The organism is Rhizobium sp. 862_C5_N1_2, assembly GCF_051811205.1.
GTDB lineage: Bacteria > Pseudomonadota > Alphaproteobacteria > Rhizobiales > Rhizobiaceae > Rhizobium > Rhizobium leguminosarum.
The window spans coordinates 4,779,441-4,954,050 of record NZ_JBPWPT010000001.1 but is presented as its reverse complement, the minus strand read 5'-3'; the positions used below and the strand labels follow the sequence as shown (position 1 = coordinate 4,954,050).

The 174,610-nt window shown below is 61.5% G+C and carries 174 protein-coding genes, 1 tRNA gene and 4 pseudogenes (1 of these 179 running past the window's edge); 104 read left to right on the top strand and 75 right to left on the bottom strand.

Annotated features, from left to right (window positions below; all coding sequences use genetic code 11):
• Positions 1-957: 957 nt before the first annotated feature.
• From rpsT to mutM, 3 genes are all read right to left on the bottom strand, one after another.
• Positions 958-1,236: a 30S ribosomal protein S20 gene (rpsT, locus tag ACD590_RS24335; RefSeq protein ID WP_003556028.1), complete on the bottom strand. Its 279-nt coding sequence runs from the start codon at positions 1,234-1,236 to the stop codon at positions 958-960.
• Positions 1,237-1,428: 192 nt separating this feature from the next.
• Complete coding sequence (locus ACD590_RS24330; protein ID WP_017966711.1) at positions 1,429-2,202, bottom strand: enoyl-CoA hydratase; 774 nt, start codon at positions 2,200-2,202, stop codon at positions 1,429-1,431.
• A gap of 23 nt (positions 2,203-2,225) precedes the next feature.
• Positions 2,226-3,131 carry a bifunctional DNA-formamidopyrimidine glycosylase/DNA-(apurinic or apyrimidinic site) lyase gene (gene mutM / locus ACD590_RS24325; RefSeq protein ID WP_028731688.1) on the bottom strand — a complete coding sequence of 302 codons (906 nt, stop codon included), beginning with the start codon at positions 3,129-3,131 and terminating at the stop codon, positions 2,226-2,228.
• 149 nt (positions 3,132-3,280) lie between these two features.
• Here mutM and ubiE point away from each other — a divergent pair, with 149 nt between their 5' ends.
• The 8 genes from ubiE to ACD590_RS24285 all read left to right on the top strand — a co-directional run bounded on the left by ubiE (position 3,281) and on the right by ACD590_RS24285 (position 13,369).
• Positions 3,281-4,057, top strand: coding sequence for a bifunctional demethylmenaquinone methyltransferase/2-methoxy-6-polyprenyl-1,4-benzoquinol methylase UbiE (gene ubiE, locus ACD590_RS24320; protein ID WP_018244480.1), 777 nt, complete (start codon positions 3,281-3,283; stop codon positions 4,055-4,057).
• A 62-nt stretch (positions 4,058-4,119) separates the two neighbouring features.
• Positions 4,120-5,694: a 2-polyprenylphenol 6-hydroxylase gene (gene ubiB / locus ACD590_RS24315; protein ID WP_427147699.1), complete on the top strand. Its 1,575-nt coding sequence runs from the start codon at positions 4,120-4,122 to the stop codon at positions 5,692-5,694.
• Positions 5,695-5,896: 202 nt separating this feature from the next.
• Positions 5,897-7,483: an aromatic amino acid lyase gene (locus ACD590_RS24310; RefSeq protein WP_018244478.1), complete on the top strand. Its 1,587-nt coding sequence runs from the start codon at positions 5,897-5,899 to the stop codon at positions 7,481-7,483.
• A gap of 123 nt (positions 7,484-7,606) precedes the next feature.
• Entirely contained in the window at positions 7,607-8,986 is a 1,380-nt protein-coding gene (locus tag ACD590_RS24305) for a dihydroorotase (protein ID WP_439003500.1), read from the top strand.
• On the top strand, positions 8,983-10,263 hold the full coding sequence (locus tag ACD590_RS24300; RefSeq protein WP_439003499.1) for a Zn-dependent hydrolase: 1,281 nt from the start codon (positions 8,983-8,985) through the stop codon (positions 10,261-10,263). Before ACD590_RS24305 ends, ACD590_RS24300 begins: the two co-directional genes overlap by 4 nt.
• Positions 10,244-11,341 (top strand): DUF917 domain-containing protein, encoded by a 1,098-nt coding sequence (locus ACD590_RS24295; RefSeq protein ID WP_439003498.1) that lies wholly within the window; start codon positions 10,244-10,246, stop codon positions 11,339-11,341. Before ACD590_RS24300 ends, ACD590_RS24295 begins: the two co-directional genes overlap by 20 nt.
• Positions 11,342-11,344: 3 nt before the next feature.
• The gene (locus ACD590_RS24290) at positions 11,345-11,674 is read left to right on the top strand and encodes a TfoX/Sxy family protein (RefSeq protein WP_097624631.1); all 330 of its coding nucleotides are present in this window, start codon (positions 11,345-11,347) and stop codon (positions 11,672-11,674) included.
• 33 nt (positions 11,675-11,707) lie between these two features.
• Positions 11,708-13,369, top strand: a complete 1,662-nt coding sequence (locus ACD590_RS24285) for a urocanate hydratase (RefSeq protein WP_439003497.1) — start codon at positions 11,708-11,710, stop codon at positions 13,367-13,369.
• A gap of 17 nt (positions 13,370-13,386) precedes the next feature.
• On the opposite strand, the gene ACD590_RS24280 is transcribed toward ACD590_RS24285, so the two are convergent.
• Both ACD590_RS24280 and ACD590_RS24275 read right to left on the bottom strand, forming a co-directional pair.
• On the bottom strand, positions 13,387-13,773 hold the full coding sequence (locus tag ACD590_RS24280; protein ID WP_439003496.1) for a VOC family protein: 387 nt from the start codon (positions 13,771-13,773) through the stop codon (positions 13,387-13,389).
• Positions 13,770-15,020, bottom strand: coding sequence for an MFS transporter (locus tag ACD590_RS24275; RefSeq protein WP_439003495.1), 1,251 nt, complete (start codon positions 15,018-15,020; stop codon positions 13,770-13,772). Before ACD590_RS24275 ends, ACD590_RS24280 begins: the two co-directional genes overlap by 4 nt.
• Positions 15,021-15,111: 91 nt before the next feature.
• Between ACD590_RS24275 and ACD590_RS24270 the strand changes: the two genes are divergently transcribed.
• A complete protein-coding gene (locus ACD590_RS24270) occupies positions 15,112-15,987 on the top strand; it encodes a LysR family transcriptional regulator (RefSeq protein WP_439003494.1) in 876 nt (291 codons plus the stop codon).
• 100 nt (positions 15,988-16,087) lie between these two features.
• Here the strand turns inward: ACD590_RS24270 and ACD590_RS24265 are convergent, their stop codons facing one another.
• Positions 16,088-16,993: a LysR family transcriptional regulator gene (locus ACD590_RS24265; protein ID WP_018244469.1), complete on the bottom strand. Its 906-nt coding sequence runs from the start codon at positions 16,991-16,993 to the stop codon at positions 16,088-16,090.
• Between the two features lie 125 nt (positions 16,994-17,118).
• On the opposite strand from ACD590_RS24265, the gene ACD590_RS24260 reads away from it, so the two are divergent.
• The 3 genes from ACD590_RS24260 to coaBC all read left to right on the top strand — a co-directional run bounded on the left by ACD590_RS24260 (position 17,119) and on the right by coaBC (position 20,151).
• Positions 17,119-17,883, top strand: coding sequence for an SDR family oxidoreductase (locus ACD590_RS24260; protein ID WP_439003493.1), 765 nt, complete (start codon positions 17,119-17,121; stop codon positions 17,881-17,883).
• 135 nt (positions 17,884-18,018) lie between these two features.
• On the top strand, positions 18,019-18,768 hold the full coding sequence (locus tag ACD590_RS24255) for an SDR family oxidoreductase (RefSeq protein ID WP_018244467.1): 750 nt from the start codon (positions 18,019-18,021) through the stop codon (positions 18,766-18,768).
• A gap of 177 nt (positions 18,769-18,945) precedes the next feature.
• Positions 18,946-20,151, top strand: a complete 1,206-nt coding sequence (gene coaBC, locus ACD590_RS24250) for a bifunctional phosphopantothenoylcysteine decarboxylase/phosphopantothenate--cysteine ligase CoaBC (RefSeq protein ID WP_131631053.1) — start codon at positions 18,946-18,948, stop codon at positions 20,149-20,151.
• A gap of 30 nt (positions 20,152-20,181) precedes the next feature.
• Here coaBC and ACD590_RS24245 read toward each other — a convergent pair whose 3' ends face one another.
• A complete protein-coding gene (locus ACD590_RS24245) occupies positions 20,182-20,994 on the bottom strand; it encodes a class II glutamine amidotransferase (RefSeq protein ID WP_130718710.1) in 813 nt (270 codons plus the stop codon).
• Positions 20,995-21,521: 527 nt separating this feature from the next.
• Here ACD590_RS24245 and ACD590_RS24240 point away from each other — a divergent pair.
• The 4 genes from ACD590_RS24240 (at position 21,522) to ACD590_RS24225 (ending at position 25,631) form a co-directional block, all read left to right on the top strand.
• Entirely contained in the window at positions 21,522-22,199 is a 678-nt protein-coding gene (locus ACD590_RS24240; RefSeq protein WP_130718708.1) for a FadR/GntR family transcriptional regulator, read from the top strand.
• Positions 22,196-23,488, top strand: coding sequence for a CynX/NimT family MFS transporter (locus ACD590_RS24235; protein WP_439003492.1), 1,293 nt, complete (start codon positions 22,196-22,198; stop codon positions 23,486-23,488). The genes ACD590_RS24240 and ACD590_RS24235 overlap by 4 nt, the downstream gene beginning before the upstream one ends.
• Positions 23,489-23,587: 99 nt before the next feature.
• Positions 23,588-25,117 (top strand): S10 family peptidase, encoded by a 1,530-nt coding sequence (locus tag ACD590_RS24230; RefSeq protein ID WP_439003491.1) that lies wholly within the window; start codon positions 23,588-23,590, stop codon positions 25,115-25,117.
• Between the two features lie 112 nt (positions 25,118-25,229).
• The gene (locus tag ACD590_RS24225; protein ID WP_047617326.1) at positions 25,230-25,631 is read left to right on the top strand and encodes a GFA family protein; all 402 of its coding nucleotides are present in this window, start codon (positions 25,230-25,232) and stop codon (positions 25,629-25,631) included.
• A 40-nt stretch (positions 25,632-25,671) separates the two neighbouring features.
• Here ACD590_RS24225 and ACD590_RS24220 read toward each other — a convergent pair whose 3' ends face one another.
• Positions 25,672-26,253 carry an Lrp/AsnC family transcriptional regulator gene (locus ACD590_RS24220; RefSeq protein ID WP_439003490.1) on the bottom strand — a complete coding sequence of 194 codons (582 nt, stop codon included), beginning with the start codon at positions 26,251-26,253 and terminating at the stop codon, positions 25,672-25,674.
• A gap of 24 nt (positions 26,254-26,277) precedes the next feature.
• Between ACD590_RS24220 and ACD590_RS24215 the strand changes: the two genes are divergently transcribed.
• Positions 26,278-26,664: a RidA family protein gene (locus tag ACD590_RS24215; protein WP_439003488.1), complete on the top strand. Its 387-nt coding sequence runs from the start codon at positions 26,278-26,280 to the stop codon at positions 26,662-26,664.
• A 44-nt stretch (positions 26,665-26,708) separates the two neighbouring features.
• Here ACD590_RS24215 and ACD590_RS24210 read toward each other — a convergent pair whose 3' ends face one another.
• Positions 26,709-27,416: a glutathione S-transferase family protein gene (locus ACD590_RS24210; protein WP_439003487.1), complete on the bottom strand. Its 708-nt coding sequence runs from the start codon at positions 27,414-27,416 to the stop codon at positions 26,709-26,711.
• 114 nt (positions 27,417-27,530) lie between these two features.
• Between ACD590_RS24210 and ACD590_RS24205 the strand changes: the two genes are divergently transcribed.
• Entirely contained in the window at positions 27,531-28,424 is an 894-nt protein-coding gene (locus ACD590_RS24205) for a LysR substrate-binding domain-containing protein (RefSeq protein ID WP_439003486.1), read from the top strand.
• A 3-nt stretch (positions 28,425-28,427) separates the two neighbouring features.
• Here the strand turns inward: ACD590_RS24205 and ACD590_RS24200 are convergent, their stop codons facing one another.
• Positions 28,428-30,011, bottom strand: a complete 1,584-nt coding sequence (locus tag ACD590_RS24200) for a peptide chain release factor 3 (protein ID WP_131707783.1) — start codon at positions 30,009-30,011, stop codon at positions 28,428-28,430.
• A gap of 91 nt (positions 30,012-30,102) precedes the next feature.
• On the opposite strand from ACD590_RS24200, the gene dut reads away from it, so the two are divergent.
• Together dut and ACD590_RS24190 are read left to right on the top strand one after the other, a co-directional pair.
• Positions 30,103-30,573, top strand: a complete 471-nt coding sequence (dut, locus tag ACD590_RS24195) for a dUTP diphosphatase (RefSeq protein WP_439003485.1) — start codon at positions 30,103-30,105, stop codon at positions 30,571-30,573.
• On the top strand, positions 30,573-31,472 hold the full coding sequence (locus tag ACD590_RS24190) for a GNAT family N-acetyltransferase (protein WP_439003484.1): 900 nt from the start codon (positions 30,573-30,575) through the stop codon (positions 31,470-31,472). Before dut ends, ACD590_RS24190 begins: the two co-directional genes overlap by 1 nt.
• A 213-nt stretch (positions 31,473-31,685) precedes the next feature.
• On the opposite strand, the gene ACD590_RS24185 is transcribed toward ACD590_RS24190, so the two are convergent.
• Positions 31,686-32,213, bottom strand: a complete 528-nt coding sequence (locus tag ACD590_RS24185) for a hypothetical protein (RefSeq protein WP_439003483.1) — start codon at positions 32,211-32,213, stop codon at positions 31,686-31,688.
• Between the two features lie 327 nt (positions 32,214-32,540).
• Entirely contained in the window at positions 32,541-33,005 is a 465-nt protein-coding gene (locus ACD590_RS24180) for an Lrp/AsnC family transcriptional regulator (protein WP_018244453.1), read from the bottom strand.
• A gap of 99 nt (positions 33,006-33,104) precedes the next feature.
• On the opposite strand from ACD590_RS24180, the gene ACD590_RS24175 reads away from it, so the two are divergent.
• A complete protein-coding gene (locus ACD590_RS24175; RefSeq protein ID WP_018244452.1) occupies positions 33,105-34,019 on the top strand; it encodes a DMT family transporter in 915 nt (304 codons plus the stop codon).
• A 44-nt stretch (positions 34,020-34,063) separates the two neighbouring features.
• Here ACD590_RS24175 and ACD590_RS24170 read toward each other — a convergent pair whose 3' ends face one another.
• Positions 34,064-34,582: a Dps family protein gene (locus ACD590_RS24170; protein WP_018447826.1), complete on the bottom strand. Its 519-nt coding sequence runs from the start codon at positions 34,580-34,582 to the stop codon at positions 34,064-34,066.
• A 234-nt stretch (positions 34,583-34,816) separates the two neighbouring features.
• Here ACD590_RS24170 and ACD590_RS24165 point away from each other — a divergent pair, with 234 nt between their 5' ends.
• Positions 34,817-35,434, top strand: a complete 618-nt coding sequence (locus ACD590_RS24165; protein ID WP_439003482.1) for a LysE family translocator — start codon at positions 34,817-34,819, stop codon at positions 35,432-35,434.
• Between the two features lie 143 nt (positions 35,435-35,577).
• Positions 35,578-36,540, top strand: coding sequence for a cysteine synthase A (gene cysK, locus ACD590_RS24160; protein WP_018244449.1), 963 nt, complete (start codon positions 35,578-35,580; stop codon positions 36,538-36,540).
• A 196-nt stretch (positions 36,541-36,736) separates the two neighbouring features.
• On the opposite strand, the gene ACD590_RS24155 is transcribed toward cysK, so the two are convergent.
• A complete protein-coding gene (locus ACD590_RS24155; RefSeq protein WP_439003481.1) occupies positions 36,737-37,807 on the bottom strand; it encodes a DUF4037 domain-containing protein in 1,071 nt (356 codons plus the stop codon).
• A 52-nt stretch (positions 37,808-37,859) separates the two neighbouring features.
• Positions 37,860-38,762 (bottom strand): annotated as a pseudogene (locus ACD590_RS24150) (YifB family Mg chelatase-like AAA ATPase); the annotation flags it as partial.
• 33 nt (positions 38,763-38,795) lie between these two features.
• Here ACD590_RS24150 and ACD590_RS24145 point away from each other — a divergent pair.
• Both ACD590_RS24145 and ACD590_RS24140 read left to right on the top strand, forming a co-directional pair.
• Positions 38,796-40,337: a recombinase family protein gene (locus tag ACD590_RS24145; RefSeq protein WP_439003480.1), complete on the top strand. Its 1,542-nt coding sequence runs from the start codon at positions 38,796-38,798 to the stop codon at positions 40,335-40,337.
• A gap of 54 nt (positions 40,338-40,391) precedes the next feature.
• Positions 40,392-41,033, top strand: a complete 642-nt coding sequence (locus ACD590_RS24140; protein WP_439003479.1) for a hypothetical protein — start codon at positions 40,392-40,394, stop codon at positions 41,031-41,033.
• 105 nt (positions 41,034-41,138) lie between these two features.
• On the opposite strand, the gene ACD590_RS24135 is transcribed toward ACD590_RS24140, so the two are convergent.
• Positions 41,139-41,642 (bottom strand): hypothetical protein, encoded by a 504-nt coding sequence (locus ACD590_RS24135; RefSeq protein ID WP_439003478.1) that lies wholly within the window; start codon positions 41,640-41,642, stop codon positions 41,139-41,141.
• Between the two features lie 20 nt (positions 41,643-41,662).
• Entirely contained in the window at positions 41,663-42,862 is a 1,200-nt protein-coding gene (locus ACD590_RS24130; RefSeq protein WP_439003477.1) for a hypothetical protein, read from the bottom strand.
• A gap of 90 nt (positions 42,863-42,952) precedes the next feature.
• Between ACD590_RS24130 and ACD590_RS24125 the strand changes: the two genes are divergently transcribed.
• On the top strand, positions 42,953-43,627 hold the full coding sequence (locus tag ACD590_RS24125; protein ID WP_439003476.1) for a recombinase family protein: 675 nt from the start codon (positions 42,953-42,955) through the stop codon (positions 43,625-43,627).
• 66 nt (positions 43,628-43,693) lie between these two features.
• Here ACD590_RS24125 and ACD590_RS24120 read toward each other — a convergent pair whose 3' ends face one another.
• Positions 43,694-44,926 carry a hypothetical protein gene (locus ACD590_RS24120; protein WP_439003475.1) on the bottom strand — a complete coding sequence of 411 codons (1,233 nt, stop codon included), beginning with the start codon at positions 44,924-44,926 and terminating at the stop codon, positions 43,694-43,696.
• Positions 44,927-45,904: 978 nt separating this feature from the next.
• Here ACD590_RS24120 and ACD590_RS24115 point away from each other — a divergent pair.
• The 3 genes from ACD590_RS24115 (at position 45,905) to ACD590_RS24105 (ending at position 47,527) form a co-directional block, all read left to right on the top strand.
• Positions 45,905-46,066, top strand: coding sequence for a hypothetical protein (locus tag ACD590_RS24115; protein WP_439003474.1), 162 nt, complete (start codon positions 45,905-45,907; stop codon positions 46,064-46,066).
• Positions 46,063-46,818: a hypothetical protein gene (locus ACD590_RS24110; RefSeq protein ID WP_439003473.1), complete on the top strand. Its 756-nt coding sequence runs from the start codon at positions 46,063-46,065 to the stop codon at positions 46,816-46,818. The genes ACD590_RS24115 and ACD590_RS24110 overlap by 4 nt, the downstream gene beginning before the upstream one ends.
• Positions 46,819-47,329: 511 nt before the next feature.
• Entirely contained in the window at positions 47,330-47,527 is a 198-nt protein-coding gene (locus tag ACD590_RS24105) for a hypothetical protein (protein ID WP_439003472.1), read from the top strand.
• A gap of 526 nt (positions 47,528-48,053) precedes the next feature.
• Here ACD590_RS24105 and ACD590_RS24100 read toward each other — a convergent pair.
• The 5 genes and pseudogenes from ACD590_RS24100 to ACD590_RS24080 all read right to left on the bottom strand — a co-directional run.
• Positions 48,054-48,701: pseudogene (locus tag ACD590_RS24100) on the bottom strand (magnesium chelatase domain-containing protein); the annotation flags it as partial.
• A 214-nt stretch (positions 48,702-48,915) separates the two neighbouring features.
• Entirely contained in the window at positions 48,916-49,863 is a 948-nt protein-coding gene (gene gshB / locus ACD590_RS24095; RefSeq protein ID WP_047617347.1) for a glutathione synthase, read from the bottom strand.
• A 145-nt stretch (positions 49,864-50,008) separates the two neighbouring features.
• On the bottom strand, positions 50,009-51,031 hold the full coding sequence (locus ACD590_RS24090) for an ABC transporter permease (RefSeq protein WP_018447874.1): 1,023 nt from the start codon (positions 51,029-51,031) through the stop codon (positions 50,009-50,011).
• Positions 51,015-52,535 (bottom strand): sugar ABC transporter ATP-binding protein, encoded by a 1,521-nt coding sequence (locus ACD590_RS24085; RefSeq protein WP_439003471.1) that lies wholly within the window; start codon positions 52,533-52,535, stop codon positions 51,015-51,017. The genes ACD590_RS24090 and ACD590_RS24085 overlap by 17 nt, the downstream gene beginning before the upstream one ends.
• A gap of 180 nt (positions 52,536-52,715) precedes the next feature.
• On the bottom strand, positions 52,716-53,702 hold the full coding sequence (locus tag ACD590_RS24080) for a sugar ABC transporter substrate-binding protein (RefSeq protein WP_439003470.1): 987 nt from the start codon (positions 53,700-53,702) through the stop codon (positions 52,716-52,718).
• 334 nt (positions 53,703-54,036) lie between these two features.
• Here ACD590_RS24080 and ACD590_RS24075 point away from each other — a divergent pair, with 334 nt between their 5' ends.
• Complete coding sequence (locus ACD590_RS24075) at positions 54,037-55,056, top strand: LacI family DNA-binding transcriptional regulator (protein WP_439003469.1); 1,020 nt, start codon at positions 54,037-54,039, stop codon at positions 55,054-55,056.
• Positions 55,057-55,085: 29 nt separating this feature from the next.
• Here ACD590_RS24075 and ACD590_RS24070 read toward each other — a convergent pair whose 3' ends face one another.
• From ACD590_RS24070 to rsmI, 3 genes are all read right to left on the bottom strand, one after another.
• Positions 55,086-55,589, bottom strand: a complete 504-nt coding sequence (locus ACD590_RS24070) for a cupin domain-containing protein (protein WP_018244441.1) — start codon at positions 55,587-55,589, stop codon at positions 55,086-55,088.
• Between the two features lie 118 nt (positions 55,590-55,707).
• A complete protein-coding gene (locus ACD590_RS24065; protein WP_028731724.1) occupies positions 55,708-56,076 on the bottom strand; it encodes a YraN family protein in 369 nt (122 codons plus the stop codon).
• A complete protein-coding gene (rsmI, locus tag ACD590_RS24060; protein ID WP_280817780.1) occupies positions 56,066-56,983 on the bottom strand; it encodes a 16S rRNA (cytidine(1402)-2'-O)-methyltransferase in 918 nt (305 codons plus the stop codon). The genes ACD590_RS24065 and rsmI overlap by 11 nt, the downstream gene beginning before the upstream one ends.
• A 260-nt stretch (positions 56,984-57,243) precedes the next feature.
• Here rsmI and dnaN point away from each other — a divergent pair, with 260 nt between their 5' ends.
• The 7 genes from dnaN to ACD590_RS24025 all read left to right on the top strand — a co-directional run bounded on the left by dnaN (position 57,244) and on the right by ACD590_RS24025 (position 62,729).
• On the top strand, positions 57,244-58,362 hold the full coding sequence (dnaN, locus tag ACD590_RS24055) for a DNA polymerase III subunit beta (protein ID WP_018244437.1): 1,119 nt from the start codon (positions 57,244-57,246) through the stop codon (positions 58,360-58,362).
• 54 nt (positions 58,363-58,416) lie between these two features.
• Positions 58,417-59,328 carry a DUF72 domain-containing protein gene (locus ACD590_RS24050; protein WP_439003468.1) on the top strand — a complete coding sequence of 304 codons (912 nt, stop codon included), beginning with the start codon at positions 58,417-58,419 and terminating at the stop codon, positions 59,326-59,328.
• A gap of 95 nt (positions 59,329-59,423) precedes the next feature.
• A complete protein-coding gene (pmtA, locus tag ACD590_RS24045) occupies positions 59,424-60,023 on the top strand; it encodes a phospholipid N-methyltransferase PmtA (RefSeq protein ID WP_018244435.1) in 600 nt (199 codons plus the stop codon).
• 1 nt (position 60,024) lies between these two features.
• Complete coding sequence (locus ACD590_RS24040) at positions 60,025-60,606, top strand: histidine phosphatase family protein (protein WP_439003467.1); 582 nt, start codon at positions 60,025-60,027, stop codon at positions 60,604-60,606.
• Positions 60,607-60,612: 6 nt separating this feature from the next.
• A complete protein-coding gene (gene pyrF, locus ACD590_RS24035) occupies positions 60,613-61,320 on the top strand; it encodes an orotidine-5'-phosphate decarboxylase (RefSeq protein WP_112905768.1) in 708 nt (235 codons plus the stop codon).
• 28 nt (positions 61,321-61,348) lie between these two features.
• Positions 61,349-61,636 (top strand): DUF1330 domain-containing protein, encoded by a 288-nt coding sequence (locus ACD590_RS24030; protein ID WP_003544731.1) that lies wholly within the window; start codon positions 61,349-61,351, stop codon positions 61,634-61,636.
• 112 nt (positions 61,637-61,748) lie between these two features.
• A complete protein-coding gene (locus tag ACD590_RS24025; protein WP_131702132.1) occupies positions 61,749-62,729 on the top strand; it encodes a complex I NDUFA9 subunit family protein in 981 nt (326 codons plus the stop codon).
• 680 nt (positions 62,730-63,409) lie between these two features.
• Here ACD590_RS24025 and ACD590_RS24020 read toward each other — a convergent pair.
• On the bottom strand, positions 63,410-64,207 hold the full coding sequence (locus ACD590_RS24020) for an undecaprenyl-diphosphate phosphatase (protein WP_247264683.1): 798 nt from the start codon (positions 64,205-64,207) through the stop codon (positions 63,410-63,412).
• 232 nt (positions 64,208-64,439) lie between these two features.
• Here ACD590_RS24020 and ACD590_RS24015 point away from each other — a divergent pair, with 232 nt between their 5' ends.
• The 9 genes from ACD590_RS24015 (at position 64,440) to ACD590_RS23975 (ending at position 74,618) form a co-directional block, all read left to right on the top strand.
• Entirely contained in the window at positions 64,440-65,132 is a 693-nt protein-coding gene (locus tag ACD590_RS24015) for a glutathione S-transferase family protein (protein WP_003544722.1), read from the top strand.
• A 12-nt stretch (positions 65,133-65,144) separates the two neighbouring features.
• On the top strand, positions 65,145-66,302 hold the full coding sequence (gene queG / locus ACD590_RS24010) for a tRNA epoxyqueuosine(34) reductase QueG (RefSeq protein ID WP_439003466.1): 1,158 nt from the start codon (positions 65,145-65,147) through the stop codon (positions 66,300-66,302).
• A complete protein-coding gene (locus tag ACD590_RS24005) occupies positions 66,302-67,171 on the top strand; it encodes an SDR family oxidoreductase (protein ID WP_439003465.1) in 870 nt (289 codons plus the stop codon). The genes queG and ACD590_RS24005 overlap by 1 nt, the downstream gene beginning before the upstream one ends.
• A gap of 407 nt (positions 67,172-67,578) precedes the next feature.
• Positions 67,579-67,941, top strand: a complete 363-nt coding sequence (locus ACD590_RS24000) for a septal ring lytic transglycosylase RlpA family protein (protein WP_018244428.1) — start codon at positions 67,579-67,581, stop codon at positions 67,939-67,941.
• Between the two features lie 131 nt (positions 67,942-68,072).
• Positions 68,073-69,362, top strand: a complete 1,290-nt coding sequence (locus ACD590_RS23995; RefSeq protein WP_128408404.1) for an RsmB/NOP family class I SAM-dependent RNA methyltransferase — start codon at positions 68,073-68,075, stop codon at positions 69,360-69,362.
• A 208-nt stretch (positions 69,363-69,570) separates the two neighbouring features.
• Positions 69,571-70,848 (top strand): imelysin family protein, encoded by a 1,278-nt coding sequence (locus tag ACD590_RS23990; RefSeq protein ID WP_130718670.1) that lies wholly within the window; start codon positions 69,571-69,573, stop codon positions 70,846-70,848.
• A gap of 47 nt (positions 70,849-70,895) precedes the next feature.
• Positions 70,896-72,434, top strand: coding sequence for a di-heme oxidoreductase family protein (locus ACD590_RS23985; protein ID WP_439003464.1), 1,539 nt, complete (start codon positions 70,896-70,898; stop codon positions 72,432-72,434).
• Positions 72,434-73,534, top strand: a complete 1,101-nt coding sequence (locus tag ACD590_RS23980; RefSeq protein ID WP_334541402.1) for an imelysin family protein — start codon at positions 72,434-72,436, stop codon at positions 73,532-73,534. The genes ACD590_RS23985 and ACD590_RS23980 overlap by 1 nt, the downstream gene beginning before the upstream one ends.
• Before the next feature lie 4 nt (positions 73,535-73,538).
• A complete protein-coding gene (locus tag ACD590_RS23975; RefSeq protein WP_439003463.1) occupies positions 73,539-74,618 on the top strand; it encodes a DUF1513 domain-containing protein in 1,080 nt (359 codons plus the stop codon).
• Positions 74,619-74,674: 56 nt separating this feature from the next.
• Here ACD590_RS23975 and ACD590_RS23970 read toward each other — a convergent pair whose 3' ends face one another.
• A complete protein-coding gene (locus ACD590_RS23970) occupies positions 74,675-75,751 on the bottom strand; it encodes a DUF2252 family protein (RefSeq protein ID WP_128408408.1) in 1,077 nt (358 codons plus the stop codon).
• A 251-nt stretch (positions 75,752-76,002) separates the two neighbouring features.
• On the opposite strand from ACD590_RS23970, the gene ACD590_RS23965 reads away from it, so the two are divergent.
• The 3 genes from ACD590_RS23965 to guaA all read left to right on the top strand — a co-directional run bounded on the left by ACD590_RS23965 (position 76,003) and on the right by guaA (position 78,742).
• Complete coding sequence (locus ACD590_RS23965) at positions 76,003-76,452, top strand: PaaI family thioesterase (RefSeq protein WP_003544704.1); 450 nt, start codon at positions 76,003-76,005, stop codon at positions 76,450-76,452.
• On the top strand, positions 76,449-77,087 hold the full coding sequence (locus tag ACD590_RS23960; protein WP_018244421.1) for a 5'-methylthioadenosine/S-adenosylhomocysteine nucleosidase: 639 nt from the start codon (positions 76,449-76,451) through the stop codon (positions 77,085-77,087). The genes ACD590_RS23965 and ACD590_RS23960 overlap by 4 nt, the downstream gene beginning before the upstream one ends.
• A gap of 92 nt (positions 77,088-77,179) precedes the next feature.
• Positions 77,180-78,742, top strand: a complete 1,563-nt coding sequence (gene guaA, locus ACD590_RS23955) for a glutamine-hydrolyzing GMP synthase (protein WP_018244420.1) — start codon at positions 77,180-77,182, stop codon at positions 78,740-78,742.
• A gap of 97 nt (positions 78,743-78,839) precedes the next feature.
• Here guaA and ACD590_RS23950 read toward each other — a convergent pair whose 3' ends face one another.
• Positions 78,840-79,439 carry an NADPH-dependent F420 reductase gene (locus ACD590_RS23950; protein WP_439003462.1) on the bottom strand — a complete coding sequence of 200 codons (600 nt, stop codon included), beginning with the start codon at positions 79,437-79,439 and terminating at the stop codon, positions 78,840-78,842.
• Positions 79,440-79,594: 155 nt separating this feature from the next.
• Positions 79,595-80,329 carry an SDR family NAD(P)-dependent oxidoreductase gene (locus ACD590_RS23945; protein WP_439003461.1) on the bottom strand — a complete coding sequence of 245 codons (735 nt, stop codon included), beginning with the start codon at positions 80,327-80,329 and terminating at the stop codon, positions 79,595-79,597.
• A gap of 274 nt (positions 80,330-80,603) precedes the next feature.
• Between ACD590_RS23945 and ACD590_RS23940 the strand changes: the two genes are divergently transcribed.
• Positions 80,604-81,500 carry a LysR family transcriptional regulator gene (locus ACD590_RS23940; RefSeq protein ID WP_439003460.1) on the top strand — a complete coding sequence of 299 codons (897 nt, stop codon included), beginning with the start codon at positions 80,604-80,606 and terminating at the stop codon, positions 81,498-81,500.
• Positions 81,501-81,817: 317 nt separating this feature from the next.
• On the opposite strand, the gene ACD590_RS23935 is transcribed toward ACD590_RS23940, so the two are convergent.
• On the bottom strand, positions 81,818-82,720 hold the full coding sequence (locus ACD590_RS23935) for a LysR family transcriptional regulator (RefSeq protein ID WP_439003459.1): 903 nt from the start codon (positions 82,718-82,720) through the stop codon (positions 81,818-81,820).
• 234 nt (positions 82,721-82,954) lie between these two features.
• Here ACD590_RS23935 and ACD590_RS23930 point away from each other — a divergent pair, with 234 nt between their 5' ends.
• The gene (locus ACD590_RS23930; protein ID WP_131631031.1) at positions 82,955-83,836 is read left to right on the top strand and encodes an NmrA family NAD(P)-binding protein; all 882 of its coding nucleotides are present in this window, start codon (positions 82,955-82,957) and stop codon (positions 83,834-83,836) included.
• 134 nt (positions 83,837-83,970) lie between these two features.
• Here the strand turns inward: ACD590_RS23930 and ACD590_RS23925 are convergent, their stop codons facing one another.
• On the bottom strand, positions 83,971-84,501 hold the full coding sequence (locus tag ACD590_RS23925; protein WP_439003458.1) for a dihydrofolate reductase family protein: 531 nt from the start codon (positions 84,499-84,501) through the stop codon (positions 83,971-83,973).
• Between the two features lie 262 nt (positions 84,502-84,763).
• The gene (locus ACD590_RS23920) at positions 84,764-85,645 is read right to left on the bottom strand and encodes an AraC family transcriptional regulator (protein WP_439003457.1); all 882 of its coding nucleotides are present in this window, start codon (positions 85,643-85,645) and stop codon (positions 84,764-84,766) included.
• A 67-nt stretch (positions 85,646-85,712) separates the two neighbouring features.
• Between ACD590_RS23920 and ACD590_RS23915 the strand changes: the two genes are divergently transcribed.
• Together ACD590_RS23915 and ACD590_RS23910 are read left to right on the top strand one after the other, a co-directional pair.
• Complete coding sequence (locus ACD590_RS23915) at positions 85,713-86,195, top strand: hypothetical protein (RefSeq protein ID WP_439003456.1); 483 nt, start codon at positions 85,713-85,715, stop codon at positions 86,193-86,195.
• Complete coding sequence (locus tag ACD590_RS23910; RefSeq protein WP_439003455.1) at positions 86,171-86,662, top strand: GNAT family N-acetyltransferase; 492 nt, start codon at positions 86,171-86,173, stop codon at positions 86,660-86,662. The genes ACD590_RS23915 and ACD590_RS23910 overlap by 25 nt, the downstream gene beginning before the upstream one ends.
• 104 nt (positions 86,663-86,766) lie before the next feature.
• Here the strand turns inward: ACD590_RS23910 and ACD590_RS23905 are convergent, their stop codons facing one another.
• The 3 genes from ACD590_RS23905 to ACD590_RS23895 form a co-directional block, all read right to left on the bottom strand.
• Complete coding sequence (locus tag ACD590_RS23905; protein WP_112905752.1) at positions 86,767-87,312, bottom strand: YbhB/YbcL family Raf kinase inhibitor-like protein; 546 nt, start codon at positions 87,310-87,312, stop codon at positions 86,767-86,769.
• 38 nt (positions 87,313-87,350) lie between these two features.
• On the bottom strand, positions 87,351-88,205 hold the full coding sequence (locus ACD590_RS23900; protein WP_439003454.1) for a helix-turn-helix transcriptional regulator: 855 nt from the start codon (positions 88,203-88,205) through the stop codon (positions 87,351-87,353).
• A gap of 185 nt (positions 88,206-88,390) precedes the next feature.
• On the bottom strand, positions 88,391-89,362 hold the full coding sequence (locus ACD590_RS23895; protein WP_439003453.1) for a LysR family transcriptional regulator: 972 nt from the start codon (positions 89,360-89,362) through the stop codon (positions 88,391-88,393).
• A gap of 78 nt (positions 89,363-89,440) precedes the next feature.
• Here ACD590_RS23895 and ACD590_RS23890 point away from each other — a divergent pair, with 78 nt between their 5' ends.
• A complete protein-coding gene (locus tag ACD590_RS23890; protein WP_283185873.1) occupies positions 89,441-89,965 on the top strand; it encodes a hypothetical protein in 525 nt (174 codons plus the stop codon).
• Between the two features lie 46 nt (positions 89,966-90,011).
• On the opposite strand, the gene ACD590_RS23885 is transcribed toward ACD590_RS23890, so the two are convergent.
• Entirely contained in the window at positions 90,012-90,908 is an 897-nt protein-coding gene (locus ACD590_RS23885) for a LysR family transcriptional regulator (RefSeq protein ID WP_182563592.1), read from the bottom strand.
• A 128-nt stretch (positions 90,909-91,036) separates the two neighbouring features.
• Between ACD590_RS23885 and ACD590_RS23880 the strand changes: the two genes are divergently transcribed.
• From ACD590_RS23880 to ACD590_RS23870, 3 genes are read left to right on the top strand one after another with little or no spacing between them, the layout of a single operon-like run.
• Positions 91,037-91,408, top strand: coding sequence for an Atu4866 domain-containing protein (locus ACD590_RS23880; RefSeq protein ID WP_439003452.1), 372 nt, complete (start codon positions 91,037-91,039; stop codon positions 91,406-91,408).
• Between the two features lie 58 nt (positions 91,409-91,466).
• On the top strand, positions 91,467-92,318 hold the full coding sequence (locus ACD590_RS23875; RefSeq protein WP_439003451.1) for an oxidoreductase: 852 nt from the start codon (positions 91,467-91,469) through the stop codon (positions 92,316-92,318).
• 58 nt (positions 92,319-92,376) lie between these two features.
• The gene (locus ACD590_RS23870; RefSeq protein ID WP_283185869.1) at positions 92,377-93,111 is read left to right on the top strand and encodes an SDR family oxidoreductase; all 735 of its coding nucleotides are present in this window, start codon (positions 92,377-92,379) and stop codon (positions 93,109-93,111) included.
• 60 nt (positions 93,112-93,171) lie between these two features.
• On the opposite strand, the gene ACD590_RS23865 is transcribed toward ACD590_RS23870, so the two are convergent.
• A complete protein-coding gene (locus ACD590_RS23865) occupies positions 93,172-93,735 on the bottom strand; it encodes a methylated-DNA--[protein]-cysteine S-methyltransferase (RefSeq protein WP_026188582.1) in 564 nt (187 codons plus the stop codon).
• A gap of 244 nt (positions 93,736-93,979) precedes the next feature.
• Here ACD590_RS23865 and ACD590_RS23860 point away from each other — a divergent pair, with 244 nt between their 5' ends.
• The 3 genes from ACD590_RS23860 (at position 93,980) to ybaK (ending at position 96,013) form a co-directional block, all read left to right on the top strand.
• Entirely contained in the window at positions 93,980-95,041 is a 1,062-nt protein-coding gene (locus ACD590_RS23860; RefSeq protein WP_028731752.1) for a succinylglutamate desuccinylase/aspartoacylase family protein, read from the top strand.
• A 115-nt stretch (positions 95,042-95,156) separates the two neighbouring features.
• Positions 95,157-95,507, top strand: coding sequence for an ArsC family reductase (locus tag ACD590_RS23855; protein ID WP_028731753.1), 351 nt, complete (start codon positions 95,157-95,159; stop codon positions 95,505-95,507).
• 32 nt (positions 95,508-95,539) lie between these two features.
• Positions 95,540-96,013, top strand: a complete 474-nt coding sequence (gene ybaK / locus ACD590_RS23850; RefSeq protein ID WP_028731754.1) for a Cys-tRNA(Pro) deacylase — start codon at positions 95,540-95,542, stop codon at positions 96,011-96,013.
• A gap of 69 nt (positions 96,014-96,082) precedes the next feature.
• Here ybaK and ACD590_RS23845 read toward each other — a convergent pair whose 3' ends face one another.
• Complete coding sequence (locus tag ACD590_RS23845; protein ID WP_028731755.1) at positions 96,083-96,526, bottom strand: MarR family winged helix-turn-helix transcriptional regulator; 444 nt, start codon at positions 96,524-96,526, stop codon at positions 96,083-96,085.
• 82 nt (positions 96,527-96,608) lie between these two features.
• Between ACD590_RS23845 and ACD590_RS23840 the strand changes: the two genes are divergently transcribed.
• Both ACD590_RS23840 and ACD590_RS23835 read left to right on the top strand, forming a co-directional pair.
• On the top strand, positions 96,609-97,292 hold the full coding sequence (locus tag ACD590_RS23840; protein WP_028731756.1) for a glutathione S-transferase family protein: 684 nt from the start codon (positions 96,609-96,611) through the stop codon (positions 97,290-97,292).
• A 126-nt stretch (positions 97,293-97,418) separates the two neighbouring features.
• A complete protein-coding gene (locus tag ACD590_RS23835; RefSeq protein ID WP_439003450.1) occupies positions 97,419-98,672 on the top strand; it encodes an aminopeptidase in 1,254 nt (417 codons plus the stop codon).
• 219 nt (positions 98,673-98,891) lie between these two features.
• On the opposite strand, the gene ACD590_RS23830 is transcribed toward ACD590_RS23835, so the two are convergent.
• Positions 98,892-99,485: an NAD(P)H-dependent oxidoreductase gene (locus ACD590_RS23830; RefSeq protein ID WP_439003449.1), complete on the bottom strand. Its 594-nt coding sequence runs from the start codon at positions 99,483-99,485 to the stop codon at positions 98,892-98,894.
• Positions 99,486-99,487: 2 nt separating this feature from the next.
• The gene (xseA, locus tag ACD590_RS23825; RefSeq protein WP_439003448.1) at positions 99,488-101,068 is read right to left on the bottom strand and encodes an exodeoxyribonuclease VII large subunit; all 1,581 of its coding nucleotides are present in this window, start codon (positions 101,066-101,068) and stop codon (positions 99,488-99,490) included.
• 441 nt (positions 101,069-101,509) lie between these two features.
• On the opposite strand from xseA, the gene ACD590_RS23820 reads away from it, so the two are divergent.
• The gene (locus tag ACD590_RS23820; RefSeq protein ID WP_018244396.1) at positions 101,510-101,755 is read left to right on the top strand and encodes a hypothetical protein; all 246 of its coding nucleotides are present in this window, start codon (positions 101,510-101,512) and stop codon (positions 101,753-101,755) included.
• A gap of 129 nt (positions 101,756-101,884) precedes the next feature.
• Here the strand turns inward: ACD590_RS23820 and ACD590_RS23815 are convergent, their stop codons facing one another.
• A complete protein-coding gene (locus ACD590_RS23815) occupies positions 101,885-103,732 on the bottom strand; it encodes a hypothetical protein (protein WP_018447921.1) in 1,848 nt (615 codons plus the stop codon).
• A gap of 160 nt (positions 103,733-103,892) precedes the next feature.
• On the opposite strand from ACD590_RS23815, the gene ACD590_RS23810 reads away from it, so the two are divergent.
• The gene (locus tag ACD590_RS23810; protein WP_166480713.1) at positions 103,893-104,903 is read left to right on the top strand and encodes a glycosyltransferase; all 1,011 of its coding nucleotides are present in this window, start codon (positions 103,893-103,895) and stop codon (positions 104,901-104,903) included.
• Positions 104,900-105,277 (top strand): GtrA family protein, encoded by a 378-nt coding sequence (locus tag ACD590_RS23805; protein WP_131702116.1) that lies wholly within the window; start codon positions 104,900-104,902, stop codon positions 105,275-105,277. Before ACD590_RS23810 ends, ACD590_RS23805 begins: the two co-directional genes overlap by 4 nt.
• Positions 105,278-105,381: 104 nt before the next feature.
• On the opposite strand, the gene ACD590_RS23800 is transcribed toward ACD590_RS23805, so the two are convergent.
• On the bottom strand, positions 105,382-106,368 hold the full coding sequence (locus ACD590_RS23800) for a Gfo/Idh/MocA family protein (protein ID WP_018244392.1): 987 nt from the start codon (positions 106,366-106,368) through the stop codon (positions 105,382-105,384).
• 179 nt (positions 106,369-106,547) lie between these two features.
• Here ACD590_RS23800 and ACD590_RS23795 point away from each other — a divergent pair, with 179 nt between their 5' ends.
• The gene (locus ACD590_RS23795; protein WP_028731764.1) at positions 106,548-107,495 is read left to right on the top strand and encodes an aldo/keto reductase; all 948 of its coding nucleotides are present in this window, start codon (positions 106,548-106,550) and stop codon (positions 107,493-107,495) included.
• Between the two features lie 14 nt (positions 107,496-107,509).
• Entirely contained in the window at positions 107,510-107,959 is a 450-nt protein-coding gene (locus tag ACD590_RS23790; protein WP_427146286.1) for an N-acetyltransferase family protein, read from the top strand.
• 43 nt (positions 107,960-108,002) lie between these two features.
• Here ACD590_RS23790 and ACD590_RS23785 read toward each other — a convergent pair whose 3' ends face one another.
• Positions 108,003-108,695, bottom strand: a complete 693-nt coding sequence (locus tag ACD590_RS23785; protein WP_028731766.1) for a hypothetical protein — start codon at positions 108,693-108,695, stop codon at positions 108,003-108,005.
• A gap of 113 nt (positions 108,696-108,808) precedes the next feature.
• Between ACD590_RS23785 and ACD590_RS23780 the strand changes: the two genes are divergently transcribed.
• Positions 108,809-109,306, top strand: coding sequence for a YciE/YciF ferroxidase family protein (locus ACD590_RS23780; protein WP_028731767.1), 498 nt, complete (start codon positions 108,809-108,811; stop codon positions 109,304-109,306).
• 45 nt (positions 109,307-109,351) lie between these two features.
• Here ACD590_RS23780 and ACD590_RS23775 read toward each other — a convergent pair whose 3' ends face one another.
• On the bottom strand, positions 109,352-110,260 hold the full coding sequence (locus tag ACD590_RS23775; protein ID WP_018244388.1) for a LysR family transcriptional regulator: 909 nt from the start codon (positions 110,258-110,260) through the stop codon (positions 109,352-109,354).
• 124 nt (positions 110,261-110,384) lie between these two features.
• Here ACD590_RS23775 and ACD590_RS23770 point away from each other — a divergent pair, with 124 nt between their 5' ends.
• Together ACD590_RS23770 and ACD590_RS23765 are read left to right on the top strand one after the other, a co-directional pair.
• On the top strand, positions 110,385-111,380 hold the full coding sequence (locus ACD590_RS23770) for an aldo/keto reductase (RefSeq protein WP_439003447.1): 996 nt from the start codon (positions 110,385-110,387) through the stop codon (positions 111,378-111,380).
• Between the two features lie 91 nt (positions 111,381-111,471).
• Positions 111,472-111,831, top strand: a complete 360-nt coding sequence (locus ACD590_RS23765; protein ID WP_105007961.1) for a nuclear transport factor 2 family protein — start codon at positions 111,472-111,474, stop codon at positions 111,829-111,831.
• Positions 111,832-111,885: 54 nt separating this feature from the next.
• On the opposite strand, the gene pheT is transcribed toward ACD590_RS23765, so the two are convergent.
• The 5 genes from pheT to infC form a co-directional block, all read right to left on the bottom strand.
• Positions 111,886-114,309 carry a phenylalanine--tRNA ligase subunit beta gene (gene pheT / locus ACD590_RS23760; RefSeq protein ID WP_439003446.1) on the bottom strand — a complete coding sequence of 808 codons (2,424 nt, stop codon included), beginning with the start codon at positions 114,307-114,309 and terminating at the stop codon, positions 111,886-111,888.
• A gap of 16 nt (positions 114,310-114,325) precedes the next feature.
• Complete coding sequence (gene pheS, locus ACD590_RS23755; RefSeq protein ID WP_018447930.1) at positions 114,326-115,408, bottom strand: phenylalanine--tRNA ligase subunit alpha; 1,083 nt, start codon at positions 115,406-115,408, stop codon at positions 114,326-114,328.
• 150 nt (positions 115,409-115,558) lie between these two features.
• Positions 115,559-115,963, bottom strand: a complete 405-nt coding sequence (rplT, locus tag ACD590_RS23750; RefSeq protein WP_003544622.1) for a 50S ribosomal protein L20 — start codon at positions 115,961-115,963, stop codon at positions 115,559-115,561.
• Between the two features lie 38 nt (positions 115,964-116,001).
• Entirely contained in the window at positions 116,002-116,205 is a 204-nt protein-coding gene (rpmI, locus tag ACD590_RS23745) for a 50S ribosomal protein L35 (RefSeq protein ID WP_003570998.1), read from the bottom strand.
• 325 nt (positions 116,206-116,530) lie between these two features.
• Positions 116,531-117,067: a translation initiation factor IF-3 gene (gene infC / locus ACD590_RS23740; RefSeq protein ID WP_075225634.1), complete on the bottom strand. Its 537-nt coding sequence runs from the start codon at positions 117,065-117,067 to the stop codon at positions 116,531-116,533.
• Positions 117,068-117,245: 178 nt separating this feature from the next.
• Between infC and ACD590_RS23735 the strand changes: the two genes are divergently transcribed.
• Both ACD590_RS23735 and ACD590_RS23730 read left to right on the top strand, forming a co-directional pair.
• Complete coding sequence (locus tag ACD590_RS23735) at positions 117,246-118,085, top strand: alpha/beta hydrolase (RefSeq protein ID WP_439003445.1); 840 nt, start codon at positions 117,246-117,248, stop codon at positions 118,083-118,085.
• A gap of 165 nt (positions 118,086-118,250) precedes the next feature.
• On the top strand, positions 118,251-118,850 hold the full coding sequence (locus tag ACD590_RS23730) for a transglutaminase-like cysteine peptidase (protein WP_439003444.1): 600 nt from the start codon (positions 118,251-118,253) through the stop codon (positions 118,848-118,850).
• A gap of 251 nt (positions 118,851-119,101) precedes the next feature.
• Here ACD590_RS23730 and mbfA read toward each other — a convergent pair whose 3' ends face one another.
• Positions 119,102-120,085, bottom strand: coding sequence for an iron exporter MbfA (gene mbfA / locus ACD590_RS23725; RefSeq protein WP_018447933.1), 984 nt, complete (start codon positions 120,083-120,085; stop codon positions 119,102-119,104).
• A 184-nt stretch (positions 120,086-120,269) separates the two neighbouring features.
• Here mbfA and ACD590_RS23720 point away from each other — a divergent pair, with 184 nt between their 5' ends.
• Complete coding sequence (locus tag ACD590_RS23720) at positions 120,270-120,737, top strand: group III truncated hemoglobin (RefSeq protein WP_439003443.1); 468 nt, start codon at positions 120,270-120,272, stop codon at positions 120,735-120,737.
• 33 nt (positions 120,738-120,770) lie between these two features.
• Here ACD590_RS23720 and ACD590_RS23715 read toward each other — a convergent pair whose 3' ends face one another.
• The 3 genes from ACD590_RS23715 to ACD590_RS23705 all read right to left on the bottom strand — a co-directional run bounded on the left by ACD590_RS23715 (position 120,771) and on the right by ACD590_RS23705 (position 123,365).
• Positions 120,771-121,682 (bottom strand): EamA family transporter, encoded by a 912-nt coding sequence (locus tag ACD590_RS23715; RefSeq protein WP_439003442.1) that lies wholly within the window; start codon positions 121,680-121,682, stop codon positions 120,771-120,773.
• Positions 121,683-121,754: 72 nt separating this feature from the next.
• Positions 121,755-122,330, bottom strand: a complete 576-nt coding sequence (recX, locus tag ACD590_RS23710; RefSeq protein ID WP_131631003.1) for a recombination regulator RecX — start codon at positions 122,328-122,330, stop codon at positions 121,755-121,757.
• Positions 122,331-122,339: 9 nt separating this feature from the next.
• A complete protein-coding gene (locus ACD590_RS23705; protein WP_131647417.1) occupies positions 122,340-123,365 on the bottom strand; it encodes a histone deacetylase family protein in 1,026 nt (341 codons plus the stop codon).
• Between the two features lie 133 nt (positions 123,366-123,498).
• Between ACD590_RS23705 and ACD590_RS23700 the strand changes: the two genes are divergently transcribed.
• Entirely contained in the window at positions 123,499-124,110 is a 612-nt protein-coding gene (locus ACD590_RS23700; RefSeq protein WP_439003441.1) for an HAD family hydrolase, read from the top strand.
• 15 nt (positions 124,111-124,125) lie between these two features.
• Here ACD590_RS23700 and ACD590_RS23695 read toward each other — a convergent pair whose 3' ends face one another.
• On the bottom strand, positions 124,126-124,644 hold the full coding sequence (locus ACD590_RS23695) for a GNAT family N-acetyltransferase (protein ID WP_028731776.1): 519 nt from the start codon (positions 124,642-124,644) through the stop codon (positions 124,126-124,128).
• 24 nt (positions 124,645-124,668) lie between these two features.
• Positions 124,669-125,235 carry a helix-turn-helix domain-containing protein gene (locus ACD590_RS23690; RefSeq protein WP_018447940.1) on the bottom strand — a complete coding sequence of 189 codons (567 nt, stop codon included), beginning with the start codon at positions 125,233-125,235 and terminating at the stop codon, positions 124,669-124,671.
• Between the two features lie 139 nt (positions 125,236-125,374).
• Here ACD590_RS23690 and tenA point away from each other — a divergent pair, with 139 nt between their 5' ends.
• The 4 genes from tenA to ACD590_RS23670 all read left to right on the top strand — a co-directional run bounded on the left by tenA (position 125,375) and on the right by ACD590_RS23670 (position 128,569).
• Positions 125,375-126,073 carry a thiaminase II gene (gene tenA / locus ACD590_RS23685; protein ID WP_018447941.1) on the top strand — a complete coding sequence of 233 codons (699 nt, stop codon included), beginning with the start codon at positions 125,375-125,377 and terminating at the stop codon, positions 126,071-126,073.
• A 75-nt stretch (positions 126,074-126,148) separates the two neighbouring features.
• The gene (gene lepA / locus ACD590_RS23680) at positions 126,149-127,981 is read left to right on the top strand and encodes a translation elongation factor 4 (protein WP_017962846.1); all 1,833 of its coding nucleotides are present in this window, start codon (positions 126,149-126,151) and stop codon (positions 127,979-127,981) included.
• Between the two features lie 58 nt (positions 127,982-128,039).
• Positions 128,040-128,270 carry a type II toxin-antitoxin system CcdA family antitoxin gene (locus tag ACD590_RS23675; protein WP_028731777.1) on the top strand — a complete coding sequence of 77 codons (231 nt, stop codon included), beginning with the start codon at positions 128,040-128,042 and terminating at the stop codon, positions 128,268-128,270.
• Positions 128,270-128,569, top strand: coding sequence for a CcdB family protein (locus tag ACD590_RS23670; RefSeq protein WP_028731778.1), 300 nt, complete (start codon positions 128,270-128,272; stop codon positions 128,567-128,569). Before ACD590_RS23675 ends, ACD590_RS23670 begins: the two co-directional genes overlap by 1 nt.
• A 3-nt stretch (positions 128,570-128,572) precedes the next feature.
• Here ACD590_RS23670 and ACD590_RS23665 read toward each other — a convergent pair whose 3' ends face one another.
• From ACD590_RS23665 to ACD590_RS23655, 3 genes are all read right to left on the bottom strand, one after another.
• Complete coding sequence (locus ACD590_RS23665) at positions 128,573-129,025, bottom strand: GFA family protein (protein ID WP_028731779.1); 453 nt, start codon at positions 129,023-129,025, stop codon at positions 128,573-128,575.
• Positions 129,026-129,111: 86 nt separating this feature from the next.
• On the bottom strand, positions 129,112-129,660 hold the full coding sequence (locus ACD590_RS23660) for a sugar O-acetyltransferase (protein WP_028731780.1): 549 nt from the start codon (positions 129,658-129,660) through the stop codon (positions 129,112-129,114).
• Positions 129,661-129,671: 11 nt separating this feature from the next.
• Positions 129,672-130,448 (bottom strand): type 1 glutamine amidotransferase, encoded by a 777-nt coding sequence (locus ACD590_RS23655; RefSeq protein ID WP_439003440.1) that lies wholly within the window; start codon positions 130,446-130,448, stop codon positions 129,672-129,674.
• Positions 130,449-130,652: 204 nt separating this feature from the next.
• On the opposite strand from ACD590_RS23655, the gene ACD590_RS23650 reads away from it, so the two are divergent.
• The gene (locus ACD590_RS23650) at positions 130,653-130,946 is read left to right on the top strand and encodes a SelT/SelW/SelH family protein (protein WP_003544579.1); all 294 of its coding nucleotides are present in this window, start codon (positions 130,653-130,655) and stop codon (positions 130,944-130,946) included.
• A 9-nt stretch (positions 130,947-130,955) separates the two neighbouring features.
• Here ACD590_RS23650 and ACD590_RS23645 read toward each other — a convergent pair whose 3' ends face one another.
• Positions 130,956-131,375 (bottom strand): BA14K family protein, encoded by a 420-nt coding sequence (locus ACD590_RS23645; protein ID WP_028731782.1) that lies wholly within the window; start codon positions 131,373-131,375, stop codon positions 130,956-130,958.
• 168 nt (positions 131,376-131,543) lie between these two features.
• Here ACD590_RS23645 and ACD590_RS23640 point away from each other — a divergent pair.
• From ACD590_RS23640 to ACD590_RS23615, 6 genes are all read left to right on the top strand, one after another.
• Positions 131,544-131,630: transfer RNA gene (locus ACD590_RS23640), tRNA-Leu, on the top strand.
• Positions 131,631-131,824: 194 nt separating this feature from the next.
• Entirely contained in the window at positions 131,825-133,018 is a 1,194-nt protein-coding gene (locus ACD590_RS23635; RefSeq protein WP_439003439.1) for a tyrosine-type recombinase/integrase, read from the top strand.
• 82 nt (positions 133,019-133,100) lie between these two features.
• Positions 133,101-134,162 carry a hypothetical protein gene (locus ACD590_RS23630; RefSeq protein WP_439003438.1) on the top strand — a complete coding sequence of 354 codons (1,062 nt, stop codon included), beginning with the start codon at positions 133,101-133,103 and terminating at the stop codon, positions 134,160-134,162.
• Positions 134,163-134,264: 102 nt separating this feature from the next.
• On the top strand, positions 134,265-134,471 hold the full coding sequence (locus tag ACD590_RS23625; protein WP_439003437.1) for a helix-turn-helix transcriptional regulator: 207 nt from the start codon (positions 134,265-134,267) through the stop codon (positions 134,469-134,471).
• Positions 134,472-134,954 (top strand): helix-turn-helix domain-containing protein, encoded by a 483-nt coding sequence (locus tag ACD590_RS23620; RefSeq protein ID WP_439003436.1) that lies wholly within the window; start codon positions 134,472-134,474, stop codon positions 134,952-134,954.
• Positions 134,951-136,051 carry a tyrosine-type recombinase/integrase gene (locus ACD590_RS23615; RefSeq protein WP_439003435.1) on the top strand — a complete coding sequence of 367 codons (1,101 nt, stop codon included), beginning with the start codon at positions 134,951-134,953 and terminating at the stop codon, positions 136,049-136,051. The genes ACD590_RS23620 and ACD590_RS23615 overlap by 4 nt, the downstream gene beginning before the upstream one ends.
• A gap of 12 nt (positions 136,052-136,063) precedes the next feature.
• Here the strand turns inward: ACD590_RS23615 and ACD590_RS23610 are convergent.
• Positions 136,064-136,246, bottom strand: a pseudogene (locus ACD590_RS23610) (IS481 family transposase); the annotation flags it as partial.
• Between the two features lie 1,085 nt (positions 136,247-137,331).
• Between ACD590_RS23610 and ACD590_RS23605 the strand changes: the two are divergent.
• A complete protein-coding gene (locus ACD590_RS23605; RefSeq protein ID WP_439003434.1) occupies positions 137,332-137,961 on the top strand; it encodes a DUF6130 family protein in 630 nt (209 codons plus the stop codon).
• A 589-nt stretch (positions 137,962-138,550) separates the two neighbouring features.
• Positions 138,551-138,788: pseudogene (locus tag ACD590_RS23600) on the top strand (2Fe-2S iron-sulfur cluster-binding protein); the annotation flags it as partial.
• Between the two features lie 15 nt (positions 138,789-138,803).
• On the opposite strand, the gene ACD590_RS23595 reads toward ACD590_RS23600, so the two are convergent.
• The 3 genes from ACD590_RS23595 to ACD590_RS23585 form a co-directional block, all read right to left on the bottom strand.
• Entirely contained in the window at positions 138,804-139,550 is a 747-nt protein-coding gene (locus ACD590_RS23595) for a ferredoxin reductase (RefSeq protein ID WP_439003433.1), read from the bottom strand.
• Positions 139,547-140,158 (bottom strand): sulfite oxidase-like oxidoreductase, encoded by a 612-nt coding sequence (locus ACD590_RS23590; RefSeq protein WP_439003567.1) that lies wholly within the window; start codon positions 140,156-140,158, stop codon positions 139,547-139,549. Before ACD590_RS23590 ends, ACD590_RS23595 begins: the two co-directional genes overlap by 4 nt.
• Positions 140,159-141,570: 1,412 nt before the next feature.
• Complete coding sequence (locus ACD590_RS23585) at positions 141,571-142,470, bottom strand: response regulator transcription factor (RefSeq protein WP_439003432.1); 900 nt, start codon at positions 142,468-142,470, stop codon at positions 141,571-141,573.
• A gap of 468 nt (positions 142,471-142,938) precedes the next feature.
• Here ACD590_RS23585 and ACD590_RS23580 point away from each other — a divergent pair, with 468 nt between their 5' ends.
• From ACD590_RS23580 to ACD590_RS23570, 3 genes are all read left to right on the top strand, one after another.
• The gene (locus ACD590_RS23580; protein ID WP_439003431.1) at positions 142,939-143,571 is read left to right on the top strand and encodes a response regulator transcription factor; all 633 of its coding nucleotides are present in this window, start codon (positions 142,939-142,941) and stop codon (positions 143,569-143,571) included.
• A gap of 100 nt (positions 143,572-143,671) precedes the next feature.
• Positions 143,672-144,040: a response regulator transcription factor gene (locus ACD590_RS23575; protein WP_439003430.1), complete on the top strand. Its 369-nt coding sequence runs from the start codon at positions 143,672-143,674 to the stop codon at positions 144,038-144,040.
• Positions 144,041-144,410: 370 nt separating this feature from the next.
• A complete protein-coding gene (locus ACD590_RS23570; protein WP_439003429.1) occupies positions 144,411-146,078 on the top strand; it encodes an MASE4 domain-containing protein in 1,668 nt (555 codons plus the stop codon).
• 143 nt (positions 146,079-146,221) lie between these two features.
• Here the strand turns inward: ACD590_RS23570 and ACD590_RS23565 are convergent, their stop codons facing one another.
• Positions 146,222-146,443 carry a hypothetical protein gene (locus ACD590_RS23565; protein ID WP_439003428.1) on the bottom strand — a complete coding sequence of 74 codons (222 nt, stop codon included), beginning with the start codon at positions 146,441-146,443 and terminating at the stop codon, positions 146,222-146,224.
• A gap of 646 nt (positions 146,444-147,089) precedes the next feature.
• Between ACD590_RS23565 and ACD590_RS23560 the strand changes: the two genes are divergently transcribed.
• On the top strand, positions 147,090-147,374 hold the full coding sequence (locus tag ACD590_RS23560; RefSeq protein WP_028731783.1) for a hypothetical protein: 285 nt from the start codon (positions 147,090-147,092) through the stop codon (positions 147,372-147,374).
• Positions 147,375-147,634: 260 nt separating this feature from the next.
• Here ACD590_RS23560 and ACD590_RS23555 read toward each other — a convergent pair whose 3' ends face one another.
• Both ACD590_RS23555 and ACD590_RS23550 read right to left on the bottom strand, forming a co-directional pair.
• The gene (locus tag ACD590_RS23555) at positions 147,635-147,967 is read right to left on the bottom strand and encodes a hypothetical protein (protein WP_439003427.1); all 333 of its coding nucleotides are present in this window, start codon (positions 147,965-147,967) and stop codon (positions 147,635-147,637) included.
• A gap of 59 nt (positions 147,968-148,026) precedes the next feature.
• Entirely contained in the window at positions 148,027-149,640 is a 1,614-nt protein-coding gene (locus ACD590_RS23550) for a GumC family protein (RefSeq protein WP_439003426.1), read from the bottom strand.
• A gap of 134 nt (positions 149,641-149,774) precedes the next feature.
• Here ACD590_RS23550 and ACD590_RS23545 point away from each other — a divergent pair, with 134 nt between their 5' ends.
• From ACD590_RS23545 to ACD590_RS23490, 12 genes are all read left to right on the top strand, one after another.
• Positions 149,775-150,824, top strand: a complete 1,050-nt coding sequence (locus ACD590_RS23545; RefSeq protein ID WP_028731786.1) for a glycoside hydrolase family 5 protein — start codon at positions 149,775-149,777, stop codon at positions 150,822-150,824.
• A gap of 2 nt (positions 150,825-150,826) precedes the next feature.
• Positions 150,827-152,107 (top strand): hypothetical protein, encoded by a 1,281-nt coding sequence (locus ACD590_RS23540; RefSeq protein WP_439003425.1) that lies wholly within the window; start codon positions 150,827-150,829, stop codon positions 152,105-152,107.
• 46 nt (positions 152,108-152,153) lie between these two features.
• The gene (locus ACD590_RS23535) at positions 152,154-153,170 is read left to right on the top strand and encodes an acyltransferase family protein (protein ID WP_028731788.1); all 1,017 of its coding nucleotides are present in this window, start codon (positions 152,154-152,156) and stop codon (positions 153,168-153,170) included.
• 210 nt (positions 153,171-153,380) lie between these two features.
• Positions 153,381-154,265, top strand: coding sequence for a formyltetrahydrofolate deformylase (purU, locus tag ACD590_RS23530; protein WP_018244360.1), 885 nt, complete (start codon positions 153,381-153,383; stop codon positions 154,263-154,265).
• Positions 154,266-154,386: 121 nt separating this feature from the next.
• Complete coding sequence (locus ACD590_RS23525; protein WP_439003424.1) at positions 154,387-157,314, top strand: aminotransferase; 2,928 nt, start codon at positions 154,387-154,389, stop codon at positions 157,312-157,314.
• A gap of 522 nt (positions 157,315-157,836) precedes the next feature.
• A complete protein-coding gene (locus ACD590_RS23520) occupies positions 157,837-158,031 on the top strand; it encodes a hypothetical protein (protein ID WP_003544544.1) in 195 nt (64 codons plus the stop codon).
• A gap of 129 nt (positions 158,032-158,160) precedes the next feature.
• Complete coding sequence (locus ACD590_RS23515; RefSeq protein ID WP_028731790.1) at positions 158,161-159,156, top strand: P1 family peptidase; 996 nt, start codon at positions 158,161-158,163, stop codon at positions 159,154-159,156.
• A 55-nt stretch (positions 159,157-159,211) separates the two neighbouring features.
• Complete coding sequence (locus ACD590_RS23510) at positions 159,212-160,132, top strand: LysR family transcriptional regulator (protein WP_028731791.1); 921 nt, start codon at positions 159,212-159,214, stop codon at positions 160,130-160,132.
• A 150-nt stretch (positions 160,133-160,282) separates the two neighbouring features.
• Positions 160,283-161,812, top strand: coding sequence for an ABC transporter substrate-binding protein (locus ACD590_RS23505; protein WP_026230911.1), 1,530 nt, complete (start codon positions 160,283-160,285; stop codon positions 161,810-161,812).
• Between the two features lie 107 nt (positions 161,813-161,919).
• On the top strand, positions 161,920-162,867 hold the full coding sequence (locus tag ACD590_RS23500; protein ID WP_028731792.1) for an ABC transporter permease: 948 nt from the start codon (positions 161,920-161,922) through the stop codon (positions 162,865-162,867).
• A 3-nt stretch (positions 162,868-162,870) separates the two neighbouring features.
• The gene (locus ACD590_RS23495; RefSeq protein ID WP_247266367.1) at positions 162,871-163,734 is read left to right on the top strand and encodes an ABC transporter permease; all 864 of its coding nucleotides are present in this window, start codon (positions 162,871-162,873) and stop codon (positions 163,732-163,734) included.
• Between the two features lie 36 nt (positions 163,735-163,770).
• Entirely contained in the window at positions 163,771-165,162 is a 1,392-nt protein-coding gene (locus ACD590_RS23490) for an amidase (RefSeq protein ID WP_028731794.1), read from the top strand.
• Here the strand turns inward: ACD590_RS23490 and ACD590_RS23485 are convergent.
• From ACD590_RS23485 to ACD590_RS23475, 3 genes are all read right to left on the bottom strand, one after another.
• Positions 165,155-166,012 carry a C40 family peptidase gene (locus tag ACD590_RS23485; RefSeq protein WP_028731795.1) on the bottom strand — a complete coding sequence of 286 codons (858 nt, stop codon included), beginning with the start codon at positions 166,010-166,012 and terminating at the stop codon, positions 165,155-165,157. The two genes, ACD590_RS23490 and ACD590_RS23485, sit on opposite strands and share 8 nt — an antisense overlap.
• A gap of 11 nt (positions 166,013-166,023) precedes the next feature.
• On the bottom strand, positions 166,024-166,374 hold the full coding sequence (locus ACD590_RS23480; RefSeq protein ID WP_003544522.1) for a MarR family transcriptional regulator: 351 nt from the start codon (positions 166,372-166,374) through the stop codon (positions 166,024-166,026).
• Between the two features lie 280 nt (positions 166,375-166,654).
• The gene (locus ACD590_RS23475) at positions 166,655-168,046 is read right to left on the bottom strand and encodes a leucyl aminopeptidase family protein (RefSeq protein WP_247266368.1); all 1,392 of its coding nucleotides are present in this window, start codon (positions 168,044-168,046) and stop codon (positions 166,655-166,657) included.
• Positions 168,047-168,188: 142 nt separating this feature from the next.
• Between ACD590_RS23475 and ACD590_RS23470 the strand changes: the two genes are divergently transcribed.
• Positions 168,189-169,022: a tetratricopeptide repeat protein gene (locus ACD590_RS23470; protein ID WP_028731797.1), complete on the top strand. Its 834-nt coding sequence runs from the start codon at positions 168,189-168,191 to the stop codon at positions 169,020-169,022.
• Positions 169,023-169,077: 55 nt separating this feature from the next.
• Here ACD590_RS23470 and ACD590_RS23465 read toward each other — a convergent pair whose 3' ends face one another.
• The 5 genes from ACD590_RS23465 to ACD590_RS23445 all read right to left on the bottom strand — a co-directional run.
• Positions 169,078-169,704 carry a LysE family translocator gene (locus ACD590_RS23465; RefSeq protein WP_028731798.1) on the bottom strand — a complete coding sequence of 209 codons (627 nt, stop codon included), beginning with the start codon at positions 169,702-169,704 and terminating at the stop codon, positions 169,078-169,080.
• A gap of 197 nt (positions 169,705-169,901) precedes the next feature.
• Complete coding sequence (locus tag ACD590_RS23460; protein ID WP_028731799.1) at positions 169,902-170,888, bottom strand: type II secretion system F family protein; 987 nt, start codon at positions 170,886-170,888, stop codon at positions 169,902-169,904.
• 15 nt (positions 170,889-170,903) lie between these two features.
• Positions 170,904-171,911, bottom strand: coding sequence for a type II secretion system F family protein (locus ACD590_RS23455; protein ID WP_028731800.1), 1,008 nt, complete (start codon positions 171,909-171,911; stop codon positions 170,904-170,906).
• 5 nt (positions 171,912-171,916) lie between these two features.
• Entirely contained in the window at positions 171,917-173,392 is a 1,476-nt protein-coding gene (locus ACD590_RS23450; RefSeq protein ID WP_028731801.1) for a CpaF family protein, read from the bottom strand.
• Between the two features lie 24 nt (positions 173,393-173,416).
• Positions 173,417-174,610, bottom strand: partial view of an AAA family ATPase gene (locus ACD590_RS23445; RefSeq protein ID WP_028731802.1) — the 3' portion only. It continues 84 nt past the right edge of the window; the window shows 1,194 of its 1,278 coding nt (coding positions 85-1,278); its start codon lies beyond the right edge, outside the window; its stop codon occupies positions 173,417-173,419.

Below are 174,610 nucleotides of genomic sequence, written 5' to 3'. Positions count from 1 at the left end.
ATCCGCCTTTACTTCCGCCGCTTCCAGGCGAATTGAGCCGAACGCCTGCGGTGCCGCATCCCCATTGTCGAGCCCGCTCGTCGTCATCGTATTCATCTGCATAATGCCGCCTTTCAATTCCACCGGGCGGCATCCGCTAAAACGGCCGCCCGATCATTCCCCGCTTTGGCGGGCTGACGGATCCTCATGAGCCGCTCGCCTGCCGGTTCACTCAAACACTGCCCCCGAAGGAACCGGCGCAGAACTCCGTTGCAGGTGCCACGTTCATGCGGCAACCTTCATCGGCTTTCCGTGCCAGGCTGACGGTCGAACCTCGTTTTCGGCCGACCAGCCCGAACGCAATATTACTTTACCTTCTCCGATGGCCTCGCCTTAAACGTGTGGCCACTGAAGGCACAAAACATCCCCGCTCCGTAACAGCCACGTTACGGCTCAAATCCGTCGAGTGCTTGAAAAAACGGAAGCGCAATGCTCCGTAACAAACGGCACAAACTTATCGCCCTGCCGACGTGGCAGTTAAGACCGAGCCTCTGCAGGTGATGTCCGCGCCCTTTGTTGAAAGCCATTTAGGCAGGATCAAAAGGCAATATCAACGATGAATTTTACGCAAAATTAAGAAGCGGGCATTGACTCCGCCTGCCCTTTTCGGGCGTCACACCAGCGTCAAAAAAGAATCGCAGTTGAATCAAAGAGATTCCCCGTTCGGGCTATTTTGACACGCATTGAAAGAAAAAAAAATAAAATCCTCTTGACTCGCCTGTGGTCCCGAAAGCGTGGGGCAGAGTCGCGCGGCGTCAAAGCATCCTTGCGCAAGCCATTGTTTTTAAACAATTTTTCCTGTCATGGCGCTGACACGAAACAGTCGTCAGATTAACCATGCAGGGGCTGATCGGTGGAATCGAAAAAGCCCGGTAAAATTACCGGGCTAATCATAAAGAAGAAGACCTTAATGGAAGATTACGCGGTCGTGGTGACCGAAAGAGCCTTCACACGAGCGGCCAGACGCGAGACCTTGCGCGATGCCGTGTTGGCATGCAGCACGCCCTTGCTGGCGGCGCGGGCAAGCTCGGGCTGAGCAGCCAGGAAAGCTTCCTTCGCCTTGGCGGCGTCACCGGATGCGATGGCCTCTTCGACCTGGCGAACGAAAGTACGAACGCGCGAGCGACGAGCCTTATTGACGTCGGTACGGCGGGCGATCTTGCGGGTCGCTTTTTTCGCCGAAGTTGTATTGGCCATGGATGCCTCTCTCAAGAATTCGAACAAACTCCGCCATTACCGCGGGCCTTGCGGCCACAAAATCCAGCAATGCGGGAGCAATCGCGGAAAACCAAACCGGCTTTCCGAACCGTGGGCGGGCATATAACTCTAAAGCCGGCCCACGTCAACGCGGATTTTCAAGCTTTACCACTGGCAAGCGCCTAAAAGCATTCAACGGTGCGTAAAAGCCGGTTTACGCTTCTCGACGAAGGCCGCCATGCCTTCTTTCTGGTCGTCCGTGGCAAAGAGACTGTGAAACAGGCGGCGCTCGAAACGCAAGCCCTCCTCCAGCGTCGTCTCGAATGCGCGGTTGACCGCCTCCTTGGCCATCATCACCGAGGGACGCGAAAGCGAAGCAATCTTTTCGGCCGCGGCAAAAGCCTCGTCGAGCAGACGTTCGGGTGCCACCACACGCGAAACGAGTCCCGAGCGTTCCGCCTCGGCCGCATCCATCATGCGGCCGGTCAGGATGAGATCCATCGCCTTCGCCTTGCCGACGGCGCGCGTCAGCCGCTGCGAGCCGCCCATGCCGGGAATGACGCCCAGTGTGATTTCAGGCTGGCCGAACTTCGCTGTCTCCGAGGCGATGATGAAATCGCACATCATGGCGAGCTCGCAGCCGCCGCCGAGCGCAAAACCGCTGACGGCAGCGATCACCGGCTTGCGTGCCTTGGCGACCTCATCCCAGCCGCTGATGAAATCACTCTTATAGATATCGGCGAACTCAAGCGGCTGCATCTCCTTGATATCGGCGCCGGCGGCAAAGGCACGCTCGGAACCGGTCAACACGATCGCTCCAACCGTCTCGTCGGCGTGGAAGGCGGCATAGGCCTCTTTCAGTTCCTTCAGGACGGTGGAGTTCAGCGCGTTCAGCGCCTGCGGGCGGTTCAGCGTGACGAGGCCGACATTGCCTCGGGTTTCGACGATCAGGGTCTCATAGGCCATGCTGTTCTCCCGGTTTCTCACTCTTACTTCTGGCAGGTGGCGCAATAGAAGGTGGAGCGACCCGCCTGGACGATGCGGGCGACCGTACCGCCGCAGCCGGGCGTGCGGCAAGCCTGACTTTCGCGATCATAGACGGAGAAGGAATGCTGGAAATAGCCGAGCGATCCGTCGGTCTGGATATGGTCACGCAGCGACGATCCGCCGGCGGCGATCGCGTCGGCGATGACGTCGCGGATCGAGGCGACGAGCAGGTCGAGCTGCGCCTTCGGCCGGCCCCCTGCCGTCACCAGCGTGCCGGCGGCGCGGATCGGAGAAAGATGCGCGCGCCACAGCGCCTCGCAGACATATATATTGCCGAGACCGGCAATGTTCTTCTGGTCAAGCAGCGCGCTTTTCAGCGGCTGCGCCTTGTCGCGGAAGCGTTCGGCCAGATAGGCGGCGCCAAGCTCGTTTCCTGTCGGCTCCGGGCCGAGATCGCGGAAGAAGGGATGGGCGGCGAGATCGGCACGCCCCACCATATCCATGAAGCCGAAACGGCGCGGATCGTTGTAGACGACCCGGCGCGGGCCGCTTGCGCCCTCCAGATGGAAGACGACGTGATCGTGTTTCTCGTCCTTCGAGCGGGCATGGTGGAATTCGCCCGGCGCGGCGGAGGCAGCAGCCTCCTCGATGCGGCCCTCCTCGATCCGGAAGGAACCGGACATGCCGAGGTGGGAGATCAGCGTGTTGCCGTCGTCGAGATCGACCAGCAGATATTTAGCGCGGCGGCCAAGGCTGACGATGGTGCGGCCCGAAACCCTGTCCGCGAAAGCGTCGGGAAAGGGGAAGCGCAAATCGCCGCGCCGCAGCTCCAGCTTGGTGATGCGGGTGCCCTCCATCGCCGGCGTCAGGCCGCGTTTCACCGTTTCGACTTCTGGCAATTCCGGCATCTTAACCCATCTATATCTAACGTGTTTCAACCGACGACGATGTGCGCTATAGCGCCAGTGTGCCGTGGAGAACGCGGCCCATAGATAACGTCGCGCGCGGTCTTTCGCTATGGCCGCCGCGCCCGAATCTTCAGGAACGGAGCAGTCTGATGTCAGAAAGCCGCACTTCCGCCGATGGCGGCATGGAGACCTCCTACGGCTTCCGCGAGGTGCCTAATGGCGAGAAGCAAAGCATGGTCAACCAGGTGTTCCACAAGGTTGCCAAGCGCTACGACATCATGAATGACGTCATGTCGATGGGCATGCACCGCGCCTGGAAGGATGCGATGATCTCGGCGCTGAACCCGCGCAAGGAGCCGGGCTACAAGGTGCTCGACGTCGCCGGCGGCACGGGTGATATCGCCTTCCGCATCGTCGAGGCCTCGGGCAGACAGGCGCATGCCACGGTGCTCGATATCAACGGCTCGATGCTTGGTGTCGGGGCCGAGCGGGCGGAAAAGAAGAAGCTTTCCGGCAATCTCACCTTCGTCGAGGCGAATGCCGAGGAACTGCCGTTCGAGGCGGGCAGCTTCGATGCCTATACGATCGCCTTCGGCATCCGCAACGTGCCGAGGATCGACGTAGCGCTGTCGGAGGCCTATCGCGTGTTGAAGCGCGGCGGACGGCTGCTGGTGCTGGAATTTTCCGAAGTCGATATGCCGCTTCTCGACAAGATCTACGACGCCTGGTCGTTCAATGCCATTCCGCAATTCGGCAAGGCGATTACCGGCGATGCCGAACCCTACCAATATCTGGTGGAATCGATCCGAAAATTCCCGAACCAGGAGAATTTCGCGGCAATGATCCGCCAGGCCGGCTTTTCGCGCGTCACCTACACCAATTATACCGGCGGCATCGCCGCACTCCATTCCGGCTGGAAGCTCTGACGCATGACGCCGAAAAGTGTAGAGCGGTTTTCGAATAGCGTCGCGCGAGAATCAAACAGAAGATGAGTACTTTCGGCGCATATTTCCGTCTTTGGCGCGTCGGCTGGGTGCTCGTGCGTGAGGGTGTCGTCTCAGCTCTTCCTTCCGAAGGGCTGCCGCCTCCGGTCGCACTCGCCAAATCCTTCGTCACGATTTTCGAGCGAAGCAAGGCGCGGCATCAGAAGCGCAGCGACCGGTTGGCGCAGGCTGTCGAGCGGCTCGGTCCCTCCTATGTGAAGATCGGGCAGTTCCTGGCGACGCGGCCGGATGTCGTCGGCGTCGAATTCGCCAACGACCTGTCGCAGCTTCAGGACCGGATGGCATTCTTTCCCTCGGCAGCGGCCAAGGCCAATATCGAAGGCTCGCTCGGACGGCCGATCGGAGAGCTCTATGCGAGCTTCGGCGATCCGATCGCCGCCGCCTCGATCGCGCAGGTGCATCCGGCCGAGGTCGATAGCGCCGAGGGCCGGAAGAAGGTCGCCGTCAAGATCGTGCGGCCCGGTGTGCGCCAGCGCTTTGCCCATGACATCGAGGCGATGTATCTCGTTGCCCATATGCAGGAGCGTTTCCTGGCGTCCAGCCGGCGGCTGCGGCCGGTCGAGGTGACGAAGACGCTGGAGCAGACGACGAAAGTGGAGATGGATCTTCGCCTGGAGGCGGCAGCCCTCTCCGAGATCGCCGAGAATACCGAAAAGGATCCCGGCTTCCGCGTGCCGAAGGTCGACTGGGAGCGCACCGGGCGCGACGTCATCACCATGGAGTGGATCGACGGCACGAGGATGTCCGACGTCGAGGGTCTGCGTGCGGCGGGCCACGATCTCAACCTGCTTGCCGATACGCTGATCCAGTCGTTCCTGCGCCACACGCTGCGCGACGGCTTCTTCCATGCCGACATGCATCCGGGCAATCTCTTCGTCGACGCTGACGGCATGATCGTCGCCGTCGACATGGGCATCGTCGGGCGGCTGGGCAAGAAGGAACGGCGGTTCCTCGCCGAAATCCTCTATGGCTTCATCACCCGCGACTATATCCGCGTCGCCGAGGTGCATTTCGAGGCCGGCTATGTGCCCGGACATCACAATGTCGAAAGCTTCGCCCAGGCGATCCGGGCGATCGGCGAGCCGATCCATGGACAGCCGGCCGAGACGATCTCGATGGGCAAGCTGCTGACTCTGCTGTTCGAAGTGACCGAACTCTTCGACATGGCGACGCGGCCGGAGCTGGTGATGCTGCAGAAGACCATGGTCGTGGTCGAGGGCGTATCGCGCATGCTCAATCCGCGCTTCAACATGTGGAAGGCCTCCGAGCCTGTCGTCGGCGACTGGATCCGCACCAATCTCGGGCCGAAGCGGATCGCCACCGATCTCAAGGACGGGCTGAAGGCGGCGGTAAAGCTCGCCGAAGCCGTGCCCGAAATCGCAGCGAAGACCGAAAAATTCCACCACCAGCTTCTGCATATGAGCGAGCACGGGTTGCGCTTCGATGCTGAGACGGCGGATGCGATCGGCAAGGCCGAAGCGCGGCACAACCGCTCGGCCAGGATCGCGCTTTGGATCATCGCATTGACGCTTGTCTATATTGCCTGGATGCTGAGCTGACCGCCTGCCAAAAACATGCTGTGTTCGGCATTTGGGATATCCCATGTAACAGAGGGCTCGCTTAGTCTCACGTTCCGAGCATGATGCCGAAAAGTGTGAGCGGTTTTCGGGCGACATCATGCTCTGACTCTTTAGTTTAGAACAGGATTCAGATTTTCGGCCGATCCGGCCTAAAATCATCCTGTTCTGGGGAGATAGGCACATGAAGCACGAACGCCTTGGCATCGAACTTTCCGGACAACCGCTCGGTTTTGCCGAGATGGTGACGATTGGTGCGGGCAAGGCTAAGATTTCGGCTTCGGCGACAGGCATGGCCCGCATCGCGATCGCCCGCGAGGTCGTCGAGGATGCGATTGCCTCCGGCATGCCCGTCTACGGCTCGACGACAGGCGTCGGCGCCATGAAAGATGTGGAGTGGTCCGCCGACGAACTCGACACCTTCAATCTCGGCCTGGTGCGCGCCCATCATTTCGGCACCGGCACACCCTTTTCCTGCAATATCGTCCGCAATGCCATGGCGATCCGTATCAACACGGCGCTGACCGGCCAGGTCGGCTGCACGCCGGAATTGATCCAAGCCTATATCAGGATGCTCGAGGCCGATCTCATCCCGGTCGTGCGCCGCACCGGCTCGATCGGCTGTGCGGATATCGGCCTGATGGGACAGATCGGAGCGGTGCTGACCGGCGTCGGCGAAGCGATCTATCGCGGCAACCGGATGCAGGCGGCTGAGGCTTTCCAGGCGGCCGGGTTGGAACCGATGCGGATGGCGCCGCGCGACAGCCTCGCCTCGCTCAGCATCAATGCGGTAAGCTTTGCCTCGGCGGCGGAAACGACGCGCAACGCCGCGGCCTCGATCCGCGTCCTGCTGGCAACGGCGATGATGGCGGCCGGTGCGCTCGGTGCTTCCCGCGATCCCTGGAAGGCGGTCCGGCATGTCGGAACGGCGCGTGAAGCGCTGATCGGCGCCTGGCTCTGCAATGCCTCCGACGAATGGAACTGGCCCGTCGCAACGCATGTTCAGGATCCGCTGAGCCTGCGCATGATCGCCCAGGTGTTCGGCGCGGTGATCGAAAACCTTTTATCGACCGGCCATAAGATCCTTGCCGCCACCGGGCGCTCGGACGACAATCCCGTCGTGGTCGAAGGCCGGGTGATGACGTCGGGCGGCTCTCTTCCGCTCGATGTGACGATCCTGCTCGAATCGGCAGCGCTTTGCATGGCGCATGCAGCGCGCAACGCCTTCAACCGCTGCGTCATTCTCGGCAACGGCCAGCGGCGCGACCTGCCGGTCAATCTCGTGCCGCCGGGGCGGATTGCCACCGGTTTCGGGCCGATCATCAAACTTGCCGGCGAGATTTTCTCGCGCGTGCTGTCAATGTCCAATCCTGTTTCTGCGCAGTCGCTGGTCGTCGCAGCCGGGTTGGAGGACGAGGCGGCCTTCCTGCCGCTCGTCATCGAACGCTTCGACCGGCAGATGCGGGCGCTGAAGCGCCTCGCAGCCCTCGAGGCGCTGCTCTCGGCCCAGGCGATCGACATACTCGGCGATGAACCGAAGGGCGTCGCCGCCATGCTCTACGAGGTCGTGCGCAAACATGCGGATTTCTATACGGTCGACCGGCCGCTTTCGGCTGAAGTGGAGGCTATCGAGGAGGAACTTGGTTCGGACGACTTCGTTACGAAGCTGACTGAGCAGGTTCCGATCGCCTCCTTCGACGATTTCTTCGCCCTCGGCTCACTGGAGCACATCGAGGAACGGCTAACCCATGACGAGCCGGCAGCAGTCTGATTTCCAGCTTGCTACATAATCCCTTAAATCGAGATCGACTTAAGGAATTATGCAGCAATTCAAAGTGTTACAGCGTCCTTTGCGCGGCTAGAAAGACGCGCAGCGCTGCAGGGAGGAAGCAAAATGGACTTCGATCTCGTTCTGCAGGGCACGGTGGTGCTGCCGGACCGCATTGTCGAAGAGGGCTATGTCGCCGTGCGCGACGGCAGAATAGCCGAGGTCGGCCTCGGCGTGCCGCCTGCGGCGCGCGAACGGCATCTGCTCGGAAAATCGCTGATCCTTCCCGGCGCGATCGATGCGCAGGTACATTCGCTCTCCCAGAAGGACCAGGAGGATTTCATCTGGTCGACGCGCTCGGCGGCGGCCGGCGGCGTGACTACAATCGTCGACATGCCCTATGACGAAGGCAATCTCGTCTGTTCGGCGGCGGCGGTGAAGCGGAAAGTCGACCATGCCGGGCCGCAGGCGCGCGTCGATTTCGCGCTTTACGGCACCGTCGATCCGGAAGAAGGCCCGGCGCGGATCCGCGAGATGGTGGAGGCAGGCGTTGCAGCCTTCAAATTCTCGACCTTCGGCACCGACCCCAAGCGCTTTCCGCGCATTCCGCCGGCACTGCTCGACGCCTGCTTCGCGGCGATCGCTCCGACGGGGCTGACAGCCGGCGTGCACAATGAGGACGACGAGGCGGTGCGCACCTATATGGAGCAGGTGAAGGCGAGCGGCATCACCGACTGGCGGGCGCACGGCCTGTCGCGACCGCCGATCACCGAGCTGCTGGCGATGCACACGATCTTCGAGACGGGTGCCGACACGGGCTGCCCGGCGCATGTGGTGCACTGCTCGCTCGGGCGCGGCTATGATATCGCGCGCGCCTATCGCCGCGACGGCTTTGCGGCGACGGTCGAATGCTGCATCCATTATCTGACGCTCGACGAGGAAAACGACGTGAAGCGCCTCGGTGGCAAGGCGAAGATCAATCCGCCGGTGCGGCCGCGCGCCGAGGTGGAGAGCCTCTGGCGGAAGGTGGCGGAGGGCGATGTCTGGCTGGTCTCGACCGATCACGTCAGCTGGTCGGAAAACCGCAAGACCAATCCCGACATGCTCGCCAACGCCTCCGGCGTTCCAGGCCTCGAGGTGATGGTGCCGCTTTTCGTCAAAGGTGCCATCGAACGCGGCATTCCGCTGACATGGGCAGCCAGGCTGATGGCGGAGAACCCGGCGAAGCATTTCCGGCTCGACCATATCAAGGGCGCGCTGACGCCGGGCAAGGATGCCGATATCGTCGTGCTGGAGCCGCGCGACAGCGTCTATGATGCCGCCGCGAGCGGCAACAACGTCGTCGGCTGGAGCCCCTATAACGGCATCCGCCTGCCCTGGACCATTTCCGCCACCTATCTGCGCGGCGAAAAGATTGCCGAGGGCGCCAAGGTGCTTGCTGCGCCCGGCACCGGGCGCTTCGTGCGGCCGCTGCCGCGCCAGGTCATTGCGGGAGCTGAAGCATGAGCCGCAATCTTCCCGTCAATGCCGACCGGATCGCTGGAGATATCGAGGCGCTGGCCGGGATTACCGAGCCGGGGCATCCCTGGACGCGGCGGGCGTTCTCGCCGCTCTTCCTCGAAGGCCGGGCCTATATCGACGCGCGGATGAAGGCGGCGGGACTGGAAACGCGGGTCGATGCCGCCGGCAATCTGATCGGTCGACGGACTGGTCGAAAACCATGGCTCGGCACGATCATGGTCGGTTCGCATTCCGACACGGTGCCGGACGGCGGCCGCTTTGACGGTATTGCCGGGGTAATTGCGGCGCTGGAGGTGGCGCGCGCGCTGCGCGACGAGAATATAGAGCTCGATCACGATCTCGAAATCGTCGATTTCCTTGCCGAGGAGGTCAGCATCTTCGGCGTGTCCTGCATCGGCAGCCGTGGCATGACCGGCCAACTGCCGGCGGCCTGGCTTTCGCGCGTCAGCGACGGGCGCGACCTGGCTGAGGGCATCGCCGAGGTCGGCGGCAGACCTGATGTGCTGATGCAGGAGAACAGACCCGGTATAGCAGGCTTTCTCGAGCTCCATATCGAACAGGGCCCGGTGCTCGAAGCCGAAAAGGAGGATATCGGCATCGTCACCGCGATATCAGGGATCACTCGCATCGAGATCACCGTCGAAGGGCGGGCCGACCATGCCGGCACGACGCCGATGGACCGACGGGCGGATGCGCTGGTGGCGGCATCGCAGCTGGTGCTCGACATCCGCAACGCCGCCGCCGAGCTTGCCAAAACGCCGGGCCATTTTGCAGCGACGGTCGGCGAATTCCGGATCGAGCCGAATGCTGCCAATGTCGTGCCGTCGAAGGTGGCGCTGCTGATCGATGGCCGCGCAGAAGTCCGCGCCGACATGGAGGCTTTCTGCCGCTGGCTCGACGGCCATGTCGAAAAGCTGGCGGGGGCTTACAGCGTGACGATCCAGACCCCGAACCGGGTATCCGACAATCTACCGACGCCTGCAGATGCCGGGCTGCTGTCGACCTTGGAGGCCGCTTGCGAACGTGTCGGTGCAAAACATCGGCGCATGGCCTCCGGCGCGGGGCACGACACGGCCTGGATCGCCAAGGTGGCGCCGGCGGCGATGATCTTCGTGCCCTGCCGCGAAGGCCGCAGCCATTCGGCCGACGAGTGGGCTGAAAATGACGATATCGCGCTCGGCGCCGCCGTGCTTTTCGAGGCGGTGCGCGAGATGGACAAGGATTTGAATCAGGAGAGGACCGATGGGACGCATACTCGTTGAGAAGGACGTGGAAGCTGCCGTCAAGGGTGGCTCCGTCTATGCCGCCGGCGGCGGCGGCTGGGCCGATCACGGGCGGATGCTCGGTTATGCCGCCGTCAATGTCGGCAAGCCCGAGCTGGTCTCGATCGACGAATTGCGGGACGAGGAGTGGATCGCCACTGCGGCTGCGATCGGCGCGCCTGCCTCCACCACCCCCTGGGAAATGCAGGGCATCGACTATGTGAAGGCGGTGCAATTGCTGCAGGAGGCACTCGGCGAAAAGCTTTCCGGGCTGATCATCGGCCAGAACGGCAAATCCTCGACGCTGAACGGCTGGCTGCCGTCGGCAATCCTCGGCACCAAGGTGGTCGACGCGGTCGGCGATATCCGCGCGCATCCCACGGGCGACATGGGCTCGATCGGCATGGCCGGTTCGCCCGAGCAGATGATCCAGACCGCTGTCGGCGGCAATCGCTCCGAAAACCGTTATATCGAACTGGTGGTGAAGGGCGCGACGGCGAAGATCTCGCCGGTGCTGCGCGCTGCCGCCGATCAATCCGGCGGCTTCATCGCCAGTTGCCGCAATCCGCTCAGAGCCTCCTATGTCCGCATCCATGCGGCGCTCGGCGGCATTTCGATGGCACTTTCGCTCGGTGAGGCGATCATCGCGGCGGAGAAGAAGGGCGGATCTGATGTCATCGACGCGATCTGCAAGACGACGGGCGGACATATCCTTGCCGAAGGAATCATTACCCGCAAGGAGGTCGTCTACACCAAGGAAGCCTTCGACATCGGCACGATCACCGTCGGCGCGGGCGAAAAGTCGGTGACGCTGCATGTGATGAACGAATATATGGCGGTGGACGATGCGGATGGCGGGCGGCTTGCCACCTTTCCCGCGGTCATCACCACGCTTTCACCAGAGGGCGAGCCGCTCAGCGTCGGCCAGCTCAAGGAGGGCATGCGGGTGTTCATCCTGCATGTGCCGATGGATATCATTCCGCTGTCGGCAAGCGTGCTCGATCCGACCGTCTATCCCGTCGTCGAAAAGGCGATGGGGATCGAGATCGCACGCTATGCACTGGCGACAAAGGCCTGAGCCATGGCGCGCGATCGGGGTCTCGAAGAACTGATGCGTGAGGAACTCGGCGATCGGCCGGGTCTTGCCGAAAAATCGATGTTCGGCGGCTGGGCCTTCATGCTGAACGGCAATCTTCTCTGCTGCGCACGCCATGACGGCATGCTGATCCGTCTCGGCAAGGGCAATGACGACTGGGCGCTGGCACTGCCAGGCGTGATCCAGATGCTGTCGGGCGAGCGGGTGATGCATGGCTGGGTGCGAGGCGGTGCCGAAGTTTACGGCGACGATACCCTGAGACGGCGTTTGCTCGATGCGGCACTCGCCTATGTGGAATCGCTGCCCAGGAAATAACGAACGAAGGCAGAGCAAAACGAGGAACCCACGATGCCGAAGGCCAATCCACGTCATCCGAAATTTCCGATTCCCGGCGGGCCGGAACTGCGGGCCAAAGGCTGGCGGCAGGAGGCGCTGCTGCGGCTGCTCGAAAACGTGCTCTCCGTCGGCGAGGATCCCGACAATCTGATCGTCTATGCCGCGCTCGGCAAGGCGGCCCGCAACTGGGCGGCGCATAGAGGCATCGTCAAGGCGCTGACCGAGATGGACGAGGACCAGACGCTGCTCATCCAGTCCGGCAAGCCGATCGGCCTCGTTCGAACGCATGCCAAGGCGCCGCTGGTCATCATGGCGAACTGCAATATCGTCGGGCAATGGGCAAAGGCCGAAGTGTTCTACGAGCTGCAGCGCAAGGGGTTGATCTGCTGGGGCGGGCTGACGGCCGGCGCCTGGCAATATATCGGCAGCCAGGGCGTCATCCAGGGCACCTACGAGATCTTCATGCGCATTGCCGAGCGGCGCTTCGGAGGCGATCTCCTCGGCCGGTTCGTGCTGACGGCCGGCCTCGGCGGCATGGGCGGGGCGCAACCTCTCGCCGGCCGCATGGCAGGGGCTGCAATCCTCTGCATCGACATCGATCCGGAGCGGGCCCGCAAGCGCCAGCAGATCGGTTATCTCCAGGAAATCGCCCCCGATCTCGATAGCGCCCTTCAGATGATCGATGCGGCGGTGAAGGACAAGCGGGCGCTGTCAGTCGGCCTCGTCGGCAATGCGGCGGAGGTCTATCCCGAAATCGCCCGCCGCGGCATCGTGCCTGACATCGTCACCGACCAAACCTCGGCGCATGACCTCGTCTACGGTTACGTGCCGAAGGGCATGAGCCTCGATCAGGTCAAGGGTCTGCGCGACGACGGCCAGGGACAATTGATGGCGGCAAGCCGGGCCTCGATCGTAGACCATGTGACGGCGATGCTGGAATTCCAGAAGCGTGGCTCGGAAGTCTTCGACAACGGCAATCTCATCCGTACGCAGGCCCGCGAGGGCGGTGTCGCCAATGCCTTCGACATTCCGATTTTCACCGAAGCCTATCTCAGGCCGCTGTTTGCCCGGGCGATCGGCCCGTTCCGCTGGATGGCTCTGTCAGGCGAGGAGAGCGATATCGCTCGCATTGACGACCTGCTGCTCGAAATGTTTTCCGATAACAAGATCATCACCAACTGGATCCGGCTGGCGCGCGAGCATGTGCCCTTCGAGGGGCTGCCGGCCCGCATCGCCTGGCTCGGCCACGGCGAACGCACCGCACTCGCAAGGCGCGTCAACGCGCTGGTTGCGAGCGGCGAACTCAAAGGCCCGGTCGCCTTCTCCCGCGACCATCTCGACGCCGGCGCCATGGCGCATCCGAATATCATGACCGAGGGGATGAAGGATGGCTCCGACGCGATCGCCGACTGGCCGCTGATCGATGCGATGATGCTCTGCTCGTCGATGGCCGATCTAGTCGTCGTCCATTCCGGCGGCGGCGGCTATGCCGGCTACATGACGAGCTGTGGCGTCACCGTCGTCGCCGACGGCACGGATGCCGCCGACGAACGGCTCGACCATGCGTTGACCAACGATACGGCGCTTGGCGTCATGCGTTACGCCGATGCCGGTTACGAGGAGGCGCTCGACGAGGTCGCGAAGAAGGACGTGCCCTATATCCGGCTTGGTTGATGTGCTGGAGGCCGACGTCAGGCAATCTGATTGGAGACTTCGATGAGGTTGCCGTCGGGGTCTCTGAAATAGACCGAGCGCAAACGCCCGGTCGCGCCGGTGCGCTCGACCGGGCCCTCTTCGATGGCAACGCCCGCGGCCTCCAGATCAGCGATGACATCGGCAAGCGGTGTCTCGGCGATGAAGCAGAGGTCGCCGGAGCCGGGTGTGGGTTGCCTTGCCTTGGGATCGAATTCGTGGCCGGCATGATGCAGATTGATCTTCTGCCCGCCGAATTTCAGTGCTTTTCGGCCTTCAGCAAAGGTTTCGACCGACATGCCGAGGATGCGGGAATAGAAGTCGCAGCTGATCGCGATATCGGCGACGGTCAGCACGAGATGGTCAAGACGGTCTATGCGGATCATGCTTTTCTCCTCGCGAGGTGCTGGGCAAGACAGGCGGAGACAAAGGCCAGCGCCAGCATGGCGAGTGTGAAGATAACGACGGCGGCCCAGCCTTCAACCGCGAAGAACCAGCCTCCCGCCGAACCCATGAGGCTGGAACCGACATAATAGGCGAGCATATAGAGCGACGAGGCGTGCCCCTTGGTGCCATGCGCCAGCTTGCCGACAAGGCCGCTGGCGATCGAATGGCTGATAAAGAAGCCAGTCGTGAGCACGATGATACCGAGGATAATCGCCGGGAGCGAGGCAAAGAGCGTCAGCGCGCTGCCGGCGGCGGTGAGTGCCAGACCGAAGAGAAGCACGGAAAAGTGCCCGATCCGGTCTCCCAACAGGCCGCCGATCGAGGAGGCGCCGATGCCGAAGAGGTAGACGGTGAAGATCAGGCCGAGTTCGGTCTGGTTGAGGCCGTAGGGCGGCGCCACCAGGCGGAAGCCGGCATAATTGTAGATCGTCACAAAGGAGCCCATCGCCAGGAAGGCGATGGCGAAGATGAAAGGCAGCGCCGGATTGCGGAGATGGCCGAGCCAGGCTTTTGCATGAAAGCGCGGATCGAAGCCTGGCCGGCGGACGAAATTGCGTGACGGTGGCAAGAGGGCGATGAAGCCGATCGCGGCGGCAAGGCCGATGGCGCCGATGATGAAGAGCGCCGGACGCCAGGTGAGATATTCGGCGAAGATGCCGGTGAGCACGCGGCCGGACATGCCGCCGAAGGCCGTGCCGCCGACATAGAGGCCCATGGTGGCGCCAAGGCCGCGCGGATCGATTTCCTCGGCTAGATAGGCCATGGCAACGGCCGGCACACCACCGAGAACAAGGCCCTGAAGCGCGCGGATGACGAGCAGCAGATGCCAGTTCGGGGCAAAGGCGGTGGCAATGGTCAGCAATGCCGCCCCGACCAGCGATATCGACATCAGGCTGCGGCGGCCGAGACCTTCCGAGACGGCGGCGGCGCAGACGATGGCGACCGCCAGGAAACCGGTGGAGAGCGAGAGGGACAGCGAGCTTTCGGCCGGGCTGACGGCGAATTCCTGCGAGAAGATCGGCAGCAGCGGCTGGACGCAATAGAGCAGCGAGAAGGTGGAGAAGCCGGAAAGGAAGAGTGCCAGGCTGGCGCGGCGATAGGCGCCGGCGCCACGGGTCAGGTAGTGCTTCTGCCCTGGGGTCGCAGCTGTCTCGGAGGTCTTCACTGCATGCACTGACGGCGGCATATCTTCATCCTTCCGGTCTCCGATCTAGTCAAAGCGCCTCCATTTGTCCAATATATGAGACCGTCGATTCCGATAGGTTTTGGAGATAGTGATGGAGCTGCGGCATCTCAGGTATTTTCTGGCGGTGGCGGAAGAAGGCAATTTCACCCGTGCCGCCGGCAAGCTCGGCATCGGGCAGCCGCCGCTCAGCCAGCAGATCCGCGACCTGGAGAGGGAAGTGGGTGCGGCGCTGTTTCACCGTGTGCCGCACGGCGCCGAATTGACGGCAGCGGGCGCGGCCTTCCTCGGCGAGGCAAAGGCGTCGCTGGTGGCAGCTGAGAAGGCGAAGCTTGCGGCGCAAAGCGCCAATCGCGGCGAGACCGGCCGGCTGTCGCTCGGCTTCACCGCATCCTCCGCCTTCAACCCCGTGGTCAGCACGACGATTCGACTGTTTCGCGCGCGCTGGCCGGAGGTGCAGCTGTCGCTGACGGAAATGAATACGCTGGCGTTGATGCAGAAGCTGGAACGCGGCGAGCTCGACGCCACCTTCATGCGCCCCAGCCTGGACGATCCCGCCGGCATCCGGCTACGGCGGCTGCCGGACGAGCCGATGGTGATTGCCCTGCCCGCCAGCCATCCTCTGGCAAGACATCGCAGCCTGCCGCTTGCAATGCTGGCGGACGAACCCTTCATCCTCTTTCCCCGGCTCGTGGGCTTGAGCCTCTACGACGATGTCGTGCTCGCCTGCCGCAAGGCGGGATTCGAGCTGACCGTGGCGCAGGAGGCGCCGCAGATTTCCTCGGTCGTCAATCTGGTGGCGGCCGATCTCGGCGTCTCGATCGTGCCGGCCTCGATTTCGCAGATTAAGCTCGAAGGTGTGGCCTACCGGCCGATCGAGGGGCCTCCGGCCGTGGCGCGCCTGGCGCTGGCAATCCTGAAAACACATCGCTCGCCGGTCACCGAGAACCTGATGAGCCTGCTGAGCTAAAGCGCGTCGCGATCTTTCAGATTCGCTCTTCGCGCTTTAGGTCTTTGTTTTTGCGCATGTCGTTGTCGCAAAACCGCTGCACACTTTTGCGCGACATGCTCTAGCCCGCCGGATCCCAATAGGGCGGATCGCCGAAGCTCTTCTTCAGGTGATCGGCGATGGCGCGGAGCTTGGCGGAGGGATTTCGGCCCTCGGGATGGGCCATATAGATGAATTCGACCTCCGGCCTATGGCCGACATCGATTTCGGCAAGCCGGCCCTCGCGGATGGCCGGGCCGGCGATGAAGGCGGGCAGCAGCGCAATGCCGAGGCCGGCAATCGCGGCGTCGCGAAGCATGTCACCATTGTTGATGCCGAGCGCCAGTTTCGCACGGACGACGATCGCACCCTCCGGCGTCTGGAAGCGCCAGTCGGCAACGCCGCGATTGGTGTAGAAGATGCCGCGATGGCCGTTGAGATCGGCCAGCGAGGACGGAATTCCCTGGCGGGCGAGATAATCCGGCGAGGCACAGAGAAGACGGCGGCTTCGCGTGAGCTTCCAGGCGACCAGCCGGCTATCGGCGATCGGACCATTGCGGATGATGGCGTCATAGCCGTCCGAAGCGGCATCGACCCGCCGGTCATCAATATCGAGGGTCAATTCGATCTCGGGATGCTCGGCGAGAAAGGGATAGAGCGCCGGGCCGAGATGCATGCGGCCAAAGGTGACGGGGGCGGCGATGCGGATCGGGCCTGACAGCGTTCCGCGCCGCTCCGCCATATCGGCCGCGGCCTCCTCGATCTCGCGCACGATGCGCGCGGCCCGCTCCAGGAAGACCGTGCCATCCTCGGTCAAAGTGAGCTTGCGGGTCGTTCGGTGCAGCAGGATGCCGCCGAGCGATTTCTCCAGCTCGGCCAACCTTTCGCTAACGACGGATTTGGACAGCCGAAGACGCCGGGCCGCCTCGCTGACCGAGCCTGCCTCGACCACGGCGACAAAAGCCGCAATGCCTTCTATCCTGATCATCGTTCGGTCTTTCCGAATTCGAATTCCCCGATCTGGAGACTAATCCGAACGAAAGGAAAATGCCATCTTCCATTCAACGGAACGGACGGCAAGGGCCGCCTCACCTCAACACAGGAGATGGAACCATGAACCGCTTGAACAACAAGGTCGCGATCGTCACCGGCGCAAGCTCCGGCATCGGCCGGGCCACGGCAAAGCACTTCGCCGCCGAAGGCGCCAAGGTCGTCGTCGGCGCCCGCCGTCAAGGTGAACTCGACAGCCTCGTTGCGGAGATCAAGGCAGAGGGCGGCGATGCCATCGCCATTGCCGGCGACGTGCGCTCGGAAGATTATCACAAGGCGCTGGTCGTCGCCGCCGTGAGAAATTACGGCAAGCTCGACATCGCCTTCAACAATGCCGGCACGCTCGGCGAAGCCGGTGCGAGCACCGCCGTTTCCGAAGCGGGCTTCAGCGAGGCGCTGGCGATCAATCTGACGGCCTCCTTCCTCGCCGCCAAGCACCAGATCGGGGCGATGGTGGAAAATGGCGGCGGCTCGGTGATCTTCACCTCGACCTTCGTCGGCTACAGCTTCGCCTTCCCGGGGGTTGCCGCCTATGCCGCCAGCAAATCCGGCCTGATCGGCCTGACACAGGCGCTTGCCGCCGAATTCGGTCAGCAGGGCGTGCGCGTCAATGCCATCCTGCCGGGTGCGGTCGATACCGACATGTATCGGGACATGAACGATACGCCTGAGAAGCAGGCCTTCGTCACCAATCTGCATGCGCTGAAGCGTGTCGCAAACCCCGAAGAGCTCGCTCGCTCGGTCCTCTACCTCGCCTCCGACGATGCAAGCTTCGTCACCGGCACGGCGTCGCTGGTCGACGGCGGCGCTTCGATCACCCGCACCTGAGACGGCACGGCGCGGTTATCCGCTGCGGGTTGATGATCCTTCAACGCGCCGGCTTATCGCGCCGCCTTTTTCAGAGCATTCTCGCATTGAACAAGAACGGGCCGCGCGCCAACATTCGATCAAAGGAACTTCATCATGTCACGCCTGCAGAACAAGACAGCCCTCATCACCGGCGGCACCAGCGGCATCGGCCTCGAGACCGCCCGCCAGTTCATCGCTGAGGGCGCCCGCGTCGTCGTTACCGGCAGCAGCGCGGCAAGCGTTGAGGCGGCCCGCGCCGAATTCGGCGGCAAAGCCACCGTCATCCAGGCCGATGCCGGCAATGCGGTCGGCCAGAAGGCCGTCGCCGATAGCGTGAGAGAGGCTTTCGGCACGCTCGACATCCTCTTCGTCAACGCCGGGGTCGCCGAATTCGGGCCGCTGGAACAGTGGAGCGAAGCCGCCTTCGACAAGTCGGTTGATATCAACGTCAAAGGCCCGTTCTTCCTGATTCAGGCGCTGCTGCCGATTTTTTCGAAGCAGGCCGCGATCGTGCTCAACACTTCGATCAACGCCCATATCGGCATGCCGAATTCCAGCGTCTATTCGCTGACGAAGGGCGCGCTGCTGACGCTTGCCAAGACATTGTCGGGCGAACTCATCGGCCGCGGCATCCGCGTCAACGCCGTCAGCCCCGGTCCGATCTCCACGCCGCTCTACAGTAAGCTCGGCGCTTCACAAGCCCAATCCGAGGCGATGACTGCGCAGATCCAGGCCCAGATTCCCGTCGGCCGTTTCGGAACCCCCGGCGAAGTCGCCAAGACGATCGTTTTTCTCGCCTCCGATGAGGCGGCCTATATCGTCGGCAGCGAACTCATCATCGACGGCGGGATGAGCAACCTCTGACCGACGAGTGCGGCGGAGACTGGCTGCCGCCGCGGCTTGCCCGCCTCGGCATGGCGATCGCGATCGTCATGCGGCGGCTTCCGGACCAGCTCCGATGCCTGTCGCCCTCGCGATTGCATGTTCTCCGCCAAAGGCTTAGGGTCGATGGCGGTCAGAAAAGGCAACGGGTAGAAGGCCATGGCTCTCAGCGGCAAACGCATCCTCCTCATCATCTCCGGCGGCATCGCGGCCTATAAGAGCCTGGATCTGATCCGCCGGCTGCGCGAGCGCGGCGCGAGCGTGCGCCCTGTGATGACCAAAGGCGCCCAGGAATTCGTCACGCCGCTTGCCGTCGGTGCACTGGCGGCGGACCATGTCTACCTCGATCTGTTTTCGCGACAGGACGAACAGGATATCGGTCATATCCGGCTGGCGCGCGACTGCGACCTCGTGCTGATCGCCCCTGCCACCGCCGATCTGATGGCGAAGATGGCGAACGGGCTTGCCGACGATCTCGCCTCGACGGTGCTTCTGGCGACCAATAGGCCGGTGCTTGCCGCACCGGCGATGAACCCCGCCATGTGGGCGCATCCGGCGACGCGGCGGAATGCCGCAATGCTCAGAGCCGACGGCATCCGCTTCGTCGGGCCGATGGCCGGCGAGATGGCGGAAAGCCGGGAGGCAGGGCTCGGCCGGATGGCGGAACCGCTGGAGATCGTCGCTGCTGCCGAAACCATGCTCGACGACGGAGAAAAGCCGCTCAAGGGACGCAAGGCAATCGTCACGTCAGGACCGACGCATGAGCCGATCGATCCGGTGCGCTATATCGCCAACCGCTCCTCCGGCCGGCAGGGGCATGCGATCGCCGCAGCCCTTGCAAAGCTCGGGGCGGAGGTGACGCTCGTATCGGGGCCGGTGACAATCGCCGACCCCGTCGGCGTGACAGTCGTGCATGTCGAGCGGGCTGAAGAAATGCGTGATGCCGTGCTTGCGGCGCTGCCGGCCGACATCGCCGTGATGGTCGCAGCGGTGGCGGACTGGCGCGTCGCCTCGGCGGCCGACCAGAAGCTGAAGAAACATCCCGGCGAATCCATCCCGACGCTGGCGCTGACCGAGAATCCGGACATCCTGAAAACCGTCGGCCATCATACGATGCGGCCGAAGCTGGTGATCGGCTTTGCCGCCGAGACGCAGGACGTCGAAAGCAATGCGAAGGCGAAACTCGAGAGGAAAGGCGCCGATATGATCGTCGCCAATGACGTTTCTCCTGCGACCGGCATCATGGGCGGCAGCCGCAACCGCGTCAAACTCGTTCGCCGCGACGGCGTCGAGCAATGGCCTGACCTGACGAAGGAAGAGGTTGCCGAAAGGCTCGCGGCGCTGATCGCCAAGCAGCTCAGCTAATCGCGAGCGGCTCAGCTATCGTCGAGCGGCTCAGGCAGGAATAGCCACGCGCGGCGGCTTGGAGGCACTCCGCTTCTCCGGCCGGAAGTCGGCGACGTCGATGCCGTCTTTACCGACGGTGACGGCGCTGCCATCCGGAATTTCCGCCCAGGCATCGCCATCGTCGTTCAGCGGCTCGGACACGAGGCAATAGCCCGCACCCACAGGCGAGGCATAGAGCGTCGGCGCCTTGCGGTCGGTCGCATAGCGAACAGCATAGAGCATGTTGCCATCGGAGAAGGCAGCGGTAAAGCGCAGCAGGATCGAGCCGATGACGCTGTCGGCCAGGTCCTCGACGACACCGATCATGTGAGCCATCGCAGCGATCGGCGCCTCGCGCAGGCCGAATTGCAGCGCCAGCAGGAACATCAGTTCGGAATCGGTCGTGCCGCCGCGGGCATTGAACAGCTCGTCGTCGAGCATCGCCTCCATCGGCCGGCGCAGGCGCTCGAAACCGGAGATCTGGCCATTGTGCATGAAGGACCAGGTGCCATGGGTGAAGGGGTGGCAGTTGTCGCGGCGCGTGCCGCCGCCTGTGGCAGCGCGGACATGGGCAAGGAAGAGCGGCGAACGGATCTGCCGTGCCAGGCTCTTCAGATTGCAATCCGACCAGGCCGGCAGGATATCGCGGTAGCGGCCGGGTTCGGGCCTGTCGCCATACCAGGCGATACCGAAGCCATCACCATTCGTCGCCGTCTTGGCGCGGGTGGCGCAATGGGACTGCTCGATCAGCGAGTGCGCAGGCGAGGATACCAGTTCCTCAAGATAGAGAGGGTCTCCGCGATAGGCTGCCCAGCGACACATGGCTTTCTTGCTCCGGAACCCGCCGCCGCATCGGCGGGAATGCTCTAAATTGTCTGATGTCACGGCTAATAACAGCTTAACGCGTTGCCGGTTTGCAAGCGCAACATGACGGTTTCCTGGCGCCTGGCACCTTCACATTCGGCGAAAAGCCGTGTTCTTTTGTGAACACCCGCGCTTCTCTCAAAGCAGCGCATGCGTGCATTTCTGCTTGCATCTCAGAAGAATCAGCCTAACTTTAAGCCATCAGCAACAGAACGAAAGGAAGGTGATCCAATGTCTAATGAGATTTCGGACCTCGTAACGGGCATGGAAGAGGTGACGAAGGCGAGGCAGCCCTCGCTCTAATCCCCGCCTTCCTAGGGCTGCATAGACAGTCCAGGCCAGTTTGAGGCCAAACTCATGGAAAGGGTCGCCGAGGCGGCCCTTTTTTATTGTCTTGATGTCTTTATCGTCTTGATGTCAGGCGTTGACGAAAGATCGAAATCTCACTACTCATAAAGTCATCTGATGACTTTATGAGTAGTGAGATGCGAGCGCTCAGCAAAACCAATCTCGCGGATGAGGCGATCGAGGCGATCCGCGGCGACATTCTCGGCAAACGCTGGGCGGTCGGCGAGAAATTGCCGAATGAAGCCTCGCTGTCGGCCATGCTTTCCGTCAGCCGCGGCACCGTACGCGAGGCGGTGCGCGTTCTCGTCTCCCAGGGTTATCTCGAAACAAGGCAGGGTTCGGGAACCTATGTCCGCTCGACGACCGATGCCGGCCGGCCGTTGACGATGGCCCGGCGCGCCAGCCTGCGCGACCAGTTCGAGGCGCGCTTGGCGCTCGACGTCGAGGCAGCCCGGCTGACGGCGATCCGCAAGACGGCGAAGACGGTTGCCGGGCTTCGCAGGCTGCTTGCCGAACGTGGCAATTACGACGGCGGCGATCAGGCCGCCTTCATCGAACGCGACCTCGCCTTCCACAAGGCTGTCATCGCCGCTTCCGGCAACCGGGCGATGATCGAGATCTACGATTTCTTTTCGGCCTCGATTGCCGATACCATCGCGGCGACGCTCGGCAAGGACATTCCCGAACCGGACATGCAGGCGCATGCCGATATCGTCGACGCCATCGAAACCGGCGATCCCGACAAGGCGGATGCGGCGGTGCGCCGTTTCATGGCGCCCGTTCTTGCCGCCCTCGACCGGATGATCCTGTCATGAACGCGCCGTCCAGCCATGCCGCCAGCGCGCTCGACCCCGCCGACGAATTGCTGATCGACGCTGAGGCCGGCAGCCTTCCGCCGCCGCAGGCAATGCCGGTGCGGGGAGCTGCCGGGCGTTTCCTGCTTGGCGCGAGCCTGGTGCTGATCGCCTTCAACCTGCGCCCGGTCTTCTCGAGCGCCTCGGCGCTTCTGCCGGAGATCCGCTCGGAGCTCGGTCTCAGCGCGCTGGGCGCCAGCCTACTGACGACGCTACCGGTCGTCTGCCTTGGTGCCTTCTCGCCGCTTGCGCCTCGTCTTGCCCAGCGCCTCGGGACGGAGCGCACGCTGCTCGGCGTTCTGCTGCTTCTCGCACTCGGCACGGGTTTGCGCGGGCTTTCCTCCGTGCCACTGCTCTTCATCGGCACCGCCCTTGCGGGCGCCTGTATTGCTGTCGGCAACGTGCTGCTGCCGGGGCTGGTGAAGCGCGATTTCGCCGGGCGCGCCGCGCTGATGACCGGCTTCTACACGATGGCGCTTTGCGCCGGTGCGGCAAGTGCCGCCGGGCTGACACTGCCGATCGAGCATGGATTGGGCGGCTCTCTTGCGGGCGCGCTCGCCATCTGGGCGCTGCCCGCCCTGATCGTCAGCCTGCTCTGGCTGCCCGAGGTTCTTCGCAGCGGCCGGCAGGCAAGGCGAAATGGCTTCCACGTCAAAGGCCTCTGGCGCGACCGGCTCGCCTGGCAAGTGACGCTGTTCATGGGGCTGCAATCGGCACTTGCCTATTGCGTCTTCGGCTGGCTGGTTCCGATCTTACGCGAACGCGGGCTCGACGGCGTCACATCAGGGGCGATCGTTTCCCTGTCGGTGATGGTGCAGGCGGCATCCTGCCTGATCGTTCCGCATATCGCCGTGCGCGGCCGCGACCAGCGGCTGATCAATGCGAGCCTCTGCGGCGTCGCCGTCATCGCCCTGCTCGGCCTGCTCTTCGCGCCGCTTTCGACGGTCTGGCTATGGGCGGTGCTGCAGGGCATCGGCCAGGGTGGGCTGATCGCGGCAGCCATGACGACGATCGTGCTGCGCTCACGCGATCCCGATGTCGCCGCCCATCTTTCCGGCATGGCGCAATGCGTCGGTTACCTGCTTGCCGCCATCGGCCCGCTCATCGTCGGCCTCATCCGCGGCTGGACCGGAAGCTTTTCCTGGTGCGCGGCCCTCTTCGTTGCGCTCGGGCTCGGCGCGGCGATCAACGGCTGGAAGGCCGGCCGTGCGATCGAGATCAATGTTCACGCGGTCGAGAAGGTCGGCTGAAGCTCGCTCACTGGCCCATCACCATCTCTTGATGCCCGTCGTCGGCCGCGGATGTTACGCTATCTCAGCCTCTCATTCCCCGCCGCCGGAGGAGACATCTTGCGCATACGAACCCTGTTTCTGCTCGCCGCGCTTGCAGCAATGCTGGCCCCCGCCCTTTCCCATGCGCAGGAAAGCGATCCACCGAGGGCGAATGTCCAGAGCGGCGCACGCGATGGCGTGCTGAAGCTGCTGCCGGCCGATTCCGTCACCGAGCACGCGCTGACGATCGGCGGCCGGAAGATTGCCTATACTGCCACCGCCGGCACGCTGGATCTCTTCGGCCAGGACGGCGTACAGACCGGCGCGGTCTTCTACACCGCCTATGTCGCAAGGGATGGCGGGCCGAACCGGCCTCTGACCTTTGCCTTCAACGGCGGGCCGGGTGCTGCTTCCGCCTTCCTGCATCTCGGGCTGGTCGGGCCGAAGGTGCTCGATTTCGGGCCGGATGGACGTGACGGCGCCAATGCGAAACTCGTCGACAATCCGCAAAGCTGGCTCGATTTCACCGATCTCGTGCTGATCGACCCGATCGGCACCGGCTGGAGCCGGACGGCAAAGGCCGACGACGCCTCCAATTATTATAACGTCAGTGCCGATGCCCAGAGCATCGCCAAGGCGATTGCGCTCTATGTCGCGCACAACAACCGTTCCAACTCGCCGAAATATCTTCTCGGCGAGAGTTATGGCGGCTTCCGTGCGGCCAAGGTCGCCTCGGTGCTGCAGGAAAGCCAGGGCATCATCGTCGCCGGCGCGGTGATGCTTTCCCCCCTGCTCGAGGGCCAGCTGATGTTCAATGCCGATCAGTTTGCGCTCGGCGCGGCGCTGGAGCTGCCGTCACTGGCGGCGGCCGAACTCGACCGGAACAAGGCCTTTGACGAAGAGAAGCAGAAGGAGGCCGAGACCTTCGCGCTCGGCGACTATCTGACGACGCTGGCCGGACCACCGCCGATGGGTGCCGATGCCGCCGCCTTCTATGGCAGGATCGCGCGCCTGACGGGCATTCCAGAGGATATCGTCACCCGCAACCGCGGCTTCCTCGGCAGTTCCTTCGTCAAACATTCAGATGGGGGCGGCGAGGTGATGAGCGCCTACGACGCCTCCTTTGCAGCACCCGATCCCTATCCGGAATCGGATTACGACCGGGGCGACGACGCCATCCTTGACGGCTTCACCCGCGCCTATGGCGGCGCCTTTGCCGATTACGCCCGCAACGAGCTCGGCTTCAAGACGGAGATGACCTATTCGCTGCTCGACGGCGATATCAGCCGGCGCTGGGAATGGGGCGGCGGGCGCGGCGGCGGATCGCGCTTCCAGGCCAGCGCCACCGACGACATCCGGCAGCTGCTCGCCTCGAACTCGGCATTCCACCTGCTGATCGCGCATGGCTACAGCGATCTGGTGACGCCTTACAGCGTCAGCCGCTACGTCGTCGACCATCTGCCGCCCTCGCTCGCCGACGGCCGCGTCGGGCTAAAGCTTTATCGCGGCGGGCATATGTTCTATACGAAAGCCGATCAGCGGGCCGCCTTCACGGCGGATGCGAAGGCCTTCTACGCCTCACACCCGGCCGCTCAGCCGGCAGAGTAAAGCGTGGCGCGATCTTTCAGATTCGTCTGCCACGCTTTGGTTCTTTGTTTTCCGCGTGTCATGATCGCAAAACCGCTCTACACTTTTGCCGACATGCTTTGGGGGCTTGCCGATGCATATCACCGGAGGATGCCATTGCGGCGCGATCCGCTATCAGGCGGAGATCGATGCGGAGCGGATCTCGATCTGCCATTGCACCGATTGCCAGCGGCTGACGGGTTCAGCCTATCGCATCACCGCACCGGCGCGGCCGGCAAGTTTCACACTCTTATCAGGCGAGCCGAGAGGCTACGCAAAATATGGCGACAGCGGCGGTCTCAGCCGGCAATTCTTCTGCCCGAATTGCGGATCGCCGCTCTACCGCACGGACGGCGAAGGCGGCGCGATCGGTATCCGCGTCGGCAGCATCGACCAGCGGCGGGAACTGACGCCCAGGAAACAGATATGGTGCCGGTCGGCTTTGCCCGGGGTGGAGAATATCGAGCCGCTGCCACGTTTCGAGGGTGAGGACTAGCGAGACAGCGACGCTTAGACCGGAAACCGGGAGCGCTCGTCTATTCCGGCAGATGCATATCAGGCCAACTGTCGGTGACGCCGGCCTGTACCGGACGCTCCAGATAGGTGGAAAGCGCGATATAGCTGCGGGTGCCGGTGACGCCGGGAACGGCATGGATCTGCGAGAGAAAAGCCTCCAAGGCCTGCGGGCTGGCGGTGCGGACCTTGAAGAGAACGCTGGCGTCGCCGGCGACCGAATGCATCTCCTCGACCTCGGGAAAACGCAGGACCTGCATCAACCGCTCGCTCTTGCCCCAGCCGGCCGCTTCCACATGCACGAAAGCAAGCAGCGGCTTGCCCAGCGCTGCGCCATCCAGCGCGGCATGCACGCCCTTGATGGTGCCGGATTGTCTCAGGCGGCGCACACGCTCATGCACGGCCGGCGCCGACAGGCCGACCGTTTCGCCAAGCCTGGCATAGCTCTGGCTGCTGTCGGCGGCGAGCGCGGCTAATATTTTTCGGTCGAAGGCATCGATGACCGGCTGCTGTGGGCGTCTTTGCCGAAGATCCTCTGTATTTTTCGCCATTCCGCAAAACCCTCTTTCTGCCGAAGAATAATCGTCGATACTGCCATTATTCAATAGAATATTCGGAGGAGAGATTTCATGGAGATGATCATGCGCAATCCGGCAAGCGGGGTCTATCCGGCCAGCCCTGATTACATCCATGCGCTGGAGATCAGGCATCCATCCCGGTTGCTCTTCGTCAGCGGCACGATGGGTCTCGATCAAGAGGGAATGGCGGCGGCCGATCTGGAAGCACAGTTGGAGCTCATCTGGTCCAATCTGCGCGCCATCCTCGCCTCCGCTGATATGACCGTGGACAATATCGTGCGGCTGACGAGCTATCTCAGCGACGGCGCCTTTATGGAGGCGAACCAGAATGCCCGCCTTCGGGCCCTTGGCGGCCGCGCCGTGCCGACCACGGCGATCATCGTCGAAACGCTGCGTGACGACTGGCTGGTCGAGATCGAGATCATCGCTGCCGGCTAAGCCACATTGGCCGTCGCACCGCAGGGGTGCGACGGCGGCGGCGATCAGGCCGCCTGTTTCAACAGGCCGAGCGTTTCGGCGAGATCGACTTCGCCGCGGAAACCGCCACTGCTTTTCGCCTCCTGCCGATGCTCGATCGCGTGGGCAAAACGCACGGCCGGCTCCTGCTGCATGCGCTCATAGAGGCGATGCAGGCCGGGAAACTGCCGGCGGTCGACGACCTTATGGAAATCGTTCCAGCGGGCGATCCCGACGAAATAAGCGTCAGCCAGGCTCGGCCCGTTGCCGAGAAGCCATTCGCGGCCATCGAGCAGATGCTCAAGCGTCTGATGCGCCTTTTCGACCGCCGCGCTGCCATAGGCCGTGAGGGCCTGCTTCTGCTGCGGCTCCAGCGGGTGTTCGAACGCATACCAGAGCGGGCCGAAGGCCTTGAAGAAACTGGTGTTGAGAAAGGCGAGCATCTGGTTCAGACGATCGAAATCCTCCGACCCCTGCGCAAAACCCAGACCGCCGCCGATCGCCCGAGCGCCGATATGATGGAGGATCGCCATGCTTTCGCTGATCGTCCTGCCATCCTCGAGCAGCAGCGACGGCGTTTCGCCGACTTTGTTGATCCTGGCATAGTCATCGGTGGAGACCATTTCCGGCATCTCGACGCGGCAGAGCCGATAAGGCAGGCCGGACCATTCCAGCGCGACGATCGAGCCAAAGGAGCAGCCCTCCGGCACGCCGTAAAACAATATGGGTGACATCAATCGTTCCTTTCAGAATTGACCCCGTTTGGACACGATGAATGTGAAGATGTGGACGATCCTGCGGTAGAGGCTATAAATGCGTCGCAATGTCCACATATCTGGAAGATGACAATGGCGCTCTTCAACCTCAACGACCTCCATCTTTTCGTGCAGGCCGTCGACAGCGGCAGTTTTACCGCCGCCGCCAGGCATCTCGGTATTCCGAAATCGACTGTGAGCAAACGCGTTGCGGAGTTGGAGGCACGGCTTGGCGTTCGGCTGATCCAGCGCACGTCGCGAAGCTTCGCGCTGACCGAGCTCGGCCGGGAATTCTTTCAGCACGCCCAGGCCTCGATCATCGAGGCGGAGATGGCCGAGGGCATCGTGCGGCGGCATCTGGCTGAACCGGCCGGCAGCGTTCGCCTGACCACCTCGGTGCCGACGGCGCAGTTTACCTTGACGGAACATCTACCGGCGCTGGCGGCACGTTATCCGAAGCTCAGGCTCTCCGTGCACGTGACGGACCGCTTCGTCGACATCGTGCAGGAAGGCTTCGACATCGCGCTGCGCAGCCATCGCGGGCCGCTGCCGGATTCCGCACTGGTACAGCGGAAGCTCGCCAGCCACCCTTTCTTCATCCTCGCCTCGCCGGATTATATCAGCACCCATGGGCAACCGCGCCGGCCGGAGGAACTGGCGCAGCATGCGACGATCATGACGAGCCTGACGGAGGATCAGTGGCGGCTCTACTCCGATGGCCGCGACGAGGCTCTCGTCACGCTGCATTCCGTCATGGCGGCGGATGAACCCTATGTCTTGATGGAAATGGCCGTGTCGGGGCTTGGCATTACCTGCCTGCCGACATCCGTCTGCCGCAAGGCGCTGGCAGACGGGCGGCTGGTGCGGGTGCTGCCGGAATGGACGGCGGGCAGCATCGAAACGACGATCCTGATGCCGCATCGGCGTGGCCAGTTGCCGGCAGTGCGCGCCGTCGTCGATTTCCTGGCCGAACGGCTGGCGGGATAATGATCACGCCGCCTTGGCGGCGTGATATTCCTTGATGGCGACCATCTTGATCGCCGGATGGCGCTCGGATTCATAACGCAGCGAGAAACCGTCCTGAGCGAGGAAGACCGGGTCGCCGTCGAGATCGCGGGCGATATCGCCGCGTTTGACGGTGAGGAATTTCTCGAGATCGGCCGGCTGCTCGGCCGAGATCCAGCGGCAGACGGAGAAACGCGACATTTCGAAGGAGACCGGCAAGCCGTATTCGGCCATCAGCCGCTCCTTCAAGACGTCGAGCTGCAGGGCGCCGACGACGCCGACGATTGCCGGCGAGCCGTCTTCCGGCGAAAACAGCTGGACGACCCCTTCCTCGGCCATCTGCTGCAGGGCTTCCTTGAGCTTCTTCGCCTTCATCGCGTCTTCCAGGCGCACGCGGCGAAGGATTTCCGGCGAGAAGTTCGGCACGCCCTGGAAGACCAGGGATTCACCTTCGGTCAGCGTATCGCCGATCCGGAGCGTGCCGTGGTTGGGAATGCCGACGACGTCGCCGGCATAGGCGGTGTCGGCGAGCTGGCGCTGCGAGGCGAAGAAGAATTGCGGTGCCGTCAGGCCGAGCTGCTTGCCGGTGCGGGCGAGCCTTGCCTTCATACCGCGCTCGAGCTTGCCGGAGCAGATGCGGGCAAAGGCGATGCGGTCGCGGTGATTGGGATCCATGTTGGCCTGGATCTTGAAGACGAAGGCCGTCATCTTGTCGTCGGTCGCATGCACGGTCCTGGTATCGGCGACCTGGTCACGCGGCGGCGGCGCGAAATCGCCGAGCGCGTTGATGAGGTCGCGAACGCCGTAATTGCGCAGCGCCGAGCCGAAAAAGACAGGCGTCATATGGCCTTCCAGGAAGGCCTGGCGGTCGAACGGACGGCAGGCCTCGATCGCCAGCTCGGTCTCCTCGATGAAGACCTGGCGCTCGTTTTCCGGCAGCCTGCCGGCGACGCTCTGCGGGCCGTTGACCGGCGTTCCCTCGATTTCGGTATCCGAGCCGCGCACCGTGTTGGCGGCGATATTGTACGAGCCGCAAAAGGTCTTCGAGCGGCCGATCGGCCAGGTGATCGGCGCCGTATCCAGCGCCAGCTTCTCTTCCACCTCGTCGAGGATCTCGAAGGGATCGCGGCTTTCGCGGTCCATCTTGTTGATAAAGGTGATGATCGGGATATCGCGCATGCGGCAGACTTCGAAGAGCTTCAGCGTGCGCGGCTCGATACCCTTGGCGGCATCGATGACCATGACCGCGGCATCGACGGCCGTCAGCGTGCGATAGGTGTCGTCGGCGAAATCCTCGTGACCCGGCGTGTCGAGGATGTTGAAGACATTATCGTTATATTCGAAGGTCATCACCGAGGTGACGACGGAGATGCCGCGTTCGCGCTCGATCTTCATCCAGTCGGAGCGCGTCTGCATGCGATCCTTCTTCGCCTTGACTTCACCGGCAAGCTGAATGGCGCCGCCGAACAGCAGCAGCTTTTCGGTGAGCGTCGTCTTACCCGCGTCCGGGTGGGCGATAATAGCGAATGTGCGGCGGCGGGAGACCGCCTCGGCGAGACTTTCGGCCATACTTGTGAATCCTGTGGAATTGCCGCGTATCTAGCGACTAAAGGCCGACTTTGCAATTGACCTCGGCGTCGCGCGCGCAAAGTAATGGCCCATGAACATTCATCACGACGTCAGCCCCAGGCTGAACCTCATCCGCCTGCCGGATGGCGAAGGCCTCGATCTGCCCGCCTATGAAAGCAAGGGGGCGGCCGGCATGGACCTGCGCGCTGCCGTTGACGAGGCAGCACCACTGACGCTTCTGCCCGGCAAACGGGCGCTGGTGCCGACCGGCTTCATCTTCGAGATCCCCGAGCATTTCGAGGGACAGGTGCGGCCGCGTTCCGGCCTTGCCTTCAAAAACGGCATCACCTGCCTGAATTCGCCTGGTACCGTCGACAGCGACTATCGCGGCGAAGTGAAGGTGCTGCTCATCAATCTCGGCGAGGAAGCCTTCGTCATTTCGCGCGGCATGCGCATCGCCCAGATGGTGATCGCGCCGGTGACCCAGGCACGGGTGGCCGAGATCACCGAGGCAAGCGAAACGGTGCGCGGCGCAGGCGGTTTCGGCTCCACAGGCGTCTGATGGCACAGCGCCTCGACAGCGCTGGCCTGACCTTCCGGCAGGACTATTTCAGCGACCCCGCCGGCTGGGCGGCGCTGGTCTGCCTGCTCAGGGATATTTTCGGCATCGATATCGGACCGCTGCTACAGCTCGGCGGCCCTGATCCCACCAGCATGCCCTTCGGCTGGTTCGACGCCGAAGGGGAACTTGCGGCGAATATCTCGGCCTTTGCGCTGCCCTTCGTCCTTAACGGCAGGATCGTCCATGCCGCCGGCCTGCAATCCGGCGCCGTGCGGCCGCCATGGCGCGGCCGCGGGCTCTATCGCGACGTCACGGTGAAAGCGCTCGACTGGTGCGAGAAGCAGGGCTTTGAAGCCGTCATCCTCTATACCGACAAACCGTCGCTCTACGAAGCCTACGGTTTCCGCGCGATACCGCTGCACCGATACGAGGGACCGGCGCCCGACCTTTCGTCTTCCGTCGCCCGCGCCCGGCCGCTTTTGCCGACAACCGCGGATGATCTTGCCCTGCTGCAATCGCTGCTGAAAAGACGAAGCCCGGTTTCGACCTCGCTGGCGGTCACAGTCAATGCGGCGATGTTTCTGATCAACACCCAGCTCGATCCCGATATCCGCATCAGCTTCCTGGAAGACCGGCAGGCGGCGATCGCATGGAAGATGGATGAGGCAGGCCGCTTCAGCCTCCTCGACGTCGTGGCGGCGGAGATGCCGTCGCTTGCAGCGATCCTTGGCGGACTGGAGATCGCCCCCGCCTCTGTCGAAGTGCTTTTCCGTCCCGACAAGCTCGGCTGGGACGGTGTTCCGCAACCGTTGGAAAGCGGCACGAGGTTGATGCTGCGCGGGCTCGGCCATGCCACCCCGGATTTTCCGGCGATGTTGTCGCCGATGGCGGAATTCTAGAGCAGTTCCAGGAAAACTGCGCAGCGGTTTTGCGACCGGAATGCGCAAAACAAAAAGGCGTTTCGCCGCCCAGCCCCTAACTTAAATGTGGAATACTTTGTTTCGCAAATATCTATCGCGAAACTCCTGCTTTTGCGAGCGAGTCTTGCGACAGATGCTCCCTTGGAAAATCGGTGATCCCGGTGTTGTCATCGTTTGACGGATTGGGGTCATTCAGCACGCGGAACGTGCAGCGTAGTCTGCAATCCACATTTGCTCGCACCACGCGTTCTCACCAAACTGCGTGATTTCTAATCTAGCCGTCGCGGGCGTCAAAGTCTTAGCCCACGGAAGAAAGCGATTCTCGATACGAGCCGCTATTCGATCGAGCTTTTGAGAGGCTGATCGTTCATCAGCGCTCTCCCAATGAAAGCGCTCGTAATCATAATTCAGATTCTGAGGCCGATAGATTAATTCCTTATCGTCATCTTCGAGCGGCTTGAATTTATATGGATAATCGAAAACCTCTGTGGGGAACTTGCTTGGAATCTGTTCGGTCCTATCCCGCAGAAACGAGTGCCGAAAACAGAGAATATGCGAGACTGACCCTGGACTGCTCATCCGGCCTCCCAGCCGGAGGAGCGCAATTGTAAAGTGCTTCTCGGGTAAGTACAGCGTCTTGCTCTTCGACACAAAGCCAATCCGAGCTAAGCGGCCAGCCACGCGCTCGTTAAAGAGCATATCGAAACCATCTTTATCCATAACAGCTCGGTAACATAAGCGCGAGCGAGTTTCCATCGCACCCAAATCGCGCCGGTGCATTTACAAATAACAAAATGGTGGGCCACGAATCGATTGTTGGAGGTTCGCAACGGGGTGAAAGCTAAAAACAGCTTTGTTGCAAAAGTCCCAATTAGGCGACAGCTTTTGTGATTGAACTTTTCGGCGTCGTAGAACTAACGTTTCGCAATGCTGCACGAAGATATCAACAGCAAGATAAACTGCCCAAGCACCTACCCCATAAAGAGCTTTAGCGCCAATATCTACTTGAATTCCACATTTCCGTTAGGGGCTGGGTTTCGCCGCCCCCTATTTCCGCCGGGAAAGCGGTGGCAGCCGGCGCTTGACGGGTGAGGCCTTGATCATAGCGGTGTTGGTCTCCGCCCTTTCGGCGACCCGGTCGAGGATGCCGTCGAGATCGGCCATCGAGCGGATGACCAGGCGGGCGATAAAACAATCATCACCCGTCACCTTGTCGCATTCGATGATCTCGGGAATTTCCTCGATGATGCGCTCGACGATGTGCAACTGTCCCGGCAGCGGACGCACGCGCACGATCGCCTGCAGGGGATAACCGACGGCGGCGGGATCGAGATCAATGGTGAAGGCCTTGATGACGCCGCGCTCCTCCAGCCGGCGCAGGCGCTCGGCGGCACTCGGCGAAGAGAGGCCGACCTGCTGGGCCAGTTCCTTCAGCGAGATCCGCGCATTCCCGGCCAGCGCCTCCAGAATGGCCTGATCGATTTCGTCGAGCGATTGCACATCATTAGCCACGGCGAGATATTCTCCTCTTATGATTAGGCGATATCGATCATCTTCCTTCTTATCCTTATATAAAATCGCCTATCGCCGCAATATTCTTATGCCACCGAAATGGAGGCAATCATGGGCAGTGACATCAAAAGAGGCACGGTGGAAATGACGGCAGCGATGCTGATCTCGGGGACGATCGGTTGGTTCGTCGTCATGTCGGGCCAGCCTGTCAGCGGCGTGGTCTTCTGGCGCTGCCTGTTCGGCGCGCTCACTTTGCTTGTCATCTGCGGTGCTCTCGGGCTGCTGCGGCCAGGCATCATCACGCTGCGCGCCTTCGGCATCGCCATATCAGGCGGTATCGCCATCGTCTTGAACTGGCTGCTGCTGTTTGCCTCCTACTCGCATGCGACGATCTCGATCGCGACGACGGTTTACAACACCCAGCCTTTCATGCTGCTCGTGCTCGGCGCGCTTTTTCTCGGCGAGAAGATCACGGCCACCAAGCTGTTCTGGCTGACACTCGCCTTCGCCGGCATGATTGCCATCGTCGAGGCAAAACCGGGGACAGGCGGGGCGGCATCTGACGGTTACGGCCTCGGCATCCTGATGGCGCTCGGTGCCGCCTTCTTCTACGCGCTCGCCGCCCTTGCCGCGAAATGGCTGAAAGGCACGCCGCCGCATCTGATCGCGCTCATCCAGGTCGCAACCGGCATGCTGATGCTGGCGCCGATGACCGATTTTTCTCATCCGCCCGGCGATGTCGGATCCTGGGCGATCCTGGTGACCGTCGGCGTCGTCCATACCGGGCTGATGTATGTGCTGCTCTACGGTGCGATCCAGAGGCTGCCGACGCATCTCACGGGCGCTCTGTCCTTCATCTATCCGATCGCGGCGATCCTCGTCGACCGGCTGGCCTTCGGCCACGCGCTGCAGCCGATGCAGATCGCAGGCGCCGCGATCATTCTCCTTGCCGCCGCCGGCATGAATCTCGGCTGGACGCCGCGCTGGCTGCGGCCGCGGGCGGTGGAGAGCTGAACCGGGCGTTCGATCGGGATGGCCGAGACGCCCGGTTGCCGACATTACCTCTGCGGGCGCGTCGTTTCGAACAGGAACCAGGTGCGGCGCTCGCCCTCGTCGATCCAGTTCTCGATCAGGCTGGCGGTTGCGACATCATTGTGCTCGTCGCAAAGGCCATGCACTTCGCGCAGCAGCGAAACGAGTTGAGCGTTATCCTCGCGCAGTTCCGACAACATGTCTTCGGGCGTGACGAAATCCGCGTCATTGTCCAAAAGGCGCTGCTGACGTGCGATCTGGCCGATGGAGCGCAGTGTCGTGCCGCCGATCTTGCGGGCACGCTCGGCAATGTCGTCGGTCATCGCGAAGATCTGTTCCGCCTGTTCGTCGAGCAGCAGATGATAGTCGCGAAAATGCGGGCCGGACATGTGCCAATGGAAATTCTTGGTCTTCACATAAAGCGTAAAGACATCGGCGAGCAGTGCGGTCAGCGCCGCCGAAATATCGGTAATGGCGTTGGTCGGCAGGCTGGACGGCGTCTTGAGTGGCGAAAGCCTGCGGGTTTCGGCTGGCGTATGGGACATTTAATCTCTCCTTGGTGATGAAAATCTCTAGCGCCACCGGCCGGGACAACCGCGGCGGGCCGCGCTGATCGCGCATTTGCAGAGAGAGAAATAGCAAGGCCGGGTCGCTTTCCAAGTAGATCATGGTCTAACAGACCTATTCCTTATGGTTATGGACCGATCAGCGCCAAAGCATTGATGAGGAAACGGCGCTTGCCTTATAGATGGGCTGTGGAAGCCCTGAGGGTTAAGAAGATGAGCCTCACCGTCCTGATCACCTATGCCGGAGCGCTGTTCATCGCCGCGGCCATTCCGGGACCCGGGATTACCGCGATCGTCGCGCGTGCGCTCGGCTCGAATTTCCGCGAAACCTTCTTCATGGGTCTCGGCCTGGTGATCGGCGACATGACCTATCTGACCGCGGTCATTCTCGGCCTTGCCTTCGTGGCGCAGACCTTCACCGAGGTGTTCATAACAATCAAGATCGCCGGCGTCCTCTATCTCGGCTACATCGCCTGGAAACTCTGGACGGCGGGGCTGCTGCCGCAGGATATCGCGGCGCGGAAATCCACCAATATCGGCCTATCCTTCCTCTCCGGCCTGCTGGTGACGCTCGGCAATCCGAAGACCATGCTTTTCTATGTCGCCCTGGTGCCGACGCTGATCGATATCGGCAATATCGGGCTACGCGACTATGCACTCCTGCTCACCACCACCTTCGTGGTGCTGATCGTCGTGCTCGTGCCCTATATGCTGCTTGCCTCGCGGGCCCGCACGATGCTGAAGCAGCCGCGGGCCTTGCAGGCGCTGAACCGGGTTGCCGCCGGCATCCTCGCCGGCACGGCAGCCTTCATCGCCACGCGGGCGGCCTGAAATAAACATTCGGCAAGAAACGGTTTTCAAAGGTTTTTTTCTCTCCTGATCGCCACTCCAGGTCGAACGCGGTCTGGCCTAGACGGGTCTTTGACCCTATTCTCCCCCTCGATTTCAGAGCAGGATTTCAAAGGGAGAGCACCATGTCGCACAAGCCCGGCCGCGGCCGCATCTATTCCTCGATCACCGAGACCATCGGCGACACGCCGCTCGTGCGCTTCGACAAGCTGGCGCGGGAAAAAGGCGTCGTGGCGAACCTGATCGGCAAGCTCGAATTCTTCAACCCGATCGCATCCGTGAAGGACCGTATCGGCGTCGCGATGATCGAGGGCCTCGAAGCGCAAGGCAAGATCACCCCCGGCAAGACGGTGCTGATCGAGCCGACCTCCGGCAATACCGGCATCGCGCTCGCCTTTGCCGCCGCCGCCAAGGGGTATCGGCTGATCCTCACCATGCCGGAGACGATGTCGGTCGAGCGCCGCAAGATGCTGGCGCTGCTCGGCGCCGAGCTGGTGCTGACCGAGGGGCCAAAGGGCATGAAGGGCGCCATCGCCAAGGCCGAGGAACTGGCGTCCTCCCTTCCCGATGCCGTCATTCCGCAGCAGTTCGAAAACCCGGATAATCCCGAAATCCACCGCAAGACGACGGCCGAGGAAATCTGGAACGATACCGACGGCACGGTCGATATCGTCGTCTCCGGCATCGGCACCGGCGGCACGATCACCGGCGTCGGACAGGTGCTGAAGAGCCGCAAGCCCGAGATCAAGATCATCGCCGTCGAACCGGCCGATTCGCCGATCCTGTCCGGCGGCAACCCCGGCCCGCACAAGATCCAGGGCATCGGCGCCGGCTTCGCGCCAAAGATCCTCGATACCGGCATCTATGACGAAGTCGTCACCGTTTCCAACGACGAGGCCTTCGAACAGGCACGCCTCGTCGCCCGGCTCGAAGGCGTGCCGGTCGGCATCTCCTCGGGTGCAGCACTGACCGCCGCCATCAAGGTCGGCATCCGTCCCGAGAACGCCGGCAAGAACATCGTCATCATCATCCCGTCCTTCGCGGAACGTTATCTGTCGACGGCGCTGTTTGAGGGATTGGGGAGCTGAGATTGGGTTTTGCCCGGGTTTCTACGCCGTTTATCTTCGCCGGTATCGGGGCGCTTCGGCGCCCCATTCTTTATGTGGCAATCGTCAGCAGTGTGCCGCGATCACGGTTGGATTGAAAGTTTCTGCCTTCTGGTCGATCTTGCCGGACGGGCATGGCAATGAGGGATCATCCTCCCAAAGCGGAGTTGAGACCGCGTCAGCCTAGCAGTGCGGCGATCATCCGTTGTGACCCGGACGGATCCTCGAGCGCGGGGGTTAGATCACTCACCTGGTCCAGTGCGCCGACGACTGGAAGTTCTTTGACCAATGGGTCCCGTATCCCCTTAAGTGTTGCCTCGACCAGGTCGCCGGCATTGATCGTCGTGAAGGGGCGTTCGAAGTACGGACCAATGACCGGCTCGAACTTGCCGCCGATGCCGTCCGCCAGTTGGCGACGCGCCAGCGCAAGATAGGCCGAAGCGAGCGCCTCTCCGCGCTCCTGCCATCCTTCGGCCAGCAAGACCCGCTGCAACAGCGGTGACAGGGTTTCGGCAAGCGGCAATCTTCCGAACGCACTGCCAAACCACTTCGCGTACGGCGCATAGCGGCGGTCGAGCAGGAAACCCATACGCATGATGTCACGCGCGAGCCGGCCCGCAACCACGCGGGACCCCAGATCGTCGCCAACCTGTCCTGCTCGGCCAACAAAGGCCTGCTCCTCGGCAATACGCCGCCACTGACAAGCGATTTTGTAAAGCCAAACGTCGTCAGGGAAATAGGCTAGTGCCGTTCGGGCGCGTGTCAGCCTTCTGTCGTCATCGTGGAAAACGGCACCTCCCGTGAAGGCGAGCAGTCGCTGTTCGGCGAAGCCCAGCCACCGCAAGGGAGCAAGGTTATCGGCGGACCGAACGGCCAGAAGCCGTTCCAGCGTGGCCTCAAGGGTGTGGAATTCGAGTCCATGCTCAATGGCGCCCGCCGCCTCCGGGCCATTTGTAGGAGGATGCGGGCGACTCCGCCACCCAATAGGTTCACCAAAGTAGCTGGTGGGTGCCACCTGCGTGAATTCAACGACCAACCGTCGGGCATGGTCGTTGAATCTATCTGTGCTCAAGAAGATGTGGACCCGAGGCCCCCAGTTGTGATCCCTGGAAACCTCGTCGTCTAAACCAAGCAGCTCCGATCCAAATCCAATTAACGCCGCTGAATGTGGGAGTTCCGGCGCAACACTGGTCAACCAGGGCCTGACAACGTCCGCGTAGAAGCGACGCGATAACTCAATCCCCTGCATGACCTCTCCTTCAGATCACTGTTTCGTTCAAGGCGCTTCGGCGACCCCTTTCTTAAGCCGCCGCCGTCAGCCTTTCGCCGGCGATGCGGTAGGAGATCGCTTCGGCGAGATGGATGCGGCCGACTGTCGGCTTACCGTCGAGATCGGCCAGCGTGCGGGCGACCTTGAGCACGCGGTGGTAACCGCGGGCGGAGAATTTCATCTTTTCAGCGGCGTCGCGCAGCAGCTGCAGGCCGCCTGCGTCGGGTTCGGCCATTTTCTCGATCATCGCTGTGGAGCAGCGGGCATTGGTGCCGATGCCCTTGGCGCCAGCGCTTTCGAAGCGCTCCTGCTGGATTGCGCGGGCGCGGGCGACGCGACGGGCGACATCGGCGCTGGTTTCGGCCGCCATCGGCCGGATGAGGTCGGCGGCGGAGACGGCCGGCACATCGATGCGGATATCGATGCGATCCATCAGCGGGCCGGAGATGCGGCCCTGGTAATCACTCATGCAGCGCGGGCCGCGGGCACAGGTATGGCCCGGCTCACCGGCCATGCCGCAGCGGCAGGGGTTCATCGCCGCGATCAGCTGGAATTTCGCCGGATAGGAGACGCGGTGATTGGCACGCGCAATGACGCATTCGCCGCCTTCGAGCGGCTGGCGCAGCGCATCCAGCGCCTGCGGCGTGAATTCGGGAAACTCGTCGAGAAAGAGCACGCCGTGATGGGCAAGCGAGGCTTCGCCTGGACGGGCGCGCAGGCCACCGCCGACGAGGGCTGCCACGGTGGCGGAATGATGCGGGGTACGGAAGGGCCGGCGATCGGAAAGCTTGCCGCCGGAGAGCTGGCCGGCGATCGAATGCACCATCGAGACTTCAAGCAGCTCGGCGGCCGAGAGCGGCGGCAGGATCGACGGCAGCCTGGCTGCCAGCATCGACTTGCCGGAGCCCGGAGGACCGACCATCAGCAGGTTGTTGACAACGGACCCACCTTCGACCATTGATGAGGCATGACCCCTGCACCTACACAAAGAGCTTACTCCTACATCCGTTTCTCTACGCCCGACCAAATCAAAGGCGACAGCGCTCGACGACAAATAAGCATGGCTGAGAGCTACGCGGCCAGGCACGGACTCGTTCTGGATAGCAGTCTTTCTCTGAAGGACCTTGGCGTGTCAGCATTTCGAGGCCAGAACGCCAAGACCGGGGCACTGAACTTTTTTCTAGAGCATGTCCGATCTGGAGACGTTCCGAAGGGCTCGGTACTTCTTATTGAGGCTCTCGACCGTTTGTCTCGTCAGACACCGCTGGATGCTCTGGACACCCTAAGAGACATCATGCGCGAGGGCGTCGCGGTTATCACCCTAGACAACGAAACCGTCTATACAACCGAAACCATCAGCGCAAATTTCACACAGCTTATCGTGACACTCATGCTCTTCTCACGCGCCAACGAGGAGAGCGCAACGAAAGCACGCCGACTTAAGCAGGCATGGGAAGGCAAGCGGCTGAAGGCTGCGACAGTTCCACTGACTTCCATTTGCCCCGCGTGGCTCACACTGAACGACAAACGCACCGCTTACGAGGTGATCCAAGAGAGGGCCGACACCGTTCGGCGCATCTTCAAGATGTGCCTAGATGGGCTAGGTCAGCACACGATTGCTGCAAGGCTCATTTCGGAAGGAACCCCAACCTTCGGGCGCTCGGAGATATGGCACCGCTCTTACGTCAAGAAGCTGCTTGAGAACCCAGCCGTAATAGGGCGCTTCACGCCACATACCCTGACCGTGGTCGATGGGCGCAAGGTGCGGACACCGCTTGAACCCTTTGAGGGATACTTCCCGCCTGTCGTTGACACTCAGGTATTCGAAAGGGTCGCCGCAATGAGCAGCAGGCGGGGCCTGAACATCGCGACTGGAACCACTGCCACCGCAGCGACAGCCAATGTCCTCGCCGGTCTCGCGAAGTGTCCTACGTGCGGCTCAACGATGACCAGGGTGAACAAGGGTGGGCGCAAGGGCGGCAAGCCGTATCTGGTCTGCACGAAGGCGAAGGTAGGGGCTGGATGTCGCTACAAACAGGTAAAGCTGGACGCCATCGAAGAGGCTGTGGTCTCGCTAGGCACCTATCTGCACGACCTGACGCCTTCACCGAATGCTGACAGCGAAGCGAACTATCGCGACATGCGGAACCTGGCTGAGGTCGTCGAAGAGCAAATCCAGAACCTCGTCGAGGCGGTTGCTCAGGGCGACACGTCTAAGGCCATTATGAGGGCCATTGCGAAGAACGAAGCGGAACTGGACCGCATTCGGCAGGAACTCGAAGAGCTTGGCCAGCGCGTGGCCGACACGATCACGAACCGAATAGAGAACACGGTGGCGGAGTTCTGCACCGTGACCGAGAGCGGCGATATGGCCAAGATCAACGCCGCCATGCGCCAACTCTTTGACAGGGTGGTCGTGGACTATGACACGGGTTACCTACGGCTGTATTGGCGGCACACCGCACAGAACCCTGCAGAGGTGCTGTATACCTTCATCGACGAAAGCTAACGACATAGATAACCAACCTCAAGGAGAACGATGACTGACACGATACGAGGCGGCATGACCGAAGTGCAACTCCGCGAACAGAGGCGGGCAATCAATCGGAAGGCATACCGCAAGAAGCAGGAAGCAGCCGGCAAGGCACCCCGCAAACTATACGCCACGGCTGAGGAGCGTAGGGCGGCGGCGAACGCGGCACAGACGAGATACTATGACCGCAGGAAGCAGGATCAGGAATGGCTTGCAAAGTTTCGTGCCGATCAGCTTGCCCGTTACCACGCACAGAAGGGGCCACCGAAACCACGGTTGACCGCAGAAGAGCGTAAGGCGCGGCAGAGAGCTTACAGCACGAACTACGTCCGCCCCGCGCCTACAGCAGCGCAGAAGGCCAAGTGGTCAGCGAGCGCAAAGGCGCGGTGGGCCGAGTACTACGCCAACGAGACCCCAGAGCAGCGAGAAGCCCGTCTGGCCGCTAAGGCGTTCTATAGGGAGACCGAGGTGCAGCCCAAGGTCAGAGAGATCGTCGAGCACATTAAGGACGACTTCGCCAAGGCCACCTCGGAGGCCATGAGGCAAGACGTCGCCGACGAATGGGCAGACACCGGCCTGAGCTGCTGGCTTACTGCGAAGGCCCTCTGGTATCGCGAGGTGGCTGGGGTAATGGAAGAGTACGGCTATGAGGGCTGGGATATTTCGGGATAGAAAATACTGAAAATTTGTCAGCCGGCATTATCTCAAATGGCTGAGGGCCCTTTACCCCCTCACGGTACCCCTCGTTTGACATGGGACCGTTCCGTCGGACCTTTCTCACCACACCCCGCGGTCCTGTTTATTTTCGCGCCATGAAGATGTATTCGCCACGCCGAAGAAGTAGTCTTGGCCGCATGGCATACATTTGTAAAACTGCTGATGAGAGGCTGTCTCGCCTTGGAACTGCAGGATCGACATCTTGCCTTGCGCAAAGCAGGCAGGGCAAAGCCTGTGTATCGGCTCCCCGTTCGCTGCATCTGGCCTCAGCTCATAGGCAAACGTGCCACCACCATAGTCCTTAAGGGCATACCGTGCTGTCGTGCGGTTCCACTCATCGACTGCGTTCGCCTTGCGCTTTAGCTCTGCGTTCTCTTGAAGAACCTCATAGAGTTGGGCCTGTGCCGCCATCGCAGAGGACTGGGCGCTGAGGATCAGGTCCTGCATCTCAATGACCTTGCCCTTAACGGCAGACATGTCGTTTATCTCTTTGACAGTCTTTCCAATTTCAAAGGCCGTCTTCAGGCTCCCGGCGATGCCAGAGACCAGCGTCATATCAACCATGCATTTCCCTCGTCATCCATCTACTTTCTTGGAGTGGCGGCCTTCAAAACGCGAGCGTCAAGGTAGCTATCGCCCACTTGACGAGCAGCAATGGTGACGCGGATGGCACGCTTGTTGAACGTTGCCCGTTCGATAACCTTCTTATATCGCTCCGCGAGAAGTGCGTCGGCAAGATTGGCAGTGATTACCAAGTCGCCGCCGACCTTCTCAAAGCGAACCATGAATCCTCCGGCAACTTTAGTGTCTACGTTAGAAACTGTGAATAGACCTTTCAGTGTGATCTTTTTCGCCTGTCGGCGGGTTATCTGGGTCAGAGCTGTTATGGTTTCCGAGCCTACAGATACGCCCTGCACAGATAGACTATCCACGCTGCCGGCACTTCGGACAATTTCCTCGTACGCCTCATTCGCCTTTCCCCTGATCTCCTCCACTTGCGGAGCCATCTGGGTAGCTTTCTCCAAGACCTTCGCTTTTTCTTCCGCTCCGGGGGTGAGCTGCCGAATAATATCCGTAAGCTGTTTGTCCCTGTCGGTCTGAGACTCAATCTTTTTAAGTTCTAGGTTGTTTTCGAGATACGTCGAGAAACCGTAGTGTCCGAAGAACAAGAGCGCGACAACAATGACACAGATCATTTTATGGGTCGAAGTCATGTTGTCAAACACCTTCCCGCCGATACCGTCGATAATCTCTTGGGCTTTAGCAAAGAGATCCGTACTGCCCTCGCTCACTTTGAACACAAGCTCGAAGGAGTCTTTTTCGTCGTCCGTCAACCGAGAGACTTTGGGGTCACCTTTGGTCAGCAGCGCAATGACCTGATAAAGGTGGCGCTGGTACTCTACAATACCAGCCATGACCGAAGGAGTAAGCGTCTGATTGAAGCCGCTTCCCTTGTAATTCAAATGGAAATTTACCCAACTGGCCTGCGAAAAATTTATGCTGGTTTCGTCAACGTTTATCTTACCATCCATCAAGCGCTGTAGAACTTCCCAAGCGTCCTCTTGCGATTCAATGGCGATGCTTTCTGCGGTCTCAATCAAGATTGTCACCCCTACCCGAGTTGTCTTCCCATAAGTTGAAGTTGCATTTTCTGCAAGCATTACGAATAACCGAAAGCAATGTTGTTCCGTGGATAAAGTCTTGGCTTGTTGGGCAGGATTAGCAAACACAGCGGTGGCGGCGCTTGAATGTTCATAAGGGCATACGGCAGCGTACATCTTCAATTAGGCCGCTTGAGGTGTCCACTGGGGTTGACATCTCCTTACGGACAGTTCATGTCTGCGTACACAACCCTTGCAGACAGGATGCAGTGAATGACCCAGACCGTTCTTTATGCCCGCGTTTCGACAGCCGATCAGACCGTAGACCACCAGAGGACAACCGCAGAAGCTCGTGGCTACGTCTTTGATGAGGTGATCACCGACGATGGTGTTTCGGGCAGTGTGTCGCTGAAGGACAGACCTCAGGGCAAACGCCTGCTTGATCTACTGCGCCGAGGTGACACCTTGGTTGTCCGATGGGTTGATCGTCTTGGCCGTGACTACAACGATGTGACGGACACCATCCGAAACTTCATGCGTAAAGGCGTGATCATCAAGACCATCATCAATGACATGGAGTTCGACGGCTCGCGTACCGATCCCATGGGAATGGCCCTCAGGGACGCGATGATGACCTTCATGGCCGGCATGGCGCAGGCGCAGCTTGAGGCCACCAAGGATGCCCAGAGGTCCGGGATTGCCCATGCGAAAGCCGGGGAACCTGAGAAGTTCCTTGGTCGAAAGCCGACATTCGATGGCGAACAACTCGCTGAAGTTCTGCGCCTGCTAGGTTTCGGCACCAGCAATAGCGAAATCGCCCGACAGACCGGACTGGTGCGGCAGACGATCATCCGTATCAAAGCAGACCCGGCCAAAGCCGCCCAGCAAGTGGCATCTTGGGAACAGGCGGAGGAGTTGCGGAAGGTACCACGGAAGCATCGAGGGTAAGATGGGTGCCCCCCACCAATGGTGTTGCCCCACCTCAACGCTGGTCCCGCAGAAAGGCCGAAATCGTCACTCGGCTGCCGCCTTGGTCTCGGACTTAACCCGCTTCGGCAAATTGCTGAGAACTGAGAGGATGTGTTCGCCAACAGCGGACTGAGCAAACTCGTGCAGCGGACTGCCGTGTGTGCTCATCTCGACCAGCCGGAGAGGTGCTTCATCTAGTCTACTCAACGCAGAGGCAAACAGAGCCTTTTCAAAGCTCGGATCGATTCTGACGGCTTCGCGGCGGTACCCTTCATACGCTTTGGAAACAGCCGCCTTGAAAGCGTAATCTTCAGCAAGCCTAAATCGCTGGCTAATTTGCTTCGTGGACAGCCAAGCAAACCAAAGCGGTGCACCCACACTGAGCAGAGAAAGCACGACTTGCACCCATACGCGTGAGCTATCAAATGGAGTGATCGCAAGCGTTTCCTTTACAGCAGTCAGCCGATAGTAACCCACGAGCATCAGCCCGCCGAGGGCTACCGCCAGACCGCCGACCCAAACATAGACTGTTGTATTCAGAGTTCGCGCCCGAGCTTCAAATGCTGCCGCTAACCCAACTGTCGTCGTAACCCGATATGCCTCGGCCGCCTGCGCCGCAAGGTTGCTGGCTTCAGCCGCACTGCGCCCCATCTCCTCAACAACCGACGATGATCTCTCTTGGTCGGTCGATATTTTTCCCAAATATTCAGACGCTGATGACGAAATCTGCCTAATGCTCGACTGCGTCTCTTTCAACTCCTGCATGGTTGTAGGCAGCGCCTGCGCGGCATAGTGGGCCTCGCGGATCGTCTTGATCCGAACCTCCATTTCCTCTTTGTCTGGCATCAGGTTAGTCAGGTCCCGCTCAACACGTGACAGCTTACGGACGAGTGCCGCCGGCAGCGAAGAGGGTGTGGGCGTCATCCAACCGGCTAACGGTGCAAGAGCGTTTGCAACATAGTTCATGGTCATAACGTAAGCAGGTATTCCAGCAGCCGGTGATCCATAAATATTGGGGACCATGTGCAATATCGTCCCTTCGAGTACGCTCGACACATCCCCGATGATGTCGAGCTGCTTCTCCGTCAGCTCATCTAGGTTGTCGGCCTCTAGGCTATCCCTTATCTCGATCGGCATTAATGCCAACTGTGCAGGTGATAATGCAGGAAGGTGCCATGCCCAAACCTCGGTCGCACGCCCAGGACTGTTGTTCAACGACACCATTTTATCGGAGAGCGCCGTAAGCTGCTCACATAGTTTCACTATCGCCGTATGCATCACACCCTCCCCAGAAACGTCGTCAAGCGACCCATGGGATCAGGTATGGGAGTCCGCAGTGATTCGCGCAACTCTGGGTCACGGTCCTCATTTGCCTGCAATGGCAGAATTGATGAATAAGCTGACCCCTAGCTGTGGTCCCAACGCTTAGGTCCACCATGGTTACCGTGGCTGGTGTCATCCGGTCGTGATGCGGTTGGGGCCAACCCTCTCGGGGGGAAGCCCACCATGGTAGCGTCGAGCAGAACCCTACGGAGCCCGTGGCCCGACGAGTGGTCCGAAGATGAAACAGAAGGTGACGAACGCGATAAAGGCGTAACCGAGCCGCCCCTTCACCTCTTCAACTTTCTCTCGCACTGGCCGTGCCCTTCTCTCTGCGCGGCGATGCTTAGCTTCGAGCTTCGCAAACCTATTCTCCTCCATCCCTGCCCCCTTTGATTGCGCGTATGCCGCGCGATCAACCACACATGTTGACCAAACTTTCTTCAGGTTCAATGGGTGAATTGCATCCTACTGTTCGAATATGGTGACGCCTAGCAGGCAACAGCCGAATGGCCCACCCCCTCGGTGCGCCCACGGTCGAATAGGTTGTAGCCTAGCACGACCATGGTTGAATAGGTTGCCGACTAGCAGGCAACAGCCGAATAACCCACCCCCGAGCACGGCCGTGGACAATAGGTGCCCCCCTAGCACGGGAAGGGTGAATACGTCGTCCACCAGCATGGTCATGGGCGAATAGGTCCACCCCTAGCACGGACCGCATCAAGAACTGTAGAAGCAGCATCTCGCTGGTCTGATCTGATCCTCACGGATCGGACTGGCTGGAGGTGCGCCTTGTGCAGTTCCTTGCACAGCAACAGCGAGACCAGAGGTCGCTGCGCTCAAGTATTCCAGACCGTGTGTCTCGGAATCGGTATCACCCACCCTGAGCAAAGGTCACAGACCACCTCTGAAACCATCGACAACCAATGAGGACATATGAACACCTACAGCCCACGTAACAGGAAACAGGCGCTCAAAGCACGGCGCAAGCTTCAGCGAAACATCATGACAGCGGCACTTGCTGCCGTTGACAAGGACGACCGCAGGGACAGCGCAGACGATGGGCTGGCCGTTGCAGCAGCGAGACAACCTCTTTGACCGAGGCAGTGATCACAGTCTCTCTGGATGCGTTGGTGCTGCTGCCGGCCAACCAAATACGCGAGAAGATGTGCTCCCGCACTGTCCGTGAATATGCCGAACTGATGCGAGGCGGAGAGAAGTTCGTCCCCGTCAAAGTCGCTAGGGTCGATCCTACCGACGAAACCCGAGGATTCATTCTGGTGGATGGTTGGCATCGGGTCACTGCCACACGACGCATTGGCCTCAGCGAGATTGACGCTGTCGTCGTGATACCAGCGGGACCCGAGGAGATACCTTGGCTGGCTGCGCAGGCCAATCGCAAACATGGCTTGCAGCTAACGCGGCTGGATCGGCGCAACGTCTTTCGGGCGTACGTCACAGCAAAGAAGCACCGGAAGGGTCGAGGCAATGCAGTGAAGTCCGCGAGAGAAATGGAGAAGGACCTGAACGGCATCGTTTCGCGGCATCAGTTGCCGAGGTGGATGCAGTCGGACTTCCCGGCTATCTTCGCAGCGATGAACGGTAACGGCCTCGAAGACGACAGTGATGGCGGGCAAGCCTTCAAAGCGACCGATATGGACGAGGGATACGCTAAGTCAGCCCGTGCGGCCCTCGGCGAATACATGGCGTGCATGCGAGCAATGCGGGATAACCGTAAGGCCCGTGCGGTCTTAATCGAGGCAGCTACGCTGGTTACCGAGGTGTCCATGGCCGTCACGGGCAAACAAGAGTGGCCCAAGGCTGCTGCGGTGATCCGCTTAGACTTCTGAGCGCCCTCCCTTATATTTCAACGACTTAGACAGAAAGTGGCTAATTAGCCGCTACCAGACGACACGAAGGGTCTGAAACCCTTGTGCCGCAGGGGCTGTAGCGTATTCGCCTCTGTAATCCACACCACCCGCAACGATTTCAACAAGGGCTCGGGGCAATCCGGGCCTTCTTCCAGTTGGAGAAAGACCATCAAGACATGAGAGCAGACATTCGCACCGGAGAAGACGCAAGGGACCGGAGGACGCAACCCAACTGGATGCTGGAATGCATCAAGGCCGGCATACCTATGAGCCAGCTACCACCATCCCCAAGCGCAAACGCGAGCTTCAAGGAGAAGTCGCGCCACACGTGGTCTTTGCGCAAGGCGTGGGAGCAGAAGACCGGGCGCAAGATCGAGCGGCTCACACCCCCGGGATATTCCGACAAGATCATCGAGCGCCGCAGACTAGCTAAGCGGGCCCCCGATCATTTCCCGAACCAAAATGAAACCCCAACCGGAAGGATGCCCGCATGAGGCTTACACAAGAACAGGTCGTTGCCGGTCTCATCAAGCGGGATGTTCCCGAGCATACTCCCAGGAGCGTTGCAATGAACCTCGCCGACGAGAGCCGCTTCGATACAGGCCTTCAGGAACGCGTTGCCGACGCTGGGCCTTATAACCTCATGATCTCCGGTCATCCCGAGCGAATGCCCCGCAGCGCCCGGTAATCAACCTTAAGACAATGGGCGGCGTATTCGTATGCCGTCCTTCCCCACCCGCAGCAGAGACCGGCCCGGTCAAACCATAGTCCACCTCAGCGCCACACAGCGACTTACTGGCTGCGTTAGCGAGGCGGCTTGAAGCTTTCCCCATGCGGCAGCCGAACGCGCTGAGGAAGATTCTGGCGGTCTCCGGTGACTTCTATGACCACTGCGGATCATCAGAAGATCGTTTGCACTGTCAGTATAGTTGGAGATGTGCAACTAAGTAATTGTTTTCTTTGATGAATATTCACTAGACAGATTCCCGCGAAGCACATACGCAGGCTTGGCACCCGCTGGGAGCGGCGTGTCGTATTAAACTAAGGGCAATACAATGCATTTCAATTCCAAGCGCCTAGAACTCGAACTCCATCGCGACAGCCTGTGGCTGCGGCTGTCCTTCTTTGGGCGGACTTTTCAGACCTTCAGAGATTTCGCGGGTCGGGGCCTGACCACAACGAATTGGACTAAATAATGCAGGGTCCGTTGTTTACATCATGAGCAGATTATGGCCACCGGCGGCCGCCACCTCGAGCGCCCGCTTGGCGCTTTCCTGGCCCTTGATCTCGGCGAGATCCGGCAGGTTTGCGGCATTGGCGCGGATCGACGCCTCCGGCCTGGATAGGACCTGCGTGCCACGGAAATGATTGGCAAGCGCAATCAGGCTGCGGGGTGCAAGGATATCGACGTCGGCGCCTGCCCAGGCGGCTTCGGCGCCGCTTTCGGCGGGGCAGATCAGCCCCTTGCCGAGCGCATTGGCGCCGATCGCGGCCGGCAGCGCGCCTGATATGGCGGCGATCGTGCCGTCGAGATTGAGTTCGCCGACGACGACAAAATCGGACAGCGCATCGGCGGGAATGGCGCCGAGGGCAGCCATCAGGGCAAGCGCGATCGGCAGATCGAAATGCGAGCCCTCTTTCGGCAGGTCAGCAGGCGCCAGATTGACCGTCACGCGCTTCGCCGGCAGCGCCAGGCCGGAGGCGTGGAGGGCGGCCTGCACGCGCTCGCGGCTTTCGGCAACCGCCTTGTCAGGCAGGCCGACGATCTGCATCCCGACCTTTCCGGGAGCGACCATGACCTGGACCTCGACCGGCACACCTTCGATACCCTGAAATGCAACCGTACTGACACGCGCGACCATCAACCCATCCCCTTGCCGCAAACTTTTATATACCGCCCTGCAGCCTTTATTCGATGCATGTCCTGGCCCCTTGGGCGACATGCATTAAGGCTAGCGGTTGCAATCTGGCATGGAAACTGGAATAAAACAAGAACAATAAAAGAACAGAATCAGGCATCCGCTGTGACCTTGGTTGCGCTCGGTCGCGGGACCAGAACGGTCATGGGCGGCTGCCTCAGCCGCGCTTGCGCTCGATCGCATCCCAAAGCAGGGCGGCTATATCGGCACCGCCGAACTTCTTCACCTCGCGAATGCCTGTGGGCGACGTGACGTTGATCTCGGTCATGTAATCGCCGATCACATCGATGCCGACGAGCAGGAAGCCGCGCTCCCTCAGCGCCGGGCCGATGCGGGCGCAGATTTCCTGTTCGCGCGGCGTCAGCTCGGTCGCCTCGGCGCGGCCGCCGACATGCATGTTGGAGCGGCTGTCGTGTTCGGCCGGCACGCGGTTGATGGCGCCGGCGAATTCGCCGTCGACCAGGATGATGCGTTTGTCGCCCTTGCGCACGTCGGGCAGATATTGCTGGGCGATGAAGGGTTCGCGGAAAAGCTGGCCGAACATTTCGAGCAGCGAAGAGAGGTTGCGGTCGTCGCGGGTCGAATGGAAGACGCCGGCGCCGCCATTGCCGTAAAGCGGCTTCAGGATAATATCGCCCATCTCGTCGCGGAAGCGGCGGATCTCGGCGGCATCCTTGGTGATCAGCGTCTTCGGCATCAGATCGGAGAATTCGGTGACGAAGATCTTCTCCGGCGAATTGCGCACCCAGGCCGGATCGTTGACGACGAGCGTCTTCGGGTGGATGCGCTCGAGCAGATGCGTCGCGGTGATATAGGCCATATCGAAGGGCGGATCCTGGCGCAGCAGCACGACATCCATGGTCGCGAGGTCGACGCGCTCCGGCGCGCCAAGCTCGTAGTGATCGCCCTTGAGGTCGCGCAGCACCATCGGCTCGACGCTGGCATAGAGCCGGTTGTCGCGGAAGCTCAGGCGGTCGGGCGTGTAATGGAAGAGCCTGTAGCCGCGCGCCTGCGCTTCCAGGCTCATGGCGAAGGTGGAATCACCCGCGATATTGATGCTTGCGACATGATCCATCTGGACCGCTACATTGGTGATCTTGGCCATTTCCATCCCTCGCTGAATGCCGGACAGATGTAGGTCGGCCAGATATCAAACGCAACGGCCAATCAAGGGCTTCGGCATTGGAGCATTTTTGTTTTTGCGCAATTCCGGACGCAAAACCGCTGCGCAGTTTTGCTGGAATTGCTTTTCACCGCGTTTCGAGTTTCCGCATCAAACGGCCGCGATAGCTATCGAGAATGACGGCGAGCACGATGACGGCACCGATGACGATCGGCTTGATATTGTCGTCGGCGCCCAAGAGCTGCAATCCCGTCGACAGCACCTGCAGAATGCAGGCGCCGACCAGAGTGCCGACAATCGAGCCTTTGCCGCCCGAAAGGCTGGTGCCGCCGATGATGACGGCGGCGATCGCATTCAACTCGTAGCCGATGCCCGCAACCGGGCTGCCGACATTGAGACGGAGCAGATAGACCATGGCCGCAATGCCGGCCGTCAGCCCTGAGATCGTGAAGACCGCAATCTTGTACCGTTTGGGCTCATGCCCCGACAGCCGGACAGCCTCTTCATTGGTGCCGATCGCGAAGACGAAGCGCCCGAAGACGGTGTAGCGCAGCACGAACCAGCCGATCAGGACGACAACGATCGCAATCAGAAAGATCGACGGAAATATGCCCCAGAAGATCAGGTTGCCGAAATCGACGAAAGGCTGAGGCAGACCGGTGATCGTCGAATTGTCGCTGACCACGCGCGCCAGGCCGCTCGCGACGTTCAGCATGCCAAGGGTGACGATAAAGGAAGGAAGCTTCCACTTCTCACAAATCCACCCGTTGACAGCGCCAAGGGCAGCACCCGTGCCCATCGACGCAAGACATGCGAGAACAATCGCCTGCCATGGCGAAAACGCCGGATTGATCATGATCGTCGCACCGATCACCGTGCAAAGGGCAAGCAGCGACCCGACCGAGAGATCGATGCCGCCAACGAGGATGACGAAGGTCATGCCCGCAGCAAGCACGGTGTTGATGGCAATCTGCACGAAGATCTTCAGGAAGTTCTCCGGCGTTGCGAAATAGGGCGCCGTCGCCGAGAAAAACGCCAGGATCAGAATGAGGGCAATGGCGACGCCCGCCTCCTTCAGCGAGATCCGGATAAGCTTGTCCCAGACGCTCACCTCTTTCGCCTCGGTCTGTTTTTCAATGTTGGCGGACACGACTGTACTCCTTGTAGGCGAGCGAAAGGATCCTGCTCTCGTCAAATTGTTCCCGAACTATTTCGCCCGATATCTTGCCGTCGGAGAATACGATGATGCGATGGCAAATGCCCATGAGCTCCGGCAGATCCGAAGAGACGACCAGAACGCCTTTTCCCTCGGCCGCAAACTTCCACAGAAGCTCATAAATCTCGGCCTTTGCACCGACGTCGATTCCACGGGTCGGCTCATCGAAAATCAGCACTTTGGGACCGCGGAACAGCCATTTTGCAATGACGACCTTTTGCTGGTTGCCGCCGGAAAACGTCCTGACGGCCTGATGGATGGACGGGGTCTTGATGCGCAGTTCGCGAACGAGGCGCTGCGAATGATCATCCTGCGCCCTTCGCATGATCAAGCCGTTGCGGGAGATCTTGGCGAGATCGGTTATGGTGGCATTTTCGGCGCAGCTCATATCGAGCATCAAGCCCTGCATCTTGCGGTCTTCGGTTGCCAGGCAGAGCCCGGCAGCAACGGCGTCCTTCGGCGAATGGATCTCAACCGGCTCGCCATTCACGCGAATTTCGCCGGCCGCTTTGGCGTCGGCGCCGAATATGGCGCGAACCGCCTCCGTCCGGCCGCTGCCGACAAGGCCGGCAATGCCGACGATTTCCCCCTTAGCCACGGAAAATGACAATTCCGGACTGTTTCGCGTCACCTTCAGGGCGGAAATGCCGAGCGCCTCGCCGGACACGGTGCTGTCGCTGCGAAAAATGCCATGATCCGAAAGCTTCCGCCCGACCATGAGTTCGACGATGTCAGGAATAGCAAGTCCTGCCAGCGGACGCGTGATCACATGCTGGCCGTCGCGCAGCACCGTCACATCGTCGCCGACGTCAAAGATCTCCTCCAGCCTGTGAGAGATGTAGAGCGTGGTCACGCCACGCCGCTTCAGGCGCTTGAGAATTTCAAAAAGGCGATCGACCTCCTTGGAGGTCAAGGTTGCCGTCGGTTCGTCGAGAACGAGAAGCTTGCTTTCGTAGCAAAGCGCCTTGGCGATCTCGACCAATTGAAGCTGGGCAACGCTGAGGCGGCTCGCCAGTGTCGTCGGAGCCACGTCGAGGCCGACCTCTTCCAGGAGTTCCGCCGCTCTGCTGTTCATCGCCTTATAGTTCACCAGGCCATATCGGCGCGGCAGATGCTCAAACAGCAGGTTTTCTGCCACCGTGAGATTAGAAAGCGGATGCAGTTCCTGGTGAATGACCCGGATGCCCGCCTTGAACGCCTCCAGCGGCGAGGCCGGATGGTATGGCTTGCCGTCAAACAGGATGTGACCGTCATCCGGCCTGAAAACGCCGCCGAGCAGGTTGATCAGGGTCGACTTTCCGGCACCGTTCTCGCCCAGAAGAACGTGCCCCTTACCGCGGCCGATCCGCATGGAGACATCCTTGAGCGCCACGACGCCCGGGAAGCGCTTGCCGATCCCTTCCAGCCTCAAAATCTCGTCATCTGCTGCGTCTGACACGTCGACCTCATGCACGCTCTGTTCGAACTCCACGCAGCACGCATCCCAGGGGCTCGGAAGCGAGCCTCGCCTGAAGCGATCAACGCGTCAATCGGTTGCTAGCGGTGAGCGCCGGCCGCAGCCGGCGCTTCCGGTACACTGCCGCGCGTCTTTTCAGACACGCGATGCGGGCGATCTCGACTATTTGAGATCCGCTGCGGTGACCAGCTTGATGTCGGTCTTGACCCAGCCGGTGAATTTCTCGCCGGCAAGTTCACGCATGCCATACTGGATGCCGAGGACCGCCATCTGCGCACCATACTGTTCGACGGTGGCAAGCATCTTGCCATCCTTGATCAGCGGCTGGACCGGCGGAATGTTATCGAAGCCGACAACCTTGATCTTGCCGCTTTGGCCGGTCGCATCGAGCGCCTTGACGACGCCGAGGGCCATCGAGTCGTTGGCTGCCATAACGCCCTGAATATCCTTATATTTCGTCAGGAAATTCGTCATGACGGTATTGGCTTCTTCCGTCTCCCAATGAGCCGTCTTGCTGTCGAGAAGCTCGAGCTTGCCCGTCTTGACGGAGTCCATGAAGCCTTCCTTGCGCTCCTTGGCATTGTCGGCCTCGGGGTTACCCTCGAGGATGACGACCTTGGCGCCGGGTCCCAGATCCTTGGCAAGCGCATCGCCGGCAAGCGTCGCCCCGCCCTTATTGTCAGGCCCGAAGAAAGCGAGATCGATACCGGCTTTCTTCTTCGCATCGGCATCGAGCGGCACGTCGATGTTGATGACCTTGACGCCAGCCTTGACCGCCTTTGCCAGCGGGGTTGCCATGGCCTTTGAATCGGCCGGCGCGACAACGATGATATCGTATTTCTGCGTGACGAAGTTTTCGACGGCATCGACCTGGGAAGCGAAATCACGCTCGTCCTTCATGCCGACGGCCTTGAAGTCGAACTTGTCCTTGTTCTCGGCCGCATAATTGTCGGCGCCGGCCTTCATCTGCTTGAAGAACTCATTGGACAAGGATTTCATGATCAGGCCGACCTTCGGCTTGCCGGCCGCAAAGGCGGGCGACACGCCGCAGGACAGCGCAAGCACCAAGGTGCCGGCAAGTCCGAGCTTCAATGCCGCACGGCGCGGCGCATTGATCAAGACGGATTCACGCTTCATAGAATTGGACATTTTTTCCTCCGAACGGCCCTGGGCTCAGCTCCACCTGAGTTGCCTGCGGCAATGAACCGTTTCCAACGACATCTGGGTAGCACGCCCTTAAAAATTGTCAAGCAGTGGAAATGAAGCTAAACACCCGCCTTTGCTCCTATGTTTGGCCCATATCGGTGGTTATGTGATGAACCGTTTCCATTGAGCGTTGGCCCACACTCATGCTATGGAGACTGGCGGTCAATATTGAGATGCAGCCCTTTGACGAGGGCGGTAAAGACCATTAGCTGGAAGCTTCGGTCAGGCGCCCTTCGGTGTCTTCCGAAGGCGCAGAGAAAGGGCCACTGTTTCCGTTATGTCAAAGGTCGGGATTCGAGAGGTTGCCAAGCTTGCGGGAGTTTCCACCGGGACCGTTTCGCGAATTTTGAATGATCATCCCTCGGTGACGAATGAATTGCGGGCGCGCGTCACAGCGATCATCAAAGACCTCGGCTATACGCCCGACCCGTCGGCGAGAAGCATGCGCGGCAAGGTCAGCCGCCTCATCGGCATCGTCATTCCGGATCTGACCAATCCCTTCTTCGCGGAACTTGTCCAATCGGCGGAACAAGCGGCGGCAAATCACGGCTATAATATCATCGTCATGACGTCGTTTGATCATGCGGCCAAGGAGGCTGACCGCATCAAACAGCTGACAAGCCGTAAGGTCGACGGCATCATGCTGGTTCCCAGCAATGATTTCCACACACTCAAGCTGCCGAAGGGCTTGCCGATCGTCGTCGTCGACCGGCTTATGCCAGGGTATTCCGGCATTGCCGCCGATCACCGCAATGGCGTTCGCCTTGGCGTCGAGCATCTTTTGCAGCTCGGCCATCGTCGCATCGGCTTCATTTCGGGGCCCAGCCACTCCGTCCCCGCCAACGATCGCCTCAGGGGCTATCTCGATGCAATCGAGCAGGCGGGGGAGCAGGCAGACGGCACACGAATGGCAGGACCACCGCTGATTGCCGAGGCGGCCTTCGACTACGAGAGCGGCCGTTCCGCGGGAAATTATCTTCTGGCCCGCGCGCGAAACGAGCGGCCGACAGCGATCTTTGCAAGTTCGGACCAGCAGGCAATCGGCTGCATGCGGGCAGCGCATGATCTGGGAATCCCGATACCTGCAGCCCTTTCGATCCTCGGCTTCGACGGCATCCCGCTCGCAAGCATGACAACGCCACGCCTGACGACAGTGAAACAGCCTATTCAAGACATAGCCGCAGCGGCGGTGGCTGTTCTGTTGAACAAGCAAACCGCGCCCGAGCTCGACAATCCGATCCTATTCGCTTGCGAGATCTTGAAGGGCGAAACAACCGCCCCGCCTCAGCCCGATTAGCGCATGGGTCCGAACATCGAAATCGATCGTCAGGCGGCGATGCCCTGGTTGCCGCTGTTGCGCAGCATGTTGCGGAGGCGGTAGGCGATCGCCAAGGGCTTCGGGAAGGGCTTGCGCAGGAAGGCGACCTTGCGGACGTAATTGTCGACCCGCCAGCTCGCCCAGGTTCCGCCGGCGAAAAAGGCGACGTCGCCGGCGCGCAAGGTGCGTTCGGTGCCGTCCTCGGCAGTGATATGGACCTCGCCTTCGAGGATCATCACGGTCTCGTCCCAGCCGAAGCGCCAGCGGAATTCACCCGCCGTGCAATCCCAGATCGCCGTCAGCGACGCTTCGTCATGGCCGCGCGAATGTTCGGCCGTGCGGGCCTGCGGATTGCCGCTGACGATCCAGTCCGGATTGATCGGCGTCGGCTTCAATGGCAGGAGGTCGCTCGCATGCGCGACGAAGGATTTCCCGGCCGGCTTCGCCACGGCATAAGGCGCGGAACGCGCGGCCATGGCGACCGCACTTGCAAGCATCAGCTTCCAGGCCATGAAACAATCCCCAATTGTTATCCCTACCGAGATTTGGGGTAGCAGAGAGTCGTAAGAACCTCGTTCACGCGGGAACTAAAAGTTTAACGATTCGAAAACGGATTGGACCATAAAGGCGCTAAAACGCATCCAGAAAGTGCCGCGGCAGGCGGCCGGGCATGATCGCCACGATATCATAGCGCTGGGAAAGGCGAGCCTGGTCCGCCTGGCGGGCGAGCCAGAGATCGCTTGCCGCCCGTATCCGCTTCTGCGCGGCGATAGAGACGGCATCGACCGCCGCGGCCTCGCCATTGCGGGCCTTGACCTCGACGAAGACGGCGAGATCGCCCTTGCGGGCAATAATATCGATCTCGCCGAGCCGGGTGCGGTGGCGCAGTGCCAGGATGCGGTAGCCTTTCAGCATCAGGAAGGCGGCCGCGACATATTCCGACATGCGGCCCCGGCGCAGCGCCTTCCTCCTGATGGCGGTGAGATCATTATCGCCCATCGGCGTTCTTGATCTCCAGCAGGCGCTGGTAGAGCACCTTGCGCGGCAAGCCGGTGAGGCGGGCGGCCTCGGTGGCGGCGCCTGCCGTCGGCATTGACTTCGACAGGTCGGCCAGCATGGCTTCGACATCGGCCTCATCAGTCTCGACCGGCGCCGGCGGACCGATCACGAGGACGATCTCGCCCTTGACGTTTTCCACTTGCTGATAATGGGCGGCGAGGTCGGCAAGCGTGCCGCGACGGAACTCCTCATAGGTCTTGGTCAGCTCGCGGCAGACGGAGGCGGGCCGCGTGGCCCCGAGCACATCGGCGGCGGCCAGAAGCGTTGCACCGATGCGGTGCGGCGATTCAAAGAAGATCAGCGTCGCGGGTGCCGCGGCTAATTCACCGAGACGGTCGCGGCGGGCCTTGTCCTTGGCCGGCAGGAAACCTGCGAAAAGGAAGGCATCGTTCGGCAGGCCGGAGCCGACAAGGGCTGCGAGCGGCGCAGAGGCGCCGGGAATGGGAATGACGCGGTAACCTGCCGCGATCGCCTGTTGGGCCAGCCGGTAACCGGGATCGGAAACCAGCGGCGTGCCGGCGTCGGAGACCAGCGCCACCGAACGCCCGGCTTCGAGCGCCTGCAGCAACCTTGGACCGGCCTCGTCGGCATTGTGCTCATGATAGGCGAAGGGACGGTTCTGGATGCCGTAGCGGTCGAGCAGCACGCGGGTGACGCGCGTATCTTCGCAGGCGAGCACATCGGCGCCGGCCAGCGTTTCCAGCGCCCGCAGCGTAATGTCGCCGAGATTGCCGATGGGGGTGGCGACCAGATAGAGCGCCGGCTCCAGCGGCCGCGCCGGCACCGTTGCATTGTGCAGGCGGAAGCTTCGCCGGCTGGCGGCGTCCGCTGTCGTTTCCTCATTCATGCCATTTGCTTTCGTCCCGCCGGCTCGTCGCCGGCATCGAAGCCTTTATGGGCGAGCGGCACCGCTTCGGCAAGGGTTCGGATTTCTGTGAGCATTGCTCTGGAAAACCGCAAATGCAGGGGTGCCGGCGTCCATGCCTCTTGCAAAGCAATGCTGAAGTCTGCCATTTTGCCCGTCCACTCCCCCGGCCTCAAGCCGGGACAGCATTCTTCGGGTGCTCGACGCGCCCGGACAGTCACGGTCGAAAGCGGTAGCATCCCATGCGTATTACTATTGAGCGGTCAAACCTGTTGAAATCGCTGAACCACGTCCACCGCGTGGTCGAACGTCGCAACACGATCCCGATCCTGTCCAACGTACTGCTCAAGGCCGACGGCCAGAAGCTCGACATGAAGGCGACCGACCTCGACCTCGAAATCACCGAGGCGACACCTGCTAGCGTCGAGCAGCCCGGCGCCACTACCGTTCCCGCCCATCTTCTCTACGATATCGTGCGCAAGCTTCCCGACGGCTCGGAAGTGCTGCTTGCCACCAGCACCGATGGCGGCGCGATGACCGTGCAGTCCGGCCGCTCGAAATTCTCGCTGCAGTGCCTGCCGGAGTCGGACTTCCCTGATCTCACAGCCGGCACATTCACACATTCCTTCAAGCTGAAGGCGACCGATCTGAAGATGCTGATCGACCGCACGCAGTTCGCGATTTCGACGGAAGAGACGCGTTATTATCTCAACGGCATCTTCTTCCACACGATCGAGAGCAATGGCGAGCTGAAACTCAGGGCGGTTGCGACCGACGGTCACCGGCTGGCGCGTGCCGATGTCGATGCGCCCTCCGGCTCCGAGGGCATGCCCGGCATCATCATTCCGCGCAAGACGGTCGGCGAACTGCAGAAGCTGGTCGACAATCCCGAAACGACGGTGACCGTCGAGGTCTCCGACGCCAAGATCCGGTTGACGATCGGCTCGATCGTCATGACCTCGAAACTGATCGACGGCACCTTCCCGGATTATCAGCGCGTCATCCCCACAGGCAACGACAAGGAAATGCGCGTCGACTGCACGACCTTCGCACAGGCGGTCGACCGCGTCTCGACCATCTCCTCCGAGCGCGGACGCGCCGTGAAGCTGGCGCTTTCCGAGGGGCAGCTGATGCTGACCGTCAACAATCCCGATTCCGGCAGTGCGACTGAGGAAGTCGCCGTCGGCTACGACACGGATGCGATGGAAATCGGCTTCAACGCCAAATACCTGCTCGACATCACCGCCCAGCTTTCCGGCGAGGAAGCGATCTTCCTGCTTGCCGATGCCGGCTCGCCGACGCTGATCCGCGACACGGCGGGCGACGATGCGCTCTACGTGCTGATGCCGATGCGCGTCTGACGGGAACGAAGGCGACCGCTTGCCGTTTTTCCTCCTGTCAAAACGGAGGATCCCATGACCAATAAGACGGGAACGGTGCGCATCGGCATATCCGGCTGGACCTATGGGCCCTGGCGCGGCCAATTCTACCCGGAGGACCTGCCGCAGAAGCAGGAGCTTTCCTACGCCGCCCGGCACTTCCGGTCGATCGAGATCAACGGCACCTTCTACGGATTGCAGCGGCCCGAAAGTTTCGGCCGCTGGCGCGACGAGACGCCGGATGATTTCATCTTCGCGGTCAAGGGACCGCGCTTCATCACCCATATGCTGCGGCTGCAGAATATCGAGACGGCGCTCGCCAATTTCCTCGCCTCCGGCCTGCTGCGGCTTGGTCCCAAGCTCGGGCCGATCCTCTGGCAATTGCCGCCGAACATGGCCTTCGATCCATCCCTTTTCGAAAGTTTTTTGTCGCTGCTGCCGCACGACCGCGACGCGGCGATAGCGCTTGCGAAGCGCCACGACTGGCATATCAAGGGACCGGCCTGGCTTAAAAGCGACGGGCACCAGCCGATCCGCCATGCGCTCGAAATCCGCCACGAGAGCTTCCGCTCACCCGCCTTCATCGACATGCTCAGGCGTCACAAGGTCGCTCTCGTCTGCGCCGATACGGTGAAATGGCCGCTGCTGATGGATATCACCGCCGATTTCGTCTATTGCCGCCTGCATGGCTCCGAAAAGCTCTATGTCAGCGGCTACGAGGACGAAGCACTCGACATCTGGGCGCAACGCATCCGCGCCTGGGCCACGGGCGGAGAACCTGAGAATGCGACGCGGGTGCTGGCGCCCGTAGCGGCGCGCACCAAGGGCCGCGACGTTTATCTCTATTTCGACAATACCGACGTGAAGCTGCGCGCGCCTGTCGACGCCGATCACCTGGCCGAAAGGCTGGCCGATCTCATGCCCGGTTCCGCGCCGAAAGCCGCATGAACTGTTGATGCCGATGTCCTTGTTGCGAAAATCCTTGTCCCTTAAGCGACAAGCGGCATATTAAGGCATTCGATCAACATGCGGATGGGTGGAGAATGAGCTTACGGGTCAAGGTGAAGGAACGGTTCGGGAAGAGGTTCGACGACGAGATCCGCTTCTTCCGAGGCATGATGCAGGGGCCGAAGACGGTAGGCTCGATTGTGCCGACCTCCTCGATCACGGCGAAGCGCATGGCAAGCGTCGTCGATATCCATTCCGGGCTGCCGGTGCTTGAACTCGGGCCGGGCACGGGCGCCATCACCAAGGCCATCCTCGGCCGCGGCGTTCGTCCGGAAAATCTCGTTGCGATCGAATATTCGACGGATTTCCACAAACATCTGCTGCGGACCTATCCCGGCGTGCACTTCATCAACGGCGACGCTTTCGATCTTCAGACCACTCTTGGCAATTTCGGCGGTCTCACCTTCGATTCCGTCGTCTCGGGCATTCCGCTTCTGAATTTCCCGATGGCGAAGCGCATCTCGCTGCTCGAAAGCCTGCTCGATCGACTGCCGGCCGGCCGGCCGATGGTGCAGATTTCCTATGGGGCGATCTCGCCGATCGCCGCCAATCCCGACCGCTACCATATCCAGCATTTCGACTTCGTCATGCGCAACATTCCGCCGGCGCAGCTCTGGATCTACAAGCGCGGCTGAGATGTTCGGGATCTACATCACTCATCCGCAGGTCAAGATCGACGCCAACGTGCCGGTGCCGAAATGGGGGCTTTCCGATGTCGGCGCGGCACGTGCCCGCAAAGCGGCAGAGAGCGGCTGGGCCAGGCAGTTGCAGCGCATCGTCTCCAGCGACGAGACGAAGGCGATCGAGACGGCCGAAATTCTGGCGGAGGCTTCCGGCGTGACCGTCGAGATCGTCCCCGCCATGCACGAGAACGACCGCTCGGCCACCGGCTTCCTGCCGCCGCCGCAATTCGAAGAAGCCGCCGACTGGTTCTTTGCCCATCCGGAACAAAGCTTCAAGGGCTGGGAGCGCGCCGTCGACGCGCAAGCCCGCATCGTCGAGTCTGTTAACGCCGTTCTTGCCACGCATGATGCGACGGCGCCGATCGCCTTTGTCGGCCATGGCGGCGTCGGCACGCTGCTCAAATGCCATCTGGCGGGGAGCTCGATCGCGCGCGACCGTGACCAGCCGGGCGGTGGCGGCAATCTCTATGCTTTCGGTCTTGCGGACCGCCGCTTATCATGCGACTGGACGCTCATCGAAGACTGGCAGGGGTGACTTCAGATGGACGCACGCGAGCGGTTGATCGTCGGCCTGGATGTTCCAACGATCGGCGAGGCGGAAAGACTGGTATCCGCGCTCGGCGACGACATTCTCTTCTACAAGATCGGCTATCAGCTGGTCTTTGCCGGCGGCCTGGAATTCGCCCGTGAGCTTGCCGCCAGCGGCAAAAAGATCTTTCTCGACATGAAGCTGCTCGACATCGACAACACGGTTGCCTCCGGCGTCGAGAACATCGCCAAGATGGGCATGTCGATGCTGACGCTGCACGCCTATCCGAAAGCGATGAAGGCGGCGGTCGAGGCCGCGGCCGGTTCCGGCCTCTGCCTGCTCGGCGTGACCGTGCTGACCTCGATGGATGCCGATGACCTTGCCGATGCCGGCTACAGCCAGGATCCGCACAGCCTGGTGCTGCGCCGCGCCGAACAGGCGCGCGCGGCCGGCATGGGCGGCGTGGTCTGCTCGGCGGCGGAAGCGGCTGAGGTACGCGAAATCGTCGGACCCGAGATGGCGATCGTCACCCCCGGCATTCGCCCTGATGGTAGCGACAAGGGCGACCAGAAGCGGGTGATGACGCCTTTCGACGCGCTGAAGGCGGGAGCGACGCATCTCGTCGTCGGCCGGCCTGTCGTCAAGGCGCCGGATCCCCGAGATGCCGCCCGTGCGATCCTCAGCGAGATGGTGTCGGCGCTCTGGCCGGCAAACCGCTGATAGTTTCAACGACAAAAGGGAGAAGACCATGGCCAAGGGATATTGGATCGCCCGCGTCGATGTTCGCGATGCCGAGCGCTACAAGGATTATGTGGCGGCCGCCAAGCCGGCCTTCGAAAAGTATGGCGCGAATTTCCTGGCGCGCGGCGGCGCCTTCACCGAACTCGAGGGCAAGGCGCGCGTCCGCAACGTGGTGATCGAATTCCCGTCGATGCAGCATGCGGTCGACTGCTATAATTCGCCGGAATACCAGATCGCCGCGAAAATCCGCCAGGAAGTCGCGGATGCGGAAATGGTCGTCGTCGAAGGGGTCTAGAGCGGTCTCGCATCCCGCAAAACTGACGGTACGATAGGCCTTCCCGTCGCGCCGGGATTCGGCTAAGACGAAGCCAATCAAGCATTCCGCAAAGCCTTTCGAGGAGCCTGCCATGACCCTTGCCAACCTGCCGCCGCTCGTCACCGTGTTCGGAGGGTCCGGCTTCGTGGGCAGGCACGTGGTTCGGGCGCTGGCCAAGCGCGGCTATAACATCCGCGTCGCCGTGCGCCGTCCCGATCTCGCCGGCTTTCTGCAGCCGCTCGGCAATGTCGGTCAGATCTCCTTCGTCCAGGCGAACCTGCGCTACCGCAGCTCGATCGATCGCGCCGTCGACGGTGCGAGCCACGTCGTCAACTGCGTCGGCATTCTGCACGAGGTCGGCCGCAACACTTTCGACGCCGTGCAGGAATTCGGCGGTCGTGCGATTGCTGAGGCGGCGCGCGGGGCAGGCGCGACGCTGACGCATATTTCGGCGATCGGCGCCGACGCGAAATCCGATTCGGACTATGGCCGCACCAAGGGTCGCGCCGAAACGGCCATCCTCTCGGTCAAGCCCGATGCGGTGATCTTCCGTCCGTCGATCGTCTTCGGACCGGAGGACAGCTTCTTCAACAAATTCGCCGAGATGGCGCGCATGTCGCCGATCCTGCCGCTCGTCGGCGGCGGCAAGACGAAATTCCAGCCTGTCTATGTCGAGGATGTCGCCGAGGCCGTTGCCCGCGCCGTCGACGGCAAGGTCGCCGGCGGCAAGGTCTATGAGCTTGGCGGGCCTGAGGTGCTGAGCTTCCGCGAATGTCTCGAGACGATGCTGAAGGTAACGTGCCGCAAGAACCCGCTGGTATCCCTGCCCTTCGGCATCGCTTCGATGATCGGCAGCATCGCTTCGCTGGTCCCCTTCATAACGCCGCCGATCACGCCGGACCAGGTGCGCCTGCTGAAGCGCGACAATGTCGTCTCCCCGGAAGCCGAGGCGGAAGGCCGCACGCTGAAGGGCCTCGGCATTGCGCCCACCATGGTGGCATCGGTGCTTGGCTCCTACCTGGTGCACTATCGTCCGCACGGCCAGTACACGGGTACCGGCAAGGCCGCCTGACCATCTTTTCCGAGGAACGATAACGCCGTCCGCCGATACCGCGGGCGGCGTTTTGGCGTTGGCGTGTCCCGCAAAGCCCGGCGCAAGTTTGAAGTGTTCTGGTGCTCGGCATACTCAGCGGCGTTGCATAAAAGACGCATCGGAATTTTTGTGGAATTAACGCCAAATTTAGCAGGAACGTTTATTGCTATTTGCCATTCCACTGACTACCAAACCCGCGCGTCTTCCAACGGACTCAACGCCTGCGGTCGCGTGCGGCAATCACTGTGAAAGGCATTTCTCGATGGGCAAGTCAATCGCGCTCCTGTTTGCGTGTGCGGCGCTGGTTATCCTTGCAGGCTCTTTCGTTGCGCCCGGTTCGGTCGCGGCGGTAAAGGGCGATTGCTCGCCGGCCTACGGCGTCGATCCTTGCTCGACGGCTTCGATTATCCATTGACGAAAGGCCGGCCCTGCGCCGGCATGCTGCTCCAAGCCAGCAGTCGACCGGAGCGCCTGAAACAGCGCGCTCCGCAATGAACGTTCAGTCTCGCCTGTATCAAAAACGGCGGCGGGCGCTTATCCCCTCAACATCGCCTATCTGAAATCGGCGCCCTGCCGGTAATCGAGTGTCTATTCGAGAAGTCCGGCGGGCATTTGCATTCGCGCCGGGAGTTGCGCGAATGCAATGCGGGACGGATGTCTCAGGCAATGAAACCGGTCGCGGCCATGCCGAGCAGCAAGGCACCGAGAATGATGCGGTAAATGGCAAACAGGGTAAACCGGTTGCTCCTGATATAGGCAAGCAGCCATTTAACGGCGATGAAGGCGACGACCGTGGAGACGACGAAGGCGATGCCGAGCGCCGTCCAGTCTTCGCCTGCCGCTCCACCATCCTTAAACGTCTTCAGCAATTCATAGCCGCTGGCGGCATACATTGTGGGTATGCCGACGAGAAAGGCGAATTCCGTCGCCGCTGCGCGGTTGCCGGTGCCCGCCAGCATGGCGACGAAGATCGTGGCGCCGGAGCGCGACGTTCCTGGGAACACCCCGGCGACGATCTGGGCGATGCCGACCAGGATGGCGACAAGCCAGGTGATCTCTTTATGGGGCGGCCTGCGGGCGGCGGCCCATTCGGCAAAAATCATCCAGATACCGCCGATGATGAGCGCCCAGGCAATCGGCGTCGCGGTCTCCGGCAGTTCAAAGCCGAGCTTCTTGACGACCAGTCCAAGAACGGCGGTGATGAGAAAGGCGACGATCAGCTTGGCGGCATAATCGCGGTTGGCAGGATCGCGCCAGCCAAGCACCAGATCCAGCAGCCGACGCCAGTAAATGATGGTGACGGCGAGGATAGCGCCCGCCTGAATAACGATGTTGAACATATCCGACCGATGTCCGAGCCATTGCTCCGCAATGATCAGATGGCCGGTGCTCGAGATCGGCAGGAACTCGGTGATCCCCTCTATGACGCCGAGAATTGCAGCATTTATATAATCCATACATTGTCTCCGGTTTAAAGTTCGGTCGGGCCTGAGCGCTTGGGCCGATCAGGCTGCCGCTTCCATTCGTTCGTTAGACCGTGTTTCGCCATTATCAGGTGGCCTGAAAAATCCGATTCGCTTGTATTGGCGGGGCCAAGCTCCTATAGCTTCAACCAATGAGTCATGACTAGGGCGCTATAATTGAGCTGCCACACAGTCCTGTAACAGCAATCACAACGCCCGAGTATCGATGCCCACGCTTTATCATCATCCCATGTCATCCGCATCTCGCTTCGTCCGCCTGATCCTGGCGGAATACGGCTATCAGGCGGATCTGATCGAAGAGCAGACATGGGAGAAGCGCCGGGATTTCCTGGCGCTCAATCCGGCCGGCACGCTGCCGGTCTATGTCGACGACAGCATGCGCGCGCTCTGCGGCGCGAGCGTCATTTCCGAGTATCTGGACGAGACGCATGGCGTCTTGAAGCGCGACCGGCGGCTGCTCGCCGAAGATCCTTTCCAGCGGGCGGAAATCCGCCGGCTGACCGAATGGTTCATGCAGAAAATGGAAAACGACGTGACCAAGCCGCTCGCCCGCGAGCGTGTCTACAAGTTGCAGATGACAGCGGATCAGGGCGGTGGAGCGCCAGATTCCAAGGTTTTACGCACGGCGCGCGCGAATATCCGCCAGCATATGCGCTATCTCACCTGGCTCGCCGGTTCGCGTCAGTGGCTGGCGGGCGAGCGGATGAGTTATGCCGACCTGGCCGCCGCGGCCTCGATCTCCATCCTCGATTATCTCGGCGAGATCGAGTGGGCGGATTCGCCCGTCGTCAAGGACTGGTACCAGCGGCTGAAGTCACGTCCCTCCTTCCGGCCGATGCTGACCGAGCGCGTGCGCGGACTGACACCGGTTTCACACTATGCCGATCTGGATTTCTGACGAGGGCTCTTCATGCCCGAACCTGACAATGACGACAAAGGGCGCCGCCGCCGCGACAATTTGACCGAGTTCGTTCGGGCGGAATCTGCTGCCAAGGGCTTCGATCTCTGCCGCATCACGCGCCCGGACGCGATCCCGCAAGCCAAGGAGCGTCTCGGCCAGTTCATCGATGCCGGGCGCCACGGGACGATGGACTGGATGGCGGAGACTCGCGACCGGCGCGGCGATCCGCGCACACTGTGGAGCGAGGTGCGCTCCGTCGTCGTCTTCGGCTTGAATTACGCACCGGAGGAAGATCCCCGCGGTATCCTCGACAAGCCTGATAAAGCGGCAATTTCCGTTTACGCCCGCAACCGCGATTACCACGACGTCATCAAGGGCCGGCTGAAGGAAATCGCCACGCGCTTTGCGGCACGGGCCGGCGCCGATGTGAAGGTCTTCGTCGATACGGCGCCTGTCATGGAAAAGCCCTTAGCGGCGGCGGCCGGGCTCGGTTGGCAGGGCAAACATACCAATCTCGTCAGCCGCACGCACGGTTCCTGGCTGTTTCTCGGCACGATGTTCACCACCGCCGATCTTGCCATCGACGCGCCGGAGAGCGATCATTGCGGCTCCTGCCGCGCCTGTCTCGACATCTGTCCGACGGCTGCCTTCCCGGCGCCTTACCAGATCGACGCGCGGCGCTGCATCTCCTACCTCACCATTGAGCACAAGGGACCGATCGACGCCGATTTGCGTGTGCTGATCGGCAATCGCATCTATGGCTGCGACGACTGTCTTGCCGCCTGTCCCTGGAACAAGTTCGCAAGCTCCGCCTCCGAGATGAAGCTACAGGCGCGGGAAGAACTGAAGGAGCCGTCGATCGCCTTTCTGCTGACGCTTGACGATGCCGCCTTCCGTGCCTTCTTCAGCGGCTCGCCGGTCAAGCGGATCGGCCGCGACCGCTTCGTCCGCAACGTTCTGATCGCCGCCGGCAATTCCGGCGACAAGGTGCTCATCGGGCCATGTTGCGCGCTTTCGGACGATCCCTCGCCCGTAGTGCGCGGCATGGCGGTCTGGGCGCTTTCACGGCTGATGGAGGCTGGCGAATTCTCGGTCTTTGCCGCACAAAGGACGGATGAGAAAGATGACGACGTCCTGAACGAATGGCGATTGGCGGGAGTGGGCTGATGCATGTGATGATCTTTGGCTGCGGTTATTCCGGCACAGCGATCGCCAAGGCCTTTGCCGGCAACGGCGTGCGTGTTTCCGGCACCACGCGTTCGCCAGACAAGATGGACGTGCTCCGCCATAATGGCATCGAAGCATTCCTTTTCGACGGCGAGAGCATGGACGAGGGGCTGCGCCGGGCGTTGACTGGTGTAACGCATCTCGCGCAGTCGATCGCGCCTGGAAAGGCCGACCCGCTGCTGCGGCTGCTTGACAAGGACGGCGCACGCCTGCTGCCGAAGCTTGAATGGATCGGTTATCTCTCCACCGTCGGCGTCTATGGCGATCACAAGGGCGCCTGGGTGAGTGAGGAAATGCCGTGCCTGCCCATTTCCGGGCGGTCGAAGGAGCGGCTCGAGGCAGAAGAGGGCTGGCTGGCGATGGGCCAGGAGCGCGGTGTGCCGGCGGCGGTGCTCCGCCTTTCCGGGATCTATGGGCCGGGCCGCAACGCCTTCTGCAATCTGGCGAAGGGCACGGCGCGACGGCTGATCAAGAAGGACCAGGTGTTCAACCGCATTCGCGTCGAAGATATCGGTGCCGCGACCCACTTCCTGTCGGAGCGCGGCCTCGGCGGCATCTATAATGTCACTGACGACCGGCCCGGCCCGCCGCAGGATGTGATCGTCGAGGCAGCCCGCCTGATGGGCGTCGAACCGCCGCCCGAGCAAGCGTTTGAGACCGCCGAACTGACGCCGATGGCACGCTCCTTCTACGGCGAGAACAAACGCATCTCGAATGCGAAACTGAAGGCCACCGGCTTCGAATTCTCCTTCCCGAACTATCCGATGTCGCTTGCGCAATTGTGGCAGGACGGGCGCTGGCGTGGTTAGAATGCAGTCCTGTTTGCGACGGGATGTACTCACCCAAAATGAGTAGGAAATTCCTACTTTGCCGCTTTGGCCGGACAATTTTCGCCGCATCTTATGGTTAACGGCCTTTAAATTTGCCCAAATGTGGCAACAAATATGGCGAAATCGGAAAAATATTTTCGCGATTTTCGTGAACGCCAGGCCGTTAACTATCCCTTCGGAAAATTCGTTCGGATTTTAGCTGATTTTATTAGGTTTTTTCCACATTTGGGGGCGGCATGGATTCCTGAGATTCCATCACCGCACTCACGAATGTTACAGATTGTAATACTCCGTGAACCCATCCGGCACTTTTTCGCCACTTTTTCGCAGATTTAAGCCCCGCCGCCTGCAAGGGCGTGAGTTCAATAGTTGAGGGATACTCTGTTTTGAAGAAAATACGTCGTTCTATTATCGTCGCCGCAACTATTGCCGCCTGTTCTTCCATGCTTCCGGCGGAAGGTTTTGCTGCAAATGGCTGTGGCGGTGCTTCATGGTACGCACTTCGCTCCAAAACTGCTTCCGGGGAACGTATGAACCCTGCCATCTTGACTGCCGCACATCGTTCGCTTGCTTTCGGCACCAAGGTGAAGGTCACCAACCGCAATAATGGCCGCACTGTCGTCGTTCGTATCAACGATCGTGGTCCGTTCATCCGTGGTCGTGTGATCGACCTGTCGCGCGCCGCCGCGCAGAATATCGGCATGGTGAGCTCCGGCACCGCGAAGGTTTGCTACCAGGTCATCAGCTGAGGCGCCGGAAGCGGCGCTTGCTCTTGCCGTCAATCGCGGTTACCACCCGGTTGAGACTTGTGAACAATCCACTGCGTGACTATCGCGTTTGCGCTGGTCGTTCACACGCCACGGCAACAGGAGACATGTGAATGCGTCTGGGCGGCCGCCTCGAAGGGGCGATTTCTGTGCTCGCGGACATCGATGCCCGCAAGCGGCCCGTCGCCGACGCGCTGAAGGACTGGGGCCTCGCGCACCGCTTCGCCGGTTCCGGCGATCGTGCTGCGATCGGCAACATCGTCTATGACGCACTGCGCATGCGGCTTTCCCATGCCTGGCTGATGGATGACGATAGTGCCGCGGCGATTGCCCATGCCGTCATGTTCCGCCAATGGGGTTTCACCCCGGACAGTCTTGCCACTGAGCTGGCGGATGACAAGTTTGCGCCGACGCCGCTTTCAGCCGACGCCGCCTCGGCCTTTCAAAGCCGCTCCCTCGACGATGCGCCGCCGCATATCCGCGGCGATATTCCCGAATGGGTCCAACCCTCCTTCGAACAGGCCTTCGGTGCCGGCTGGCTCGCCGAGGCACAGGCACTCGCCGCCCGCCCGACGCTCGATTTGCGCGCCAACCTGCTCAAGGCCTCCCGCGACAAGGTCGTCAAGGCGCTCGAAAGAGCCAACGCGCATGCAGCGAAGATCGCCCGCCACGGCATCCGGATTGCCGCCGGCGAAGGCGCCTCGCGACTTCCCAACGTGACAGCCGAGCTTTCGTTCCAAAAGGGCTGGTTCGAAGTTCAGGACGAGGGATCGCAGATCGTCGCCGACCTGGTGCTCGCCCATGATGGCGAACAGGTTCTCGACTATTGCGCCGGCGGGGGCGGCAAGACGCTCGCCATGGCGGCGGCCATGCAGAACAAGGGACAGGTTCACGCCTATGACGCCGACCGCAAACGGCTGGCGCCGATCATCGAGCGGCTGAAGCGGGCAGGCACGCGCAATGTCCAGGTGCATGACGACGCCAGGGCGCTCTCCGCCCTTGCCGAACGCTGCGACAAGGTGCTGGTCGACGCGCCCTGCACCGGCACCGGCACATGGCGCCGCCGCCCCGATACGAAGTGGCGGCTGACGGCCAAGAACCTCGACGAACGCACGGCCCAGCAGCAGGACGCGCTGGCGCAGGCGAGCAGCTTCGTCAAATCAGGCGGCGAACTGATCTACGTCACCTGCTCGGTCCTGCCTCAGGAGAACGAGGAACAGGCGCGCCGCTTCACGGCCGCCAATCCTGATTTTCAGATCGTCAGCGCCCTGCCTGCCTGGGATCAGCTCTTTGGAAAGGACGCCCCGCGTCCGCATTCTTCCGACGGCCTGACGGTGACGCTGACGCCCGCCTCCACCGACACGGACGGCTTCTTCTTTTGCCGTATGCAGCGGAAGGGCTGACGCAGTTTAGCGGAAAACGGATGGCGATGCCGCGGCGAAATGGCACGGTTGCTGCCGATTTTTCAAGCAGATGCCGTTCAAAAATGACCGGTTGGCCGCGCCTGTCCATTCTTAAAATCATTCCAAACTAGAGTGTTTGACACCAGTTTGCTTTTGCGCGAAGAGACGGAGCCCGATTAGACGGAAAATCCCGTCACAGGAGAGGATCATGAAGCTCAACCGCAAATTCCGCGCAGCCGTGCTGGCGATCGCCCCCGCCGCCCTGCTCGCCCTTCCCGCGCATGCCGAGACCGATGCTGCCGCCGTAGTGAAACACTATGCCGATCTGGCGCATGCGAAATACGAAGACTCGCTGACGACAGCCAAGGCGCTCGACGCCGCCATCGACGCCTTCCTGAAGGCGCCGACCGACGCGACGCTCAAGGCCGCCAGGGACGCCTGGATCAAGGCACGTGTTCCCTACCAGCAGACGGAAGTCTATCGCTTCGGCAATCCGATCGTTGACGACTGGGAAGGTAAGGTCAACGCATGGCCTCTCGATGAAGGCCTGATCGACTATGTCGATGCCTCCTACGGCACCGAGAGCGACGAAAACTCTCTCTATGTGGCAAATGTCATCGCCAACAAGACGATCAAGATCGACGGCAAGGATGTCGACGCCTCCAAGCTGACGCCGGAATTCCTCTCCGGCACGCTGGCCGAGGCCGGCGGCATCGAAGCCAATGTCGCGACCGGCTATCATGCCATCGAATTCCTGCTCTGGGGTCAGGATCTGAACGGCACGGGGCCTGGCGCCGGCGACCGTCCGGCAACGGATTACGATCTCAAGAATTGCACGCACGGCAATTGCGACCGTCGCGCCGAATATCTGAAATCCGCCTCCACCCTGCTCGTTTCCGACCTGCAGGAAATGACCGACAACTGGACGCCGGACGGTGCTGCGACGAAGAACGTCGAAGCCGATCCGAAGGCCGGTCTCGTCGCGATCCTGACGGGCATGGGTTCGCTTTCCTACGGCGAGCTTGCCGGCGAGCGCATGAAGCTCGGCCTGCTGCTGCACGATCCCGAGGAAGAGCATGATTGCTTCTCGGACAATACCTACAACTCGCATCTCAACGACGCGATCGGCATCGCCGCCGCCTATACCGGCAACTATACCCGCGTCGACGGCACCAAGCTCAGCGGCCCGTCGCTGCACGATCTGGTGGCCGCCAAGGACAAGGCGCTCGATGCCGAAGTGGGAGGCAAGCTCAACAAGACGCTCGATGCCATGAACGCCATGGCTAAGCGCGGCGAGACGGTCGAGAAGTACGACCAGATGATCGCCGAGGGCAACAAGGAAGGCAATGCCGTCGTCCAGGCCGCCATCGACGGGCTGATCGACCAGACGAAATCGGTGCAGCGCGTTATTGCCGCACTCGATCTCGGCACGGTTCAGCTTGAAGGTTCCGACAGCTTGGATAATCCTAACGCCGTCTTCAAATAAGCAAAAAGGCGGGCCGCTTCGAAAGCCGGAGCGGCCCGGACCCTGAAATGTCGCATGCCCCGGCCCGCCGATTGATCGCCAGCGCAGTGCTCTGCGCCACGCTTGCCGGTTTTTCCGTCAGCATCGCCGCCGGTTTCGATCTGCCGACGAAACGCACCGACCTTTCCGAGGCCGATTTGAAACGTGTCGCCGACGTCACCCGGCCGACAGCGGATTTTTCAAAGGCAGAACAATACGAAGCAATGCAGGCAGGGGCGACGACCTCGATCGACCCTGTCACCGAGGACAGCTTCTCGCATATTTCGGCCAACATCCCCTTCGACGAAGAGCAGAATTTTAAGCTCGGCAACGCGCTCTTCCGCAAGCTCTGGGTTTCCGCTCCCTCCTCGACGCAGGCTTCCGATGGTCTCGGGCCGCTCTTCAACGCCCGCTCCTGCATGAGCTGCCATGTCAATGACGGCCGCGGCAAACCGCCGGAGGGGGGCCCGAGCGCCGCCTCGATGTTGCTGCGGCTTTCCCGCGCGGCCCGGACGCCGGCGGAAGAAAAGGCGATCGCTCAGGCTGATGTCGTCAATTTTCCCGATCCGGTCTACGGCCATCAGCTGCAGGACCTCGCCGTTCCCGGCCTTGCTGCCGAAGGAAAGATGGCGATCAGCTACCAGGAAGAGAGGGTGACGCTCGGCGACGGCGAGATCGTGTCGCTGCGCCGGCCGAGCTATGCGGTTGTCAATCCCGCTTATGGACCGCTCGATCCCGCGACGACGATTTCGCCGCGTGTCGCCTCGGCGATGATCGGCCTCGGACTGATCGAGGCCATTCCCGAAGCCGATATCCTCGCCCATGCCGATCCGGACGATACCGATGGCGACGGTATTTCGGGGAAGGCGGCGATTGTGCGCGACCATCGCAGCGGCAAGATCGCGCTCGGACGATTCGGCTGGAAGGCACAGAACGCCACGGTGCGCGACCAGAGTGCGGATGCCTTCGCCAATGATATCGGCATCTCGACGCCCGATCAGCCGAAGGCGCAGGGCGACTGCACCCGGGCAGAAGAAAAATGCCTTGATATGCCGACCGGGGTGCAGAAACGCCTGGGCGCGCAAGAAGCGCCGGGTCCCATTCTCGACCTCGTGACCTTCTATTCTGAAAATCTCGCGGTTCCCTCGCGCCGCAAGGCAAGCTTCCTCGAGACCCTGCGAGGCAAGCGGATCTTCTACGAAACCGGCTGCATTTCCTGCCATGTGCCGAAATTCGTCACCCGCCGGGATACGCCGGACAAGGCACAATCCTTCCAGCTGATCTGGCCCTATTCCGACTTTCTCCTGCACGATATGGGCGACGGTCTTGCCGACGGGCAACAGGTTGGCCTTGCAAGCGGACGTGAATGGCGCACGCCGCCGCTATGGGGTATAGGACTGACCCGGACTGTCAGCGGACACAGCTTTTTCCTGCATGACGGCCGTGCGCGGAGCCTCACCGAGGCGATTCTCTGGCATGGCGGCGAAGCTGAAAAGGCCCGCAACGCTTTCTCCTCCCTGTCGACCGACGACAGGGCGGCCCTGATTACATTCCTGGAGTCACTTTGATGCGCCTTTGGCACCCACTGCTCTGCCTTCCTCTGATCGGCCTCGCGACATCAGCGGCCGCCCAGACGGCCACTCCCCCGGCAGGGCTGAACGAGGATGCCGTTCCCGCCGTCATGCAGCGCGCCGTCGACGAGGTGATCCGTCCCGGCTATCGCAACATGCAGCAATCGGCCGCCCGGCTGACGACGGCGATGAAGGATCTTTGCGCCGACGGCACGCAGCAGACGCTCGACAAAGCGAAGTCCACCTTCGACGACACGATCCGCTATTGGTCGATCATCGAGATCGTCCAGACCGGGCCTGTTATCCAGGACAATCTCTTCGAGCACATCCTGTTTTATCCCGACCGCAAGGGCGTCGGCCTCAAGCAGGTGCAGGCGCTGATCGCCAAGGCCGATCCGAAGGATGCGACCGTTGATGCGATCGCCGGCAAGAGTGTTGCGTTGCAAGGCCTGACGGCGCTGGAATACGTGCTTTACGGCAATGGCTCCGACGATCTCGTCGGGCAGAAGGGCAGTTTCCGCTGCCTTTACGGCCAGGCGGTCGCCGGCAATATCCAGCGTGAGGCCGGCGAAGTCGTCGCCGCCTGGGAAAAGCCCGATGGCGTTCAGGCGAGCTGGAAACATCCAGGCCCGCAGAGCAACGATTTCATGGACAACAAGGAAGCGGTGACGGCGCTGCTCGGCATTCTCGTCCATGGTGCTGAGAATGTCCGCGACCAGCGCCTGGAACAGTTCTACAAGGGCAAGGACACCGCGCCACGGCCGCGCATGGCGATCTACTGGCGCTCCAAAAATACCTGGAAATCGATGGCCGCCAATCTGGAGGGCCTGCGCACGCTCTGGCAGAAGGCCGGCATGGCCGAGCTGTTGCCGCCGGACAAGCAGCCGATTGCCGCCTCGATCGACCAGGACTTCAAATCGCTGCTCGACAGCGTGCCGAAGCTCAATCCCGACATCGATGTCGCCACAAGCGATGCGGAGAAGGCCAAGCTCGATACGCTGCTTGCCGATAGCCGCGACCTGATCACCCGGATCAGCGACGAATATGGCGCGGCCATCGGCCTTTCAGCCGGCTTTTCCTTTTCGGACGGAGACTGAGACGATGATGCCAAGTGCCGCGATCGACCGACGCAACTTCGTCAAGGCGGCCGGCCTTGGCTTCCTTGCGGCCTTGGCGCCGAGGTCGCTGATGGCGCTGGAGCGGGCCGATGCGGTCTATGCATCGGGCATTCGTGCAGCCGACGGCTCCTTTGCCATTGCGACCGTGACCGAGCGTGGCGAGATCGTCGATCAAGTGGCGCTTCCCGCCCGCGCTCACGGCATGGCCTTCAGCGCCAGCACCGGCAAGACTGTCGCCTTCGCGCGCCGGCCCGGCACCTATGCGATGATCTTCGATCCCTGGAACAAAAGCGAGCCTGTTGTCATCAACTCCAGGGAGGACCGGCATTTTTACGGCCACGGCGCCTTCTCTCCCGATGGTCGTTTGCTCTACGCCAGCGAGAACGACTTCGACGGTAATCGCGGCATGATCGGCCTCTACGACGCCACCGACCGCTTCGCCCGCATCGGCGAATTCGAGACCTACGGCATCGGTCCGCACGACATAACCGTTTCCAAGGACGGACGCCTTCTCATCGTCGCCAATGGCGGCATCGAGACGCATCCGGATTTCGGCCGCACCAAGCTCAATCTCGGCGAGATGCAGCCATCGCTGGCGCTGATCGATGCGGCAACCGGGGCGCTGGTCGAAAAACATGTGCTGCCGGCGGAATGGGCAGAACTCTCCACCCGCCACGTCGATCTCGACGGCGAGGGCCGCATCTGGTTCGCCTGCCAGTATGAAGGCCACCGCAAGGATTTGCCGCCGCTCGTCGGCCATTTCGCCAAGGGTGAAGATCTCTCCTTCATCGACCTGCCGGAGGAGACGACGCGCAGGCTTGCCAATTACGTCGGGGCGATCGCCGTCAATCGCAGCGAAGGTCTTGTCGGCATCACCTCACCGAAGGGCGGCGCCTCGGTGACCCTTGACGCAAAGTCGGGCAAGGTGCTGGCCGAGACCGTCGTTCCCGATGCGGCGGGCATCGCGCCGGCAAGAGGCGGCTTTGCCGTTTCCTCCTATGATGGCGATTTCCTGTCGACCCGCAGCGACGTCGCCTGGGATCAGCACATCGTGCGGATCTAAATCAGAGAGGCGCAATTCCGGACGCAAAACCGCTGCACACTTTTGCTGGAATTGCTTTAGCCGGCGCGGGAATAGGCTTTCTGCTCGGCGCTGACGCTCGATGCCGCGGCCCTTGCCGCCTCGTGCAGCCATTCGTTTCCCCGCACCGCCAAGTCCTTCAGGATCGCTGCAACCGCCGCCGCATCGTCGGAATGGCAATTGGCGATCTCAAAGCCCATCAGTTCCAGCATCGTCGGCGAAAGCAGGATCTCGGGATGCCGGTCGATTTCGATCTTGCAGCTGTTCGGCGAGAGCCGGCGCACGAGGATACGGCCGGAGACCCGGTAGTGAGGATCGGCTGAGCGCGCCCGTCCATTGGCGATCTCGTCCGCATGGATCGCCACGTCCTGTGGCCTGTGGCGAAGCGACCAGACGGACGGCAGCAGCGCCTTCGCCTCGCGCAGCACCGGCCCACCCTGCCATTCGGCATAGGCGACGAAACGCGGCCGGCCGAGGCTGCCGGTGCCGCCGCTGCGCGGCTTCGGCACGAAGGGTCCTGCCCCGGACGGCAGCGCGGCGGCGAGCGCCTTGATATAGGCTGATGGCGGCGGCTTGCTGCCGGGAAGCAACATTTCGTATTTCTCCCAGAATTCCCGGCGTTCGGAATTCGGCAGCATCAGCGCCTTGCGTAGCCATTTGTGGTCGCGCTCGAGGATGACGGGCAACGGATTTTCAAGGCCCCTGCGATAGCCGCTCAAGATCAATTCGTCGATCATGCGAACCGAGGGACCGTCGTCGCCGCGCGCCAGGATGGCGCTTGCCGCAAGGCGAACGAGATCCAGCGCATAGGGCATCACCGCCGCGTCGTCGAAATCATTGACGCCCCAGACGAGCCGGCCCTCGATGTCGCGCCAGGTGCCGAAATTCTCCAGATGCGTATCGCCGATCGCCAGCACCTCAGGCGCGCCTGTAAGTTCCGGGCAGATATCGAGGATGATCTCGCACCAGCGCCAATAGGTGGCGCGCAGGAAGACGAAATCGTCGCTTCGCATCTTCTCGTGCTTCTCCCGGAGATCGTCCTTGACGAGATCGTCGCCAAGTTCGCCGGCCAGCCAGGTCTCGAAATTCCGGACCGATTGCGATATCGTCGTCATGCCGGCGCTCCATCATTCGCGACCCGGTGCGGAGAATACGCGCACCGCGCGAAGCTGCAATCGTCTTCGCATCGGATCGCCACAATCCAACGGTACTGGCCAGCTACCGGCTTGCGCGGCGGCGCAAAGGTGAAAGGTTGCCCCGGCGACACGGTCCCGGGTTTCCATCGCCGCCCGGACCGATTTCAGCAATGTCCAGCTTGTCGAATGCGGCGCGCCATGCCACTTTCGCGGCTGCAAGAGGGGCAGACATGAGCGAGACTGACAGGGGCGATTTCCGCGCGCGAATCCGCCGCAATTTTGCGCGCCAGGCGGCGATGGAAACGATCGGCGCGGAGCTGACGCGCGTCGAGCACGGCGTCGTCGAGATCGAGCTTCCCTTCGACGTCAAGCTGACACAGCAGCACGGCATCCTGCATGCGGGCATCATTTCCGCAGCGCTCGATTCGGCCTGCGGCTTTGCCGCCTACAGCGTCATTGACCCGGAAGCCTCGATCCTGACGATCGAGTTCAAGGTCAATCTCATGTCGCCGGGGCGTGGCGATCGTTTCCTGTTTCGCGGGGAAATCACCAAACCCGGCTCCACCATCATCGTCGCCGACGGACGAGGCTACGCGATCAGCGACGGGCCGGCCAAACTCATCGCCTCCATGACCGGAACGATGATGGTGATCCGCGGTAGAGAGGGCATTACGGGATGAAGTTCGAACTGAAATCGGTCGCGGGGAAATCCATCCTTTTCGTCATGGCAGCGGAGGCCGAATACGGTCCCTTCCTGCGTTCGCGCATCGAACCTTTGATGACTGGCGTCGGCCCGGTCGAGGCAGCCATCGCGCTGAGCAAGACATTGGCGCGGCTGGATGCAGTCGACGAACTGCCCGATCTCGTCGTGTCCCTCGGTTCGGCCGGCTCCGCGAAACTGGAGCAGACCGAAGTCTATCAGGTGACCTCGGTTTCCTACCGCGACATGGACGCCTCGCCGCTCGGCTTCGAAAAGGGCAAGACACCCTTTCTCGACCTGCCCGCAACGCTCGAACTGCCGCTGCGCATTCCCGGCATTGCCGAAGCAAGTCTTTCCACCGGCGGCAACATCATTTCGGGCGCCGCCTACACAGGCATCGACGCCGACATGGTCGACATGGAGACCTATGCGGTGCTGCGCGCCTGCCAGGGCTACAAGCTGCCGCTGATCGGTCTTCGCGGCATTTCCGACGGTGCCGTCGAGCTGCAGCATATTTCGGGTTGGACCGAATATCTGCACATCGTCGACCGCAAGCTCTCCTATGGCGTCGACAGCCTGTTCACCGCACTGGAGGACGGGGTTTTCTGGTTCTGAGCCCTTGAATGCGGGACAATTGGAACAATAAAAACCCGATACCGCCGATTTCCCGCATTGCCAGGCGAAGCGCTTTTCATTAAAGCCTCGCCATGACCCAGACAGCACATCCCGACTCCGTTCTCATCGTCGATTTCGGCAGCCAGGTGACCCAGCTCATCGCACGGCGCGTGCGCGAGGCTGGCGTCTATTGCGAGATCGTTCCCTTCCAATCGGCCGAAGAGGCCTTTCGGCGCCTGCAGCCGAAGGCCGTGATCCTGTCCGGCAGCCCGGCTTCCACGGTGGACGAGGGATCGCCGCGAGCGCCTCAGATCATCTTCGACAGCGGCCTGCCGGTCTTCGGCATCTGCTACGGCCAGCAGACGATGTGCATGCAGCTCGGCGGCAAGGTCGAGAGCGGCCATCACCGCGAATTCGGCCGCGCCTTCCTCGAGGTCGACAGGGACTGCCAGCTGTTCGAGGGCCTCTGGTCTTCCGGCTCGCGCCACCAGGTCTGGATGAGCCATGGCGACCGCGTCACCGCGCTGCCAGATGGTTTCGAGGTGGTCGCCACCTCCTCCAACGCCCCCTACGCCTTCATTGCCGACGAGAAGCGCAAATATTACGGCGTGCAGTTCCACCCGGAAGTCGTGCATACGCCGGATGGCGCCAAGCTGATCGGCAACTTCATTCACAACATCGCCGGCATTAAGGGTGACTGGTCGATGTCGGCTTATCGCCAGAAGGCGGTCGAGCAGATCCGCGCGCAGGTGGGCGACAAGCGCGTCATCTGCGCGCTTTCAGGCGGCGTCGACAGTTCCGTCGCAGCGCTCTTGATCCACGAGGCCGTCGGCGACCAGCTGACCTGCATCCTCGTCGACCACGGGCTGATGCGCAAGGACGAGGCGGCGGGCGTCGTCGCTATGTTCCGCGAGCATTACAATCTGCATCTGCTGCACGTCGATGCCTCGGACCGCTTCATCGGCGAACTCGAAGGCGTCAGCGACCCGGAAACCAAGCGCAAGATCATCGGCCGGCTGTTCATCGAGACCTTCGAGGAAGAGGCGAAGAAGCTCGGCGGCGCCGACTTCCTCGGCCAAGGTACGCTCTATCCCGACGTCATCGAAAGCGTTTCCTTCACCGGCGGCCCGTCGGTGACGATCAAATCGCACCACAATGTCGGCGGCCTGCCGGAGCGCATGAAGATGCAGCTCGTCGAGCCGCTGCGCGAGCTCTTCAAGGACGAGGTGCGCGCGCTCGGCCGCGAGCTTGGCCTGCCCGACAGCTTCATCGGCCGCCACCCCTTCCCCGGCCCCGGCCTGGCCATCCGCTGCCCCGGCGGCATCACCCGCGAAAAGCTGGAGATCCTGCGCGAGGCCGATGCGATCTATCTCGACGAAATCCGCAAGGCCGGCCTCTACGACGCCATCTGGCAGGCCTTCGCCGTGCTGCTTCCCGTCCAGACCGTTGGCGTCATGGGCGACGGGCGCACCTATGAATTCGTCTGCGCGCTGCGCGCTGTCACCTCCGTCGACGGCATGACGGCGGACTTCTACCACTACGACATGGAATTCCTCGGTCGCGCCGCGACCCGCATCATCAACGAGGTGCGCGGCATCAACCGCGTGGTCTACGATGTTACGTCGAAGCCGCCTGGCACAATCGAGTGGGAGTGACGCGGAGTACCGTGGGGTAGTATCGGATGGCAGAGGACACTCGAGCGAATCTTAGGCCATCGTACTTCTCGGGCCAAATCACACGGCCTTAGATCGATTATTGCTCCTTCTTGAACAAATCCTGGAAGATGAGCCGGCCCCAAGTGTGGCCGCGTGCGTGCACCAGCGCGCCACCCTCGTTGAGCTTTCCCAGCTTGACGGGTGCGAACCCGAGCTGTTTGGCCAAATCCGCCGCGGGAGCGATCGCGTCCTCGTCGTCGCTCGACAGAAAGACGACCCGGTGGCCGCCCTCGACGACCGGGTCGGCAGCCAGGGTGGCGGCAATCAGGTGATTGAACCCTTTCACGAACTTGGCGCCGGTGAACGACTTCGCTGCGAAGGCGGAGGACGGGAGACCGTCCAGCTCCTCAAGGGGAACCAACGCGTTCATCGCGTCGATGACTGTCTTGCCTTTCCAGCTCGGCAGGGCCTTCGCAACCTCACGATGCTCCCCGAACGGGACCGCCAGGATGATTGTGTCGGCCTCGAGTGCATCCCGCAGCGACTTGGCGACGACCGTGGGGCCAATCGCCCGAGCCTGCGGCGCCAACGCCTCGGGCGGCCGGCGGCTCGCGACGGCCACCTTGATGTTCTTACGGGCGAAGGCGTGGGCGAGGGCCTGGCCTATCTTACCGAACCCTACAATCGCATAGCTCATAATGCTTCTCCAATCCGTGTTGCTATTAATTCCCCGGCCGTCAACGGCGCTGGGTTATCCGTTCCACTGTGTGGCGACCTTCGCGGAGACGTCCTGCCGTGAACGAATTCCGCACGGCCGGACGGGTCAGCCAGTTCCGGCGATCCGGCGCGAATTCAGATGGCCGAGAAGCCGCCGTCGACAGACAGCTCCACCCCATTCACGAAGCTCGAATCGTCTGAAGCAAGAAACAGCGCGACCGCCGCGATTTCCTCAGGACGACCCATCTTTCCCCGCGGGATCAGAGATTCGAACATCCGCTTCGCATCCTCGGTGAGAACTTGGTCCTGCATCGGTGTGGCGATCGGCCCCGGGCTCAGCACGTTCACCCGGATATTCCTGCCCTTCAGTTCGTTGAGCCAAGTGCGTGCGAATGAGCGCAACGCCGCCTTGCTCGCCGCATACACGCCGTAACCAGAAAAACCTTTCACCGAAGCAACTGACCCGGTCATGAAGATCGATCCGCCATCGTTGAACAGCGGCAGCGCCTTCTGAACCGTAAACAACGTGCCGCGCGTATTCAGGTTGAAGGCCGCATCGAAATGCTGCTCGGTAATCTCGCCCAGTGGGACGGCTTCGCCCGTGCCGGCGCTCGCGTATAGGACGTCGATGCTGCCCTTTTCCCGCTTGACCGTGTCGAACAGACGGTCGAGGTCGTTGAGATTGGCCGCGTCGCCGCGCACGCCGGTCACGTTCCGGCCAATCAGCTTGACGGCCTCGTCGAGCGCCTCCTGCCTCCGGCCCGTGATGAAAACATAGGCGCCTTCTTCAACGAACCGCTTGGCGCTCGCCAGCGCCATGCCGCTCGATCCACCCGTGATGACTGCAACCTTACCCTCAAGCTTTCCCATGACTTCTCCTTCCAGGCTCCGCCTTTGATCGTTCGGGGACGCCCCCGAGACCCTCAAATAGGTCCGCCGGAGTCAGGCGTTGAGTGCGGAAGCGCGCACATCGGTGGTGCAAAATCGATCCGCCTGGACGACTGACGCCAGCCGCGACGATCGGTGTCTGTCGTTCGGAATTGAGCCGCGCTCGTCGACATAAGCTATGATGACAGCCCGTACTGCTGTACGACGCGTTAGATACGGGCTTCGGAAGGCGCACCGCGCGGTGCTGGATTGCACCATGATCGACTGGGATGACATTCGCTACTTTCTTGCCGTGGCGCGCGGAGGCTCAGTGCGGGCTGCCGCCGAGGGCCTCGGGGTGTATCATTCGACCGTGCTGCGACGCATCGCTCAGCTCGAGGAACGCCTCGGGGCGCAGATGTTCGAAAAGCTGCCTTCGGGCTACCGCCTGACGGCTGCGGGCGAGGAGGTCCTCGAGCTCGCGAACCAGATGGAAGCGTCGTCGCACCAGCTGGAGACGCGCGTCTTCGGTCGCGACCAGAGCGTGCGCGGGCTTCTGCGGGTGACGTTGGCTCCAACCCTTGCGACACATCTGCTCATGCCGGATCTCGCCGATTTCGCGCTTCTGCATCCCGATATCGAGATGGAAATCATCTCGTCCGGCGAGCTGGCAAATCTGACCAACCGAGAGGCCGACGTGGCGATCCGCGTCGTTTACGACCGCAAAACCCTGCCGCTCAATCTTCACGGCCTGAAGGGACCGGAGCTCTTCAGCGGCGTCTACATGTCTCGCGATCGACTGGCCGCATGGCGTGCGGGCGCGCCGGATCCCATCCGGTGGATCGTCATAAGCATTCATGGAATCCCGGATTGGGTCCGCGAGGGTGAGGTTCGCACCACGGGGGTTCCGTTCAGGACCACGGACGGCGAGGCGCAGATCGTTGCAGTTCGGCAAGGGCTCGGGATGACGACACTGCCGTGCTTCGTCGGAGATGCCGACCCCCTATTGGCGAGGGTGCCGGGCACCGACCTGCACCTGCATGGAACCCTCTGGCTTCTGACGCAGGGGGAGACGCGCAAGACGAAGCGCGTCCGGCTCTTCACGGAGTTCGTATCCCGCAGGCTTGCCGCGTATGCTCCGCTTCTCGGGGGGCTGTCCATGTCGCGCGACTGACGCCCGGAAGGTCGCCGGCGACGCTTGCCGTAATCCGGTCGGAAGCCGAGCTGCGATCGCTTGAAGCGGCGTCGTTCAATCCGCGAATGTTGCGCCGTATCACAACCGGCGCGAGGGCCACACTACTGACGGCGACGAACTTCACCATCGCTGACGGTCTTTTTGGCAGGCTGGAGACGCCGCTTTTGCGGAGAACTCCGAGGAAAATAGACCAACCGATATCGATAGTCTTTGAAACCGAGCAAATCGCGGATCGCCCTGTCGGCATGTAGACCGCGAAAGACTGCGCCCGGTGGTACCGCACAAGGAGAGCGTCATTACACGCGGACAGCGATCTCCTGGATGAAATCCAGAAGCGCTCTGACCTTCGCCGGCGGGAGGTGGCGCGAGGGATGATAGGCATAGAGCGGAAAGAGTTCTTCCGACCATTCCGGCAGGACCTGAACAAGCTCGCCTCGCGACAGCAAAGGCGCCAAACCGATCGCGAGGCTCTGGAAAATACCTTGACCGGCCAGGCAAGCGGAGATCGCAACCGAAGGATCGTCCATGACCAGGCGACTGGAGACCTTAATCTCCTTGACCTCCCCGCCGCGCCGGAACTCCCAGGGAAAGGGCAGCCCGGTCTGAGGATCGCGGAAGAGAAGCACTTCGTGATGGACGAGGTCATGGGGTGATCGCGGTTCGCCGTGTTTTTCGAGATAGGCCGGAGCGGCGACTGTCAGGATGCGGGTCTCCAGCAGCTTGCGCACGATGAGCGATGACTCGTCGGGAGGCCCGAAGCGCACGGCGACGTCGACGCCGGTCATCATCTCCTGGCGATAATTGCTGGTAGAGAAATCGACCGACAGCAGGGGATAGCGGACCAGAAACTCCTGGAGCTTCGACGCGAGCACCATGCGCGCGAACCACGGGTCCACCGATACGCGCAGCCGGCCGCGCACGACCGCCGCCGCCCCTGCGGCCTCCGCGGCGGCCTCATCCAGGCCGGCGAGAAGCGGCATCACCCGTGTGTGGAAGCGGCGTCCTTCCTCGGTAAGGCTGACTTCGCGTGGATTGCGATCGAAAAGCCGCACACCGACCCGCGCTTCCAGACGCGCGACGGCCCGGCTCACCGCTGACGGCGTCAGGCCGAGCATCTCCGCGGCGCGAGCGAAATTCCCGGTCTCCGCAACCGCCGCCAGGACGCCGACGCCGGTCAGAATCCGCGTGTCGAAAACCATTCGATCCCCTTCGCCTCTGCAGGTCTCCGCGCAGCCTCACTTCGGGCCGTAAGCAGTGAATCTGAGTCATCATATCATTGATTCTAATGCGCGGGAATCACGTCATAAGGCGGCGTATAAGGATGGTGTCTTACGACGAACGGGTCGTTGCGCTCTGCGGCGAGTTCGAGCGCAACCTCTATGCCGGGTTCGCCTGAGCCTGCGCGACTGATACCAACCTTCTGGAGAACCATCATGTACGCAATCACCGGAATCACCGGCAAGGTCGGCGGCGCGCTTGCGCGCAGCCTTCTCGCCGAAGGACTGCCCGTTCGCGCCGTGTTGCGCGACGAGGCCAAGGCGGCGGCGTGGAGAACTCGGGGCTGCGACGTCGCGTTGGCCGAGATGGACGACGCGGCAAGCCTGACTTCAGCCTTCAGGGATGCCACAGGCGTCTTCATCCTGCCGCCCTCCGAATTCGATCCGGAACCCGGCTTTCCCGAGGCCAGGCACGTCATCGCCGCCGTAACGTCGGCTTTGGTCGAGGCTCGTCCTGGCAAGGTGGTCTGCCTGTCGACCATCGGCGCGGATGCTCTGCACGAGAACCTGCTGACCCAGCGCACGCTGATGGAGCTATCGCTGCAGGAGATCGGCCTTCCGGTCACCTTCCTGAGGCCCGGCTGGTTCATGGAGAATGCGCTCTGGGACATTCCCTCGGCGCGCGACGAAGGCGTGCTGCGCAGCTTCCTGCAGCCGGCCGGCAAGCTGTTTCCGATGGTCGCGACGCAGGATGTCGGGCACTTGGCCGCCGCGCTTCTCCGCGAGGACTGGAGCGGGGCACGGGTCGTCGAGCTGGAAGGCCCCGCACGTATATCGCCGAACGATATCGCCGGAGCCTTCGCCACGGCGCTGAAGCGTCCCGTCCGGGTCGAGACGGTGCCGCGCGCGAGCTGGGAACAGATTTTCCGCTCTCAGGGAACGCGAAATCCATTGCCTCGGATCCGGATGCTCGACGGCTTCAACGAGGGATGGATCGACTTCAGCGAGCACGGACGATCGGCAGTGAAGGGCACGACGCCACTCGAAAGAGTCATCGCCGAACTGGTCGGGGCGGGCCAGGCAAAAGCATCCGTCTAACGCCACCGCCCTTGTGATGGCTTGCTGCCTGCCGGCGGCGCGGCAGGGGTTCCCATCCAGACCGTCGGCGTCATGAGGGATGGCCGTACCAAGACCAGACTTCCGCGGCGATTTTCATCTGGCGAGTCCCGAGATCAAGCCGGAACGTAGGTCAACCTGATCACATCCTCGCCAATCCGGTCATGAGCCATCAGGCGGAGCGGCGGCCGGGGTCCGGCGAAATATGGCTTGCCGTGACCGAGCACGACGGGGTGCAGGTAGATTCGATACTCATCGATCAGGCCAAGTTCGGTGAGGCTTTGCGCCAAATTGGGGCCGGCAACTTCGATCTCCCCGTCGCGTTCCGCCTTCAGCTTGAGGATCGCGACCTCAAGATCTTCCCCAATAAGCCTGGCGTTGGGACCGACCGACGTCAACGAGCGCGAAACGACCCATTTCGGCTGGTTCCGCCACGCCGCCGCGAAGGCCTGTCGCTCTGCGTCCCATTCAGGATGTTCGTCGTCCCAGTAACGCATGACCTCATACATCCGGCGACCGTACACACTGCCCGCCTGCTGCTGAGCCTCTTCGATGAAGTGGCGGAAGAGTGTGGGGCTTGGCCCAAACGCCATATGATCGACGTAGCCGTCCAGGGACTGGTTCATTCCGAACACAAGCTTAGCCATACTCACTTCCTTTCCTTAAACAGCATATCCGCAGGTCTGATTGCATAATGCAATCGGTTGTAAGTTAGCTCAACTGGTTTTATATCGCAATTGGTTTTTGAAGTGCGCATAAATCCGCAACCTGATGTTCGACACCCGCCGTGCGAGTTGCTGATCCGGTCAGAGGAGCGGACAGCCTCAAACGTTCTGGCCAACCGGCCGGCCTGGGGTGGAGCCTGTCCTCTTCCAGTGATCAGAATGAACAAGCCGCCGCCAGAGGGCGCTATTTCAGCGGCAGGAACAGTTCCGCCACCGCCTCATGCTCCGGCACCTCGGGGAAGAAGCTCAGCCGCTGGCAATAGATCGGGAAATCGCGTGCTTCCTCGCCGCTGGCCGGAAGCCAGTCGCGATAAAGGTAGAGCGCGGCGGGCTCCAGATTGTCGGTGTTGCCGACGACGCGCAGCACCGCGCAGCGTCCGCCAGGAATCTCGCCGGCTTTGATCTCTTTGCCGTTCGCCTCGATCGGTTGGTCGGTCCCGACACAAAGGTCCACGCTATAATCGGCAGGCGACGCAGGACGCCGCTCGGAACGCCAGACGTTGAAGGTCGGACTTGTCTTGGGGTGCAGGCCAGCGGCCATGCGCCAGGCGATGAACCGCTGAATGGTGGCGCCGAGCGTCGCCGGGTCGCCGCGGTGCTCCATGATCGCCACCGGCGTGGGCGGCACATCGCGAATCCTAACGTCGTCAGTGGTAAAAGTCTTCTGCATGAGCTTGCTCCTTGCGTTGTCGAGAGGCCCGAAGGCCGCAAGCCACGGCTCCCAGTCGGGAGACTTCCGGAACGACGAAGGCGATTGCCCGAACCGTTGCCGAAAGGCGCGGGCGAAGGCATCCGGTGCTTCGTAACCGGCATCCATCGCTATGTCAGTGACGCTTTGGGCGTCCCTGTAGGCCAGCCGGTGCGAAGCGCGCTTCAGACGGGCAAGCTGGACATAGCGATGCACGGACAATCCGAAGGTCGCCGTAAACTGCCGGTGGAAATGAAACTTCGAAAAGGCCGCAACACGGCTCACCGTTTCCAAGTCCAGCTCACTGCCAAGATGCCGATCGATATAGTCCAGCACCCGCCGCATCCGGGCCTGATAGTTTTGAAGCGCCGTCTTCATCGTCCCTCCTCCGTGGCGGCTCCATCTAGTCGCCGGCGGCCATAACGTGCTCGACCGATCTTGCGGTTTGGCGTGGATCAGCCGGAAACTTCCGACGACCGCTTACAGGCAAGGCTTATCTAGGGCACGCGGAAAAAATGAGCGCGAGCTGTCGGAAATTGCCGATCTGGTCCGCTTCACCCGCAGTCTTATCGCCCAGGGATTGGTCGACCAGTTCGCCCTTCTCGTAGCGCCGGTGGCGCTGGGCAAAGGCCTGCCGCTGTTTTCCGGACTCGCCGCGCCAATGCCTCTCAAGCTGGTAGGCGCGAAGGCCTTTCCGGGGCGCGGGGGCGCAGATCTATCGGCCTTGCGATCCTCGCAAAGGACTGTTATTCGCATTTCCGTCTTAGAGGAGAATGCCTTTGTTTGCCGTCGCAACGATCCAGAACTCACCGGCTGCGGCGGTAGGGATGAAGGCGCTCGGCACCATGACCGAGAGCTGACCCTCGCTCTATCGCTCGGCCTTAGCGCGCCCAATGCCGGCGCATGTCTAATGTCGAGAAGACTATGATCATCGAACTAACCACTCGTGACTTCGAAGCGCTGCTGAAGGGCATCGCGCCTCGTAATCTGCGCCTTGTCCAAGACAGCGCAATTGCGCCTCCTGAGATATTGGAGATGTTGAACCGCCTCGCGACTGATATAGGCGCTGAATTCTCGCCGTCGGCCTGGATGATCGTGGAGGATGGCGAGATCGTCGGCCTCTGCTCCATCGTTCGAGTTCCACAAGATGGAAACATCCATGTCGGCTATCGGATTGCGCCTTCGCGCCAGGGCCGTGGATGCACCGCGCGGGCCATAGGCCAGTTGCTGGCGTGGGGGCGGAGCGACCCTCGCGTGGCTCTGATCTCCGCAGAGACCGGGGTTGCGAACATTGCGTCACAGCGTGTCCTTGAACGCAATGGATTCATTCGCGCCGGCGAGCGTATCGATGCCGAAGACGGTCCATTGATTTGCTGGGAAGCAATGACGGTCTAAGGTTGCGGACCGAATAAGCCCGCACGGGAGACGGCCGGCCGAGGTTCAATTACCTCGGCCGGACTTTTGTCATGGACAGATGACGACTTCGATCACGGCCTGCTTCAGCGGCCGTAGGTGACCTCGACGGAGGCCTTGTCGAGCGTATTTGCCCTGACATAGAAGCCAACCATGGCGCCCGGCGCAGTATCAGGAAGCGGAAGCTTGTCGACCGAAAGCGCATAGACGGTGAACTGGTAATGGTGCGGCGCATCGCCGGCCGGCGGGCATGCGCCGCCATAGCCGGATGTACCAAAATCGGTGTGACCTTCGACAGTGCCTGCGGGAAGCTTTTTGTCACCGCTGGCGCCGGTGGCGATCTCCGAGGCATTTGCGGGAATGTTGAACACCGACCAATGCCACCAGCCCGAGCCGGTCGGAGCATCCGGATCGTAAGCCATGATGGCGAAGCTCTTGGTCGCCTCGGGAGCACCCGACCAGGTCAGTTCCGGCGAGATGTTCTTGCCGGCGCAGCCGAAGCTGTTGAAGACCTGTGCATCGGCCATGGCCTTGCCGGCGGTCAAATCCTTCGAGGTGAGCTTCATTTCGGCCTGTGCGGCCGTCGCGCCAAAGACGGATGTGGCGAGAAGTACTGCTGTGATAAAACGCATTCTGTTTTCCTGCGGTTGATAATGCAGGAAAACTATCGTCACCGAGCAAGTGCATCTGCCCCGCTATGCTCAACTTCTGCCCCGATCCGCTCAAAACGCTCAGAGCCGCCCCGCACATGGCGTGGATTGACGCCAAACCGCTCTTTGAACCGCGCCGCGAATTGCGACGGGGAATCGTAACCGACCTCAAGCGCGACCTGCGCCATCGGCAGGGTTGTGGTTTGAATGAGGCCCAAGGCGCGATTCATTCTTGTATCGCTCAAGATCTCACTGAAACCGGTATTCTCGGCGGCCAGCTTACGCCTCAGCGTCGCTTCGCTCATGTTGAACGAGCGCGCCGCGTGTGCAAGCGTCCAATCAAAGGTCGTATCACTTTCGATCATCTGCCGCAGCCGGTCCTCGAGCCGAGGGCTTTGGCATTGGCCCAACACCGCTCCGCAGAGCGCAAACCAGGTGATCAGCTCCATCAAACGAGCCTTGGCAATGGCGCCGGGAAGCCTCGTCAGATTGCCGGGCTGACAGCAATAGTCAAACAATGCCGCGGCTTCCTCCGGCAGCTTCGAGGTCCCTGCCGGGACAGGCCTCGATGGAACGGCGAGCGATCCCATCCTGGTATAGGCTTCCTCGAAGAGCTGTCGCGGAACAGGAAGCGCCAGGGTCTGATACTTCTGCGGCGCCTTGGGAATATTCTCCATCGTCAACGGTCGATAGTCGGGCAGCAAGCCATAGGCGCCCGCCTCGAGGCGCAAAGCCTTGTCATCTGCCATGACGATCTTCGTTCCCGATTGCACCTGTATCAACAGGGGGCTCGTATTGACGAGACGAAAAAAACAGGCCCGCCCGCCCTGGCGGATCAAGGCCCTGGTCGGAATGGGAAAGACCTCGTCGAGCATATGTTCTCCGACAACAGGATGGATGATCGTGGGGTTCGGGCTACCAGGCCGTGAGACTGGAGCCATGATCGGTAGACTTGCCACCACCGATCCCTTGAGGATCGGGAATAGCAAAACCGCGTGTGATGGGCAATCTTGAGCGTCATTCAGGTGTTCGAACTCAATGGAATTCCGCGCGTCCCACCTCAGCGCATTTTCGTGGCGGGTGTTTGCTTGTCATCGATGTGAATTCGGGTTTTGTCGGCAGCGTCGGCCCGGCTTTTCACGTGATCGATGAAGGCCCGCAGCTTCGGCATCACTTGATGACGGCTGGGAAAGTAGAGGAACACACCCGGCGCCATCGGTGCGAACGCCTCCAGGACGCGGACGAGTTTTCCCGCCTTCACTGGTCCGGCGGCGATTGGCTCCGGCACTTGCGCAAGCCCCATATCTTCGACGGCGGCTCCCAGCATGGTGGGAAAGTCGTGGGCGATCAGCGGCCCGGAGACAACAGCCTCGATCGGCTTTTTGCCGCTGACAAACGACCACGGCGCGATTGAGCCGTTCGAGCGGCGCATGCGGATGCAGGCATGTTGACGCAGATCGTCGATACGCTCGGGCCGCCCTCTCCGGTGCAGATATTCGGGGCTGCCGACAACCACCAGCGGGAAGGACGGCGTCAGCCGGACCGCGACCATGTCGGCTGCGATGAACTGGCCGAGCCGGATACCGGCGTCAAATCCTTCGGCCGCGATATCGACCAGTTCCTCATTCGCGGCGACCTCCACCTCGATCTCGGGAAAGGCCTGGCAGAAGGATGCAATCAGTGGCTCCAACAGGATCGGCACCACTGACGGCGGCACGGTGAGCCGCAATAGTCCAGCCGGTCTCTGGCCGAGCTCACGCGCAACCGCGCTTGCGGCGACCAGTTCCTCGAAAGCGGGCTTTGCGCGCGCGAGGAACCGCTCGCCGGCTTCAGTCAGACCGACACTGCGCGTCGTGCGGATGAAGAGTACTGCGCCGACACGCTCCTCAAGAGCGCGTACGGCCTGGCTGACTGCCGAGGGGGTCACCCCGAGTTCCGCGGCTGCTCTGCGAAAACTACGGTGATGGGCAACGCTCAGAAACGCCTCAACGCCGTCGAGCGCGCCTTGCCTGACTGTGAAGTTCTGCTTCATACCGCATCGATATTATCGCCAATAGTCGATCGCGGGAAGCGGCCGTACATCTGGACCCCACAAATCAGGAGTGCCCCGATGTCGACGGACTCCATCTTTCAAACCCATCTCGCGCTAGGCTACGTCGCGTGGCTGCTTTGCTTCGGCGCCTATATTCTGCCCTGGCTCAAATCGATGGACAGGGTCAAGGCGCACCGCGCCATCGCCACTCTGCACAGCTTCCGCTTCTTCGGGCTCGTCTTCATTCTGCCCGGCGTCGTCGGTCCCAACCTGCCCGCCAGCTTCGCCACCTTCGCTGCCTATGGCGACCTCGCGGCCGGGATGCTCGCCATGTTGGCGCTCGTCACGATCCGCATGCGTCCGGTCTTCTGGCTGTTCGTCGTCGCCTTCAATCTCGTGGGAATGGGCGACCTCGTGCTCGACTACTATCACGCGATCCAGGCCGGCCTGCCGGCGCGGGCGGAGGAATTGGGCGCCGCATACGCGATCCCGATCATTTACGTGCCCTTGCTGATGATCACCCACGTCTTCGCATTCTATTTGCTTCTGCGTCCTCAGCCTAAGGCAACCCAGGCGCTCGCCGGCGAGGCGGCAGTATCTTAACCTCCGCCATCTCAGGCGTTGCACCTTGCGATCGAAGATCGCAAGTCTAGAGCCTGTCAAACCTGCGCACATAATCGACCAATGCGCGCAGCTTCAGTGGCTGCCTCTGGCGCCTGGGATAGTAGAGATAGAATCCCGGGAATGGGGGGCAGAAATCCTCCAGCAGCGGCACGAGCTCCCCGCGTTCGATATAGGATTGGAAGGTTTCCACCATGCCGAAGGTGATGCCTGCTCCCGCGCAGGCCATGCGGATCATCATTCCCATGTCGTTGGTCGTGACGACGGGATCGACGGAGACGTCGAAGTCGCGATCATTCTCGGTGAATTCCCAGCGATAAGGCGCCGTATCCGGGCGTGGCCGCCATCCGATGCAGGCATGGTTCTGCAACTCGCGGGGATGGCGGGGATGGCCGCGGCGCTCGAGATAGCTGCGGGATGCGGCCGCGCATTGTCGCTGCGCTTCGGAGACTGAAATCGCGATCATGTCCTGCTCGATCACTTCGCCCAGCCGGACACCGGCGTCGAAGCCGGCCTCGACGATATCAAATTCGTCATCGGTGATGGTGATATCGAGTTTGATGTCGGGGCAAGCTTCCATGAAACCGGCCAGTAACGTGCCGGACAGGAAGTTCTCGGCGATCGAGGAAACGGTGATCCGCAGCAGGCCGCTCGGGCGCGCCTGCATTTCCCGCACCGTCTGCATTGCATCCTTGACCTGCCGGACCGATGGACGAACCGCGTCGAAGAACACTTCGCCGGCTTCGGTCAGGCTGACGCTGCGGGTCGTGCGCTGGACCAGGGCGACGCCAACCCGATCCTCCAGGCGCTGCAGGGCCTGGCTGACGGCGGAGCGGGTGACGCCAAGCCGCTCGCCGGCAAGGCGGAAGTTCCGCGCCTCGGCCACCGCAAGAAAAACTGAAATGCCTTCGAGATCATCGACCATTGGTTAGCAATTCTAACCAAGGCATCCTGGATTGGCAACTTAATCGCCGCGGATGGGCACGCTATCTTTCAAGTCGAGATCAACGCCAAGACCCACGCATCGGCAGATCTTCTTCGAAAGGCAAGGCAATGCGAAGGATTCTCAAAAGCCCGGTTCTGCAGTTTTTCACGGCGGTCACCCTGGCTGGCACGGCGACCAGTTCGTCCGCCACCGATGCCGTGAACGACCGAGATCAGCAGCAACAAACAAGCGAGAACAGAATGCAGCAACACCCCTATGTCGGCATGTGGGTTACGGATGATGGCCGCGTCCGCCACGAACTTTTGCCGAATGGCCGTTACGACGAAGCCCGCGGAAACCGGGAAAGCGCCTATCGCGGCCGCTACGAAGTCACCGGAAGCCACATCGAATACTGGGATGACACGGGCTTCACGGCCGACGGCGATTTCGTCGACGGCAATACCCTCCATCATGGCGGCATGGTGCTTCGCCGCAAATGACGCGCGGCCTGAAAGGCAAAGTCACCAAGGATAAGGCCGCATTTGCCGGCCGGAAAGGATGACGATCATGTCTTCCCCAGCACCCACCTGGTTCATCACCGGCGCATCGTCCGGCCTCGGCCGGGCACTCGCCGAAGCGGTCCTGGCGGGCGGCTGGCGCGCCGCCATGACGGCGCGCAGACCCGAGACCCTGGCAGATCTCACGGCAGAGCACGGCGACCGCGCGCTTGCCCTTGCACTCGATGTGACGGACAGCAACTCCATAGCCGGCGCGGTTCATGACGCCGAAACGCATTTCGGCGCAATCGACGTCCTCGTCAACAATGCCGGCTACGGCTACCTCTCGGCGATCGAAGAGGGCGACGATGCCGAGATACGCGCTCAGTTCGAGACCAATGTGTTCGGTTTGATCGCTGTCACCAAGCAGGTTCTGCCGGGCATGCGCTCACGCCGGCAAGGACATATCTTCAACGTCTCTTCGCTCGGCGGGCTCGTCGCTTTTGCTGCAACCGGCTACTACCACGCCACCAAATTCGCGGTCGAAGGCTTGTCGGAATCGCTTTCGCATGAGGTCAGGCCGCTTGGCATCGATGTGACGATCCTCGAACCGGGCGCCTTCCGCACGGATTGGGCCGGCCGGTCGATGGTCGAATCCAGTACGATCATCGACGACTATGCCGAGACATCCGGCAAGCGGCGCCAGGCCACCCGCTCGGTCTCCGGCAACCAGCCGGGCGATCCGGTGCGAGCCGCGACAGCAATCATATCGGCGTTCGAGGCGGACGAGCCGCCGCTGCGCCTGCTGCTCGGCGCACCTGCCCTGAAGATCGCCCGCGAACGACTCGATGCGCTGCGCGCAAATTTCGAAGCCTGGGCGGAGACGACGCTCAGCGCCGATTTCCCAAGCTAAACCCCAAGAAAACCCTCAGCCGCATCGCCAGGCGAGCGGCCTGCAAATGGAGCTTGAAATGTCTGATATCAAAGGAAAAGTCATTGCCATCACCGGAGCCAGCAGCGGCATCGGAGAGGCTGCGGCAAAGGTGCTGGCTGCCGCAGGCGCCCATGTCCTGATTGGCGCGCGCCGCACCGAGCGCCTGGAGGAACTCGCCGCCGACATCGCGGCAAAGGGTGGGTCGGTGCGCCTGCAAAAGCTTGACGTCACCGACCGGGCGGATGTGGAAGCCTTCGCAGGCTTTGCCAAGTCCGAATTCGGCCGGCTGGACGTTATCGTCAACAATGCCGGGGTCATGCCGCTCTCGCCGCTAGACGCCCTCAAGGTCGACGAGTGGGACCGGATGGTCGACGTCAATATCAAAGGCGTTCTCTACGGCATCGCGGCGGCCCTTCCGATCATGAAGGCGCAGGGATCGGGGCAGATCATCAACCTGTCTTCGATCGGCGGCCACAGCGTCTCTCCGACCGCCGCCGTCTATTGCGCGACGAAATTCGCAGTGCGGGCGATCTCGGACGGGCTGCGGCAGGAAACCGATCGCATCCGGGTGACCGTCATCTCCCCCGGCACGACGACATCGGAACTGGCCGAGACGATCACCGATCCGACGGCGCGGGATGCCATGAAGGCGTTCAGGGCGATCACGATCAACCCCGAGGCCATCGCCAATTCGATCCTCTACGCCGTCAGCCAGCCTGATGATGTCGATGTCAGCGAGATCATCATCCGGCCGACAGCCAGCCCGCATTGATCCGCTGAGATTTTGCCAAAGCAATTCCAGCAAAGTCTAGAGCGGTTTTGCTGAACTGCTCTAGAAACCCAGCGACTGCTGGGCAGGCGGTGGCGGCGCAAGGTTGACGCCTTCGAGTTCCAGCATGCGGGCTTTCGACGACGAACCGCCGGGAGCGGAGAAGCCGCCGATCTTGCCGCCGGCGGCCAGCACCCGGTGGCAGGGGATGATCAAAGCGACCGGGTTCTTCGCCATCGCCTGACCGACGTCGCGGGCGGCTTCCGGCCCGACGCCGAGCTCCTTCGCCAGCGCGCCGTAAGTGGTCGTGCGACCCCAGCCGACACGCCGTGCCGCCGCATAAATATCCCGGAAGAAGGCATCCTGACCGGCAAGATCGAGTTCGACGCCGGAAAAATCCGTCTCCTCGCCCTGGAAATAGCGCTTCACCGCAGCGACCGTCTCGAGCACAGCAGGCGTCGGTGCGCCGGATTCGGCATCCGACAGGCGGCGCAACAGCAGCCGTTCGGTCGCTTCCGCTGATTTGGTCGGCAGCTGGAAGCGGGTGATGCCGGCATCGCTCCAGGCGATGCCGCAGAAACCGCTCGCGGTTTCGAAGATGAGATAGTGGTGCATTGTCTCAGCCATGACAAAGGCTCCGCGTTTGCGATGACCCATAAAATCGTATGAGACGGCCGCTGTTTCAACCCGTTTCTTGCGCGCGCCGGGCTTCCCGGAAAGATCGCGATGCTGCAATGTCGGTCGAACGTCCACTTCAGCCGCTTCTCTCCGACCGCAAGGCCGTGCCGCTGATGCGCTTGGCCACGGCTTGCGCTTGCCTAGCTTCTGCGCATAAAGCTCGTTCAGGTGTTGCACGGGGAGCGAAATCAGCATGGACGTTTCAGAGATCATCATCCCTGGAGATACGCCGGGAACGGAGTGGCGGCTGCCGGTGCTGCGCTTTACGGGCGGCGATCCGAAGGCGCCGAAGACCTATATCCAGGCGGCTCTGCATGCCGGCGAGCTGCCGGGAACGGTGCTCTTGCATTTCCTCTGCGAGAGGCTGCGGCAGGCGGAAAGCCAGGGCGCGATCGCCGGCGATATCACCCTCGTGCCGCAGGCCAATCCGATCGGTGCGGCGCAGTCGCATTTCGGCGAATTGCAGGGCCGTTTCGACTTGGGCTCGCGCACCAATTTCAACCGGGATTTCCCGCTGATCTCCGTTGCGGATCGCGCCACGCTGATCGAAGACCTCGATGATTATCCGGCTACCGACAGATTGAAGCGGCAGTTGCTGCACATGGCGCTCGGGGCTGATCTCGTGCTCGACCTGCATTGCGACGACGAATCCCTGCAATATGCCTATATCGACGAGGCCTTCTGGCCGGAGGCGGCCGATCTCGCCGCTTCACTCGACATGGAGGCCGTGTTGCTTTCGGACGGCGAAAGCTCGGCCTTCGAGGAGGCCGTCGGCTTTGCATGGAAATATGAAGTTCCCGGCGAGCGCCAATCCCGGCTGCCCGGCAAACTCTCCGTCACTGTCGAGCTGCGCGGCAAGCGCGATGTCGATCCGGTGCTGGCGAAAAAGGATGCCGACGGGCTCTGGAACTTCCTCGCGACACGGGGGATCGTCAGTGACGGGAAGCCAGCGGCAACGCCATTTTCCGGTCCGGCCGTGCCGCTCGATAATATCGAGATCATTCGCACTCCAGAAGGCGGCGCCGTGCTTTTCCATCGCGATATCGGTGAGAAGATTGCGGAAGGCGACCGCCTAGTGACGATCGTCACCCGGCCGGGACAGCCGGGCGGCAGCATCGAGCTCACCGCGCCGCAGGACGGGCTGATCCTGACCCGAACCTCCGACCGGCTGGTGCGGCGGCGCGGCGACCTGATGAAGATCGCCTGCGACGAACCCAGCAAGGCCTCCCGCAAGGCCGGCACGCTGGAGAATTGAACGGGGCCGTGTCCTGCTGCGATTGTCGACGCGCTCGGGGATAAAACGTCGCACGGCGTTTGCGCCGGCCTTCGTGCATGTTATCTCGCTGGCATCACAGGGAGATCGATCGGGCATGGCCGTCACCATCTATGGCATCAAGAATTGCGACACGATGAAGAAGGCCCGCAGCTGGCTGGAAGAACACAGCGTCGCCTATGAATTTCACGATTACAAGGCGCTGGGTATCGACCGCGCCCATCTCGAAGCCTGGATCGACCAAGCCGGCCTCGACACCGTGCTCAACCGCGCCGGCACCACCTTCCGCAAACTGCCCGATGCCGACCGCGAGAACCTCACCCGGGAGAAAGCAATCCAGCTGATGCTCGACCAGCCGTCGATGATCAAGCGGCCGGTGCTGGAGGTGAAGGGCAAGCTGCTGATCGGCTTCAAGCCGGAGATTTACGCCGGTACGCTCGGAGGCTGACAGGCGGTCCGCTGAGCTCACGAGGGAAAGAGATGTCCAAGACCACGCGCGCGACACAGCTTCTTTCGCAGGCGGGCGTCGCCTTCACCATCCATGCCTATGACTACGACCCCAATGCTGAGCGTGTCGGGCTGCAGGCGGCCGAAGCGCTCGGCGAGGCGCCGCATCGGGTGTTGAAGACGCTGATGGCGGAAGTGGACGGCAAACCGGTCTGCGTCGTCGTGCCGTCGGACCGCGAGGTCAGCATGAAGAAGCTTGCCAGCGCCTTTCACGGTAAATCGGCCAACATGATGAAGCCTGCCGATGCCGAGCGGCTGACGGGCTATCATGTTGGCGGCATCAGCCCGTTCGGCCAGAAGAAGACCGTGCCGACGGCGATCGAGGAAGCCGCCCTTGGCGAACCGCTGGTCTATATCAATGGCGGGCAGCGCGGGCTGCAGGTGCGGCTTGATCCGAAGGCTGCGTTGAAGGTGCTGAAAGCGGTCGCCGCGCCGCTGATTGCCTGATCGGAGCATGATGCCGAAAAGTGTAAGCGGTTTTCGGACGACATCATGCTCTGACTATTGAAGCCTGTTCTAGAGGAAGCGGTCGAGCAGGCCGACGATCGTCTTCGCCTCGTTTTCGGCAAGCTTGCAGCCGACATGGGTCTCGATCGATCTGGCATAGACGGTCCACATGCGCTCGCGAAGCTTTCGGCCGGCATCTGACATCACCACCCAGCGGCCGCGTCCATCCTCAGCGAAGGCCTCGCGCCGGACCAGCCCCTCTTTTTCCAACCGATCAATCAGCCGGGAAAGATTATACTGTGCCAGCAATGTCCGCTCTTCGATCTCGTAAGGGCGCAGCTTGCCATTTTCCGAGCGCGTCAATTCCCAAAGCACGTCGTACCAGGCAAGCGGCGGCATGCCGGCCGCTTTCAGATCGGCTTCAATGGCAGCGAGCAACCGTTCGCGGGCGCGCATGATGCTCGTCCAGGCAGAGGTGACCGCTTCGCTCGGATTCGACGTTTTTTCGGACATAAATGCAATTACATCTATCTTGAATTCCGTCGCAAGCGATATTAGATGCAGCTACATCTATCATCGCCGCATGGAGACCGTCATGAGCAAACTTACCCTCGTCAGCCATCATCTCTGCCCCTATGTGCAGCGCGCCGCGATCGCGCTTCTCGAAAAGGGCACGCCCTTCGAGCGCATCAACATCGATCTTGCCAACAAGCCGGACTGGTTCCTGCAGATCTCGCCGCTCGGCAAGGTGCCGCTGCTGCGGATAGAGGAAGAGGACGGCAGCAAGGCGATGCTGTTCGAAAGCAGCGTCATCTGCGAATATCTGGAGGAAACGCAGCCGGGCGTCGCGCTGCATCCCAAACACCCGCTGACGCGTGCCCGCCATCGCGGCTGGATGGAATTCGGCTCATCCGTGCTTTCCGATCTCTGGGGTTACGAGACAGCTGAGGACGCCGCGCAACTCGAGGCCAAGCGCAAGGCGCTCATCGCCAAATTCACCACGCTCGAGGGTGTGCTGACGGATGGGCCTTATTTCGCCGGCAACGACTTCAGCCTCGTCGACGCCGTCTTCGCGCCGGTCTTTCGGTATTTCGATCTCTTCGACACGCTCGGCGACAGCGGCATCTTCGAAGGGCTCGAGCGGGTGGCGCGCTGGCGCAAGGCGCTCTCCGAGCGGGCGAGCGTCAGGGCCGCCGTCGGCGCGGACTACCCGCAGCGGCTGATGGAATTCCTCGAAAAGCATAACTCAATCCTGCTCAGGCAAGCTGCCGCCGCGTGAAGCGCGTCCGGCGGCCGGACATATATCCGGCCGCTTGCAATTCGGCGGCAATACGCTTCATTTTCGCCGCAAACGGGTCTAAGTCTTCCAGCCTCCCACCGTCGATGACAGAAGGCAGGTTGAACCATGACTTTCATGCCCCAGAGCCAGAACACCGTTGATCCCGTCAAGCTGGAAAAGCTTGCGGAAGTCGCCATCAAGGTCGGGCTGCAACTGCAGAAAGGTCAGGATCTGGTGATCACCGCACCTGTCGTGGCGCTGCCGCTGGTTCGCCTGATCACCAAGCACGCCTATCAGGCCGGCGCAGGGCTGGTCTCCGCCTTCTATTCCGACGAGGAGACGTCACTGGCGCGCTATCAATATGGCAGCGACGAGAGCTTCGACCGCGCCTCCGGCTGGCTCTACGAGGGCATGGCCAAGGCCTATGCCAACGGGGCAGCCCGCCTCGCGGTCGCCGGCGACAATCCGATGCTGCTATCCGAGCAGGATGCCGGCAAGGTCGGCCGCGCCAATCGCGCCAACTCCACCGCCTATAAGCCGGCGCTGGAAAAAATCTCGAATTTCGACATCAACTGGAACATCGTCTCCTATCCGAACCCATCCTGGGCCAAGGTGGTCTTCCCCAACGATCCGGAACCGATTGCGATCGCCAAGCTCGCCAAGGCGATCTTTGCCGCCTCGCGCGTCGATGTCAGCGATCCGGTCGCCGCCTGGACCGAACACAATGCCAATCTCGCCAAGCGCTCCGCCTGGCTGAACGGCGAGCGTTTCGCCTCGCTGCATTTCAAGGGACCGGGCACCGACCTGACGGTCGGCCTTGCCGACGGGCATGAATGGCATGGCGGCGCGTCTACCGCCAAGAACGGTATTACCTGCAATCCGAATATCCCGACCGAGGAAGTCTTCACCACGCCGCATGCGCTGCGCGTCGAAGGCCATGTGTCGAGCACCAAGCCGCTTTCGCACCAGGGCACGCTGATCGACAATATCCAGGTGCGTTTCGAGGGCGGGCGCATCGTCGAAGCCAGGGCCTCGCGTGGTGAAGAGGTCTTGAACAAGGTGCTCGATACCGACGAGGGCGCACGCCGGCTCGGCGAAGTGGCGCTCGTGCCGCATTCCTCGCCGATCTCGGCCAGCGGCATCCTGTTCTACAACACGCTGTTCGACGAAAACGCCTCGTGCCACATAGCGCTCGGCCAGTGCTATTCCAAATGCTTCCTCGATGGCGCGACACTGAGCCAGGAGCAGATCAAGGCGCAGGGCGGTAATTCCAGCCTGATCCATATCGACTGGATGATCGGCTCCGATAAGGTCGATATCGACGGCCTCAAGCCTGATGGCTCGCGGGTTCCGGTGATGCGGCAGGGCGAATGGGCCTGAGCGGCATCCTCGTGGGCTGACTGAGCCAGACGCTGGCGCACCACAACTAGCCCTCATCCTTGTACGTTGCTGATCATGTAGAATGCGATTGTGCGACGTAGGAGGATGAGGCTGGAGGGAGGGCGTGCCGGCCCCACGGCATCGCGACAAGCGATCATCCTCTCTGTTTTTTTTAGCAATCCGAACGCAAACCCGCGGCACACGTTTGCTGGAATTGCTTTAGCGGATCGCCGATAGCAGCTTGCGCACGCGATCGAGATGCATCGTCCGCTTTGCATCGGTGGCGCGGTCCATGTCGTGCAGGCCGAGCATCTTGAAATTCAGCCGCTTCGAGCAGAAGGCGGCGATGCCGCGCTTCAAGAGCCGGCGCACCGGATCGCCCATATAGAGACGCACCAGCCACCAGGGCGAGCCTGTCGTCGTCAGCGCATAGAGCAGCCGGATATTGGTCAGCTGCGGCACGATACGGCCGCCGGCGGCGTCATGGCTGAAGGCAACACCGGGGGCGAAAACACGGTCGAAGAAACCCTTCAGGATGGCGGGGAAATTGAACCACCATTGCGGAAAGACGAGGATCAGGCCATCGGCCGCCTTCAGGCGGACAACGATATCGGCAACGGCTGAGGTGTCATAGGGCACGTCGAAATAGCCGCGGCGTTCAGCTTCGGAAAGGCGCGGGTCAAAATTCTCGGCATAGAGATCGAGCAGATCGACGACATGGCCGGAGGCTTCCAGTGCTTCGCGGGCCGTTCGCGCCACCGAGGCGGCGAAACTGTCCTCCAGCGGATGGGCAAGCACCAGCAGGATCCGCATTGTCAGAACAGGCTTCCCTGCTTCGGCGGTTCTGCGGGTTTTGCGCTGCGCTTCTTGGCACCGGCCGGCGGTGTGCCGCCTTCCGTGGTCATGGCGCCGACACGACCGTCGGCGAATTCGATGGCGATGCCCATGCCGGCGGAGAGTTGAGCAGCCTGCGAGACCGGCCTGTTATCCTCATCGCGAATGACGGCGTAACCGCGCTTCAGCACGTTCTTATAGGAGAGCGACTGCAGCACGCGGTCCTGCGAAGAAAGCTCGGCGCGCGCACGGGTCAGCTGGTGGCGGATCGCCGTATCGGCATGGCGCGAAAGATTGCCAAGGCGTTCGCGGCCGCGGTCGGTCTGGGTCTTCAGCCGGGCAGGCAGCGAGGCGAGGATGGCTTCGGCGCGGTCAACGCGTGATTTCGAGCGGTCGATCAGCCGCTCGACCATGCGCTCGGCCCGGGCCATGCGCTCGTTCAGCGTCTGGCGGCGCTCGGCGATGCGGCCGGACAGCAGATCGGGGCGCAGATGCGAGCCGACGCGCTCGAAGCCGCGGCGCTTGTTGAGGGTGTTGAGCTCCAGCCCGCGGCCGAGGCCGGTCGCCGCCTCGTCGAAGCGGCGGCGGGGCAGCGCCAACAACTGATCGAGCGACGGCAATGCCCGCATCAGCGCGCGTACCGATTGGCGGCGCTGATCCATTTGCCGGTTCATGCAGCCCTGCAGGCGTGCCGCAAGAGCGGCGGCCTGCGCCTCGAGCTCCGCCTTGACGGGCACCGCCATTTCGGCAGCCCCTGTCGGCGTCGGAGCACGGACATCGGCGGCATAGTCGATCAGCGTCCAGTCGGTCTCATGGCCGACGGCCGAGATCAGCGGTATTTCGCTTTCGGCCGCAGCGCGCACGACGATTTCGTCGTTGAAGCTCCAGAGATCTTCCAGACTGCCGCCACCGCGCGCGACGATCAGCACATCCGGGCGCGGAATGGCGCCGGCCGGCTCCAGCGCGTTGAAGCCGCGGATGGCGTTCGCCACCTCCTCACCGGATCCCTCGCCCTGAACCTTCACCGGCCAGACAAGGACGTGCACGGGAAAACGATCGGAGATGCGGTGAAGAATATCGCGGATCACCGCGCCGGTCGGCGAGGTGACGACGCCGATTACGCTGGGCATGAAGGGCAGCCGCTTCTTGCGGGCGGCATCGAACAGGCCCTCGGCACCAAGCTTGCGTTTGCGCTCCTCGATCAGCGCCATCAGCGCGCCGGCGCCGGCCGGTTCCAGCGTCTCGATGACGATCTGATATTTCGAGGAGCCCGGAAAGGTGGTGACCTTGCCGGTGGCGATGACTTCCATGCCTTCTTCCGGGCGGAACTTCAGCCGCGAGAAGGTGCCCTTCCAGATGACGGCGTCGATGCGGGCGCGGTCGTCCTTCAGCGCGAAATAGGCATGGCCCGAGGAGTGCGGCCCACGATAGCCGGAGATCTCGCCGCGCACGCGAACCTGGTCAAAGGCGGTTTCGACGGTGCGCTTGATCGAGCCGGAAAGCTCCGAAACCGAATATTCGGCAAGGTTGGTCGGCGAATCGCTGTCGAAGACGTTGCTCATCCCTCCTTTCTAACGCATCGGCCCGAATATCAGAATCGATTTTCGGAAAGCACGATGCGTAGATTCAAAATGTTACAGCGTCCTTTGCGCGAAAAGACGCGCGGCGCTGTATGTCGATCAGCGGTAAACGGGAAGGTCGGCATTGGGGGCGGGGCTTGGTTTTCCCGGCCGTTGAAATCGTTGGCGGGAGGGTTCGTCGCCGTTGCGTCGAGCGCGCTCGTCTCAACGCATCCTGCACATGCACTCGTTGCAGCCAGGTGGACAAACAACAAAATCGAGTAAATCTGTTTTGTTGCGGAACGTATAGTTAGACAATGCGTTTCACATGAAAGGGATTGCTAACCACCGTAATACAAAGGCTTTTCGGCAAAGCCTGCCGGTAAATCTTTGTTAGTTGGCGCTTCCTATGCTTCCCCTCGTTATCTCTGGGAAGGTGCTGATATGATTATTCTCACAGCAGCAGCATTGGGCATCAGCGCCGGGCAAATGCGCTCGGCTGGCGTGATCGCGTTGGTCGCCGCGTTGATCGGAATGACATTCGCGCTGGCGGCGATAACCTCGCCCGGCCCGGTGTCCATTCTGGCATTCGTCTATGCCGTGCTCGGCTATAATGGCGGCCTCATGCTCTTCGTGCTCGGGCTCTTTGCCAATCAGCGCCTCCGTCGCGCCACGCGTGTCTCACACTGAAAGCGCGTCGCGATCTTTCAGATCGCTCCTCGCGCTTTAGGCCCTTATCTCAAAATGCATGTCGTTATCGCAAAACCGCCGCACAGTTTTGCGCGACATGCTTTATTCCATCCTTGAAACTTGCCGGCGTCAATTCATCGCCGGCCGATAGCGAAAGAATTGCACGCCCACGTCGGCCGCCTTCGGAAGCGGTTCCAGATAGGGCGGGATATTCCCCTTGCCGAGCTGCGCATAGAGCCCATCCGGCTTCAGCTTGGCGATCTCGCGCGTCTGCAGGTCGCCGGGGCAGAAGGCAAGCGCCGTCACGCCAGTCCCCTTCAGGAAGGCTTCCGCCTCCTGCGGCTCCGCCATGCCGATATGCAGTTCCGTCAGCATGCCGCCCTGATTGCGATGATAGGGCGCGGAGAGAACCCGGTTCTTGGTGAAGCGGAGGATCGGCACGCCCATTTCCGACGGCGCGGAGACCAGTCCGGCCGGAAGCCCGGCGAGCGGCGCCAGCGCCTCTTGCGATGTGCAGGAAATTTCCTTTGGCGGCTTCGCTGCCTTCTTCTGGGCAGCATTTTCCATCTGCAGCGAGATAAACCCGCCTCCGACGGCCCAGGCGGCCGGAGCACTGGCGAGCACCGTCACGATATAGATGAAGGCGGCGGCGACATTCTCGCTGTCGCCGTTGGAGATGCGCTTGATATCAATGATCAGCAAGGCAAGCGGCAGGATCGAGATCAGGTTCGAGAACGTGGAACCGCGCACCTGGACCAGTGCGATTGCCCAGCTCGTCATCAGCAGGAAGAGCAGGATCAGGTGGATCTGCACGCGGTCACGTTGAATGACGCGGAAGATGCAGACGGCGATACCGAACAGGCCGGCCGCATAGAAGCCACCGATCGAGAAGGGATCGGTGCGCCCGATAACGAAAAACGACTGCGCTTCCGATACATTCCTCAGCCAGAGCTCGACCAGCATCGGATCGAGACTGGCCAGCGGATCGCTCAGGCATTGCGGTGCGATCACGATCGCCGAACCGAAAACACCGGCGCCGACGACGGCGAGCGCGGCAAAGCGCAGGGGCCGGCGCAGGCGGCTGGCAAAAACCGCCGAAAACAACAGCAAGCCGCCGCCGATCGCCGCCAGGCTGTAATAGCCGAGCGAGAGATTGTCGCAGGTGACCATTGAATAAAGCCGGGGCGGCACTGTTGCGAAGAAGAGGATGCTGATCGCAATCGCCAGCGCCAGCCCGAAGGCCCTCGCGGCGGCAGCGAAATCTTCGCCCTCCCATGCCCAGAGCAGGGCAATGGTCAGGCAGACCGCGGCGACGAAAGGTGTCGTCTCGGCGCCGATGGCGATGGCAACCGCTGCCGCGATGCCGGCGACCGCATAACTCCAGGCGCGACGCTCGGGATCCAGCAGCATCGCGATCATCGTCGCGACCAAAGCCAGCTGCGCATTGTGATGATCGATGGCGCCCGGCGCGAAACGGTTTCCGGTGTAGATCGCAAGACCGGTCAAGCCGAGACTGATGTGCATGGCGGCAACGCCGCCGATGCGCCGACCGGCAACCGCCATGGCGAGCATAGCGGGCAGGATGAGCGATACCGGCCAGACGCCGAGCGCCAGCGCCTCGGCCATCTCATGGGGTACAAACAGGCCGAAGAACCAGATCAGCGAGGCGATCGGCAGGTCGATCAGCCGCGACCAGTGCATCAGCGTGCCGCCGTCGAGGCCGAGACGGTATTGCATCAGATCGAACCAGCCCTGCCCAGCCAGAAAATCTCGAACTTCGACGAGACGCATTCCGTCGTCATTGTCGGGGCCGACGTAATCGGTGGCACCGGAAAGCTTGGTGATGAGGATGGCGGCCGCAAGGATGACGCTATAGGCGATGACGGTTGGCCAGAGACGCGTCAGCAGGCCGCGTACCCCGCCCCTGGGGGCGCCGGTCACGGAGGATGCATGGGCGATCGACTGCACAGCGTTCATTGTGGTTAGCGGTTCGTTTCCAGATAGCGAAGCTTAGCCGCCGCCGATCAAGAAAGTGTAAAGCCGTTTGTGGCAGCTGCCGATTTTGCCTGCGTCATAGGGTCTTATTAACGGCGCGTGATTTAGGCTGGGCGCGGCTTTAAGTGTAACGAGTAGAGTCATGGCCCGATCGCGTACCGACAATCTGAATATTGCCGTCCTGCTTCCCTGCTATAATGAAGCGGCGACGATCGGCCCTGTCGTCCAGGGCTTCCGGGCGACGCTGCCCGATGCTGCGATCCATGTCTACGACAACAATTCCACCGACGGCACCGCTCTGCAGGCAATGCTTGCCGGCGCGCATGTCGTGCGCGAGCGGCGCCAGGGGAAGGGCCATGTCGTGCGCCGCATGTTCGCCGATATCGACGCCGACATCTACATCATCGCCGACGGTGACGGCACCTATGCCCCGGAGGATGCCGAAGAGCTGGTGCGCACGCTGCTGACGGAGCGCGCCGACATGGTGGTCGGCACTCGCCGCGGCGTGCATGACGATGCCGGCCGTCAGGGTCATGCGATTGGAAACCGGCTTTTCAACCTGCTCTACCGGATGATCTTCGGCCCTGACTTCACCGATATCTTCTCCGGCTACCGCGCGTTTTCGCGCCGCTTCGTCAAGAGTTTCCCGGCTGTATCAGGCGGCTTCGAGATCGAAACCGAGATGTCCGTGCATGCCTCACGGCTGAAGCTGCCGGTCAGCGAGCTGGAGCTCGACTACGGTCGCCGGCCGGAAGGCTCGCATTCCAAGCTTTCGACATTCCGCGACGGCGCCAAGATCCTCTGGATGTTCGCGATGCTGATGAAGGAAACCCGGCCCTTCGCCTTTTTCAGCGCAATCAGCGCCACCTTCATGCTGGCGAGCCTCGGCTTCATGGCGCCGGTGCTGGCGGAATATTTCGAGACGGGTCTCGTCAGCCGCATGCCGACCTGGGTGCTGTCGACGGCGCTGATGATGATATCCTTCATGCTGTTTACCGCCGGCGTCATCCTGGATTCCGTTGCGCGTGCCCGCGCCGAACAGCTTCGTATCCATTATATGGGCCTGGAGAGGCCGAGCGCGCTGAAGGCGCCGCTCAGCGACGCAGGGCCGGTATCGCGCGCGCGTCCCGGCAAAAAGGCGGATGCGGCATGAAAAAGCTCATCCGCTTCACTATTGCCGGCGGCATCGGCTTCCTCGTCGATGCCGGCATCCTGTCGGCGCTGCTCCATCTGACGCCGCTCGGGCCGTTTCTGGCGCGGCTCATTGCGATCGCCTTCGCCATGGCCGCGACCTGGGCTTTCAACCGGCGCTTCACCTTCGATCGCACCGGCCGTTCGCTTGCCGCCGAAGGTTTCCGCTACGGCTCGGTCGGGGTGACGGCAGCGCTGGTCAATTACGGGCTCTATTGCGCCCTTCTGCTGTCGCTGCCGGCACTTCAGCCGCTTGCGGCCATGGTGGTCGCCAACCTCGCCTCGATGGTCTTCAGCTTTTTCGGCTATTCGCGCTTCGTCTTCCGCGCCGAGTGATTAGAGCGCCGCGCGTCCAAAAAGACGCGCAAAGGACGCTCTAACACTTTAAATTGGCCCATAATCCTTTCCGAAAATCGATCCCGATTTTCGGGGGTTATGCGCTAGACTGCCTCCCAGCCGTCCTTCTCGCTGGCGCGATAGATCGCGTCGATCACCTTCTGGTTCAGCTTCGAATTTTCGAGCGTGACGATCTCTTCCTTGCCGTTCGTCACCGCCCGGGCGAAGGCCTCGACCTGCCGCTTGTACTGGCGGCTGTCCTGGAAGCGGAAGATGCGCGATTCCCTGTGGCTGCGGTCGGCAAGCTCGATCTCTTCCGGGCCCCAGCGATTGGCGTTGAACGGCGACTTGACCTCGATGTAACCTTCGGTGCCGTGAAAGACCATGACCTGACGGTTGGCCATCTGCGTCGAGATATAGAAGCTCAGCTCGAAATCGCCGAAATCGGCCTTGACGCTCGAATAGATATCCGTGCCGAAATCCGCATCGCGCTCGGTGATCGCCTGGATCCAGAGCGGCTCCTTGCCAGTGGAAAAGCGCGTGCTCATGACGGGATAGACGCCGATATCGGGAAGGCCACCACCGCCGAGCTCGGGAACGTTGCGCATATTGGCGGGGTCGCGGTTGAAATAGGTGAAGGCGCCCTGCACATGCCGGAGCGACCCGATCGCGCCCTCATCGATCAACGAGCGCACCTTCTGCCAGACCGGCGAATAGTTGATCATATAGGCTTCGGTGACCACCACCCGGTTGCGGTCGCGAGCGGCGATCACGTCGTCGATATCGCCTGATTTCAGCGCCAGCGGCTTTTCGCAAAGCACGTGCTTGCCGGCATCGGCTGATTTGATCGACCATTCGATATGCTGCGAGGTCGGCAGCGGGATGTAGACGGCGTCGATGACGTCGGAGGCCAGCATCTCCTCGTAGGAGCCGAAGGCATGCGGCACCGAGAAGCGATCGGCCATCTCCCTTGCGCGCGTCAGATCACGGCTGGCAATCGCCGTGACGACGCAATTTTCCGCATCCTGGATCGCCGGAACGACATTGTCGCGGCCGATCTTCGCCGTTGAAATGATACCGAAGCGCAGCATGATCCAAGCCTCCCAAACAGATTTCCGCGAACCATATTCAGGCCTTGGCTGCGGCGCAATGGCGCGACCTGAAATCACGGAAGTTTGCCTTCCCGGATGCCCGGAATGCGCTAGGTTCTGTCAGGGCGGCGTTCTGCCGTATTCGCGATTTCAATTCCTTCACACTTCTGGAGAGCGTTATGGAAATGCGCCGGCTTGGAAAAACAGGTCTTTCGGTCGCGCCGATCGTCATCGGCGGCAATGTCTTCGGCTGGACGGCCGACGAGAAAACATCCTTCGCCATTCTCGACGCCTTCTTCGATGCGGGCCTGAACACGATCGATACGGCCGATGTCTATTCCGCCTGGGTTCCGGGCAACAAGGGTGGCGATTCCGAGGAGATCATCGGGCGCTGGCTAAGCCAAGCCAGGGTTTCCCGCGACAAGGCTGTCATCGTCACCAAGGTCGGTTCCGACATGGGACAGGGAAAGACGCTGAAGGAGACCTATATCCTCAAGGCGGTCGAGGATTCGCTGCGCCGGCTGCAGACCGACTATATCGACCTCTATCTCTCGCACTGGCCGGATGCCGATACGCCGCACGAGGAAACGCTCGGCGCCTTTGCCAAGCTGAAGCAGCAGGGCAAGATCCGCGCCATCGGCTGCTCGAACTATGATGCGAAACTGCTTCAGGCCTCGTTCGACGCTGCCGAGAAGGCCGGCCTGCCGCGTTACGATGTGCTGCAGCCGGAATATAATCTCTATGAGCGCGCCAGCTTCGAGGGGCCGCTTGCCGATCTCTGCGTCAAGGAAGACATCGGCGTCATCACCTATTTCAGCCTCGCCGCCGGCTTCCTCACCGGCAAATACCGCAGCAAGGCCGATACGGAAGGCCGCGCGCGCGAGGGCCGGGTTTCGAAATATTTTGATGACAAAGGCCTGCGCATCCTGGCCGCGCTCGACAAGCTTTCGGCCGAAACCGGCGCCAAGCCCGCGGAAATTTCGCTCGCCTGGCTGCTGCGCAAGAAGGGCGTGACGGCGCCGATCGCCAGCGCGACCAGCCTTTCGCAGCTTGAAAGCCTGGCGAAATCGGCGACACTTGCGCTTTCCGATGACGCGATGGCGCTGCTCGACCAAGCCGGCGCCTGAAAGAAAGAGACGCCATGACCGTGACGATACGCGAGGCCCGCCCCGAGGACGAAGCCCGCTGGCGCGAACTTTGGGCGGCCTACCTTGCCTTTTACGAAGTCGCGGTCGATGCCGATATCACCGATCAGACATGGCGTCGGGTCTTCGATCCGGCGTCGGCAATCGCGATGCGTGTCGCCGAGGTCGACGGCAGGATGATGGGCTTTGCGCTCTATCTCACGCATGAGGGCACGTGGATCCGCGGCAAGGACTGCTATCTCGAAGACCTGTTCGTCGATGCCGAAGCGCGCGGCAAAGGCGTCGGGCGGGCACTGATGGACGATCTCGTTTCGACCTGCAAAGCCAAGGGCTGGTCGCGGCTCTACTGGCATACCAACGAGCAGAACAGGACGGCGCGGGCGCTTTACGACAGCTATGTCGAAAGCGACGGTCACATCCGCTATCGCATCAGCTTCACTGCATAATTCCTTAAACCGGAACCGATTAAGGATAAAATTATTTAGCAGTTCAAGGTGTTACAGCGTCCTTTGCGGCTCTCGAAAAGACGCGCGGCGCTGTAAGCGATGGAAAACCCGCATACCATTTGGAATGATCGCCTGCCCAATTGGCCATGCCGGGTTTGGTGAGGATGCCGCGCGGGCAGACATAACTCTGGATCACCCGTTTCGGCCGTTCGTGCCATTGGATATTGAAGGCCCAGAGCTTGGGGAAGAAGCAGAGCGAGGCATAAGGCAGGTGGTCGTGAATCCACCAGGCGAGCCGCTGCCAGTCGCTTTCCTCGTGGTAGTGGTCGATCATCCATGGCACGGCAATGCAGACGGCTGCGCCCATGCAGCCGTCAAAGTCCCTCATATCCCAGATGTGATGCGCTGATGTGGCGGCATTGGTCGAGCAGTTCAGCTTGTTCTCATTGCCGAACCTGTTGACCGCGGGCGAGCGATAGCCGGAACGGATATGCAGGCGCCCGAACGTTGCCTCTAGCGGCTCCAGCAATTCCCCGCAGAGCCTCTTGCCCGCCTCGATCGCCAGATCGGGATCCTCGGGGATATTGGGGATGCGGTAAAAATCGGCGATTTCAGAGTGCAGGAAATCGCGGAGGAAGAAGTTTTGCGACAGCCGCACGCGGCCAAGTTCCTCCAGACCCTTCATCGAATTCGGCTTTCGCATGACTTTACCTCCCACATCGACGGCAGGAATCATCGCCCGGCACCGATTTCCAGTCCACCCGAAATCGATCGGGAACAATTAGCGTGGTCTTCTCTTCTTAATGTGTCGCCGCATTCGCGGTTTTCCCCAGAACAAGGATCGAGAAAATGGCCAAGGAAAAGACGTTGGAAGATCTCTTCTACGACACCCTCAAGGACATCTACTTTGCCGAACGGCAGATATTGCGCGCCCTGCCGAAGATGGCACGCGCCGCCCAATCCCCCGAACTGAAGAAGGGCTTCGAAAAGCACCGTGAGGAAACCGAAGGGCAGGTCGAGCGCCTGCAGCAGGTTTTCGAGCTGATCGGCAAACGCGCCCAGGGCAAGACCTGCGAGGCAATCCAGGGCATCATCGCCGAGGGCGAGGAAATCATGGAGGAATTCAAGGGCACGTCAGCTCTCGATGCCGGCCTGATTTCTGCGGCTCAAGCCGTCGAGCATTATGAAATCGCCCGCTACGGCACGCTGAAGACCTGGGCCGCGACGCTCGGTCTGAAGGAGGTCGTCGGCCTGCTCGACCAGACGCTGCAGCAGGAAACGGCCACCGACAAGACCCTCTCCCAGCTCGCCACCACGGCGGCAAACCAGAAGGCAAAGGCTGCCTGATGCACACGGCGCCCTAATAAAAACGGGCGGCCCGGTCCCCATTCCTTACCGGCCGCCCGTATCCTGCGCGCTGTATCTGAAGAAATCGATGAAGGCGCGCAGCGCCGGGCGCATCTGCCGCCGAGTGGGATAATAGAGAAACGGCCCGGAATAGGGCGCGCACCAATCCTCCAGCACCCGCACAAGCTTGCCGCTCGCCAGTTCGGCATTAACCCGCATGTCGAAGAGATAGGCAAGACCCGCACCGTTCAGCGCTGCGAGCAGGGCCAGCCGATCCTCGCTGACGATCAGCGGCCCGTCGACCGAAACGACAAGTTCCTGCCCGTCCTTTTCGAATTCCCAGCGATAAATGGAGCCATTGGTGAAGCGCCGCTTGATACAGCGGTGATGGACGAGATCACGCGGATGCTCCGGCTTCGGATGATGCTCGAAATATTCGGGCGAAGCGGCGATCACCGTCGTCAGATTGGGCGAGACCCTGACCGCGATCATATCAGCCTCCAGGCTCTCCTCCAGCCGGATACCGGCATCGAAACCCTCCTTGACGATATCGGTGAAGCCATCCTCATTGGCGATCTCCAGGGTAATATCGGGATAGAGATTGAGAAAATCGCCGAGGCGCGGGGCGAGCAGGAGATCGGAGGCGAAGCGCGGCGCAGTGATGCGCAGGTTTCCGGCCGGCTTGCCGCGCGTATCGCGGACGGCCTCCAAGGCAATATCGATCTCCTCGAGTGCGGGACGAAGTCTTTCGAGAAGCAGGCGGCCCTCCTCCGTTGGCGCGACGCTGCGGGTAGTGCGCGCCAAGAGCCGCACCCCCAGACTTTCTTCGAGGCTGGAGATCGCATGGCTGACGGCCGAGGGTGCGACGAGGAGTTCCTTCGCCGCGGCCCGGAAGCTGCGATGCTCCGAGACGGCGGCGAGAACGGCGAGTTGTGAGAGCTGTGTTCTGTTCATTGATCGAAATGATAGAACAACCTGTTAGAAACTGCATGTATTTTCTGATTGATGCCGCAGCGATATGGTCTGCCGGTACCGCAACGATCCGTTAGCGGTTCAAAATCAGCTCAAGGAGCGCATCATGAAAACCCGGAAACTCGGAAACGATCTTACCGTCTCTGCCGTCGGTCTTGGCTGCATGGGCATGAGCTTTGCCTATGGCGCCAGCGACGACGCGGAATCGATCAAGACACTGCATCGCGCCATCGATCTCGGCGTGACCTTCTTCGACACCGCCGAAGTCTATGGTCCCTTTACCAACGAGGTTCTTCTTGGCAGAGCGTTGAAGCCGTTCCGCGACCGCGTGGTGATCGCCACCAAATTCGGCTTCAAGATCGACGCCAGCAAGCCGGGTATTGCCGCCATCGCCGGCGTCGACAGCCGCCCCGAGCACGTGCGGGTGGTGGCCGAGGCCTCGCTGAAACGCCTCGGCATCGAAACCATCGACCTCTTCTACCAGCACCGGGTCGATCCCGACGTGCCGATCGAAGAGACGGTCGGCGTCATGGCAGAGCTGGTGAAGGAAGGGAAAGTCCGCGCGCTCGGGCTTTCGGAAGCCGGCAGCGCCACCATTCGCCGCGCGCATGCGGTCCATCCGATCGCAGCCCTCCAGAGCGAATATTCGCTCTGGACGCGCGATCCCGAAGAGGAGGTGCTTGCGACATGCCGCGAACTCGGCATCGGCTTCGTGCCCTACAGCCCGCTGGGGCGCGGCTTCCTGACCGGGGCGATCCGCAAGGCGGAGGATCTCGACGCGGACGATTTCCGCCGGCAGGTGCCGCGTTTCCAGGCGGAAAATTTCGACGCCAATGCCGCTCTCGTCGCGACGCTCGAGCGGCTTGCCGCCGAGAAAGGCATGACGACAGCACAGCTGGCGCTGGCCTGGGTGTTGAACCAGGGCGACGACATCGTGCCGATCCCCGGCGCCCGCAAGCTTCATCATCTCGAACAGAACGCCGCGGCCGCCGATATCGTGCTGAGCCCGGCGGAACTTGCGAGGCTTGAAGAGGTCATCCCAGCCGGGCAGGTTGCCGGCAAGCGCTATTCGGACGCCTCGCTTGCCATGACGAACATCTGAACCTGAAAAGCCCGGTCGGCCACAACCGGCCGGGCTTGCCTTCGGGGCTGGCGAAACTATCTAACGCCATCTCGAAGAACGGGATGAAAATATGTCGGACAGGCAGGCAGTCGAACAGACGGTTCATCTCTATGTCGAAGGCATGGCCTTCGCCAATGAGGCAGCCTTGAAAAAGGCCTTTCACCCGAAAAGCTCGATCATCGGCCATTACGAAAATGCCGTCGAATGGCTGACGCGGGACGAATTCATCGCTGCGATCCTGGCGGAGGAGCCGGCGCCGCCCGGCACGCAGCCCTACATGGATATCCAGAGCGTCGACGTCGAGGGCGATGCGGCAAGCGTCAAGGTCACCGACGATTTCGCCGGAATGCGCTTTACCGATTATCTCTCGTTGCTGAAGATCGACGGCCGCTGGACGATCGTCAGCAAACTCTTCCATCTGCATCTGTGAAAAGACCGGCCGCTATTGGCGACCGGTCCATTGTTTGACGACGTTGGGTGAAGCTCAGCTTCTGAGGACACCGCCGGTGAATTTCGTGACGCTGGCGACGATCTTCTGCGTCAGCGCCTCGAAATCTTCGTCCGTCAGCGTGCGCTCGACCGGCTGGATCTGCACCTCGATCGCCACCGACTTCTTGCCGTCGCCAACCGATGCGCCCTCGAAAATGTCGAAGACATTGACGCCGGTCACCAGCTTGCGGTCGGCGCCTGTTGCGGCCTTGACGATGGCGCCGGCTTCCACCGTTTTGTCGACGACGAAGGCGAAGTCGCGCCGTACCACCTGGAAAGGTGACAGTTCGAGCGCCGGCTTGGTGCGCGTCGCCTTGCGCTTGGCGTCAGGCATGGCGTCGACATAGACTTCAAAGCCGCAGAGCGCGCCGGAAACATCGAGCGCTTCCAGCGTCAGCGGATGGAATTCGCCGAAATAGCCGAGCACGACCTTCGGCCCGATCTTGATCGTGCCGGAGCGGCCGGGATGATACCATTCCGGCCCGCCCTGCTCGATCTGGATATTGCCCATCGGCAGGCCGCAGGCTTCGATGACGGCGAGCGCGTCGGCCTTGGCGTCGAAGACGTCGACAGGCTTGCCGCCGCCCTTGGCGACGTTCGACCAGGCGCGACCGGCGCCGGCAAGCGAGGCTGTGCCGCGGCGGATACCGCCGGCCACGCGGCGCTGACCGTCCGGCCGATCATTCTCATAGGTGCCGGAGACCTCGAAGAGGGCGACGTCGGCGTAACCCTTGTCGGCATTGCGCTGGGCGGCAGACAGCAGGCCCGGCAGCAGCGAGGGGCGCATATCCGACATTTCGGCGGCGATCGGGTTGGCAAGCTTGAGGGCCGGCGAACCGCCGCCGAACAGCTTTGCCTGGTCTTCCGGAATGAAGGACCAGGTGACGGCTTCGAGCATGCCGCGCGCGGCCAGCGCCCGCTTGGCAAGGCGGGTGCGGATCTGCAGCGTCGTCAGGATCTTGCCGTTGACGGCCGCGTGACTTTCGAGCGGCGCCGGCTTGATATTGTCGACGCCGTGGATGCGCATGACCTCTTCGACGAGATCGGCCTTGCCGTCGACATCGGGACGCCAGGAGGGAACGGCGACGGAGACCCGCTCGCCGGAACCGGAGACCGTGAAGCCAAGACGCGTCAGAATCGTGTTGCTTTCCGCATTCGAGACGTCGAGGCCGGTCAGACGCTTGACCTCCGAATAGGGGAAATCGACGATCTTCGGTTCGTAACCTTGGTAACCGACGATCTCGGCCTTGGCGGGTTTGCCGCCGCAAAGCTCCAGCACCAGTTCCGTCGTGCGTTCGAGACCGGGGATCATGTACTCCGGATCGGCGCCGCGTTCGAAGCGGTAGCGGGCGTCGGTGATGATGCCGAGGCTGCGGCCTGATTTGGCGATGTTCATCGGGTCCCAGAGGGCGGATTCGATCAGCACGTCGACGGTATTTTCGTCGCAGCCGGAATGTTCGCCGCCCATGATGCCGCCGATCGATTCGATGCCATCCTCATCGGAGATGACGACGTTGTTCGGCGAGAGCTTGTATTCGCGCTGGTCGAGCGCCAGAACCGTCTCGCCTTCGGCGGCACGGCGGACGGTCAGGTTGCCCTTAATCTTGGCGGCATCGAAGACGTGGATCGGCCGCCCCTGATCGAAGGTCATATAATTGGTGACGTCAACAAGCGCGTTGATGGGGCGCAGGCCGATGGCGATCAACCGCTGCTGCATCCAGCGCGGGCTCGGGCCGTTCCTGACGCCGCGCACGAGGCGGAGCGCAAAACCCGGGCAAAGCTTCGGGTCGTCGAGATCGAGCGTCAGCTTCACCGACGTCTCGCCTTCGACAGCGAAGGACGGTGCGGGCCGCGTCTTCAGCGTACCGAGACCGGAAGCGGCGAGATCACGGGCGATGCCGTGGATGCTGGTGCAATCCGGCCGGTTGGGCGTCAGGTTAATCTCGATGAGGGGATCGTCGAGATGAGCATAGGCGGCATAACTCTGGCCGACCGGCGCATCTTCGGGCAGATCGATGATGCCGTCGTGACTGTCGGAGATCTGCAACTCCTTTTCGGAGCACATCATGCCATGGCTTTCGACACCGCGGATATTGCCGACAGCGAGCGTCACGTCGATACCGGGAACATAGGTTCCGGGCGCTGCAAAGGCGCCGACAAGACCGGCGCGCGCATTCGGGGCGCCGCAGACGACCTGGACCGGCGCGCCGGAACCGGTATCGACCATCAGCACCTTCAGCCGATCGGCCTGGGGATGTTTTTCGGCCGAGACGACCCTGGCGATAACGAAGGGCTTGAATGCCGCCTTGTCGTCGACGTCCTCGACCTCCAGTCCGATCTCGGTGAGGCGCGTGCAGATTTCATCGAGGCCGGCATCCGTTTCCAGATGCTCTTTCAGCCAGGAGAGCGTGAATTTCATCGTCCCAATTCTCCGTTCAAGCGCTGAGGCCGCCGAACAGCGTCGGCATGTCGAGCGGGCGGAAGCCGTAATGCGTCATCCAGCGGACGTCGGCGTTGAAGAAGTCGCGCAGATCGGGCATGCCGTATTTCAGCATGGCGATGCGGTCGAGGCCCATGCCCCAGGCAAAACCCTGATATTCGTCCGGATCGAGCCCGCCGTAACGCAGCACGTTCGGGTGGACCATGCCGCAGCCGAGGATTTCCATCCAGTCGGTACCCTCGCCGAACTTGACGATCGGGCCGGAGCGGTCGCACTGGATATCGACCTCGAAAGAGGGCTCGGTGAAGGGGAAGAAGGACGGGCGAAAACGCATCGTCACGCTGTCGACCTCGAAGAAGGTCTTGCAGAATTCTTCCAGCACCCAGCGGAGGTTGGCGACATTGGCCTTCTTGTCGACGACCAGGCCTTCGACCTGATGGAACATCGGCGAATGCGTAGCGTCGCTGTCCTGGCGGTAGGTCTTGCCGGGAATGATGATGCGGATCGGCGGTGTCTGCGCCTCCATGGTGCGCACCTGCACCGGCGAGGTATGGGTGCGCAACACCTTGCGCTCGCCATTCTCATCCGGGTTGAAGAAGAAGGTGTCGTGCATCTCGCGGGCCGGATGGCCTTCGGGGAAATTCAGCGCGGTGAAATTGTAATAATCGGTCTCGATGTCGGGACCTTCGGCGATCGAGAAGCCCATGTCGGCGAAGATCGCGGTGATCTCGTCGACGATCTGGCTGATCGGATGGATACGGCCGCGCTCGGCCGGCGAAGAGCGCACCGGCAGGCTGACGTCGACCGTCTCGGCCTTCAGCCGCGTATCGATCGCCGCTTGCCGCAGCGTCGCCTTGCGGGCGCCAAGCGCCTCGGTCACTGCATTCTTCAGAACGTTGATCGCAGCGCCCTTGCTCTGGCGCTCTTCCGGCGTCATGGCGCCGAGCGTCTTCAACAGTTCGGAGACGGAGCCCTTCTTGCCGAGGGCGGAAACGCGCACGGCTTCCAAGGCCGTTTCGTCATCGGCGGCGGCGATTTCGGCGAGCAGCGATGTGTTGAGCTGGTCGATATCTGACATTGTCACTTCTTTCCGTCCAGTATCAGGCGGGCGATCGGGAGGCAGGCGGCGCCGGCCGGCGCCAGGAATATAAAGAAAGAAAAACCCGCGCTAGCCCAAACCAGCGCGGGTTTCCCAAAATCATAAATTCAAAAGCTTGGGAAGCGCTGGTTACTTGACCGCGCCTTCAAACTCGTTCGCCGTGCCGGCTTCCTTGAGGTATTCAAGAGCCTTCTTGGCAGCGCTGACCAGCGCGCCGAATGCTTCCGGCTCGTGGATCGCCATGTCGGAGAGAACCTTGCGGTCGACTTCGATGCCAGCCTTGTTCAGGCCGTCGATGAAGCGGCCGTAGGTCAGGCCGAATTCACGCACAGCGGCGTTGATGCGCTGGATCCAAAGCGCGCGGAAGTTGCGCTTGTTGACCTTGCGGTCGCGGTAAGCGTACTGCTTCGAACGATCGACAGCAGCCTTGGCGGTACGGATGGTGTTCTTGCGGCGGCCGTAAAAGCCCTTTGCTGCCTTCAGAACCTTCTTGTGCTTGGCATGAGAGGTGACGCCTCTTTTTACACGTGCCATATCATGATCTCCTTAAATCTAGCGTTCGCGGACGAGTCTCAGAGACCGTTCGGCAGGTAATTCTTGATAACCTTGCGGCCATCCGGTTCTGCGAGAACCATGGTGCCACGTGCATCGCGAATGAACTTGTTGGTACGCTTGATCATGCCATGGCGCTTGCCAGCAGCGGCAGCCTTGACCTTGCCGGTTGCGGTGATCTTGAACCGCTTCTTGGCAGAGGACTTCGTCTTCATCTTGGGCATTTTGCTACTCCTTCTGTCCTCCCTGCGCGCTTTATCAAAAAAGCCCTCCTGCGAAGTCCGGTTCTCCGGCCGTCGCAACAAGGTGCGGGAGCGTTTGTTGTTGATCTGCGGCATCGGCGACGAACCGTTCCGCAAGCATTCGAAACTGCCACGGCATGCCCTGCCGGTCAGTTCGGACGCGCGCTTATAACCGCGGCGTCATGAAAGTGCAACGGGGCGGCGGAGGAATCTTCGCTCACCCGAAAACACAATGGCGCAAAGCAGAATGGCAGAAAGCACAAAAGCCGCCCTTGCGGACGGCCTTGGGCGAAAAACTGCCTGGCGCTTACTTCGGCGCCAGCACCATCATCATCTGGCGGCCTTCGAGCTTCGGTTCGGCTTCGACCTTGGCGAACTCGATCGTATCAGCCTTGACCTGCTGCAGCAGCTTCATGCCGAGTTCCTGGTGGGCCATTTCACGGCCGCGGAACTTCAGCGTCACCTTGACCTTGTCGCCTTCGTCGAAGAAGCGACCCATCGCCTTCATCTTCACCTCATAATCATGGGTGTCGATGTTCGGGCGCATCTTGATTTCTTTGACTTCGACGATCTTCTGCTTCTTGCGCGCCTCGGCAGCCTTCTTCTGGTTAGCATATTTCAGCTTGCCCAGATCGAGGATCTTGCACACCGGCGGTTCGACATTGGGGGAAATTTCGACGAGATCGAGGCCGGCTTCTTCCGCCATTCTCAAGGCCTGGTCGGTAGGCACGACGCCCATATTCTCACCGTCAGCCCCGATCAGCTGAACTTTGGGAATGCGGATTTCACGGTTCGAGCGCGGTCCGTCCTTCACGGGCGCGTCGGTTTTAAAAGGTCTGCGAATGGTCGTATTCTCCTCGCGTTGTTTCGGAACGTTGCAGCATCGCGCTCCCAATCAGGGGTGCACAAACGTGTCGCGTCATCGCTGCAACGGAGTCAATATCATCCTTTAGCGGAAAAATCACCCGCTGTCAGCCTGCCAAGAATCTGTTTTATAGGCCAAAACAACAGGAGTTTCGCCGATGTCCGATCAGTTGTCCAATGCCCAGCCGCAGTTCCTGACGGTCGGCGAGGGTGAGGCGGCGCGTGAGATCGCCATGCTTGTCCGCCCGGCGCAGGCCGGCAATGGCGCACCGGCACTCGTCTGGTTGTCCGGCTACCGCTCCGACATGAGCGGCACCAAGGCAGTGGAACTCGACGGGCTGGCGGCGGAACTTGGCGCCGCCTGCATCCGCCTCGATTATTCCGGCCACGGACTTTCCGGCGGCAGCTTCGGCGACGGCACGATCTCGCGCTGGCTGGAGGAGGCGCTTGCCGTCATCCGCCATGTCGCGCCCGAACGCGTGATCCTCGTCGGCTCGTCGATGGGCGGCTGGATCGCGCTCAGGCTGGCGCAGGAGCTTGCGCGGCAGGGCGGCCCAAAGCTCGAAGGCCCAAAACTCGAAGGCATGGTGCTGATCGCGCCCGCACCCGATTTCACCTCGGAGCTGATCGAGCCGAACCTGAAGGCCAAGGAGCGCAAATCGCTGGCCGAGCGCGGCTATTTCGAAGAGCGCTCGCAATATAGTCCCGAACCGAACATCTATACGCGGGCGCTGATCGAGGATGGCCGCGAGAATCGGGTACTCGACGGCATCATCGAAACAGGCTGCCCGGTGCATATCCTCCAGGGCATGAAAGACGCTGATGTGCCGCATGCGCATGCGATGAAACTGGTCGAACATCTTCCCGCCGACGACGTGGTGCTGACCTTCATCCGCGACGGCGACCACCGCCTTTCCCGCCCTGGCGATATCGCGCTGCTCTTGAGCGCCGTCAGAGGCATCATCCGTTCATCAACAAATAGGCAGATGCCCGCTTGAATGGCATCGGCGAATAAATTCGCCTGATACAGGTCCCCAAGCCGTTGCATTTTAACCATGTCGGCGAGTCGCAAGGTCCTACCAAGAAGTAACGATTGACTCTTTCCGGCCCTCTCCATTAACACTTTGTTAATAAATAAGGGGCGATGCAAGGAAAGAGCGGGCGTGCGGATCAAGGGTATTTTTGTGGCCATGATGGCCGTGTTTGCGATGGCAACGGCCGCCATACCGGCCCCAAGCAGAAATGCTTCAATGGTAACGGGCAATGCCACCTCACAGCCGATCGGCCACTACGATTTCTGTCAGATCCACCGCAATGAATGTGGCGCAAACCGCAACGCAGGCCCGGTCGCCATGAACCCGGGGAAGTGGTCGCTCGTCCGTTTGGTCAACGCCACGGTCAATCGCACCATCACGCCGATGACCGACAAGGAAATCTACGGCAAGGATGAGGTCTGGGCCTATCCGACCACCGCCGGTGACTGTGAGGATTTCGCTCTGCTGAAGCGCCGCATGCTGATCCAGCGCGGCTTTTCGGCGGCCGACCTGCTGATAACCGTCGTGCGCAAGCCGGATGGCGAAGGCCATGCGGTGCTGACGCTGCGCACTGCAGAGGGCGATTTCGTGCTCGACAACCTCGCCTCCGACGTCAAGCCGTGGTTTGCGACGCCCTATTCCTTCGTCAAGCGCCAGTCGAGCTACAATGCCGGCCGCTGGGTCACCATCGAGAACGGCCGCGACGTCCTGGTCGGCGCTCTGCGGTAAGGCTTGCAATAGAGAATGTGGAAAGGCCGGCGATTTGCCGGCCTTTTTGTTTTGTGGGTGATGGTTCTCCCTTTCCTTATGCGGAGAGGAGCGGGCTGCCGCTGGCCGGCGCTGAGCGCAAGCGAAGGGCACGGACCGCTTTTGATGCCGAGTATGACGCACCGTCTCCCGGCCCTTCGCTTTTGGCTCAGGGCGTTCGTTGCTGCAATCGATTCATTGGATCGATTGCTCGGGCTATTCCCGACCGCAACTCACCCATTCCCGATCAGGATGCCGGCGCCGAGCACCAGGCTGCCGCCGAGCACCACCTGGAAGGCGGCGCGCAGGAAGGGGGTTTCCATGTAGCGGTTCTGGATGAAGGCGATTGCCCAGAGCTCGAAGAAGACAACGACGGCAGCGGTGATCGTCGCCGTCCAGAAATGCGGGATCAGATAGGGCAGTGCGTGGCCGAGACCGCCGAGCGCCGTCATGATGCCGCAGGCAAGGCCACGCTTGACCGGCGAGCCTCTGCCGGAGATCTTGCCGTCGTCATGGGCGGCTTCGGTGAAGCCCATCGAAATGCCGGCGCCGACGGAGGCCGAAAGGCCGACGAGGAAGGTCTGCCAGGTATCCTGCGTGGCGAAGGCGGCGGCGAAGATCGGCGCCAGCGTCGAGACCGAGCCATCCATCAGCCCGGCAAGGCCAGGCTGCACATAGGTCAGCACGAATTGCCGGCGCACCGTCTCGTCCTCGTCGTGCTTGACGTCTTCGGGCGTATGTTTGTCGCCCAGCATGCGGGCAATATCTTCATGCCCCTGTTCGGCGAGGGCGAGATCACCGAGAAGCTGGCGCGTCGAGGCGTCCGAGGTCCGCTTTGCCGCCTCGACATAGAAGCGATAGGCCTGCTCCTCCATCGCCTCGGATTCCCTGCGCATCGCATCCAGCGAAAGGTTTGCCCTGAGCCAGTCCGGCTTGCGCTCGTAGAAGCCCTCCACATGCTCGCGCCGGATCAACGGAATGCGTTCACCGAAACGCTGGCGATGGATCTCGATCAACGACTTGCGATGCGTATCCTCGACCTCGGCCATGTCCTCGAAGACCTTGGCCGAGGCCGGAAATTCGCGGCGCAGTCTGTCGGCATAGGCAAGATAGATGCGGGCATCGTCTTCCTCGGAGGCGATCCCAAGGGCAAGGATCTCCTGCTCGGACAGCGACTCGAAAGATCGTTTCGAGGATCTGAAAAACCGCGCCAGCATGATCTTCTCCAATTTTTAGAATTATTCTAAATCTAAAGAACGCGGCGATGGCGGTCAAGTGCGTGAGGCAATTCAAAGTGCTACAGCGCTGACAGATTGCCGCAAGCGGCACGGACGACTTTGGTGCGCTGGCATAAACACCTATATGAAAGGGCGCCGCATCACGCGGCGCCGGGGTTTTGGAATGGACAATGACATTCAGGGCCGCCCTGCTCATGTCGCGGCGATCCGCGAAAGGGCGGAGGCCGAGATGCGGGATATGGGCGTCGACGCGGCCTTCATCGACAGGCTGGTCGAGACCTTTTACGGGCGCGTGTTAACGCATCCCGATCTCGGCCCGGTGTTCGACGCCAAGCTGGCCGGCCGCTGGCCGGAGCATATGGCGAAAATGAAGGGCTTCTGGTCGGCTGTCGCCTTCCGCAGCGGCGCCTATGGCGGCAAGCCGGTGCAGGCGCATACTCATGTGGCAAACCTGACACCGGATCTCTTTCCGAAGTGGCTGTCGCTGTTTGCCGCAACACTCGACGACATCGCCCCGTCGCCGGAGGCCAAGACCTGGTTCATGGCGACGGCGGAACGGATCGCCAAGAGCCTGGTGCTGTCGCTGTTCTACAATCCGGCTCTCGACGATCCCAAGCGCAAACCCGCCTGATCCAAATTAACGAAATAGCGCAGGCATTCAGCTCTAAGTCTTCGCCGCCGAGGCGGTGGCGCCGGCGCTGGCCGCCACCACGAGCGCCGTACCCAGTATCTGCAGCGCGGTCATCGGCTGGGCGAGGATCAGAAAGCCGGCGAGCGCGCCGATCGCCGGTTCGAGGCTCATCAGGATGCCGAAGGATGCCGACGGCATGCGCCGCAGCGCCACCATTTCCAGCGCATAGGGCAAGAGCGGCACGAGGATGGCAAGGCCGAGAACCTCGACCAGTCCCTTCAGCGTGAAGGCGCCCCCTGTCTCGGCAAGGCCGAAGGGGGTCGCGACGAGGCCGGCAACGATCAGCGACATCGAGAGGCCTTCCAGACCCTTGAAGGCAGCGCCGACTTTCTTCGTCAGTAGGATATAGACCGCCCATCCCACAGCCGAGCCGAGAGCGAAGAGGACGCCCGGAAGATTGCCGACCCAGCCTTCGCCGTCATGGGCGAGGAAGAGAATGCCGGCCGCAGCGATCAACGGCCAGGCGAGCCGCCAGGTCAGGCCATAGCCGAAGACGGCGACCGAGAGCGGCCCGAGGAAATCGATGGCGATCGCCAGGCCGAGCGGCAGCCGCTGGATCGCCGCGAAGAAGCAGAGCGTCATGGCGGCCGTCGTCGTGCCGAGCAGCAATGTCGCCCGCCATTGGGCGCCGCTATAACGCAGCACCGAAGGCCTGACGACGACGGCAAGGATGATCGCCGCGAAAGCAAGCCGCAGCCAGGTGGCGCCGGCAACGCCATAGGTCGCAATGGCTGACGAAGACAGTGCTGCGCCGAACTGGATCGAAGACATCGACATCAGGCACATCGCGACACCGGCCGCCAAGCCACCCGAACTCGGCGATACGCCCGGCTGCGCAATCAAGGCTGCGCCGTCTGTCCCGGTCTCGATATTCTTGATGTCCATGTGGCCCCCGATCCTGGCGCGGTTCTAGGCCGAAGACGGGTGAGAACCAAATTCAAACTTTTCATGCCGGGATCAAGAGCGCTGATGCTGAGGCGCCAAAGATCGGCCAGCAAGGATGACCTCTTCGGCGTCTTCAAAGCTCATGTCGAAGACCTTCCTGCCGATGTCGAAGCTGAAGCCGTTGCGGGCGAAAGCCGAAAGCTCTTTCGCCTTTCGCTTTTCGTCGAGCTCGACCCGGCGGAAGGGGCCGAAGGCGCGTTTGCGGGCAAAGATCGCTGCGGCATAGAGATCGTCAGCCTCCTCAAGTGCCACTTCGACCTTGTCGCTGGAGACGCCCTTGGCAGCAAGCTTCTGGGCGATCGCGCGCTTCGATTTACCGCCGCGCACGGCCGAGCGCGTGCTGATCTCCGCATAGGCGCTATCGTCGAGCACCTTATTGTCATAGGCAAATTTGACGGCGAAATCGGCAACGGCCTTGAGTTGCGCCGCGCTGATATCCTCGAATTTCTCCTTCGCCTTGCGGGCAATGGCGTCAAACAGCTGCTTTTCCGTCATCATCCGCCGCTCGAGGCGATAGACGGTGGAGTTGCGCGCCCAGCTCAGCATGCGGGGTGTCGGAATGTCGGAGGGAACGGTCTCGTCGGTCATCGGCAGAGATCAGGCTTCCAGGCCCTTGAGGACATTGGCGACGTTGAGGCCGATCTCCGGCACACCGTAGCCGCCCTCCATGCAGGCGAGCACCGGCAGGCCGGCGGCTGATATCATCGCGCCCATGCGGGTGAAATCGTCGGAGGTGAGGCTGAAGAAGGAGATCGGATCGCGCTCGAAAGTGTCGACGCCGAGTGCCACGACGATCGCCTCGGCGCCGAAGGTCTTGATGCGGGTGAGCGCATCGGCAAGGGCCGAAGACCAGACATCCCAAGGCGTGCCCGGGAGCATCGGATAGTTGCGGTTGCTACCTTCGCCCTCCCCCTCGCCTTCCTCGTCGGCATGGCCGAGGAAATAGGGAAAGGCATGCATCGGATCGCCATGCAGCGAGGCGGTGAAGACATCGCCTCTGTGATAGAAAAGATCCTGCGTGCCGTTGCCGTGGTGGAAATCGACATCCAGCACCGCGACTTTTCTCGCACCATGGTCGAGCAGCCGCTGCGCCGCGACACCTGAATTGTTGATGAAGCAATAACCGCCGAAGAGATCGATGCCGGCATGGTGGCCGGGCGGGCGGCAGAGCGCGAAGGCGAAACGATTGCCGGCATTCAGCCAATCGGCGCCTGTGATCGCGCAGCGCATGGAGGCGATCGCCGCCTCGTAGGAGCCCTTGGTGATCGAGGTATCGGCGGCATTGGCGTAATGGCCGATCGCGCCGACGATATTGTTGGGCACGCGCTGGCTGGTACGGCGAACGGCGAAGGAATTGGCGATCGCCTCGCCGGTGAAACCGGCCGCCACCCAGCGGTCCCAGACGGTGGCAAGAAAATCCAGATAGGCGGGATCATGCACCTCTAGCGCCGTTTCCAATCCATGCGCATCAGGCGCCACCACGTCGGTAAAGCCCACCTCCTTGACCGCCGCCAGGATCCATTCGGCGCGAAACGGCGCCTCGAAGGGCGTCACCAGTTGGCCGGCATGCAGCTCGGTCCTGGCATCGCGCAGCTTGTGGTCTTCGGAATAGATGACGCGCATTTCAGATCCTGCCCTTGATTGACGATGGAGATTTACACGGCTCGGCCGCGACAAAAAAGTGGCGCGCCGTCTTGAACGTCCAGGCGGATGACGCCACCTTCGCCGGTGTTTTGAGAACGAGGAAATATTCCGCATGAAAGTGCTGATGGTCGATGTCGACGGCGTACTCATTCATGGTCGCCCCGCCGACGGCCTGCCTCACTTCACCTATCTGGAACGCGACCTCGGTCTGCGGGTCGACCTGCTGCAGCAGGAATTCTTCCAGACCCACTGGCGCGATATCATCGTCGGCCGCGAGACGCTGGAGCCGAGGCTCGCCGGCGTTCTGGCAAAGATTGCGCCCCACCTCAGCGCCGAAACACTGATCGACTACTGGTTCGAAAACGATTCCCGTCTCGACCGCAATCTGCTCGAAGAACTCGCTGCTCTCAGGCAAAGCGGCATCACTCTCTTGCTGGCGACCAACCAGGAGCATAGGCGGGCACGCTACCTGATGGAGCAGATCGGCCTTAGCGCACATTTCGACGACATCATCTATTCCGCAGCACTCGGACACAACAAGCCTTCTCCCGATTTCTTCCGGCTGGCGACCGAGCGGGCCGGCGTGCTGCCCGGCGACATCGCCTTCATCGACGATATGGCCGAAAACATCGAAGCGGCGCGACAGTTCGGCTGGAATGCGGTGCAATGGACGGCGGGCACGACGCTTGGCGGCGCGCTTCCGGTCTTCGCCAGGCCGGCATGAGCGGGGCCGGCGCAATCAGGTAAGCCGCTTGTAGAACAGGGTGGTGGCGCAGAAGCCGCCTTCCGGCCACAGCGCGTAATTGGGGATGACACCGACACGCTGCCAGCCCAGGCGCGGATAGATCGCCTCGGCATCGCTGCCGGTTGCCGTGTCGAGCACGAGCAGGGTCTTGCCGCGGCTTGCCGCCTCACGCTCGGCGGCATCCATCAGCAGCCGGGCGAGCCCCTTGCCGCGGGCGGAGCGATGCACCAGCAGCTTCTTCAGGTCGCCGCGATGCGGCTGGTTCGGCATCTGTGCGGCGCCCACCTGGACGGTGCCGACGATCCTGCCGTCGAGTTCGGCAACCAGCAGCAGATTGCCGCCGGTGGCAACGGCATCGGCGACATCACGCCAATAGGGCTCGGCATCTTCAGGCCCATAGGGCTGCATGAAGCCGACGGAGGCGCCGCCCGCCACGCAATCGACAAGCACTTGCGAAAGGGCCGGAATGGCGGCGCGGGCCTCCTCGGCGGAAAGGGTACGAATAGCAGGCATGCTGTTCTCCTGAAATGAATACTGTTATCGGCCGCCGCGATCGAGCACGACGCAATAGCGTGCGGGCGCGTTGCCGGGATTGTGGAAGACGTGACCCTCGCCGACCGGCATGAAGAGGCAATCGCCCGGCCGCAGCCGGTAGACGATCTCAGCCGCCGTCATCTCCAGTTCGCCGTCGAACAGCCAGATATGCTGCGTCATGCCATGGGCGCTCGCATGCGGGGGGAAGCTGACGCGGGCGCCGGCCGGGAATTCAACCTCGACGATATCGACATCGGAGGCGGTGCCCGGGGGTGAAACAGACCGTCTGATATAACCGGTCTCCGGATCGCGCCAGACCTGCTGTTCCTGCCTCCGGGCGAGCGGCGAGGCCTGCCCCTCTTCCGCGAAGAAGGCCGACAGCGACAGGCCGAGCGCGGCGCAGATCCTTGCCAGCAGCGAGGCGGTCGGGCTCGCCTCCGCCCGCTCAATACGCGAGATCATCGCCCGGCTGACGCCGGAGGCCGCAGCAAGATCATCGAGCGTCAGAGCCTTTTCCTGCCGCAGCGTGCGGATGCGGATGCCGATCGCCTGTTCGAGTTCCGGTTCCATTTTCCAGCCCCGTGATTCCACTATAAGAGAAATACATTATCTGATGATGGAATCAAGTGTCTACGAAAAGCGGCCAAAACGCGGCTTGCTTTCGCCGCTGCGCCGTCCATATATGGCGGCGTAATCCGAGGAGAGAGTGATGGACGGCAGCATGCAGAGCACGGAAACGACGGAAAGCTTCACGGCTGCCGCCTGGGACAGGATCGCGCCGATCATGGCTGAAATCGAGGCGTTGCCGCTGCTGCAGCGCCTTTCGGACGGCACGCTGCCGCCCGAGGTTTTCCGGCACTACATCCTGCAGGATGCGCTCTACCTCAAGCATTATGCGCGATGCCTGGCGATCGTTGCGGCCAAGGCGCCCGACAATGCGCAGGTCCTGCGTTTTCTCGGTTCGGCGCAGAAGGCGATCACCGTCGAACAGGGCCTGCATGCCGGCTTCCTCACCCAGTTCGGCATCACCTCCGCCGATGTTACATCAGCCGAGCCCTCGCCTGCCGGCTTTGCCTATACGAACTTCCTGCTTGCCACCGCCTATCACAGCTCCTACGCGGTGGCGCTGTCCGCCATCCTTCCCTGCTTCTGGATCTACTGGCATGTCGGCGAAGCGATCAAGAACCGGCCTGTTATCGAGGGCAATGCCTTCCAGGCCTGGATCAACACCTATGGCGATCCGCAATTTGCCGCCGGTGCCCGCGAAGTGATCGCGCTGACCGACATTGCCGCCCGCGCCGCATCGCCGGTGGAACGGGCGCAAATGACCGATGTCTTCGTGCGCGCCTCGCAATATGAATGGATGTTCTGGGATTCGGCCTGGCGGCTGGAGACGTGGCCGGTCTGATAGGCGCCGACACAGGACGAAATAGCGTAAACAGCGGGATAATTACCGCTTTGCGGCAGGGGGCGGCGCTGCTATATGGCGCGCATGAGCACCAATTCCACCACTCCGCTGTCCCATATCCGCAACTTTTCGATCGTGGCCCATATCGACCACGGCAAATCGACGCTGGCCGACCGCCTGATCCAGACGACGGGCGGCCTTGCCGAGCGCGAAATGTCCGAGCAGGTGCTCGACAATATGGATATCGAGCGCGAGCGCGGCATCACCATCAAGGCCCAGACCGTGCGCCTGCACTACCAGGCTAATAACGGCGAGAAATACATTCTCAACCTGATCGACACGCCCGGCCACGTCGACTTCGCCTATGAAGTCTCGCGGTCGCTGTCGGCCTGCGAGGGTTCGCTGCTTGTCGTCGATGCCAGCCAGGGCGTCGAAGCGCAGACACTCGCCAACGTCTACCAGGCGATCGACAACAATCACGAGATCGTCACCGTCCTCAACAAGATCGACCTGCCGGCCGCCGAACCCGACCGCATCAAGGAGCAGATCGAGGAAGTGATCGGCATCGACGCTTCGGAGGCGGTGCTGATTTCGGCAAAGACCGGCCTTGGCATTCCCGACGTGCTGGAGGCGATCGTCCACAAGCTGCCGGCGCCGAAGAGCCCGGGCGGCGAAAAGGCGCCGCTGAAGGCGCTGCTGGTCGACAGCTGGTACGACGCCTATCTCGGCGTCATGGTTCTGGTCCGCGTCATCGACGGCGTGCTGACCAAGGGCCAGACGGTGCGGATGATGGGCACCGATGCGAAATACCAGGTGGAGCGCGTCGGCGTGCTGACGCCGAAGATGGTCAATATCGACCGCCTCGGCCCCGGCGAGATCGGCTTCATCACCGCCTCGATCAAGGAAGTGGCCGATACCCGCGTCGGCGACACGATCACCGAAGACAAGCGGCCGACGGCCCAGGCGCTGCCGGGCTTCAAGCCGGCCCAGCCGGTGGTGTTCTGTGGCCTCTTCCCGGTCGATGCCGCCGATTTCGAGGATCTGCGCGCCGCCATGGGCAAGCTTCGCCTCAACGACGCCTCCTTCTCCTTCGAAATGGAATCATCGGCGGCACTCGGCTTCGGTTTCCGCTGCGGCTTCCTCGGCCTGCTGCATCTCGAAATCATCCAGGAACGGCTGGAGCGCGAGTTCGACCTCGACCTCATCGCCACCGCACCCTCCGTCGTCTACAAGATGTACATGACCGACGGCACGGAGCGTGAGCTGCACAATCCGGCCGACATGCCAGATGTCGTCAAGATCTCGGAAATCCACGAGCCGTGGATCCGCGCGACGATCCTGACGCCCGACGACTATCTCGGCAGTATCCTGAAGCTCTGCCAGGACCGGCGCGGCATCCAGATCGAACTCACCTATGTCGGCACGCGCGCGATGCTGACCTACGACCTGCCTCTCAACGAAGTCGTGTTCGATTTCTACGACCGGCTGAAGTCGATCTCGAAGGGCTATGCCTCCTTCGACTACACGCTGACCGACCACCGCGAGGGCAACCTCGTAAAGATGTCGATCCTCGTCAACGGCGAACCGGTCGACGCGCTGTCGATGATGGTGCACCGGACGGCTGCCGAAAAGCGCGGCCGCGACATGTGTGAGAAGCTCAAGGAGCTGATCCCGAAGCACATGTTCAAGATCCCGATCCAGGCCGCGATCGGCGGCAACGTCATTGCCCGCGAGACGATCTCGGCGCTGCGCAAGGACGTCACCGCGAAATGCTACGGCGGCGACGCCACCCGCAAGCGCAAGCTGCTCGACAAGCAGAAGGCCGGCAAGAAGCGCATGCGCCAGTTCGGCAAGGTGGAGATCCCCCAGGAAGCCTTCATCGCCGCGCTGAAGATGGGCGACGAATAACGCTTCTCAACGGTATCTTATGCGCATACGATGTGCGCATAAGATTGCGGAGATCGTTATGGCTCAGCAGACGAGAAAAGCAGCGAACCTTTCTCTTGATGAAGGTCTCGTTTCCCAGGCGCGCGAGCTCAAGATCAACATATCCCGGGCGGCGGAAGATGGTATCGCACAGGCCATAAAGGCGGAGCGCGAGCGGCTTTGGCGTATCGAGAACGCCGAGGCTATTGCCGCTTCCAATGCCTATGTCGAAAAGCACGGTCTGCCGTTTCAGAAATATCGACAGTTCTGATGGCTCGGTTTCATGTTTACAATCTCATGCATACCGACGCGCTTGCCCTCGATCTGCAGTTCGACTTGCTTGGTGAGCTGACAACGCGGACCCTGGCGCCGATGCTTCCATTGCAAGCGCTTCCCAAAATCATGCGTCAGCTCAATCCACAATTCGTGATCAATGACCTGCCCTATGTGATGGCTACCCAATTCACCGGCGCAATTTCCGTAAAGGAGATTGGAGGCGTGGTGGCGGATCTTACCGCCGACAGTGATCGAATTATCGCCGCCGTCGATTTTCTCTTCCAGGGTTTCTGAGCCTCATCCCCTGCCCATATATTCCTTCACCAGCCCCTCATAGGCGTCCATTTCGGGCAGCGCCGCGTAGCTGTACACCGCCCCGGTCTCGGCGAAGGACAGCTTCTCGCTTGTCCAGGTTTCGATGAAGGGCGTGAACCAGCTCGGATCGTCGAGCATGGTCGCGCGCAGATTGACGAACCAGTCCATGCCTTCCGGCCGGGTGAACATCCAGCTCATGCAATGCGGGCAGAAATAATGCTTCGTGACGCCATGCAGGCCGCCGATCACCGGTTCGCCTTGCGTCACCTCGAAGCCTTCGCTTGGGATGGCCGCACTCAGCGAATAGGCGCTTGATGTCATCTTCTGGCACCCCGTGCAATGGCAGGCCATGGTGAGCAGCGGCGGAGCGCTGATCTTCAATCGCACCCGGCCGCAACGGCAGCCACCCTCCATCGGTAAATTCAGTTCGTTCATGCTTCCCTCCCGTTTTGCCCTCTGATCTAGCGGAATGATCGCCGCTGTCGAGATGGCGAGGGGCCATCACGGGATAGGAGCCGGCGTTAGCGGATGCGGGCCGGATTGCCGACTACGGTTGCGCCGGCCGGCACATCCCTGGTGACCACCGCACCGGCGCCGACAATCGCACCGTCGCCGATGGTGACGCCGCCGAGGATGATGGCGCTGCCACCGATCCAGACGTCGTTGCCGATGGTGACTGGCCGAGCGATCTCGATGCCCATGCTGCGAAGCGCCGGCTCCTTGTGATGCTCGGCGCAATAGATCTGCACCCCCGGGCCGAACATGCTGCGATCACCGATCGTCACCCGGCCGGAATCGAGGATGGTGCAGCCGGCATTGAAATAGACGCGTTCGCCGAGAGTGATGTTGATGCCGTAGGAGCAGTGAAACGGTGCTTCGATGAAGACATTGAGTGCTGCCTGCGCAAAGAGTGCCCTCAGGGCCGGCGCCATCGCGCCGCGCTCATCCGGCGGCAGCGTGTTGTGCGCATGGACGACCATGCGCGCCTGCCGGCGCAAGAGATCGAGCTCGTCATCGAGGCAGCAATACCATTCGCCTGCCGCCATCTTTTCGCGTTCACTGGCCGCCATCGCATCACCCCTCACGCCGAGGCCTGCGACAGCATTTCGACCTCTTCCCGTTCGATCAGGCTGACCCAGGCGCGCGCAATGGCAAGGCCCGCGGCATCGGCGGCTCCGCCATGCCTTGCCGCCAGCTCTGCATGGTTCTCCAGCCAGCCCGGCGCAATACGCGCGATCGTGTCGGGAAATTCGGCCTTCCATTGCTCGACGACGTCCGAATTGGCCTCGAAATGGAACTGGGTGCCATAGACGGCGCGACCGATGCGGAAGGCCTGGTTCTCGGCGACGGGGCTCGAGGCGAGACGCACCGCGCCCTCAGGCAGGGAAAACGTGTCGGCATGCCATTCGAAGATGGTGAACTCGCCGCCAAGCGCCGACAGCAGCGGATCGGCCCGGCCATCGACGGTGACGCCGATCCGGTGCCAGCCGAATTCGCGAGCGATCCCTAAGTGATTGTTGGCGCCATAAGCGCGGGCGAGAATCTGGCTGCCGAGGCAGATGCCGAGCACGGCCTTGCCGGCATCGCCGAAGCGGCGCGTGAGCCGGGCGAGCTCCGGCAGATAGGGATGGGTTTCGTCATCCAGCGCGCTCTGCTCGCCGCCGAGAACGACCAGCGCGTCATGGCCCGATATATCCAGCGGCAGGATGCCGTCCTGCCACACCCGGAACCACTCGATCTCCGCTCCCGCCTCGTCGAGCGCTGCGGCAAGCGCGCCGAGGCCGGTATTTCGCATATTTTCGATGACTGCGACGCGCATGGGCTCTTCCTGGTATGGCCGACCATCGGAAGAGACCATGGCGGAGGACGGCGCGCAAGACGCCAGAACAGGATTCAGGCTTTAGGCCGGTTCGGCCCAAAATCTGAATCCTGTTCTTAATTAAATAGTTGGAGCATGATGTCGCCCGAAAACCGCTCACACTTTTCGGCATCATGCTCTAGCGAGGGCGATTGCGCGCACGCGCCACAGGGCTTAAATCTCAACAAACGAAAGGACATCGCCATGACCGAAAAAGCCCGCGTCACGATCCTCTACTGCACCCAGTGCAACTGGCTGCTGCGCGCCAGCTGGATGGCGCAGGAGCTTCTGCACACCTTTTCCGACAGCCTCGGTGAAGTGGCGCTGATCCCCGCCACCGGCGGCAATTTCGAGATCCGCGTCAATGGCGATCTGATCTGGGAGCGCAAGCGCGACGGCGGCTTTCCCGGGCCGAAGGAGCTGAAGCAGCGGGTCCGCGACATCGTCGAGCCCGGCCGAGATCTCGGCCATGTCGACCGCGCCTCGCTCGAAAGCTAATCACGACGATCAGCGATAGGGCGAGCGGCAGGTCTTGTAGATGCCCTCATAGGTGAGGAACCGATCCGTCCGCGGATTGTAGGAGCGGTACTCGTTGCTGCACCAGGCGGCATGGCTGTTCATGTCGCGCGCCTTCGGCTGCACCCTTTGCACCGGCGGCGGATCATAGGTCAGCTGCGGCGGCCCGGCAGCGCCCGGCCGGTAATAGGTCGGCCCCGCGCCGCGCGGGCGGTAGTTCGGCTGGACATAGGCGGGGCGATGCCATTGCTGCGGCCCGAACCCGAAGCAGCCGCGAAAATCGCAAAGCGTCGAGCCGGTATTGAGCGGCCCGACCCCGGGCTTGCCCAGCTTCAGCGAATCGGCCCCGGCGACGGCGGGTGACAAAACGGCCAAGAGACCGGCGAGCAGAAGCGTGCGGGGAGCAAGCATGATGCATTCCTTTCGATATTTCCTCTATATAGGGCGTGCCAACCGGAGCGCTATGCCCACCCTTCGGCGCTCCCTCGCATGTGATCGGCCGCTTTTTCGCCAACTGTCAGAAAAACTTCAAAAACCCAGTTGACAGTCAGGGGCCACCCCCTTACATCGCTCTCCGTCGCCCAGATGGCGGAATTGGTAGACGCGCCAGCTTCAGGTGCTGGTACCCGAAAGGGTGTGGAGGTTCGAGTCCTCTTCTGGGCACCAAATTCCCGTTTCAGACTGTCCTAGATGGTCCAGAAGCAAAGCAAAAAGCCCGGTTTTCCGGGTTTTTTTGTTCTCTGGCGTCCGGTGACGTCCCGTTGCATCCGAGAATATTGTTGGTAGCATCGTTGGTGCTTGGCAGGAAATGCCAACAGCGGATTGGCCCGATGCCAACAGATTTTCGGCTGGATACCAACATGGCGCTCACAGATACCGCCTTAAAGGCTCTGAAACCAACAGAAAAGCCAACAAAATACAGTGATGGCGGCGGACTGCACATTCTGGTGTCCCCGCGAGGTTCAAAGCTGTGGCGGTTGTCCTATCGCTTCGATGGCAAACAGCAGACTATGGCTCTGGGAGCCTATCCGGCAATCTCGCTTGCCGATGCCCGTCGGCAGCGAGACATTGCCAAGGCGCTATTGGCCAAGGGGATTAACCCTTCGCAGCATGCGAAGCTGGAGCGTATCGCGAAACAGGCCAGCAATGCTGTGACCTTCAAGGCCGTGGCGGACGAATACCTGTTGAAGATCGCGAAAGAGGGCAAAGCGGACACGACCCGCAACAAGAAGGAATGGCTGCTAGGCCTTGCCCTGCCCGACATTGGTTCGCGTCCAATATCCGAAATCACCGCTGCCGAAATCCTTGTTCCGTTGCGAAAAATTGAAGCCAAGGGAAACTATGAGACCGCGCGGCGCGTTCGTTCGACCGTCGGGCAGATTTTCCGTTACGCCATTGCCACGGCCCGCACGGACAACGATCCGACTTTCGGCCTGAAGGGCGCGTTGACGGCACCGGTTGTCTCACACCGGGCCGCTGTTACCGGCAAAAAAGCGTTTGGTGGCTTACTACGAGCGATCTGGGCTTATGAAGGCATGCCAGAAACGCGTATGGCCCTTCAGTTGATGGCGCTGCTTTATCCCCGACCCGGCGAGCTTCGCCAAGCGGAATGGAGTGAAATCGATTTCGACAAGGCAATCTGGACGCTGCCGGCTTCACGCATGAAGATGCGCCGTCACCATCGCAAGCCGCTTTCGGCGCACGCTTTGGCGATTCTCGAAGAACTTCGCACCCTGACCGGCGACGGGAAGCTGTTGTTCCCCGCCGTGACGTCTCGCACCCGCACCATGAGCGAAAACACCATGAACAGCGCCCTGCGACGCATGGGCTTCACCCCAGAGGAGGCGACGTCCCACGGTTTCCGGGCAAGCGCTTCGTCCCTGCTGAACGAAAGCCGCAAGTGGTCGCCCGATGCGATCGAAGCGGAACTGGCCCATGTCGGCGCTGATGAGGTTCGCAAAGCCTATCATCGGGCGCTCTATTGGGAAGAGCGTGTGAAGATGGCGGACTGGTGGGCTTCGGAAATGATCAAGATGAAGTCACTGGTGGATTAGAGGCAAGAGACTGGAACCGCCCCTTCTTTTCTCATTGCCGTCGAGTCTATGATCCGGCAGCGATAGCGGGGCGAAATCGGCAATGCCAAAGCTCGAACCATTGTGGGCACTAGACCCTATTCAGTTTCTGGTCTTTGACCGTTACCCCATCTTGCGTTTCGGGGCTCGCTCCGAAAACGTCGGGAAGACCTATGATCCGGATTTTGAGGAGAAGCGGAAAGCTGCTGACGCTGAAGCCGCATCTTTCCGCGAAGAGCTGGCGCAGCTTTCCCCGGCAGAATTAAAAGCGCGGATTGCCGAAGCACGCGAGCGCGCATCCGAAATCACTGTCGCTGTAAAAAAGCGGCAAGAGAACGAGCGCTTTTACAATCAGCCGACAAGCACCGCCGATTTCCAATACTGGGCGAAATTGTCCTTTTGGTCGCTCGAAGAGATTGTAGCGCTTTCCCTTGGAAAGGATCCTCGAAGGGTCAATTGGCAAACCATCGGCTCCTTTTATTCGGAATCCGATTTCGTCCGCCGATACGAACAACATCGCACCATTGTCACCCGTGCGAAAGCGATGGGTCAATTATGGGATAAGACCATTCCATCCATAGTAGTCGCCTGGGCTCGCCGAATGCGATTCGAAATTCCAGAACAGCTTGCGACCGAAATCGAAGCGCTAGGCGTCCAAATTTCCGATTGGAAAAGCCTTTTCGATCAGAAACAGAAAGCGCTTTCGGACCTACAAGCAATTCTCGCCAAGGAACGAGAAGACCGGCTGCAAGCGATGAAGGGCAACTCTAAGTACCTCGACGAATATTCGGCAAAAACCAAAAGCATGATCGCCGAATACCAAACGATCGTCGAGATCCTGAAAGCGAAGAATGCTGAACTCGTTGAGACCGTGAGCCAACGCCAAAAAAGCAATAGCCGCACAAGCCAACCGGAGATAGGGACCCGTGAGCGGGATAGCCTTCTGAAGCTGGTAGTCACCATGGCGATCAAGAAATACCACTACCGCCCGGAGATGGCGAAAAACAGCGCCGTGGCAAATATCGCAACAGCCCTTCGCGAACTCGGCATACCTCTGGACGAAGACACCATCCGAAAATATCTCAACGAAGCCAAAGCCCTGCTTCCCGGTCACGTAACCGAGTAACTCCGCCCAAAACCGAATTCGGTTTTGCGTAAACCGAATTCGGCCAACGTCCTTATCGGCCAATCTAGAACCATCTCAGTTCAACCAAGACGAGGTGGCACCATGCCGAACAACACCAATTTCCCCACAACCGGCTTTGTCCGGCTTTCCGCGATCATCGCGCCGAACGGACCGATCCCCGTCAGCAAGTCCACTTGGTGGGCCGGCATCAAGGATGGGCGGTTTCCGAAGCCGGTGAAGCTTGGCCCGCGCATCACGGCGTGGCGGGTGGAGGACATTCGATCGTTGATTGACGACGGGGGTCGGTAAATGGCCGGGCGCCGCCCGAACCGGCGGGCGATCAAGCGGCATTACAGCTACACAGTGGAAGAAGCGGCAAAAGTGCTTGGCGTAGCGAAGGGCAGCGTCCGGCGGTGGCTGAAGGCAGGATTGCAACATATCGCCGACCAACGGCCCTTCTTGATCCTGGGCGGCGATTTGCGCGACTTCCTAGCCAAGCGAGACAAGCCGAAGCAGCGTTGCGCGCTCCACGAATTCTTCTGCTTCCGTTGTCGGGAACCAAGACCCGCTGCCGGCGGGCTGATCGACTACACCCCACGAACAGCACTCAGCGGACAGCTTAGCGCGATCTGCGAAGCCTGCGAGACGATCACGCACAAGAACTTCAGCGCGTCCAAATTGCCCCTTCTGGAGCGCCAAGCAGCGGTTTCATTTCCCCAAGGTCATCCACGCCTAAACGAGATGGGCAATCCCCGTTGCAATGATCACTTCGAGAAGGGACTGGAGCCATGAAAAAACACCACCCGAAAAACGAGCGCATCAAGCGCCATTATTTCGATTATCTAAAGGAAGCCAAGCGCATAGATGTGAGCAGCGTGGATCTTGTCGCGGCAACAATCGCCGGTTTCGAGCAATGGTCGAACTATCGCGATTTCGCCAAGTTCCATATCGAGCAGGCCAAGGGCTTCAAGGCTCACCTGGGGCGACAGCGCAACGCCAAGACCGGCAGGGCGCTTTCCAAGGCAACGGTCCATTCGCGGCTGATGGCGCTCAAGGCCTTCTTCTTCTGGCTTGCCGGACAGCCGGGCTACAAGTCGCGGATTTCTTATGCGGATGCGGACTATTTCAATCCGAGCGCCAATGACAGCAGGATTGCGACGGCGCGGCGCGACAAGAAGGTGCCGACGATCGATCACATCAAACGGGTGCTTTCGCTGATGCCGGCCGGCAGCGACGTCGAGCAGCGGGACCGGGCGATTATCGCCTTCACGCTTTTGACCGGCGCGCGGGACAATGCCGTAGCGTCGTTTAGTCTAAAGCATGTCGATCTTACCGCTCGAAGTGTGTTTCAGGATGCCCGCGAGGTCCGGACCAAGAACCGTAAGAGCTTCACCACCTTCTTTTTTCCCGTTGGCGAAGACGTCGAAGCGATCCTTGCCGACTGGATCGATCACCTCAAAGTCAAATTGTGGTTCGGCCCGGATGATCCGTTGTTTCCGGCAACAAGAGTCGCGCTTACCAACGCCGGCCTGTTCAGCGCCGCCGGCCTTTCGCGCGACCATTGGAAAAACGCGTCTGCCATCCGGCGCATTTTCAAGACAGCCTTCGAGGCGGCGGGCCTGCCCTATGCCAACCCGCATAGCTTGCGGGATACGCTAGCCATGCTCGGAGAACAGCGCTGCCGATCGGCGGAACAGTTTAAGGCATGGAGCCAGAACCTGGGCCATGAGCAGGTACTGACGACGTTCACCAGTTACGGCACCGTCGCGACCAACCGGCAGGCGGAAATCATCGCCGGATTGAAGGCGGAAACGACCGGCGCTAGCGAGTCGAGTGATGAAATGGAACAACTTGTCGCGCTTGTGGAGCGAATGCGGAAGAAAGGTTGATATGGAAATCGCGGAGTGCGGTTCTTTCGGCCCGGTCGGCAGATCAGCCAACGACGTCCGCTTCTTCCATTTGGCAACGGTCTTCTGATTGATCCCGTACCGCTTCGAAAGAGCTCTCAGGCTCTCTTGACTATTTTGTATTGCTCGACGGGTTGCCTCTGTCGTTGTGGCGCTGCCGTGTAGAACCTGGCCCATAGTGAATCTCCCCAGACTGCGAGAAGATTGCATCATCAAAGTCCGAGATCAAACAGCTAGACACCCACGGCTTCAGCCTCGAATCCGATCGAAAGCGCTGCTGATCCCGCTTGCCTGAAATGGAGAGCCGGGCCGAAATGTCGGGCTCTCTCACGCATCAATACTCGATTGGGCCAAAAAAATAGCTGATTGCTGCCAGCGCACAAAGGCTGATACGGTAGCGGATCAGAGTATGCGATGCAGCCCGCCTATGATCCGGTATACCTTGCAAGCCGTTATCTCTCCAAGGAACGGACAGTCCAAGCAAACCGCGCACTGGGTTGGTCGCTGCAAACCCGCCAAGCGGGGTCGCATCGCATGGAGGGCGGTGGCGATAGGGTGCGGACTTCAGCCGCATTAAAGACGGATGGAATTGCAGCCGGTGCTATTGAGCCATGGCAGGCAACGAATGCTCGCCGCTCGCCCTTCGTATCAGCTCGAACTCCACCGGTAACAGCCAGGATAGCCGGAACATTGCAGTAAGTGCCTCTTGTGCATGAGCGTTTGACAGGGGCCTCCTACAGCTGCGGACTCAGCAGCAAGCAACCGAATTCGCATGAAGTTGAGATCGTCGATCCGCCGACAGTATCATCTATTCTCTACTCCAAGTCGCAGTCCATTTTTACCCTAACGTAATATTATTACTGTCACAGTTATTTGAAGATGAGATAGAGTAATCAATTTAGAAATGCGACACCATACTATTAGTATTAGTGATTTTACAAGATTTTTATTCAAAGAGTACACTGACGCGGGTCGCCGGCTGGGGTGGAGCTGGTTATCGCCTTGTCGGTCAAGGATACCAGGCGGATCTTGCCGCGGGCGACGATTGAGGTCGACATGTCGAGGATGATTAGGAATGATTGGGCGCTGCGCCGCAATTTCTCTTGAGATTCTATAAGTTAACTTTGCGAGCGAACTAATCCAAAGGTATTGCCGATACCATAGTGCAATAGAGTTCGATACCACAGTGCAATAGAATTAATGTTGCCGACGGTAGATCCTTGTCTCACATCCGAATGATCGGATAGAGATAGGAGGACGTCATGTTAGCAGCATCACTATCGCCCACGCGGCGCGAACTACATGCCACCACGGGTGCCGCCGGGGTCATCAGCACGCCTCCGGGGACACTGCAGGCGGCGGGCGGCGACTCAATCCGCCCCTGCCGCGTCAACGTTCCCGAGTCGGAACTGACCGAATTGCGCCGGATTCGGCACGATGCCATGACCCTACTCATCACGACGCTTGCCGCAGTCGCGACAGGAGCCGTGCTCGCTACGAGCGCCTTCGCCCAGAGCGCGAGGGACGTCCGCGGCGCTTCACCGTTCGAAACACTCGAGAACGAACCCGCACCCAAACTGATAGTGGATCCACCACTTCCGGGCCCACTGGCCCAAGGCCTCTTTCAGGCCCAGTACCGGACGGAGAACGTGCACATCGTGCCGGTGTTTGGGGAGGGGGCCCTGAAGGCATCTCCACGCATCGGGCATCTGCATATAACCGTCGACGACCACGAATTCTTGTGGGCGGATTCGGGCAACACCAATACTGTCGACATTGCAGGGTTTTCGCCCGGCGATCACAAGGTGAAGATCGAGTTGGTCGACGCTAACCACAACGTCTTCGCCGGACAATCTGTGACGGTACCGTTCACTGTGCCTCCTGCAAAATAGGGAGACCGGCGTTCCGCTAATGCCCCGGAAACGGTGCCGTCGCGGGAGTGGTTGCATTTGGGAGTTGGCGTAGTCTCCGGGGTGCCAACCTCGAAGCATCCGGCGTTAGAGCGCCGGACAGGAGACTACGCCATGACGACAATGAATGCGGAGCCATTCATCCGGAGAAAATAAATTCATGATCGCTTGAGTTCACTCCCCAAGGGGAATTGCTTCCCTACAAGCTCCGCCGAGGCGCTCCTAAAGGCGAACCGTGGCGTAGCTGACTCACGTTCCAGCCGTCTGTGGCCATAGGCGCGGTGATACGTCAACGATGAGTATGGCGCAACGTGCTCGTTCTGGCAGCCCGATTGGCCGTAGGTGATGTGCCGGACCACCCAACCTTCCAGAAGACCTATGCCACACCCTCTCGTCGACGAGAAATGGCGGCAGGGGCGGGCTCTGTGGCTTGTGGGACCCAGGTCGAGGCGCGTAATTGGCGGGTTCCTACACATGCACATCCTCGGATTCTTTCGTCCCCGGCCGTCATCCCAAGCAGGCGAATCCCGTGGCGGCTTGCAAACTGCAGGGTTGTGCGTTGCTAGTAGGTGCGCTTTCGGATGTCGACGCCGGATGCGTTGCCGGGCAGACCGTGCTGCAGACGGCGCGCGCTTCGGGGGTCAGGATTCCCGCGGCCTTCGAATTTGGCCCGTGCGGAACCTGCAAGGTGAAAAGGTCTCCGGCACGTGGAGATGACCCACAATGGCGGCGTCCTCGATCACGAGATCGATGACGGCTCTATCCTCGCCTGCTGCTCGAAGCCGCTGTCGGCGCTCGAGATCGAAGCCTGCTGGACAAGCCGCTCACACCCCGTAGCGTTCGGTGCGGATGAGGCCGGCCGGGACGTCGGCGTCGATCAGCGCCTGGGCGGCGGCCGAGACGAAGGCGTTCCTGCCGCAGACGATGGCAAGCTTCGGCGGCTCGGGCAGCCGCGACATGGATTGCATCATCATCTGGGCGTCGATCCGCCGCGAATAGTCATCGGGGCGCTGAGCCGGCTCGCGCGTCAGCGTCAGCACCAGGTCAAAGCCGTCGCGGCGGTCGTCGAGCTTGATCAGCTCGTCGCGAAAGATCACCTCGTCCCAGATCCGCGCCGAAAACACCAACGCGACCGGCACGGAGGATTTGCGCGCCGTGCGGTGGCGCACCATCGCCATCAGCGGCACCACGCCGGAACCGCCTCCGACCAGGATGATCGGCCCGCCATCGCTGTCGGACCACACGAAGTGGCCGCCGAGCGGACCGCGCAGCTCGATTTCGTCGCCGACCGCTGCCACCTCGTGGAAGAAGGGCGAGACCTCGCCGTCTTCGAGCCGTTCGATCACCAACTCGACCGTCCCGCCGCTCTCGGGTGCGGAGGCGATCGAATAGGAGCGGCGCGCCTGATAGCCGTCCGGCGCCGTCAGCCTGACGTCGACATATTGCCCGGCCTGATGGGCAAAGGGTCGCGACAGCTTGAAGAAGAAACTGGTGACGCGCGGCGTACGCTTTTCGATGCGAATGATCTTCGCCATCTGCCAGGGCGATTGTGTCGCTGCTGCCTCGCTCATGGATCGTCCGTGTAGCGCTGCTCGCGCCACGGGTCGCCATAGATGTGATAGCCGCGCAATTCCCAGAAGCCCGGCTCGTCGTGCTCGGTGAACTGCAGCCCGTTCAGCCATTTGGCCGACTTCCAGAAATAGAGATGCGGTACCAGCAGCCGCGCCGGTCCGCCATGGTCCGGCGTGATTGGTTTGCCTTCATAGAGCAGCGCCACCATCGCCTTGCCGCCGGTGAGATCCATCGCCGGCACATTGGTGGCGTAGCCGTCGAACGAATGTGCCAGCGTGAAGGCGGTCGGCGGCGCGATGCCGGCATCGGCAAGGATATCGTCGACCAGCACGCCTTGCCATGACGTGTCGAACTTGGTCCATGCCGTCACGCAATGGATGTCACGCGTCATCCTGCTCAGCGGCAGCGCGTTGAACTCGACCCAGGTCCATTTCTTGAGCGGCCGCAGTTCGTGCTTGAGCGTGAACGACCAGTCCTCGGTGCGCACGCGGGGCGTCGGCCCGGCTGACAGCACGGGGAAACTTTGCTCGAGATACTGTCCGGGCGGAATGCGTCCATCCGCATCCGTCGGAGGTTTTCGTCCTGAAAAGAAGCCGCGGGTTACCATCGACACGATCCGTTGCTGCGGGTCGAAATCGACTGCGGCCAGTGTTCTCGAAGATATCCCGGCGGGCAACAGGAATCTTGGGCGAGGGGACTTGCAGCCATTGCCTTCTGCCGAGGCGATCTTCGCATCATCGCTGTTGCGTCCGACAGCGGCAGAAATCTGCATGGCCTTGCCGTTGTGCCAGACATTGAGCGTTTCCATGGCGCCCGGCGCGACGTCGGCGGCGGCACGCGAAAGGTCCTTCGGATCCATTATAGCACGCAATTGGATCGGGGGGATCCCTTGCGAAATCAGAATCCACGCGGCTGTACAAAAAGGTAGATGGTGTGCCGTCATCCGCGCCGGCCATCGAACACCAATAAAATACGCCATCGGGACTGTTCTTGATGCGGCTGTCTGCGTACGTGATCAGTTCGCCTGTCCCCTTGATGACGTAGCCTTCAGGCCGCTCTCCGATAGCATTATCAGCGACTTCTCGGCAATCGTAGCCGGAGCAACAGGAGAAGGGATAGGACCACCCCCGCGGCTGCGCAGCGGTTGGCAACGCGTCATGCGCCATCGCATCGGATGCCATGAGGAACACCCATACGCCAACCAGTGCAGCGGTGACTAGTGCGGCGGCGACCACGGCCAGCAGCGTCATGCCTGCGAACACGCCGCTGGGTGTGGGCTTGGTGCGGTCGTCAATGACGCAGCTGATATGACAACGGCAGAGCAGCCAGAGGTCACAGTCGACTACACAGTTTCTCGCCCCGACCATGACCGCGCGGCGCGCGTAGGCTGGACCGGGCCGCGCATGTACTGGAGCTCGAGCCGGTAGCGAGGTGCTACGAATTCGCGAAAGGCTGGCGCCGGCTGTGTGATGAGAGACCACAGTATCATGATGCGAACTCCTGTCCACATTCGGGTGCAACAGGCAGATAGTATCAATTTTGGAGTTCAATCTATTGTACGATGGTGTTGACAATACTTTGGCATCAACGGTGTTTTGGGCTTCCGCAACTGTCGAAAACGAGAAGGATCGGCTTGTCGACTAGCAAGGCGACCAAGCCAGCAACGGCGCCGCCTGACCGATCAGTCCAAGAGTCGATGCTACCGCGCACGCTAGATCTCTCGCGCCGCTCAACCGAAACGGGCCGAAAGACGCGATCACGTCATTTAAACCGCCCTGGGCAGGCAATACGCCCTCCTAGCTCACTGCTAATGTCAGGGTGGCGACGCGCGCACAATGTCACATCGCCGTTCTGGGTCTGTGCAGCGCTCCCGTAGAAGGCTAATTCGCAGCAAGGAAATCCTGACTTCTGACCGAGCGGTTGCCGACGTTGCCGCTGGCGACAATCGCCGGCTCGCTCAAATCAGCCCAATCGCCAGCTTCTTTCCTAGCGGCCGCCTGGCCGACGATCTTCGGCTGGTCAGTGCGCGAGGCCGAGCCTCGCGGCCATGTTCACTAGGTCGGGAAGAGATTTCGCTTCCATCTTGCGCATTACTCTGCCCCTGTGGGCCTTCACTGTGATCTCGCTGATGCCCAGCTCAAATCCGACCTGCTTGTTCAGCAACCCGGAGACGACCAGCGCCATGACCTGCTGCTCGCGGCAACTCAGCGATTCGTGCCGATCTTGCAGAGCACGCACCTCCAAATCGAACTCGAGCGCGGTTCTGCTGCGCTCCAGCGCCTCCTCGACAGCGGCCAACAGCACTTCGGTGTGGAATGGTTTCATAAGGAACTCAACAGCGCCTGCTTTCATCGCCTTAACAGTCATAGCCACATCGCCAAATGCCGTGACGAAGACGATTGGCGTATTCATCCGCTCGACAGAGACTAGACTTTGCAAATCAAGCCCGCTGATATCCGGAAGATTGACGTCCAGGATCAAGCAGTTCGGAACACTAGGTCGCGGGAGAGAGAAGAATGCCAGAGCGCACTCGAAAACTTTCGGGCACCAGCCCGCAGAGTGGATGAGCGATTCCAGCGATTCGCGGACGGATCGGTCGTCGTCGACCACGAACACGACCGGTTTGTCTTGCGACATAGATGGCCTAGCGTCAGCAGTTTTCGCCAACTGCATGCCTTGCGAAAAATTGTTGACAGCCTCCCGCCGGGGCGAGCGGGCCGCCGCCAGGCGCCGACGCAAATCTACAAGGGTCCCTTCTGAAAGGTTGATGCGTAAGGAAGGAATCGCGTTGTTTTCCTGAGCCGCGCCTGACCGGGCGTCGGCGGTGCGTTTGGCTGCCTTGGGAGCGAAGCCAAAAGCGCTGGTGGCTGCCCTATTCGCGAGGACGTTTCGCCGCCTAGGTTCGGAAAGGTTTTCCACTATGAGGCTCCTTAGTTCGGCATTCGGCAACCTGGCGGGGGGACAAAGGTGACGAAGTTTGCAGCCCCAGCCCGCAGAGCTGCCGCAACGCGGAGTTGCAGTTCACTAGTGACGCATTAGACTTCTTCAAAGAATTTGCTGGTATCCTAAGCTTCTGTGGCGGATTAGCTATCCAACACTCGGAGGGCATGCTCATATCAAAGTATGAGCGGGATAATACAGATCGCCGCTTTCAGTCGCGCCATGACGCAAACTCTCTGCGAGAGCATCAATGCAAACCTTGAGTGTTCTTGAGGTTTTTACGTGGGCGAACCTTGGCCTCAGGCAACTCAAGAATATTCCGCGCGGGTGGCGCAGATCGTTGTTGGCGGGGGCCGGGAAAGCGGCGCTCCGCCTAAAAAAATGAATCGACTCCGTCACACTTTCGTTTGATGCACGCTCAGAGTTCTGGCATGCTATCCAATAGCGATGCCGCGCCCCTCTGACGAGAAATCCATTGTTCACGTGGTCGACGATGACCCGTCGATGCGAGAAGCGTTGCAAGACCTTTTCCTTTCGATAGGTCTCGAAACGCGGACTTATGCAACCGCACAGGATTTCCTCGACACGCCCGTTCCGGATTCTCCGGGCTGTCTTATCATCGATATGCGCTTGCCTGACATTAACGGGCTCGATTTTCAGGCGCAGCTGTCACGGACGGGTGTTCATCTGCCGGTCGTGATGATGACCGGATTTGGCGACATTCCCATGTCAGTTCTCGCCATGAAGCGCGGTGCTGTGGACTTTCTCCCAAAGCCATTCAAGGATCAGGACATGCTCGATGCCGTGTTCGCGGCCATAGAGCGCGGGCGGCAGCAGCGCGCCGTCGATGGTGATGTTTCGAAAGTGCGGGAGCGATTTGAAACACTGTCGGCACGGGAGAAGCAGGTAATGCTACTGGTCACAGACGGAAAGATGAACAAGCAGGTGGCCGGCGACCTCGGAATCAGCGAGATGACCGTCAAAATCCATCGTGGCGCGGCCATGCGGAAGATGGGCGCGCGGACCTTGGCGGACCTGGTCCGGATCGCGGACGTGATCAACCCCAGGCGCCGGCCGTAGGCGCGGAGTAACACTCTCGTATAGGTTGCTTGTAGCGGCATCACATGCCAGTAATGGCGATCCGACTATTCGCCTTAGCTCAAATCCGTGGAAGGACGATGTGTCAAGAGAGTTCCTCATCGCGGTAGTTGATGATGACGAATCATTCCGCATGGCTCTCGTAGATAGCCTTAGTTCACTCGGATATGGGGCACGCGGATTTGCATCCGCGGAGGACTTCATCGCCTGGGAAGCGCGTGCGTCCTATAGCTGCGTCATTGCTGACATTCACATGCCTGGCTTGAGCGGACTTGATCTTGCCCGGCTGCTTACAGGGCGGCGGCGCGGTGTGCCTGTGATTTTGGTCACCGCACGTTCAAATCTGGGCATCGACGATCAGGCGGCAGCAAACGGCGCAACATGCCTGCTCCGAAAGCCGTTCAAAACGGAGGCGTTGATCGACTGTATCGAAAAGGCTCTCAAAGTCTGAGGAGTCCTGAGCGGCCGGCGAGCTCGCAAAAGGCCCGATCCCTACGGGCCGGCTTGTCAACCTTCGATACCTCCCGTTTTCAATAAGTCGACTAATGGCTATCCCCATTCGCTTCCGCCCAAAGACGGCCGCGATGCCTTTAGCGCGTCCTCTGCGCGCCTTCTGTCGTGGTACGCCGAATACATGGTGGCGGGAACAGTCCGCCAAGCCGCTGCCGTTATGAATAGTAGCTATGGTGTTCCTTGCAATTGGGGCGCAATGTGCAATGGCAAACGAGTGCGTTTGGCAACAAAGACTCTGCCCTCGTGCGCCCCGTGGACTGGGCGCGCGACCATGTGCGCGGCGGCAACGCCCCTAATGGGGGTCATCCATGTCATTGTCTACGGCGATTGTCTGTGTCCGTCCCCCAACTCCCGGTCAGCGCCGCACGGCGCGCGCTTTCCTGCTGGCCCTGCTCGTCATCCTTCTCGGCACATTGCCGTTTGCGGCCATCAAGCTGCCGGAAATCAACGCGATTGTACCGACTCTTGCCGCCGCCCTGTTTGTCAGCTACTGCGTCACCGCAGCTTTTCTGTTTGCTCAGTTCTCCGTTTTGCGCCAGTGGGCACTTCTGGTGATTGCGAGCGGCTACCTGTTCAGTGCTCTGATCGTGGTTGCACATGCGCTGACTTTCCCGGGTGCGTTCACGCCCACCGGCGTCCTGGGCTCGGGAATGCAATCCGCCGTTTGGCTCTACTGGTTTTGGCATTCAGGGCTGCCCATTGCCATCATCGGCTATGCCCTGCTCAAAAACACGGATCGTGTGGTGAACGTTCGCTTCACGCGACATGCCATCAGCTTGAGCGTCGCGGGCGTTCTTGCCCTCGTCATTGGGTTGTTCTGGTTCGTTACGCAGCATAACGATCTGCTGCCACTAACCAATATAGACGTTCATCCTGTCGGTCTGTTTCGTCGCATCATCGGCGGGGTGGTGGTCCTGGCGCTGGGCGGCATTGCACTTTCGTTGCTATGGCTACGCCAGCGGTCCTTGCTCGACCTGTGGCTCGCCGTCGCTTTGTGCGCGCTCCTGCTTGAAGTAGGCTTGGGCTCCGTCTTGAGCGCTCGCTACAATCTTACGTGGTATGCCGGCCATTTTTATCAGCTTGTGACAGCCACCATCGTAATGGTGGTATTGGTTGCAGAGATGGCACGACTGTATGACGGCCTCGCTCGTTCGAACACCATGCTGGATCAAGAGCGCTTGAGGCTGCAGCGCGCTATTGATGCGCAAAGCCGCGAGCGCGATGCCCGACTAATGACCGGCGACGCCGTTGCTGCCACGATTGCACACGAGGTGAAGCAGCCCCTTGCTGCTATGATAACGAGATCCGGCACCGGTTTACGCTGGCTCGATCGCGCGGTTCCCGATCTAGATAAGGCGAGAACGGAGTTTACGAAGATCGCAGCTGACGGGCATCGCGCGGCCGCGGTGATCGAGAGCATCCGGGCGAACTTCCGGAAGGATGACCGCGCCAGAGCTTCATTCGACGTCGACAAACTCATTGATGAAGCCATCGCTTTGCTTCAGGACGATCTGAAAAGTCACCGGATATTGGTCAAGGTTGAGCGAAACGCGCGGCTGCTGCGGATGATGGGAGATCGAATTCAGGTTCAGCAGGTGCTCCTCAATCTGATCACGAATGCGATTGAGGCAATGACCACTGTGGATGGTCCACGCGATCTCGCCGTTAGTTCAAATCCTCACGACGATGGGGGTGTAGTGATTTCGGTGGCTGACACCGGCATGGGGGTCGACCCGCAGGACCTGCAGAGGATATACGATCCGCTCTTCACCACCAAATCTCGCGGGATGGGAATGGGCCTATCGATCTGTCGTTCAATCATCCAAGCGCACGACGGTATGCTCTGGGTATTGCCCAACGCACCACGAGGCTCAAAATTTCAATTCGTTTTGGGTGCCAATATCGCATCTCCGTCGGCGGGGTGTGAGCCCTTGGAAGTGGAGACAACACACCGTTTGGTTCCTCCTCGAATGTAGGGCTCGGCTCGGGGTTCTAACTGCTTAACTCGGTCAGCCCACTCACGGATTCAACGGCGTGCGGCGGAAGCCCGGAGTATGCTATCGACCTGGTTCTGCCCTCGATGCAACGTTCGACCTGTCGGAGCGCCAAACCGAGCGCTTCAGAGCCTAGTCACCGAATGGTTTGGCTCGTCTTGTGTGGGCCGCAAAATTGCCAGCATATCCTGCATCGATACGTGCTCTTCGCTGTTAATCTCCGCCGTCCCCGCATCACTTTGCCCGCGCCACGGGAAAGTTGGTCTTTCGAAGTGCTCGCCGAACAGCTTCCGATCAATGCCCACTGATCGCGCCATGTCGGCGGCGCTCGTCAGCTTTGTTTTCATCGCCTTGCCTTCCTCCGACGGGCCGACCGCGCCTCGGCCTCGCGGGAAGGGCGCTCCGACTACGCGAAGGACCGGCCGCAGTCCTTCGTCTTCATGGCGCGCCGGAACCCGATCGAGGAGGCAGTTTTGACCAATTGGAGAATTGCCGCCCTCACATGGGAACCGGACGAAGTGCAGGAAGCACTAGCAGCATTTCTGGAGCGGCTAAACGCTATGGTTGCAGAGGTTGTGTGGCTGCTGCAGTTAAGAATTTGGATCAGATCGTTATGAGTCCGCGGCCTAGCATATAAGGCCGACACGATTTTAGTTTCGTTGGTATTTTTGTTGGCACACACAGAATTCACAGCAATGATAACTTAATTGTTTCAGAGACTTAGATCTATTTTTCGAGTCCTCTTCTGGCACCATTCCATTCTTGATCGCTACCAAGATCAAGGAGTTAAGCCTTTTCAACTAAAGTTGCGCAGGTGCCTTGCAACAAAGGCCAGTCGCGATGCGCGCAAGGGCTTGTTCGCTCAATAGCTCCCAAGAATTCTCCGAAGTCCTCATTTCTAGACGCTTATTCCCGCCGCTCTTGATAGCTGGCCTGCATTGACTCCCTCACCCCCAAATGCGAACATAAAGCGAACAAAATGGAGTCTTGCTGATGATCCGATACGCCGCACCCGCCGCCAGCCACCCCGAGCCTATAAAGGTCCGCGAGGTGTCAGCTGCCAAGCCGGCCATTGAAATACCGCCCCCCAAGCCGGTCATTGAGGTAGCCGCTGCGGCGCCTGCGGCCGGCCTGCTGCTGCCCAGCTCCGAGGCAGACGAGTTCGGCTCCGACACTCTGCCGAAAACCACCAAGCCAGCACGCCGTGCGGCAACAAAGCGCAAGTCCAAGGTCGTCAAGGCAGACGACGCTCCACTCCAGCTTAATCTGGAGACTTAGCCGCAACGATCCGACCAAGGTATGGCAGCGCCTGGGAACTCCCACCATAATCTATGTAGCACTTCGGAATCCCGAAGCGGGGGAATTTCGAGATCCCGAAGTGGGATTTTTTCTTTCTGCCGACGCGCTCGCCTTTGTCCGCAGCCATCGGCCGGCGGAATGGGTCCGGCGCCGCCCTATCCAGGTCAGCCGCTGTCTGTGCCGTCAGCCACTGGAGTCCACCACAACAGCGCGACATTGCAGCAGTCGGCCCGAAGCGTTCACCGCACCGGCTGATAGTGGCTGCGCAGCGGGACCTTGTCGTCCATCGAGATGAAGCCGTCGCGTTCGCAGACATACATCAGCGTCGGCATGCCGCCGGAGCGGAAGATCTCGTCGTAACGGCGGCGGATCTGCACGGTTTCGGTGCGGCAATTGTAGGAATCCTCCTCTTTCTTGTCCGGCTGCGCCTTGACGCCGGGAAGACCCTTATAGGGATAGAGGGGTTGAACGCCGGAATCGACGGATTTCGTCCAGTCGACGGCAAAGGCGGACGGTGGTGCGAGGCTCGAGACGGCAACGAGCGATATCAGAAGCATCATCAACAGCCGCATGGGAACTCTCCTGCCGGCAATTGGCCGCTCTTCCGATGTAGGAAAACCGACGACCGTCATCAAGCGGCCGCAGCGGGGGACTTCCTGAAATAACTTCTGATGACGGGATGTCCGAAGAGACCGGCAAGGATCGCAGAACCGGCGCCGATGACGAAACCGGCGAGAAAACCGCCGATGACGCCGGCAACCAATAGAATCGTCTTTCCGGGACCGTCTCCCTTGACCGGCGGCTCGGCCGGCGAAATGACGCGAATGTTACTCTGGTTGAAGTTCTGCTCCTCGCTCGTCTGGCCAGAGCGTTTCAGCACCGTCTCGTAAATATCGCGCGCCGCCGTCGCCTTGCGCTGCAATTCGTTCAATTCCACCTGCTTGTCGGAGGTACTCGCCTGCAGCGCCTTCTGCACGGCAAGTTCCTTGGCGATGCTGTCCTCGGCCGCCTTCGCCTGCTCGTATTCGCCCCTTGCCGAGGTGGCGAGACGCTGCAATTCACCCTTGATTTCGCCTGATATGCTCTGGAGCGACGAGCGGGCCGCCTGCAGGCGCGGATGACGCGTGCCCATCTGGCTTTCGAGGCTGCCGACGGCGGCGGCCTGGGTGGCATATTGCTGACGCAGGCTGACCAGCGGCGAGGTGACGCCGCCCTCCGCCTGGTTTCCGGCGACGATGTCCTCGACGCGGAGATTGGCGACGGCATCGGCGCGCGCCTTCGCCTGGATGGTCTTTTCCTGTGCCGTCACCAGCATCGTGTTCAGCGAGACGAGCCGCTGGTCGGAGATCAGGTTACCTTCTGTCGCGGCCATGTCGTTGTCGGCGCGGAAGGTTTCGACTGCCTGTTCGGCCTCCAGCACCTTCTGGCGCAGGTCGTTGAGGCGTCCATCAAGTGTCGAGGAGGTGTTTTCGTAAATGCCGTTCGAGGCGCTGTTCTCTTCCTCGGTGAAGGAGGTGACGACCTGGTTGGCAAGCCTTGCGGATTTTTCGGGATCATTGGTCGTGGCGGCAAGCGAGACGACATAGGTGCCGGCCTCACGGGTGATGACCAGCGCCTTTTGCAGTGTGCCTATCACGGCGGCGCCATCCGTGCGGCCGCCGGTGAATTCGGGATCCTGGTCGAGCTTCATGGCTTCAGCGACGCGCCGCAGCACATTGCCCGAGGTCAGGATCTGCACCTGGCTATCGATCAGCGCCGAGATCATTTCCGGCGAGGGACCCGAAGATTGCGCGCTGGTATCGGCAAGGCCGATCTGGCGCGGGTCGAAATAGAGGCTACTGACGGCGGTGAATTTCTGGGCGATGCGCGGCGCCACCGCCCCGCCTGCCACAGCTCCGAGAAGCGCCAGGCCCAGCACGATCAGCCGTCGGCTCCAGATCGCGGCGATACTCGAGCGGAGGTCGAGAAGTGGTGCGGCGGGCGCGGATGCTGCGTTCGACGGCGCTTCGACGACAGGTTGTTTTGGAAGCGGCGGCGGAGGTGCCGGACGCTCATATTGGCGGGTTTCCGCAATACTTGCCGGCGGCACGAAAGGGGGCGAAGCGGGTTCGGGCGACGGCCGGACGAAATCCTCCGGGCGGATGACGGGACTGCGCATGCGCACGCCTTCCGGCGCAGTCTGAGATGGCTCAAAACTGCGCCAGCCAGGGAGCCGGCTTACCCTGTTCCTGTCATACTGGTTCATACGCGCACTCGTGTCCCGCCCAGCGTGAAAGACTGAAGCCGAGGTGCTGATACTTTAGAAATTCTTAGCTAACGGACCGTTAAAATAACTTCAGCGACGCCGACGTTGCGATTGCCGCGATAGCGAGGATAACCATGAGGACGACACGACATCTGACAGCGCTGCTGCTTGCGGCCGCTCTCACCCCGTCGCCGGCCCTTGCGGCTGGGGCTCCCTGTTATCGCGGCGTCAATTTGTCCGGCGGCGAATATGGCGAGCGCGGCGGCATCTATGGCACCAACTATACCTATCCCGGCGAAGACACGATTAGCTATTTCGCCAAAAAGGGCATGACGATCATCCGACTGCCCTTCCGCTGGGAGCGGCTGCAGTCCGCGCTCGGCGGGCGGCTCGACGAGGACGAGCTCAAGCGGCTCAAAGATACCATCGGCCTCATTCGCAAACACGGCATGGCGGTTCTGCTCGACCCGCATAATTTCGGCTATTACGACAAGACCCAGGTCGGCACGGCGCCGGCAACGGATGCCGCCTTCGGGGATTTCTGGGCAAGGCTCGCCGTCGAATTCGCCAATCAGGACGGTGTTCTCTTCGGCCTGATGAACGAACCGCACGACATCAAGGCGACCGACTGGCTGGATGCCGCCAATGCGGCGATCCGCAGCATCCGCGCCGTCGGCGCCCGCAACCTCATCCTCGTGCCGGGCACAGCCTGGAGCGGCGCGTCAAGCTGGGAAAAGGATGTGATCGGCGGCGCTAATGGCACGGTGATGCTCGGTGTGCGCGATCCGCTCGATTTCTACGCCTATGAGGTCCACCAGTATCTCGATGCCGATTCCTCCGGCACCCATCCGACCTGCGAAGGCTCGACTGCTGCGGTCGAGGCGATCGCCGGGGTGACCACCTGGCTGAAGCGGAACCACAAGCGCGGCTTTCTCGGTGAATTCGGCGCCTCCGACGACAAGGACTGCATGAGCGGGTTGACCGAAATCTACGCCACCATGACTGATAATAGCGACGTCTGGCTCGGCTGGTCCTACTGGGCGGCCGGCGAATGGTGGCCGGCGGACGAGCCCTTCAACGTCCAGCCGCGCAAGGGCCCCGAGCGGCCGCAGATGCGGCTTCTTGCCGAGGCGGCAAAAGCCGATACCGGCACTTGCTCCGCCGTCAAGCCTGCGGGGAAATGAGCATGGCAGTCGCCGATCACAGGACAGCGACATTCACTGTAGCCGGCAACCGGCTCGATGCTGCCCGCGGGGCATCACGCACCGATCATACGGTGCTCTGGCTCGGCCTGCTCTCCGTGCTCTACAACGGCATTCTGGCCTTCATCAACCACAACATCGTGCCGCTTTCGATGACGCATGTCGCCGCCAGCGAAGGCCTGATCATGGCGAGCGCCATCATCTACATCCTGCACAAGGGGATCTACGAGACTGACCTGCCGGCCTTCCTGTTCCTGCTGTTCACGCTCATCGTGACCATCTATGTCAGCGTGCTCAACCGCATGCTGTTCATCGATCACTTCCGCAACGTGCTGATCATCTTCTGCTTTACCGGGCTCGGCGGCTGGAGCAACGAGAAAACGATGAAGCTCGCCTTTCGCTGGGCAAGTCTTGCCGTCATGATCTTCCTGATCTTCGAGATCATCAGCGTGCCGTTCTATGTCAGCATCGTCCACCCGTCCGATTATTTCGCCAATACGCGTGGGCTGCTGCCGCTGAGCTACAACACGACGGGCCTCTTTCAGAACGCGCTCGGCTTTCCCGAGCGCTTCTCCTTCGGCATCATCGACCATCGTTCTTCCTCGATCTTCCTCGAACAGGTATCGCTGGCCAATTTCTGCGGCGTGATCGCGGTCTACCTGATTTCGATGTGGGAGAGGCTTGGCCGCTGGGACCGGTTGCTGATGATCAGCACGGCCGTGCTGATCCTGGTGACGAACGACACACGCACGATGCTGATCTTCTGCTTTGCCTGCATCGTCGGCTACTTCGTCTTTCCGAAGATCCCGAAGAATTTCAATCTGGCGCTGATGCCGCTGATCGTCGCCGCCGGCTTCCTCGTCTACGTGATGAAACCCAATGCGACGGGCGACAATTTCACCGGCCGCATCAACCTGACGATGAAGAAGATCATGGAGCTCGATCCGCTTGCCATCCTTGGACTTTCGGTCGACCGGGTCGCCGAATTCGCCGACAGCGGCTATGTCTACCTGATCTACGCGGCGACGATCTTCGGCGTCATCGCCTTGTGGATGTTCGTCTGCCTCTTTCCCGCCGGGCGCACGGCGGCGCAGCGGCGCTGCGCCCATTCACTTTCTCTTTTCATTTTTCTGAATATGATGATCGGGGGAACCGCGGTCTTCTCGATGAAGATCGCCGGTCTCCTATGGTTCGTCGTCGGATATATGCGCTTCCACGACAGCCCGCGCATCCGGCAGGGTCGTCCGGCAGATGTATTGAGTTGACCGCAGCGGCGCCTGTCCGCGCGAGCCCGAGGGAGCAAGACGCTCGATGCTTGTCCAGCTTCAATATCTGCGCGCCATCGCGGCGCTGATGGTCGTCTATTTCCACGCGATATTGCAGCTTGCCAAGGTCAATCCCGCGGTCGACGCCACCGCCTTCATCTATGGCGAAACCGGCGTCGACATCTTCTTCGTCCTGAGCGGTTTCGTGATGTGGCTGACGACGAGCGGACGCGCGATGAGCCCGGTCGATTTCGCCCGGCGGCGCATCAAAAGGATCGTGCCGCTCTACTGGCTGGCGACACTGTTTTCGGCGACTGTGGCGCTGGTGGCCCCGTCATTGTTGAAATCGACGGTGTTCGACCTGCCGCATCTCATTGCCTCGCTGTTCTTCCTGCCATGGGCCAATCCCGCCGATCCCAGCACGATCACGCCGGTGGTCGTTCCGGGCTGGACGCTGAATTACGAAATGTTCTTCTACTTGGTCTTTGCGCTTCTGCTGCCGCTGCAGGAAGTTCGCCGCATCCCCGCGATGTTTGCCGTCTTTGCCGTTATCCTGATCACCTGCCGGCTGCTGCCGGAAACGACTGTGAGCCGGTTCTACCGCGAGCCGATCATGCTGGAGTTTCTCGCCGGTGTCGTGCTCGGCTGGCTCTACGGACAGAAGGTCCTGCTGCCGAACCGCTGGGCTTGGGCGGCCCTTGCCATCGGCTTCGCCTTTCTCTTCATCAACGAGGCGCTGATGCCGCCGGAAAGCCGGTTCTACGCCTGGGGTATTCCGGCGATCTTCATCATCTACGGCGCCGTCTCCATCGATTTTTCCAGGCTGCCGGTTGTGGGATGGCTGAACTACCTCGGCGACTGCTCCTACAGCATCTATATCACCCACGCCTTCACGCTGGCTTTTCTGAGGGTCGCCGCCGATCGGCTGCCGATCGGCATCCTGCAGCAGCCCGTGCTCTTCGTCATCCTCTCGCTGGTGCTCTCGTCGATCGGCGGCTCAATTATCCATGAGATCACGACGCCTCGCCGGAAAGCGGCCGTGGCGAGCCGGCCGCCGGCCTAAAGCGCGTCGAAGGCGAGAATACGCATCCAAGCGGCGCTGACGGTACAGTTTTTCGCGCAACTTCTCCTAAGCTTCAGACTTGGCAAATGAGAGAACTTGCAGAAACGTGATGGTTTCTCTTGCAATTTGTCGCATGAATGAAAGTGCGCCGGCCTATTCGCGGCCCGGGCTTTGATCTAAGCACGGCGGCGGCCTTGGAGAGGGAAAGACATGACAAGTTACGTATTGACGGTATCCTGCAAATCGACACGCGGCATCGTCGCGGCGATTTCGAGCTATCTGGCAGACAAGGGCTGCAACATCGTCGACAGCTCGCAGTTCGACGATCTCGATACCGGCAAGTTCTTCACGCGAGTGAGCTTCATCTCCGAGGAAGGCGTGCCCCTTGCCGAACTCAAGGAAGGCTTCGAGCCGATCTCCAAGCGGTTCGCCATGGATGCCGAGATCCATGACGGCAACGCCCGCATGAAGGTGCTGTTGATGGTGTCGCGCTTCGGCCATTGTCTCAACGACCTGCTCTACCGCTGGAAGATCGGCGCACTGCCGATCGATATCGTCGGCGTCGTCTCCAACCATTTCGATTACCAGAAGGTCGTGGTCAACCACGACATCCCCTTCCACCACATCAAGGTGACGAAGGAGAACAAGCTGCAGGCCGAAGGCCAGATCATGGATATCGTCGAACAGACCGGTACGGAGCTGATCGTTCTCGCCCGCTACATGCAGGTGCTTTCGGATGCGATGTGCCAGAAGATGTCTGGCCGGATCATCAACATCCACCATTCCTTCCTGCCGAGCTTCAAGGGCGCCAATCCTTACAAACAAGCCTACGGCCGGGGCGTGAAGCTGATCGGGGCGACGGCGCATTACGTCACCGCCGATCTCGACGAGGGCCCGATCATCGAGCAGGATACAGCGCGCATCACCCATGCGCAGTCGCCCGACGACTATGTGTCGATCGGCCGCGACGTCGAAAGCCAGGTGCTGGCCCGTGCCATCCACGCCCATATCCATCACCGCACCTTCCTGAACGGCAACCGCACCGTGGTCTTTCCGGCAAGCCCCGGCGGCTACGCCTCCGAACGCATGGGTTGAGCGCCGCCTAAACCTTGCATCTCTTTTGCTGGCGAATGACAATCTCCCGTTGCCTGCCGGCGGCAAGTACTTGATTATCGCGTTCAATAGGTAATCGAATCATGCTGCGGGAGGGGGTGTCATGACCGACGAGGCGCTTGTTGATCGCATGGCGCTGCCGCGTCCCGACGTCACCGCTAGCGACGCGGAAGAGATACTCCTTGCTCATTACAGCCTATCCGGCACGCTTACCGAACTCGGCAGCCAGCAGGATCGAAACTATCGCGTCGATAACGATCGTGGCCGCTACGTCCTGAAGATCTGCCATGCAGCCTACGAGACCCGCGAGCTCGAAGCGCAGAATGCGGCGATCCGTCACCTCAAAAGCCGGCAAGATGCGCCGCGCGTTCCGCAGGTGATCCCCACTAATGACGGGCGGGAGATCGTCGTCCTGACCGTGCGCGGGCGGGGCTATCAGGTCCGGCTGCTGGAATATCTGGAAGGCCAGGGGCTGACAGAACTGACGTATCTGGCACCGGCCTCCGTTGCGGCCCTCGGCGCGCTCTGCGCCAGGCTGGCGCTGGCGCTTGCCGATTTCAACCATCCCGGTCTCGACCGCAGCCTGCAATGGGATCTCAGGCGCGCCGGGCCGGTCGCGGTGCAGCTGCTGTCCGCGATCACCGACAGTGCGGCGCGCGACCGGATCGCCAAGACCATGGTGATGGCCATTCGCCGCATCCAGCCCTTGGCGCCATCGCTTCGGCTGCAGGCCGTGCATCATGACGTCACCGGCGACAATGTCGTCGGCCACCGCGACGCCCGTGGCCATACTATCCCCGACGGGGTGATCGATTTCGGCGACATCATCCGCGGCTGGCTGGTCGGCGACCTCGCCGTCACATGCGCTTCGCTGCTGCATCAGGCGGATGGCGACCCTTTTTATATCCTGCCAGCCGTCACCGCCTATCAGGCGATCTATCCGCTGACCGAGGAGGAGCTGAAGGCGCTCTGGCCGTTGACCGTCGCGCGCGCGGTCATTCTCGTCGCCAGCAGCGAGCAGCAGATTTCGGTCGATCCCGATAATGACTATGTCCGCGGCAACCTCAAGCACGAGCGGGCGATCTTCGATACGGCGATGTCCGTTCCCTTCGAACTCATGGAAGCCGCGATCCTCAAGGCGGCCGGCGCAGACGTTGCCGCCCCGGAAGCATCGGGATGGCTGCCGTTGCTGCCGGACATCGATCCCGCCGGGATCGCTTATGTCGATCTTGGGGTGCGGAGCCCGCATTTTTCTGCCGGCAACTGGCTGAATACCGACATGGACTGGCGGCTGCTTGCCCGCGTGGCAACGGAAAACGGCATCGCAGCGACGCGCTATGGCGAATATCGGCTTTCCCGCGCGAGCTTGGGAAATGCGACGGGACAGGCAACCTGCGCCCTGCATATCGACATTTGCCTCGCGGCAGGCAACGCGATTGCTGCACCCTTTGCCGGCCGCATCGGCTGGAAGGACCAGCATCTGACGCTTGCCAGCGACAGCATGACCCTGCATCTCGATGGGCTCGATCTCTCGGTCGAGGATGGAGCTGAGGTGGCCGCCGGCGATCCGCTCGGCACGGTTTTCGGAGAGGCTGCGTCGCTCGGCGGGTTGCGCGTCCAGCTTTGCAGCGTCGCAGGTCTCGAACCGCCGCTTTTTGCCACGCCGCGCACGGCCGCGGCCTGGTCGGCGCTCTGCCCCTCACCCTCGCTCCTTCTCAGCCCGGAAGCCGATGCACCGAGATCTGATACCGCAGAACTGCTCGCCAGGCGGCAGGCGCATCTCGCAAGGCCGCAGAAGAGCTATTACGCGGCGGCGCCGCAGATCGAGCGCGGCTGGCGAGAGCATCTGTTCGATGTCGAGGGCCGCGCCTATCTCGACATGGTCAACAACGTCACCATTCTCGGCCATGGCCATCCCAGGTTCGCGGCAGCGATCCACGCCCAATGGCTGCGGCTCAACACGAATTCGCGCTTCCACTATGCCGCGATCACGGAATTTTCCGAACGCCTCGCTGCCCTGTCGCCGGACGGGCTCGACGCGGTCTTCCTGGTCAACAGCGGCTCGGAGGCGAATGATCTGGCGCTTCGGCTGGCGCAAGCCCATAGCGGCGCGCGCAAAATGCTCTGCCTGCTCGAAGCCTATCATGGCTGGTCGGCGGCGAGCGACGCCGTCTCCACCTCGATCGCCGACAATCCGCAGGCACCGACCACCCGGCCGGACTGGGTGCATACCGTCGTTTCGCCGAACACCTATCGCGGCGACTTCCGTGGTCCCGATACGGCAGCGGATTATCTCGGCATGGCGACGCCGGTGCTGGAGGCAATTGATGCTGCGGGCGAAGGCCTTGCGGGCTTCATCGCCGAATCGGTCTACGGCAATGCCGGCGGCATTCCGCTGCCGGACGGTTATCTCAGGGAAATCTACGCGCAGGTACGCGCTCGCGGCGGCCTCTGCATCGCCGATGAGGTGCAGGTCGGCTATGCCAGGCTCGGGCATTATTTCTGGGGCTTCGAGCAGCAAGGGGTCGTGCCTGATATCATCACCGTCGCCAAGGGCATGGGCAACGGCCATCCGCTCGGCGCCGTCATCACCACGCGGGAGATTGCGCAATCGCTAGAGAAGGAGGGCTCTTTCTTTTCCTCCACGGGCGGCAGCCCCGTCAGCTGCATCGCCGGCATGGCGGTGCTCGACATCATGGCCGAGGAAAAGCTGCAGGAAAATGCCCGGACAGTCGGCGATCATCTGAAGGCGCGGCTCGCCGCGCTGATCGACCGTCATCCGATTGCGGGCGCCGTGCACGGCATGGGCCTCTATCTCGGCCTCGAATTCGTCCGCGACAGAACGACGCTGGAGCCGGCGACGGAAGAGACGGCTGCAATCTGCGACCGGCTTCTCGAACTCGGCGTCATCATGCAGCCGACCGGCGATCACCAAAATGTGCTGAAGATCAAACCGCCGCTCTGCCTCAGCATCAACAGCGCCGATTTTTTCGCGGACATGCTGGAGAAGGTGCTCGAAGAAGGCTGGTGACACAGGGCTTCCAGCATTAACCAAATCGGTCATTTCGAGGCATGTCGATTTTTAATGAAACGGGCCATTGCCTGATACAGCAAGGCTTCCTATGTCTGCCGCTGTGATCGATCGAACTTCCGATTCTGTCATGCGAATTTAACGAAGGACTGATATGTTTCTTTCTGTAAGTTCGGGCTACGACGGAATGAATTTTTTCAGATCGTCGATATTTTGACACGTTTCGGAATATGTTTCCGATAGGCTATCGGGTAATCTCTACGACGATAGTAGATTATTGAAGACAGCCATCACCGGCCCCGGGCTGTACCGGGACCTCTCAAGTGCAACGCCAACACAAGGAACGAGCATGATAGACATCGATATTCTCGCCGATCTCCTTGGGCGATCTGTGCTTGGCAATGACCGTCCGGGCGCCCTCTCCCGCCCGAACTGTCGAATGTGACGTTCGTCCTCCTTTCAACGGTACCAGACAAGTCAATTCGCCATGGCTGCGCATGTCGCGCGGCAGGAGTTCTATCTATGAAGAAGCAAGTTATCGAATATGCAGGCGTTCCCGTCGGGATCGTCATTCCCGATGAAGACCGGCTGAAGTTCATCGCCGTGAAATTTCATGTCCACGACCTCGACGAGCAGCGTTTCGGCTCGCCCGACGAGGTGCGGCTGGCCATCCATGACCTGATGACCCGCCGTCATCCGAAGCCGCTTCATGCCTGAGGGCATGAGGCCGCTATTGGCATTCGCGGCTTTTCCCGATGTCCGACCGGTCCCGCCAAATGGGGCCGGTCTTGTTTTTTGAGGGCAATTGCAGTCCTATCGGCGGCCTTTCCGCATAAGGATCCGCCCTTGCCCGATCTTCTGAACCTCATCACCGACATCGAAGGCGTTTCCGTCGGCCATGCAACCGACCTTGCGCTCGGTTCCGGCGTCACGGTCATCATCTTCGACGAACCGGCCGTCGCATCCGGCACGGTGCTCGGCGGTGCGCCCGGCGGGCGCGACACCGGCCTGCTCGATCCGTCGATGACCGTCAATGCCGTGGATGCCTTCGTGCTCTCCGGCGGCTCGGCCTTCGGGCTGGATGCCGCCGGCGGCGTGCAGGCGGGCCTGCGCGAACTCGGCCGCGGTTTTGTAGTCGGGCCGCTGCGCATTCCGATCGTGCCACAGGCGATTCTGATGGACCTGCTGAATGGCGGCGACAAGGATTGGGGCCTTCACTCGCCCTATCGCGATATGGGCTATGCGGCGTTGAAGGCCGCCGCCAAGGGCGCATTCGCGCTCGGCACGACAGGTGCCGGCACAGGAGCGACGACGGCCACCGTCAAGGGCGGGCTCGGCTCGGCCAGCGCCGTCAGCAGCACCGGGCATCGCGTTGCGGCGATCGTCGCCGTCAATGCGCTGGGCTCCGCAACGATCGGCGACGGACCGCATTTCTGGGCGGCGCCTTTTGAAAAGGATGCGGAATTCGGTGGGCTCGGCATGCCTGATGTGGCCGACCACCGGATGCGGCTCAAGGGCATGAACACGCCGGCAACGACGATCGGCGCTGTTGTGACCGATGCGCAGCTGACGAAGGCCGAGGCGCACCGGCTTTCGCTCGCCGGCCATGACGGCCTCGCCCGAGCACTGCTGCCGGCGCATCTGCCGCTCGACGGCGACACCGTCTTTGCCGCTTCGACGGCCAAGCATAGAAGAGACGACATGGTGAGCCTGATGGAGCTTTGCCACCTCGCGACCATCGTCATGGCCCGGGCGATTGCCCGCGGCGTCTACGCCGCGACCGCCCTTCCGGTCGAGGGCGCGCAAAAGGCCTGGCGCGACCGCTATCCGAGCAGCGGCTGATTGAATAGGGTCAGACTCTCTACAGATCAATATGCCGAATGGCGGAGAGACGTGAATGCAGATCCGGGCGCTGATGTATTTCGACGAGCTGGTCAGGACCAATTCGATGCGCCAGGCGGCCGAGAATCTCAATGTCGCGCCGACGGCGATCAGCCGGCAGATCGAGAACCTCGAATATCATTTCGGCGCGCCGCTCGTCGAACGCAGCGCCCGCGGCGTCAAGCTGACGGCCGCCGGCGAACTGCTTGCTGCCCGCGCCGGCCGGACGCTGCGCGAACTCGATCACGTGCAGCAGCTGATCGAAGATCTTAAAGGCCTGCAGCGCGGCCGTGTCAGCATCTATGCCAATGGGGCGACCGTCGCCAATCTGCTGGCGCCGGCGCTTGCCGAATTCAGCCTGAAATATCCGAAGCTGCGCTTTACCGTGACAATCACCAGCGCGCGGCAGGCGGTCGATGCGGTCAACAGCGCCGAGGCGGATATTGCGGTGACGCTGTTTGCGCCACCGATGTCCGGCACCAAGGTGCGGCTGCGCTCCGAGATCGCCTATGATCTCATCGTCACGCCGCAGCATCCGGCCGCCGCGCATGCCGAGATCCCTATCGGGCAACTCGCCGACTACGCATTGGCGCTGCCGGATCAATCCTTCGGCTTCCGCCAGGCTTTCGACGCGCTGTTCGAGAAGGAGGGGTTGAGCCTCGATCCCGTCTTCGTCACCAGCTCGCTCGAAATGCTGAAGGAACTTGTGCTCAGCGGGGCTGCGGCCACGCTGCTGCCAGCGCTGACTGTCCGCCGCGAGATCGAGGCAGGTCAGCTCCTTGCCATTCCGCTCGTCGGCAAGACCGGCATCCGCACCCATGTCGATCTCTGCGTTGCACCGGACCGGCAGCTGTCCTTCGCCGCGACGAAACTGCTCGACTTCATCGAGAGGTTCATGCGCGAGCGCACGAACCGCCGGACCGAGACGAAAGACTGACGCTTCGCGCTTGCATTGCCCGCGGATTTGCGGTGTAGCTTTTTCGGCTACACTGAGCACACAAAATCGTCATTGTGTGTGCACCGGCATAGTGTCACTCTCCTCGCAAAAGGTCTTCGTCATCGACGCGCGGCCAGATAAGGGAACATGATGATCAAGCTTTCGTTTGCGCCTTCAGCGCGTTTCGCCCGGCGGCTTTCGCTCGGTGCTGCGCTTTCGGCCGGCCTGGTGATGACGGCGATGACGCCGGCCGAGGCGGCGAAGACCACGCTTAATCTCGGCATGAGCGTCGAGCCAACCGGTCTCGACCCGACGATCGCAGCACCAGTCGCAATCGGCCAGGTGACCTGGCAGAACGTGTTCGAGGGGCTGGTGACGATCGACCAGGCCGGCAAGATCCAGCCGCAGCTGGCGAAAAGCTGGGAGATCTCTCCCGATGGCCTGACCTATACGTTCAAGCTACAGACCGGCGTCAAATTCCATGACGGTGAGGCCTTCGATGCCACTGCTGCCAAGTTTTCGCTCGACCGCGCCCGCGGCGCCGATTCCGTCAATCCGCAGAAGCGCTTCTTCGCTTCGATCGCCTCGGTCGATACGCCCGATGCCGAAACGCTGGTGCTGCATCTCTCGGCGCCGACCGGCAGCCTGATCTACTGGCTCGGCTGGCCAGCCTCGGTGATGGTCGCACCGAAGACGGCTGCCGACGACAAGACGACGCCAGTAGGCACCGGTCCGTTCAAATTCGCCAGCTGGGCGAAGGGCGACAAGGTCGAACTCGCCAGGAATGCCGATTATTGGAACAAGAATGCGGCCGCCAAGCTCGACACGGTGACCTTCCGCTTCATCGCCGATCCGCAGGCGCAGGCGGCTGCGCTGAAATCCGGCGATCTCGATGCCTTTCCGGAATTTGCCGCGCCTGAGCTGATGAGTTCTTTCGACGGCGATGCGAGGCTGGTCACCAAGATCGGCAATACCGAGCTCAAGGTCGTTGCCGGCATGAACAATGCCAAGAAGCCGTTCGACGACAAACGCGTCCGCCAGGCGCTGATGATGGCGATCGACCGCAAGACGGTAATCGACGGCGCATGGTCGGGCCTCGGCACACCGATCGGCAGCCACTACACGCCGAACGATCCGGGTTATCAGGACACGACCAATGTGCTGCCCTACGACGTCGAGAAGGCGAAGGCGTTGCTCGCCGAAGCCGGCTATCCCAACGGCTTCACCTTCACGATCAAATCGCCGCAGATGGCTTATGCGCCGCGCAGCGCCCAGGTGATGCAGGCGATGTTTGCCGAGATCGGCGTAACGATGAATATCGAGCCGACCGAATTTCCGGCGAAATGGGTCCAGGACATCATGAAGGACCGCAACTTCGACATGACGATCGTTGCCCATGCCGAACCGCTCGACATCGACATCTATGCCCGCGATCCCTATTATTTCAATTATAAGAACCCCGCTTTCAACGCGCTGATGAAGAAGGTCCAAGAGACGACCGATCCCGCCGCGCAGAATGCGATCTATGGCGACGCGCAGAAGATCCTCGCCGAGGACGTGCCGGCGCTCTACCTCTTCGTCATGCCGAAACTCGGCGTCTGGGACAAGAAGCTGAAGGGACTGTGGGAGAACGAGCCGATCCCTTCCAACGTACTCTCCGGCGTTTCCTGGGACGAGTAGGCGAACAGTTAAGGCGGATTGAGAGGCATGAACGAGGGGAAGCCGCATAACGAACCGTTCGATGCCGGTCGCAGCCCTCCCCGTTCCACATCGAAAGTGTGGCAAGCATGATCTCACTCCTCGCCCGCCGCTTCGCCGGTCTCCTCGTCACCCTCGTCGTCGTCTCACTGCTGATCTTCGCCGTCATGGATCTTCTGCCCGGTGATCCCGCCTCGATCATGCTCGGCACCTCGGCAACACCTGAAACGCTTGCCGCACTGCGCCACGATCTCGGGCTCGATCAGCCGCTGCTGCTGCGCTACGGGCAATGGTTGACCGGCGTGCTCTCCGGCAATCTTGGCAATTCCTTAACTTATGGCGTGCCAGTCGCGGGATTGATCGTCGAGCGGCTGGCAGTGACGCTGCCGCTGGCGCTGATGGCGATTATGCTTTCTGTGGCGATTGCCTTGCCGCTCGGGGTGCTGGCCGCCTCGCGCCGCGGCGGTGTCTTCGACATCATCGCAACGCTGTTTTCGCAGATCAGCATCGCCGTGCCCGCCTTCTGGGTGGCACTGCTGTTGATCATCCTGTTTTCGACGATGCTCGGGCTGATGCCGGCCGGCGGCTTCCCGGGCTGGAGCGCCGGGCTGATGCCGGCATTGCAGGCGCTGGTTATGCCCGCCGTCGCGCTGGCGATGCCGCAAGCGGGTGTGTTGACGCGGGTGGCGCGCTCGGCGGTGCTCGATACGATGCATGAGGATTTTGCCCGCACCGCCGTGGCCAAGGGACTGTCACGCAGTGCAGTGCTGTGGCGGCATATCGTGCCGAACGCGCTGATCCCGATCCTGACAATGATCGGGCTGCAATTCACCTTTCTCGTCGCCGGCGCGGTGCTGGTGGAAAACGTCTTCAACCTGCCCGGCCTCGGGCGGCTCGCGCTGCAGGCGCTCTCCCAGCGCGACATCATCGTGATGCAGGATGTCGTGCTGTTTTTCGCAGGTCTTGTCATCGTGATGAATTTCATCGTCGATCTCTCCTATCTGGCGATTGATCCCAGGATGAGAAAGGCGGCCTGACACATGGCACCGGTCGTATCCACCGCAATCATGAGCCGCCGCCGGGTCTTTAGACTTAGCCGGCGAATGAACCTGATTTCAGGGGCTGTCATCATCGGCCTGCTGGTCACCGTTGCACTGCTGTCGCTTGTCTGGACGCCGCTGCCGCCGGCGAAAATGCAGATCATCCACAAGCTGCAGCCACCGCTTGCCTTCGGCCTGCTCGGCACGGACCAGTTCGGCCGCGATGTGCTTTCGATGCTGATGGCAGGCTGCTGGAATTCACTGTCGATCGCCATTACCGCGGTGGCGATCGGCGGGACGCTCGGCTCGATCGCCGGCATTTCGGCGGCGGCGATCCGCGGTCCTTTCGAGGCGTTGCTGATGCGCATCTGCGACGTCATCTTCGCCTTGCCGCCGATCCTGTCCGCCATGGTGCTCGGCGCCTTTCTCGGGCCGGGGCGGTTCACCGCGATCGCCGCGATTGCCGTCTTCATGATCCCGGTCTTTGCCCGCGTCACACTCGCGACCTCGCTGCAGGCCTGGAGCCGCGACTATGTGACGGCGGCGCGCGCGATCGGCAATACGCGCCTGACCATTTCGCTACGCCATGTGCTGCCGAATATCATGAGCCAGATCATCGTGCATGGCGCGATCCAGCTGGGGCTGGCGATCCTCACCGAAGCGGGGCTCAGCTTCCTTGGGCTCGGCATGGCGCCGCCGGCGCCGACCTGGGGCCGGATGCTTGCCGATGCGCAAACCTATCTGGCGCTCGCCCCCTGGCTGGCGATCCTGCCCGGCCTTGCCATCGCGCTCACCGTCTTCGGCTTCAACATGCTCGGCGACGGTTTGCGCGATCTGCTCGACCCGCGCGAGGCGAGCCGCTGATGTCCTCCCAAGACGAAAAGCCCGAAAGACCATGCCATGACCGAAACCGACCTTACCATTCGCGAACTCAGGCGGCGCTTCACCGATAAGAGCCTCTCCCCTCTCGAATACTGGCTTTCCCTCGAAGGCCATATAGCGGCCTGGGAGCCTTCGATTTCGGCACTCTACCTCTACGATCCGGAATCGGCGCGCGCGCAGGCGAAAGCGTCGACGGAGCGCTGGGCCAAGGGAGAAACGCTGGGCCCCCTCGACGGCATCCCGGTGACGCTGAAAGAGCTGATCGCCACGAAGGGCCAGCCGGTGCCGCTCGGAACGAGGGCAGTGGAACTGAAGCCGGCGGACGCCGACGCACCGGCCGCCGCCCGACTGCGCGAAGACGGCGCGGTGATCTTCGCCAAGACCACCTGCCCTGATTACGGCATGCTTTCCTCCGGGCTTTCGAGCTTTCATCCTCTCAGCCGCAATCCCTGGAACACCGCGCAGAATCCCGGCGGATCGAGCGCCGGGGCTTCCGCAGCGGCGGCGGCCGGCTATGGACCGCTGCATATCGGCACCGATATCGGCGGCTCGGTGCGCCTTCCCGCCGGCTGGACCGGCATCTTCGGCTTCAAGCCGAGCCATGGGCGCATTCCGGCCGATCCCTATTATGTCGGGCGCTGCGTCGGGCCGATGGCGCGCACGGTCGAGGATGCGGCCTTTTCGATGGCGACGCTGTCACGGCCGGACTGGCGCGACGGCACCAGTCTGCCGCCGAACGATTTCAACTGGATGGATCTCGACATCGACCTATCGGGCATGAAGATCGGGCTAATGCTCGATGCCGGCTGCGGGCTTACGGTGGAGGACGAGATCAGGGTCGCAGTCGAAGCGGCGGCGCAACAGTTCGAGAAGGCCGGCGCGACCATTGTATCAGTCCAGCCGGTGCTGACGCGCGCGATGCTGGATGGCCTCGACAAATTCTGGCGGTCCCGGTTCTGGGGCGATATCGCCGAGCTCGACGACATCAGGCGCGACAGCATCCTGCCCTATATCAGGGATTGGGCGATGGGCGGCGCCGACATCAGCGGTGTCGATGCGGTCAGGGGCTTCAACCAGACGATCGAGATGCGCAAGAGCTGCGGACAGCTGTTTACCGAGGTCGACGCCCTGCTTTCGCCGACCAATCCGATCATCTCCTATCCGGCCGAATGGGCATCGCCGACCAACGATCCGGCCCTGCCGTTCGAGCATATCGGTTTCACCGTGCCGTGGAACATGTCGGAGCAGCCGGCCGCGTCGATCAATTGCGGTTTCTCCCGATCAGGGATGCCGATCGGCCTGCAGATCGTCGGGCCGCGTTTCGACGACATGCGGGTGCTGAGGCTGTCGAAAGCCTTCGAGGACTGGACCGGCGGGGTAAGATCCTGGCCGCGACCTCCGATCAGCTGATCGGGCGGCGATAGCCGGTCGGTTGCTCGTAGAGCCAGCCGATGCGCTCGACGGCGGCCGCGAAATTCTCGCGCGCCACCGTCATGCTATGGCCGTTGGCGTGCAGAATGGTTTCCGGATCCTCGAAGACGGCGACATGGCCCTTCCAGAATACCAGGTCGCCACGGCGGATTTCGGAGCGATCGATCGGCTGGCCGAGGCCCGCCGCCTGCAGGTCGGCATCGCGCGGCGCAGCTCTGCCCGTCATCAGCATCGCCAGCTGGACGAGGCCGGAGCAATCGATGCCGAGGCCGGAACGTCCGCCCCAGAGGTAGGGCGTTTCCAGGAAACGGGCGACTATCTCCACGTAATCGGCGCCATCGAGAGCGCCGATCGGCTGGACGTGCTTGGCAAAGATCGCCGTTCCGTCCTCGAGCACGACGTAGCGATTGCCCCGCGCTTCCGCCTCGCCGGCGACGTAGACGCGGCTTCCCATCGACACGATGGCCTGGTGGGGCTTGCGCAGTTCCGGTTCGGGATAGACGAAGGTGCGCTGCACGGTGACGATATGGGTCGGTGCCGGCCTGCCTTCTAAGAGCGCGTCCGCCGCGACATAGCCGACATAACCGTCCGCGGCGGCTTTCACCCAGCACCAGCCGTCGGCGCGATCGAAAACCGTCACATCCTCGCCGAGAAGCAGTTCCGTATCGATGCCGCGGGCAAGGTCCGGTTCAGGGCGCACGGCCAGGACAGGAACGGCGACACGCGCCGGCGCGCCCTTCACAAAGCGCGACGCCTCGACCTTGCCTTCGAGGCCGGCTTCCGCGAGATCAGGCCGGTAGGCATGCAGGCGGCGGTCGAGCATCGTCATTCGCATTCCTTTCAGATCGGCAGCCGGCGGGCCTGATCTCGTATGAGATCGCCGAGCTTTTCCAGGTAAAGCGCACCGCCGACGGTGCGCTTGATGATCACGTTGCGCCGGTCGGCATCGTCACGCACACGGTCGACCAGGCCCATCTCGCCCATCGTATCCAAGGCGCGGGTGATGACCGGCTTGGTGACATCAAGTGTGGCGGCAAGCCCGCGCACCGTGTGCGGCGGCGGCACCAGATAAATATGCAGCAGGATCGCCATCTGGCGCAACGTCAAATCGCGATCGTCGTGGCGGACCTGATCGAGCGCCGCGCCATGCCAGAGCCCCAGCGCCTGCGAGGCGGTCAGTTCGATCGGCACGGCCCCTCCGGAAGATCGTTACGCTAGCGTTCCATTTTCCGGTAGTTGCCATGCACATGCAAGGGGCGCTGGAAATTGCCGCCTGGCAGGGTGAATAAAATTTTAGCGATCGGCAGCGAGGCGCAGCGCGTGAACAGGGATCACGCGATGCGCCTCAGCGCTTATTTCTAAAGCATGTTGCGCCAAACTGTGCAGCGGTTTTGCGATACGACATGCGTAAAACAAAGACTTAAAGCGCATGGAGTGGATCTGAGAGATCGCGACGCGCTTTAGCATAGCATCAGCGCAAGCTCTCGCGGATATGGTGAAAGAGCGCGCGGATCGCCTGTGCCTCGCCGCCGCCCGGCGAATGTGGTCGTTCGGCTTGAGCCCAGCCGTAAATGTCGAAATGCGCCCAACTCTTCGCCTTGCTGACGAAACGCTTGAGGAAGAGGGCTGCGGTAATCGCCCCCGCCATGCCGCCGGCGGGGGCATTGGTAAGATCGGCGAACTTGGTGCGGATATCCTTTTCGTAGCCGGAATAGAGCGGCAGGCGCCAGATCGGATCGTCGGTTTCCAGGCTCGCTTCGGTCAGATCATGGGCCAGATTGGCGTCGTCGGTGAAGAAGGGCGGGAGATCCGGGCCAAGGGCAACGCGGGCAGCGCCGGTCAGCGTCGCCATGTCGATCAACAGATCGGGTTCTTCCTCATCTGCATAGGCAAGCGCATCGGCAAGGATCAAACGGCCTTCGGCGTCGGTATTGTCGATCTGGACGGTCAGGCCCTTGCGGCTCCGATAGATGTCGCCGGGCCGGAAGGCATTGGACGAGATCGCGTTTTCGACGACAGGGACGATGACGCGCAGGTCGACCTTCAGCTTGGCGTCCATGATCATCAGGGCAAGCCCCATGACATTCGCCGCGCCGCCCATGTCCTTCTTCATCAGCAGCATGGAGGCGGCAGGCTTGATGTCGAGACCGCCGGTGTCGAAGCAGACGCCCTTGCCGACGAGCGTCACCTTGCGATGGCCCCTCTTGCCCCAGCGCAGTTCGAGAAGGCGCGGCGCATCGGCGCTGGCGCGGCCAACGGTATGGACCAGCGGGAAGTTTTGCTTGAGCAGGTCGTCGCCCGTAATAACCGATACCTCCGCCTTGTAATGTTCGGCCAGGCCACGGAAAACGGCCTCGAGTTGTACCGGCCCCATGTCATTCGTCGGGGTATTGATCAGGTCGCGGGCAAGAAAGACGCCGGCGAGCTGGCGCTTGATGTCGGCGGCGTCGGCATCGCGGGGGATCATCAGCGTCGCCGCCGGCGATTTTTCGGATTTGTAACGGTCGAAACGGTAGCTGCCGAGCCCAAAGCCGAGAGCCAGGCGATTTGCCGTCAGCGGCGCGGTCTCGATGTGCCAGTCGCCGGCCGGCAGCGCACGAGCGAGCCGGCCTGTGATGTAAGGCTGCTCGGATGGATTGGTGCCAAGGCCGTAAAGCGCGCCGCCGAGATGGCCTTCGGCCGTCGGGATCAGCAGCAGCGACCCACTTTCGGCCTTGTAGCCTGCCCGGCGCGCCCAATCGAGCGCGATCGGATCGATCGTGCCGGTCTCGATATGGGCAGGCGTGACGGCAAAGATCGGCAGCGTCAAACCGCCCTTCGTGTTGAAAGGGGTCGGTCTCTCGATGAACTGATAGGGGGCCATGATTGTCCTTCGGCGGTCGTAAGGAATCGTTCCTTAACGGTCTGTTAGGGTTAACAGACTATTGCTGGAGCGAAGATTGCGTCAAACCTTTCCCTGTTCCGCTTCGAGGTCAGGCGCCGATTTCGGAATCCAGGAACGCATCATGCCTGCCTCGCTCACCACATTCACGAATCGTATCCTGCAGGGCGCTGCGGCCTCGCTGATCGTCCTTGCGCTTGCCGGCTGCTCGACGACCAAGGACCGGATGACAACTGGCTCGGTGCCGAAGCTCACCAAGCCGGTTGAAGAGATGGACGCGACGGAGCTGCGCTCGGCGACGGACCGGCTCGGCCAGGCCTATGAAAAGAACCCGCGCGATCCCGTCACCGGGGTCAATTATGCCAATCTGCTGCGCATGAACGGCCGCGACACGCAGGCGCTCGCCGTCATGCAGCAGGTGGCCATTGCCAATCCCGGCGACCGCAACGTGCTGGCCGCCTACGGCAAGGCGCAGGCGGCGGCCGGCCAGTTCCAGCAGGCGCTCGACACGATCGGCCGCGCCCAGACACCCGACCGTCCGGACTGGAAGCTGATTTCGGCCCAAGGCGCGATCCTCGACCAGATGGGCCGGGCAAGCGATGCCAGGCAGCGCTACCGCGACGCGCTCGACATCCAGCCGAACGAGCCCTCCATCCTTTCCAACCTCGGCATGTCCTATGTGCTGACCGGCGATTTGCGCACGGCCGAAACCTACCTGCGCTCCGCCGCCGGCCAACCCACAGCCGACAGCCGCGTCAGGCAGAACCTTGCCCTTGTCGTCGGCCTTCAGGGACGCTTCCCGGAAGCCGAGCAGATCGCCCGGCGCGAACTTTCGCCGCAGCAGGCCGACGCCAATGTCGCCTATCTCAGAGGCATGCTCTCGCAGCAGAATTCCTGGCAGAAACTCGCCGCCAAGGACAAGACGCCTAGCGCAGCGGACGGCAGCAATACCAACTGACCGGATCTACTCTGAGCTTGAAGCGTCCGAAGTCACTCGCGCGCCAGCCTATCGATCACTTACCGCCCGCGAGAATGAGCCGGAGGCCGAGGCCGGCCATGACGGCACCCGCGGTGCGGTCGATCCAGCTCTTGGCGGCAAGATAGAGCCGCCGCGGGTGGCGGGCCGAAAAGGCGAAGGCCACGATCGAATACCACCCGGCCTCCACTGCAAAGACGCCGAGCGGCAGCGCGACAATGAGATCGAGAGGCACCGTCCTCGGCAGAAGTGCCGCAAAGAGGCTGGCATAGACAATGATGGTTTTCGGGTTGCTGAGCTGGGTCAGCAGCGCAGTCGTGAAGCTCAATTTCAGCGCGCGGTTGCCGTTGACGGCGTCGGAGACCTCGAGCGGCTGACCGGCGCTCCTCCAGATATTGACAGCGATATAGACGAGATAGGCGCCGCCTGCGACCTTCAGCAGGATATAGAGCCATTCGAACTGCGACAGCAGCGCCGTCAGCCCGGCAAGCGCCAGCACGGCAAAAACGACCCCGCCGGCGCCCATGCCGAGTGCGGCCGCAAGGCCATCCAGCCTCGAACGCGAGATGGCAATCCTGGAGACGACGACGAAGCTCGGGCCGGGGCTCATCGCGCCGACCGCCAAGGCTGCCATGATGCTGACGAAAATGCCCGCAGAAGACATCGGAAACCTCTCCTTTGGATTGAACGAACGCCAGAGCGCTGCGGTTGCATCCGCGGCTGCGATGGTCGTCCATCCCATTTACCAGCTCTGCCGGCGGCGGTCACGCGCGTTTGCCGACGGCGGATCGGACCGACAGTCCTTGATGCACATCGTCCTCTGCCGGAAGCGGTATCCGCTTTCCGGCGCCGGCGCAGCCGTCAGAACTTGTCTGCCACCTGGATGCCGGCCGGACCGAGAATGACGGCGATCAGCACCGGCAGGAAGAACAGGATCATCGGCACCGTCAGTTTTGGCGGCAGGGCGGCCGCCTTCTTTTCCGCTTCGTTCATGCGCTCGTCGCGTCCTTCCTGGGCGAGAACGCGTAGCGCCTGCGCGACCGGGGTGCCGTAGCGATCGGCCTGGATCAGCGCCTGAGTCACCGAGCGCACCAGCTCGATCTGGGTGCGCGTTGCAAGATTTTCGAGCGCCACACGGCGATCCGGCAGGAAGGAGAGCTCGGCCGTGGTCAGCACCATCTCCTCGGCGAGCGCCGGCGACTGCTCGCCGAGCTCTTCCGACACCCGACGCATCGCGGCCTCGATCGAGATGCCGGATTCGACGCAGATCAGCATTAGGTCCAGCGCATCCGGCCAAGCGCGCTTGATCGAGTGCTGGCGCTTGCCCATACGGTTCGAGATAAAGATATTCGGCGCGTAGAAGCCGAGATAACCGATGCCGATGACGGCGAAGAGGCGGATAGCCATGCCCCTTTCGGCGAGATTGCCGAGGCCGAAGACCCAGAAGGCAGCAAGCGCCAGGAAAAGGAAAGGCAGCAGGAAACGCGCCACGAGGAAGGTATTCAGCGCATTCTCCGAGCGGAAACCGGCGGCGCGCAGCTTGTTGACGGTATTGTCGTCGACGAGCGCCTTACGCAAGTTGAAACGCTCGACGATCTGGCGGACCGAGCGGTTGTTCTGGCTCCTGAGCGAAGCCTTGCCAGCGCCGGTTTCCGCGTTCATGCGCGCGCGCTCGCGGGCGCGGATCTGCTCGCGCTCGGTCGAAACAGCCTTCATGCGCTTATTGAGATCGCCGCGCTCGAAGAAGGGGACAGCGATCGTATAAAAAGTAGCAAAGACGGCGATCGCCACGAAAAGTGCGATCAGCATGCTCGGATTGGTGAGCGTTGCGGCAAGGTCCTGCGACATGGTGCTTCCTTCCGGCTAGATATCAAAACTGACCATTTTGCGCATGAAGAAGATGCCGATCGACATCCAGATCGCCGAGAAACCCATGATGAAATGGCCACGCGGATCGGTGAAAAGGATCATCATGTAGTTCGGCGAGGTCAGGTAGACGAGAGTCGCAACGATGAAGGGCAGAGCGCCGATGATGTAGGCCGACGCCTTGGCTTCCATCGAGAGCGCCGAAACCTTGGCTTTCATCTTCCTGCGATCACGCAGGACCTTGGAGAGATTGCCGATCGCTTCCGAGAGATTGCCGCCGGCCTGCGACTGGATGGCGATGACGATGGCAAAGAAATTGACTTCCTGGAGCGGCATGTGGAGCGTCATGCGGGCGCAGGCGTCGGGGATGCTGAGGCCCACCTGCTGCGCCTCGATCACGCGCCGGAATTCGCTTTTCACCGGGTCGGTGCCTTCGGTGGCGATAAGACGGATCGCATCGTTGAGTGGCAAGCCCGATTTGATCGAGCGGATGATGACGTCAAGTGCATTGGGGAGCTCGTTGAGGAACTTGTTCTGGCGGCGCTTGATCAGGAAGCCGAGAACCCAGCGCGGCAGACCGAGACCGGCGACGACGGCGACACCGACCATGACCATCCACGATACACCAACGATAAAGGCAACGAGCAGCAGAACGGAGGCGAAGATGGCGCTGATGAGATAGAATTTCGCCACCGTGATCGTCAGGCCCGCCTGCACCAGCCGGGATTTCATCGACAGGGTTTTCTTGGTTTTTTCGTGCTGACGCTTTTCCAGGTCCTTCAGATTGTCCTGCACCGATTTGCGGCGCTTCGACAGCTCCTGCACCCGGTCGCGGGCAGCCTTGACCTTGACACGGTCGCTTTCGGCCGACTTGACGCGGTTGATGCGGCTTGCCGATTTCTTGTCAGTCTCGATCCGGGAAAACAACAGGGCATAGGCCACCGCGCCCGCGGAGATGGCGGCGAGGACGACGATTGCCAGCACTATCGGATCGAACCCGAACATCCCGCCTATTCCTTCGTTTTCGCTTCCATCGCGTCGAGAGCGGCGGCAAGGCGCTTTTCCTCGTTGAAGTAGCGGGCGCGATCCCAGAAATGCGGCTTGCCGACGCCGGTCGACATGTGCCGGCCGATCAGGCGGCCGTTCGCGTCCTCGCCTTCGATCTCGTAGCGCATCAGATCCTGGGTGATAATGACGTCACCTTCCATGCCGACCACCTCGGTGATCTGAGTGATGCGGCGCGAACCGTCGCGCAGGCGCGCTGCCTGGATGACGATATCGACCGAGGTGGAGATGATCTCGCGCACCGTCTTTGCTGGCAGCGTGAAGCCGCCCATGGCGATCATCGACTCGATACGGCTCAGGCACTCGCGCGGCGTATTGGCGTGGATCGTGCCCATCGAACCGTCGTGACCGGTGTTCATCGCCTGCAGCAGGTCGAAAACCTCCGGTCCGCGCACTTCGCCGACGATGATGCGCTCAGGGCGCATACGCAGGCAGTTCTTGACGAGATCGCGCATGGTGATTTCGCCCTCGCCTTCGATATTCGGTGGGCGCGTTTCGAGACGCACGACATGCGGCTGTTGAAGCTGCAGTTCCGCCGTATCCTCGCAGGTGATGACGCGCTCATCCCTGTCGATATAGTTGGTGAGGCAGTTCAGCAGCGTCGTCTTGCCCGAGCCCGTGCCGCCGGAGATGATGACGTTGCAGCGCACGCGGCCGATGATCTGCAGCACGGTTGCGCCTTCCGGCGTGATAGCGCCGAAACGGACGAGCTGATCGAGCGTCAGCTTGTCCTTCTTGAACTTGCGGATGGTGAGCGCCGGCCCGTCGATCGATAGCGGCGGCGCGATGACGTTGACGCGCGAACCATCCGGCAGGCGGGCGTCGCAGATCGGGCTCGATTCATCGACACGGCGGCCGACCTGGCTGACGATGCGCTGGCAGATCGAGAGAAGCTGCCCGTTGTCGCGGAAGCGGATCTCCGATTCGATCGTCTTGCCACCGACTTCGATGAAGGTCTGGCCAGCACCATTGACCATGATGTCGGCGATGTCGTCGCGCGCCAGCAACGGCTCCAGCGGGCCGTAACCCAGGACGTCGTTGCAGATATCCTCGAGCAATTCCTCCTGCTCAGAGATGGACATCGCAAAGTTCTTGATGGTGATGATGTCGTTGACGATGTCGCGGATTTCCTCGCGCGCGCTTTCTCCGTCAAGCTTGGAAAGCTGCGAGAGATCGATCGTATCGATCAGCGCGGAAAAGACCTGCGCCTTGGTCTCGTAATATTCGTCGGTGCGGGCCGGGCGCTTGCGCTGCGGCGTCTGTAGCGGCGGCGGCGTCACCTGCTGGCGTGCGGGCTCGCGCGAGGGTTCGACCAGAATGGAGGGGGAAGAGACCGCAGGGGCGGCGGCCGGAGCCGGCGGCGGGGGAGCAATCGTCCCTCCAACCTTTCCGAAACCTTCGTTTCCGCGTTTTCCAAACATGCCGCTCGATCCAATCTGCTCGTTCTACTTGCGCTTCAGGAGGCCCAGCAGGCCGCCCTTCTTCGCCTTCTTGATCGCGACACGGCCGGTGACGATGTGCGATATCTGCGAAAAGGTTTCCGCCGTCGGCGACTTCGGGTCGACCTCGGAGATCATCCGGCCGCTATTGGCGGCGTTACCGAAGAGATTGATGTCGAAGGGGATGATCGCGATCGGATCGATCTCCAGCGGTTCACAAAAATCCGACGGCGAAATCTCCGGACGTTTCGGCATGCCGACCTGATTGAGGATGAGATGCGGCGGCCTGTCGTTCGGCCGCATCTTGCGCAGCGCGTCCAGCATGTTCTTGGCGTTGCGCAGGTTGGCGAGATCGGGAACCGCTGTGATGACCACCTCGTCGACGCTCGACAGCACCGAACGAGTCCATTCCGACCATGTATGCGGAACATCGAGCACGGTGACCGGCGCGCTGCGCTGCAGGACATCGAGCACCGGCTGGAAGGCCTGGCCGTCGAAGTCATAGGCACGGTCGAGCAGCGAGGGTGCCGCGAGCAGGGAAAGATGCTCGGAGCATTTCGTCAGCAGGCGGTCGAGGAAGACTTCGTCGAGACGATCGGGCGCGAAGACCGCTTCGGCGATGCCCTGGGCCGGATCCTGGTCGAAATCGATGTTCGCCGTGCCATAGGGCAGGTCGAGATCGGCGAGAATCGTCTCGGTGGAGAAGAGATTGGAGATGCCGAAGGCGCAATTATGCGCGATGGTCGAGGCGCCGGTGCCGCCCTTCGAGCCGATGAAGGCGATGCTGCGGCCGAGCGGCTCGGCGTCCGGATCGACGAAGATCGAGGCCATCGCCGCAAGGATATCAGGCATGGCGACGGGCTGGACCATATATTCGGAAATGCCGTTGCGGATGAGCTCGCGATAAAGCCCGATATCGTTGTAATAACCGATAATGACGACCTTGGTCGTCGGGTCGCAGACTGCGGCAAGCGGCGCGAGTTCGGCAAGCAGGCTCGCGGCATTCGCCTTGGTCTCAAGGATGATGAGGTTCGGCGTCGGGGCGCCGGAAAACATGTTGGCGGCAGCGGCGATGCCGCCGCTGGTGATGCGCATGCTGACCTTCGCCACGCGCCGATCATTGGCGCAGCGTTCCATGACATGCTGGAGGACCTCGCTTTCGCAGAAGGCATGGACGGAGATGCGCGGCAGCGACCGCAT

Coding starts and splice junctions, on each gene's coding strand:
- ACD590_RS23890 (WP_283185873.1), top strand. CDS start 89,441: ATGTCGACGGACTCCATCTTTCAAACCCATCTCGCGCTAGGCTACGTC.
- ACD590_RS23670 (WP_028731778.1), top strand. CDS start 128,270: ATGGCTCGGTTTCATGTTTACAATCTCATGCATACCGACGCGCTTGCC.
- ACD590_RS23660 (WP_028731780.1), bottom strand. CDS start 129,660: ATGGCGGCCAGTGAACGCGAAAAGATGGCGGCAGGCGAATGGTATTGC.
- ACD590_RS23490 (WP_028731794.1), top strand. CDS start 163,771: ATGACCGAAACCGACCTTACCATTCGCGAACTCAGGCGGCGCTTCACC.
- ACD590_RS23620 (WP_439003436.1), top strand. CDS start 134,472: ATGGCCGGGCGCCGCCCGAACCGGCGGGCGATCAAGCGGCATTACAGC.
- ACD590_RS23980 (WP_334541402.1), top strand. CDS start 72,434: ATGCGCCTTTGGCACCCACTGCTCTGCCTTCCTCTGATCGGCCTCGCG.
- ACD590_RS23945 (WP_439003461.1), bottom strand. CDS start 80,329: ATGGGAAAGCTTGAGGGTAAGGTTGCAGTCATCACGGGTGGATCGAGC.
- tenA (WP_018447941.1), top strand. CDS start 125,375: ATGGACGGCAGCATGCAGAGCACGGAAACGACGGAAAGCTTCACGGCT.
- gshB (WP_047617347.1), bottom strand. CDS start 49,863: ATGGCCAAGATCACCAATGTAGCGGTCCAGATGGATCATGTCGCAAGC.
- ACD590_RS24125 (WP_439003476.1), top strand. CDS start 42,953: ATGACCCAGACCGTTCTTTATGCCCGCGTTTCGACAGCCGATCAGACC.
- dnaN (WP_018244437.1), top strand. CDS start 57,244: ATGCGTATTACTATTGAGCGGTCAAACCTGTTGAAATCGCTGAACCAC.
- ACD590_RS23630 (WP_439003438.1), top strand. CDS start 133,101: ATGCCAAAGCTCGAACCATTGTGGGCACTAGACCCTATTCAGTTTCTG.
- ACD590_RS24305 (WP_439003500.1), top strand. CDS start 7,607: ATGGACTTCGATCTCGTTCTGCAGGGCACGGTGGTGCTGCCGGACCGC.
- ACD590_RS23975 (WP_439003463.1), top strand. CDS start 73,539: ATGATGCCAAGTGCCGCGATCGACCGACGCAACTTCGTCAAGGCGGCC.
- ACD590_RS24280 (WP_439003496.1), bottom strand. CDS start 13,773: ATGATCCGCATAGACCGTCTTGACCATCTCGTGCTGACCGTCGCCGAT.
- ACD590_RS23550 (WP_439003426.1), bottom strand. CDS start 149,640: ATGAACCAGTATGACAGGAACAGGGTAAGCCGGCTCCCTGGCTGGCGC.
- ACD590_RS24190 (WP_439003484.1), top strand. CDS start 30,573: ATGGCACAGCGCCTCGACAGCGCTGGCCTGACCTTCCGGCAGGACTAT.
- ACD590_RS23995 (WP_128408404.1), top strand. CDS start 68,073: ATGCGTCTGGGCGGCCGCCTCGAAGGGGCGATTTCTGTGCTCGCGGAC.
- ACD590_RS24240 (WP_130718708.1), top strand. CDS start 21,522: ATGCGAGCGCTCAGCAAAACCAATCTCGCGGATGAGGCGATCGAGGCG.
- ACD590_RS24115 (WP_439003474.1), top strand. CDS start 45,905: ATGAACACCTACAGCCCACGTAACAGGAAACAGGCGCTCAAAGCACGG.
- ACD590_RS23450 (WP_028731801.1), bottom strand. CDS start 173,392: ATGTTTGGAAAACGCGGAAACGAAGGTTTCGGAAAGGTTGGAGGGACG.
- ACD590_RS23820 (WP_018244396.1), top strand. CDS start 101,510: ATGATTATTCTCACAGCAGCAGCATTGGGCATCAGCGCCGGGCAAATG.
- ACD590_RS23675 (WP_028731777.1), top strand. CDS start 128,040: ATGGCTCAGCAGACGAGAAAAGCAGCGAACCTTTCTCTTGATGAAGGT.
- lepA (WP_017962846.1), top strand. CDS start 126,149: ATGGCGCGCATGAGCACCAATTCCACCACTCCGCTGTCCCATATCCGC.
- ACD590_RS23625 (WP_439003437.1), top strand. CDS start 134,265: ATGCCGAACAACACCAATTTCCCCACAACCGGCTTTGTCCGGCTTTCC.
- ACD590_RS24170 (WP_018447826.1), bottom strand. CDS start 34,582: ATGTCCCATACGCCAGCCGAAACCCGCAGGCTTTCGCCACTCAAGACG.
- cysK (WP_018244449.1), top strand. CDS start 35,578: ATGTCGCACAAGCCCGGCCGCGGCCGCATCTATTCCTCGATCACCGAG.
- ACD590_RS24065 (WP_028731724.1), bottom strand. CDS start 56,076: ATGGGCGATAATGATCTCACCGCCATCAGGAGGAAGGCGCTGCGCCGG.
- ACD590_RS23525 (WP_439003424.1), top strand. CDS start 154,387: ATGACCGACGAGGCGCTTGTTGATCGCATGGCGCTGCCGCGTCCCGAC.
- dut (WP_439003485.1), top strand. CDS start 30,103: ATGAACATTCATCACGACGTCAGCCCCAGGCTGAACCTCATCCGCCTG.
- ACD590_RS23895 (WP_439003453.1), bottom strand. CDS start 89,362: ATGAAGCAGAACTTCACAGTCAGGCAAGGCGCGCTCGACGGCGTTGAG.
- xseA (WP_439003448.1), bottom strand. CDS start 101,068: ATGAGCAACGTCTTCGACAGCGATTCGCCGACCAACCTTGCCGAATAT.
- pheS (WP_018447930.1), bottom strand. CDS start 115,408: ATGTCAGATATCGACCAGCTCAACACATCGCTGCTCGCCGAAATCGCC.
- ACD590_RS23690 (WP_018447940.1), bottom strand. CDS start 125,235: ATGGAACCGGAACTCGAACAGGCGATCGGCATCCGCATCCGCACGCTG.
- ACD590_RS24120 (WP_439003475.1), bottom strand. CDS start 44,926: ATGCATACGGCGATAGTGAAACTATGTGAGCAGCTTACGGCGCTCTCC.
- ACD590_RS24300 (WP_439003499.1), top strand. CDS start 8,983: ATGAGCCGCAATCTTCCCGTCAATGCCGACCGGATCGCTGGAGATATC.
- ybaK (WP_028731754.1), top strand. CDS start 95,540: ATGTCCAAGACCACGCGCGCGACACAGCTTCTTTCGCAGGCGGGCGTC.
- ACD590_RS23485 (WP_028731795.1), bottom strand. CDS start 166,012: ATGACGATGCTCGACCGCCGCCTGCATGCCTACCGGCCTGATCTCGCG.
- ACD590_RS23780 (WP_028731767.1), top strand. CDS start 108,809: ATGGCCAAGGAAAAGACGTTGGAAGATCTCTTCTACGACACCCTCAAG.
- ACD590_RS23665 (WP_028731779.1), bottom strand. CDS start 129,025: ATGAACGAACTGAATTTACCGATGGAGGGTGGCTGCCGTTGCGGCCGG.
- ACD590_RS24310 (WP_018244478.1), top strand. CDS start 5,897: ATGAAGCACGAACGCCTTGGCATCGAACTTTCCGGACAACCGCTCGGT.
- ACD590_RS24075 (WP_439003469.1), top strand. CDS start 54,037: ATGTCAAAGGTCGGGATTCGAGAGGTTGCCAAGCTTGCGGGAGTTTCC.
- ACD590_RS24020 (WP_247264683.1), bottom strand. CDS start 64,207: ATGGATTATATAAATGCTGCAATTCTCGGCGTCATAGAGGGGATCACC.
- ACD590_RS24225 (WP_047617326.1), top strand. CDS start 25,230: ATGCATATCACCGGAGGATGCCATTGCGGCGCGATCCGCTATCAGGCG.
- ACD590_RS23545 (WP_028731786.1), top strand. CDS start 149,775: ATGAGGACGACACGACATCTGACAGCGCTGCTGCTTGCGGCCGCTCTC.
- ACD590_RS23475 (WP_247266368.1), bottom strand. CDS start 168,046: ATGGCCCCCTATCAGTTCATCGAGAGACCGACCCCTTTCAACACGAAG.
- ACD590_RS24205 (WP_439003486.1), top strand. CDS start 27,531: ATGGCGCTCTTCAACCTCAACGACCTCCATCTTTTCGTGCAGGCCGTC.
- ACD590_RS23645 (WP_028731782.1), bottom strand. CDS start 131,375: ATGCTTGCTCCCCGCACGCTTCTGCTCGCCGGTCTCTTGGCCGTTTTG.
- ACD590_RS24040 (WP_439003467.1), top strand. CDS start 60,025: ATGTTCGGGATCTACATCACTCATCCGCAGGTCAAGATCGACGCCAAC.
- queG (WP_439003466.1), top strand. CDS start 65,145: ATGCCCGAACCTGACAATGACGACAAAGGGCGCCGCCGCCGCGACAAT.
- ACD590_RS23900 (WP_439003454.1), bottom strand. CDS start 88,205: ATGCTCGACGAGGTCTTTCCCATTCCGACCAGGGCCTTGATCCGCCAG.
- ACD590_RS23720 (WP_439003443.1), top strand. CDS start 120,270: ATGGACAATGACATTCAGGGCCGCCCTGCTCATGTCGCGGCGATCCGC.
- ACD590_RS23815 (WP_018447921.1), bottom strand. CDS start 103,732: ATGAACGCTGTGCAGTCGATCGCCCATGCATCCTCCGTGACCGGCGCC.
- ACD590_RS23860 (WP_028731752.1), top strand. CDS start 93,980: ATGGACGTTTCAGAGATCATCATCCCTGGAGATACGCCGGGAACGGAG.
- ACD590_RS23590 (WP_439003567.1), bottom strand. CDS start 140,158: ATGGTAACCCGCGGCTTCTTTTCAGGACGAAAACCTCCGACGGATGCG.
- ACD590_RS23930 (WP_131631031.1), top strand. CDS start 82,955: ATGTACGCAATCACCGGAATCACCGGCAAGGTCGGCGGCGCGCTTGCG.
- ACD590_RS23920 (WP_439003457.1), bottom strand. CDS start 85,645: ATGAAGACGGCGCTTCAAAACTATCAGGCCCGGATGCGGCGGGTGCTG.
- recX (WP_131631003.1), bottom strand. CDS start 122,330: ATGACCGACGAGACCGTTCCCTCCGACATTCCGACACCCCGCATGCTG.
- ACD590_RS23695 (WP_028731776.1), bottom strand. CDS start 124,644: ATGCCTGCTATTCGTACCCTTTCCGCCGAGGAGGCCCGCGCCGCCATT.
- ACD590_RS23705 (WP_131647417.1), bottom strand. CDS start 123,365: ATGCGCGTCATCTATTCCGAAGACCACAAGCTGCGCGATGCCAGGACC.
- ACD590_RS23570 (WP_439003429.1), top strand. CDS start 144,411: ATGTCATTGTCTACGGCGATTGTCTGTGTCCGTCCCCCAACTCCCGGT.
- ACD590_RS23910 (WP_439003455.1), top strand. CDS start 86,171: ATGTCTAATGTCGAGAAGACTATGATCATCGAACTAACCACTCGTGAC.
- ACD590_RS24030 (WP_003544731.1), top strand. CDS start 61,349: ATGGCCAAGGGATATTGGATCGCCCGCGTCGATGTTCGCGATGCCGAG.
- ACD590_RS24200 (WP_131707783.1), bottom strand. CDS start 30,011: ATGGCCGAAAGTCTCGCCGAGGCGGTCTCCCGCCGCCGCACATTCGCT.
- ACD590_RS23735 (WP_439003445.1), top strand. CDS start 117,246: ATGTCCGATCAGTTGTCCAATGCCCAGCCGCAGTTCCTGACGGTCGGC.
- ACD590_RS23855 (WP_028731753.1), top strand. CDS start 95,157: ATGGCCGTCACCATCTATGGCATCAAGAATTGCGACACGATGAAGAAG.
- ACD590_RS24210 (WP_439003487.1), bottom strand. CDS start 27,416: ATGTCACCCATATTGTTTTACGGCGTGCCGGAGGGCTGCTCCTTTGGC.
- ubiB (WP_427147699.1), top strand. CDS start 4,120: ATGAGTACTTTCGGCGCATATTTCCGTCTTTGGCGCGTCGGCTGGGTG.
- ACD590_RS23595 (WP_439003433.1), bottom strand. CDS start 139,550: ATGAGCGAGGCAGCAGCGACACAATCGCCCTGGCAGATGGCGAAGATC.
- ACD590_RS23560 (WP_028731783.1), top strand. CDS start 147,090: ATGATCCGATACGCCGCACCCGCCGCCAGCCACCCCGAGCCTATAAAG.
- ACD590_RS23655 (WP_439003440.1), bottom strand. CDS start 130,448: ATGGTCTCTTCCGATGGTCGGCCATACCAGGAAGAGCCCATGCGCGTC.
- ACD590_RS24005 (WP_439003465.1), top strand. CDS start 66,302: ATGCATGTGATGATCTTTGGCTGCGGTTATTCCGGCACAGCGATCGCC.
- ACD590_RS23715 (WP_439003442.1), bottom strand. CDS start 121,682: ATGGACATCAAGAATATCGAGACCGGGACAGACGGCGCAGCCTTGATT.
- ACD590_RS23800 (WP_018244392.1), bottom strand. CDS start 106,368: ATGCTGCGCTTCGGTATCATTTCAACGGCGAAGATCGGCCGCGACAAT.
- ACD590_RS23495 (WP_247266367.1), top strand. CDS start 162,871: ATGGCACCGGTCGTATCCACCGCAATCATGAGCCGCCGCCGGGTCTTT.
- ACD590_RS24015 (WP_003544722.1), top strand. CDS start 64,440: ATGCCCACGCTTTATCATCATCCCATGTCATCCGCATCTCGCTTCGTC.
- ACD590_RS24245 (WP_130718710.1), bottom strand. CDS start 20,994: ATGTGTCGCTGGGCAGCCTATCGCGGAGACCCTCTCTATCTTGAGGAA.
- ACD590_RS24070 (WP_018244441.1), bottom strand. CDS start 55,589: ATGGCCTGGAAGCTGATGCTTGCAAGTGCGGTCGCCATGGCCGCGCGT.
- rpsT (WP_003556028.1), bottom strand. CDS start 1,236: ATGGCCAATACAACTTCGGCGAAAAAAGCGACCCGCAAGATCGCCCGC.
- purU (WP_018244360.1), top strand. CDS start 153,381: ATGACAAGTTACGTATTGACGGTATCCTGCAAATCGACACGCGGCATC.
- ACD590_RS23925 (WP_439003458.1), bottom strand. CDS start 84,501: ATGGCTAAGCTTGTGTTCGGAATGAACCAGTCCCTGGACGGCTACGTC.
- ACD590_RS23985 (WP_439003464.1), top strand. CDS start 70,896: ATGTCGCATGCCCCGGCCCGCCGATTGATCGCCAGCGCAGTGCTCTGC.
- ACD590_RS23460 (WP_028731799.1), bottom strand. CDS start 170,888: ATGTCGCAGGACCTTGCCGCAACGCTCACCAATCCGAGCATGCTGATC.
- ACD590_RS23940 (WP_439003460.1), top strand. CDS start 80,604: ATGATCGACTGGGATGACATTCGCTACTTTCTTGCCGTGGCGCGCGGA.
- ubiE (WP_018244480.1), top strand. CDS start 3,281: ATGTCAGAAAGCCGCACTTCCGCCGATGGCGGCATGGAGACCTCCTAC.
- ACD590_RS23795 (WP_028731764.1), top strand. CDS start 106,548: ATGGAAATGCGCCGGCTTGGAAAAACAGGTCTTTCGGTCGCGCCGATC.
- ACD590_RS24105 (WP_439003472.1), top strand. CDS start 47,330: ATGAGGCTTACACAAGAACAGGTCGTTGCCGGTCTCATCAAGCGGGAT.
- ACD590_RS24255 (WP_018244467.1), top strand. CDS start 18,019: ATGTCACGCCTGCAGAACAAGACAGCCCTCATCACCGGCGGCACCAGC.
- ACD590_RS24235 (WP_439003492.1), top strand. CDS start 22,196: ATGAACGCGCCGTCCAGCCATGCCGCCAGCGCGCTCGACCCCGCCGAC.
- ACD590_RS23805 (WP_131702116.1), top strand. CDS start 104,900: ATGAAAAAGCTCATCCGCTTCACTATTGCCGGCGGCATCGGCTTCCTC.
- mbfA (WP_018447933.1), bottom strand. CDS start 120,085: ATGCTGGCGCGGTTTTTCAGATCCTCGAAACGATCTTTCGAGTCGCTG.
- ACD590_RS24025 (WP_131702132.1), top strand. CDS start 61,749: ATGACCCTTGCCAACCTGCCGCCGCTCGTCACCGTGTTCGGAGGGTCC.
- ACD590_RS23965 (WP_003544704.1), top strand. CDS start 76,003: ATGAGCGAGACTGACAGGGGCGATTTCCGCGCGCGAATCCGCCGCAAT.
- ACD590_RS23520 (WP_003544544.1), top strand. CDS start 157,837: ATGAAGAAGCAAGTTATCGAATATGCAGGCGTTCCCGTCGGGATCGTC.
- pyrF (WP_112905768.1), top strand. CDS start 60,613: ATGGACGCACGCGAGCGGTTGATCGTCGGCCTGGATGTTCCAACGATC.
- guaA (WP_018244420.1), top strand. CDS start 77,180: ATGACCCAGACAGCACATCCCGACTCCGTTCTCATCGTCGATTTCGGC.
- ACD590_RS23650 (WP_003544579.1), top strand. CDS start 130,653: ATGACCGAAAAAGCCCGCGTCACGATCCTCTACTGCACCCAGTGCAAC.
- ACD590_RS24270 (WP_439003494.1), top strand. CDS start 15,112: ATGGAGCTGCGGCATCTCAGGTATTTTCTGGCGGTGGCGGAAGAAGGC.
- rsmI (WP_280817780.1), bottom strand. CDS start 56,983: ATGAATGAGGAAACGACAGCGGACGCCGCCAGCCGGCGAAGCTTCCGC.
- ACD590_RS23775 (WP_018244388.1), bottom strand. CDS start 110,260: ATGAACAGAACACAGCTCTCACAACTCGCCGTTCTCGCCGCCGTCTCG.
- ACD590_RS23790 (WP_427146286.1), top strand. CDS start 107,510: ATGACCGTGACGATACGCGAGGCCCGCCCCGAGGACGAAGCCCGCTGG.
- ACD590_RS23580 (WP_439003431.1), top strand. CDS start 142,939: ATGCCGCGCCCCTCTGACGAGAAATCCATTGTTCACGTGGTCGACGAT.
- ACD590_RS23505 (WP_026230911.1), top strand. CDS start 160,283: ATGATCAAGCTTTCGTTTGCGCCTTCAGCGCGTTTCGCCCGGCGGCTT.
- ACD590_RS23765 (WP_105007961.1), top strand. CDS start 111,472: ATGTCGGACAGGCAGGCAGTCGAACAGACGGTTCATCTCTATGTCGAA.
- ACD590_RS24260 (WP_439003493.1), top strand. CDS start 17,119: ATGAACCGCTTGAACAACAAGGTCGCGATCGTCACCGGCGCAAGCTCC.
- rpmI (WP_003570998.1), bottom strand. CDS start 116,205: ATGCCCAAGATGAAGACGAAGTCCTCTGCCAAGAAGCGGTTCAAGATC.
- ACD590_RS24290 (WP_097624631.1), top strand. CDS start 11,345: ATGGCGCGCGATCGGGGTCTCGAAGAACTGATGCGTGAGGAACTCGGC.
- ACD590_RS23605 (WP_439003434.1), top strand. CDS start 137,332: ATGTTAGCAGCATCACTATCGCCCACGCGGCGCGAACTACATGCCACC.
- ACD590_RS24295 (WP_439003498.1), top strand. CDS start 10,244: ATGGGACGCATACTCGTTGAGAAGGACGTGGAAGCTGCCGTCAAGGGT.
- ACD590_RS24215 (WP_439003488.1), top strand. CDS start 26,278: ATGGAGATGATCATGCGCAATCCGGCAAGCGGGGTCTATCCGGCCAGC.
- ACD590_RS23635 (WP_439003439.1), top strand. CDS start 131,825: ATGGCGCTCACAGATACCGCCTTAAAGGCTCTGAAACCAACAGAAAAG.
- coaBC (WP_131631053.1), top strand. CDS start 18,946: ATGGCTCTCAGCGGCAAACGCATCCTCCTCATCATCTCCGGCGGCATC.
- ACD590_RS24275 (WP_439003495.1), bottom strand. CDS start 15,020: ATGCCGCCGTCAGTGCATGCAGTGAAGACCTCCGAGACAGCTGCGACC.
- ACD590_RS23830 (WP_439003449.1), bottom strand. CDS start 99,485: ATGCGGATCCTGCTGGTGCTTGCCCATCCGCTGGAGGACAGTTTCGCC.
- ACD590_RS24165 (WP_439003482.1), top strand. CDS start 34,817: ATGAGCCTCACCGTCCTGATCACCTATGCCGGAGCGCTGTTCATCGCC.
- ACD590_RS23840 (WP_028731756.1), top strand. CDS start 96,609: ATGAGCAAACTTACCCTCGTCAGCCATCATCTCTGCCCCTATGTGCAG.
- ACD590_RS24140 (WP_439003479.1), top strand. CDS start 40,392: ATGACCGAAGTGCAACTCCGCGAACAGAGGCGGGCAATCAATCGGAAG.
- ACD590_RS23990 (WP_130718670.1), top strand. CDS start 69,571: ATGAAGCTCAACCGCAAATTCCGCGCAGCCGTGCTGGCGATCGCCCCC.
- ACD590_RS23970 (WP_128408408.1), bottom strand. CDS start 75,751: ATGACGACGATATCGCAATCGGTCCGGAATTTCGAGACCTGGCTGGCC.
- pmtA (WP_018244435.1), top strand. CDS start 59,424: ATGAGCTTACGGGTCAAGGTGAAGGAACGGTTCGGGAAGAGGTTCGAC.
- mutM (WP_028731688.1), bottom strand. CDS start 3,131: ATGCCGGAATTGCCAGAAGTCGAAACGGTGAAACGCGGCCTGACGCCG.
- ACD590_RS23785 (WP_028731766.1), bottom strand. CDS start 108,695: ATGATTCCTGCCGTCGATGTGGGAGGTAAAGTCATGCGAAAGCCGAAT.
- ACD590_RS24080 (WP_439003470.1), bottom strand. CDS start 53,702: ATGTCCAATTCTATGAAGCGTGAATCCGTCTTGATCAATGCGCCGCGC.
- ACD590_RS23540 (WP_439003425.1), top strand. CDS start 150,827: ATGGCAGTCGCCGATCACAGGACAGCGACATTCACTGTAGCCGGCAAC.
- rplT (WP_003544622.1), bottom strand. CDS start 115,963: ATGGCACGTGTAAAAAGAGGCGTCACCTCTCATGCCAAGCACAAGAAG.
- ACD590_RS24155 (WP_439003481.1), bottom strand. CDS start 37,807: ATGCAGGGGATTGAGTTATCGCGTCGCTTCTACGCGGACGTTGTCAGG.
- ACD590_RS24185 (WP_439003483.1), bottom strand. CDS start 32,213: ATGGATAAAGATGGTTTCGATATGCTCTTTAACGAGCGCGTGGCTGGC.
- ACD590_RS23810 (WP_166480713.1), top strand. CDS start 103,893: ATGGCCCGATCGCGTACCGACAATCTGAATATTGCCGTCCTGCTTCCC.
- ACD590_RS23870 (WP_283185869.1), top strand. CDS start 92,377: ATGTCTGATATCAAAGGAAAAGTCATTGCCATCACCGGAGCCAGCAGC.
- ACD590_RS23565 (WP_439003428.1), bottom strand. CDS start 146,443: ATGAAAACAAAGCTGACGAGCGCCGCCGACATGGCGCGATCAGTGGGC.
- ACD590_RS23905 (WP_112905752.1), bottom strand. CDS start 87,312: ATGCGTTTTATCACAGCAGTACTTCTCGCCACATCCGTCTTTGGCGCG.
- ACD590_RS24265 (WP_018244469.1), bottom strand. CDS start 16,993: ATGATCAGGATAGAAGGCATTGCGGCTTTTGTCGCCGTGGTCGAGGCA.
- ACD590_RS23875 (WP_439003451.1), top strand. CDS start 91,467: ATGACGATCATGTCTTCCCCAGCACCCACCTGGTTCATCACCGGCGCA.
- ACD590_RS24135 (WP_439003478.1), bottom strand. CDS start 41,642: ATGGTTGATATGACGCTGGTCTCTGGCATCGCCGGGAGCCTGAAGACG.
- ACD590_RS23555 (WP_439003427.1), bottom strand. CDS start 147,967: ATGCGGCTGTTGATGATGCTTCTGATATCGCTCGTTGCCGTCTCGAGC.
- ACD590_RS23615 (WP_439003435.1), top strand. CDS start 134,951: ATGAAAAAACACCACCCGAAAAACGAGCGCATCAAGCGCCATTATTTC.
- ACD590_RS23845 (WP_028731755.1), bottom strand. CDS start 96,526: ATGTCCGAAAAAACGTCGAATCCGAGCGAAGCGGTCACCTCTGCCTGG.
- pheT (WP_439003446.1), bottom strand. CDS start 114,309: ATGAAATTCACGCTCTCCTGGCTGAAAGAGCATCTGGAAACGGATGCC.
- ACD590_RS23880 (WP_439003452.1), top strand. CDS start 91,037: ATGCGAAGGATTCTCAAAAGCCCGGTTCTGCAGTTTTTCACGGCGGTC.
- ACD590_RS23935 (WP_439003459.1), bottom strand. CDS start 82,720: ATGGTTTTCGACACGCGGATTCTGACCGGCGTCGGCGTCCTGGCGGCG.
- ACD590_RS23535 (WP_028731788.1), top strand. CDS start 152,154: ATGCTTGTCCAGCTTCAATATCTGCGCGCCATCGCGGCGCTGATGGTC.
- ACD590_RS24285 (WP_439003497.1), top strand. CDS start 11,708: ATGCCGAAGGCCAATCCACGTCATCCGAAATTTCCGATTCCCGGCGGG.
- ACD590_RS23885 (WP_182563592.1), bottom strand. CDS start 90,908: ATGGTCGATGATCTCGAAGGCATTTCAGTTTTTCTTGCGGTGGCCGAG.
- ACD590_RS23865 (WP_026188582.1), bottom strand. CDS start 93,735: ATGGCTGAGACAATGCACCACTATCTCATCTTCGAAACCGCGAGCGGT.
- ACD590_RS24330 (WP_017966711.1), bottom strand. CDS start 2,202: ATGGCCTATGAGACCCTGATCGTCGAAACCCGAGGCAATGTCGGCCTC.
- ACD590_RS24145 (WP_439003480.1), top strand. CDS start 38,796: ATGACCCCTGCACCTACACAAAGAGCTTACTCCTACATCCGTTTCTCT.
- ACD590_RS23950 (WP_439003462.1), bottom strand. CDS start 79,439: ATGAGCTATGCGATTGTAGGGTTCGGTAAGATAGGCCAGGCCCTCGCC.
- ACD590_RS23465 (WP_028731798.1), bottom strand. CDS start 169,704: ATGTCTTCTGCGGGCATTTTCGTCAGCATCATGGCAGCCTTGGCGGTC.
- ACD590_RS23770 (WP_439003447.1), top strand. CDS start 110,385: ATGAAAACCCGGAAACTCGGAAACGATCTTACCGTCTCTGCCGTCGGT.
- ACD590_RS23510 (WP_028731791.1), top strand. CDS start 159,212: ATGCAGATCCGGGCGCTGATGTATTTCGACGAGCTGGTCAGGACCAAT.
- ACD590_RS23500 (WP_028731792.1), top strand. CDS start 161,920: ATGATCTCACTCCTCGCCCGCCGCTTCGCCGGTCTCCTCGTCACCCTC.
- ACD590_RS23960 (WP_018244421.1), top strand. CDS start 76,449: ATGAAGTTCGAACTGAAATCGGTCGCGGGGAAATCCATCCTTTTCGTC.
- ACD590_RS23835 (WP_439003450.1), top strand. CDS start 97,419: ATGACTTTCATGCCCCAGAGCCAGAACACCGTTGATCCCGTCAAGCTG.
- ACD590_RS24175 (WP_018244452.1), top strand. CDS start 33,105: ATGGAGGCAATCATGGGCAGTGACATCAAAAGAGGCACGGTGGAAATG.
- ACD590_RS24050 (WP_439003468.1), top strand. CDS start 58,417: ATGACCAATAAGACGGGAACGGTGCGCATCGGCATATCCGGCTGGACC.
- ACD590_RS23470 (WP_028731797.1), top strand. CDS start 168,189: ATGCCTGCCTCGCTCACCACATTCACGAATCGTATCCTGCAGGGCGCT.
- ACD590_RS23455 (WP_028731800.1), bottom strand. CDS start 171,911: ATGTTCGGGTTCGATCCGATAGTGCTGGCAATCGTCGTCCTCGCCGCC.
- ACD590_RS23700 (WP_439003441.1), top strand. CDS start 123,499: ATGAAAGTGCTGATGGTCGATGTCGACGGCGTACTCATTCATGGTCGC.